The following is a 230,686-nucleotide window of genomic DNA, read 5'->3' on the forward strand; positions in this document are numbered from 1 at the left end:
CGATGCCGAACTGTCCGGCCTGCGCGAGGACCTCGTCGGGCTGTCCACCGTCGGCTGGCTGGAGGTGCTCGAACACCGCAGCCATCGCGGCCATCTCTTGCGCCGCTACCGGCTCGCCGCGTCGGCGAGGCGGCTTGTCGAGTACCAGCTCGATCTTCGCCGGTGCCTTCCGGTCGAACTGCCCGCATGCTCCGGGAACGCGGCATGAGCGCGCCCGAACCGGCCGAGACCGGGCTGGCCGCGCGATCGCGCCTGGCCGACGGGAAGAAAACCCGGATGGGGATGATCTACGCGATCCTCGCCGCGCCCGCCCTCGGCCTCGCCTTCGGCCTGCTGGGGTCGATCGTCTCCGCGCCGCCGTTCGACCGGCAGCAGCCCACCGGCGCGTTCGTTCTCGTGGCCGCCCTGCAGGTGCCGTTCGGCGTCCTCGCCATCGCGATCTTCCTGCTGGTCACCGGCACCTGGCGAGACGCGGCGCGGATTCTCGGGCACCGGGTCAGCTGGTGGAACCTGTTCGTCGCGGTCGGCGGATTCGTGGGCGACTTGTGCTTCGCCGCTGCCTCGGGTCTGATCGGCGGTGCCCTCGCCGGCTCCATCGGCGGCCTCGCCGGGGTGGTCGGAGCGATCATCGCGGCGGTGCTCTACCGCGAACGCATCCTCCGCGCGTCCACTCTGATCGGTCTCGCGGCACTGGCGGCCGGTATCTGGCTGGCCGTCTCCGGCGGCGAACTCGGCGCCCCGACGCACGGCTGGTACTTCGTGGTCGGTCTGCTGATCATCGTCGCCGCAGTGCTCACCTGGGGCTTCGAGAGCTTCGCCATCACCGCGGGCACCGACCTGATGCCGCCGGAGAGTTTCCTGTGGTGGCGCGCGTTCCTCGAACTGCTCATCGCCGACGTCTTGCTCGCGGTGCTGTTCCCGGAAGGCAGGCACATCGCCGCGGCCGCCTGGTCCCAGCCGCGGCTCATAGCGATCGGCGCGGTGATCGGGCTGGGCTGGGCGATCTGGATGATCATGGGCTACTACATCGGAATCTCCTACGCCGGCGCGGTGCGCGGCGGCGTGTTGACCAACACCCTCGCGTTCTTCTTCATCGCCTTCTTCTCCCTCACCGTCTACGGCGCGCCGTTCAGCACCTACGTGATCGTCGGTTCGGCGATCACCATCGTCGGCACTCTTTTCATCGTCACCGAACCCAAAGCCCGCTTGACGCGCTTGCGTTCCTGAACGGAGAACTCATGTCCACGCGACCGTCCACATCAGACTGGCCCGACGACGACGCACTCGCTGACGCCTACCTGCGCCGCAGCGCCCGGGCCAAGCTGCGCCGCCTGTCCGGACTGATCGTCTTGTGCGCTCTCCTGCTGGCCGTCCTCGTCCTGATCTACTCCGAAGGCTGGTATTCCGGCTCCGGAGCAGGCTGGGTATTCGTCGGCATCGGCGTCGCGGCCGCGGCGATCTGCGCCGTCGTCATCGACATCGTCTACCGGAAGGAACTCTGAGGTCATGTCCGCATCCGGAACCGGACCCGCCCCTGTCGCCCGAGAGTTGCCGCTGCTCAACGCACGCCGTTGGGCGCTGGGATTCCTGGCCTTCGCGGTGGTTCTCGCGATTGTCTTCTCTCAGTTCCTGATCGGCTTCGCCGCGCACGCGCACTGAGCGGTGCTCTTCCGCTTGTCCGGTGATTCGTCCGGCGATCACGCAGCTGCCCGACCGGGCGGGTGTCTCTCCGCGGCCATCTCACCGCCAGGGCAAGGTCCGCGCACCCGCAAGCCGGCCGTCGTCCTGGCGGATCCGCACGTGGTCTCGACCGATCTCGATGGGGCCGATGCGCTGATTGCGGAGCAGCGGATGGGGAACCATTACGCGGAGCAGGCAACTGCGGACGCTCTCCGAGCGGGGCGGAACTGTATCGGGTGGCCGGGACGCACAACTATGGTCGTCGTGTCCCGCGCCGGTGTCGGCGGTCGGTCGTCTTCCTCTGGCGACCGCTCTCTCCCAAAGCCAGCTTCGCCTGCGGCGCATGCACCTGATCCCGCGCTGAGGCAGCGCCCTCTGCCTGAGGCGCCACCAACCGCCTCACTCGCACCCGGCTCCCGCAGCGACACTGGGTGGCGGGGCTGATCAGGACGTTTCCCAGGCCGGCACTGTCTCATCCGCAATCAATGTTCAGCCCAAAGAATTCCGCCCACTCTTTGGCGCGATAATAGCCGCGGAGTCCCGCCATGTCCGGATCCACGCTCATCCAAGCGGGATCGAGGTTGTTGTGCGGATCCCGGACAATCATGGACAATTGAATCAGAGCCCGGTCTCCAAGCTGGCCAAAGGATTCCGGGCTCCTGATAACGTTCGGGATCAGCTGATCGTGATGTTGCATGCAGATGGAGTAGAAGCAGGCTCCGGCGTACCTGGCCAGCCATCCTATTCGGCGGCGCTCCAAAATTTTGTGAACCTGACGAAAAGCCTCTTGAGCATCAGTGTCGCAGGGTCTCGCATGGGAGAAATTCGACATTTCTCCGTCCAGTACCCGGAGGATGATCAAAGTTTGCCGCAGTACTCGCACTGCATAAAGGTAGTCCGCGCGCTTGCTTCTTCCGTGGAAGAATCCCGGACATCCGCCCATCGCTGGGCGAAACCATGACCTCCAGTACGTTCGCTCGCCCAGGTTCCGGTTATTTGGAAGCCATGTCTTCGCCCAGTGGAGAGCAATCGAACGTCTCCTGAGCTTTCGGACAAGAAGATCATGAATCTCGGCTACGTCGATGTTTCCTATCCTGTTATTGGCGATAGTGGCAGCGTATCGGTACAAGGTTTCGATATGTTCCGGCCAGAGTTCATGGCTGCGGCGATAGATGTGCACGGAGCTGAGGTATTCGCGGCGCTGCTCCAGCAAGCTTGCCTTGCGCAAGGTGAGAGTCAGGTTTCCCAAAGACTTCGAACACGCGTCCTGGTAAAGCTCAAGGGCGTCGTCTGCGCGACCAATTTGCTCTTTGCTCAGCGCGCGTCGGAATGTCGCGTAGCCGCTGCGCTTGTTCCACTGTATCCAACGCGGCGTCCTTCGCATTATGCGCGGCTCGCGCTGGATGCACTCAACACAGAATCCACCGATTTCGAATACTAAGTCATCAATACTCGAGCAGGCAAAGGTTCGAGCCGCCAGAATAGAATTGCCCGGGGTCTTCGAAACTTGCACGGCCACCCGAAAACCGCTCGACGCGGCAAGTTGGGTAGTCATGATGTGGTACGCCGGACGAGGAGAGGACGCCAACTCGAACAGTGCGGAAATCCAACCGTCTGCGGACTTGGGGGTCTCCGCGGGAATGGTGGGGGTTGATACGTTGGGCAGGCCCGGCGTCACTGCCCAGATCCCTTGCACGTCCTCGGCGATATAGGCGGTGAGGGTAGCGCCGATCGTCCGGCCGAGCCTCTTCCGAGGCAATTCGTTTTCATCTTCAGGGGCAGCATCAGTACTGTTGTCCGATGCTTTTCGAACTTCCTGATCGTCGAGGAGTTCGTTCATCTGGTGTACAATTACGGGATACACGCCGCGCGATCGGACCTGATGCCACACGCGCGACGACGCGTGCAATATACCCGAGAGCAAGAGCAGCACGAAGGCAAGGGCTGCCGCTTGCGTGATGGCCGAAACAACGCTGGAAACGATGGCCATGAGAATTCACTTCTCTTTCAGAACCCGTGATCAGGTACCTGTCAGTCGAGTTTTCCGTCATGGTTGCATCAAAGCGATCACGACTCCGCGTCTGTCTTGAAAGCAGATTCCGTGTTCCATGCCAGCCTCAGCGAGATGGTCGAACGCGAGTAGCGAAGAGCGGCGCGCAGGGTGTTCAAGTCCAGCATTTCGCCAATGGACTCGAGTTCGTCCAGGGTGCCGGTCAGTCCTGAGAGGCCGGAAAAGCCGTCCTGGCCGGCCTGCTGCGGTCCGGACGCCTCGACTCTAGGAGCCTTGCTTTCAAACATTCCTTGCAAGACCTCGACCCAGTGGGCCATGCGAGGGCCGTGATGCACTGAATGCAGACTCGTGTCATCGATCAATCTGGGCGCCACTACAAGCGCATGATACAATTCAACCAGCAGAGTGTTCAGCGCTTCCGCAAGTCGCTGGCGCGAACGTCTCTCGTTTTCGGATTCGGTATCAGACTGTAGTTTCAGGAAATCAGCCTGTCGTCGATAATGTTTCCAGGCTTCTTGAAGGTTTTGCTCTTGCAGCAAAGCTGACGATATTTTCCGCTGCGCGCTCCGCAGTGTAGCTTCATGCTTCTCGGAGAGCTTTCCCAACCCGCTCGCGTCTGCGTTGTCCACCTGTCCAGTCCGCCCTTCCGGTGCGGTGGTGGATCTCCTGAGGACATCCAGGAGATGCTCGTTGCTAGATGTCGCGGTCGCCACAGCAAGTGTTACGACGATCTTCGCCATGTCCACGGGCACTTTCGGTCCCGTCAGGCCAGTTATCCACCAACAGGACGAGATGGGTGTCCTCTCCCGCGGTCCTGGCGGCCAGGTCGATTCTCTTGGTCGCGCGAGAGCTAGTGCCCTTGACCCGGTCGACCTGCGTTCGCCGCGACGATGCCGGGCCCGGTTGCGTTCGCGGACCTGCCGCTGTCGCCGACCGCGTCAGACCCTCTCGGCGACAACCAGCACGAGATGCTCGGCCCAGAGGTGTCGATGATGCGGCTTCGGCTGTATGACGCCCGTCCCTTAGCGCCGCCGCGGCGAGTGCGTGCCGGCCGTGGTCTGCCGCACGCACGTGATCCGTCGGCTTCTGGTTCCCGGGCCTTGGGGCGGAGAGACGAGGTCGTCCTAGGCGGTGGCCACCTCGAACTGCGGCAGCGCCCGACTACAGTGGATGCCTGTCCGGAGCCACTGGAATGACGGGAAGGACAGCCGTATGTCGGGCCGAGGAGAAGCGGATTTCCATCTGGGCCATGTGGTCGGGATGCTGTTGAACGGATTTCCGCCGAGCGGCACTGGTCGTGTGCGAGTGGACAATCAGCGGGGCGACGTCGAAAACTACGATGTCGCCTTCGCGCCAGGGGCATGGCGTGCGGAGAGCCCAGCGCAATTGTGGGTGTGCGACGGGGAAACGTGTGCGGTGCGCGTCGGCCGGGGGCCGGTGGAGACGCGGCCTGCTGGCCGTGGCCGCCGGCCGCGTCCTCTCTACCCCTTCTTCCCCCTGGACGCGCCGATCTGGGGCCGACGCGGGGACGATTGGCGGATGCGGGAACGGCCTCGGGCGCAGGACGGGACTTGGCTGGTGGAGCTGGAGAACCTCGATGCTCCCGAGCACACGGCGGAGCTGGCGGTGGACCCGGGCAGGCCGGGGATCACGGCGATCCGGATCCCCGGTTCGGTGGTCGACGTCGTCAGCTTCGACGCGGGCCCGCCAGACGCGGCCGCCTTCCGCCTGCCCGGGTAGCCGCCGGAAGGCGGCCCCTCAGTCACCTGTCCCGGCGCGTCGGGACAGGCTGATCAGGGATGAGCTTCCTTGCCGTTCGGGTACTTGCAGGGCACCGTCTTGTAACAGCGGAAGTGCGGTCCCTCCATATCGTAGGTGACCTTGAATCGCCCCTGGGTTTCGTCGTTGATGTAGCGGTCGTACATCTCCCAGTAGAAAACGCCGGGCCCGTCCGTCGACATGTACGCGACATCCTTCTTCGATGTCTGGTATGTGATGCCGCCCAGCAGTTGGTCGTCCACGGTGCGGTCCCACCAGAGCGGGACGTCCTCCCGCGTGCGGATCGGGATTTCGAAGGTGATCGGCCGTTTCTGCAACTGGACCCAGCTCACCTCGATCCGGTGGCTGCGCATTTGCAAGCTGATGATCGACCTCTTCCAGACATAGCTGACGAACGTCGGCGCGCCGTTCTCGATGATCGCGTACCAGATGACCTCCTGGGTGCTGGCACGGTACTGGCTCTCGATGTTCGTCCAGCCCACCATCGGGTGCATCGCGCCCGCCCGCACTTCCTGGAGACGCTGCTGCCGTTGCCGTTCAGGCAGTCCGGTGAGCTCGGCGGTCTTGCCGGTGCTCATCTCGGTGACCTGCTCGTGTTCTGCGCCGGAACGGGTGAACGTCGCGGTGAGCAGGTCGCCCGCGCACGTGATCCGCGCCTGGACATCGGACGGCACCGCGCGGGCTGCCGCGTTCGTGCACGCCAGGCTTCCCTGCTGAAGCTGCTGCGCCGACGGCATGTTCGACGACTGTTCTGAAGCCGATGCCGAAGCAGCGGCGGCAGGCGACCCGGTCGCGATCAGCACGGCCATCAGAGGCAGCCCGATCAGCTGCACACCTTTTCTCGCTGAAGACATGCGTGTGAACAAGACGTAATTCCCCTCTCTTCCTCAGATCAACTCTCACTCGATCTGCGGACCCGTGTTTGCCTGTATAGCGCGCACGGAAAGATCGGAATGACGCTGTTCCTTGAATCATCCGAATGGAGCAGTCATTCCGGAGTCGTCGTTCCGCTGGCGTCGCTGTTGGGCGGCAGTGACCTCGGTGACTGGTGTCGTATTCGTGATTGGCGGCGTGACGGTTTCAGACCGGGGCGACGGCCTGGGTTCGGTGCGACGACCACGTGGTCATCGCGCCGGCCTTGGGAAAATGTCCGCCGCAACAGGAACCTGTCGTTCACGAGTCGGGGGTGTGCACCGTTCCCGCGCTCGCGGGGCTGTTTGGCCTTGAGGGCGTTGTCCGTCTGCGGTCCGGAACCATGCGCACCGCATGCGGTGAGTTGTCCAGTGGTTCGGCCAGGCGTTTGGGAAGGTATTGATCACGGTTGGCGACTGGGCGGAGACGACGGTGGCCGCGCCGGAGGCTGCCAAGCGGTGCAGCGCGTGCGACTTTGGTTTCCTCTCTTTCGCTGAGTGAATACGATGTTTTCGATTTCATTGTCACATCGGGAGGGGATTTCTTCGTAGTCGGGTTTCAGGCAGTTGGTGCGGCCTGTCGCATGGTGGCTGGCCGGTCTGGGACGACCCGGACGCGCTCGCCGCCCGGCACGGCGCGAGCCCGGGCGGCTCGTCTCGACCGACCAGTTCGGGCGGCTGATCGCGCCAGGGATGCCGCCGCGCACGGTCCGGCACAAGCTCGCGGTCCTGGGCCGCACAGGCCTTCTCGCCGCAGTGACCCGCGAGCACAGCCCGCGCGCCTGGTACGTCGCCGCGGAAGGCGTTGCGATGGCCGAGGTGTCCGACGCGGTCGAGCCCAGGCAGTACCGAGTCGCGGATCCCGAGGTAGCGCAGGTGCTGCTACGTTCTCGACGAGGGACACCGTTCCCAGCGCATCTTCTTCCTCGAACTCGACCGGTCGACCATGCCGATCGCGCGCTTCGCCCAGAAGCTTGTCGCGTATGTGCGTTACCACGACTAGGTACCGCGGCGTCCTGGCGCGAGTCCTGCCTGGCGTTCGCGGTATCCGCGTTTCCGGCGCGTCGTGGTCGTTCTCTCCGGTGCTGCGGAGCATGTGCTCGAACGTCGGCTCGCTGATTTGCGCGCCCACGCACGGGCATTGGCAGCCGTCGCGTCGACCTGGTCGTGACGACGTTGCGGCGGCTCCAGAACGACGGGGTGCTCGGCGACGTCGCCGTGCCCGTCCTCGGCACGGACACCTGCCGCCGGTCGTTGTTCGAGCCCCTTCGTGGGAACACGCGATAGCTGGCGACGTGCGCTCGACGTCGCCGAGGTCCGGGTCAGAAGGCGTGCCGAATCAGCCGGGCCGCCCTCGCGGCGCAGCCCCAGCCTGCTGTTCGCGTCGGCGAAATTCCTGTTCGCAAGACGAATCGGCCAGCGCATTCGCTGAGCACTACCCGGCGCACGGCAGCGACCGCCCATCAGGCGGCGCGCTGGCGGGATCTTCCGCTGATTCCCCGGTGCTGGTGCGCTACGTCGAAGCCAATGGGCGGGCGGCTTTCGCCGCGCAACTCACCGAGGCCACGGGAAAAGCAAGGTCGCCTGGTTGTTCGCCGAGGCACCGGGATCGGGTGGCAAGGACTGACGTCGCCGTGCAGCGACGGGGACGAGTCGCGTGGCTTCCGACGAGGGGTTGTATTGAAGGGGACAGCAGTCGCCTCAGCGCGTCGGATCCCAGAGTCCGCCTGCTTCGCCTCGGGCGAGGTGCTCGGCGTAGACACCGACCTTCCAGGCGATGACGGACCGGCACTCCTCCAGCGCCTGGATCTGCGCGTCGACCCGCTCTCGATGGGCATCGAGCAGCCGCAGGCGTTCCGCCTCGTTGCCCGGTCCGCGGCGCACCAGTTCGGCGAAGTGCTTGAGGTCGGCGAGCGGCATGCCGGATTCGCGGAGCTTGACGCAGATCAGCAGCCACTCGACATCGAGGGAGGTGTAGCGCCGCCGGCCGCCCGACGTGCGTCGGACCGGTCCGACGAGCAGGTTCTCGCGCTCGTAGAAGCGCAGAGCGTGCACGCTCAGCCCGGTCCGCTCGGCCACCTCGCCGATGCTCAGGCCAGCCTCGGTGGTCGTCATGCCGCTCACTCCCGGACTTGATCTAGACCTCGCTCTAGATCGTAGCGTCACCGGCATGACCGTTACTGATCAGCAGCCGCTCGGATCCCGCTTCTCCGCCGCCACCACGTCCGAGGACATCGTGTCCGGTCACGACCTTTCCGGCCGGACCGCCGTGGTGACCGGGGGCTACTCCGGGCTCGGCTTGGCGACCGCCCGGGCTCTGACGGCCGCCGGCGCCCGGGTCATCGTTCCCGCTCGCCGCCCCGAGGTCGCTCGTGCCGCGCTGAAGGAGGTGCCGAACTGCGAGGTCATCCCCATGGACCTGGCCGATCTCGGCAGCGTGCGCACGGCCGCCAGGCACATCAGGGACCGTCTCGACCGGATCGACCTCCTGATGGCCGTCGCCGGAGTCATGGCCACCCCGGAGCGGCGCATCGGACCCGGCTGGGAAGGCCAGCTCACCGCCAACCACTTCGGGCACTTCACCCTCGCCGGCGAACTTTTCCCGCTCCTGGCCGCCGCGAACGGCGCGCGCGTCGTCGTCAACAGTTCCGCCGGACACGCCCTGACCGGGATCCGCTGGCACGATCCGCACTTCCGCACCGGTTACGACAAGTGGCTGGCCTATGGCCAGGCCAAGACCGCGAACGCCTTGTTCGCCGTGCATTTCGACGCCCTCGGGCAGGGCTACGGCGTCCGGGCGTTCTCCCTTCACCCCGGCAAGATCATCACCGGGCTTCAGCGGGAGATGACGTTGCGGGCACAGATCGACCGCGGCTGGCTGGACGAGCACGGCAATATCGTCGGCGACGGTTTCAAGACCCCGTCCCAGGGAGCGGCCACCGGTCTGTGGGCCGCGACGTCTCCTCTTCTCGACGGCCGTGGCGGGCTCTACTTGGAGGACTGCGACGTCGCCCGCGTCTCCGCCCCCGGCACCCCCATGGACGACGGCGGCGTCCGCGCTTACGCCATCGATCCCGACGAGGCCGCGCGGCTTTGGGAGCTGTCGCTCGCCGCGACCGGGGCGACGCCTATCGCTCGATGAGTCGCACCTCCGGGCAGCACAGTCCGTTGCGGTCATTGCGGCATTCCGGCGACGACTCTCCCTCGTCATGCCCGCATCCCGGTACGTTCGGATCCATGGCGGACCCGCACCTCACCCTGCCGGAACGATCCGCGTTGCTTGCGCTGATGACACTGATCCACGAGGCGACGAATGCCGACCTCGACAACGAAGTGGGCTTCAAGATCAAGAAAGAGGAGCGGGAACGCCTGGTCGAATTGGGCTATATCAAGGCCTGGCAGACCGGCAGATACCACGCCTGGGTGCACGAACTCACGGACGAGGGCTGGCGGCGCTGCGGCGACGATCTGGGCAGTCCCACCCCGGAGGGCGCGCCGAAAGCCACCCGGCTGCAATACGCGCTGACCCGCCGGTTCGCTGCTTTCATGGCGCGATCCGACCTGCGTGTCGCGGACATCTTCGTCCTCGGCGACGAGCCGGTCGCTGACATCGCTGACCGAATCCGCGCCGCGTACACCGAATTGGCTGCCGCGCCGGGTGCCGGGGTCAGCTTGACCCGGCTGCGGCGCGCCTTCGCCGACGTGGCGCGTTCTGACCTGGACGCCGCGCTTCTCCAGTTGGCTTTGGAGCCGAAAGTGCGGCTCAATCCCGAGTTCAACCAGAAAACGCTGGACGCGGCGGACCGGGCCGCCGCGCTGCGCACCGGCGGAGAGGACGTGCACCTGCTGTCGATCGAACAATCATGAGGGAGATCGAACGCGACGCGCTGAGGGAACTGGCCAGGACCAACTGGGCGCCCACCAGGGAGAGCGTGTGGACCGAGCCGGAGGCGCACGTCGACGGTCTCAGCGATCGGGCGTTGCGGACGGTCATGACCGGCTTCGCCGAGGCCGAGTCCAGCGAGGCGGAGAGCCCGATCGGCGTGGTCGTCACCGGACGGCCCGGTTCGGGCAAGACCCATCTCGTCGCCACGGTGCGGAAGCGCGTCAGCGCGGCGGGCGGCTACTTTTTCGCTCTCGAATTGCGGCATGAACGGTCTTTCTGGCAGAAGGTCGTGCTCGACGTGCTCGGCGGGCTTCTCCAGCCCGGCAGCGATGGAGTGGAGCAGGGCGTGCTCCTGCGGCGGGAGCTGTCCCGGAAACTCGCTTTGCGCGATCCTGTGCGTCGGCAGCTCATGGGACTGGACAAACCGACCCGGTCCGGACTCGACGAGATGGTGGAAGCGCTGGATCGCGTCGACCGGCGGCTCGCCTTCGAGTGCGGGCACACCCTGCGAGCCTTGGCGCTGCTGGCCAGCGACTCGGTGACCACCAGGGAGATCGGCAGCGCCTATCTGTCCTCGGAAGGCGAATCGGTGGCCGGCGAACGAGCCGAATGGGGCCTTCGCGCCAGCGGCAGGACATCGCACGAAATGGTCGGCGAGCTGTTCAAGCTGATCGCGCTCACCGGGCCGAGCGTGATCGCGCTGGACCAAATCGACACGCTAATCAAACAGTCGGAGCGAGGAACCGACAGCGCCGCATCGGAATCCGGGTCCGACCCGGTACCGGACTCGATAGGATTGCCCAGGAGGCGGCTGTTCGAGGATGTCGGCAGCGGGCTCATGGAGCTGCGCGAAGCCACCCGCCGGTCACTGGTTCTGGTGGCCTGCATGGATGCGATCTGGCGGGACATTCGTGACTACTCGCCGGGCTCCGTCGGGCAGCGGTTCCGCCGCGCCGAGCAACTGGACACCATCCCGACGGCGGCGGTCGGGCAGGCACTCATCGAAGAGCGATTCGCGTCCAAATTCAAAAAGGTCAACTTCCCTCCGCCTTATCCGAGCTGGCCGGTGCGATCGGAGGCGTTCGCTGACGCGGTCCGGTTCACCGCGCGTGGCCTCATTCTCCGGGTCGATGCCCATATTCAGGCCTGTTTGGATGCGAATGAGGTCATCGAACTGGCCAGTCTCGACGAGCCGAACCGCCCGGACGTGTCCGCGCCGCAGCCCGGGCCTGCGCTGTCGCCGGCCGAGCGCAGCGCGTTCGCCGAAATCGACCGGCAGTTGGCTGCTCTGGCGGACGGTGCCGACCTGATCGCGGAGATCGCCAAGGCGTTCGACCCGCACCAGGAGGATCGGCGCATACCGGACCTCCTGCGTCCCGGCTTGAACTGGTGGGTCGCCGAACAGGGCGAGGAACGCGTCCAGTACGAGGTGCCGGCGGAGACGATGGCCGCCGGCAATCCGGCCCTGCACGGCGAACTGCGGCGGATCGTGGACGAAGACACCGAGGACCAGATTTATTGGTCGTTCCGGGCGATCGCGTCGACGAACGGGAAAGCGGTTATCAACCGCATTGTCCGGGTCCTGAGTGCCACTGGCCTGGACCCGGCGGCGCCGAAACGCAAGGTGTATCTGCTGCGCACCGGCGAATGGCCGAACGGCAGCGGAACCCGGCAGAAGGTCGGGGAATTCGAGGCCGCGGGCGGGGTGGTGATCCGGTTGCCGAGGGAGGCGCTGGAGACCAGCCTCCGCAGGTTCGCCGCGTTGGAGCAACTGGCCGCGACCGTGGCGCCAGCCCAGTTCAACGCATGGCTGCTCAACCGTCGTCCGGCCGGCCGCACCGCGTTGCTGCGCGAGGTGTTCGGCGATCCGCCGGACGACGCGGAGCCACGACTCCCCGAACCCGGACCGGCTCCGGGGCCGCGCTCGCCCGACCTGCCCAGTCCGACGACCGATCCCGGCACGGCCAACCTGTCCGCGGCCGCACCATCGACAGCGGACCAGATGACGCTGCACTTCGGAGACCGGATGGACACCGGCGCGGCGGTGACGATCGCGTTGGAATCGTTGCGGAAGCACCTGGCGGTCTTCGCCGGATCCGGATCGGGCAAGACGGTGCTGATCCGCCGGCTGGTCGAGGAATGCGCGCTGCGGGGTGTGTCCGCGATCGTGCTCGACCCCAACAACGACCTGGCCCGGCTCGGCGACGCATGGCCGCGGCCGCCGGATGCCTGGAGATCCGAGGACGCGGCCCGCGCCGACGACTACCTTCGCAATACCGACGTAGTGGTCTGGACCCCCCGCAGGGAAACCGGCCGGCCGCTGACGTTCCGCCCGTTGCCCGACTTTGCCGCGGTCTCAGACGACCCGGACGAGTTCCGCCAGGCCATCGAGACGGCTGTCGCCGCGCTCGCACCGCGTGCCCGTGCCGATGGCGCGACCGCGAAGGCCGAGCGATCCCGCGCCGTTCTCAACCAGGCGTTGCAGCACTTCGCGCACAGGTCTGGCGACGGGCTGGGCGATTTCCTGGATCTGCTCGGCGACCTGCCCGATGGCGTCACGACACTGGCCAAGGCAGGCGAAATGGCCGCGGACATGGCGCAGACCCTGCGGGCTGCCATGATCAACGATCCGTTGTTCGGAGGAGCCGGCGAGCCGGTGGACCCTGGCGTGCTGCTCGCTCCGGCGGACGGGAAGCGTGCCCGGATCTCGGTGATCAGCCTGATCGGCCTGACCGCCGAGGAACAACGGCAGAGCTTTGTCAACCAGCTTCAGATGGCCCTGTTCGCCTGGATCAAGCGGCATCCCGCCGGCGACCGGCCGCTCGGCGGGCTGCTGGTCATGGACGAGGCGCAGACCATCGCGCCGTCCGGTCCGCTCACCGCGAGCACGCACAGCACCCTCGCGCTGGCCTCGCAGGCTCGCAAGTACGGGCTCGGCCTGGTGTTCGCCACGCAGGCGCCGCGCGGTATCCACAACCGGATCTCCGGCAACGCCGCCACGCAGTTCTTCGGCTTCCTCAACAGTCCGTCGCAGATCGCCGCGGCCAAGGAAATGGCAGCCGCGAAATCCAGTTCGGTGCCGGACATTTCGCGCCTGGGCACCGGCCAGTTCTACGCCGTCTCCGAGGGGCTGGCGTTCCAGAAGATCCGCACCCCGATCTGCCTGAGCCACCACCCGCCGAGCCCGCTGACCGTCGAAGAAGTCATCGCCCGCGCCCGGCGGAGCTGATGCCCGTGCAAGGAGTGGACCCGTCGTGGAGAAGGTGATCGAGAGCCTGGTCAAGGGCTTCCAAGCCGACCAGGACCTGGCTGAATTGCCGGAGTTCGAGGCGTTCGAGGCGTTCGCCGCTTATTGCGTGCTCAGTTCGTACTACGACGATTCTTTCAACCCGGACGCGTACCGTACCGGCGGCGGCAACGATCTCGGCATCGACGCGTACGCGGTCCTGATCGACGGGGACCTGTACCGGGACCCGACGGAAGTGCGGGCGGCGATGAGCCGCAGGCGGCCGCAGGTGCAGTTCGTGATCATCCAGGCCAAGACCAGCGGAAAATTCGAGACCAAGGTGATCTCGGATCTCGCGGAGAATCTCGGTCACCTGTGCGGCTCCGGCGAAATCCCGTACGACATCTCCGCCGACGTGGCCGGCCTGCGCGACTGCCTGGACATCGTGTTCGAGAACTCGGCCCGGCTGGCCGGCCAGCTGCCGCACCTGCACGTCCATTATGCGACCACCGGCGATCAGATCTCGGATATGATCAACCGGAAGGCGCGGTCGGCCGAGAAGCATTTGGCCAAGCTCAACCGATTCGATGCCATCGACGTGCGCTGCGTGAACTGGCGAGAGTTGCGCGCGTTGTACCAGCAGGCGATCAGCACCGTCCGGGTCACCCTGCCGGTGCCGAAACAGTTCGCGGTGCCGGCGGGCCCCGGCGTTGAACAGTCTTTCGTGGGACTGATCGCCGCGCCGGAACTGGTCCGCACGATCTTGGCGGACGGCTCGGGAAAGCTGCGGGAGAACCTGTTCGAGAGCAACGTGCGCGCCTTCCAGGGCTACAACAAAGTCAACCGCGGTATTCGGGACACCTTGCGGGATCCGGTCAAACGGCAGCGGTTCGCCGTGATGAACAACGGCATCACCATCGTGACCCGGAAACTGGACCGGGTCGGCGACGATTTCGTGCTGGACGATTTCCAGATCGTGAACGGCTGCCAGACCTGTCATGTGCTGTTCCACGAGCGAGATCAGCTCACCGGCCAGGTCTTCGTCAGCGTCCACATCGTCCACTCGGTCGACGAGGACGTGATCCAGGGCATCGTGGCCGCGACCAACCAGCAGACCCCGGTCAGCGACGAGGACCTGGCCGCACGGGAGGACTTCCACAAGGAACTGGAGGACTTCTTCACCCTCGGCTGGGACAAGCCGCACCAGCTGTTCTACGAACGTCGTGCGAAACAGTACAGCGAACGCAAGGACGTGGAGAAAACCCGGGTCATCAGCCGGGCCCAGCTCAGCCGCGCGTACCTGGCGATGTTCCTGAACGAACCGTCACGCGTAGGCCGCTACCAGGAGCTGATCAAAGCACGCGGCACCGAACTGTTCGTCCCCGGCCAGCCGTCGATCCTGTACTACACGGCAGCGGCGACCTGGTACCGATTGGAATGGCTGATCCGGAACCAGCGCGTCAATCGCGGCTACCGGCCCGCCCAATATCATCTCCTGGCGATGATCCGGCAAAAACTGGTCGGTTCGGTGCAACTGCCGGCCAACCGCAGGGCGGCGCAGAAAGAGTGCGACCGGATTCTGAAGGTAGTCTGGAATGCGGAAGCCGCGGAAAAGCTGGTCGTCCGCGAGCTGCTGCCGGCGGTCCAGCGGGTCATCGACGCCGAACGGGCTGCCGGGGTGCCGCTGGGGGAGGCGGTGCGCAATGAACGGTTCGCCGCTCTGGTCCGCAGGGAGCTGAGCGGCAGCACCGGTCGCTGACGGCGCAGGATAGGAATATGAGCGGCGAGGTTCTGTACGACGGCTGGTGCGGCGAGCCTATCGCGTGGGCCCGAATCGGTGATCCCGTTATCGGGCGAGAGTGGACTGAGCATGGCTCGGTGGCCGTAACTGGCCGGTTGTCCCCGGCCGAGGCGCTTCGCAAGTACGGTCCCATCACGGAGTTGGTGGTCGGCCGCAACGGCGGCTTTCAGTCTGTCACCTACGGGGTGACCAAATTCGTCTCCCGGTTCGTGGATCCGCGAGGAACGGGCCTGTATGACAACACAGTTGTCGTCGTGCACGACCCTGCTCGGGACAATTACGAGTGCCCGGTCTGTCAGGCTGCGCCCGGCGAGCAATGCGCGAACAAGAAGAACCAGCCATGCGGAACGCACAGCAAGCGGTCTCAGGGGCGCTCGCGATGGGAGATCGAACAGGCTGACGCGGCGGCCCGAAAGGCGCGCGAGGATGCGGAGGCTGCTGACCAATGGCAGCGCGAGATGGCCACGCCACCGAGTCTCGGCTCGGTGCTGGAAATCAAGCGTTGGATGCCTGCTGATGACACGGCGTCCGAGGGCACCGACCGATACACGGTCGAGCGCACCTACTCCAACCGGACGGTTGAGGCCACTGCGGATAGTGGGGAACGAGTGTTCCTGGCCCGCAATGAATACACCGGCGGGTGGCACGTCATCTGTGGCCAGCCGACGTCAGCGCGCCTTCCCTGCCGGGGCGGCGGTCCTGGTGTGCCGTGCAGGGTGCGGCACAAGCCAGGGTTGCGCCTGCGCGAGGATTCCCCGTGGACCCCGAGGTAGATCCAGTGCACAGGCAGCTACGGCAAGGCAAGCGTCGCATGCGCCACCGCGACTAGCATCGGTGTCCTGCACCGATGAGAGGACGGCCAAGCCGGACGGCGAACGCCGCAAGGTTTCGCGACGGCTGAGGTACCGGTCCCCGGGCATGCCACCGGGGACGGACGACCTGGCCGAGTTATTCGACCCCAGATCAGGATCGCGGGTTCCCCGCGGCAGCGGTCGGCGTCCGCCGTCTTGATCGAGTTCGTGGGGTCCTCCGCGAACTTTCGCAGCGCATCCTCATACGCTTTGGCGTCGGCGTTGCTCCAGTTCTGGTCGATGCCGAAATCCCTCGCGTGTTTGAAGTGGCTTTGCAGCTCGCGGTCCGTCTGAAATGCGCCGCGCCGCGGCCGCGTCATGGAAGCTCGGACCGCGGGATAGGCAAAGTGGTGAGGACGTGCCGGATAAGGCGGAGCCGGTCGGCTTGCTCGATGACCGTGTCGAGTTGGAGTGGACGGCGGTGGTCGGGGATGGCGAAATGCCAGGCGGCGGTTTGGTTGGGCAGGAGGATGGCGAGGTTCGTCTGGCGGCTGGCGATCAGCTGCGGACTGCAGGTACGAAACGGTGTGCGCACGCTCCGGCCGCCTGTCGGTCTATAACTCTGGGGGCATGCGCGGATCGATAGCCCGACGAGCACGGGATGGTTGTCGGGATTGTGCAACTCGGCGACGATTTCTTGGTAACTGCCGTGGCAGCGACGGTCGGTGACGGTGAGGGTGGTGTCGTGCGGACAGTCGCCGTTTCGGCTGCCGACCTCGGCCAGCAACAGCATCACCGCGACCAAGGCCGCGAGGGTGGCCAGACAGGCCAGCACCGCACTCATCGCGCCGCCCTATTCGCTGGTCGCCCCGGCGCCGTCGAGACCGCCGGAGGCACCCCACGGGAGCAGTGCGGCCGCCAAAGACAAGGATGATGCCCGACCCTCGGCGCGCCACCGGCCTGCGAGGTTCGCCAGATCGGCCGCCGACGTATGTGCGCCGGCTTGGATCCTGGCCGTGCGCTCCGCTGGCGAGGCGGATACCGACGTCTCGGCACCGGTCGCCGCCCGCACCACCAGGTTGCGCATCCCGTCGGCGTCACCGAGTGGGCGAACCGAGCGCAGCAGCCGTTGCGTCGCCCGGTGCACCTCGGACAGCAGGTCGGTGCCGGTTGAGTGGAACACGCGGCCGATGATAACCCGGAATCATTTCCAGCTCGGTGGAAGCGTACGAGCGCCACCGCGGTGCTTTCGTACTGGTCGCGGCGAAAACTTGCTCGCGCTCGGCCGAGGCTGTCGCAATGCCCGACGAGGGATGGCGACGATCGGTTGTGGTCTGGCCGGCCGATGGGCTCACGCCGGCGGGGGACATCGCGGCCAAGTTCACCCTGTGCGCCAAGGATCTGCGGGTGCCCGGCGAACTCAGCCGCCGATCCGCTCCGGCAACTCGATGCCGAGCGCGCCCCGCAGTGCCGTGCTGCCGCTAGCGGTCAGCCGGACCGTGCGCTCCCGCGATTTCCTGGCCAGCCAACCGCGCTCGAGCATGGCCGCCAGCAGCTGGGTGCCCAGCGCGCCGGCCAGGTGCGGCTTGCGCACGCTCCAGTCCAGGCACGGACGCAGCGGCACGTTCCGCTGATCGCCATGGAGGAAATCGGGTGCCACCCCGAGTTCGGTGAACACCGACCGGGCAGCGGGCCCGCTGGTCCACACGGCGTCGCCGAGGTCGGCCGCGGGCGTCGGCAGCGGGGTGACGGCCTGCCGCGCGATGAGCCCGTCGACGATGAGGACGGCAAGCCGTCCGGCGAGATGGTCGTAGCAGATCCGGGCGAAGTGCAGCGCCCGGTCGCGGTTGCTCTGCCGCAGCGATCGGCTCTGCTGCGCCGGGGCGATCCTGGCCAGCGCCTCCAGTGCCGCCACGACGTCCCGTCCGGCGACCCGGTAATGGCGCCAGCGGCCGACTTGATCGACCACGACCAGCCCGCCGTCCAGTAGTTTCCGCAGGTGTGAACTGGTCGCCTGGGCGGAAAGGCCCGCTTCGGCCGCCAGCGCGGACGCGGGCAGCGTGTCGTTCGCCGACAGCGCGAGCAGGACGCGCGCACGGGCCGGATCGCCGATCAGCGCGGCGATCGCGGCGATGTTGGGCTGGTCGGCGGGCACACCCCAGGGTAACCGATACTTCCACCGGGCTGGAAATGATTTCGAGGCACAATCAGCGGGATGAAGGATTCCGCCAGCACAGACCGGGAAGCAGCCGGATCAGTCGAGGTTCCGGACCGGTCGGGCTGGGGGCTGGCAGGCGTGTGCGTCGGTTTCGCACTGGTCATTCTCGACGCGAACGCGCTCAACGTCGCCGTTCCCACGCTGCGGGCCGAATTGGCGGCGAGCAGCAACGAGCTGCTCTGGACCGTGGACGCCTACACCCTGACCTTCGCGGCGTTGCTGTTGTCCACCGGCCTGCTCGGCGACCGGTGGGGCGCCCGCCGTGGTTTCCAGACCGGTCTGGTGATCTTCACTCTCGGCTCCGTCGGCTGCGCGCTCGCGCCGGCCGTCCAATGGCTGATCGTCGCGCGCGTGGTCCAGGGTTTCGGCGCCGCGTTGCTGGCGCCCACGTCGCTCGCGCTCATCTACACCATGTATCCCGATGGCCGCAGGCGGGTCACCGCGCTGAGCGCCTGGGCCGCGGTCTCCGGCGTCGCGTTCGCAGCGGGACCGCTGATCGGCGGCGGTCTGGTGCAACTGGTGGGCTGGCGGGCGATCTTCTGGCTCAACGTGCCGGTCGGCATCGCCGCGATCATGCTGACGGCCAAGTACGTCGCGCACGTGGCGTCCCGGCCGGTCCGGCTGAACTGGACGAGCCAGGTGCTCGCCGCGCTGGCGCTGACCGCGTTGACCGCGGGGCTGATCGAAGCCGGCCGGTCGGGCTGGACTGGCCCTCTGGTGCTCGGCCTGTTCGTCGTGGCGTTGGCAGGGCTGACGCTTTTCCTGCTGCGGGAACGCCGCCTGCGCGAACCACTGGTCCCGGCCGCGGCCGGGACCTCGCCGCCGTTGCGCGCCGGGCTGCTCGCCGGAGCCGCGTTCAACTTCTCGATGTACGGCTCGTTGTTCGTCTACACGGTGTACTTGCAGGACGAGCGCGGCTACTCGGCCTTCCTGACCGGACTGGCGTTCCTGCCGTTGACCCTCGTGCACACTCCGGTGGCGAGCTGGCTGGCCCGGCCGTGGACCGCCTCGCGGGGGCCGCGTCAGCCACTGCTGGCCGGCCTGCTGTGCACGGTGGCGGGCTCGGTCGGTTTCACGTTCGCGGCCTGGCAGCCGTACTGGGTGCTCGCGGTTGCCCTCGGCGTGTTCGGGGTCGGTTCCGGCCTGGTGACGACGTCGATGACCACGCTGGTGCTGGCGAACGTGCCGAGCGACAGTGTCGGGGTGTCCTGCGGACTGCTCAACGCGGCCCGTCAGCTGGGCGGGGTGTTCGGCATCGCCCTGCTCGGCTCGCTGACCGCTGGCCTGATGCCAGACCGCATCCCTCTCGCGGGACTGTTCGCCGCGCTCGCGCTGATCGGCGCCGTGGCGGCCACCGCGGCGGGCGTCCGGGTCGCGGCCCGGACCTGACCGGCCCCGCGGACAGCAGGTCGTTGTGGTTTCGCGCCGGGATTGACTCTTCGCTGAGGTCATCCGGGAGGGCGACTGGCCGATTACGGCAGATTGGGGCGTTTGACGATTTTCTCTTCGATCGCCCGAGCCGCCGCGAGCGTGCGATTCGGGCAGTTGAGCTTGGCGAGAATGCTGGAGACCAGCCTTTTCACGCCGTGTGCGGAGATGAACAGGTTGCGGGCGATGAGTTTGTTGCTCATGCCGTCGGCGAGGAGGGCGAGGACGTCGAGTTCACGCGGAGTCAGCGGCGGCTGTTCGCGTTCCTGCGCCGGGCGGGCCGGGCGGCCGGTGTTCAGGAGATGCCGGACCATGACATCGGAGGTGGGAGTCTTGCCCCGATCGATCTGGGTCAAGGCGTCCTGCAGCGTTTCCCGGGTGAGTTCGGCGAGATCCAGGAAACCGACCGCGCCCGAACGCGCCGCCGTGGCGAGATCTTCGGGACGCGTCGAGTCGAGGACAACCAGTGATCTCCGTGCCGGCCGAGGTCCGGCGGCACCGGCCAGTTCGCTGACCAGCCTGATCGTGATGGTCCGGTCGATGTCGGCGTCGGCCCGCTTCGATCCGTCCGGTGCGTTTCCGGGGTCGTGCACGCGGGGGATCGACTGCAGCATGCGTTCCAGCCCGAATCGCACTACTTCATTGTCGATTGATGTGTTCACCAGGAACGAATCGTCCCCGCCGGTACGCCACTTCGCCGATCCGACGGCGGGTGACTGGTCCATGTCGTCTGCCCCCCTAGGCATCATGCCCTGCATACCGGAACCCAGCATATTTAGAAAGTTGTGTTCCTAGATCCACCGTTTGGTGGAGCCGTCCGCCGCGGCATCGGACAGCGGGCGGCCCCAGGTGTCCGGGGACCATGATCGTTCGCCCTGCCCAATTGGGCAGGGCGGGCGGCTCTTACGTTCTGGCCTGGAACTTGAGAGGTTCGACTCATGATGTTGTGCGCGGCCGATACCGCGGTCCCCGGCGCGAACCGCGTGGCCCCGGGTCGTCGCGCCGACCGCGCATACCGGGGAGGGACCGAGTGAGCGAGGCGGAATTGTCTCGAACCGCGTCGTCGTGGCGTGTGTGGAAAACGATGAACGCGGAGGTATATGACACCGCGTTCTACCGGTTTCCGATTTTTCGCCAGGTCTACCAGGACGAAATCCGCTTTGTCCGGTCGCAGGACTGGACGGATTCCTGTTTGATCGAGGTGGGTTCCGGCCCCGGCGAATTCATGCTGTCGTTTCCGGGTTCCTTCAAGATGATGGTGGGGGTCGACCGCTCGAAACGCTTGATCGAGTATGCGGCCAGGCAGGCGGCCGGCGACCCGAGTGTGCACCTCATCTCCGGCGACGCGGCGCAGTTGCGCCAGTTGCTCGAGGAATGCGGGCCGGCGGAGGCGGAAAACCTGCCGAAGCTGGTCTCCTGCGTGATGAACACCCTGGGCATCCTGGAACCCGATGTCCGGTCTTCGGTCATGGCGAACATGGCGGCGATCCTGCGGCCGGAGGATTCGTTCCTGATCGCCGTCTTCAACCGGGAGCACTTCGGCGCCGCGGTGGAGTCCTTCTACTCGGCGAATCCCGACCTGTGCGGGACGGTGGGCGACGGCGACTACGATCTCGCCGCCGGAGACCTTCGCGTCGAATCGACGGGATACTACTCCCACTGGTTCGACGAGGACGAACTGAGCAATGACCTCACCACGGCCGGTTTCGGTGATTTCGCCATCGAGCGGCACGGCGTGGGGCTGTTCGCGTTCGGCGGGCGAATCGGCCCGTTGGTCAGCGCGTGAAGCATGCGGCGCGGGAAGCCGCAGCGCGATGAACGCCGCACCTGCTGCCGACGCCGGCGGTTGCCTGACCCCGTTGAACGGGCGGGCGGGGGAACTGACCAGTGTGCTGATCCACCCGGCGGGCGGCGGCCTCGGCGCTTATCTCGGCCTCGCCGCCATGCTGTCCCGGCGCGGCATGGTGCACGGTTTGCGGGCGAGCGGGCTGCGTCCCGGCGAGGAACCGGACCGCACGATCGAGGCACTGACGGCCAGGTACCTGCCGCTGATCGAGGCGCTTCCGGACCGGCCGGGCCTGCTCGCCGGCTGGTCGCTCGGCGGGATCCTCGCGTGGGAACTGGCCGTCCGGCTGGCGGTGACCGGCCCGCCGCCGGCCGTGCTGCTCATCGACAGCCTGGCGGCGCCCCTGCCGGGGCACCGGATCGCACGGACCGACCTGCGCGCCGCCGTGCTGTCCGAACTCGCCGGCGAACCTGATCCGGCCGTCCGGGAACGGGCGCTGCGGACCGCCGACGCGCACCTGAGCGCGGCCGCCGGCTACCTGGCCCGGTCCGTCCACTTAGGACCGGCCCTGCTCATCACGTGCGCGGGAGAAGAACGGGCCGGGCAGGCCGAACACTGGGCACGGCATTGTCCGGGGCTGCGCGCCCGCGAGATACCCGGCGGACATTTCGACGTGTTCACCGGCGAGAACCTCGCGCTGATCCGGCGTCACCTCGACGATTTCCTCTCCGGAAGGACCTGATGGATACCGATATCGCCAGTACCGGCGCCGGGGTCGGCCTGCCGCACGATTTTCCCGCCGAGCTGTACGACTGCGTCCAGGTGAACCTGGCGGTGCTCGCTGAGCGGTGGCACGGCCCCGGCGCCGGTCTCGCTCTCGGCGCGTGCCTGCGATTCCGGCCTGTCCCGGCGGGCGACGGCCTGCCGAGCGTCGAACCGGATCCGGTGCGGCAGCTCGCCGAGGCCCCGGCGATCCTGGGGTTCACGCTGCGCGGGCCGGACCGGAGGCAGGCGGCGGACATCGAGCCAGGTCCGGGGCGCCTGGTCGTCGCCGACGCCTTCGGGCTGCCGTGGGTGCCCTATGCCGGCAAGCGGCATCTGGAGCACAGCTTCCTCGCCGAGCACGGCGACCAGGCGCGAATCGGCGGAATCGACGCCTACCACAACGAAACCCCGTGGGGCGCCGCCCGCCCGTGCCGATGGACGCTGGACCGGTCCGAGTTCGCGGCGTTGCCCGGCCCGGTCGTGCTGGCCGAGTTCGCCCGCGCGGCGGCACCCCGTCCCCGGGCCTCGACCGACCTCGCGCCGGACAGCGTGATCGACAGGTACGTGCGGGCCTACGCGGAGCATCCGGAGCGGGAACGGGCACTGCGGCAGCTCACTTTGCAGACCTGGCTGCTCACCAGAGCCCGCGCGCTGCACGCGGCGTTCCTGCGGCACACGAACGCATTCGACGGAGCGGCCGAGGACGCCGTCGCGCGGCATGTCCGCGACTGGGAATCGCTGACCGAGCAGGCCTACCTGGCGCATCGCAGGGTCGAACGAGGCCGTGCCGAGCCGAGGGGCCCGCTGCCCCGCCTCGCGGAACTGCTGCGTCGTGACCGTGAGATATTCGGGCAGGGCGCTGGCCCTGCCGAACCGGAAGGGCCCGGCCTGCCCGGCGAGGTGCGGCGCGCGATCGCGTCGGTTGCCGCGGAGGTGCTCGGCATCGCCGAGGAAAGGCTGCTGGCGGGGGAGCCGCTCACCGACACCCCCTCGTTCAACTCCTTCCGGATGGTCGAGATCGTCGAGCGGCTGGAGACCAGGCTCGGCGTCGAATTCGACCCGGACGCGCTGGTTCCGGAGAACCTGCACGACGTGGACACGATCGCCAGGGTCCTGCTCCGTTCGTCGCCCCAGCTGGCGCGGGTCGTTCGATGACCGGCTCGGTGACCGCGCCGCCTGCCGGAAGCCTGCTCGCCGACTTGCTGTCCAGTGCGGCCGCCCGCTGGCCGGATCGGCCCGCCGTAACCGGCGAAGGCCGAACCTGGAGCTATCGTGAACTGGCCGCGGCCGCGGGCTCGTTCGCAGCCCGGCTGTCCGAGCGCGGCCTTCGGCGTGGTTGCCGGCTGCTGATCCACCTGCCGGATTCGGTGCTGCTGCCCGCGCTGGTCTACGGTTCGGCCCGGCTCGGGGTCGCGTTCAGCGTGCTTAACGAACAGGTCCGGGGCACGCACCTGGAACACGTGCTGGACGACAGCGAACCCGCGCTGCTGATCAGCCATAGCGCGCAGGCCCGCGGTATGGCGAAAAGCCGGGGAATCACCGCGATCGACGGTGCGGCCGCCTACCGCGACGCGACCGGGTCCGCCTCGCCGGCCGACGGGATCCAGGCATCGCCGCTGGGCGTCGACATCGCGTGCCTGATTTACACCTCCGGCACCACCGCGCTGCCCAAGGCCGTGGTCAGCACGCAGGAGCAGGTCGTGGTCTCCGCGAGGCTGATCCAGTCGGTGCTCGGTTACCGGCACGACGATGTCGTCTACTGCCCGCTTCCGCTGTCCTTCGATTACGGGCTCTATCAACTGTTCCTGGCCACGCTGGCGGGTGCGCACGTATGGCTCGCCAGGGCGAACGAGATCGGGCCCCCGCTGCTGAACGGGCTGGCGCGTTCCGGCGGCACCGTGCTTGCCGCGGTCCCGTCCGTGGCACAGGCGCTGGCGCGGCTGCTGCGCCGGTCCGGCGGCCGGGCCCTGCCGCTGCGCAAGCTGACCAGCACGGGCGCGGCGATGCCGGCCGAAACACTGGTGACACTGCGCGAGTTCCTGCCGGATCTGCGGGTGCAGCTCATGTTCGGCCTCACCGAGTGCAAGCGCGCGACGGTGATGCCCGAGGACGGCGATCTGATCCGGCCGGGTTCGGCGGGCCGTGCCCTTCCCGGCACCGAGGTCTACGCCGCGGACCCCGACGGGTGCCGGCTTCCGCCGGGCGAGATCGGGGAGATCGTGGTGCGCGGCCCGAACGTGATGGCCGGGTACTGGCGCCGCCCCGAGCTGACCGCACAGCGATTCCCCCGCGCCGAAGGGCTGCTGCCCGAACTGCGCACCGGCGACTACGGCTGGCTCGACGACGAGGGCTACCTCTACGTCAGCGGCCGCCGGGACGATCTTTACAAGGAGAACGGTTTCCGGGTCAGCTGCACCGAGGTCGAGGCCGCGGCCCGGCGGGTGGACGGGGTCGATTCCGCCGCCGTGCTGGCCCCGGCGGGCACGGCACCCGCCCGGCTGTTCGTCACCGGAAGCCTGGACGCGGCCGAGGTGCTCCGGGCGATGCGACGGGACCTGGAGGAGTTCAAGGTCCCGGGCGTCTGCTGGGTGTTAGACGAATTGCCGTTGACCGCCAACGGAAAGGTGGACCGCACCCGGCTCGCGGCCGTTGCCGAGCAGGAGGAGGCGACTCATGGTCGCTAGCACGTACGCCAGGCTGGGGCCATCCGCCGCGCTGAAGGCCCTGCCCCGGCTGCCGACCCCGGCCTATGTCTACGACCTGGCTGAGGTCCGGCGCAACCATGCCCTGCTCCGCGCGGCCCTGCCCGAGGGCACCGGGCTTTACTATTCGCTCAAGGCCAACCCGCATCCCGGGATCGGCCGGGTGCTGGCCGAGGACGGCGCACGGGCGGAGGTGTGCTCCTCCGGCGAACTGGCGGCCGCACTGGACGCGGGCTGGACAGGTGCCCGGATGCTGTACACCGGGCCGGGCAAACGCGATGCGGAGATCAGGACCGCGCTGCGGCACGGGGTCCGGCAGTTCTCGGTCGACTCGCCGCACGCCCTGGACCAGCTCGATCAGCTGGCAGCGGAGACGGGCACCTCGGCGGTGGCGCTGTTGCGTGTCAACGACGATCACCCGGTGCCCGGCCAGGGCCTCGTGATGACCGGGACGAGTTCGCAGTTCGGCGCCGACCTCTCCTGGGTCCTGGCCGAGCCGGAGCGGTTCGCCGGCCGGCACCGAGTCGAGCTGGCCGGCCTGCATCTGTACATGGGCACCAACCTGACCGAGGTGGAAGCCCTGCTCGACCAGTTCGCCCGTGCGCTCGCCTCGAGCCGGACGGTCGCGGACGCGCTGGCCGCGCACGGGGTCCGGCTCCGGATACTGGACCTCGGCGGCGGATTCGGCGCCCCGTTCGCGCGCGCCGGCGCGACCGCTGATCTCACCGCGTTGCGCGCCCCGTTGACCGCCCTGCTCGATGCGGACGCCCCCGGCTGGCGGGACGGCACACCGGAAGTCATGTTCGAGTCCGGGCGTTATCTGGTCGGCACCTCGGGCACCCTGCTGTGCACGGTGCTCGACGTCAAACGCTCACAGGGCAAGGACGTCGTGGTGCTCGAGTCCGGGATCAACCACCTCGGCGGGAATTCCGGACTGCGCCGGCTGCCGCCGCTGATCCCGCAGCTCCTGCACGACGGGGAACCCGGCGAACCGATCCTGGACGCGTTGGTCACCGGCCCGTTGTGCACGCCACTGGACACCTGGAACCGCAACGCGGCGCTGCCCGCGTTGCGGCCGGGCGACGTGGTCGGCGTCCCGAACGTCGGGGCGTACGGCTTGTCCGCGAGCCTGATCGGCTTCCTGGGGCATCCCCTGCCGGTCGAGGTCGTCATCGACGGCGACCACCCCGCTGTCCCCGCAACCTGCACCCGGCTCGTCCTGAACAGGACGACCATCTCCCCTCAGGAGTGACCGATGGATCCCCGCTTCACCGAACTGCTGGCCCCGTTTCTCCGGTTCCGGGGCGATCGCGCCATCGAACGAACCTCGGTACTGCGTGAACTCGGCCTCAACTCGATGCAATCGATCGAGCTTCTGTTCGCCATCGAGGACGCATTCGGCGTGACCCTGCCGGACGAGGAGATGAACGACAGAACCTTTGCCACCGCGGGCAGTCTGTGGGACGTCGTGCACGCGGAACTGCGGAAGGCGCAGCTGCCGGAGGGCTCGGCGTGAGCGCCGCGGACGTCGGCGTCGCGGCCGCCGGCGAGGGACTCGAAGTGCCCGTGGCCGACCTGGTCGCGCGGGTCGCCGAGGTCGCGGGGGAGCACCGCGAGCGGACCGACCGAGAAGCGGCCTTCCCCCAGGACGCACTCGCCGAACTGCGTCAGGGCGGACTGCTCGGCTTGCTCGTCCCGCGCGAGTACGGCGGTCTCGGCGGGACGGTCGCGGACATGGTCGAGGCCAGCATCGAACTCGGCCGGACCGACTTGTCCGTGGCGATGATCTTCGCCATGCACTGCCAGCAGGTCGCCGCCATCGCCTGGCACGGCGGGGATCGGCTGCGCGAGCTGGTTCTGCCCCGGGCCGCCGGGGGCCGCTGCTATCTGGCCTCGGTCACCACCGAGGCCGGCAACGGCGGAGACCTGCTCACCGCACAGGCGGCGCTCGGCGTCGCCGGGGACGACCTCGTCATCGACCGTTTCGCCCCGATCGTCACCGGAGGAGAGGCAGCGGACGGCTTCCTGGTCAAGATGCGCGGGGCGGCCGCCGCGTCCCCCAACGAGGTTTCGCTGGTCTACGCCGATCGCGCGCAACTGGAGATCGAGCGGTCCGGCGAGTGGCAGCCGCTCGGGATGCGCGCCAGCCACAGTGTCGCCCTGCGCCTGCGCGGGCGGGTCCCGGCGTACCAGATCGTCGGGCAGCCCGGCGGGTTCGCGCAGATCACCTCATCGGTCTTCGCGCCGATGGCGCACCTGGGCTGGTCGGCGGCCTGGCTGGGCACCGCGGCCGGCGCGCTGTCCCGGGTACTGCGGATGTTGCGCTCGCCGAAGGAACGCAGCAGGGTTGACTTCGGCTCGGAACTGCTGCTGACTCGCCTGTCCCGCGCCCGGCAGAGGCTGGACACGGTGCACGCGCTGCTGTCCGCCGCGACCACCTCCGTCACCACTCATGCCGACCTCAGCACCCCGCGAATCCAGTTGCAGCTGAACGCTTTGAAGATCACCGCCGCCGACGAGTGCTACCGCGCGGTCGACGAACTCATCGACGCGGTCGGCATGCGGCACGGCTACCTCCGCGGTTCGCAGACCCGGCTCGAACAGGCCCTGCGGGACCTGCGGTCCGCGTCGCTGAACTACAGCAACGACCGGCTGCACCTTGCCGACGGCAGGCTCGCGCTGCTCGACACGGAGGTCCGATTTGCCTGACCAGGCCGAAGTGTCCACTGTAGACGGTTATCGGGGCCGGATCTCGGAGGCGGTGCGAGGACTGGGGCCGGACGCGGGGATCGGCACGGTATGGAGCGCGCTCGGGAAAGCCGGGGCGCTCGCCGGGCTGTACCCGGCGGGTGCCGTCGACCCCGTCCGGCTCGGCGCGCTGCTGCGGGCGATCGATGCCCGCGGCGACAACGGAATCACCTTGAGCGTGTTGGTTCAGGCGGCGAGCGCGGTGCCCCTGCTCGGTGCCGAGGCGAAGCCGGACACCGTGCTCGCGGCCGTACACGACCGTGCGCTCGCCGGAGGAACCATGCTCGCGCTGGCCGCGACCGATGCCGCCGCCCCTGGTTCCGACCTCGCCGGGCTCGGCACCGAGATCGCGGCCGACGGCGGCGAGCTGCGGCTCTCCGGCGAGAAGCGTTGGATCACCTCGGCCGGTGTCGCCGACGAACTGCTGGTACTGGCCAAACACGGACCCGGACGGCACTTCACGAACTTCACCTGGGTGCTGGTTCCCTCGGACGCCCCGGGAGTGCGGATCACGCCGTCCGGCACGAGTCTGCTCGCCGGCTCGGCCACCGCGCACATCGAGTTCGACCGGGTGCGGCTAGACCCTGGACGTCTTGTCGGTCGCCGGGGCAGGGGATTGGCCTCATTCGCGCTGATCATGGGCAGTGAACGGCTCGGCGGCGCGCTCTGGGCGGTCGCGATGACCGGCCGGGTGCTCGCCGACACCCACGAGCGATTGCGGAGACGGGAGATCGACGGCGCCGATCTAGCGGAAAACGCGGCGGTTCGCCAGGATCTCGCCCGGTGCCTGGTCCGGGTGCATCAGCTGCGGGCGCTGGCCGAGGTCGTCGGCGAGGACGTCGTGGCGGGCCAGGGCTTTGCCGAGGGCGCGATGCTGAAGGCGGCAGTCGGCCCGGCGGTGGACGAAGTGCTGTCCCGGTGCGCGCAGCTGCAGGGCGCGGACGGCTACCGGCCGGGCGGCGCCCAATGGATCCGGGCGGAGGCCGGGGTGTTCGGGATCGGCGGCGGCACCACCGAGCTGATGCTGGAGGCCGTTGCCGACGCGCTCGAGCCGCTGCTCGGCAAGGCCCGATCGTGACCGGTTTCCGCGTACCGCCCCGACCGACGAAGGAACGAACGCTGTACCGGCGGTTCGCGGACTCCGCCGCGAGATTCGGCGACCTGCCCGCGCTGGAGGTCGGCGACGAGCGGCTCAGTTACCGCGAACTCGCCGAGGCCGCCGAACGGACGGCCGCTGGGATCATGGCCGCGACCAGGGGAGCGCCGCCGCGCCGGATCGGTCTCGCCGCCGCGCGGACGCCCGCGACGTTCGCCGGATACCTTGCGGTGCAACGGCTTGGGCGGACAGTGGTGCCGCTCAACCCGGCCGCTCCGGCCGCCCGGAACAGGCAGATCGTCCAAGCCGGCGCGGTCGGGCTGGTGCTCGGCGGCACCGACGACCTCGGCCTGCCGATGATCACGCTGGACGCTCCCGCCCCGCAGTCCGTCCTGGTGCCTGAGCACCGGGACGCCCCCGCGTCCACCGCGTACATCCTGTTCACCTCGGGCTCGACCGGCACCCCGAAAGGCGTGCCGATCACGCACGCCAACGTGTCCGCGCACCTGGACCACGTCATCGCACGCTACGAGTTCGGGCCGGGCGCGAGGGTGTCGCAGACCTTCGACCTGACCTTCGATCTGTCGGTATTCGACATGTTCACCGCGTGGAGCACCGGCGCGGTCCTGGTCGTGCCGGCCCGCAGCGATCTGCTGGCCCCGGTCCGGTTCGTGGCGCGGAAGGAGATCACGCACTGGTTCTCGGTGCCGTCCATGGTGTCCTTCGCCAAACGGATGCGGGCGCTGAAGCCGGGCAGCATGCCGACCTTGCGCTGGAGCCTGTTCTGCGGCGAACCGCTCACCCTGGCGCACGCCAGGGCCTGGGCGGCGGCCGCGCCGCACAGCGTCGTGGAGAACCTGTACGGCCCGACCGAATGCACCGTCAGCTGCGCCGAGTACCGGCTTCCCCGGACTCCGGCCGGTGGCCGAACCCGACCAACGGGACCGTCCCCATCGGACAGTTGTACCCCGGGACCGAACATCAGATTCTGGACGCGGCAGGCAAGCCCGCGGACAGTGGAGAACTGGTCATCCGCGGCGCGCAGAGGTTCAACGGCTACCTTGACCCGAACGATGACATCGGACGGTTCCTGACCATCGAGAACGGCTTGGCCCGGGTCCACCGCGGCGAGCGGCCGCTGACCCCGGAGCACTGGTACCGGACCGGCGATCGCGTTTCCCGTGAGGACGGACTGCTCGTCCACCGGGGACGGTTGGACCACCAGGTGAAGATTCGCGGCTACCGGATCGAGCTGGGGGAAATAGAATCTGCGCTGCGCGATCTGCCGGGAGTCGTGGATGCGATCGTCGTGATGCTCGCCGCCGAGGGCGAAGAGGCCGTGCTCGAGGCGGCGTGCGCGGGAACCGGAATCGACCCCGAATCGGCATTGGCCGCGCTGCGCACCCGGCTGCCCGAGTACATGGTCCCGCGCCGGATCACCGTCCTCGCCGAGCTGCCGCTGAACGCCAACGGCAAGATCGACCGCGGCGCGGTCAGCACGAAGATCCTCGAACGACGCTGAGCGGCTGGTACCCACTCCCGTCATCAAGGCGGCCGATGCCGGGTGTGGCGGGGAATCTCCACGCGCCGTGAGTCGTCGCCTTCGGTGACAGTGGCCGGGGCGCGTCCCAGAAGTGCGGCTGTTGAGAAACCGCTGGGTGGGCACTGCGGTCGACCGCACTTGAGCGCGGTGTTCAATGCTGTTCGGCGTCGTTGGAACCGTGGTCCTGCGCCAGAAAATTCGCATTCATGACTATCGCGTTTTCTCGCGATCCGAACGCGGTGTCCAGAGCCTGGAGCGGCGAGAAGGGCGGAGGTTTGGGGCGGGCGGCGTCGAGTTCGGCTTGGCCAGTGGCCATCGTCGGTGCCTCCGGCCAGGGGGCGTGCCGGGCGAGGACGATCTTGTCCAGGGCGGCTGTCGAGCGGACGACCAGGATGTTGTCCCGGGTGTCGGCGACGAGCCGGATCGAAGTCCGCCATCGAAGCTCCGTGGCCGGAGCGCGGCCGCTGCCGTTCAGGTGAGGAATCCCTAGTGCTGCCAAGGATGTCAGAGCATCCATTGTGGACAGACCGCTCGCATGCGCGCGGACGCGAAACCGCAGCCGACGCGTGACGTCAGCCGGCCGCCGTAACGCCGGTCATGTCCGGCAAGCGGCAAGCGCCCGATGTGATTCCGGCGAAGCACGGCTCCGGGCCACCCCAGGCGAAAATGCCGGTTGGCAGCTTGGTGCCGTGCCGCGCTCTGCCGCCGCGGCGGCAGGCATTCTGGCTTTTCGCCGGACGGAATGGGGATCGGAGATGGCCCCGGAGCTGAACAAGGTCGACATGGACGTGGCCGCCACGGAGCGGGCTGTGATCGAACTCAGCGATGTGGCCGACGGTCTGGACGAGGCGTGGGCGAAAGCTTCATTGCTGGGAGTGGCGGGGCTGGGGACCGGTTCGCCGGGCCAGACCTTCCTGGGGCTCGGGCCGATGGGCGCGCGTTTCATGGCGGACTATGCGCCGAGGGCCGCGCAGATAGCCCAGGAGGCTTCGGCGGCGGTGGCGGCGACGCAGGGGCTCAGCGACGCGGGGTTCCAGAGTGTCGTCGACTACGCGGCGGCGGACGCGAGATCCGCCGGCACGCTGAATCAGGTTCCCCGCGACGGTGTTTACGCCCGCGGGGTCGGGGAGTCCCGGCCCAGCCCCAAGAGAACGGACATGGAGATAGATCCGGCGACCGGCCAGGTCGTGCCGCAGTCCGACAAGCTGCCGAACCCCAAAGGATTGTCTACATACGACAGCCTGCACAATCTTGACCGCGCCTTCCCGAGCTCCGAGCATGCCTACCGGTTGCCGGAACCGGACGTCGAGCATCTGCCTCCTGGGCTGGCATACTTCGAAGACGGCGCGAACTTCGGGAACGGCGGGAACGCCCCTGAGGGGCATATCACGATCTACCCGACCGAGCCCATGTCCAAGAGCGCGTTCACCAAGCTGATCAAAAAACTGCACTGGCAGAGAGCGGAGTGACGATGGACATCGCGACGCTGCGCCGGCAACTGTCATTGAGCGGCCCGACACCCCCGGCCAAGAAGAAGCGCTCCGGACCGTGACCGGGCCGGACGCCACCGAGGGCCTGATCGCCGCCGTGGCCCCCGAGTTGTTCGAATGGGTCATGGGCACCAACTACCGGTGCGAGCGCGCGCGCCTGGCACTCCTGCGCTTGGACGACGCGACGTTCCGGCGGGTCCTCGGCCCGCTCGTCGACGCGTTCGTCGCCGACGACCAGCGTGATGCCTGGGACTACGCGGGCGTGCTGTCGTTGGTGAAGCGCCGCCCGGAGACGGGTATGGCGGCACAGGTCCTGGACGCCGGCAGCCGGTCGCCGGACGCTGACATTCGCGTAACCGCCCGCTTGGAACGAGACGAGAGGTTCCCACAATGACGCACAGCCAACCTGTTTCAGTGTCGGTCCGCGTCCGCCGTCTGGTCGAGCAGAGCAGTCACGTCCGGGTCCCTGTCACCGGAGCCGTCATGTCCGACGAGCCCGACGCGGACGGCAACGATCACATCGACCCGGAGAAGCTCATGGCCGAAGCGGCCCGGCTCGCCGGCCAGCTCACCGAATGGGAGACCGACAGCGTCAACGTCGAGGTCCACCCCATCCAGCAGGCCCCGTAGCGCGGACGGCCCGCCCGAACCGCGGGCGGCATCCCGTTTCCGGACAAGGGAGGCAGTCGTGATCGAGCCGCCGCACGGCACCTTGTTGTGGTCTGCGATCGAGGCGTTCAGCGATACGTGGCCGCCCGATAACGAGGAGACCGCGCAGGAACTCGCCCGGCAGATCCGCGAGTTCCTGAAAACAGCCGACACCGGTCGCGCCTCGATCCACAACGTGGAGGGGCGGATACAGGGCTCCTGGAAAGACCCGGCAGGCGACACGATGGCCGACAAACTGGCCGGGACCACGAACAGCTGGGGCCGGGTCGCGGAGCTGCTGGGCGCCCAGGCCGGGCTCGTCGAGGGCTACGCGGCGAAGCTGATCCGAGTGAAGACCGCGATCCGCGATACGGTCGTCAGCCGCGAGCCGGAATTCGAGGCACTCGCCAGCAGCAATGTCCAGCAGGCCGCAGAGCTGGCCGCCGCGCTCGCCCTGGAATTCAAATCCATGATCGACTCCGCATAGCCCGGCGCTGCCATGCCGGTTGCTTGGTTCTTCCCGGTGGCACTGCTGCCGGGACGGGTTCGGGGATCGGCCCGGCGACGCTCATCCTTGCCGGCGCATTCGTCGCGAGGCGGCCCGCCGCGTTCGGTTGAGTTCGGGCGCTCCGGGTCACGTACACGTCGGCGGTCGCTGTCCGCTCCGGCTCTGTCATGCGCGGCCTGGCCGCCCACCGGGACGTACGGCTCGCCGTCAGTGATTCGCGAACGAAAAACGCCGGGATCACCCGACGACTCAACCGCCTTGCCCGGGCAGACGCACTTTGCGCGGACCCGGCCCGGGATGCTATCCAGTCGCCGGAGAGTCCTGCTTCGGCGATGCGGGACGGGCGACCCGCCGGGTCGAAGGCTCCGCGACGGTCATACACACTCGCCGTAAGACCGGACGGCCTGGCGTAAATGAGGCGTGCCAGCGCGGAAACGGGGCGGCTGGACGACGGTGCCAACCTCGCGCGGCACGGCGGTTGTGGTGATGCGGGGCCACTGCGAACGGCTGCAGCCGTACTTGGCCGAGGCCGCTGATCCGGGGGTGCCGAGTCCTTGGCCGGTCGCGCAGCCGCCAGGGCCGAGTGGCTCCAGCGCGGTTGGCTGCGGCAACTGCCTGATGTGACAGGCGGCCCGGATCGAGCTGCGAACCCAGTTTCGATTGACTGCCGGACTGTGCGGCTGACTCCCGGCTGGCGCACATCTCGACGAGATGCTCGAGCTGTCGGCTATCTGAGCGGGAGGTCCCGGTAGCCGGCAGTCGGCGGAAGAAGCGCGCTCGGGGCGAGCCGCTTCGGCGCTGTCGAGGTCGTCGATCATCTCGACGAGGGCTTTCTGCGCCGCAGCGGTGTTTTCTCCTGGAATGGGAAGAGACTGCTCTCGGCTGCAGCTGTGGTCCACTGTGGCCGGTCAGTGGCAGGGCCGCGCGGCGCTCGCCGCTGTTCTGCAGGACGGCGGTATCCGCGCGCCCATTGCCTCGTGGCGGCCGGCCGCTGTCGCAGGGTTCGCCGAGCCTGCGTTGACTTGCGAGCGTTCTGCTCGTAAGTCGGGCTCGGGGTTGACGGTGGTGCGACGCCTGACGAGCTGTGGTCGATCGCGCGGGTTGCACAGTATTGGGTAATGAGCCAGTCGCGAGCGCGTGTGCGCTTGGCTGAGCGGCACATCCCGCGGGTGAGCGGCTACCTTGCGAACGCGGTCCGCGGGGCGACAGCCCGGCAAGGAGATCGCAGCGATCTCCACGAAGGCAAGGCGTTTTCACCACCGAGCTGCTGACGCTGGCGACGAGCTGCCGCTGGCAGCGGAGGTGCGCGCGTCAGCCCTGCTGAAGCGGTACCCGCAGCTGACGCTCCCGCAAGAAGTGCCACACGACAAGGACGCGATCCGGTCATGGCTCAGGGACAACGGGTCGACAACCATGCGGGTTCCGCCCCTGCTGCCGGCGGCAGTTCGTCTGGACGTCAGACGACCGTCCTCGGGGGCAGGCGGCATCCCGGCTTCTGCGGCAGCAATTGCTCCCCGGGCTCTGTGGAGCCGAGGCACCCCGCGGGTTTGTAGGCTCCGTACAGCCTTCTGCGGGTCCCTCCGACCTGGCGAGCTGCCTATCACGCGTCTTCTGCCGCAACAGGCCTGCGTCGGTCGTCAACGACAACAGACTCGAGGGACCGGTGGTGCTCGTCGGATCAGTCGACCGTTTTCTTCGCTGGTTCGGTGGTGCGTTCAGGCCCGGTCAGGCGGATTTGCAGGTTGCGGTGCCGGAACTGGGTTGCTGCGCCGGACATGCGCAGCAACCCTGCAGCGTAGGCCCAATCCAGGAACCGGGCCGGCCTTGCGGGCAGCGCGCCGCGGCGGCGGAGTTGCCGTGTTGTCAGCGCATACAGCGGCGCAGGCGATCCGATGAGGCCGACGGCGATGCCGAACGCCAGCCCGATGGACAGCCATCCTGCCCACCAGCTCGTCAGCCCGACTGCGGCCCATCCGGTGAATTGGACGGAGATGTATCCGGTCAGCCATCCGATCGCTCCGCCGGCGAACCAGGCGGCGACGCCGCGCAGGACGTCCCATGCCAGTGCCTGCCGCATCGGGTCGCTCGGCTGTATCGCGGTCTGTTGCGGCGCGGTGAGCCCGCCGGACAAGCCGAAGACAAGGCCGATGGTGATCCCCGCGGTGAGTCCGACCGGCACCCCGATCGCCAGTCCCACGGCGAGTCCGAATGCCACTCCGAGTCCCAGTCCCACAGGCAGGGCCAGTTTCAGGGCGCTCCGGAGGCTGCTGGCGAGCCGTCGGCGTCCGGCGGCGGTGCGGACGAGCCTGGGCTCCACGCGTTGAGGCGGTTTCGTTGTTGGCGAACTGGCATGGCGGAAGACCCACGCCAGCAGGATGAGAATCCCGGAAGCGGCGATCCATCCGCCTGCCGTCGTCGGCAGGGTGAAGCCGCTGATGGTCGCTGTCTGGAGCAAGAAGGCGATCAACGGAAGCACGATGACGCCGACTGTCAGCGCGGCCGCACGGAATCGAATAGCCCGGCCTGGCGGATTCCCGACGGTGCGCCAGAGATGGTGCAGGTGCAGATCGACGCCGGAATGGCCGTTGGCTCCCATCCAGGCGAGGTGGTCGGCGAGGGTCCGCAGCCAGCGTCGCACGTCGTCGGGGTGATAGCAGGCGCCGTCGCGGCGGGGCCGGTGCGCGGCGACGGAGGGGATCAGAAGTTCATAGAGTTTGTCATTGAGGTTGTCGATCTTGGGGTCGAGCAGGTCGGCGGGTGTGGTCGCCGGGTCTTCGTAGACGGTCACGGCGAGGTAGAGGTGCAGCGGGGAGGACAGCCAGCTCGCCAGGGGGCCGCTCTTTTTCTCCTGCAGGTGCCCCGCGATGGGGTGCCATCGCGGGGCGAGGCGGTCGGGCTGGTCGCGGGCGGGGAAGCGGTGGGCTAACCAGGCGATGACCTGCTCTACGTCGAGCGGCTCCATCATGATGACAGTGGTGTCCTGCAGAACCCCTCGGGCGGCAGTGGGGTCGGCCGTTGCGGAAGCGAGGTGCTGGTAGCGCTGGGTGCGGCTGGTGAGCACGACGGGCCAGCGGTCGGGGCCGGGGTAGAGGTTGAGGGCGGCGATCACGGTCCGGGCTCTCGCGGGTTCGGCGTCGTCGGGGTCCATTTCGTCCAGGCCGTCGAGGATGGGCAGGATCCAGCCGCAGGCGACCAGTGCGTGCGCGATCGGACGTTCGACGCCGTAGACGGTGGTCAGGTGGCGGGCGATCCATTCGTCGAGTTCGGTGCGCACTGCGGGTGGTGGGCGGTCGGTGGCGGTGAATGCGGACAGGCTCATTCGTACCGGGACGACGATTCTTTCGGCTGCTCCTGAGGCGCTGCCGGCGCGGGCCTCGTCGGCGAGGTCGAGCAGGAGCTTGATGACCAGCACGGTTTTGCCGGACCCGGGTTCGCCGAGCACGACCAGCCGCCCCCGTTCCAGGCTGCGGTAATAGCGAAGGATCGTTGCCAGCGAACCGGAATCGTCGCCGCCGTCTGGCCTCCACCGCACCAGCTCCGGGTGGCGCACAGCTTCCGCGGGGTCGAGCGAGTCGCGTTGGTCGAACCCGATGTTCGCGGGCTGGGAGTCGCCGGCTCCGGCGAGGAGCTGCTGCAGCGCTCGGTTTTCGGCGGTCAGGATGCGCTCCAGCAGGGGGCGCGCGTGGGCGGCCAGCATCGCTGGATCGTCTGCGCGGGGCCGTGGCCACGCACTGATCGCCAGCATCGCGGCCGCCGCCGCGAGCAGCGTGAGGGGCGGTGCGAGGTGACCGTGGTAGATCCATCGCCCGATCAGCCAGAGCAGGCCGACCAAACCGACGACGATTCCGGCGTTTTTCCACCGTCGTGGATTCCGCGGCCAGACGCGGGGGATCGTGCCAAAGAGCACTGCGGTGCGATTGCTTCCGGCTGCGCGGGGCACGGTCGCAGCGTGGTACCGGCACTCTTCGCCTGGTGGCACCACGCCGGAGCGGCGCGGCTGCTCCGAGGCAGCGGCGGAGTCCTCGGGGGCCGGCTGCGAGTCGCGGCGCGCGGCCTGGTCGAGCGCGCGGGCGAGGGCCGCGTGGCGGAGTCGCCATTGCTCGAGCAGCACGTCCTGCGGCGGCATGGGCAGGCCTCTGCGCTTGCCGATCTTCACGCACGCGATCACGAGCGCGCGGACACGGTCCCAGTTCGGGAGTCCTTTGACCCCGCCGTTGAGCAAACTCGAGATCGTCTGCGGCACGAGAAGTTTCTCGTCCTCGTTCTTCAGCGCGGCCAGCGTCGGCCGACCGGCCAGATCGAGCAGCTGGTTGAGCTGGCCGGCGAACCGGGCTCGCGGGTCCTCCGGTTCCACTCGCGACGACCCCCTCCCGGTTCCTCCCGAGTTCTCCCGTCTCCCAGTTCGGGAACTGTAGCCCGTGCTGGGGGAGCAGGTCAGGTTTTCCCGCGTCCTCCCGGAACGAGCCACCCGACGGGCTGAACGGCGCACCGTGGTCACCGGCAGGCCGGTCCCCGACATCCGCCGGGGCGGCGGAGCGAGCGCTCCGGTGCAGCGGCCTGCGTCGGCGGCGGGGAAGGAGGTGGGTGCGGTGATCGAGTTCGTGGAGATCGAGCAGGAACCGACGTTCAGCAATCCCAACCAGAAAAACTGACCGGGGAAGGAGGATGAGCGCCATGTGGCGTCCGAGGATCAAGTTCGAGCACCGGCCGGTGCGGTATGCCGACGGGCGGGTGCGCATCGGCGGCAGTGCGCCGGGGATCGCGCGGGGTCTGCGTGATCCGGACGGGTCGGTGTGGGCGTTGCTGGCGCTGCTGGACGGGTCGCGGACGGTGGGCCAGATCGCCGACGATCTGGTCCGCCGTTTCCCGGACCGCACGCTCCGGGAGGTGCGGGAAGCGGTCGGCGACCTGGATGCCGCCGGCTATCTGGAGGACGCGGCGGAGACGGCGCTGAGCGCGTTCGAGCGGGAACGCTACAGCCGCAGCCGCGCGTACTTCCGGGCATCGGACCGCACCCCCGGGCGCAGCAGGTGGGACGCGCAGTTGCAGTTGAAGCAGGCCCGGGTCGTGGTCGTCGGCGTGGGCGGCACCGGGTGCGCGGCGGCACTGGCGTTGACGATGTCGGGCGTGGGGCAGCTGCATTGCGTCGACGCGGACGTGGTGGAGGTGTCCAACCTCAACCGGCAGTTCCTGTTCACCGAGCAGGATCTCGGCCGGGCGAAGGTGGACGCCGCACTGGACCGGCTCCGGCTGCACAACTCGCACGTGGAGCTGACCGGGTCCAAGGAGCGGATCGAGGGGCCGGAGCAATTGCGGGCGCTGGCGGTCGCCTGCGACGTGCTGCTGGTGACCGCGGACCAGCCCTCGACGGGGGAAATCCGGTCGTGGGCGAACCAGGCGTGCCGCGCTACGGGGACGGCGTGGGTGCACAGCGGCTATGACGGGCCGCGGGTCAGCGTCGGGCTGTTCCGCCCGGGCTCGACGCCGTGTTACGACTGCGCCCGCGCCGCCGAGGCGCACCGGCGCAGCGTGCTGTCGCCGCGCACTGCCTGGGCGCCCGGGGAGCCGATGGAGCGCGTGCAGGCGGCCAACGCGGTCTCGGCCGGGACGGCGGGCTTCTACGCCGCGCACGCGGTGATGAGCCTGATCACCGGGGTGCCGGACCTGGCGGCCGATAGGGAGTACGGCATGAGCCTGACGACCATGCGCGACTACGACACACTGCAGCTGGAACAGCGGTGGCCGGACTGCCCTGTCTGCGGGCACGACGACGGAGGCTAGTCGTCCGGCGGGGCGGCGCGGGCGGCGACGTCGCGCCACCGCGCCCGCGCGGCGTCCGCGGGGAGCCCGAGATCGCTGTAGAGGGCGACCGCCCGCTGGAGACAGTCGACGGCGCGGGCGAGGTCGCCGGCATGCTCGAGGCAGGTCGCAGCCAATTCCAGCGCCGGCGCGATCAGTTTGCCGGTGCCGGGCAACTCCCGGTAATCCGTCAATGCCTGCTCCGCCAGCAGCAGCGCGGCGGCGTGATCGCCTTGGGCGAGCCGGACGGTCGCTGCGCGGTAAATGCTGTGGGCGTGGCCCACTTCGTCTCCGGCTTGGCGGCGCAGCTCGCGTTCGCGATCGCTGTGGGCCAGCGCCTGGTCGTTTTCGCCCAGCCGGATGGCGATGGTGGCGAGGTTGCCCTCGATGACTGCCTGGGTGCGCGCCAGACCGTGAGCGAGCACGAGCGGGAGCGCTTGCTGGTAGCAGTCGCGGGCGCGCTGCAATCGTCCCCGCTTGAGGTGGACCTCGCCGAGGCCGATGAACGCGTTGTAGCGCTCGGGGTTGCGGGGCGTGTCAAGACTGGTGAAACCGGCCTCTGCCTCGTCCCACCGCTCCAGCGTGCTCAGCGTTTCGCTGCGTGATTCGCGAAGGAAGAACTCGGCGGAGGGATCGTCCAGAGCTTGGGCGGCGGCGACGCCGAGCGTTTCGATCTCCAGCTGGACAGTCCACAGCGGGCGGGGCAGGTAGATGAGGAAGCGTGACGTGGCCGCCAGCGCCAGCACCGGGGCGTAGACCCCGTCGTCGACTGCGGTCCTCGTCGCGGTGTACAAGGCGGGTTGTTCGGAAGTGAGCCAGGCCAACGCCTGGTCGCGATCGGTCAGGTCCGGTGGAGCTCCGACTTGGTCGACCTCGACAGCCAGGAACGGGAACCCGGAAAAGAGCAGCTGATCGGCGTGCTGCGCGACGCGGGCGTACCAGGTTACGACCCGGCGGCGCGCGGCGTGCTGGTCGTCGACGGGGTCGAGGCGGGCGCGGCTGCGGGCGTAGGCGTGCAGCAGGTCGTGCATCCGATACCGGTGCCGGCCCATCGGCTCGACCAGGTGCAGTTCGGCCAGCGCCTCCAAGTGTCGGTACGCCTCTCGCTCGCCCGTCCCGCACAGGGCCGCGACGGCGAGGACGGAGAATTCCGTGCCCGGATGCCACCCGATCTGGCGGAAGACCGCTGCCTGATCGGGGGCGAGGCGGGCGTAGGACCAGCCGAAGACCGCTTCGACTGCGTCCCCTGCGATCCCGCTGGCTCCGTCGTCGGCCACCTGGTCTTCCCGGATTTCGTCGACCACGTCGGCGATCTGCCAACGCGGGCGCGACGAGACTCGAGTGGCCGCGACCCGCACGGCCAGCGGCAACCCGGCGCACAGCCGCGCCAGCTCGGCCGCGGCGTCCGGCTCGTCTTCGATGCGGTCCTGACCGAGCACAGCCCGCAGCAGCGCGCGCGACTCGACGGGGGCGAACAGGTCGAGGCTGATCCGGTGCGCCGCTTCGGACACGACCAGGTCGGTGAGGCGGTCACGGCTGGTCACCACCGCCATGCACCCGGCGGCCGCGGGAAGCAAGGGACGCACCTGCTCGGCTGACTCCGCGTTGTCCAACACCAGCAGCATCCGGCGGCCCGCCAGCATCGTCCGAAACAACCCGGTCGCGGCGTCGAGTTCGCCCGGGATCCGCTCCGGCCCTACGCCGAGCGCGGCCAGGAACGACCCCAGCACGATCGCGGGATCCAGCGGTGCGCTCGGGCCGTAGCCGCGCAGGTTCGCGAACAGAGCGCCGTCGCGGAAACGGGCTTGCACCCGGTGCGCCCAGTGGGTGGCCAGAGCGGTTTTTCCTGCCCCGCCGACTCCGTCGAGGACGGCGACCGTACTCGAAGCGCCCGCGCCGCTCGGCATCGCGGCGTCCAGCGCGGACACCTGGCGTTCGCGGCCGGTGAAATCCCCCAGCGGGGCAGGCAGTTGCCGCGGCACCGGCGCACGGTCCTGTGCCGGGGCGGAGACGATGACTTGCCCGATGCTGCCCGCTTGCACCACGGATCCGGATACCGACCCGCTGATCGTGTTGCTGACGCTCTGCCGACCGCCCACACCTCCAGTCTGGCCTGGCTGCGTCCGCGACGTAACGCGCGCAGCCAGCACCACACCGATGGAGTACCGCGCCGCCAGCGGCGCGGTACGACCCGAACGGCACGAGGATGGCGTGGCAGGCTTGGGATTCGCCGCGCGGCGCTTAGGAGGCCGACCGTGGTCGTCGCGCGATGCGTCGGCACCGGCCGCTCTCCGTTCGTCGCAGGCCAGCGCAAAGTCCGTAGCGGCCGAAAGCCGGCCGTGCTGCTACGGATGACGGTGCATCGATCTGAGTGCGGGCGTCCGACGAGAGAAAAAGGGGCTCTCCGCGCAGCTTGACGGCCCCGCGCGCTTGTGGGTGCCGAGCAATGATCAGGTGAGGTTTTGGATCAGCACTGGCCGGGCGAGGATCGTGCCGCTGCCGAGCGTTCATGGCCTGCTGCTCGCCGGGTCTGTTCGGAGGCGAACCCTGCTCTTTGTTGAGGCAGGCACACCAGCGCTGGCCCTGCGGCCGGCGAACCCGGGCGCGCCGAATGGCGATTGACATCGATGGCATGGCCTCGACAGCGTCTCGTCGCTCTGGGGGGCGGACACGCAGCTCGAACGTCGGCAGGGAGATGTCGGCGCGGCCCGTCGCCGCGCAAGGTATTTGCAAGATGTCACCCCTAACTTCACTTTGACGTGCGGAAACGTGGCGAATGGGGGGGTCGCGGTGAGGTGGAGATCGGCGTCGAGACGGACTGGCCTCGTGGTGATGGGGTTGTCGCTGATAGTTGGTTCCGCACATGCGGAGGAGCGAGGTGGACCGGCAACGGTGACGGAAGCCGCCGCGCTGGCCAGGGCGGCGGCCACGGGTGTCTCGGTCGAGGCGACCGCGTCGACCACTGAAACCAGGCAGGTGATCGCGAATCCCTCCGGGACGTTCACCATGACCACGAGCGCACGGCCAGTGCGCGTGCGGCGGGGCAACGGGTGGGCACCGATCGACCTGACCCTGGTGCGCGGATCTGATGGGAGCGTTGCGCCAGTCGCGTCGGCGACGCCGGTCGTGTTCTCCGGCGGTGGCTCGGCTCCGCTGGCGCGAGTCACTGCCGGCACGGCAGGCATGTCGCTGTCCTGGCCCGGCTCACTGCCCGCGCCGGTGCTCAGCCAGAACACGGCGACCTACACGGATGTGTTGCCGGGGGTGGATCTCGTTCTGTCCGCCGACATTGACGGCTACTCCGAAGTCCTGGTCGTCGAGACCGCTGCCGCAGGTGCGAACCCAGGCCTGCGCACGCTGCGGTTCGGTGTGGCGACGACCGGAGTCCGCACGGCCAGGGACACGGCGGGGAACTTGGACTTCCTGGACGATCGCGGTGAGGTCGTGTTCCACGCGCCGGCACCGTCGATGTGGGACAGCGGCGGCACAAGCCCCGGCAAGGCGATCGGGTCCGGCGAAGACGCCGTGCATCGGCCGATGGGTGTGGAGGTGTCGGCCGACGCGGTGACTCTGGTCCCCGACGCCGCTATGCTCGGCAGCGCGCGGACCCGGTTCCCGGTGTACATCGATCCGTCGGTGTCCGCCGGGCGCAGGGCATGGACCACCGTCTGGCAGAAGTTCCCGTCGACGTCGTACTGGAACTCGTCGGAGAACATCGCCCGCGTCGGCCACGAGTCCGATGAAGGCAACACCAACAGGTCGTTCTTCTGGATGGCCACCGACGCGGTCAACGGCAAGCACATCCTTTCGGCGACCTTCCGCGCCAACAATGTCTACTCGTGGTCGTGCGCGGCCCGGCCGGTCGACCTGTGGCTCACCGGCGCGATCAACTCGCACACCACCTGGAACTCGCAGCCCACCTGGATGCGCAAGCTCGCCTCGGCCAATCAGTCACGCGGTTACTCGTCCTCGTGCCCGGGCGGGTACCTGGAATTCAACGCGCTCTCGGCGGTGCAGCAGCAGGCGCGGTCCGGATGGCCGGGTGTCACGCTCGGCTTGCGTGCATCCGAGACCGACACCTTCGGCTGGAAGAAGTTCAAGGCGTCCGACACCGCGATCGTGATCGAGTACAACAGTGTCCCGAACGCGCCGACGTCGGTGTCGACAGGGGAGAACAAGCCGTGTGTGATCGGTGAGAGCCGGCCGGTGATCGGCACCACGACGCCGGTGCTGCGGGCTACGCTGCGCGACGCCGACAGGGGCCAGAACCTGCGCGCCCGCTTCCAGTGGTGGATCGCCAACGGCGCGATGAAGGGCGAGTTCCTCACTTCGCCGCAGAATCCGTTGAGCACCACGTTCAGCGTGCCGATCCCCGTGGGCGCGTTCGCCGACAGGGACAACATCAGCTGGCGGGTGCGTGCCGAGGACGGCACGGACGCCGGCCCGTTCGGGCCGTGGTGCGAGTACCACGTTGACACGGTGCATCCGGACCGCACGCCGAGCGTGTCGTCGGCCGACTTTCCCTCGGAGGGCATCGGCAACGGAGTGGGCCGTCCTGGATCGTTCACGCTCGGTCCCAACGGTGTCACCGATGTGGTCGCGTACCTCTATGCGTTCGACTCCGACGATCCGAAGGACGGCACGCGGCTCGAAGCGACTGGCGCGGGCGGGGCCGCCACTGTCCGGTACACGCCGGGATTCGCCGGTGACCACCGGCTGACCGTGTGGAGCGTGGACCGGGCGGGCAACACGAGTCGCCCATCGCAGTACTTCTTCGTGGTGGGTTCGGCCACACCGGTTGCCGCGCAATGGCTGTTCGACGACAACTCGCCTGCCGACAGCAGCCCGACCGGCACCCATCCGCTGACATTGCCCGCTTCGGGAACGTCCTGGGCGGAGGGAAAGCAGGGCGGTGGCCTCGCCTTCACCGGCGGCGCGGCGGCCACCGCGGCGGCCGTGGCCGACACGAGCAAGAGCCTGACCTTCTCGGCCTGGGTTTCACTGTCCACAACGGATTCCGCCGTCAGCGTCATGTCCTTCGCCGGTACGCGGACGAGTGCTCTGTCACTGCAGCACATGCCGAACAGCCCGACGTGGCTGCTCACGGCGACCAGCGCGGACTCCATCGGCACGGCTGCCACGACCGTGCAGGGCGGAAAGGCGGAGGCGGGGGTATGGACGCACCTCACCGGTGTGTTCGACACGGGCGCAACGGGCCGGCAGCTTCGCTTGTATGTCAACGGAAGTCTTGCAGGCACGGCGGCGCTGCCAAGCCTGTGGCAGGCGGGCGCGGGCGTGTACGTCGGGTCGTCCCTGCGTGGTGTCGTGGACAGCGCGCGGATCTGGGACCGGGCGCTGACCGACGACGAGATCGCCAGCGTGGCCGACGACGCCGTCCTGATGGGTCACTGGGCCTTCGACGAGGGCAGCGGGACGTCGGTGGCCGACTCCAGCGGACACGGGCGGACCGTGACCCTCACCGGGGCGACCTTCGTCGAGCGTCCGCCCGGCTATGCGGCGATGTTCAACGGCACCGGCGACTTCGCCGCGACGGCGGGGCCCGTGCTGCGCACCGATAGCAGCTACACGGTCACCGCGTGGGTCAGGCTCCGGCCGGGAACGTCCGACGCCACCGCGGTGTCGGCTGAGGGCTCGAAGGCCGGTGCGTTCGAGTTGCAGTACCGTGTCGCGACCGGGAAGTGGTCGTTCACGGTCACGTCAGCCGACGCCGCCGGTGCGGCGGCCACGCGGGTGGAATCGACCGGACCCGCTGTGGACCCAGGCGACCCGGAGGGCTGGGTGTTCCTCACCGCGAGTTATGACGCGCCGCACAAGGCACTGCGGCTGTATGTCAACGGCGAAGGACCGGTGACCGCGGCCGCGCCCGCGACGGTGTGGAACGCGTCCGGACCCGTCCGGATCGGTGCGGTGCGGACGGGAGCGGCCGTCTCCGCGTACTGGCCTGGCGCCGTCGACGACGTCCGGTTGCTCTCCGGGGTGCTGACCACCCAGCAGGTCCGTGATCTCTTCACCGCCTGAGTTCCCAGTCCGCACCGGCTCCTGAGGGGGAGATTCTGTCGTGCGCAGTTTAAAAGCCAGACGCGTGCTCACGCTGTTCCTGTCCGTGTCCGTGCTCGCGGGGTTCGTCGTCGTGCCACCGCCTGCGGTGGCCGCACCCGCTCACGCGACACCGCAGCAGGACCGGATCGTCCCGACGCGGACGATCAAGACGCCCGAACGGCCAGTACCAGCGGCGGACGCCGCGTCGCAGGTGGCCATGAGGAAACCCGAACCCGTGGCGTGGCCATCAGGCGAGGTCACCATCGACCCCGCCGCGCCGGGGCAGAAACAGGTCAGTGCCTTGCCGGTGCGGCTCGTCCCGGCGACAACCGCGGCGACCGGGCCGGTGACCGTCGCCGCACTCGACCGCGCGGCGGCCGATCGCGCGGACGTTCCCGGCCTGGTGCTGTCCCTGCGGGCACCCCAGTCGAAGGCGCAGGCTCCGGTCTCCGTCACGGTGGACTACTCCGGCTTCGCGCACGCCTTCGGCGGCGACTACGCCAACCGCCTGCGGTTCCACGCCCTGCCCGCGTGCGCGATGACCACCCCGGAACGCCCACAGTGCCGGGCGGTCCCGTTGCCCACTCGCGGAGACACCGGCAAGCGGACGGTGACGACCGAGACCACCCTGTCCGGCCAGCCGACTTATCTCGCGGTGGCACCGGCGGCGGCCGGTGACTCCGCGGACTTCGGCGCCACCTCGCTCGCGCCGTCCGCGTCGTGGACCTCGGGCGGCTCGACTGGCGACTTCGAGTGGTCCTACCCGTTCCGCGTCCCGCCGTCGACCGGCGGCACCGCCCCGGCGCTCGGCCTGACCTACAGTTCGGGCTCGGTGGACGGCCGGGTCGCGTCCACGAACAACCAGCCGTCGTGGATCGGCGAGGGATTCGGCCTGGAGTCCGGCTACGTCGAGCGGAAGTACCGATCCTGCGCCGACGACATGTCCGGCGGCAACAACACGGTCAAGACCTACGACCTGTGCTGGGGCGGCGACAACGCCACGGTCGTGTTGCACGGCAAGGCGCTCGAGCTCGTCCACGACGCGAACCACCCCGACGTGTGGAAACCCGTCGTCGACGACGGTTCCCGGATCCAGCGGGTCAACGACGCCGCCAACGGCGACAAATACAACGAGAAGTGGATCCTCACCACCACCGACGGCACCAGGTACATCTTCGGCGAACATCAGCTTCCTGGGTGGAGCACGGGCAAACCGGTCACCAACTCGGTGTACACGGTGCCGGTGTTCGGAAACCAGCCCGGTGAACCGTGCCACGCCGCGACGTTCGCCGCCTCCTGGTGCCAGCGCGCGTACCGGTGGAACCTCGACTACGTCGTCGACCCGGACGGCAACGCGCAGGCCTACTACTACGCCAAGGAGATGAACTCCTACGGCCGCAACCAGGTCGCGACCGACGACACTCCGTACGTCCGCGGCGGTTACCTCACCAAGGTCGATTACGGGTTCCGCGACGGCGGCGCGTACGACAAACCGCCGCAGCAGGTCACCTTCGACGTCGGTGAGCGGTGCGTCCCCTCCGGCGCGATCACCTGCGATCCGAGCCAGCTGACCAAGGCGAACGCCTCGTACTGGCCGGACGTGCCGTTCGACCGGATCTGCGACGCGGGCACATCGTGCACCAACCGGTTCTCGCCGGCGTTCTTCACCCGCAAGCGGCTGGCCACTGTCACCACCAAGGTGTGGAACGGGTCCGGGTACCGCAACGTGGAGTCGTGGACGCTGGCTCACACGTTCCCGTCGCCCGGTGACACCACCAGCCGCGCGCTGTGGCTGAGCTCGATCGTCCACACCGGACTCGTCGGTGGCGTGACCGTGCTGCCCGCCATCCGGTTCGAGGGCGTGCAGATGGCCAACCGGGTGGACGGTCTCGAAGGCTACTCGCCGATCAACCGGTACCGGATCTCGGCCATTCTCAACGAGACCGGAGGCACTACCTCGATCACCTACTCCGCGAAGGACTGCGCACGCGGCTCGCGCATGCCCGCCACGCTGGACGGCAACACCATGCGCTGCTTCCCCGCCTACTGGCAGCCGCCGGACCGGGCAGACGAGCTGCTGGACTGGTTCCACAAGTACGTGGTCACGCAGGTCACCGACGCCGACGGAGTGGGCCTGGCCCCGACCATGGTCACCACCTACCGCTACGGCGCTGACGCCGCGTGGCACTGGACCGACGACGAGATCACCCCGTGGAAGCGGCGCACCTGGGGCGAGTATCACGGATACGAGACCGTGACCGTCCAGAAGGGAGAGACGAACCAGCCGAGATCGTCGGTGCTGACCCGCTACTTCCGCGGTATGTCCGGCGACCGGAAGCAGGACGGCTCGTACCGGTCGGTCAGCATCACCGACACCGACGGCGGCACGTTCGCGGACCTGTTCCCGTTCCGGGGCATGATGCGGGAGGTCGTCAACTATGCGAGCCCGGGAGGGCCGATCGCCAGCGGGATCGTGACCGATCCGTGGATCACCGGGCCCACCGCCGTGGAGAACAAGGACGGCCGTGGCGGCGTCAACGCGTACATGGTGGCCGAGGCGGTCACTCGTGGCCGCACCGCGCTGAGCGCCGGTGGGTGGCGCCGAGTACAGGCCACCAAGTCCTACAACGGACACGGCCTCGTCACCCAGGTCGACAACCGCGGCGACGTCGCCGACCCGAACGACGACCAGTGCACCCGCACGACCTATGCGGAGAACACCGCCAAGTGGCTGCTGGCTTTCGCGTCGCGCGTCGAGACTGTGGCGAAGAACTGCGACACCGCCCCGTCACGTCCGGATGACATCGTCGCCGACACCAGGACGAGCTACGACGGCCAGGCCAACGGTGCGGCGCCCACCGCGGGCAACGCGACGAACGTCGAGGACATCTCGGGGTGGGACTCGGGCCAGGCCACTTACCTGACGGCCAAGACCACGACCTACGACGCCTACGGCCGGGTCACCTCCGAAACGGACGCCAAGAGCAACAAGACGACGACGGCGTTCACACCCCCGACAGGCGGGCCGGTCACCGGCAGCACCACCACCAACCCGTTGGGCTGGACCGCGACCAGGACGGTCGACCCGGCGTGGGGTCTCGTCACCGCCCAGACCGATGCCAACGGCAGGCGCACCGACCTCGGTTACGACCCGCTCGGCCGCCGCACGTCCACCTGGCTGCCGGACAACCCCAAGCAGGACAACCCGAACCGGCCCAGCCAGGAGTACACCTATCTGCTGCGCACGAACGGGCCGTCCGCGGTCGGATCGAAGGTGTTGCAGAACAACGGGACTTACCTGCTCAGCTACCAGCTCTACGACGGGTTCCTGCGGCCGAGGCAGACCCAGGCGCCCGCCCATGGCGGCGGCAGGCTGATCACCGACACGTTCTACGACTCGCGTGGGCTGGCCACGAAGGCCAACGGCAAGTACACCGACGGCAAGCCGGTGAGCACGGATCTGGCCGCCGCCGACGACAACGAGATTCCGATCCAGACCCTCACCGAGTTCGACGGCCTGGAACGCGCGACGGCCACGATCACCGCGGTACGGGGTCAGGAGAAGTGGCGCACCACGACGACATACGACGGCGACCACAGGACCGTCACGCCACCGGCCGGCGGTATCGCGAAAACCGTCTACTTCGACAGCCGTGGCCGCGCCACGGAACTGCGGCAGCACAACGGTTCCGGCTACGACAGCACCCGCTACACCTACGACGGGCGCGGGCAGCAGACCAGCGTGACCGACGCGGCGGGCAACACCTGGCGCTACCACTACGACATCCGCGGCAGACAGACCCAGGTCGACGACCCGGACAAGGGCACCGCCGCGATGACCTACGACGAGCTGAACCGCCTCATCTCCAGCACGGACGCCCGAGGGCAGACCCTCAGCTACCGCTACGACGCGCTGGGACGCAAGACTGAGCTGCACTCCGGTGACCTCACCGGCCCGCTGCGCGCGTCGTGGGCCTATGACACGCTGGCGAAGGGCCTGCCGACCTCGTCGACCCGGTACGACAACGGAAACGCCTACGTCGTGGCGACCGCGGGCTACGACGCGCGCAACCGGCCATTGGGCAGCATCCTCACGTTACCTGCCAGTGAAGGAAAGCTCGCGGGCACATACACAACGAAGGTCGCCTACACACTCGCCGGTCAGCTGCAGTCGACGACCTACCCCGCGACGAACGACCTGCCTGCCGAAACCGTGTGGTACGACTACAACGACGTCGGCCAGCCGAACAAGGCGAGCTCCGGCATGAATACCTACGTGACCGACGCGCTGTACTCGCCGTACGGGGAGACACTCCAAGTCAACCTGGCGGCGAACGGGAAGTGGCTGGATCTGTCGTACAGCTACGAAGAAGGCACGCGGCGGCTATCCGGGACGCGCACTACCTCGTCATCGGCCCCGGCCGACCCGGTGCTCAGCGACACCAGCTACACATACAACCCGGCCGGCAACGTCACCAAGATCGCCGACTCGGCGGCGAAGGACACGCAGTGCTTCAGCTACGACGCATACCAGCAGCTGACCGAGGCCTGGACACCCGGCAGCGGCGACTGCGGCGCGGCACCGGACGCGCTCAGCGGCCCCGCGCCGTACTGGCAGTCCTTCCGCTACGACAAGGCCGGCAACCGCACGAGCAAGACCGATCATGCGGCGAATGTCGTTACCGCCTATGCGTATCCGCCTCCTGGTGAGCCGCATCCGCACGCCGTCCAGACGTCATCGTCGGGTGGTGTCACGATGTCGTACGGGTATGACGCGGCGGGCAACACGACGGCCGGGCCGTACGGTCCCGCTCGTGCTCCGGCCAACCTCGCCTACGACGCCGAAGGTCACCTCGCATCCGTTGGCGCGCAGACGAATCTGTATGACGCTGAGGGAAACCTGTTGCTCACCAGGGTGCCAGGGAAGGTCACCGTCCAGTTCGGCGCGACAGAGCTGGCGCTGGACGCGAACGCCAACGCTGTCAAGACCACGCGGTTCTACCAGTTCGCGAGCAAGATCGTCGGCGCTCGGTCGGCCGACGGGCTGGTGTGGATCAGCTCCGACCACCACGACACCGGACTGCTGGCCGTGAACGCGTCGAGCGGGCAGGTGGCAAGGCGCTTCTACACGCCATTCGGCGAAGACCGGGGAGCCGCCGCGCAGTGGCCGGTCGACCGGGGATTCGTCGGTGGCGTCACGGGTTCCGGCACCGCGCTCACACACCTGGGCGCGCGGGACTACGACTCGGCCGGCGGGCGTTTCATCACGGTCGACCCGGTGTTCGACGCGACCGATCCGCAGAACCTCAACGGTTACTCCTACGCCGACGACAACCCCGTCACCCGCGCCGACCCCGCCGGGCAGATGCCGCCGCCCGACGCGGAGGAACGGATCGGTTGGCGCGCCGCCCAGGCGGCCCGTCAGAACTGGGACAACGCGTTGCAGACCGCCAAGAAGTGGTGGAACAACCAGTCATGGCGCAGGGGCGGACGCAACGTCGCGGCGGCGGAGGTCCAAGCACTCGGCACCGCGGCCGTCCTGATCGCGGCCAAGCTGGTCATCGACCCGCACTATGGGCCTGGCGCGCTGGCGAACCTGCATGCCCACTTCAACGTCGTGGGCGGGGACGGGCGTGTCGGCATGGCGGACATCGTGTTCATCGACACCCACGACAAGATCGTCTTCGTGTGGGCGGTGAAGTCGCAATACACCGCGTCGTTGGTGAAGCCGGAATTCGACCATTTCAGAGCCGCTGTGCAGACTTCCGGCAAATGGGACGGATGGAGCGTCGCGCCCGGCTTCAAGCTGGGGGTGTCGGTGACCCTCCCGCTCGCCGGCGATCCGTCCAAGAACCTGACGGTGCAGGACACCGACGTCCCAGGCTTCGTCATCCACATCACCAGCGACGCGCCACCACCGCCTCCGGTTCCGGTTCCAGTGCCAGTTCATGATCCGGTGCCCGTGCCGAATCCGGGGGCGAAACCGGTGCCCTATTCGCCACCGCTGACCGACCCAGTGCCTTCACCTCTCGCTCCGGCGCTGAAGTGGTGGGACGGCCTCAATCCGGTGCAACAGGCAGGCATCGTCGTCCTCACCGCCGTCGCCGCGATCCTGTTGCTGCCAGTGGTCCTGCCCGTAGCCGCGGCTCCCGCCGCAGTCGCGACCGGTTGACGGACGGTGCGTGAAAACCCGGGCAGTCCATGGTTCATGGCCTGCCCGGGGCTGTTTCTGCCCACCGAGTCCCCGACGACGTGGTGGAAGGCTGCCTGGCGGGCTGCCCGGCCGCCTTCGACCGCCGGCGCCAGGCGCTCGAACCCGTCCGGGAGACCGGCGATCCCGACCTCGGGAGCGAGATCCGCAACGCTGCCTGGCGGACCTTCCTCACTTCGAGCAGGTCTGGATGGGTGTTACCTCGTGGGCTCCCCAGGAGTTGTGGACGCGGATCCAGTAACCCTGGCTTCGAGGAACTCCGTCGACGCAGACGGAGACCCGTGGCGTCATGAGGCAGTCAGTGTCGTCCCAAGTGGTTCGCCCGGTGACCTTCTCGTTCGAGTAGTGTCCGCTGGCCAGCCACCGTTCCTGGTCCGGCAAGCAGATGCCGGGGCCGCCGTAGTTGCGCCGGATCAGGATCAGCCCACCCGAGGCGTTGTGGACGATGCCGCAGCCTGTCCAGTCGCAGCCTTCGCCTCGGGGCTGAACGGGACTCGCCTCGGCTGGGGCGACGGCCGCTCCCGCGAGCGTGATCACCCCGATCAGTGCCATGCCCAGTCGTTTCTCCGTGCGTCGAATGTTCATGCGACAAGGCTGCGCACTAGACCTTGAGCCAGCCTTGCACATCGTCTGACCTGCACGCTCACGTGCCCAACGTGATGGTGCCTCGTGGCCGAGTCCGCCGCTGTCGCATGCACCGGGCATCCGCAGCACACCGGTGATCACGGTTCAACCCTCGACGAGATCAGCCAGTTCGGCGATTGCCGAGGCACCGACCCGGTACTACGTTGCGGGACGGGGGAGGCACTGATGGACTTCCGGCTGCTCGGTCCCGTTGAACTGTGGGTCGGCGACCGGCGGGTGGATCTGGGCACCAGCAAACAGCGCTGTGTGCTCGCCGCGCTGTTGCTCGGCGCCGGTAGTGCCCAGCCGATCGAGTCGCTGATCGACCGGGTGTGGGGCGAGGCGCCGCCGACGCAGGTCCGCACCGCGCTGTACAGCTACATCAGCCGGGCCAGGCGCGCACTCCGCGACGCGTCCAGCGAGCTGACCATCGCCCAGGAACCCGGCGGCTACCTGCTCGACCTGCCTCGTGACCTGGTCGACGTCCATCGCTTCGAAACGTTGTGCGGCAAGGGTTTCCGCGTGACCGAGCCGGATGAGCGAGTCGCGATGCTCGATCGCGCGCTCGGTCTGTGGCGCGGGCAGCCGTTGCAGGACCTGTCCGGTCGCTGGGTCGACGAGGTCCGGCAACGGCTGGGGCGCGAACGGGTCCGCGTCTGCGCGGAGTGGGCGAGCGTCATGCTCGAACTCGGAAGGCACAGCGAGGCGGGCGACCGCCTCGAACGCGCGCTGCTCGACCACCCGCTCGCGGAACCGCTGGTCGGTCAGCTGATGGTGTCCCTCCACCTGCAGGGCAGGCAGGCCGAGGCGCTGGACTGCTTCGCCGGGCTGCGCGCACGGCTGGCCGACGAACTCGGCGTCGAACCCGGTCCCGCAATCGGCGACCTGCACCTGCGGATCCTCCGCGGGCAACCGGTCGGGACCCGCACCGAGCCGCCGATAACCCCCGTGGCGCGGACCGCGCCGGACGAGGCACCCCCCAGGAGACCACCGGTGCGGGCGGTCGCGGTCGAGGCGCCTTACCTCGGCCTGGAGACCTTTCAGCAAGCCGACGCCGCCCGGTTCTTCGGCAGGCAGAGCATGGTCGAGGAAATGCTGGCGCGGCTGGCGGACCGCCGGTTCCTGGCCGTTTTCGGCCCGTCCGGCAGCGGCAAGTCGTCGCTGCTGCGCGCTGGACTCCTGCCCGCGCTCGCAGACTGGGACACGGTGCTGTGCACGCCCGGCGAGCACCCGCTCGCCGCGCTGTCAGCCAAGCTGGTCGCGGCGGGCGTGCTGCCCTCGTCGGTGCTCGGTGAACTCACGGTCGACCCCGCCTGCCTGAGCGTACTGCTGCGCTACCGCGGCGGCGAACAGCGGAGGATGCCGGTCGTGCTGGTCGTCGACCAGTTCGAGGAGGTGTTCAGCCTCTGCCGCGACGAGCACGAGCGGTCCCAGTTCGTCGAGGCTCTGGTTTCGCTCGCCGACACCCCGTCCACGCCGGCGCGCGTGGTGATCGGCATCCGCGCCGACTTCTACCCGGCGTGCGCGGAGTTCCCGGCGCTGGTGGCCCTGCTGCGCGACCAGCAGCTGCTGGTCGGCCCGATGGCCGAGGCTGAACTCCGTGAGGTGATCACCGGACCGGCCGCCCTGGCCGGGCTGACCGCGGAGCCCGCGTTGGTTGACGCCGCACTCGCCGACGTGCTCGGCGAGCCGGGCGCTCTGCCGATGCTCTCTCACGCCCTGCGGGAGACCTGGCTACGGCGCGAGGACGACCGGCTCACCGTGGGGGCGTACTGGGCAGCAGGCGGGGTTCGCGCAGCCGTCGCGCAGACCGCCGATGAGATCTACCAGGGCTTTGACACCCGGCAGGCGGCTCTGGCCCGCGAGATCTTCCTGCGCCTCACCGCGCCTGGCGAGGGTGCGGCGGACACCCGGCGGCGGCCCCGGCGCGAGGAACTGCTCGACATGACGGACGCCGACGAGGTCACCGCCGTGCTCGCCACACTCGCCGAAGCCCGGCTGATCACCGTTGACGAGGGCACGGTCACCGTCGCGCACGAGAGCCTGATCCGCGGCTGGCCGAAACTGCGCGGCTGGCTCGACGAGGACCGCGAGTACCTGCGCGCCCGCCAGCGACTGACCGACGCCGCTCAGGAGTGGGCGCAACACGGGCGCGACGAGGACCTCGTCTACTCCGCTTCCCGTCTGGCCGCCTGGCGTGAGCGCGACCCCGGCAAGCTGACCGACCTGGAGCGCGATTTCCTGGCGGCGGGCGAACGCAGGACACTGCGGGCGCAGCTGACCAGACGCAGGCGGGTCCAGGCCACTCTGATCGGGCTGAGCGCGGCGCTGGTCGCGCTGCTGGTGCTGAGCGGCGTCGCGGTGGTGCAGGCGGACCGCGCCCGTGAGGAGCGCGACCGCGCGCTCTCCGGCAGCCTCGTCGCCGACGCGCGCAACCAGCTGCCCCTCGACCCCGAGTTGGCGCTGTTGCTGGCCCGGCGGGCCTACGAGACGACCCAGGACGGGCAGACCGAGTCCGCGCTCACCCAGGCCGTGGTCTCCTCCCGGGTTCGCGCCGCTTTCACCGGGCACGAAGGCCCGGTGACCAGCACCACCTTCAGCCCGGACGGCAAGCGGTTGGTCAGCGGCGGCGCCGACGACACCGTGAGGTCGTGGCCCCTGGACGGTAGTCCGCCGGCCGTGATCCTCCGTTCCCGCAACGAGATCGTCGACCTGGCCTGCAGCGAGGACGGCACCGGGATCGCGGCCGCCGACGCGGGCGGTGCGGTGTGGCTGGGCGCCCGGGCGCTCGGCCAGGTCCGGCCGGGCGTGCTCGCCGTGGCGATCGACGCGGACAAACGGGTACTGGCCGCGGCGCGGGACGGTTCACTGTGGACGTTCACTGTGGACGGTCGGTCGACCTCCGTGCCGGGCCTGGGCCGGGCACTGACGGTGGCCGCTTTCAGCCCGGACCGGCGCAGAGTGGCCGGCGCGAGTCCGGATGGCCGGGTCTGGCGCTGGGACCAGGGCACCGGCGCGGTCATCCCACTGCGTGGACCCGATGTCGAGGTGACCAGTCTCGCGGTCGGCCCGGACGGTGCCACAGTCGCGGGCGGCCGGGCCGACGGCAGGGAGGAGGTCTGGCGGGACGGGCGGCCGCCGCTGGTGCTGTACCCGAACCGGGACCGGATCCAGGCGCTTGCGTTCAGCCACGACGGCAAGGCCCTGCTCTCCGGCGGCCGGGACCGCACCAGCCACTACTGGCAGTTGACTGCGCGCCGGGACTTCATCGCCTTCCGCGGCCAGGGCGGGCCGATCCGCGACGTCGCGCTGAGCCGGGACGACGAGCTGGTCGCCACCGCCGCCGCCGACGGAACCGTTCGGCTGTGGGAGCCCGCCCCGCGTCCCGAGCATCGCGTGCTCGAAGGGCACACCGGGAGCGTGCTCGACGTGATGTTCAGCGAGGACGGCACGAAGGTGGTGAGCGGCGGCACCGACGGCACAGTGGTCGTCGCCGCGTCAGACGGCACTGGGAAACCGGTGGTGTTGCGTGGTCACCATGGCCCGGTCGACGGTGTGGCATTCAGCAATGACAGCCGGTTCGTCGCCAGCGCGGGTGACGACGGGCAGTTCCGCGTGTGGCCCTCCGGCGGCGGTGATGCGATAGCCACCTACACCGGCCAGGGAGTCGCTTGGGCGGTGGCGTTCAGTCCGGACGGGCACTTTCTCGCGGGCGCGAGTGAGGATGGCGCCGTGCGCAGGTGGCGACTGGGCTCCGACGCTCCACCTGAGGTGTTGCGCGACGGTCAGGCGCCGGTCCACGACGTCGTGTTCAGTCGGGACGGCTGGCTGGTCGCGGCGGTCGACAACGGCACGGTGCGGCTTTGGCCGCCGTCGGGCCGTCCGACGACCCTGCGCGGTGCCGACGGGATGCGCTCGGTGGCGATCACACACGACGGTCAGTACGTGGCCGGTGCCGGGAACGACGGCGCGGTCCGAGTCTGGCGCCGTTCGGACGGCGCGCTGCTCGCCACCCTCGTCGGGCACTACGGGTTGGTGTTCAGCCTGAGTTTCAACGGCGACGGCGCATACCTTGCCAGCGTCGGCAACGACAAGAAGGTTCGCGTTTGGAACTGGGCGCGTTGGCGCGACCCGGTGGTGTTCGACGACTACAACACGACCGTGCAAAGCGTCGCGTTCGGCCAGGGCGACCGCATCGCGGTCGGCCGCGGCGACACCAACAGCACAGTCGACGTGTGGCGCTGCCGGTTCTGTCTGCCCGCCGAGCGGTTCGGCGAGCTGGCGGACCTGGCCAGGGCACGCAGCACCCGTGAGCTGACCGCCGCCGAGCGCGACCGCTACCTCGGCCCCTGACACCTCCGGGCGATCTCCAGCAGGACGCCGACATACGCAGTGCGCGTCTGCAGCACCTCGATCGGTGCCGTAGTGGGTTTCGTGGCACTCGCCCTGATCGCGGCGAAATTGGACTCGGCCTTGGTGCAGTCCGAGGTCAGCAGGTCGGCGTTGGCCCCGCTGGCCGGCCAATTCCCGAAATGGGCGGCGAGTGCCCGCGGTCCGATCCGGTCTTCGACCATCGCGACGACGGTGGTCGCGTTGTGCCAGGAGTCCTGCAGCGGCAGTGAGTTCTCCTGGTAGGTCCAACCGCCGAGGTCCTCGCGGTAGTGCGTGCGCACGTCGGTCCGCCACTTTCGGACCTTCACGGCCACCTCCCGCCATTCCCGCGCCGGAATCAAGCCGCGCCGCAGCGCCTGGCCCAGGAACCAGCTCGCGGCTGCGGAGACGTTCCACACGCACGGCTTGCCCGCGTCGTTGGCGTGGTCGGAATACCCGACACAGTGCCCACCCGCCGACAGCGGGACCGTGTTGAGGTTGTGCGCCACCTCGCGGATGCGTGCCGCGGGCACCCCGCCGCCGTCGTAGCCGGCGAGCAGCACCCGGCCCACGTGCCAGGCGTCCGTGATCGTGTACGCCGTGTCCGCAGGGTTGACCGTCTTGTCGCCGAACGCGTCGAACGGCACACCGAGTCCGTAGCCCCCTGTTGGCGTCCGCAGCCGGTAGAGCCGGTCCAACCACGCCCGTGTCCGTTGATCCCGCCAGCCGAACCGCTGCCCAGCGTAGGCCGCGAGCGGCGCGACGAACTGCGCGCGGACGTAACTCCCCGCCGCGTCCGCGTTGGCGACGGCAGTGACCGCGTCTGCGTATGACCGGTCCGCGAGTTCGACCCACTTGTTGTCGTCGGTGGCCGAAGCGGTCCCCGCCGTGACGATCAGGCAGGCCACGAGAATTGTCAGGAGTCGCATCCGGACCCTCCCCTTGGGTTTCTCTTGGTCGCCCCAGCGTGGCTGCGCAATCTTGCACGGACCTTGAGGTGTTGGATTCGGACGCGGTGAAGGCCACGAGACAGGTCCTGCTTGATCGAGGAGTGGTCACGACATCTGGTCGGTCGTAGTTCGCCGCGAGTCGAGCCGGCGGCTTGCTCGTGGCCTGCGAGACTCTCGTGCGGGCTCTGGCCGCTCCTCGACGGAAAGTCGTCGTGACCAGTGGCCCCTCCTGCACCGTCAGCCCCCTTCGGCTGGCGATCAGCACCGGTGTGGCCGCAGCGGCTCCCGACGTCAGCGCCGGACCACACCATGATCGGCCGGCATCTTCCGGGTGTCGCCGCGCGGCTGGGGGTGCCCGCCTCGCCGTCGAACAGTTTCGAGGGACATGGACCATGACTCAAAGCAACGGGGTGGTCGCTACGCTGTTCAACAATGCGCCCGACGCTCGCCGGTACGCCGGCCGCCGCAGCCCCGATGGCCAATGGTCCGGGAGAACCATCGATTTGAACCAGCCGTCGAGCACCGCGACCTGGACCGCCACCGGATGATAAACCCCGATCCCGGCGCAGCCGAACAAGGATCCTCGCGGACTGGCGGCGCTTCCGGGACGGTCAGCGACACCAACACGGGGGCGCTGACAGGCTGCGCCGGTCGCATTCACCGTATGCGCTCCACTTTCGCGGCGTACCTAAGTGCGTGCACTGGAATTCACCGACCGCCTGCGGAGATGGGTCCGGCGGCGGCCGCCTCGGGTTGTCGGGTCAGGCAGGGTAGCGGGCCAGATCTGGGCGGTGAAGCGTTCGACGCCGCGGTGCATGTCCTCGGGGTCGGCGTGGCCGTCGCGTTCGAGCCGCAGCCGGGTCTCGTCGTGTTCTTCCCAGCACTCGCTTGGCGCGGGCTGATCGGGTTCGCCGGTCCATGCCTCGAGGGCGACAGTGGTGTAGTGCAAGGCAACGCGGGAAAGTGCCCGTTCCACGTCGTCGGCTGCGACGGCGATGTCGACGCTTCAACAGGGAAGGTGCGAGGCCGTCAAGAGAGTCGGCGATGACGCGGCCAGTTCGCGGTTCGCCGGATTGTCCGGAACCTCGGTGGCCGGCCAACTGATCGATCTGACGAGCCTCAGGGAAGAACCCCCGGCCGCGCGCCAAGGCACCGCACCGATGAGGGAGCCAGCTCGGGGCGAGGTGGTCTCGAGATTCTCTTGGGCCCCATGGACACTCGGCGGAGAAAGCCGCGTGCGCGAAGAAGGCCACGCTGGCCGCGGCGCAGAACGTCACGCCGCCGACTGGACCACCGCCGCCGAATCGAAGCTCGGCATCGGCCCGCGCCGGTGCTGGCGACGTGACCGCCTTGGCGTGGCGCGCACGAGACGTTCACAACCGCCTGGCCGGTCGGGCGCTCCGGCGACAAGGCGCTGCTGCTGCGTCGGGCTTAGTGCTCGGTCAGTGCTGTTCGGTGCCAGGGACGGTGCGCTCGGTGCGTTCGAGCGGGTCGCGGGGGTCGTAGCTGGCGAGGGCGTGGACGGCGTCGGCGAACTGTTGCTGCTCGGAGCCCTCCGGGAAGATCCGTCCGGGGGCGCCGATCTGGTCGCGGGTGTCGGAGGGCGGTGCGGGCCAGAACTGGACGAGGAACCGCTCCGCGCCGCGCAGGGAGTCCGGTGGCGCTCCTTCGTCGATGCGGCGGGACATGGCGGTCTCCGCTTCCTGTCGGATTCGGTCGCGGTCGCCGGTGTGGGCGCGGACTCGGTAGAGCCCCGGCCCGCCGAGGTCGAACCGGGCGAGCGGCTGCTCCCGGATGGTGCGCCAGAGGCAGAGCCTGCCAGTCGAGAACCAGGTCAGGGTCTCGCTGGTGCTGGGCCAGCCGGTGGCGGGCGGTGGCTCGCCGTCCCAGTACTCGAGCAGTGCTTCCGGAACGAGGAACTTCCCGGAAGCACTGCTCAGGCTCACCTGCTGCTCGGTGGCGCGCAGCCAGCCGCCCTCGATGGGCGGTCTGATGCCGCGGTCCGCCGCGTCGTCTTCGATGAACAGGGTGGAGTAGTCCAGTTCGAATTCGCCGGCGAAGCGGCGCAGCAGCGTGGCCATCGGACCTTCAATCAGTCAATGATGTTGACGTAGAACTGGTCCTGCAGTTTGTACAGGATCCTGCTGGAGTGGTAGAAGTCTTGCAGATCGCCGCCGCCCCAATTGTTCTGCCATCCGTCGATGTACTTCACGGAGAAGTCCCACACCGGGTTCGCCGCGCCTTCCATCGTCGACGCGAATGGGTACTCGTCGCACTCCACGTCGCCAGGCGGCTTGGGGAGGTTGCTGCAGGCCTTCCTCACTTCGGCCCGGTTCGGCCCGGTCTCGGGTTCGGGAATCCGGTGCAGACCGGGCTTGGTCGGGTCGCCGTAGAAGTACTTGCCCGGGATCCGCTTGGGGTGCGGCTCGGGCGGGAAGGTCGTGTCCGGCGCGTCCAGTGCCTGGCGGATGTGCGCGGCGTAATCGGTCAGGAAGCCTGAGAACACCGGAAGCCACGGGATCACGTCGGAATTGGCGCACGCGCGGGGGTCGTTGCGGAAATCGGGCGAGGAGTCGCAACGCATGCCGTTGTCCGGGCTGTCAGCCTTCCATTCGACGCCGGGTTCCGGCGTGTGCACGGCGGTGGTGATGTGCCACTTGTGGTTGGACACCTTGTCGGGCGCGGTGCTCTTGGTCTCGTCGGAGTCGATGTTCCAGCTGGTCCACTGCCCGATCCGGACGTGGCGCTGCCAGTCCTCCAGCGGCAGCGCGAGCGGGCCGTAGTTGGTGCTGCAGCCCGGATCGCCGACGGCGGCGCAGACGGGTCCGACCGTCAGCTGCGTGGTCAGGGGGTTCTCGTAGTCGCCCCAGTTGTCGTCGGCGTATGTCGGCTGCAGCCAGAACGTATTCGTGCGGATTTTGTAGTTGCCGACCGCCGCCGCGATCCATTTCAACGTCACCTCGCCGCTGAGCGTGGTGCCGCGATACGCGCGCGCTTTCAACCCGAAGCGCTGACACCAGAATAGGCGGTGGAATACGTGTCCGGCAGCGGATTCCGAACGAGGATCGTTCTTGCACAGGTTCAGAAAGTATTGAGGAAGTTCCCCTGCCTGCATCGGTTTTCCGGCCGGGTGGTTCTCCAGTTCGGCAACGGCTTTCCGGAACTCCGGCGTGGCCTGTTCCGGCGATGGTTCGTTGCCCTTCGCTGCTGCGGCGGCGAGAGCGCCCTCCGCCGTCGCGGGATACGCCGGGCCTGGTTGCAGCGGCTTCCCGTCAAGTCCGAGGATCTCCACCCGGATCTGCGAGCGGGGCGGAGCCGGTTGCGCGGCGGCTGCGGAATTCGCGCCGAGTGCCACGGTACCCACGAGCGCGGTCACCGCGATGAGTGCGCGTCTGAGTCTTCGTCGTTTCATGTGCACAAAAACCACACCCCTCCAGGATCCGGGCATCACAGTGCGATCGTGCCGTGAATGCAGACTGCCCGGATTCCCTCGTATTTGAATGAGCGACACCTGTCTGCCGGCATTGGGTGCAGTCGTCAAGAACGGTCTGCGGCGCGATTAATCAGGAACGAAATGTGCCGATGGATAATTTGCGGCGAGACGACGATCGGACTATCGCGCTCGTGCTTTCGCGAGCCTGCGGACCATGCGAAAACGGCGATTGTCATAGGGTTGCGACAGCAATTGCGCATGCCGAGAAACGACCGACGCGCTAGACGTATGTGCTCGGCTGCTTCGACGCGCCGCCGGGGTCGAATGCGGCTGGCTGGCGTGCGGTGCCGCATAGCTGTGGCCGAAGTAATCGTCGCTGAGAGGAGTGTCGCCTTTGGTTCCGGGCCCGCACGGATCGCTGCGCGGGGCGGCGCGGACCGCGTTCGACGTCGTCGCTGTCGGTCTGGTCGTCCATTGCGTCGGATGCCGGAGTGGGACGACAGGGTCGTGTTCGTTTCGGCCGACCGGGGTCCGGGGCGGTCCCGCAGAGCCGGGACCTCCCCTTCCGACGCTGTAAGGGTGTGCCTCCGTCGAGGCGCTGCCGGGTGGGCGGTGGGAGCCAGGTCCTGTCCGCGGTCGGGGACGAGCGCGGGGCCGTGGAGCGCCAGCCACTGCTCGCATCCCGGGCAGGCGTCGCACGGCCCGCCGAGGTCCGGGAATGCCTCGGCGGACACCATGCCCCTGGGGTGCGGGAGCCGGGAGCCGCCGTACGTCTCGCGTGGCAGGGCGTGGCACAGCGGCCGGAACTGGTCGGAATCCGGGTCGAAGAGGCCGGCTTCCAGGTACAGGTGGCGGCGGCGGTCGCCGCGGTAGAAGCGGATCGCCACCACTGGCGGAGTCGGCGTCCGGGCGGCAGGAATCAAGGGTCGCGGGCGGACCCTGCCGGGTTCGCGTGCGGTCGTCGGTCCGCGACCGGGAGATCCGGCCATGGGCGTCAGGCCAGCGAGGTTGTCTACTGGTGTGGTGAAATGTCGTGGTTGTCTTCCACGTCAGTGGAATCTGTGTCCGCGACGCTACGAGGATGGCTCCAACGCGACGCCACGTCAGTTGGTTTCCTGGCGGCGAGTCCGGCGGTGGATGCCGGTCGCGGCGCTCGGCGGGAACATCGGCCACGCCTACATTTCCGCGATGCGCCGCGGGGAGCAGGACAACCGACGTGCCAGGTGATGGCGGTGCTGGCCGAGGCGCTCGGCGTGCACGCCGCGTATTTCCTGGGCGGGCGCCAGGAGCGCGATCCGGGCGAGCGGCACGGCTGGCGTCCCGGCGCGCTGCCGAAGCTGTTCGCGACAGTGCACCCGCCCGGGCGCGGAGCGTTCTCTCCCGAGGAAGCGGCCGAGGCGATCAGCGTCGACGGGCGGTTCGGCACCATCTCGGCCACCTATGTCCGGGACCTGCAGTCCGGAGCGAAGTCGAACCCGCAGCTCAAGCACATCCTGGGCCTGCGGACTTCTTCTGCGTCGCGCCAGCGTATTTCGTCGACGAGCGGGCGGCCGCGGCGGTCGACACGCAGCTGGCGGCGCTGAGCGGTCTGGTGCAGGCCCTGATCCGGGCGCTGGGGTCCAGCAGAGCGGCGGTCCGCGAGGCCATGGACGACACCGATCCGCCAGATGCCGGGCCGCAGCCCGGGGAGCCCGCGGCGGCATGCCCGCGGTCGGGCAATGGCGTCGCGTCGGCACACCGAGCGAGGGGGCACGCGTGAACCAGCGACAACTGCGCGAGCTGCGGGACCTGTGGTGCACGATGATCCGCGACCTCGACCCGTCCGCGAACGCGAGACCGTCTGCCACCGGCTGGTCGAGGTCGTGGCGGCGCAGCTGCGGCGGGACATCCGTCTGCAGTGGACGGACCTGGGGGCCTGAGCGGGCTGTCGCCGGTAATCGACGACGAGGTGCACATTGTCCTGGTCACGACGGTCGATTTTGCAGGTGTGTTGTCGTGACTGCGGATGACGGTGTCGTCGCCGTGCAGGAGCGCGAGTAAGCAGCGGGGCTTGCTTGAGTTGTGCTCGCCGGTTCGGGCGACGCGGTCGGCTAGCGCGCAGTGCGGGCGGGCGCCGTTGGCTTCGATGCCGGTGCGGAAAAGTTCCGATCCTGTCCTGGGCGGACAATGCAGCGGCTTTCGCACCGGGTCGTTCGGCTTCCATGCTGAAGTGCTTGTTATCCGTCGCGAGATGTGCGGGGTTTCCTGTTTACCCGGGGGAAGGACCTGCCTGCGCACGGAAGACGTTTCGCGGACAGCGCTCGCGACCTCAACGTGAGGTCAGCGCGCGGTAGGGCTTCGGGAAGAACGCCCAGTGATCCTCGCACCAGACCAGTCCGTCGTAGGAGATGCCGGTGGAGCTGCCCGGGGAGCGGTACTGCCACGCTGCCCACACGCGTGTCGGCGTCAGCAGGTTCGCTATCGACCGGTACCCGCCGGGAAAGGGGCGGGACATCGTGTTGTAGTCGATGAACGAGCCCGCCGGGGCGAGGTGGATGATGATCTGGGTTCGCCCCACCGGGCGGCGGAATCCGAGTCCGGTGTCCCAGAGCGCCTCGTACCGTTCCTGCGCCAGCCGCTCGGCCACCTGGACGAATACCTTGGCGTAATCGCCCGGTCCAGGCCGCAACTCCTGCAACGCCGCGCCAGCCGGATCCGTGGCGATCGCTTGGAGGATCGGCTTCAGTTGCGCGGGCAGTGCGATCATCGAGATCCCGACCTACACGCGCAGCGCACCCGTTCGCCCACGTTCTGGACGAAGGTGTCCCCGTCCCGCAGCTGCCGCGTCTTGTCGTTCTCGGAACCGTGCGCAGAGGGAAGAACGTGCCGCGTGCCCAGTTCGAGTTCGCCGGTACGGCGGCTGAAGGCGCAGCCCTTCGCGGCGCAGTCGTGCTGATGTTCGCCCCACGGAAAGATCTTCATCGAGTTACCTGTCGCCGAATCGTTCCTCGTCGGCGGAGGTCCATCCTTCGGAGCCGATCCCGCCAAGCCAGTCGTCGAGCCCGCGGGCCGCTTCGTGTTCCGCGGCGTAGTCCGCGTCCGTCGGCCGGTACCACCGGAGCCCGGTGCGGATGGTGAGCAGGTCGACTACGTAATCGCTGATGTCCGCCCGCTCGTAGTCGACGTCGTCGCTGCCGTCGGGTGCGTAGAGGAATCCGTCCTCGTTGACCTCGCCGACGAGCTTCGCGACATTCTTGCCTCCGATGCCGCCGACTCCTTGCAGGGAGATCCTGAGTCCGAAGACGTCCGCGACCTGCGCAGGCCACCGTGCGAACTCGCCGCGCGCGAACGCGCATCCCAGTGCCCGCCCGACGCGCGCGGCGACCTGAGGCATGTCATCGTCGGTGTCCAGCCGAGCGCTGAAATGTATCTCCTGCCGCCTCACCATGGTTCCTCCGCTCGGATGGCGATCTTCGAGTCCTCGATTCCCTTGACGTGAGGGAACTTCTCTTTGAGCGCTTCCCCGATCCGTTTGGCGAGGCGGACGAGGTCTCTTGGCACGCTGCTGCTCGGCATGATCTTTGTATCATCTCTTTTGAGATCCGGGTATTCCGTGCGGATCCGCTCGAAGGTCTCCCGGTCGACCACGACGTAGAGGTCGACGTCGAAGTCGTACGGGTCGAAGCGGGTCTTCCCCTTGTGCGGCCCGCGCTGGCCGGTCTTCATGCTGCCGATGTACCCGATCTCTTCGCCGCGGTAGCGGAAGCCGGAGATGACGTCGTTGATCGTGGCCTGCGTCGCGCGGAACGCCGCCGCCCACGCCGCCGCGCCCTCCCGGTCCATCGTCCGCGCCACCGCGGTCTCGGCGAGTTCCGGTTGGCCAGTCGCCGCCGCGAACTGCGCCAGTTCCCGCATGACCTGCTCCGCGTCCGCCGTGAGCGACCGCACCTTCTCCTCGGCTCGCCTGGTGCCTTCCGGGGAGAGGGTGACCTCGTCCCTGCGGTGCGGGAAGAGGTCGTCCCACAGCGCCTTGAACTGCTCGGTCTGTTCGGATTGGAACTCGCGGACTCGGTCGCCGTACCGGGACTCGAAACCGGCTCGGACCCTCGGCTCGGCGACATCGAGCATGTACGCACGGAAGTTGTCGATCGCGGTCCACGCGCGACGGTAGCCGGGAGTGCCCGGGAGTTCGCCCGCGAAGCGGTGGGCGAGCTTGGTCGCGACAGCGCTGTCGAGGCCAAGGGCCTCCTGCAGTGCGGCAGCGGCGGCGCCGACGTCCGGTGCCCTGCGCGGCTCCGGTCGCTGCTCCAGCCGGGTCACAGCGCGGGCCAGTCTGTGCAGCGCTGCGCGGGCCTCGAACATGGCTTGCACGGCTGTGGGTACGACCGGGCCGCCGTGGCGGGCGTACGCTTCGGCGAAGTCGTGGCGCAGGCGGGTGATCTCCTCGGGCGACAGGCCGAACTCCCTGCCGAAGTGGCTGATGCGCTGGGTGAACAGTCCGACATCCCGGGCCGGTGTGCCGATGGGCTCGCCCGCGGCGTTCATCGACTGGTGCAGGGTGGGGGCGTCGATGAGCGTCACTCCGGCGTCCGGATCCCACAGGAAGTTGCCGAGGTGGGCGTCGCCGTGCGCGAGGCTCGCCGGGCCCCGGCCGGCCATGGCGTCCGAGAGGGCCGCACCCAGTGCGACGCGGAGCTGGTCGACATCGATGCCGAGCTGTTCCAGCAGCGGGCGGCGGGCCTCCAGTTCGGCGAGGTGCTCGCGGATCATGGCGGCGTGCGGGGCGAAGTAGGCGGGCGACGCCGGGCGGGCGGTGCCGCGGTGCAACTCGGCCATGCCTTCGGCGACACCGCTGACCGCCTGGCGCAGGTCGTGCATAGCAGCCGCGCGGTCCCAGGCCAACGGCACTCTGCGCAGCAGGGCGTCGACAGACTCGCCTGGGGCCAGTGCGGAGAACAGGGCGCCGCGACGCATGCTGCCCGCGCCAGGCACCGATGCGACCGCGAGGACCTCGGGCACCCGGAAGCCGGTGAGGTCGGATTGGAGAAGCCGGTCCGCGGCCGACAGCTCTTGCGCGAACTCGGCGCCGTCGGGCACGACCTTGACCACGCCGACCGGCTTGCCGTCCACCGACACCCGGTAGACCGGCCGAGTGGTCCTAGCGCGACCGTCGTGGCCGCCGATCGGCTCCAGTGTCACGTCGCCGGTGAACACCGTTTCGACCATCGCGCGGATCGAGGCAGGCGAGTCGTCCGGCAGTCTCGGCAGCTCACGCAAAAGTCGCGTGACCGCGCCGGGAGCGACATCGCCGGTATCGGTACGGGCCGACGCCGCCGTCCGGCGTGCCGCCGCAACCGAGGCCGCCGCGCCGCCACGCCGGCGCTTCGCTACCTCCACCGGCCCGGCCGCGCTCTCCTGGACCGCCGATTCCAGGCCCGCCTTGCCCATCTCCTGCAGGAGATCGCCGGCGTCGCCGTGGAACCTGCCGGTCGCCGCGCCGATGCCGAGTTCCGCGCCGCGGCCGGTCGCGCCGCCGAGGAACGACGACGTGCCGCGCAGGGCCGAGCGCGCGGCCGCCGAGCCGCTCAGTGCGTCGCCGAGAGTCGTGCGGGTGCCGTCCGCCGCGGCCTTGCCGACGGGCAGCGATTCGAAGGCATGCGACGTCACGGTGCTGACCGCGCCGCCGAGCGCACCGGCCGCCGTGGCCGCCAGCAGTTCCGCGAAGCCGTGCTCGAAGCCTTTGCGCCAGGTGGCCTCGTCGAGCAGCGCAGCGCCGAAGCCGCTCATGCCGCCGGTCGCGGCTCCGATAGCCAGCAGGTCGCCGAGCGTGCTTCCGGTGATGCCGCCCATCGCGTGGCCGAGGCCTTCGGCCGACCGCAGCGTGGTCATGCCCGCGGCCAGGCTCTGGGTTCCGCCGCGCGCCAGGATGGACAGGTGCTGACCGACGCCGGCGGTCAGCGCCTGCACCGCGGTCATGCCGAGGTCGACCGCGGCCTGTTCCCAGCCGTACCGGCCGCCGCTGACGGCGCTGTGCACGGCCATCGAGGACAGGCCGGTCAGTCCGGCGATGGAGGCAAGCAGCAGCGGGCTGGCCGCGCCGCCGGTCGCGACCGTGGCCACGGCGGCGGCGATCGCGCCGGCCACCATGACCGCGGTGGTCAGGACGGCGGCGTAGCTGTCGATCTGGGCGGCGTAGTTCTCGGCCGCCATCTTGCTGACCCGCACGGCGGAGGCGAACTCGCGCGGGTCCTGGCCGGTGTACTTGCCGTCCTTGTCGAACAGGGTGCCGCCCGCGGTCATCGGGCGGCCCGCGGCGTCGGTCCAGACCGGGTTGCCCTTGTCGTCGACCCGCACGGTCGCGCCGCCCAGCGAGGCGGTGAGCCGGGTCTGCGCCGAGGCGAGCGACCGGTCGGCGAGGCTGTCCTCGGCCAGCCAGGCGCCGAGCCCGCCGGTCTCGTCGCGCTGCTGCTGGATGCGGAACGCGGCGACCTCGGCGGCTTCCCGGTCGTTGCGGGGCACGCCGAGCAGCGCCACCTCCATCCGCAGCCGCTCGTCGCCGGACAGCTCGGTGAACGCGCCTTTGCCGCCGAAGGTGCCGAGGTCGTCGTCGAGCGCGGTGCCGGTGAGGTTCTTGTACTCGACCCGCATGGCGGCGATCTCGTCGCGGTCCATCCGCTCGACGAAGCGGAACATCAGCTCTTCGTCGGTCCCGGCGCCCTTCGAGGCGTATTGGACGGCCAGCGCGGCAGTCTTCGGGGTCGGGTACTCGTCGTGGGCGAGGCTGACGGCCAGCACGGCAAGGTCCTTGTCGCTGCCCGACGCGGCGCGCAGCTGTCTTTCCAGATATGCCTTCGCGGACTCGGCCGCGCCTGCTTCCTTGGCGCCGCCGTAGTCGGCGGCGTACTTCTGGAAGACCTGGTCGCGCTCGGTCCGCGCATTCGTGATCTCCTCCGGCGACACCTTCGCGCCCGGTTTGAGGCGAGGATCGACCAGTGCGGCGTCGAGTTTGAGCAGGTTCGGGCCGCCCGGCCGCTGCGTCTCCACGCCGAGGCGGGCCGCGCGCGCGGCCACCGTGTTCTCGCCGCCGTGAATGAGCGCGACCGCGAGGTCCCGGTTCGCGCCGGTGATGTCGCGCTTCTCGGTCCGTGTGCCGCCCCTTGCCCCGGCGACGACTCGCTGGATCGGCGCGAGCGTGTACTTCTCGACCGCGGCGGCGGCCTGTTCCGGGGAGATCGACGCAGTGTCGCGCCCGCCACCGACGATTCCCGCGAACTCGCGCTGCACCGCAACCCGGCGCTCGTCCGCGCTGGCCTCGGCACGACCGCGTTCAGTCGGAGCCTTGCCGTACTGGATGAGAGTGTCGTGGAGCGCGTCGAGGTCCCCGGACCGGCGCGCGTCGTCGATCTTGTCCTTCATCCGGAACGCGTCGGCGAGGTTCTGGTTTCCGGCCGCGAGCGCGTCGAACACCTTCAGGTCGGTGCCGTCGAGGTTGTCGCGCACATCGGCGAGCGCCGCGGCGCCTTCCTTGCTGCCCTTGAGCCTGGCGAGTTCTTCGGGCTTGAGGTTGCGCATCGTCTCCTCGATGCGCTCTTCCTCGTCGCCGTACCAGTGGAGAGAGGCCTCCAGTTCGGCCGCGGCACCCGCCGCCTGGTCGCCGCGCAGATAGGCCTGCGCCGAGGTGAGATCCGCACCGGAGAGTTCGTCGTTCAGCGCCGCCTCGAGCGAGCCGTGTTTGCGTTCGAAGAGCCAGCGCAGTGCACGGCCCTGCGTCGGGGTCATTCCGCGCAACGCCTTGGACACGCCCGCCTCGTCGGTGCCCCAGCCGTCGAACGCCTTCTCGAGGTCGTGCTCGCGCTGGTCGAGGTTCGCCGCGACCGCGTCGGCGGCGGGCTTGACCAGTGCGGCCATCGGCGTGGCCGGGGTCTGGTACGGCTTGAAGACCTTGGCGACGAAGCCGGTCCGCTTGTCGTCCGTATCGCGCTTCCACTCGGTGAACGGCCCGGTCATCGCGTCCTTGGTCTTCCGGACTGCCTCGCCGAACACCTGCGCCAGCGGCATGGCCCAGGCGTCCGCGACCTGCCGGACGCCGTGCGCCGTCGCCGCGAAGGACGCGTCGTGCCCGTGCACAAAGCCGCTGATTCCCCGCGCGCTGGCCGCGGCCGTCTCGCGCAGGCCACGCCGCGCCGCCGCCCGCGTCCGCGCGGCGGCCTGGCTGGCCGCGTGCTCGGCAGCAGCCAACGACCGGCTGGTCGACACGTCGGCCTTGGTCACCACGCGCCGCTGCTCGGCTGCGAGCTTGTCCACCTTCGGCCCGGTGACCTTCGCGCTGTCCGTCGTGGCCCTGCGCAAGCTTTCCGCACCGTTCTTCGCGGCAGGCTCAAGACCCTTGCGTACGGCGGTGACCATGCCGTCGAACCCGGGCAGCCCGGTCTTCGCCGCTGTTGCCAAGCCGGTCAGCTCCGCCCCCGTCTGGGCACGCGAGGCGTGCACCAGCCCGTCAGCGTCAGTCGTCAGCCGGTCCCGGGCCGCCTTGCACCGCAGCTCGATCGACTGACGGGCACCGTCCGCCGTCCGCCGCAAGACCACCCGTGCGTGCGCGGCCTGCCCGCCGAGCGCGCCGTAGGCCACCCGGGTCGCGTTCTGCACCGCGGCCCGGCCCTTGGTGTCGATCTCGTCCCTGCGGGTCCGCAGCGCCGCGGCCAGCTCGCTCGCGTCGAACTTGTCCCGCACCACCTTGACCTGGCCGCGATACGCCTCCGCCTGCTCCGAAGACGCCTCGTTCAGGGACTTCACGGCCGCCGCGGCCAGTCCGGGGACAGCCTGGCGCCGCGCCTCGTTCTCGGCCTCCACCAGCGGCGTCGCCCCGCCGGGAAACAGGGTCGAAGCGGACGCGCTGTAGGACTGGACCGCCGCGACAGCCTGCCCGGCTTCATTCGTGATCTCCACGGCGCTCTGTTCGAGCACGTCGGTGTAGGCCGACGCCAGATCGTTGACGATCGTGGTGATCTGGTCGCTCGCGGTGTCCACGTTCGCCTGCACCCGGCTGAGCGCGCTCGCGGAAGAAGCGGCGACCTGCCCGCGGCCGCGCTTCAGCGCGGCCGCGAGACCGACCGTGCCCCGCTCATACGCGCTGTCGACGGTGGCGAGGGCCTGTTCCCGCCGATCGTCCAGCTCGGCCTCGACCGCCGACGCCCTCGTCCGGGCCCGGCGCTCCAACCGGTCGTGCCGGTCCAGAGCGGCCCGGCCGATCCGCTGCAGCAGGCGCGATTGGGAGTCGTGGGAGCGCCGGGCCTGCTCGACAAGCCGAGCGAACGCCCGCTCGGCCGTGGCCAGCGCTGCCCGCTCGACGGCTTTGTCGGCTGCTTTGCCGGTACTGCCCGCCCGCACCGGCGGCAGCGTGGCCAGCACGCTGAACTGCCGCGTGAACGAGGGCAATAGGAGCCGCCGCGGCCCAGCGAAGCTTCCGACCGCAGCGCCCGCAGCCGCGGTCCCCGCGCGCACGGGCTCTTTTTTCGGCGCACCCTCGTCCGGGCGATCCCCGGTGTCCTTTGCGTCCGCTTGGCCGAGGCGAGATCTGGGCGGTGCCTGTGTCTTCGGTTGAGGCTGCCCGGGCCCTGGCTTCTCGGCAGGTGGCCGCCGAGCCGCGGCAGGCGGTGTCGCAGTGGACGGCATACCCGCCGCGGCCGCGACGGCCTGGTTGCCGATCAACCGCTGCCCGCCGGGCATCATCTGCCCGGCCCACCCGGGCCGGATGCCCGGCGGCGGCCCGCCCATCGCCGCGGTCACCGTCGCGTTGCCTGCCGCCGCTTGCGCCCTCCCGGCCGCCGCCGACCCGGGTTCCGCCGTCGTACCCGAGTGTGGTGCCCTGGCGCGCCCGCGTGGATCCCGCGCTGCCGGGATCGCCGGAGACACCACCGGTGTCGCCGGTCGCGGCGCATGAACCTTGAAGGGCGCAGCCATAGCGGCAGCAGAATCGCACCCATGACGTCGCGACAACGCCCGCGCGGCGTCACGGGCACGTCACCAGCGCGGCCGCGCCGGCTCTGTCCACCAACTCGTCCAGGCAGGCCTGCGCACCCTCGGTCCGGCGCAGCCCAGGGATCAGTCCGCGGCGAGTGGGGACGGGTTGCCGGAGCCGCCCGGCTGCCCCGGCTCTCGTCCGAGGCCCGCGATCGCTCGCCGAATCAGGGGTGTCCGTTCGCCCGTGCCCTGACGATGTAGTAGGCGACACTGTTTCTGACGCGCGAAGGAGAAGGCCATGGACCAGCAACGCAGCGCCGACGCGGAGTGGGTGGTGGTGCGGCGTCCCGGCATCGTCCGTCTTGCTGGTGCCGCCATCCGCGCTCGCGGTGCCGTTACCCAGGCGCGCCATCGGGGCGACACCATGATCGCGTTGGCGGAAACTTTGGCCGCCTCGCGGATGGGGGCCGAGATCTGCTCGCTCGATCCCGACGGCGCGAGGTGGTCGATGAAGATCACGGCGGAGGATGCCGCGCGGTGAGCGAACCGGCCGGCGAACCGGGAACAGGCGGCCAAGACCCGTTGGCCGCGTTTCTGGCGTCCGAGGACCCGCTGCTGGACAAGATCTACGGCTACATCCGCCGACGGCTGTGCGACTCGGACGACGTGCCGGGCGTGTTCGAGGAGACGATGAAGGCGTTCGTCGCGTACGCCGACAGGAAAGACCTTCCCGTGGAGGAGTACCTGCCGGTGATGTTCGGCATCGCGAGACGCAAGATCGCGGACGCCTGGCGGGCACTGTCGCGGCGGGCGGCGGCCGAGTTGCCGCAGGAGCCGAGCGACTTGGCGCTGCTGGCCGACGCGTGCGTCGAGGCCTACGGTGCTGTCGATCTCCGCTTGGACGTCGAGAACGCGTTGAGCAGGCTCACCCCGAAGCAGCGTCGTGTTCTCGTGCTGCGCGCGGTCGACCAGCTCACGCGCGAAGAGACGGCCCGGGCGATGGGCGTCTCGGTCAGCCGGGTCAAAGCACTCACCGAGGAGGCCCGGGCGAAGATCTTTCTGCACGGATCGCTCAAGGACTACGAGCCCCGAACCGCCACCAGACGGAGGATCACGCAGACCGGAACATCGGAGGCGCAGGCATGACGAACGAGAACGGCTTCGACCGGCTGATCAGCTCCGACCTGCGGCCGATCCCGCCGCGCCCGGACCACTCGCGTCCGAGCCTTCGACAGCTTCGCGACGGCCTCGCAGCCGCACCCCGGGACGAAATCGACCAGCTGGTCGAACTCGCGGAGGACGTCCACCACGCCCACGTGCTGAGCAACTGGACCGACGAGGTCGAACTCGAGAACACGCGGCGACGGAGCGAGAAACGGGTCCGCGAGGCGGAGGCGGCGCGCGAGGCCGCCGAGAACCGCTTGACCAAACCCGGCGGGACGGGCCAGCTCGCGACGTTGTCGGGCGGCGACCAGACGCGGCTGACCCCGGATGCCTACGACAAGCTCAAGAACGAACTCGACGAAATGATCGAGAATCGTCCGGTCATCGCCGCCCGCATCACCGACAGCCGCGAAGAGAGCGATCCCAAGGCGCACAGCGGCTACCGCGCGGCCCGCGAGGAGCAGGCCCAGGCCGAGGCCCGGATCCGGCTTCTGCAGGAGCTGCTGCGCAACGCGAAGGTCGGCGAGGCGCCGGACGACGACGGCATCGCCGGACCGGGCAAGGTGCTCACCGTCAAGTACGACGGGGACGACGAGGAGGAGAAGTTCCTGCTCGCCACCCGTGAGGAAGGCGCGGAGGGCGCGCTCGACGTGTACTCACCGGAATCTCCGCTGGGCAAGGCCCTCCTCGGTGCCAAGGAGGGCGAGTCCCGCGAGTACGAGCTGCCCAACGGCAAGACCATGAAGGTCACCCTGGTCAAGGCGGTGCCGTACGAAGGGAAGGGCTGACCGTTCGGCTTCGCACGGCGGGCATCGGGCAACCGCTCGCCCCCGACGTCGTGGGCTGCTGGCGGGTGCATGCCGGTGAAGAGCCGATTCGTCACGCGGCCTAGACAAGAGCCGGGTCCGCGGCCGGGACGTCAGCAACCGGGCCGAACGAAGGCCGTGCACAAGGCAGGCCCGACCTTCCGGGGCAGGGAAATGCTCAGCCTCGTCCGGGCGGAGAATTTGTTGTCGCGGGAGGCGTTGCGGGCCATGCTTGGCCGCATACCAGGTCTCTCCGTCTACACGCTCCTCGGCACATTGGGCGGAGCAGCATTGGGGGGCGACCGGCGCAGTGCTCGGGGCCGACGCTGCTGGATCGCAGGCAGGCTCGCGCCGCGTCCCGCGGTACGAAAGAGGGGCTGAACCCGCGGGTCCAGCCCCTATCCAGTCGGGATGACAGGATTTATTGACAGGTAGGTCAAATATGGCGTGTCAGTCGGCGGCGTAGCGGGTTTCGTCTTTGCCGAAGAAGGCTTTCACGCGGTGGGGCTGGTTCTGGCGGCGGCGCAGGTGGGTGCGTGCGTCTGCTGCCAGTGCCTGCTGGTCGCGGGGGCTTCGTGTTGCGGTGACGTGGTGTTTGAGGTCTCCGTTGAGCAGTTCGACGGGGTTGAGTTCCGGCGAGTACGGCGGCAGGAAGTGCATCTCGATCCGCTCTGTCCGCTCGGCGAGCCAGGCTTTGAGGCGTTTCGCCCGGTGGGAGGGGTGCCCGTCGACGACGAGGTGGATCTTGCGGTCGAGGTGGCGGGTGAGCCGGTCGAGGAACTCGATCATCACCGCGACATTGAACCCGCCCTCGAACACGGTGAAATACAGCTCGCCCTTGTTGCTGATCGCGGCCATCGCGTTGACCGTGAACCGGCGGCCGCTGTTGGGCACGACCGGGGTCCGCCCGACAGGGGCCCAGGTCGCCGCGACCGTCGCGTCCGACCGCAGCCCGGTCTGGTCCAGCCACAAGACCGCGCCCCGGTCCTCCCCGGCCCGCGCGGCGATCGCCGGATACCGCTCGTCCAGCCACGCCCGCACCGCGTCGGGGTTCTTCTCGTAGGCGACCTGCACCGGCTTCTGCGGCGAGAACCCCCACGACCGCAGGTACTTCCCGATCGTCACCCGCGACAGCGACACCCCGAACCAGGCTTTCACCAGCTCGCCGACCAGACCCCGCGTCCACACCAGCCCCACCAGCTGCAACTGGTCCGGATACTTGCCCAGCACCGCCCGGCGCACCCGCGACTGCTGCCGCTCGTCCAGCGCTTTCTGCTCGCCCGGACGACGACCGCGTTTCCGCGCGGCAAGACCCCGGTTCCCGTTGCCCCGGAACGCGTTCACCCACCGCGACAACGACCGCAGCCCCACCCCGAACGCCTCCGCCACCTCGGCCTGAGCACGCCCGGACTCCACCGCCGCGACCGCCCGCCGCCGCAGATCCTCCTGCGACGACGGGGAAAGCCGCCTCGCGCTGACCACCGTCACCCTCACACCACAGCCAACGACCACGCCACATTTGAGTTACGCATCAATAGATCTGCGACCCTCCGTCCCAGGAGCGAAGGGCGCAGATTCAGGTGCGGATGGCGCGACCGTCTTATGGCGCGTTGACCGTGGCGAGGGGGAGTGGTTCTCCGGTGAGAGCGGAGAGGGCTTGGGCAACTTCAGCGATGTCGGCTTTGACATAGCTGGTCAGGTCGCTGCCGCTGGCAGCATGACCGGTGTAGGCCCAGCGACACCGATGCCGAAGTTGCGTTCGACCCAAGTCAGTGTCGTGTGGCGCATCCAGCGGGAGGTGATTTGCAGCGCCCGTGTCCAGTCGAGGTGGTTTGTACGCGGCCGAAGATGTGGTCGTAGCGGCGCGAGGTGATGGGTTTGCCGTTGGCGTAGCGCAGCAGTTGCCCGTCGGAGTCTCCGTCGCCGCGTTCGTCGTGGTTGGCGCATGAGGGTGGGGGAGACGGGTTGCCAGCGTTCGGTTTCTCCTTTTCCCGTATCAGTATCGTGCATTGGTCCCGGTCGAGGTCCTGGGACGCAGGGCGAGTGCGCCGCCGCGGCGGCAGGCAGCTTTCCTCGTGGAGGTGGCCGATGAGTGCGTCGAGTTCGGGGTCGTCCCTCGTGCTGGCGAGGATGTCGTTGAGGCCGCTGACGTGGTCGCCGGGGGTGGAGACGCGGTGTTTGCCGTTGCAGTAGCCAGGTATGCGACGTGCGCGAATCGCCCTTGTCGTTCGCGGAGCGTCCTGGCGGCTCCGTTGCGATTCGGCTGCAACCGCAGGCTCGGACTTGCAGTATGATAATGCTCTTCGGGTTCCGGAGGGGAGCAGCGCTCCGGATCATCGCAGTATTTGCGCACCGCCGACGCGCACCGTATTCTTGGCGCGGAATTGTGGGGAGGCTTTGCTGGCATGTGTGGTGTCGCATCGGTTGAGTTTGCCACCGGCCAGCCAGTGTTACCTCGATCGAAGACCCCCGTGGTGTCGCACGACAAGTCGAGGTGAACGGCCTCGCCGCCCGCGACAGGACGGCTGTTCGTGTCGGGCTGGACGTTCGGTCCGGTGAGTTGTTGTTAGTTCAGTACGCACAGGTTGGGCCGGTGAACGGTTCCGGGTTTAACCTGCGGCTCGGGCTCAGTGCGAAGTTTGCGAGCAAGGCTCGCGCCGCGACCCGACGACTGCCCTCGTTAGATCGTAAGAATGGAGTGCTGGCAAGTGATCATGGACATGCCCCGATCTCGTACGCTTGTGAACGAGTCTGCCACCCTTTCTGTCGTGCTGCCTGCACATAACGAAGAATCGACCGTCGCGGCTGCGGTGACCGCTGCCCGGCAGGGAATTTCAGCGTTGGGGGTCGAGGGTGAAGTGATTGTCAGTGCGAGTGGTTGCACCGACCGGACGGCGGAGGTCGCCAAGGACTCCGGCGCGAGCGTAGTGATCGCCGGAAAGGGCAAAGGGGAAGCCATTGTTCAGGGGGTAAAGTCCGCGGCGGGGGAGATCGTCTGCCTGATGGACGCTGACCTGGAGTACTATGGAGAAACGCCGCTGGTTGCTCTATTGGTCGATCCTATTTTGCGGGGGATTGCCGACGCGACGATCTCGAACCTCTACTGGCGCCCCATCTACCCCGATCAATGGCTTAACGGCTTTTTTGCCCCCTTGGCCGGTCTTTTTCTGCCGGAAATCCTCCCTAAGGTTGGTTCTACTCCGTGGTCAGGCCAGCGCGCGGCGCGCCGCGACCTCTGGCCCAAGGTCCTGCCTGCGGGATTCACGTCGGACTTGGCGATAACGCTCCATTGGAACGAGCATGCGAGCCGGCTGCGCTCGGTTCTCGCCGACGATTGGTTCAACCCCATTCGGCCCAAGCCGGAACTGCTCGCGCAAGACTTCCGGTTGCTCGTCGAGCATGCGATCGGACGCGGGCGTATTCCGGTCGGATTGAAGCCCGATCTTGAAGCGTGGTTCTCCCGGATTGAAGCCATTATCGACGGTTACGACGAAAACGATCCCGATCCCATGGGCTTCGAGAAGAACCTCCTGGAAACTTCAGTTCGCGAACTCCGGCTCCGGGTGGCGCGCGCGATGCAGTGAACTCTGAGCCGGAGGGAATTTCAGCGCCAGTGCTCGCCGCAGCACTGTCTCACCGGGGGAGAAGTGCCGCGGCCGGGGCCATCGCGACATGGTCGGAGTACCAGGGTGTGGTGGCCGGGTAAACGGTCAGTGGAAACTGCCGTCCGTCGGGTTCGTTGCAGGTCTTGACTCTTTCGTGGCGAGATGGGTGAGTACGAGGCCGAGTGAGGCGACGATGAGGTTTTGCAGGGCTGCTGAAAGGCCGTTCCACTTGCTGGACTGCCACATTTGGAACCATTCCCCGCCTATCGCCATGAAGCCGACTCCGAAAAGTGTCAACTGCATGATCCAGCCAACGTTGGAAAGCTGGCTCGCAATCGGCAGGGTGCGTCCGGCCAGGTGGGACCGTATTCCGGCGAAAAAACCGGCAAGCAGTGCCAGTGCGGTGATCAGTTCCCATGCGATGATGGCAATATAAATCGCGTCGGCAACTCCCGGGCTGGTGATCGCACGCCACATCATATGCGAGGACTGAAATGTGGTGTCCATTGCCAGGACATGACGGACGAAAGCTTGGTTTGTGCCGAAGTCCGTGATGTTCCCGGCTGTGACGAGAGTCATTTGCGTGGCCGTCATTCCGGTGAGAACCGTGGCGGCCACGGGAAGAGTTCCGAGTCTCCTGAAAACCTGCATGCGGGCATATTACACGTTTTTCGTGAATGTTGCGGAAGTTGAATGAAATGAGTGTGCCGACAGCTGCGGTGGCAAAGATGTGTTGTGAAGGTTGCAATCTCGGTGCTTGAAAAACGTTACTGGCAGGGTGGATCGTAGTCGGTTTGCGGGAAATGCGCTTGCGATTGCTTGGAAGTCAGAACATTCCTGGTCGACTCGCATATGCGGCGGATGGCCTGCTGTTCGTCGAGATTCCAGATTCGGACTGCACCGTCCTCCCCGCCGGTTGCGAGAAGTTTCCCGTGCGGATCGAGGGGGTGAAAGGAACTCAGGTGGACGGCGTCTGCATCTGCGCCGAGGGGCTGGCCGATGGGTGTTGCCTGCGCCGCCGAGACGGCCCAAAGATGGAATGTGCGATCAGTGCTGCCGGTCGCGAGCATCGTGCCGTCGGGACTGAACGTGATGGAGTTGACGGCATCGGTGTAGCCGGCGAGAGGTTGGCCCAGCGGAGCCGGACTTGAGGGATCGCCGATGTTCCAGAGCCTCAGTGTTTGATCATCGCTGCCCGTGGCGAGCGTCTGGCCGTTCGGGCTGAACGCCACGGACAGCACCGGCTTCGTGTGGCCGGCAAGAGGTCGTCCGAGGCGTGCCGCGTGTGCGGGCGCGGTGACGTTCCAGAGTTGTACTGTGCTGTCGTCGTTGCTGATGGCGAGGACGCGGCTGTCGGGGCTGAAGGCCGCCGAGTTCCCGTTGGACGGGTTGCCGGGAATCGGCTGGCCCATTCGCACGGGGTCCGCCGGGTTGCGGACGTCCCAGAGTTGCAGGGTCCGATCGTCGTTGGCTGTGGCTAGAATGCGGCCGTCCGGGCTGAACAGAACGGGGCTTCCGTACTTTGTGTTCAGTCGGAGCGGGTGTCCGATCGGAGTCGGGTTCGCTGGAGCGGTGACATCCCAGAACTGGATGGTGCTGTCGATTCCGCTGGTGGCGAGAACGCGGCTGTCGGGACTGAACGCGATCGAGCTGACTGACCCCCGGTGTCCCGTCTTCGAGAGCCAGAGAGAATGTGGGTGCGCTGCGTCGGTGACGTCCCAGAGTTGGCCGGCGTTGTCTTCGGAACCGGTTGCCAGCAGCCGTCCGTTCGGGCTGAAAGCCAAGGACGTGATGGCTTTTTCTGCCCCAGCAGAATGAGATCGGGTATGGACCACAGCCGTGCTATGCCGTCTCCGCTGCCGACTGCGAGCGTGCGGCCGTCGGGGCTGAACATGACTGAGAACACCTGGCCGTTGCTGGCCGACAGCGGCTTGCCCAGCGGCGCCGCACCGGATGGGTCGGAAAGGTTCCAGAGCCGTGCGGTGCTGTCGCCTCCGGACACGAGCATGCGGCCGTCCCGGCTGAACGCGACCTGCCAGACCTCTCCGACGTGCCCGAGGAGGGGCTTGCCGAGAGCGACCGGCCCTCCGGGCGCGGCGAGATCCCAGAGGCGCACGGCCTTGTCTTCGCTGCCGCTGGCCAGCGTGTGCCCGTCCGGGCTGAATGCCACTGAATGCACTATGCCGGCATGGCCGAGGAGCGGCTGTCCTCGCGGCGATGGCCGGGTGGGGTCGGAGACGTCCCACAGGCGGATCGTGTGGTCGTTGCCGCCGGACGCGAGCGTGCGTCCGTCCGGGCTGAACGCGACAGTCCGCACAAGTCCGGTGTGACCGGAGAGCGGGTTCCCGAGCGGCACCGGGTGTGCGCGGTCGGCGATGTTCCAGAGCCGGACGGTGCGGTCGCTGGTGGCGGCGGCCAGCGTCCGTCCGTCCGGGCTGACGGTTGCGGTGTAAATGGTGCCCCCGCCGTCCGCCGGGGGTCCCAGCGGACGCGGACGGGCGGGATCGGCGACGTCCCACAGCCGGAACGTATGGTCGTCTCCGGCTGTGATCAGCGTGCGGCCGTCCGGGGTGAAGACCGCGGAGGCGACCCAGCTGCCGAATCCGGTCAGGGGCGCCCCGAGCTGACGGGGTCGTCCGCGGTCACGCGTGTCCCAGAGCCGGACCGTATGGTCGGCGCTGGCGGTAGCCAGGACGTTTCCGTCGGGGCGGAAGCCGGTCCAGTACACAGCGCCGTTGTGGCCGGCCAGCGGGGTTGCCAGCGGGCCTTGCTGAGCAGAGAGGACCCTGGTCAGCACGTTCTGATCGTCTGGACGCAGCTGGTGCGCGACGAGATCGAGCTGGGCCGCCAGCGACGGGTCGGACGCTTGCAGCCGGTCGGCTTCGGCGACGACCTGCAGGAACTGCGCTTCGTCCCGCTGCCGGATGGCGACCACCGCCGTTGATGCCGCGACAAGGGCGAAGACCACAACCGCGGCCAGGGCGGCGCGCCGAGTCCAGCTGCTTCGGCGGCGTTGCCGTGACGATGCCGCGAGGAATTCTTGGGCGGCGATCGTTACGTCAGCGGGGTCCGCTGTCTTGATCCATTGCGCAGCCGCCTCCAGACGCGCGCCTCGGTAGAGCAAGGACGTGTCGCGTTCCTGTCTCTCCCAGGACGTCGAGTCCTCTTCAAGCCGTTGTCGAAGGAGGTTGCCGGCTCGGTCCTGATCGAGCCATCTCCGCAGCCGCGGCCAGGCTTGGAGCAGGGCTTCGTGCGTGATCTCGACCGATCGCTCGTCGAGCGTGACCAGCCGGGCCGCAGTCAGCATTTCCAGCGCTCTTTCCGCGGACGTGGGATCCTCGGCCTGGTCGACCAGTTGTTCCCGGGTCGACCGCCTTCGCGTGTCGCGCATGTCCTCGCTGACTCGCACGAGTCGCAGGAGGATGGCGCGTGCGGCTGTCTGCCCTCGCTCGTCCAGGTCAGCCCACACCCGTTCTGCGGTTGCTGCCACCGCACCGCGGATTCCGCGGGCTGCCTGATATGCCTCGATGGTGAGCCTGCCGGGTTGGCGGTGCTGCCACGTTGCCAGCAATGCGTGCGAGAGCAGGGGCAGTACTCCCGCGTCGTGGAGCCCTTCGGCCGAACCGGTGTGAGTGCGTGCTGCGCCGGCGCCGACGTCGCGGATGATCAAGTCGACGAGTCCTGGCTCCAGTTGCAGGCCAACCGACTTCGCCGGTCCAGTGATGGCCTCGCGCAGTTCGCCGGTGGTCATCGGGCCGAGTACCTGCAGGTCGCCGTTCTGCGAGGCGGCCGTGAGTTCCGGGTATTCCAGGCAGTGAACGAAGAAGTCGGCCCGCAACCCGAGCAGTACGACAACCGGTTGTCCGGTGTGGGCCGAAATGCAGCTGCTGACGGCGTGAAGTGTGCGAACAAACAAACGTCGCTGGAACTCGTCCGCGCACTGGGTGAAAGTTTCCTCGAATTGGTCCACTACCAGCAGAAGCTGAGTCGTCGATCGCGCTCGGCTGTCGAGGTGTTCCGCGATCGCGACCTGCACCGCAGCCTGGAAATCGGCCTGGACGGCATCGGATTCCTCTTGGCCCGTGGCCGTTGGGTTGTCGTCGCCTGGCGAAGAGCCGGATTCTGTGTCGCGCAGATCGGACAAAAGCTTCGCGGCATTCTGGAGTTCTGGCACACGTGCGGCGAGTTCGCGCATCGGATTGTCGCGCGGGGTCATCAGGACAGTCGTCCAGTTGCCGCCCGATGCGCCCTGTTCCAGCCTCGGGAGCAGGCCGGCGGCGATCAGCGAGGACTTCCCGGCGCCGGACGCGCCGATCAGCATGACCACGCCGGCGCCCGCCTTGGTCGTCAGCCTGGTGACCAGGGAGTCCGTGCTCCGGCCGCGTCCGAAATAGGAGCCAGCGTCCTGTTGCCGGAACGATGCCAGGCCCCGGTAAGGGCAGGCAGCCGGGCCTGCGGAGCCGGGCTGACCGGCAGTTCTGCCGTCAGTGTCATCAGTCGCGGAAGCGCCGGGAAGCGGGCTGTCGAGAGCCTGCTTCCACAGCTCTTGCCAGGCAGCCAGGTTGTACAGATCGGGCACGACCGGGGCGGAACGTATCTGGCGTGCCTGCCCGATCAGGATCTCCAGGACGACAGCTAGCGAGGCGAAGCGGGCGGGGACGTTCCGTCCCCGTCGCCAGTCGCTTACCCGCTGCGCCGAGACTCTGATGGGCCGGCCTCGTTCGTCGAGCCGCCGCGTGCGCAGAACTGATTCAGTTACCCGCTTGAGCGGCGGATCGCCCGCCTCGGCGTAAAGCAGTGCAAAGCGCTCCGCGAACAGCCCGCGCGGCTCAAAACCCATCTCATCGTCCTCCCCAAGCCGATGTCGCCGTCGCGGTCAGGCACCGTGCGTGCTCGGGTCGCTACCCCGGTCGGGCGGAGACTCATACTGGTCACTGCGGCCTAGGAATGCAAGATGATCCCTGCCCGAGTCGGCGAACATGGTCGACGGAGCAGGCGGACCCGGCATTCGATCTGGGCGGGCGAGGAACGGTCGAACCGTGCAAGCGCTCGGCCGCGGAGCGGCCTGCTGGAACTGAGTGCTGCCCCGTCTGGTGAAAGGGGGTGCGCGCCGCCGAGGTCGCGATGCACGCGACCCAGGAGCGACGTCCAGGGCTTCGTTCAGGACCGTCATGGCGCCTGCGAGCCTTCGCCTGTCCGGACCGGAAAACGTGTTTGGGCCTCTGGCCTTGGTGTTGTGGAGGCGAGCGGGCCGGGGAGATCCACTGAGCACGGAGCAGTACCAGACTCGACGGGGAAGACCGCGGCAGCGACGTCGTTGAGCCCGCACCCATGCTGTGGTCTCGGTCGGCTCGTCCGGGCATCGGGTTCGGCGTTGCACGATCTGTCGAGGGGGCAAGTCGTGCAACGCCGACGCACGCGGAGAGGAAGCGATGTGGCAGTAGGCGGCAGCCGTGTCGGTCGCTCGGCAGGAGTGCGCGCGCAAAGGCGGCGCCGACTCAGCGTTCATCGGACCGGGCTTGTCCGGCTGCGACCGCCGCACGGTGAAGACGTGCGGCTCGGTCGCGCGGCCGGGCACTGCGATGCCGCTGCTGCGCCCGCTGTCAGCTCGAGTTCCAGGTTCGACTTTTGTGCCAACCGCCGAGGGCAAGTCGTGCGCGGTCGGTCCGACACGGAAGAGCGGGACGATGTTGTCTCGGACGGTGGGCACGCCGCTTGGCCCATCGACTGCGGGCTTGCGCAAGCCGAAGTCGTGAATGCGCCGGGAGCGAGGGAGCAGCTGCGCGCTTGGCTCGAGGATCTGCCAGGTGGTTTCGCTCGGCCAGGCTGGTATCGCCAGGCACCCGCGCTGTCGTGCACGGTGCGGGATCGCCAGATGGTATTTTGCGAGAGTCGGCCCCAGCGGCCTCGTGATCTGGCGGGCAAGGAGGTGACGGGGCGCGACGGGCACCGCAAGTCAAGCGACCGCTCAGCTCCGTCACCTCGCCTTGGCCTTAACCTGTCCGCACGATTTCGCCGGAATCGACGGCGCCTTGTGCGGAACCCCTCTTCGTGCGTATTGATTGCTCGACCATGAACTGCGGGATCGGTATTCGCGACGCTTGTCTTCCGGAATTATCGGCAATCTACTATTGGGTGAATTATTGAATTAAGGATCGTGTTGGTGCTGGTGTGATGAGAATTGTTCGGTGAGCGCGTCGATGTGACGCGCGATCACCTGGCCCGACGGTCGGATGGCAGGTCGCTGTGCTCAAGCGTGTACGGATGTCGCGCGTAACCGAGCACGGCACCGGCGATTCCGGCGCCTCGTTCGCGGTTGAGACAGATCGTGAGAATTTCGCCAAGGTCCTCGCGCTTCTGCCAGGTTGGCGCGACCGCGTGGTCTGTCGGCACGTGGCGCAGCGAGGTGCAGGCCATGCTGATTTGCAGAGCGGCTCGAGAGCCGACTTCTCCTTCGGTCGGGAGATGCGTGCTTATTGCGACAAACAGGGGAGGGTTGATGTCGGTGCGTCTGACGGTGGGGGAGGAGAAGTCTCGCGGACGGTCGGCAACCGGGGCGACAGCACCGCAGGGGCGTGTGGCTCCCGGGCGTCCGCAGCCGACTGAAGTGGTTTCGGTCGGATCTTTGCGGCCGGCGGATTCTCCGCGGATCGGGGGTGAGGACGGGGAGCGGGTACGCGAACTCGCGGAACTGGACGGCGGGTTGCCACCCATTGTGGTTCATCGGGCGACGATGCGGGTGATCGACGGGATGCATCGATTGCGGGCCGCGCTGTTGCGTGGCGAGAAACGGATTGAGGTGCGTTTCTACGAAGGCACCGAGGCGGATGCCTTCGTGCTGGCTGTCCGATTGAACGCGAGTCACGGCCTGCCCCTTACCCAGGTCGACCGCGCGGCCGCGGCCGCGCGGATCCTCGATTCGCATCCCCAGTGGTCGGACCGGGCGATAGCGTCAGTGACGGGCTTGTCGCACAAGACGGTCGGCTCGATCCGGAAGCGTGCAACCGGGGAAGTTGCCCACTCGAGCAGCCGCATGGGCCAGGACGGGCGTGTGCGCCCGCTCGACGCCGCCGAAGGCCGTATCCGGGCCACTGAACTGATCGCCAGGAAGCCGGACGCTTCGCTGCGCGAGATCGCCAGGGAATCCGGGGTCTCCCTGGGGACGGCCAGAGACGTCCGTGAACGAGTGCGCGCGAACCAGGATCCTCTCCCGCGCAGGCAACGCAGGGGCGCGAACCGAGTCGGCAACGTGGCGGCGAGCGGCGGCCTCGCCGGTTCCGGCTCGCCGGCGGTGCGCGTGCGGGATCCGGTGTCGGCACTGGAGATCTTGCGCAAGGATCCGGCGTTGCGGCAGGCCGAGCTGGGCCGCGGTATCCTCCGGCTTCTCGATGCGCATTCGATCAGTCCGTCGGATTGGGAACAGTTCAGCGAGATCGTCCCGCCGCATTGCCGCGACACGGTGTCGGGTTTGGCGCGGGAATGTGCGCGATCATGGGTGGATTTCGCGCGGCGACTCGAAGACCGAAGCCGACTGACGGGGTCCTCTGCGGAAAACTCGGTCGATTGACACCTGTCATGCAGGGTGATCAGGAGGCGGCTGGGCGTCGAGCGCATGGGCCGAAGGCGGACCGGCTCGGTCGTCAGCCGGACGGGAAGGAGCGGTGCGTGATCCAAAGCCCGTCATCGCTCTATGGGGTTCGGTGAAGTTTTGCGCGCTTGGTGAACTTCCGCTGGATTGGTGTCCGGGGATGCGGTCCCGAGATTCCAGACGACGTCGATGTTGACGACGGCGATGCTCGGTCCGAGTTCATCACTGCTGTCTCCGGGCTATGCCTTGCATCGCCGTCGCGACCGTTCGCTTCGACGGCGGATTGCTGCGCACCGAGCCGTGACTGGTTCATCGGTGTCGACAAGAGCCGTGCCATCCCTGGATTCTGAGCATGCGCAGAACCCATGCTCATCACTTTTCAGGAATTTGCAGCAAATGTACCGTGCGGCGCATGTTCTAGGAGTCGGAACGTTTGGGAACGTCCTATTTCGGTATTCGGCTGTGCTGTGTGGATAAACATCAAACCGGAGCCGGCCTGCCGTGATGGTCGCACGGTGACAATCCGACCGGTTCGAAAATACGTACTGGGAGATCGTCGGATATTCGTGCCCTCGCATCCGCCATTTCGGCGATGTAAAGGACTCAAACCGGACGTATGTAAAGGTGTGTGTGGACAATGCTGGACAGGCGACTTGGCGATCGGTTACGGTCCCGTGTCATGAGGCGTGATGCGCGCCACTCAGAAGACCGGGGGAGCCGATGACCGGATCGCAGCGACCACTCGCGCCAGGTGATCTCGCCGAGTGGATCGGCAAGTACGAGGGCGGCGGCACAAACCACGAGGGCGAGGCGTTCGACGCGGCGGCCGAGCTGCGGGAGATCGCGCTGGGACAGTCGCTGTGCCTGGAATTCACCGCCACCGGTCGGACCGGCGAGGTTTTTCACACCGAGGTCTCTCTCATCAGCGAGGATCTTTCCGGATCCGGCCTCAAGCTCGCCCAAGCGTGTTCCAACATTCCAGGGCTCGCCGTTCACCAGTGCACCGGTGCCGTAGTTTCCGCCGACGGACGCCTGGAAAGTGTCGAGTTCTCGTTCGGCGGCGATTCCGCCGGGTTCCGCCAAGTTCTGACTCTCAACCGGCCTCGCGCCGGAACCCTCGAGTACACCTTTGCCTGGGCTATGGCCGGCGAGCCCGTGGAACCTCGTAGCAGCGCCACGATGACCGCCGTCTAATCGGCCCGCGGATCCTTTCGGTCGGGCTGTCACACAGCATGCTTCCCGTGCCGTGCGGGGGATTTGCTGTGCCCTGCGCCGCTTTCCTTTTCTTGTCACCTCCACCGGGGAGTCCTGCATGGCTGTTGTCGACGTACCTTTGTCCCCGTCCAGACCGCTTGGCGCATCCGGAGCCCGCAGGGCGGACACCGTGTTCCGGTTCAAGGTGCCTCCGGTCCCGCACCCGCCGCAGGGGCCTGCCGCCCTCGACGCGCTGGTCGGCCGCCTGCTGGCGGCGGTCCTCGACGTCGCCGCGGTCACCAAGGACGGCGAAGTGCTCGAACCGGACGGCTTCCTCTATCACCGGGACGTCTTCAACGAGGCGAGCACGCCGCTGCCGCTCTACGCGGAAGAGCCTCCGGCCCCGTCCGGCTCGATGCCGACGTCGAAGCAACTCGGCTTCCTGCGCGGCGGCCAGGAGACAGAGGAACAGTTCTACGACCCGGCTGTCCTGCGCCGCACCGAGCCGCGAATCGATTTGCTCCTGCAGTTGGCGTCTGTCCTCAATGACCTTGCGGAGGTCGAGGTGGTCGATGGCCGGGTCGTGGCGGTTTCCCTGCGCGACCTCGGACATTGGACCACCGCCAGCAACGGCGATCCGTACGAAGTGATCGCTTGTCTCTCGCGCAACTGCAACGCGCGATGCGAGTTCTGCTATGTTCACGGAAACCCTGCGGACTCAGTCGTGCGACTCAACGCGTCGACCACTGAGCGATCCGGCCGCGAGGCGTCAGATCGGCTCGCCTTCTATGAGCGCGGACTCGCACTGCCACAGCCGACGTACGACCTTGAAGAGACGCTTCTGCATCCGTCGACGTTGCCTGTGCTGGAGCGCGTCCGGAAGGCGACGGGAAGCCTGATCTCGATCACGACGAACGGATACACCCTCACGGAGCGGACTGTCGAGCGGATCAAAGGCCTGGACCCGGTCGAAGTTACCCTCAGTCTCAACTCCGCGAACCCGGAGATTCGGGAAGCGCTCATGGGAGGGCGTGCCCGGCGCGGTCTCAACGCACTGAAGCTCCTGGACCGCGCCGGTGTCTGCACCACCGCGACACTCGTGGCCTGGCCCACCGTCCCGCTCGACGACCTCGTGGCGACTATTCGGCACGCCGACGCCTTCGACATCCGCAGCGTCAATGTGATCCTGGGCGGCTACACCCGGTTTTTCCCGAACCCGCCGGAGTTCGAGACATTCGGCTACTGGCGGAAGGTAGTCGAGCGTCTCCTCCCGCTCCGGAACGAGATCGAGCATCCGCTGGCGATCCAGCCGGGCATCTACGTAGAGCAGGTCCTCGAGCCGGAGACGCTGGGAAGGTCCCTGGTCACCGGAGTGTCACCGGGTTCCCCGGCGCATCGCGGCGGGATCCGCGTCGGCGACGTCATCACGGAGATCGCCGGTCGGCCGGTTCTGTCGCGGTCGCACTGCTACGCGATGCTCGCGCTGCTGCGAGACACCGAGCGGGCCGCGGCCCTGGTGACGGTCGAACGGGATGGCGTCGCGGACACGCTCACGCTGCCGCGCGAAGGCATGCCCGGCTACAGATACGGACCACCGACCAACGACCGCTTCGGCATTCACCTCGTCGGCGGCAGTCCGCCGATCTCCGCGATCCGCGACATCTTCCAGCTCGCCGGGGAGTACGCGGCCGAACACACCCTCGTCATCACCTCGCAGATCGTCCAGCCGTTGCTGGAGACCATGTTGCAAGAATGGGCTTTCCTGGACTCGAATCCCCAGGCGAGGATCCGGACGCTCGCGCCGCGCTGCCGCTTCTACGGCGGCACCGTTGTCCTGGGCGACCTGCTCACCGTCGGCGACATCGCGGACGCTGTCGCCGAATATCGCGCCGATCACGGCACCCCCGACCTGGTGCTCGTGCCGAGTGCCTCCTTCAACTCCGGCGGCTGGTTCCGAGATATCCGCGGGCGAACGTTTTTCGAACTGCGACGTCGTTTGGGAATCCCATGCGAACCGTTGATCGCCAGCAACTTCGAATGACCATGACGCGAAAGGAACAACCGTGCTGTACAACCGCGAATTGCTGCAGGACTCTCGTAAGCTGCACTACTTGATCATCGAACGGTGGAGCGGTATCGAGGCCAGGGCCGACTACTTCTCCCAGGCCAAGGCGCTGCGCCGGCACATGGACGCTTTGGAGTACATCGAAGAAGCCTTCCGGAAGAACAAGGTGGGCATGGCCCACCACCTGGCCGGAAACGCCGGAACCGTGGTCCTGGCCGTACTGGACTCCCAGGAGGAGCTCGGTGCCTTCATCAAGGCCAACCCGGCCAACGCACGAATGCGGCCCGACGATCGCACTGTCATGCCGATGGGCGGTTGGGACCACGGCCGCGAGGCGTTCGTTCAACTCATCCGGAATGTCGAGCGACTCGCCGCCGAGGAGGAGGAAGCCGAGCGGGAAGGAAAGGTGAGGCCATTCGCGGAACAACGTGTCTGAGCGAGCGAAGGGAATCCGTCCGGAAGCAACAAACCCGTGAAGAAGGAGTAGCCATGCTAGTCAACGAGGGTCCACTGCGGGACCCGGCCAAGCAGAAGTTCCTCGTCCTGGAGCGGTGGGGCGGCCTCGACAACGCGGCCGACTACCGCGAGCAGGCCCAGTCGCTGCGCCGGTCGCTCGACTCGATCGAACACATCGAGAAGTCCTACGCACAGAACCAGATCGTCACCATGCACAAACCGGAGGCGGCGGCCGCGATGACCACCATCGTCGCTGTCGACGACAACCGCGAGCTCGACTCCTACATCAGAGGCAACGTCGCACACGCCCGGATGGCTTCCCAGGACCGCCAGGTCCTGCCGCTCACTGACTGGGACGACGGCCGTGCCGAACTCGCTGCCTTGATTCATCAGATGGAGACCCTGGCGGAAACGGAGCGCGGGGCTGCGGCCCGCGGAGAACTGCGCCCGTTCACGGACGAGCGCTAGGCGAGGGGGATGGACGAGAATGTCAGTGAGCGTGGTCGTGACCGGAGCTGGAGTCGTCTCGCCGGCAGGCGCTGACTGGAAGGCGCACGCCGACGGTCTCTACACCGGGCGGTCTCTCGTCCGTCCTCTTTCCCCGCCGCTCTTTCCGGAGTACAGCGCCTTCCGCCGCCCGATCGGCGCTCGGGCACTCTTTGACGCCGATCGCGAAGACCGCAGCCAGCCACGCTTCGTCGCAATGGCCGAGGCGGCTGCCGCGGAGGCCGTCGGGATGGGAGGCGGACCCGATGCGATATCAGGCACGCGGGTCGCTGTCGTCGGCGCGACTGCTGTCGGTGCGGCGCTCGAACTCGAGGCCGCCTATCGCCGAGGCATCCCGGCGCCTGGATTGTTCACATTCGACCTCGCTACCGAGGCTGTGGCGACGTTGCTCGGCACGCGAGGGCCGAAGCTCACAGTGACAACCGGGTGCACGGCTGGTCTCGACGCCCTAGGCACTGGTCTTCGACTGATCCGGTCCGAGTTGGCTGACGCGGCGATAGTCGTGGCCGCCGATGCTGCCCTTTCCCCGATCGTCACCGCCTCCTTCCAGAGAATCGGGGCGCTCTCGCGACGCGACTGCCATCCCGCGAAGGCCTCGACCCCCTTCGCGGCGGACCGCGACGGATTCACCCTAGGAGAAGGCGCCGCCGCGATCCTGCTGGAGCGGGCGGATCGCGCCGCTGCTCGTGGGGTCCGGCCGATCGCACGTCTGCTCGGCTGGGCCTCGGTGTCCAGCGCGCTGCACATGACCGCGCTGCGGAAAGACGGCGAGGACATCGCGGGATCGATCCGGATGGCGCTCGCCGACGCTGCCGTCCCCGCCGACGCAGTGGACCTGCTTGACGCGCACGGCACCTCGACACCGCTCAACGACATGAGCGAAGCAGCCGCCTATCAGACTGTATTCGGGGCGCGCGCCGCACGGATCCCGCTGACTGCGCAGAAGGGTGTGGTGGGGCACGCGCTCGGTGCCTCGAACCTGCTGGAGGTCGCGGGCGTCGTGAGCTTTCTCGTCGACGGAAAACTGGCGCCGATCGCGAACACGACCGCCGAGACTCTCGCATATGACGTCGGTGCCGTGCTCGGCTCTCCGCCGGCATTCTTCGGGGAATTCGCGGTGAAGACGAGCAGCGGATTCGCCGGGATTCACACAACGTGCGTGATGGGAGCGGCCTTGTGACCACTTCGTCGTTTGCCATCACAGCGCAGGTCGCCGTTCACGGGCCGGCGGCTGCGGACAAGCAAGTCCCCGCCGTGTTGAGACGGCGTATCGACGAGTTCTCCGCAAACGCCTACGCAGCCGTCGCCGCCATGGGGGAAAACGAGGATCTGCGGCGCACGGGAATCTTCGTCGCCAATACCCTCGCCGGTTGGGGATACGGCGAGCCGCAATTGCAAGCTCTGGTGGCCAAGGGACCCGAAGCCGTGGCCGTCTATCAGGCGACGGCCTGGTTCCCCGCCGCAGCGCAGGGCGAGGTCACGATCGCACGGGGATATCGCGGCTGCGCGAAGACATATTCCGGGGAGCGTTCGGCGCTTGGCGAGGCGTTCTGGGCCGCGGCGGAAGAGTTGCGCGCCGGAACGCTGGACGTCGTCTATGTGGGCGCGGCCGAGAGCGCGACGTCCGAGTTCGCCGCGACGCACTCGCCGCAAGTGCGTCGGCGGCGTGACAACGGAGCCGCGTTCTTCCGGCTGAGAGGGCTGGCGTCGGCCACTGCGTCTCTTGGCGCGGTGGACGGATGGAGCATCGGCTGGCAGGAGCCGGATGAGGACTCCTCCGGCTCTTTGCCAGGCAGAACACCGCTCGCGATCGCAGGTGACCTGGCGGACGGTTTGCAAAGGAACAACCGTGAGAAGTACTGGCTTGGCGGTGGTTTTGTCCTCTGCCCGGAAGTGGTGAAACTGTGAACAATCTCTTGAAGAACAGAACAGAGCGCGGCCGATCCGTCGCGGAGACGATTGTCGCCGCGGCGCGCGCCGATGTCTTCGAGGCCTGTCGCGACGTGAGCGGTTGGAAGCGGTTCATGCCAGCCGTGCTGGACGCCGACTTCGTGAGTCCGGCCGACCAGGATGGCATCGAAGTCGTGCGGATCACGGCGCGTGCGAAGGATGACACGCATACGTGGGAGTCCGCCCGCTTTGTGAGTCCGCACTCGGACATCATCAGGTTCACCCGGCTATGTCCGGCGGCTCCGTTGCTGAAGATGGAGGGCACCTGGTATTTCATCTCAGTGGAGGGAGGCACCCGCGTCAGGCTCTCGCACTCGTTCGCAACGGAAACTGCGGACAGCCGCGAATTCTTCCTTGCTGCTTGCCGGGCGAATGCGAGGACTGATCTGGAAGGGCTGCGCAGGCTGTTCGAGACGGTGGAGGTCACGGCGTGACCGAGAGCGCGCCCTTGAAGGGCCTAGTCGCCGTCGTCACTGGGGGAAGCAGGGGCATCGGCCGGGCTACGGCTTGGGAACTGGCTCGGGCGGGAGCCGCGGTTTTCATCACGGCCACGACGAAGAAGACGCTCGAGGCGGGCCTGCAGTCGCTCGCAGCAGAAGGTGCGACGGACGTCCGGGGCACGCTCACCGATGTCACTGTCGGCGACGACGTCGAACAGCTCTTCGACGAGGTGCTCGACATGTTCGGGCGCTGCGATGTTCTCGTCAACAACGCAGGGGTCGGCGGGGGTGGGGCGACCCGCGAGTCAACATTCGACGGATGGGCGTCCATCCTGGATGTGAACCTCCACGGCGTATTCCGGACGACGCACGCGTGCTTGCGGCGCAGCGGGATGCTGGAACGCGGCGACGGCCGCATCGTCTCGATAGCTTCGACTGGCGGGAAGCAGGGCGTCCGGTTCGCCGCGGCGTACACGGCGAGCAAGCACGGTGTGGTCGGTTTGACCAAGTCACTGGGCCTCGAGCTCGCCGGGACCGGCGTCACCGTCAACGCGGTGTGCCCAGGCTTCGTGGAGACCGAGCTGTCGGTCGCGGCCCGCCAGCGGTACGCGGCCATTTACGGAAAGACGCCGGATGAGGTTCTCGCGATGCACAACGCGCGGATCCCCATTGGCCGCCATATCGATCCGCCGGAGGTGGCCCGGATGGTGGCCTTTCTCGCGGCGCCTGCCGCCGCCGGGATGACTGCCCAGGCAATAAACGTTTGCGGTGGATTGGGCAACTACTGATGTCCGGGCGGCCAGAGCCGGGCCTCGGTCGGCTTCGTCTCTCCTGCCCGATCGGCGGCGCTGAATGACACGCCTGTCCCGGCACGCCGCCAATGCGGCCGCTATGCCCGCCTACCGCACAGTCGTCGGCGTCTCCCGCGCGCGTTTCGTCAGCCAATTGGGCAACGAACTCAGCCTCTTGGCCTTCCCCCTGCTGCTGATCGAGCTGGACGGCGCCCAGTCGACACCACTGCTGTACGCGGCGGAATATCTGCCGTTCTTGATCTTGGCACCGCTCGTGGGCCGGCTCGCGGACACCTTCGAGTGGTTGAAGATGATGGCGATAGCGGACCTCGCGCGGCTGGTTGTCGGCCTGCTGATCGTGCTGGGCGCGTACGAGGGCGTATTGCGCCCGTGGATGGTCGTGGCCGGGTTGGCCGTCGCAGGATCCTTCACCGCTCTCGATGAGGCCTGCGGCCAGTCGGCGATCGCCCAGGCGGCCGGGCCGGCGCTTCGACAGGCCATGTCGCGGATGCAGATCGCGCTCAGCGCAGCCGGAATGGGCGGACCCGCGCTTGGTGCGGTGGTTGTCTCGGTGCTGCATCCGAGCGGGGCGATCCTGATGGACGGACTCACCTACGGTGCCTCGGCAGTGCTGGTGCTCGCCACCATGGTGCGGACCCGAGCACACACCGCCGTCCACAGTCCGCGGCCGCGGCGTTCGGGCGTCTTCGGGCCCGATGCGGCAGCCGGCTTTCGCTACGTCCTGGCGCACGGCCATCTCCGGGCACTGATGCTCCTCGGGACGGGTCTCGCGGCCTTCAGCGCGCTCGGATACGGCGTCATGGTTGTGTACCTGGCGGAGACGCTCCGCCTCAACGCAGCCGAGATAGGCGCCATCATGGTCGTGACTTCGGCTGGCGCGTTCCTCGGCGGACGGTCGGCGACGAAACTCATCGGCCGGATCGGCGACGGTTCCGCCGCCGTGCTTATGCTCGCGACGGTCTGCACCTGTGTCGCTGTCACCCCCTTGCGCCAGCGGGTATCGCGGGCGCAATCCTGGTCGCCGTTTCCCGCCTGGGTGCCGGCTTCGCGATGTCCGTCTGGCGCGTCATCGCGTCTACGGCGCGCCAACGCTCCACCCCGGACGAGATCCGCGGCCGTGTCGAGTCCGCTATGGGAGCCAGTCTTTACGGTGCCTTGCCGTTCGGCTATCTCGGCGGAGCTCTTCTCTTGCACGTCGCCGATCCGCGCCTCGTGCTCTGGACGGCTGCGATCGGCTTCGCGGCGGTTGTCGCGCTCGCCGGGCCAGGACTGCGCGCCAGCCTAGATCGCCAGCCACCGATACCTCAGGACCCGTCTGTCGAGGAGGAGACATGAACGCTACCCGTACCAAGCAGGACCTTGCACGTAAAACGCCAGGCCTGATTCAACAGCTCTTCGCCACGCCACTGGCCAGGATCACCTGTCCGCTGGCAGACGAACTGAACCCGCGCCTGGCCGAAATCGCGCTGCAACGGGCGGCCGCTGTCGAAAACAAGATCGTGGGAAAGTCCGAGACATCCGCCGATCTGACGCATTGGGGCGAGCCAAGCGTCGACGGCATCACGCAATGGATGCTCAAGATGTCCCGCCAGTTTGTGGAGACTCTCACCGGGTCCGACCTCGGCGCCGCTTACGCGACGTGCCTCGCCTCCGAAGCTGCGTCGTTCAACGGCAAGGAGAATATCCACCAGACACCCATCACGATCGTCCCTGGCCACAGTTGGGCAAGCGTCTACCGCAACGGCGACAGCCATGAAGCGCACTTCCATCCCAACACCGCCCTGACCGCCATCTACTATGTGACGGCGCCGTCGGTCTGTGAACTTGATCTTTTCGATCCGCGAGCTAACGTCGAGTACTTCAACCCGGGCATCGTGCTCGCCGGAGAGGGGCAGCGGGTCAGGCTTCGGTGCGCGCCAGGAGAATTGGTCCTGTTCCCCGGCTGGCTGAGGCACGCGGTCCCGCCTTTTGCCGACGACGCGGTTCGGATCTCGATGTCATGGAACCTCGGCTACGGACGGGTGCGGCAATGACGACCCGTCGCCGCTTCGCATCCAATCCGGCCGCTCGCGCTGCCCAGCCTGCTGCGGCGGGGCCGCACGCATCAGCAGGCGAACTCCATCTGCAGCAGGAAAGCGGCACGGCGGCGAAGGCGCAGCGCTTTTACGACACGCAAATGATTTCGTATCTCAACGATGCGATGCAGCAGTTCGTTCGGTCGATGGAGATGTTCTTCCTTGCTACCAGCGATACGCACGGCTACCTCGACTGCAGTGTCCGTACCGGAAAAGCGGGTTTTGTTCAGATTTCCGACGAGAAGACGCTGTGCTACCCCGAATACCGAGGAAACGGTGTGAAGGCGAGCATGGGAAACATCCGCGAAACAGCGGCGCTGTCCCTGCTCTTTATTGACTTCGAGAATGATTCGATCGGGCTCCACGTCAACGGCCGAGGCAAAGTCCTCGACAGCGCACAGCTCCCGGCCGATCTCGCGATGAGCGCGCGTACCGATCTGGAACTGTCAAATCTCGGCTCCCGGCACCCGGAGCACTGGGTGATGGTGACAGTAGAGGCGGCCTACGTCCACTGCTCGAAGCACCTGCCCCGGATGATCAAGGTTCCCCGCGAGACCCACCGCGGTTCCGATCAGTCGCGCCACAAAGGCGGGGACTACTTCGGTGTCGCGGCCGAAAGCATCCGGACGGGAGTGTGATCCGAAGGGAACGGCTGCTGCCTTGACCCGCTGAACAGTCGGCGGTGCTCTGGGTATGTTGTTCTCTGTAACGACGGACGCCGCCTTGGCCAGCCAACCCAAGAAGCGCATCCGGTCGAGGCTTGGTCGCAGCGGGGCGGAACGCAGCCCTCGGAAGCTGGGCGCGCCTGCCGCGAACTACTGCGGGAGGTATCCGCAGGTTGACGCGCGGGTGGATACCATGGGAGCGGCGCTGTCAGCGCCAAGCATTACCGGCAGAGGACGTTGGTTCCAAAGCCGTAACGCGCGGCGAAGATCCGAGGGCGCCGAGCCGCTGCAGGCGGGCCAGCGCGGCGGCGTGCTGGCGGAGGGCCTCGTCCAGGTCACGGCGCTCGGTCGGGAAGAGGACGGCGAGCACGTCGTCTGGGCGCAGAGTTTCGTCGTTCTCCATCCGGTCGAGGGACTGCTGGTCGGTGGAAGCAGTTATGCTCTGGTCAACGCCGAGTGCACCTGTTCAGCGCGCCCGTCTTCCGGGTAGTCCAAGACGACGTGGCCAGATGCGGATTTCCCGATTCTGGCCTGGCACGACTGCGGAATCCGTACTGTTGGCGTCGCTGGCCCGTCTGCGCCACGAACCCGAGCAATGCCTCTTCCTCGGCAGATAGCCGAGCCGATCGAGAGTCATGCGCACGTGGTGGAAGAGCAGCTGCTGCCGTCGCGCCGGTCCGGCGACGCTGATCCGGCGGGCCAGGAGGGCGCTCCACTCGCTGATCCGGTCCAGATCCGCGGCTGGCGGGGCGGCGCAGTCCAGTTCGAGGTTGATCGCGGCCACTCGCGAACGCGGCGTGTCTTTCGACGATCGGATCACCCGCAGGGCGTCCTCCTGGGAACGGTGAGGTGCCCAGAAGTCGCCGATCTCGCCGGCGGGGCGCGGGGTTCTGGAGTTCGGTGATGAGTTCGTCGCCGACGGCGTGGCGGTAGAGGCAGCGCGGCGATGAAGTTTTCCAGGGCGTATAGCGGCCGCCGCGGGAGTTGCTCCGCAGCACCGCGTTCGCGCGGGATTGCTCGGCGAGCGCCTTGATATCCGACGGCGTGGGTTCGTCGATCCGCCGGTCGCCGCACACTGCCTCGGCCTGTGTCCAGTAGCTGGAGTAGGAACGTGCGGTTGCCGCAGACACCGAGCGCGCCACGACCGGGATGTAGCCGGTGAACGTCGGCATCTCGACCGCAGGTCCCTGCTGGTTGAGCAGGTCGGCAGGAGTGAGGCCCATTTTCGAGAGCAGGAGCCGGGCGGCGTCGAGTTCGGCTTGGCTAGTGGTCGTCGCCGGGGCCTAAGCGGTGGTCAGCGGAAATCGAAATGAAGCGCGCCACGAGAACCTGCTGCCTTGTGGGACTCGCGGCCGATGTCGTAGTCCCACGAGAGATGTCGTCCGCGTGGCGCATACGACAAGATCGTGAGCTTCGGTCCTGAATCAACGCTGACGTTCGATCGTTTGTGTGGTGTTGCAGTTCTAGCGCCGCGCCGCGGCCGACATCATCGCGGGGCCAGGTCGGGATCGCGTCCGGCAGGACTGCTTCCTGGGACCGGGGCGCTGCTCAACGGTGCGGGTCCCGCGTGTCCGAAAGGCCCATGCGGCCGGGCTGCCGTCATCCGGCCGTCTGCTGATGGTCGTCTCCGGTGCCGTCGGGCGGCGTTGTCGCATCGGTGTTCTTTCGCTGGGGCCGGTGCTCTGTTGCATACGCCTCGCGGATGTCTTGCTCGGTGAGTTCGCGTGGGTTGCCGTCGCCATCCGTGGATCGGTCGATCAGGACCGACTTGACCTCGTCGGGGATATTCAGGCTGAGCAGCACGGGGTCGATTCGCCTGCCGGGAGGCGGTACCTCGTCCCGGGAGTCGGTGTCGGCGCCCGGCCAGAACTGGACGAGAAACCGCTGGTCGCCGGCCGACGCGCGGACCCGGTAGACGCCCTTGCCCGAGAGGTCGAATTCTCCGGCAGCGCTTTCGCCCCGCGCTGTCCACGCGACAAGGCACCCGGTCGCGAAGTAGGCAAGGGACTCGCTCGTCCGGTTCCAGGCCTGTGCGCTGGCAGGCGGTTCGCTGTCCCAGGACTCCAGACGCACTTCCCACGGGGCGAGCCCTTGCGAAGTCCCCGCAATCGTTACTTGGTTCTCGGTGGTCAGCAGCCACCCGTCAGAATCGAATGGCGGCATGACGTAATCGGTCCAGGAAGAACGCTCTTCGATGACAAAGTAGCCGTCCCACATCATGACTTCGTATTCCAGGTGACCCAGTGGCTCGGGCATCTCGGCCTCATTCATCGACGATGCTGATAAAGAACCAGCCTCCGACTTTGCATGAAATCCTACCATCCGCACGGAACCATCTCGGGTGAGACAGCGAAGCCTGACGCCGCTCGTCGCGAAATCCCCTTCGTCAAAGTCGGAAGCCTGACCATCCGCCGGTGACGAGGCTTCCGTCCGCGATTTCCGAAATGCTTGTGCACGTCTCTCCGCAGGGTGGACGCGAAGCCTGCGGCGGACGGCGGCTCGCTGCATCAGTGCTCGATCAGCGTTCCGGAGCGAGGAATGTCCCGGAACGCTGCTCAGGCCCACCTGCTGCTCGGCGGGCGCAACCATCAGTCCGTATCGGGCAGTCGGATGCCGCGATCCGCGGCGTCGTCTTCGACGCACGGCACGGAGCAGGCCAGTCCGAACTCGCCGGCCGCGCAGCGACCGGGGACGGCCGGGCCAGTGCCGGGCCCCCGCTGCGCCGATCGTCCAACCTGCTCATTCACACAGTCCAACGCCGAAAGGGGAAGGCCGGAAATGCGTAACATTCGTCGGGCGGATCAGCGGATTTCGCATATTCTGGCCGGGTGAATCCAGCGGCTTCATCTCCGTGCTGATGCACGGTCGTCGAGGTTGGGCGCATCGGGCGAACCGTGTCCGATGCGATTGGACACGGGTAGGTGCGTGCCGGTAATTTGACCGCGCCGGTCGGCAGGAGGTCCGCGGGCGGGACATTTTCGGCGACTTGCGCGGCGAGGACACCGGGCGGAGTCGAGTCATGACGGTCCCGCATGAATTGTCGGCACGGAATTTCCGATTCAATGCGACAACGGCAACGAAAGGATATGTTCAGTGCGGAAAAATTATCAACCAGGGCGAAGACGGCTGCCTTTCGCGCGGAAGGCAACGATCGGCGTCGCGTCCCTTCTGACGTTGTCCTGGTTGCACTTTGGTGCCGCCGACGCCGCGCCAGCCGGAAGCACAGCTCCGCCAGTCCCGGTCACTGACACACCCCAGACGCCGCAAGTCGGACGGCCCTTCACCTTCTACACGAACGACGACTGTCAGACCGTCGAGGCCAAGATCAAGGCCCATGCGTTCGGCTCGCAGGGCAAGGTCGCCTGCATTGAGCGGGCAACGGCAGACAAGAAGAGCAAGTTGCCCGCCAGCGGAACGATTCCGGTTCCGTCGTGGTGCGAGAACGACAGGATCCTCGAAACGCGGTTCGAGGTCTGCGGGATGTCTGTCTGGAAAATCGTGGTCAAAGAGATCCCGACCGGGAAGATAACCGGCGGCATGTGGATCAATCAGCTGGGCTATCTGCACTCCGACTACGACAAGATCGACTGGCAGTACGAGGCGGTGCAGACCTTCGAGAAGATCTGGGGCGACGCGGAGGGGACGACGGTGACCGCGACCGGCTGGTGCCACGGCGATTGCCTGGTGGAGAACCAGTTCTGGCCCACACGGATCGCAACAGAGAGAAAACCCGGGGAAGAACCCTGGGAAGGGTACGTGGTCGGCGTGTCCACCAAATACCAGGCCAACCAGATCGGCAACGGCGTCCTCGGCGGCGAGACGACGCTGAGCAACCCGAAGTGGGCGAACCTCCAGATCAGCAACGCCGGGGACGCCCCGAACGTCCGCTGCGACAACGTCCTGTGGGCCCAGCAGCCGGCCGGGTGCGCGGTGTCGGAGGTGATACCGGAGATGTTCTACGAACTCAACGGCCCCTACCCCGAACTCGCCCGGCACATCAAGCGAGCGCAGGCGAAGGGCCTGCCCGGGGTCAGAGGCAGAAAGCCGCCCGCCCCACTCACCCGCGCCATGGATGAGAAAGTCATGGAAGACAACACCAAGGCAGCGTGCCCGCGAGGTCCCCGGCCACCGGGCAAGGACTGCGACGAGTATCCTTTCAAGTCGACGTGGCAAGGTGCGGCGCACGGCCCCTACGACATCGAAATGATCAACTCGACGCAAAACCGGGAGGGCGGCGTCGCGTTGGATAAGTTCTACGGCCGGAACCGAGTGATCGAGGAAACCCCGTTCTGGGTGACGATCCGCTAGCCGAGGCCAGGAGGAACGCGTGACCAAGCCGGTGAGGACAGCGACCGCCGACCTGTTTGTGGGCTACGGGCACTTCTCCGTCACGGACTACGATGCGGACATCCCCGAACTGGGCCCTGCCTACGCCAACGGCCTCGTCGGGGTGGACTCCGGCGGGGCGGCCGTCCTCACCGGCACGGCGACAGGCAAGGTCACCGTGACCTTGCAAGTGCTCCACGCCGAACCCGGCTCGATCGAACTCGACGGCTGGGACGAAGTCTCCGAAGTGTCGCTGGACAGCGAAGAAGGATTCATCCTCGTCCACAACACGATGGTCGGCCCGCCGCGGGAACTCGACGAAATCGCCTACGTGGGGCCCGGCACCTACCGGGTGCGCGTGCACGCCCGCGGCCGCGACATCGCTCCCCACTCCCACGCCGAAACCCCCCAGGAGCACTACCTGATATCCGTATGGCCGGCACCGGAAGCACCGGCGACCGTCCACAAGCAGACCGACAGGTTCGGGCACGAAGTCCGTACCCAGTGGAAGAAACCGTGACGCCTCGCCGCACACGCTGAGGCCGCGGGTCAGACCACCGGAGCGCGGACCACTCGAGCAGCAAAGCTCAGGCGAATGCCCGCTGACGGGACTGCCCGGAATCCGGGCGCGGTGCACGGCGGCTGGCCTGGCCTGCTTGGCGATCGCACGCTGATCACGCGCGGGACAGCCGCTGTTTCCGAGCCTGGGTTCCGCAGGCGCCGCGAGGGCACGGATTCCCGCGAAACCATGCACCGGGAGGGATTCTTGCTGTGATCGCGAGGTCCGGTCGGCGAACCGGTCCGGGCGTCGGCCGGGGAAAGAGGAGGAGCGGTGTCGACGGACCTGGTTGCCGAGCTTGGCGAAGGATGGTGCGTGACCCTGGTGCGCGGGCACCAGCCCGACGACGTCCTGACCGTGATGGGAGCGGTGCCGGGCAGCATCGGACCGGCCGCGTTCGAGGACCTCCCGGCTGGGGCGACGGACCGGGAGCTGGTGCTCACGCGGACCTGGCCGGGCAAGGACTGGACGTTCGCGGTCGAGTGCGACGGGCCGAGCGGGTTCCTGGGCTGGCGGCGCGAACTGCTGGCCGACCTGTCGGCGCCGGGCGGTTTCGCCGGGACGGCGCTGTACCTGCCGAACATGCAGGAGGTCTGCGCCGCCGAGGACGGGTGCGTGGTCTCGGTGATCGAGCCGTTGCACACCTACCGCCGCTCCGGCTCCGACCCGGACCGGTTCACCGGCAGGATGCGCGAACTCGGGTTCCGCATCGACGACGGGGACGACCTCGCCGGCGTCGCCCGGGACTTGCCGCTCGGAGCGAGGACGATGCTGCTGCTGGAGGTCATGACCGGCATCGCGCTGGACGCCTCCGCGCTCGAGGGACCGTGGCGCGGCGGCACGATGCGCCTCGACGAACACGGAGCGCAGATCCGCTTCGCCGAGAGCTGACTTGATGGGTGATCCGGGGGATCTTGGTGTTGAGGTCGGCAGTCGTGAGCGGAGTCGGCAGTTGCGCCGCGAACGCGCGATTGACGAGGTCGAGATAGAAGTCCGGCTCGAACAGGTCCTCGGTGTCGGCGTCCTTGGCGTCGGTGAACTCGCTGACTTCGACCAGGCCGTTGCTGGCCAGGCGGCCGTTCTCGCGGAGCCGTTGGACCGCCTGGGTGTCCTGGGTGCTCGAGTCGACGAGGACCGCGACATTGAGTCGGTTCGCGCCCAGCAGGCTGGCGACGGATCTGAACAACTTCCAGGGTGTCCGGACCACTGGGGAAGGCGCGCGGGCGACGACGCCGAAACGGGCGGCTTCTTCGACGACGAGGGCCGCGTGGCGTGGTGATCCCGGGACCCCTCCCGTAGCGGCATGGCACCGTCGCTGCCGATGAGCTTTGAGCCAACTCGGGAGCGGAACATGTCGTCGCACGTCGTCGGAATGCGTTACCTCATGGTCGCCGGTGCCGCGGTTGCGTTGTGGGCACTGGCGGCCTGCGGCTCTCCATCCGCGCCGCCCCCGACTGCCAGCAGCCCGGCGAGCGCTCCGCTGTCGTCCTCGCCGCCGCCTCCGACCTCTTCCTCCGCGCCCGCGTCGGAGGAGTCCGGCCCGATGCCGCCTCGGATCAAAGCGGACCCGAAGTACCTGCCGAGCTGGATGCGGGGGTTCGCGGAGAACCCGGACAGTGCTGAGGGAAAGGCGTCCGCCACGCTCGGAATGGCCGGTGTGCAGAGCGATCTGGTCCAGCACGGGCTGAAGTCGTTGCAGGAACTGCCTTACTTCCCGCAACGGGTGGTCCGGCAGTGCACCGCGCTCAACGCGCACCTCCCAGACCCCGACGGCGAGGCGGTCCGGAGCTTCAGCACTCCGCAGCATCCGGTGAGCCGGTCCGAGGGGGCGCGGATCAACTCCGTCCTCCGCAAGTCCTGCGCCTGACACCCGGCTCAGGCGGGCACCGCGACGAGCGTCGCCGCCGTCCGTTTGGCGGCGGTGACGAGACGTTCCAGGTCCGTCGAGGCGAAACCCTCGACCACGAGCTCCATGATCGCGCGGCCGGCGTCGTCGAGCACCGGCAGCTGGAGCGAGGTCGCGGTGCGGTGGTCGTCCTCGCGCTGGAGGGCGTGCACCGTTTCCCGGTGCGTCTCCGTCCACAGGCGAGACAGTTCGGCGCGGGTGGTGGACGGATCAGTGACGACGCGGTCGAACTCGGCGCCCATCAACGCCCCGTGGGACAAGGCGTAACCGCGCTCGCGCACCCGGCGCACGATCCGTTCCAGCCCGGGGCGGTCGACCGCGCCGACGAGGTGGCGGGCGTTCTCCAGCCAAGCCCGGTACTGCTCGTCGGAGCCCCACGCGGCGAGCGTGATGGCCACCGGCGCGGCGAACGGGAACGTCATCCGGGCGCCGGCGTGCGGTCCGGAACCGGCGAGCACGCACACCGAATCCCCGGCGACGGTGGCGAGCAGCGCGGTCACGCCGTGGTCCCGGGCGAACTGCTCGACGGGACCGGACCAGTCGTCGGCGACGCGGACCCGGTCCACGAATTGCTGCGCGTCGAAGTGCTCCGGCGACGCGCTGAACGAACCGTAACCGCCTTTGAGGAAAAGCAACGGCATTCCCGCCGCGCGGTCGCCGACGCCGAATTCCGTCACTTCCGCGACGACGATGTCGTGGTCGCCCGCCGCGTGCACGTCGCGGATCGTGCAGTCGAACCAGGCGAGCGCGTCGGCCAGCCGGGGACCGGACGGCGTCGGCCGCCAGTCGCCTGCGGCGAACCGGTCCGTTTTCGCGAAGAACGAGCGGCACAGGGTTTCGTGCCCGTGCCCGAGCACATTGGCGACGAACCGGCCGTGGCCGCGCACGACGCTCCAGGTGAACGACGACCGCGCGGCCATGAAACCGACGAGCGGCGGATCTTCCGACACCGCGGTGAAAGTGCCGACGACCATTCCCGCGGGCGCGCCCTCGGCGTCGAGCGACGCGATGATCGCCACTCCGGTCGGGTATTCGCCGAGAACCGTCCGCCACCAGTTCCGCTCCGCCATTGCCAGCTCCTCCTCGAGCAGTGCCGAATCGGTTCTATTCTGCGTCCCGGCGGCAGCCGAAGTCGTTGTGCGCGAGCACAATGCGGCCGCGGGATCGTGTCCGCGGATCACAGCCGCACGTAGGTCGTTTTCAGCTCGGTGTACTTGTCGATCGCGTGGCGGGATTTGTCCCGGCCGTTGCCGGACTGCTTGTACCCGCCGAACGGGACGGTGAGATCGCCCTCCTCGTAACAGTTCACCCAGACCGTCCCCGCGCGCAGCCGCCGCGAAAGCCGGTGCACCTTGGCGGCGTCGCGCGTCCACAGCCCGGCGGCGAGTCCGTAGTCGCTGTCGTTCGCCACCTGCACCGCCTCCTCCTCGGAACGCACCCGTTGCACCGCCAAGACCGGGCCGAACACCTCTTCGCGGGCCAGCGCCGACGAAGGGGCGACATCGGCGAACACCACCGGCCCGTAATACGCACCGGTGCGGTCGCCTCGGGCGTCGAGGACTGCGGTGGCCCCGTCGGCGTAGGCCCGCGTGACGTGCGCGTCGACCTCCGCGACCCGGTGCGCGGCAGCGAGCGGCCCCATGACGGTCTCCGGGTCGAGCGGATCCCCGGGCCGGTAGCCGGCGCACGCGCGCACCACGCCGTCGAGGATCTCGTCGACGATCGCCTCGTGCACTACCAGGCGCGACGGCGCGGTGCACATCTGCCCGGCGTTGAAGGTGATGCCCCACGCGGCGGTCGCGGCCGCCTGGCCGAGGTCGGCGTCGGGAAGGACGATGTTCGGCGATTTGCCGCCGAGTTCGAGCCAGGTGCGCTTGAGGTTCGACCCGGCCGCGTACCGCAGGTACTCGCGGCCGACCGCGGTCGACCCGGTGAAGGCCAGCGCGTCGACCGCCGGATGTTCGCCCAGCCGCCGTCCCGCCGAGGACCCGGGGCCCGGCACCACGTTGAGCACCCCCGGCGGCAGGCCGGCTTCGAGCGCGAGTTCCCCGATCCGCACGGCCGACAGCGGGGTGAGATCGGCCGGTTTGTGCACCACCGTGCATCCGGCGGCGAGCGCGGGCGCGATCTTCCACGCCGACAGCGTGAGCGGGAAGTTCCACGGCGTCACCACCCCGACGACGCCGACCGGCTCGCGGGCGACCAGCGCCAGCGCGTCCTCGCCGGTGGGCGCGATCTCGTCCGGTTCCTTGTCCGCGAGTTCCGCGTAGTAGGCGTAGGTGGCGAGCACCGCGCGCAGTTCGATCGTCCAGGACTGGGTGATCGGCTTGCCCATCTCCAGCGACACCATCAGCGCCAGTTCGTCGCGATGGGCTTCGACCAGGCGGACGAACCGCAGCAGCATGGCTTTGCGCTCGCTCGGCGGCAACCGGGGCCACGGTCCCTCGTCGAACGCGCGCCGGGCGGCGGCGACCGCGGCGTCGATGTCGGCGGGCCCGCCCCACGGAATCCGGGCCAGTTCGGCACCGGTGCGCGGGGTGATCAGGCTGCGAGTCCGGTTCGCCGGGCGTTGCTCGCCGTCGATCACGAGATGCGCGGGCCATCGCATCCGGTGGGCGGCAGCGGCCCATTCGGCGGCGGTGCGGGTCATGCGAGGCTCCTCGCGAACGAGCGGGCGGCGTCCACGAACGAACGGACCAGCGCGAGCCCGCCGGGATCGAGCAGTTCTTCGGGATGCCATTGCACGCCGACGCAGAACGTCCCGTCGGCGGTCTCGGCGGCTTCGATCGTTCCGTCGTCCGCGTGCGCGACCGGCACCAGGCCGTCGCCCAGTTCCCGCACCGACTGATGATGGTGCGACGCGATCGCGAACTCCGCGCCCGGCGTCATCGCCGCGAGCCGCGAACCGGGGAGACCCGGACGCGGTGCGAGGTGAAGACACCGACGACGTCCCGGTGCGGCGTCAGATCGAGCCGGTCGCCCAGATGCTGTTCGAGAGTCCCGCCGAGCGCGACGTTGAGCACCTGCAAACCGCGGCACGCGCCGAAAATCGGCATGCCGCGAGACCGGGCGCCGCGGACGAGGGCGATTTCGAGGTCGTCGCGCACGCGCAGCGGCGGATCGTTCTCGACGTGCGCCTGGCTGCTGTACAGCGACGCGTCGAGATCGCGGCCGCCCGGCAGGAACAGGCCGTCGATCGTGTCGAGCAACTGTCCGGCGTCGTGCGTGCGGAGAGCGGGAAAGAGGATCGGCGCGCCACCCGCCTGTTCGACGGCCCGCGCGTAGGTATGCGGCAGCGTGTCCGATTCGATGTCGGCCCAGGCTCCGCTCGTCGTCTTCTTCCGGTCGGCGACCAGGCCGATCAACGGGGCGGGCATCCGGTCTCCAGCGGGTTGTCCTCGGTCCAGTCGGTGACCCCGAAGGTGAACGCGAGCCAGACCGCGGCGGAACCGGAATCCGCGCCGTGCCAATGCGGTTCGTCCTTCTCGGCGACGATCGTGGCGCCCGGCCGGAGTCCGGTGTGGACTCCGGAGCGGTCCCCGGCCCGGCCGATCCCGCTCTGCAGCACGAGAATCTGCCCGCCGGGATGGGAATGCCAGCAGGTCACCGCGCCGCGCTCGCTGTGCACGCGCGCGACGTCGGGCTCGGTCGGCTCCCGCGCCTCGACAATCATCTCCAGCTGCACCGGGCCGGTGAACCGTCCGTGGTAGACATAGCCCTTGTCGCCCTCGGCGATGACCCGCATCAGGACTCCGTTCCGGCCTCGAACCGGACCGGGTTCGCGATCCGGCCGACGCCGTCGATCTCCACCTCGACGAGGTCGCCGTCGCGCAGATAGCGCGGCGGCGTGCGCTCGTCGCCGACGCCCCCGGGGTGCCGGTGGCGATCACGTCGCCGGGCAGCAGCGTCACCCCGCGCGTGAAGTACTCGATCAGCTCCGGGACGGAGAAGATGAGCTGACGCGTGTTCCCGTCCTGCATCAGCTCGCCGCTGAGCGTGGTGCGGACGCGGACTTCCCGTTTGTCCGGCAGTGAATCCGGATGCACGATGCCGTCGCCCATCGGGGTGAACGTGTCGAAGCTCTTGCCGAGCGAGAACTGCTTCATCGGCGTTTCGAGCTGCGCGCGGCGGCCGCTCACGTCGTTGACGACGGTGTAGCCGCCCACGTACTCCCACGCGTTTTCGACGTCGACCCGGTACGCCTTCCGGGAGATGACGACCGCGAGTTCCCCCTCGTAGTCGGGGCGGGTTTCCTCGCGCGGGATCACGATGTCGTCGTGCGGTCCGACGACCGAGGACGGCAGTTTCGGGAACATGAACGGCACGTCCGGCCGCTTGAGGCTGGTTTCCTCGACGTGCGACTGGTAGTTGAGCCCGATCGCGAGGATCTTCGACGGCGAAACCGGCGCGAGCAGCGCGACGTCGGCGACGCGGTGCCGCGGGCCGGCGGCGGCCTCGATCGCGGCCCAGTTCTCCGGCGCCGGAACGAAACCGGCGGCGGGGGCCGGACCGGCGGTGACGATCGTGTCGCCTTCCGCGCGGCCGAGGAACCGGCTGCCGTCTGCGGTCTGGAAGTGGACGGCCTTGGTCACAGATGCCTCCCGGCGGCGTGGTGAGTGGTTCTTTCAAGACTATAGCTGTGCTTGTAAAAGAGAACAACCGATCTCGGCCGCCGCGGCGCGCGTGCGATGATGTCGACCATGAGCGCACAAGCCGACGCCCTTGCCGAGAACCTCCGTCGCCTCCGCGAGGCACACGGACTGTCCCTTTCGGACCTCAGCGCGCGGTGCGGCGTCGCGAAAGCGACCCTGTTCAAGATCGAGCGCTCGCGGACGAACCCGACGCTGGACACGCTCGTCGCGATCGCCGAGACCTTCGCGGTCACCGTGGCCTCCCTGATCACGGTTCCCGAGCACCGGACCGTGGAGGTGCTGCGCGCGGGCGAGGGCGAGGACATCAGCGACGAGGCGTCGACCGGACACGTGCTGCGCAGCCAGATGATCGGCGCGGGCACGCTCGAAATCCACGCGCAACGGTTCCACGAAGGCAAAGTGGAGACTTCGCCGTCGCACGGGGCGGGCAGCCGCGAGCACGTCGTGGTGAAGAGCGGATCGATCGAGGTCGGCCCGGTGGGCCACGAGGTCACCCTGCACGAGGGCGACTACGCCACCTACGCCGTCGACTGCACGCACCGCTGGCAGGCGGTGGATGGCGACGCGACGGTCTGGATTTTCCACACCTTCCCGCGCGCCGCGGCCTTCTCCGAGTAGCCCGGTCATGCCGCGGGAAGAAACCGGCGCGCGTCCTTGACGGCGTCGAGGTCCGGCGGGAGGAACAGCACGAGCCGTTCCGCGCCGATCGCGGCCAGCCGGTCGTAGGCGGCGGCACCGGCGCGCCACGGCAGATCGTCGTAGTTGTCGTGCGGTCCGGTGTGCGCGATCACCCGCACCGGCCCGCCGCGTTCCTCCCGAGCGATCGCGACGAGGTCTTCGATCCGGCGGCCGTGCGCGCCGAATCCGTCCACCGGACAGGCGATGCCGTCCGCGTGCCCGCCGGCCAGCTTCGCCGACAGCGGGCCGAACGAGCCGAAGAAGACCGGCGGCACCGGGTCCGGGCGGAGGAAGTCGTCGTGCGCCCAGATGCGCCGGAGTTCGGCGAGGTAGGCCCGCGAAGCCGCGCGACGCTCCTTCGGCGGGGCCGGCGGACGGCCGAATTCGGTCTGGTCGCGGGAAAACACCTCGCCGTCGTTCGTGCCCGCGCCGAGGCCCAGCCAGAACCGGCCCCCGGCGAGCTGCTGCATCGTGGCCGCGGCCACCGCGGTGGTCCCGGCGTCGCGGTTGGCGATGTTGAGCACCATGGGCCCGACGGAAATCCGTTCGGTCGCCTGCACCACGGCGGCCATCAGGGTCCACGGATCGTGGCTGTGCCCGCCGCGCCGTTCGAGGTCCATCAGCTCGTCGGAGAACGAGACTCCGCCGAAACCCAGGTCCTCCACGGCTTTCGCGACGTCGACGATCGTTCGGGCGTCGGTGTTTTCCACCCGGATGCTGAAGCAGATTTCCATGGTCACTCCTTCGCGGCGAGCTGGCGGGCTTCGATGGCGTCGTCCTCGTTGAGCGCGCTGTAGCGGCCCGGCGCTCTCCGCTTCACCGCCAGCGCGACGGCGACGCCGGCCGCGAAGACGACCAGCGGCAGCAGTTGGAGGACGAGCCGCATCGCCGGGGCCGCGCCGGAAAGCGTCGAGAAGTTCAGCATCGCGACCACCGCCAGCGAACCGAAAAGGACCAGCGCGAGCGCCGGGGCGCCGAGCGATTTCCACCGGCCGACCGGAAGGTGCCGGTTGCGCCGGAAGAAGACCACGACCGCGACGCAGGTGAGCATGAAGAGGATGAGCGGCGACAGCGTGCCGACCGCGATGCACCAGCCGAAAACGGCGAGCGGGTTCAGGCCGCTGACCAGGATCAGGACGAACATCAGCACGCCGATCCCGGCCGCGGCGAGCGAGGAGAAGAACGGCGAGCCGTGCCGCGGGTGCACCCAGGTCAGCCGGCGCGGCAGGATCGAATGCCCCATCGAGTGCAGGTAGCGGGTGACCATGTTGTGATACGCCAGTACGGCGGCGAACATGCTGGTCACCGCGAGCGCGTTCATCACCTGTTTGAACACCGGGCCGACGAACTGCAGCGCGGTGGCGTAGGCGATGTTGTCCGGATCGGCCGCCACCGCGTCCATCACCCCGTGCGCGCCGAAGGCCTGCATCCACGCCCACACCGCGAAGCCGTAGAAGACGAGCGCCGCGATGATGACGGTGTAGATCGCCCGGGGGATCGTCCGGTTCGGATTGCGCGCCTCGTCGCGGAACAGCGCGGTCGCCTCGAACCCCATCCCGACGCTGACCCCGAACAGGATCCCGAGCGGCAGCGACCCGTGCAGGACGGCTTCGCCGGACACGAACGGCGCGATCCGGATGCCCTCGGGACCGCCGCCGCGGGCCAGGATCGCGACGTCCAGCACGAGGATGGTGAGCACTTCCAGCACCAGCGAAACCGTCAGCACCTTCGCGCCGAGTTCCACGTGGAAGTGGCCGAGCACCGCGACCAGGACCATCGCCGCGACCGTCCAGCCCCACCACGGCAGGAAATCGGTCCCGGCGAACGACGTGACGAGCCCGTGCATCGAGAACCCGAGCAGCAGGTACACCCCGGCCTGGACCACGAAGTACCCGAACATGGCGAGGAACCCCGCGCCGACGCCGACCGGCCGCCCGATCGCCGCGGTGATGTAGGCGTAGAACGCGCCGGACTTCTTGACGTGCAGGGACATCGCCGCGAAGCCGACGCCGAACAGCAGCAGGATCAGCGGGCCGGCGACGTAGCTGACCGCGATGCCGGGCCCGTTGCCGTTCAGCATGTTGAGCGGGGTGGTCACGAAGATCGTGAGCGGGGCCGCCGCGGCGACGACCATGAAGACGATCGAGGCGACCCCGAGCCGTCCGGTGAGCTGGGTGGATCTCGCGCGTGGTGCGGTCGAGGTCATGCGGTCCTCCGAAGGTTCAGGCGCCCTGCGGCGCCGGCGACGCTGCCGAATCTGACGGGAGGGAGGGCGGGTTCAGATGGCGTTCTTCGTCATCTGCAGCACCTTGAACTCCGCGCCCTGCGGGTCGGCGACGACGCCCCAGACCGCGAACGTGAGCACGTTGTCCACCGTGTTGGCGCGGCCGCCGTGCGCGACCGCGATCTCGGTCGCTTCGCGCTGGTCCGCCACGGAGATCCAGGGCAGCCAATGCGGCGGGAGGAACGCGCGGGCTTCCTCGTGGATCTCGTAGGATCCGCGCAAGGCGAGCCCGTTCTCGTCGCGGAAGATCGTGATCACGCCTTCGCGGTCGTCCGCGTGCTGGCCGGGGAACAGCGCGTCCTGGAAAGCGACCTCGCTCGCCAGGTCGAAATTGGACGGATCGACGAACGCCCAGCGCCCGATCTCCGGCGAGGGGAGCACCGCCGCCCCCGGCTCGGTTTCGGCGAGGCCGAACCACGCGCCGAACGGATCGGTGAGTTCGGCGGCTTTCCCGGGCACGCCGATCGGCTTGTCCGCCGTCCGCACGGCCGACCCGGCGGCGACGGCGCGCTTGACGGCCGCGTCGAGGTCTTCCGCGCCGAGATAGGAACGCCAGCCGGTTCGCGCCGCCGGAAGTCCCGGCCGCACTACGAGTCCCGCGACGAGTTCGCCGTCGAGCAGGAACCGGCCGCGGTCTCCGTCGAGCACCAGTTCCCAGCCGAGCACGGCCCGGTAGAAGGCGGCGAGCCCGTCGGTGCCGGGCACCTCGAGTTCCTGCCACACCGTGGTGCCGACGGGGTAGTCCTTCGTCATGGTTTTCCTTCCGGGTATTCAGGAACGGGGGTAGTTCGCTTCGGACTCCCACCGGGACCGGGTGGACGGGGCCCCGAAGAAGTCGATCTGGTCGGCGCGCGTCATCGCGGTCCACATGTCGCGGAAGTAGCGCTGGATCTTCTGCCCGTCGGCCTGCGGCCCGGTGCCCGCCGCCCGCACGATCGACTGGAGCGCCTCCCACACGAGTTCCTCGGCGGCGAAGTACTGCTGGTTGAGCCGCATCGACCGGCCCGCGTCGAAGACCTCGCCGTGCTCGACCAGCCGCCGCCCGTACTCCTCGTAGCGGCGGCCGCCGTCGAACACCGCCGCGGCCGCCGCGTCGACCTTCGCGAGCGCGACCGACAGCACCCGCTGCCAGTCCTCGCGTTCGGCGCGGAGGGCGCCGGAATCGTCGAACGGAGCCTTGGAGACGCGCACGATCCGGTCGAGTTCGTCGATCGCCGCGTAGCCGAGGCCGATCGTCGAGGCGGCCACCTCGCCCTCGGCGAAGGCGAAGAACGCCCCGGAATAGCACGGGTTCCCGTGCAGCGCGGCGCCCGGAGCGGGCTCGCTGACCTCGTTCGTCCAGGTCTCGGCGACCACGCGGTGGTCCGGCACGAAGACCGGTTCGGCGATCTCGATGCTGTTCGACCCGGACCCGCGCATGCCGATCACCCGGCCCCAGTCGTCCTTGACCTCGAAGTCCGCCCGGTCGACGACCGCCCACGCGCGATACCCCGGCCGCCGGTCGTCCCCGGGCACGTGGATCGTCGGGAAGAAATGCGTCGAATACGGCGCGCCCGAGCAATAGCGCCAGAAACCGGAGATCAGGAAGCCGCCGTCGACCCGGCGCACCTTCGCCGAGGTCGGGTTTCCCGAGGCGGGCGCGATCATGTGGCCGTGCTGGCCGAACACCTCGTCCTGCGCGGCGAGCGGCCAGTACGACGAGAGCGTGAGCGTGTGCGCCTGCGAAAGGGAAAGGCACCACGCCGTGGACGGGCAGCCGCGTCCGACTTCCGCGATCACCATGAAGAATCCGCACGGCCCGAGTTCGAGCCCGCCGTAACGGCGGGGAGCAGCAGCCGGTAAAAACCGTGCTGCCGGAAGAATTCGTGCACTTCCGGCGAGTAATGTCCGCGCGCCTCGGTGCTGGCCTGCTGCTCCCGCAGGGCCGGACGCAGCGTCCGCGCGGCTTCGAGCAGCCGTTCCACCTCGGTGCGCACCCGCGGGTCTACGCCGGTGACGGGCATGGTCGCCAGCGGTCCGGCCAGTCCTGGTTCGGTTTCCAGCGGCGGGACGGCGAAGGCGGTCCCGCCGCCCGGCAGATACGGTTTCGTTTCGATCTTCGCTCGGGACACTGTCGACCTTTCTCTTCGTCGAGAACGGGCCCGAGTATCGGCGTGCGCCGCGTCCGGCGACTATGGCGGCGAGACCAATTCGCCGTCCGCGAGTTGTACCGCGTGCACTGCCCTCAGAAGAGCGGCTGCGGCAATTCGAGCGTTTCGGCCAGCGGCCGCCGGGTTCCGTCGGCGGTCACGACGAGCACTCCGTCCAGTGTGGAGCGCGGCAAGAGGCGGCTGAGGCCGAACAGATGCCCCCACGGGTCGGTGAGCACGGCGTATTCGTTGAACGGCGAACGGCTCGGCGCCATCACCACCCGCGAGCCGGACTCGACCGCGCGCGCGACGGCCGTCCCGATGTCGCGCACCTCGAAGTACCCGATCCAGAACGACCGGGGCCGGCCCGGCATCGCTCCGCGCACCCGGAACACGCCGAAGAGGATTTTCCGCGCGGCGCAGACGAATTCCATGTCGTACGGGTCGTCGACCATCGCGACCCGCTCGGCCCGCAGCGTCGCGGCGAGATGCGCGGTCACTCCGGGAACGTCCTCTGTGGACAGATCGACGTTCGTGTACCGCAACGCGTTCTCCGCGCGCCGGACCGCGGTGAGCGCGACGCGGACGCCGTCCGGCCCGCGCAGGAACCCGAGGTCGATGCCGTCGGCCGGTTCCGGTTCCCGCAGCTCGGCCGGAATCCGCCGCACGACATCGGCGTCGACGCGCAGCACCGGCGCCCAGCCGGCGTCCCCGGGGGCGCGGACGGCGTGGAACCGGACGCCGAGCGCGGCGAGGGTGTCCGGTTCCCGGCGACCGAGGATCCACGCGTAGTACCGCGCCGCTTCTTCCGGCGACTCGGCGAAGAGGTCGAGCCCGCCGTACTCCGGTGGCCGCGTCACTGCACGTTCCCCTTGTCGAATGCGCCTTCGCCGTCCAGCGCCCGCAGCGCCAGCCAGAGCGTGGCGATCGTGGCGACCGAATCGAGGTCGACGTCGAGCAGGCCGGTGATCTGCCGCAACCGGTACCGCAGGGTGTTGCGGTGGATGAACAACCGCTCGGTCGCCCGGACGATATCACGGTCGGTTTCCAGGTAGGCCCGGAACGTTTCCAGCAGCGCGGTGCCGTGCGCGGCGTCGTAGTCCAGCAGCGGGCGGAGCTGCTCACGGGCCAGCTCGCCGAGCGGGACGGCGGCGTTCGTCATGACCAGCAGCCGCACGAGATCGAGCCGGCGCGGATGGTGCACGCCCTCGCCCTCCTCGAGCGCCGAGGACGCCTCGAAGAAGCCGACCCGCACCCCGGCGGCCCCGCGATGGGGGAGGCTGACGCCGACCCGCGCGCCGGCTCCGAGCCGCGACAGCTGCCGCAGCAGGGTTTCCGCGATCCGGTCGGGCAGGTCGTCGTCGGGCACGAGCATCAGCACCCGGCCGTCGCGCACCACCCGGAGGAACGGTTCGCGCTGGCCGTTCATCAGCGCGTAGATCCCGCCCCACGGCAGGCTCCGCCGCGCGCCCGCGGGCAGGTCCGCCCAGCCGACGAGCATCCGGAAGGGCCGCGAAACGTCGAGCCCGGCCGCGCGCAGCCGGGCGACGGCGTCGTCCTCGCTCACCCGGCCGGCGAGAATGTCGTCGAGCAGCCCGGAAACGAGCTCGCGCCAGCCGACCTGGGCCGCCCGCAGCCGCATCAGCTCGATCGCCACGAGGTCGACGGCGACCGGGAGAACCGCGCCGTCGTCGCTTTCCGTCCGCACCGCGAGGCACGCCACCCGCTCGCCGTCGACCTCGACCGCGCGTACCGCGCACCCCTCGACGACGTCCCCGTCGCGCGCGCCGAGCAGCACGTCGGCGGCCCAGATCGACCTCGACGGGGAGGCGGCCAGCGTGCTGCCGGAGAGGTCGAAAAGGCCGACGTCGGCGTCCAGCACCTCGCGGATCGCGTGGACGAGGTGGGACAGGCCGCCGCTGCGGGTGGCGAACACCAGCCTGCTGAGCGCGTCGCTGTCCTTTGCCCGCACCTCGGTCCTTCCCCGTGCGTCAGTCCCAGATGGAGCGGAGGCTTTCGCGCTCGGCCGCGACGGAGTCGGCGTCGAACCGGAAATACGACCGCGGCGGCAGCATGCCCCACACGTTCGACGAATGCCGGTCGTCCGGGAACTCGCGCGGCTGGTGCAGGTCGTCGAGCTGCTCCATGTCGCAGTACAGCTCCACGAAACAGTCGAATTCCGGCGTGCGGACGTACCCGGCGAGGTTGCCGCCGACGCCGTGCCGCACCGGACCCCACGGGAACACCCGGCCGTGCTGGGCAAGGTGGTCGAACGACGACCGGATCGCGCCCCAGTCGCCGAGATCGAAGGCGACGTGGTGGAAATGCGACTGGCCGGTTCCCACGAACGCGTTGACGTGGTGGTCCGCGCCGACGCGCAGGAACGCGCCCGCGTCCGGGCCGAGCCGGTCGGCCAGTTGCTGGCCGACGACCTCGGTGTAGAACTCGACCATCGCGTTGACGTCCTTGACGAGGTAGTTGACGTGACCGAGCTTGCGGTAGCGGCCCGCAGGCAGCAAGTCGGTGTGCCGCGACGCGATGGGGTAGACGTCCTGCCCCGTGCGCGCCCGGTACGGCACGTACGCGACCCCGTTGTTCTCCGGATCGGTGAACCGCACCTCCTGCTCGGTGCGGACGTAGGCGACCCCCAGTTCCTTGAGGTGCTTCTCGGCGTCGTCCAGCGAGAAATCAGGGTGCAGCACGTACGCCGCGTGCTGGATGCCGGGGGCTTCCGACTGTTCCAGCAGCACCGAGCACTCCTCGTAGTTCACCGCGAGCCGCGCGGTTTTCCGGTCGCGCGCCCGTTCGGTGAGGCCGAATTCGACCTGCCAGCTGTGGCTCGCCGCGTCGAGGTCGGCGACCCCGAACTTCACGTGGTCGATGTCGTAGAGCCGGATCATCGAGGTCTCCTGTTTCGTTTAGGGATACGGTCATAGTAGTGTAAGAAACAGCAGGGGCAAGACTCACGCCCACCGAAAGGCGGCCGCATGACCACTCAGACCTCCCCGTCCACCACGGCTTTGGACCGGCTGCTGACGCGGGCGAGCGTCGTGCGCGTGGTGCACGCCGACCTGTTCGGCCGCCAGCGCGCGAAGCAGTTCCCGGTCTCGGCGGTGCCCGCCCTGCTGGACGGCGGCATCGCGTACTCGAAGATCGCGCACGCCGAAGACCTGCTCGGCGTCCCCGTCGACGAGGACGATTTCCCGCAGATGAAAGGACATCCGGACCTGCACGCCCGGATCGAGCCGGAAACCGCCGTCGTCCCGCCCTGGGAACCGGACGCGGTGTGGGTGCTGGCTTCGCTGTGGGAGGGCGAAACCCGGTCGAAACTCTGCGCGCGCGGCCAGCTCGCCGCCGCCCGCGACGCCCTGGAAACCGAGTTCGGCTACACCGCACAGGCAGCGGGCGAGCCGGAGTTCTACCTGTTCCGCCGCTCGCCGGACGGCGGCCGCCCGGTGCCGTACTCCCGCGACGGAGTTTCGTACACAATGGACCGCATCACCGACCCGGACGGCGCCGTCGGCCGGATTCACCGGGGAGTCATCGGCCTCGGCATCGGCGCCACCGCGCTGAACCGCGAGTTCTCCCCGGGCCAGTTCGAAATCAACCTGCATCACGACGAGGTCGCCGCGGCCGGGGACCGGGCATTCCTGCTCAAGACCGCGGTGAAGGAACTCGCCGTCATCGAAGGCCTGGAGGCGGTCTTCATGGCGAAACCGCTGGCCGGGGAGGAGGGGTGCAGCCTGCACGTCCACCTGTCGCTGTGGGATGCCCTGGGCGGCAACGTTTTCTCGGCCGCGCCCTCGGTGCTGGAGCACGCCATGGCCGGTGTGCAGGCGCACGCCGCCGCGCTGCTCGCGTTCGCTTCCCCGACGGTGAACTCGTACAAACGGCTGCGCGGCAACGGCTTGTCCCCGCGCACGAGCAACGTCGCCGAGGACAACCGGTTCACTTTCATCCGGGTCCCGCCGGAACGCGGCCCGGCGACGCGGTTCGAAGTGCGGCAGGGAGACGCGAGCGCGAGCCCGCACCTGCTGATGGCCGCCATCGTGCACGCCGCCCGGGACGGGATCCGCCGGGAACTCCGCCCGTCCGCCGAAGGTGCTCCGCTGCCGGCGTCGCTGACTGCCGCGATCGAGTCGCTGGAGGCGGACAGGTTCTTCCGGGAGGCGTTCGGGGACGAGCTGGTGTCGGCTTACGCGGCGGTGAAACGGCGGGAGGTGGCGGCGTTCGAGGCGGCGGTCACGGATTGGGAGTGGGAGCTGTACCACTCGCACTGCTGAGGCCGACTGCTTCGAAAATTAGGCTAGCCTAACCTATCTCACTTCGCTAAGTTGGCGACCATGAGCAACGTTCTGGTGATGGGCGCGACGGGAAAGGCCGGCCGCCACGTGGTCGCCCAGCTGCGGAACCTGGGTCATCCGGTCCGGCCGGTCTCCCGCTCCAGCCCGATCCGCTTCGACTGGGCGGACCGCTCCACCTGGCAGCCCGCGCTGACTGGTGTGGACACCGTGTACCTCAACGTGTGGGGCGTAGTCGGGACAGCGGATCCCGCGGAGTTCACCGAATTGGCAGTGAAGTCGGGCGTCCGGAGGATCGTGGCCCTGTCCGGCCGAAGCGACGACGGCGAGGACTACCTGCTCCAAACGCCTTACGGGCCATGGGCACAGGCAGTGCTCGACGGCGAGCGTGCGGCCCGCGGGAGCGGCGCGGAATGGACGATCGTGCGGCCGTGCTGGTTCGCACAGACCTTCGAGGAGGACCCGAAACTGTCCGAGGTCCGCTCTGGCGAGGTCGCCACCCCGGCCGGTTCGGGCACCGTCCCGTTCGTGGACGCGCTGGACATCGCTGCGGTAGCGGTCGCCGCGCTGGTCGAGGACGGCCATCAGGGGGAGACCTACGAAGTGTCCGGCCCGCGGGCGATGACTTTCGCCGACGCGGTGGCCGAGATCGCGAAGGCGACCGGCCGGGAGATCAAGCACGTGCCGGTGGCGGCGTCCGAGTACGTGCACCGCCTGATCGACCGGGGCTACGACCGTGCGTCGGCGGAAATGCAGGCCGGTCCGTTCGAGTGGCTGCACCGGGGGCGGACGGGCTTCCTCAGCAACGGGGTGCAACGCGCCCTCGGACGAGAGCCCGCGGATTTCGCCGACTACGCGCAACGGGCCGCCGCAGCTGGTGCGTGGTCGGCACAGTGATCCGCGGCTCGTTCATGAGCCGGAAGTCCGCACGGCTGCGCCGAAATCACGGGCGGCGGTGCCTGCCGCCTTCGTGCGGCGCACCTTGGCCAGCAGGTGCGTCGCCAGCTCGGCAGGAGTGTGGTCTTCGGTGCGGAGGAACCCGATGGCGGGGTTGAGCAGCTCCGTCGGCACCTCCGGCTGGTCCACGAGAACAGGCAGCACGTAGTCGTCGCTTCGCTGGGCGGCGGCGGTGATCGCGGTGGCGAAAGCGTCGAGTGCGTGCGGCGCGGCCAGGTACGCCGGGGACAAGAACGGCACGAAGTGCCACGACCGCTGCCCGTAAACCTTGCGGCCCTCGACGAGAAAGTTCCGCCCCCACCATTCGACGGTCATGTCCGGCTTGAAGAAGACGACCAGGCCCAGCGCCCGCGCGGCCTCCACCACGGAGCGGACGTACTCGCGCACCTCGTCGGTGAACGAGACCGCGACGTCGTAGCTGCGCGTGTGCTTCGCCGCCGTATCGCGGGCCAGCGCCTCGCCGAGCGCCGCGGCGACGCGGTCGTCGCTGCCCTGCTCGTGCAGCGCTCCGGCCAGCACCCCGGTCTCCGCGAGCTGACCGGGACCAGCCGTTTCCGTCCAGATCCGATACGTGTCAGTGGCCTTGAGCCGCTGAAGCATCTCGTCGGCCTTGTTGGTGAACCAGTTCTTCGCGAACCTGCCCAGCCGCGCCCGGTCCATCGGCGAGACGCCCAGCGCTTCGCCGAGCAGCGCGGCCCCGAGTGCCGCGTACAACGCGTCGTCGGATGAATTCTCGTACTGCGGAACAAGATCCGCCCAGGCGGTCATCCGGCGCAGCCCGTCGCGGACCGCTCTAGGATGGCCAGATGACGGACAGCTCCGGCACGTACGACATCGCGGTTTCGTTCTCCGGCAGGCAGCGCGACTACGTCGAGCGGGTCGTCCGTACCTGCGAAGCGCTGGGGGTGCGGGTCTTTTACGACCGCGACGAAACCGTGCGGCTGTGGGGGAAGAACGTCATCACCGAGCTGCGCCGGGTCTACGGCGGGGTGGCCGTCCGCCACGTGATTCCCTTCCTGTCCGAGGACTACATCGCCGGCGCGTACCCGATGGACGAGTTCTACGCCGCCCTGACGGCCAGCGTGCACCGCGGCGGCGACTACCTCCTGCCCGTCGTGATGGACGACGTCGAGATTCCTCCGGAACTGCTCAACCCCGCGATCATCTACCTCTGCGCCGCCGACCACTCCCCGGCGGAACTGGCTCGGCTCATCGCCAAGAAGGTAGCCCTTTCGCGGGCCGAAGGACAGGAGCCTCGGGAAGTCGTGGACGTCGTGGCGGAAGGCCCGCGGATGCCGCGCGTCGCGCCGCCGCGCGCGGTGCTGGCGGCCGCGGTGGCCCGGATCGGAGAGATTCTCGACCGGAACTCGCGGCTGCTGTCGGAGTATGGATTCGCTTGCGGCGTGCGGACTTCGGAAACGTTGGTGCAGCTGGCCCTCGACGAGGACGGACGCGCGATCTGGAACCTCGTGATCGCGTGGAGCCAGACCGCGGATGCCCTGGAAGTCCGGCTCGGCCCTGAGCCGCCCGCTCTCGACGGAACGGTGACCGCGCACCGGGACGGCGGTCTCCGGTACAACTCGTCCGTGCCTTCGACGCTGTCCACTGCAGACGATCTCGCGGAGTTGTTGTGGCACAAGGTCATTGACTTCATCGAGCAACGCCGCCAGTGACCGGTCGGCCGGGGTCACGCGAGCTGCTCCGCAAGTACCGCCGTGCACACGATGGAGCCCGGCAAGGCCAGCCCGTCGTCCAGGTCCTGCCCGTCGAACGCCTGCTTGACCGCCGTCAGGGCGGTATGGAAGGAAAGCGGTTGGCGCTGGTCGAGGAGGAATTCCCGCCAGTCCTCCGCGACGCCCCAGATCGCGAGTGCGCCGGGCACGTCTCCGCCGAGGACGGCAGTCGCGCCCCGGGCGAGAATCCCGGACGGATCGGTGTTCTTGCGGGCGAGTCCTTCGACCAACTGGGACCGGGGTGCCGTCTGCAGGCGGTCGAACATCGCTATCTGGTCGAGGTACTTCTGCGGGTGCGGGGTGTCCACTCGCGGGTCCGCGTAGAACGCTGGCCAGTCGAACGGTTCCTCCGCAGCGCCGAAGTCCGACGAAGCCGCGGTCGAGGAGAGCATCTTGCCGAGGAACAGCTGGGAGAACTGCTGAACCTTGCGCCCCTGCTGACCGAGCAGCCGCGCGGCGCGATCGGCGGCGGGCGGGTGGGTGTTTCCGCGCCGGATGAAGAGCGCGCTTTCGGTGGAGTGCACGGCCAGAATCGCCACTAGCGCGCCGAGGGTCGCATTGATCGCGGCAGACCCGTGCGCAGGTCCGTGGCTGCTGAGCTGTGCTTCGAAGACGCGGACGACAGCGCGGTGGGCGAAGAGGTCCGCGTCGAGTTCCCGCTGCGCGTCGGCCGAACAGACGGGTACGTGCTCGCCGGGGGAGAACGCGCTGGGAGCGGACGTGTGCCCGAGCGCGTGGTGCGCGATCTCGTGTCCGAGGACGAAGAGCGTGGCGCCAGTGTTGATCAGGTCGACGATGTTGTTCTCGGCCCGCTCCTCGGTCCGGCCGAGTTTCGCCGAGAGGCCGTAGACCCGCTGGTGCACGTTGTAGTACCGGAGCAGCCCGGTGAGGAAGAAGGGGTCTTCGCCGAGTCCGCCGCCGGCCACCATCCGGAAGGAGCGCCACAGGTTCCGCGCGGATCGGCCGTCGGTGAGCTGTCCCAGCGCGGTTCCGGCGTGGAGACCGTAGACGTTGGCCAGCGCGATGATCGAGTCGGACACGAGAACCAGCCCGGACCCGTCGTCGAACGGCTGCATCTGGGCGGAGACGTCCTCGTCCAGCGCCGATCCGACGCACACGGCTGCCAGCCGATCGGCCGGCACCCCCAGGTCCGCCATCGCGGCCTTGACCAGACTGGACATCTCGCCGAGAACGGCATCGATCGGATGCTCGTAGGCGGCGGTTTCCGGCTGTTCGCCCCACGCGGCGAACATCGCGTCGAGCCGGTGCCGCAACCCGTGCGCGTCGCGGTGCTCCATGTCCGCCTTGATGTCGTCCAGCTGCCGGACCCGGTTCGGCCGGACGACGTCCTGGTACTTGCGCTCCGCCATCGTCCTGGAGTGATTCACGCGGCATGAGTCGGCGGAGGCAGAGGCTTCGTTACGGGCCGGCTTGGCCCGCGCCAGCGGTCGATGATGGCGGGCAGTTCACGCATCAGGTGGGCATAGAAGTCGCGCATGTCGGCCAGCCGGCGTCCGGCGACGCTGTCCTCTCCGGCGAACTCGATGCCCGCTGCGGCAGCGTCCTGCATTTCCTGGACGACGGTGTTCTGGGCGGACATCAGGGTGGCCCCAGCCTTCGTCGGGGAAGCGGAAGTGCTCGCGCCAGCTGCCGGGCGCGGGCACTCGCTCGACGAGCCCGGCCGCGGTGAGCGCTTTGAGTGCGGTGGAGACGGAGCTGGGGCTGGCGGACAGCCGGTCGGCGAGTTGTCCGGCGGTGACGGTGTCCTGCGACCGCCTCGGCCCATGCGGCTGTACATGGCGCTCGGGCTTTTCGATCTCGAAGACGTGCTGCACACCCGCCGCCTGCTGGAAGAAGAGGCAGCGCGCGTCGCCGCGGCCGAACGCACCGACGAGCAGCTCGCGACGTTCTCGGCGACGCCCGCATCGCGTCCGGTGCCGAGCTGGCCGCAGTGCTGAAGCGGGCGGTCGAGTCCGCCCGGCAGGAAAAGGTGCACCTGGCCGAGCAGGCCGGGGATCGGCCGGAGTCAGCTCTATTACATGATCGACCCGCAGCGGAACTCCCTGCCCGCAGCTCAACGCAGGTGCGGTCGCTCCTCGAGGCGTGCGGAGTCCCCGCCGATCAGGTCACGCGCGTGCTGCGGCAGCGGGAGAGTTCCGGCGGGCCCGGCTCCGGGGATGAGCGGTGGCACGACGGCGGTCATGCGGACCACCGTCCGGAGACCGTGACAAGGCTGGTCAATGAGGAAAGCCGACCACCCTTGTACTGGGTGATCGGCTGCTGCGAGACTTGGGGAAATCTCACCAGTTTGGTGTCCGAGGGCGAGTTGCACACGATCCACACGGCTGGCGTTTCGTTCACGAACGGAATGTCTCTGACAAGCTGTCGCTGGCCCCGGAGGCTCCCTGGGGCCAGCGACCACCTGCGAACTGGCACCTAGCCGCTGTTGTTCGTGCCGGCTATGACGGTGGTGTCTCCGCCTTGCAGCGGGCCATACGGCTCCTGTTGGGAAGACAAGCGCCGCGTCGAGCCAGAACGTCAGCACTTCGCGTACTACGGAGTCGCTGTTGTCCGGTGTCAGGAGTCCTCGCCAGCCGCATACGAGATCCTCGGCGGACGGTCTGCGGCCGGCTTCGTCGGCTGGCTCGTTCAGTACCCACGGAAAGCGTGCGTCCTCCGGATGAGGGGCAATGGCTAGCGTGTGGAATGCCTGCCGACCGGCGGCCGAGGTTTTCTCGTCTTTGCACCACTTGATCACTGCAGTGAACAACGCGAGCCGGACCGTCTCATCGTCCCAGAGCTTTCGCACCGCTGTCTTCACCGCGCCGATCACCGACACATCATCTGACTTCGCGGCATGCTTCAGCCGGACGAGCGCCTTGCCGGTGTACTTCGACCCGAACTGCCGCGAGCAGATCTCGGCCACCGCCTGCGGGCGAGCTGGAGCCGCCCCTGCCTGCGACCAGTTCAGCAACATCGGATGGATGTGGCGTGCCGTACTCGGTTGCACCGCGGCATGGTCGAGCACGTCGATGAACTCCGACCACACGGCAGCGTTCTCGTGCCACTTGTCCGCGATCGCCGTGAGTGGATCCGAGCGGCCCTGCCTGACCGCCCAATTGACAGCGAGATTCGCGATCCGCGAAGCTAACGCAGCTCGTTGCTCGTGGGAAAGACTCTCAAGCGACTCGGAGTCCTGAGGCCGCACAGGTCTGGCGACGAGCCAATCGATGAAAAGCCCGCGCGACAGGGGCCGATCGACCCAGAAGTACTGCAGAGCCGCGTCGTCCCAACCGACTCGGTTGAACGTAACCGTGTCCCCATCGCCCAGGTCCGCGTTCGCCGCGTCGACCAGATCGATTACGCCGGGAACGTTCTGCCCGGTCGACGCCTCCTTCGCGCCGTCCTCTTTTAGTGCTACGGCCAGGTCAGCGGTGCCCACATGCACGTGCGCGACGGGGGCTCCAGGCTGTGCTGCTGCGGAGATGAGGAAGTTCCGCTCGACGCTGGTCCGTCTCTCATCCCGATGCCATTCAAGCAACTGCTTCCGCCAGTTCAGCCGAGCGGCCTCGACGATGCCGACACGCTTCGCGAACGAATTTTCGTCACGCGGTGCCTGTGCTAGCTCGCTGGGCCTGCTACTGGCTGCTGCGCCCAGCGCGCGCTCTTCCAATTCCGATTCGGGGAGCTGGTGCGCCGCGACGATGAGTTCGACGACCTCTTGCACCTCCGCCGGTGGCTGGTTGACAAGAAGGTGGCGTACCCCGTTCCCTCCCAGCCATCGATCGAGCGCGATGGTGTCGTCTCGAGCGCTGAGCGCACGGCGAGCGATTTCAACAGGATCCACGCGACCGTTCCGAATCACGGTGACGGCTGGAGCTTGTGGTTCAGCACGGCACCATTGATCAGTGGACATGATCAAGACCATCCAGCAAGACTGGCTGCGCAGTCGCTCTTGTAGCTCCCTGATGCTCGTCCCGAAATTGGAGCTGAGCTTCAAGTCGGTCTCCTCTGCGGGAACTTCGACAATGTAAGCCCAGTTGCGGTGCCTTGGTAACCGATCAACCGGGAACGTCGATCCGCCGCCGAAGGCCAAGGCACCGACGTCGGTGCCTAGATCCTGCCAGATGCTGGCCAGCAGAGCCTGCGCTGTGATGAACCGGCCGCTGTCCTGATCCAGCGCGACGACTATCAGATGCGACTGCTTCCATTCGTCGAGTCGGCTGTCGAAACCGGCAGGACGAGCGAAGAGCTTCAGCACGGTCGAGAGGTAGCTGCTGTCAGCTTGAAAACGCTCGAGCGATTCCTGTAGATAATTGATGATTTTGATTGCCGTGTTCTCGCCCTGATTGAAATGCGAGGTCGCGACAGCGGCGCCCGCTTTGGCGACCGCCTCTGCAGTCGCATCCGCGGCGGCCGGTGAAACATCTTCTACGCTGGCGAGCGCATCAGAGAGTTCGTTCTCGTCAGCTTCCGCGTGACTGACTCCTGCGCTCGACTGAGCTTGTTCAGAAGGGTATATCGTCTCCTGCGTTGACGCGTCGCCAGCGCCAGGGCGGCCTGACCAATCGGGCTGTTGAGAGCTTCCGGCGCTTTCGCGGAACAGGTTCACCCCAGCCTCCGCTCGATCACCATGCCAGTTAATTCGCCGCCGGACTTGACGGTTTTTGCGCGGACCACCACGTCAGCACGTCCGCTCTCGGAGACCTCTCCGACTGCCAAACCGGTGACTTTTCCTTCGACCTCCTCGGTTTCGACCTCTACTGTTGCACCGGCTCGCGCGATCGCGGCGATGTCGATCGGCCGACCCTCTATCTGCTGCAGCTCGGCGAGCACGATCTCGAGGTGAGCAACGAGTTTTTCGTCGTCAGGGCTGAGAACCAGGTTGTGATCGCGGTAGATCTCGAGCACGCCCAGCGCACGCTTCAAGTTGTTCACTGACACGTCTCGGCCAACTGTTTCCGTTGAGCTGTCGGAGATGTCCGCCAGCCGCTCTTCCTTGCCTGTGCGGCGTCGGTCCAGAACCACCCCCGCGCGGTCGAAAAGAAACTTGAACGCGGCTCCCATCATCGGTCCTGACATGGTCGCCAGCGACACTGCATCCGACATACCGACCCTCTCCATCCCCTCGCGCGTCAGCACAGCCAGTGCCGACAGATTGATGCCCGAGGCGTGCGAGGGCAAGCAATATCGCTGTCTGCCACCCAAGAAGGCGCACGTTCCTTAATTCTATCTTAAGTAGTCAGTGAATAGTCTGATCTGACTGGGGAATGCGGCGTCAAGTAGCGGACGATCAGTCCGGGCGAGTGCGTGTGCGCTGTTAGACTGTTAGAGTCGCGAGCGTATTCGGCAACTCTATTTGGCTGGACGTCAAGGACAGCTGTCGTCCGGTCGGGCGCCGAGATCGTTCCGCTGCCGCTTGCCGACCGGCGGGCGTTCGCCACTCTCGGATCAAAGGTCACGGCGACCATCACGGCGAGTACAACGATGTGACCGCTGGCAGGAGCCGAGACCTGGGCAGCAACCCGGAAATGACCGATCACGGGCTACCCCTCCAACGGGCAAGTTCAGCGGCGTCAGCCGAGACCGGAGTCTCTGGTACCGCGTGAGGGCTTCGCCGCGGCTGGCGTGCCGAACAGCCAGGGACGCTTTCGGTTCTAGGCTGCGCGTGAAGCGTGAGCGTGGTGTCTGGTGAGCGCGAGCCGTGGCGCATTGTAAGATCATGCGTTCTCGCGTTGGGAGGCGTGTTGGGGCGGATAGTCTGTGTACACGGCGTCGGGCATCAGGTGGCTGGAGAGCGGTCGTTGTTGTGCGAGTGGATTCCCGCACTGTTGGATGGGCTCACACGCGCTGATCACGCTGACGCGGTTACCTCGGAAGACGTGGCTTTGGGCTTCTACGGGGACCTTTTCCGGCCGGAGGGAGAACGGCTGGCCGTCGGGGACCCGCTGCTCACAGCTGCCGACGTTCAGCCAGGGCTCGAAGAGGATCTGCTGCTCGCGTGGTGGAGTGAAGCCGCACGAGTGGACCCGAAGGTGGCCCCTCCGGGGGTGGACACGCTCGTGCGAGTGCCCGGTTCGGTGCAGACGGCGTTGTGGCAGTTGTCCCGATCGACGTTCTTTGGTGGCCTAGCGTTACGGGCGTTGGTGTTCGACCTCAAGCAGGTCCGCCGCTATCTGCAAGACCAAGATTTGCGGAAAGCCGCGCGTGCTGCGGTCGGGAAGCTGATCACTGGTGAGACCCGCGTGGTGGTGGCGCATTCGCTGGGTTCGGTTGTTGCCTACGAGGCACTCGCGGCGATCCCTGGACACCAGGTTCGGGCGCTGGTGACTCTGGGGTCGCCACTCGGGATCGGGAACCTGATCTTCGATCGGCTGGACCCGGCCCCGGGCGATGGCATCGGTGTCTGGCCGGGGGCGGACAGCCTGGTATGGACGAACGTGGCCGACCGTGGAGACGTCGTCGCACTGGAGAAGGACCTGCGGCCACGGTTCGGGTCTCGAGTGAACAACGTCCTAGTGCACAACGGGGCCCACGCCCATAGTGCCACGGCCTACCTCACCGCCACACAGACCGGGAGCGCGATCGCGGGAGGGCTGCGTGCCTGTTGATGCCGAGGAGCCCCGCCGCTACCTGATCGCTTCCGCGGTCGCGCATTACCCAAAAGCACCGCGCTGGGACCGCCCTGGACTGGTAGAGGCTCGCGACGAGATCATCAGCCTGTTTACGGAAGATCTCGGCTATCAGCATGTCAGCACTCTCGGTCTCGACCCGACCCAGGTTCAGTTGACCGAGCGGCTGCGCAGCTTCTGTCGTGATGATGCCCGGCGACCCGATGACATCGTGGCGGTCTATATAGGCGGCCACGGCGAAATCCTCGACGAAACACAAGAGCACGTGGTTCTGACTTCTGGATGTTGATCCAGACGACGTTGCGGCCGCATTGCCGACTGCCGTCCTCGCCCGCAATATGTTGCTGAGGACGCGAATCCGGCGGGTGCTGCTGATGCTGGACACCTGCTACTCGGGCCAGGGCGGCAACGAACTCACCGCGGCCGCGATCACGGCGATGATCCGCAGCTGGGGTGACGCCTACGGCTCTGGACTGGCTGTCATAACCTCCTCACAGCCTTACGAGCAAGCCGGATCGGGAGCCTTCCCGCGGCTACTGCGGAACGCGGTCGCTGCGCTGCCGGCAGCTGGCTACAACCCGGTGGCCTTGCCGCTGGACTCGATCGTGAAAGCAATGAACGTCAGCGCGGACAAGCCTGCCTATCAGACAATCGGGCACAGCGTCACAGGGCTAACCGGCGAGGTTCCTCCGTTTCTGCCCAACCCTCGCTACGACCGTCGAATGACCGAGGTGGACCTAGCCATCCAGCGGGCCAGCGAGTTTGAGGCCCAGGCCGTGCGTCGCGACATCGAGCTGCGCACCCGATTGCTAGTCCGCGCGATGGGCGGGCACGACGCCCGAGGATGGTGGTTCGCTGGTCGGCACACCACGATGCTGGACCTCACCACCTGGCTTCACCATCCCGATCCGGCCCGACCGCTGCAGGTGGTCACCGGCAACCCAGGCTCCGGCAAGACAGCTGTGCTCGGTCTGATCGCCACCGTCACCCACCCTCAGCGTCGCCCGACTGTCCCGCTGCACACCCTCGCGCTCCCCGTAGCTGCGGTACCCGCTCCCGGTGTGGTGGACGTGGCGATCTACGCCCAAGGCTTGACCACCGACCAAGTACTCGCCGGCATCGCCGCCACGGTGCAGTCCCACGTCGCTACGCCCGGCGAACTACTCGAGAACCTCGCCGACAGGACCACGCCGCTGACCGTGCTCATCGACGCTCTCGATGAGGCCACCGACCCCGATCATCTCATCCGGCACCTGCTCCGCCCCCTGATAGACCACGCAGCAGGACGACTGCGACTGCTCGTCGGCACCCGCGACTTCCTGCTCGACCGTTTCGGTCTAGAGCGTGAGGACACGGTCGACCTGGATGCCGAGCGCTACGCCGACCTCGACGCCCTGACCGCATACGCTGCCCGCGGGCTCCTCGAAGCCACCATCGACAGCCCCTACCTGCACCAGCCGCCCCAACTGATCCGCGCCGTCGCGGAAGCCATCGCGACAGCTGCCTCACCGTCTTTCCTGGTCGCACGGATCACCAGTGCCACCCTTGCATCTCAACACCAAGCCGCGGACCCGGCCGATCCCGCGTGGCGACGAGCACTGCCCACATTGCCCGACGAAGCAATGCGACTCGACCTGGAGACCCGCCTTGGCGACAGTGCGGCCAAGGTCCGTGACTTGCTTCGCCCTCTGGCGTTTGCTGAAGGCCAGGGGTTGCCGTGGGAAGATATCTGGGCAGCCGTTGTCTCGCGTGCCGCAGCAGTTACCTGCACCGACGACGATTTGCTCTGGCTACGGGAACATGCTGGCTCCTACGTCATTGAAGCCACTGAGGACGGTCACTCGACCTACCGCCTGTACCACCAGGCACTCGCTGAGCACCTTCGCGTCGGTACCGATGCCACTGCCATGCACGCCGCCATCACCGAGATCCTCATCGCCCGCGTACCGCGCACCCTTGACAGCGGCCGTGACTGGGCCCGCGCTCACCCTTACACATTGCGCCATCTCGCCACCCACGCCAGCCTTGCAGGCCAGATCGACATACTGGCCACCGAAGCCGACTTCCTCGTGTACGCCGAACCCGACGCACTCCTGCTCGCCCTGCACGAGACCTCCACCGATACCGGTGTGCTCGCCGCAGCAGTCTACCGATGCTCCGCAGACATCCACCGCTACCTGCCACCAGTACGACGACGCCAACTGCTCGCCGCAGACGCTGCCCGTTTCCGTGCCCCGCAGCTCCAACTAGACCTGTCTGCATCGCTGGACTGGCTACCACGCTGGGCGACCGGTCGACAAGCCGATCACACCCTGCGCGCGACCTTGACCGGCCATACCGACATCGTGACGGCGGTTGCCTGCACCATCCTCAACGGCCGACCAGCGGCCGTCACAAGCGGATCCGACGGGACCGTGCAGGTCTGGGACCTTGCCAATGGCGAGCAACTCATCAGCTTCAGTTGCGGCACCATAGCAATGACAGCCATGGCCTGCACCACCCTCAACGGTCGGCCGGTCGCAGTCACAGGCGGCTACGACGAGATCGTGGCGGCCGGGGACCTCGCCACCGGCGAAGAAGCCGCGATCATTCTCACCGGACACACCGACGCCGTGATGGCGGTGGCCTGTGGCACTGTGGAGGGTCGGCCTGTCGCCGTCACAGGGGGCCAGGGCAACACCGCGCGAGTCTGGGACCTCGCCACCGGCGAAGAAGCCGCGATCATTCTCACCGGACACACCGACACCGTGGTAGCGGTGGCCTGCGGCACCGTGGACGGCCGACCTGTCGCCGTCACAGGCAGCAGCGACAACACCGCGCGGGTCTGGGATCTCGCAACCGGCGAGGAAATCACCACTTTCGCGAGCCACACTGCGACAATTGAGGCGGTGGCCTGTGGCACTGTGGAGGGTCGGCCTGTCGCCGTCACAGGCAGTTACGACTACACCGTACGGGTCTGGGATCTCGCGACCGGCGAAGACCTCGCCATTTTCACCGGGCATACCGACGCCGTGATGGCGGTGGCGTGTGGCACCGTGGACGGCCGAGCCGTGGTCGTCACAGGCAGCAGCGACAACACTGCACGGGTCTGGGATCTCGCGACCGGCGAAGACCTCGCCATTTTCACCGGGCATACCGACGCCGTGATGGCGGTGGCGTGTGGCACCGTGGACGGCCGAGCCGTGGTCGTCACCGGCAGCAGCGACAACACCGCGCGAGTCTGGGATCTCGACACCAGCCGCGAGTTCACTACCGTTGCGAGCCATACCGCGACAATTGATGCGGTGGCCTGTGGGACGTTGGACGGTCGGCCCATCGCCGTCACCAGTGGCCAGGACAGCACCGCGCGAGTCTGGGACCTCAACACGGGTGAAGACCTCGCCATTTTCACCGGGCACACCGACGCCGTGATAACGGTGGCACGTGGCACCTTGGACGGCCGACCTGTGGGCGTCACAGGTGGCGACGACCGCATTGCGCGAGTCTGGGACCTTGCCACGGGCGAGGAACTCGCCACGCTGAACGGCCATACCGATATCGTGGCGGCGGTGGCCTGCGGCGTCGTCGACGGTCGGCCCATTGCCATCACTGCCGGGAGGTACGACCACGACGCACGGGTCTGGGACCTCGTCACCGGCGAAGAACTTACTGTCCTTGTCGGACATACCGACATCGTGATAGCGGTGGCCTGTGGCACCGTGGACGGCCGACCTGTGGCCGTCACGGGCAGCGCTGACTTCACCGTGCAAGTCTGGGACGTCGCCACCGGCGAAGAGATCGCCGTCTTCGTCAACCATACCGATATCGTGACGGCGGTAGCATGTTGCACCGTGGACGGCCGACCTGTGGCCGTCACGAGCAGCGCGGACTGCACTGCGCGGGTGTGGGACCTTGCGACGGGCGAGGAACTCGCCACGCTGAACGGCCATACCGATATCGTGGCGGCGGTGGCCTGCGGCGTCGTCGACGGTCGACCCATCGCCATCACAGGTTGCGGCGGCAGCGCCTACGACAACACAGTGCGGGTCTGGGAGTTGACCACCGGCGACGCCATTGCCACCTTTGACGTCCGCGCTGTCGGTGCCGTAGAGGTGGGGCCGAGCGGCGAACTCATGATCGCGACAGGATGGGACCTTGTCGTGTTCGACCGGATGGCGCGACATTGACCGTCGTACAGGCACCGCGCGGGATCGGTGTGCGGTCGCCTGTTACTGATTATTTTCCCTTGCTGTGCTGGATGTTCACCCAGGACGGATGCACGGTAAACGACTCCGCGACGAGCAGATTGTCAATGTGCGCCAGCGGGATCAGGACCTGGTGCAGAGCCTGGGCGGCATCCGCGGCGTCGGGCAGATCGATCGTCTGCGGGACCGATTTGCCTCAGGACGTTCAGTCCGACTTGCCAGACTCGGCGTGGCTGCGGTCACAAGATGGTGGCGGACTGCGTATTCAAGGTGATCCGGTCAATGCGCGGCTGAGCTACCTGTTCACGTGCTGCTCCAAGACAAGGCGGACTTCGGCCAAATGCGCCTCGGCGGTGCGCAAGGTCGCGATCATGTTTGTGTTTCTGTCGCACGCTTCTGGCGTCGTGACGCGGCCCGCCGGAGGCGGCGGCAGTGATGTGGGCTGCCACCCCGAGATTTGCTGCTTTACCGGGCAGCTGCGCCGGATCGGAAGTCACCGCACCGCAGGTGGGATTACTGCATCGATGCCCTACCCGTGCAGTCAGGACATCCTTGGTGTTCTTGGTGAATTCATCCCGCACACGCCAATCCTAGTCCGCGGAGCTGAGGTCCCAAGGGATGCCACGTCGCCGACGCGTCGCATGCTTGCGATCAGCCTCCTGAGATGACGATAGCTCGGTCGACCTCAGGGCCCGCCGCTTCGCGGCACCCGCCCTTTGGCTCCCGCGGACGTTTGTTAAGATCGCGTTGGCGGTCGCGGCCGTCGTTGAGGCTCCTCCCTAGCCCGGTTGGGAGTGCGTGCCTACCCAGTCACCTCATTGTGTGACACCCGCGGTTGCTGAATCTGAGCTCGTGTTTGCTGTTGATGACTGCTCACGCGACTGTGTTGACCGGGCGGCGCCGTCGTCGGAGGACTAGATGTCATCGACCGACTACAGCCGCGATCTGTGGGACAAATGTACGGGTCGAAGCCGCAGGGAGAGCCGACGCGCCGACAAGAACGGAGCTTCGTTCCCGGTGCCGGAGAGCAGCTGGCAGCAGGCGCTGGAGGCTGGTTTGCTGCTCGCGGCGGGCGAAGCCGTCGACTGGGTCCACTCTGAACGGGGAACTGCGGCTGGGCGCACAACGATCATCACCAAGATCAACCCGTTTCCCCACCTCATCGGCCTGTGGGTGGATGATGAGGCTCTCAACGGATTCTTGGCCTGCGCACTACCTGGACTCTTCGACGGCGAGTTCTTCGGGATACCAGGCCTACGCGCTCGCGCCGAACGCAACTTCCTGGAACTCCGGCTGCTCGGCACCAAACCACAAGCGACCGCTCGGCTCTACGGAGTGACCCCCGCGCGGTGGCGATACGCAGCCGAATTCCTGAAGGCGAAACAGAAACCCGACCTGCGGTTCTGGCACGCGTACCCTCGCCAGCTCCACCCCGCCGAGGACGCGGCGCGCGCGAAGAAGCTGGGACAGCCCGACGCCGTGATGAGTGCCGTGCTCCGCCGATACATGCTGTGGGCGGACGCAGATTGGTGCGACTCCAGTGTCGCCGGCGATTCCCTCCGCATTCGCTGGCGCGGTGAGCCGTGGCGCACGGACATCGCTGCACAGCTTGTGAATCCACTCTGCGAGATGCCAGGCATTTCGGTGGTGCCCCAGAAGCTCGGCATCGGTCAGCGAGTGATTCTCAACCCGTGCAGAGGCCAAGAAGGCGGCATCGTCGCCGATCCTGCGGCGATAGCTGCGCAGTGCCGAGCGGCGTTCACCGGCGAGGCTGTCATCGTGGCCGACCGTGGCGTCGGAGCGCTCGGTCTCGGGTTGGATGAGTGCAGCAAGGAACAGCGTGTCCTACGGGAATTGCTGGCGCTGTACATGTTCAACGCCGGCGTATTGGGCGCGCCCCCGAAGGACAGCGGTGTTCACACCATCAGCGCCTACGAGATCACTGTTTCGCCCCGCCATGACGAGTTGGTGATCTTCGCACCCGCCGCGGACAATGTGGCGGGCTGGCTCCTGCGCGCACGCGGCGGCAGACTTCCCGGTCTGCGCCTCGCCTGCCGGCCTTCGGGAGGAGTTTTTCGGCTCGTGCATCTGCCTACCGGTGCTCGCCTGACCGTCACCAGTGGCGAGGAACCGCCTGAGTGCTCGCCAACGCCACACGAGCACAGCTGGGGAACCCGGGGTTGGGCTACCACCGCCGTAGCTCTGCGCGAGGAGGAGGTGGATGAGATCGCGAGTCTTGCACCGCGGTCGGCGGACATGTCCGAGTTGATTTCTGCTGTGTTCACGCGGCTCTGCGCACGCGACCCCAATGAGCGATGGGCGATCGGCACTTGGTGGTTCGACCCCCTGCCGCACCGTCCCTGGCTTGAGCACAGCGGCGGCAACGAACGTCGGCTGTGGGGTGCGAACGACCGATGGACGCTCGAATGGGTCGGGTACCCGTACGAAGACGACCTCATCCACGCGTTGACCGATCCCGTGATCGGTAACCCTCGATGCACCAGGGAAAATCACGATGGGTACAACGAGCTGCGGCTCGGCAGCGCCAGACTGCGGCTGAAACCTCACGGGTGTGGCCGGGAAGTAGACCACCCCTTCGCGAACTCCGGTGCCTCCTGACGCGGGGCGATGATCTTGTCGACGTCGTGAACGTGCACCCAAGGCGAGCGCGCCCCGGCTGCCGTCTGAGATTCCGCTGAGCCCAGACGGCGGGTCGTAGAAGCGACAACACCGCGCAGCCTTCGGTGCAGTTCGAGCAACCGACGCGCTATCGCCCGAGGCCTGGCACACCGCCGACTGCGGTTCGTGTGGGGCAAGGGCTCAGGGGGTCGACAGCGCACTTGGAGACGGCCTGGCACCCAAAGGGAATGGTCTCCAGGCCGCCTCGCCAACGATAGTGGAGGCAGCGCTCACGACACTCCGACGTCAGTTGTGCATGTGATCGGATCGTCTGCTTCGAGGACGAGCCTGCTGGCGTAGGGTAAAGCACCCGATTGGCTCGTGCTCGTCGTGTCGATCCTGCGGAGATCCCTAGCAGCACCGGTTCAGTAGCCAACAATTCGGACAGCTTCTTGAAGGAGACTAAAATCGTGCGCGCCAGGATCTTTGGACCTATCTCCTGGGGCGTCGAGGCCACGACCGGCCGATCGGAGGACGGCCGGTATGGAGCGCCGGACGCATTCGATGCCGCTGTCGTTCTTTCGCGGACGTGGCCGTTCCAGACGGAGACCACCGCTGGGAACCCGTTCTCCGTCTTGAAGGCGATGCCCGAGACTGAGTCCATCGTGCATTTCGCGGCTGCTACAGCGTCGGAAGGCCGGACGAACCGGAAGTCATGAACGTGGCAGAGCGACGGGGATCAGCGTCAGGCGGATGGCGCGGTGGATGTCTGTCGATGCCGACAGCGTGAACTCCCGCGCGGTCTCCGAGCTGCGGCCAGAGGGTTCTGAGAGGTATTGGGCGTGCTGTCGAAGGACTGCGACTGCCTTGTCGACGATCCCTGAAACGTCGATCCGATCGCGGATGAAGAGCACCAGCGCGACTCGCGTGTCGCGCCACACTGTGTAGCCGAGGAGTTGGTCGATCGCTTCGGCGAACTTGCGCTCGCCGTGCCAGATCTTGCATTCGGCGATGAAGGCGTTCTTGTTGTTCCATCTCAGCAAGATGTCGGTCTTGCCTGCGCCGTTGAAGGTTTCTCCGGCCGCCAGCCCGTCGTAGTTGGAGTTGAGGAGGAACAAGAGCAGGTCCCTGATGCTTTCCTCGTTCTCGCCGAGCAGTTTTCCCGCTGTGGTCGGAAGCCGTTCCAGCGCGAGGCCGAACGAGTCGATCATGGCGACGATGCTGTCGGCGATGTCGTCAGCGAGCGTGTAATCCGGTGTACCAGCGGCGTGAGCTTGTTCGACTTGGCTCAGTGTCAGCATTCGCGGCACGACGGGCACGGTCACCAAGGGGCCGGATATCGACACCAAGGGGACTGCCAGATTGGCCGACGCCGAGCGCAGTGCCACGAGGCGTGCTCGCCGTGTCGCCACGATGGCGGTGATGGTCGTTCCAACCTCGGCGCGGTGCTTGTCGATCATGTCGTTGGCGGCCTTGACGTTCTTCACCAGTGCCGATTCGTAGGACTCCCAAGCTTGACGCAACCCCTCCTGCATCAACTCGACCGACGTCATTGCGGTCTCGTCGAGAGTAAAGCCGACCGTAGCTCTCCAGCGTTGCGGTTCGCTTGCTCCGCCTCTCGGCGTCCCGAGCGATCGCGAATTGCCGCCGGTATGCACGGCGCGGTCCGGCGAGGCGAACAGCGCGCCTGCGGCACCGTCGCAGGGGACGTGCAACTCGATGCGAAGAGGGTGAGCGGCAGTGCTGCTCAGGGCATTGAGGGCAAACGGCTCGTGAGCGTCGTTCCACTTGAGGTCGAAACGAGGCACGACGGGCGAGGCTACGTGCCGGTCCATGATGGACTGGACAAGGACGGGGACGTCGGTGTCGGCCAGTTCCTGGTCGGTTAGCCGGTGTGCGGCGGCTATGGCGCGTCGAGCACGCTCGGCGAAGTCGTGCTCGTACTCCGGCAGTGGCTCGTTCGGTACTTCGGGCAGTGTGCTCACGACTTCCTACCGTCCAGTCCGTGACGACAGTCGCCGATGCCGCCCCGAATCCCGGTGCTGGCGGGCGTGGACGATCGCGTCATCGACACGTAGAGATTGGAGCCGATGCGTCCACGTTGGGCGATGATCGTTGCCGGCGATCGGTCGTCCGGCTTAGTGCTTATTGCTTCGATCCAGCTGTTCCCGAAGCTCGTGGCTCGCAGCGCTCTGGCGGTGACCGTGGCCGGTGCTGTGGTGGCGATCGGCCGCGGCGGTACGCCTTCCGGCAGCCGCAGCAATGCAGCCGGGGCAGCGCTTTCTACAGCGGGCGTGTGAAGCATCAGCGTATGCGCCTTCCACGCGCTGCCGTTCCACGATCGCAGGCCGTGGCTGTCCAGGTGCCAGCCTTGTGATGGTGCTGCTGCCGGAGTGTCCACGATTTCCTTCAGTTGGTGCTGGTGTTGGTTCGTAGTCGGCGCGCTGCTGGTTCGTGTTACGAGCGGTTCGTGCCGTGAATCGGAGCTTTTGGCGGGACTGGGTGCTTCCGGTGGGCCACGCAAACGGTGGAGCCGCTGGACCTGGAAGTCGCGTAGCCGTCGATCCGGGGCCAGTAGTCGCCGTACTGCTGTCGGCGCGCGGGCTCCCGGCGGCGGAGCAGATGGGCCGACACTCGACGTTTGCGCCGATCATGTCGGTGGCACAGTCGGCACTACGTCGTTTGTCGAGTACGCGTTGGGTCCGGACCTGCTGGAACGGGAGTTAGCGACTGGTGAGACCCGGTTGCGGAGTGAGCTGCTGCCGGGACCTCGCTGGCGTTCTCGACATGCGCAGTCGTCTTTGTGCTGGTGGCGTCCTAGCCCTGACGGCTATCGCCCGACCGGCGGATTCCGTGCGCCGTGAGGCTGACTACCTCTTGCTCGTCCAGGAACGGTCCGGCCATGTGGTCAACGGCTCGGGGCGGCTCGCCGGCATTCCGAAGGGGTTCCACGGTCCGCTCGCGGACCAGCGCGGAGACGCGCGGATCAGTGCAACGCTCAGGCGTGAGCTGGAGGAAGAGCTGTTCGGCCGGGACGACGTCGACACCACGACGGAGGTGCAGCGCGCGGCCGATCCGATGCACCCGACGCGGCTCTCGGAACCGATGCGGTGGTTGACGGCGGAGCCGGGTCGGATGCGGACGGAGTGCACCGGGTTCGGGTTCAACCTGGTCAGCGGGAACTACGAGTTCGCGGCGCTCGTCGTGATCGAGGACGAAGAGTTCTGGCCGCGGTTCGGCGGAGTGGTCGAGGCGAACTGGGAAGTCTCTGGCCTGAGGCAGTACTCGTCGCTCGACCGCGAACTGGTCGGCGAGCTGATCACCGATGAGAAGTGGACGAACGAGGGCCTGTTCGCCTTCCTGCTCGGCCTGCGCCGATTGTCGGAGATCGGCGGTGCGCGGGTGTCGCTGCCGCCGATTGACCTACGTTGCTGACGGCCACCGGACGGTCAGCACGACGGAGTCGGCGAGCGCTTCCCAGGAGTGGTCGATTCCTGGACCCCACATGACGTAATCGCCTTGGCGCGCCATGGTTTTCGTGCCGCCGGTGACATCGATGCGGAACTCACCGGAGATGAGCATAACGAGCGTGGTGCGCTGGTCATCGGCCGTCCACTCGGGACGCTTGTCTCCTGTGGGGTGGTTGGCCCACTTGACTTCCACGTCGTTCGTGGCTCGAACTCCGAGCGAAGGGTCGAGGAAGTGGCCGACCAGCCAGCCGCGGTTGCCTGCGGCGTCTTCGTTGGCGTTGCCGCTGGTCCAGCCCTCGGTCACTCGCTGATCTCCCACTCGATCGTTGGCAGGCGCACCCGGTCTCCGCCGATTTCCGCGAGGCGTCGAAGTCCTTGCGTCATGGCGAACAAACCTTCGTTGCTCCACGCTACATCAGTCAGCAGCTCGGTCAGAAGCTCGATGTCCGTGGTCGAATACTGGCGCAGCGTCGAGGATTCCCAGTTCGCCGCGACGACTCCGCCGTACTGATTCCAGAACTCTTCGTCTTCGATGACGAGGAGGCTGGCGAACTCGAAGTTGCCGCTCACCAAGTTCAGCCCGAACCCGGTCGTCTCCATGCGGAGGCGGCCGGGTTTTTGCACGAGCCAGCGCATCGGCTCGGACATGAGCGTCGGGTGCATCGGGTCCGCGGTCAGTGAATCGGTGACGGTGTTGTCGATGTCGGGACGGCCGAACAGTTCCTCTTCCATCTCGCGCCGGAGCGTCGCGCCGATCTGTGCGTCGCGCCGGACGTCGGTGAGGGGGCTGGTGGAAGCCCTTCGGGATGACGGCCAGGCGGCGGGCCGCGTTCAGGACGTTGCCTGAGCGTTCTTGGACTAGCAGGATGTAGTCGGCTTCTCCGCGGAACGGGTCGGCGGGGCGGGCGATGGCGGTGAGGGCGAGTGCGCCGCCGGCGCAGAGCCGGGTTCCGACGTCGAGGACGGACGCCAGGTTGGGGAGGTAGCGGTCTCGCAACGGGAGCTTGAGCGGGCCGCCGGCGATGATGGCGTCGACCAGTTCGCCCTCCAGCAGATCCAGCGTCAGGGCGTAGTGGACGAAGTGCGTGGTGCCAAACGAACCGGCGAGCTGGTGTTTCGCGATGTCGAGGGCGAGCGCGCGGTAAAGAGGGCTGTTCACGAGGCGGGTGTTCATGGCCAGCGACTCGGCGAGCCGGTGAACTGCCGCGGTGGCGGCGCGCTCGTCGAGGGCCAGGTCTGCCTCGGGCTGCGCGGTGGCGACCTTGAATCGGTCTGATGCGGGGCGTAGCTCGCAGTCGAGATCCAGCCAGTTCGCGCAGGTCAGGACGCTGGTGTTCACGAGTTCGGTGCCGACTCGCGCGGTGTACAGGCCGTGTTCGCCGGCTCGGCTGCCGTAGTAGGCAGCAAGCGCGTCGGCGGTGTCGCGCTGGGTGACCCAGCTCCGGCGCGTGCTGCGGTCGCGCAGGGCTTGAGTGTCCAGTTGCGCAGCTTTGGCGGCGACTGCGCGGCGGGCGGTTCCGGGAGACCAGTGTGCGTGCTGGTCGATCCATTCGAGCGCGGACGCGATGTTCGGGTCGTCGTCTAGGCGGGGACCTCCGGGGGTCTCCGCCGGAGCAGTGCCGGTCAGTTCGGCGAAGCGGGCGCGCTCGGCGTCACCGACTTGCTCGTAGGCGCGGTCGAGCACCTGTTGCATCTCCGACCGCGGGCGCAGGTCCGGCTTCTGGTGCCAGGACGCGACCGTGCGGACGCCAATGCCGAGGCGTGCGGCGAAACCTTCATTGCTCATTCGGAGGGCGGCTTGCAGCGCTGATGCGGTGCGGCCAGTCCATTCGTCGGCCGGATTCATCGGCTCGCGCATTCCGAATTCGAAGCTGCATTAGTCGTGCACTGCTCATGCACTGCCGGTGCATGGGAACGGTCGCCGTTTCGGCCTTGAATTCGGGGTATGGAAATCACCTGGTTCATCAGCCCGACGCGCAAGCCGTCAGCGCTTCTTCTGCACGTGGTCGACGACGGTCGCCAGGCTGGTCTGGACGTCGTCCAGCCGGTCGAAGATCTCGTCCAAGCGCTGCTCCAGCGCGTCGAGGCGAGTCGAGAGTTCGCCGCCGTCGTCGGCCGGCTCGTCGGGGTGCGGAGGCGTGCGGTTCTGCAGCACCGCCTGCAGATGTTGCGGGTGCCAGCCGAGCGTGGTCGAGAGTGCTTCGAGCGTGCGCGCGCTCCGTCGGCGCTCGACCGTGTGGTGCTGCAGCTCGCGCACGATCGCCTGCGACACGTGCGACCGCTCCGCCAGCTCGCGCTGCCGCCAGCCGAGTTCGTGCACCCGCATGTCGATCGCCTTCGCGACCGCAGCCCAATCCTCCGACACCTATTCCTCCGCGCTCCGCCTCAGCGCCGAGATTAGCGCGTCATTGCGCTTTTCTCGCGCCGCGTAGCGGGTGTGCCGCGGCGCGTCGGATATCTATGCCCTTCGGGCAGCTGAAATCAACAACATAGTCTTGAAATCATCAGATTGGCCTTTTCTTATGAACTCGAATGTCACTTTTCACACGCCGGATGAAGCGGCTTGGCTGCTCGGCGTCTCGCGGGGCGCGGTCAGTCGGGCCATCCGGAGTCGGAGGCTGCGGGTGGCCCGTCGCCAGGAAGGGCTGCGGACCCCATCCAGCGAGCTGACGCGCGTCCTTCGGGAGGTGCGCCGTGATGGACGAACTTGCCTTGCTCGGCTCGATCCGCTCCGTCGGATGCGCTCTGCGACGTCGTGACCAGGGACGGACTCTGTATGCGGCCACCGGACGGTGATCCGTTGCCCGCGTTGTCGGATGCGGAACGTCAGGTCCGAGACATGTGCCTGGAGCTGGGGTTGCGAACTGCCGGGACTGCGACGGTTGGCGTCTGGGGCGGGAGGGCGGACGACTACCGGCGGGTGTTGCACCCGCACTGGCTGCGCCGCGGTGAGCGGACCGGGGCTGCGGGATGAACGGGCTGACTGTCCCATCGATGCAGGTCATGGCCGGGAGTCGGCGTGCCGCTGGTGCTTTTTGTGTGTGGCGTGCCGGAGGAAGGCGGCCGGGGGAGAAGACGCGGTCTGGGGTACGGCTGGTGTCGTTGGCCGGGCGGGTTGTGTTCAACGTGGCGCTTATCGTGGCGGCCCAGTGGGTGGTGATAGCTCACAAGGCGGGACATGGGTGTTGGGGTGTCTGCACTGTTCGCTGCGTCCGTACCGACCCGGGCGCTCACCGTGACGGCGGTCGACACCTCGAAACGGGGTGGCCGGCGATCTGACTAGGGCGCAGAAGCTTGCGCAGGATGCGGCTGAGGCCGCGGAGGTTCGGGCGTACCAGAAGGATCCGGACGTGCTGCGGCTCGGGCGGGTGCGGCAGCAGTTCGACTGGATGGCGTGGTCCGGGATCGCACTCGGCTGGGCTTCACGATGACGAACCTGCAGACCTTCGGCGGCCTGGTCGTTGCCGCGGCCGACGGCACGGCTGTGGCGGCGGGGAATGTCGCGAGGGTCCGGCGGGCCGCGCCGGACCGTGCAGCCCGCTCATCCGGAAGTCATCCCGGTTGACGACTTCGCTCGGGCTCGGTTGTCGCGCCGGTCCGAGGCTGGGCAGTTGGCCTGTTCCGCCGCGCAGCCATGGGCCCTCGGTCACACTCGCCAGGAGAAAGCCTCGACGCGGTCCTCGACCAGGCACCGGCAGATGCCCCGTCGCGGGAAGCTCATCGGCAACCGGCAACTGCATCCTCGCCGTCGAGGCTCCGGGTTCGACCAGGCCCAAACGGCCACGAAAGCCGGTTGACCTGGGAACTCTTGGGAAGCAAGGTGGATGATCCGAACATATGATCATCTCATGCTGCCTTTGCCGACGGTTGCCTACCCCCCTGAAAAGACGGGTCCAGCCGTCGTATACTCTCTTCATCAGCAAGTCCGAGTGGCGGAATGGCAGACGCGCTAGCTTGAGGTGCTAGTGTCCTTAACGGACGTGGGGGTTCAAGTCCCCCTCGGACACACACATTATTCACCCGTGGAGAGGCCGTCAGATCGACGGCCTCTTTTTCGTGGTCGAACCACAGGTCAAGAGCAAGGTCCCGGTAGAGCTGGGCTAGCTTCCCCGGCTCAGAGTCGGCCAGCGCAGCGCCGATGTCCCCGAGCGAGTCGATCATCGCGTAGACCTCGGCCTCACTCAGCCCGGCAGGTTCTCCCGCGTTCGCCAGCTCGGCCTGCGCCACCGCTCTGTCCGCCTGCGCCTGGTTGATGCTCTCCATGACCGCTGCGGGGTCGATCCCGGCCGCGATAGCGTCCTGGAACCTCCGGATCTTGGCCTCGGCCTCCTCTAACCGCCGCCGAACTGCGCCGTCACTCCCAGACTTGGCCGCAGGCTGCGCCTCCACCAGCCGCTTCACGGTCCGATCCACGTTCTTCGGATCGAACAGCTCCCCGATCCAGCCGTTCACCGCATCCCGCAGCGGCTCTTCCCGCAGGTAGATCGTCGGCGGGTGACTCGCCAAGGCCGGTGAACCCGGAGCAAGCGTCCGCGCCGGGCACCGGTAATACATGCCGTGCTTGCGCGGACTGCCCTCCATCTTCCGTCCGCACGCCACACAGCGAATCAAGCCGCGGAACAAGTACTGGTGCTTGACCGCGCGCGCAGACCGCTCGGTCTTCCGCGCGGTCCGGAGTCCACCAGCAGCTTTGGAACGACGCAGCAGCTGAGCCTGCGTGAAGTCCTCCACTGAGATGATTTCCGGGTGCGCAGGCTTGCGCGAGCGGACAACGCGCTCCGGCGCTGCACGCCTGAACCGCACGACGTTCCCGGCCGCCACGTCCTCCGGGTCCAACAGCATCTCCTGCCGCGTCCAACGCCCGAAGAACGCGTAACCGGTGTACCGCGGGTTCTCCACGATCGACCGCACCGTGCTGCCCTGCCAGCCGTCCGCGAACCGGTGCCGGTTCTGCGCTGGCTTGTGCGCCGACGGGCACGGAATCCCGAGCCGGTTCAGCTCATTCGCAATCGCCCGGTCACCCCAACCGTCCAAGTAGGCGGCGAAGATCCGCCGGACCACATCGGCGGCGAACTCGTCCACAGCCAGCAATCGCAGCCGGAACCCCTCCGCCGCCTTCCGCGGATTCGGATGCGGCCCGCCGTCGACCACCACGTACCCGTATGGTGCACGGCCGCCTTGATGACGGCCCTCGTTGATCACCTGTGTGTCCATCGCCGCCCGCACCCGGGCTTGCACGTGCTGCCGCTCCGACTCGCTCATCCCGCCGAGCACGCTCATCAGCATCTTGTGCGATGGATTCCGCGGATCGAACTTACCGCCCAGCTCCGGCACCCACAGGTCCACGCCGTACGCCGCGAACCGAGGTGCGATCAGCGAGAACTGGTTGCCGAACCAGCACCGCGTGCCCTCACCGACCACGATCGCATCCCAGCCGCGACGCGGATCCTTGAGCGCAGCCAACAGCCGCGAAGCCTCATTCCTCCGCTCCCACGGGACTGACCGCGATTGACCTACGTCGAAATACTCGGTGGTCACCCGCCCGCCGAACGGCTCCACAAACTTCCGCGCGTTACCGAGCTGCCAGCCCAACGACGTCTCCGGGTCCTGGTTGTCCTCCGTCGAGCACCGCCCGTAGAACGCGACCGGCCCGATGCCCTCGTCGACCGGCTCGACCGCCTGGACACCCAGAATCTCGTCCAGTGTCGCCCACGGGTCACTGATGAAATCAGCCGTCATGCTGCACCCCTCGACCGGTTCCAGGACTGGAACCGCAGTTAATTCGATTAGGATCGCCAGCAGTGCTCGTGCCGCAGGCACGGTCAGTGTCGGCGTCTTCACTGGCAGGATAACCCGAACTGCACTGGATGAGGTTCCGCGGCGAGTCATGATGCGGTACCCCCGCGCACCTCGCCGGCTCGCGTTCGTTCTCGGTCGATCGATGCACTGATTTCAGCCCTCAGGTAGCCGCGAACCTGCCTGACACGCCCGTCCTCACCGGATACTCGCCCGCGCCTGCCCAGGCAGCCAAGGTCCGCCATCAGCTGTGCGAACTCCTTCGCGTCCACCGCCAACGCCTCGACCAGCTCAGCTGTCGGGATGAACTCCCGCTCGTCACCGTCGAGGTAGCCAGCGAGAGACGCGAGCGGCTCCGGCAGCACGGCAGACGTTGCGGCCTCCGCCTGTCCGAGCACCTTCAAGGTGTTCTCCAGCGCCAAGTTCGTCCCGGCCGCGTGCCCGGTCAGAGTTCCCTCAGCTTCACGCAACTCCCGACCACGGCGACAGATCGTCTGCCAATCCTCATTCGGCATGTAATACGTCCGCACAGTCAGCGCCAGCACATCCCCGCCAGCCTGCGCATCCCCGTCCGGCCGAAGAATCCCAACTCCCTTATGCGATGCGAGCAACCGACTGCTGTCATACCCCCGCGTGTTCATCTGCTCGCCGAGCACGATGTTGCTGTCCCGCCAGTCCATGACCCGCAGGGCAAACCGCGACCCCAGCACCGCCCGCAACCCGGACGGAATCGTCTTCGAGTCAGGCCGCTGCGTCGCCAACACCAGCACAATCCCGGCCGCCGGCCCCTTCTTCGCCAACCACGTCAATAATTCGCCGACGTACTCACCCGCGGTCAATGTCTTGCCCTCGACCTTGACCGGCGTCCGGTCCTCCAACGGAACCTGTACCTCGTCAACGAAAATGGCCGTGATCGGCATATCCAACGCCTGGTCCCGCGACATCGCCGGCGTCACCTTCGACTCCGGACACGTCTCGTCGTCCAGCTCCCGCATCCGCCGAAACCGTCCTTGCACCTCGCCGACCAGCTCCACCAGCCACCCAACCAGCGCCAACACATGCTCCGGCTCATCACCCGACATGAACCGATGCGCCACACGGCCAGCAGCGTCCCAATCCTTCCCAGCTTTGAAATCCGCTACGTAGAGCCGCGTGAACGGGTCGAGCACCAGCCCCGCCGCGGCCAGCCGGGCCGCGAATGTCTTGCCCTGCCGAGGAATCGCCCCGACCAGCAACGACGTCCACACCAAAGGAAGATCCACCCGCCGGTCCCGCGCATCCCGTCCGAACGGGACCGGCCGCCACGCATCCCACCGCGCCGCGTCGAGCAACGGCGTCCTCCTCGGGGCAGATGCGTACGGATCCTCATCAGCAACCCACATCGCGACCCGCCCAGCGTGCCCGCCGTTACCGCGCACCCGCTCCACGATCAGCTGCACCTCATCCACCGCGAGCGCCGACGCCAGCGCCTCCCGGTTCTTGATCACGTCCGCGGCCTTCCGCGTAGCCGGAAGATCCACGGTGATCGCCCAGCCGTCGCCCATCCGCGTAGCCCGCTCGACCAGCCGCAACGTCTCGTCCTTGCCGACCAGCTTCGCGTCCCGGAACGCGTCGACCAGCACCTGCGGATCCATCGTCCAGCGCAACGTCCGCGGCCCGGCCAGCACCGCCTTTCGCCCCGGACTCCCTTCGCGCTGCCGTCCGAGCACGGCCAACGCAACCGCCAAGACTCCACCGACAGCCCAAAGAGCAACGGCACCGTAGACCAGGTGAGCCATCAGAGTGACCGCGACGGCGCCGGTCGCAACCGCACCCGTGACCTTCCACCGGAACAGCGTCAGCGCCCGGATATCGGCAAACTTGTCCGCCAACTTCTCCGACTGCTCCGCCGCCTCCCGGAAGTCCCGAACAGTCACCCAAGCTCGCCACCACCGCGCAGCCGCAACCAGCCCGCGCGCCACCGCACCCAGACACCGGAACGGCGAGCGCACGACACCCGCAACGAAGTCCTTCGCCGCCTGCCGTGCGTGGCTCCGGTCTTTCAACCACGTCGGCACCCACCCGGACCGCAGCCACCACGACTCAAACCGCTTCCGCCGCCGAGGCTGCGGCAACGTGTCATCCACCAGCTCCCCGTCGAGTATCGGGTCTGCCTTGACCAGCGCGTCGTCAGCCATTGGCCACCTCCGCGCGCAACGTCCGAGCCAGCCGCGGCGACAACCCCCGCGAACACCCGGTCTCCTGCCGAACCCACGCCGGCGTGATCTCCACGCCCGGAGCCCAAGCCGCCCGTGCCTCCGCGAGGTAGTCCGCGAACAGCTTCCGCCGCCCGCCCTCGACCGGCCGGACAACTCGACGCTCACCAGCAGCCACCAGCACGGCATCGGTCAGCTTGTCCCGGAGATCAGTGACAGCCTCCACCGCCACAAACACCACCAACGGCGGAACGGAGTGCAACACGATCGCCGCAGCCTCACCGGCCATGAACGACGTCCAGGTGTTCATGACATACGTCGCCGCCAGCGTGAACCACTTCGCCCGCCGCACCCACGGCCCAGTCCTAACCTGGTACCGCGCCGTCACCTGCTCCGCCCGGAGAATCGCCAGCAGTACCAACGAAACCGTCGGATCCAGCACCCACGCCGACAGCCACGACAACGACCACACCGCCGCGTCAGCCGATGCGAAGGTCTGCACGTTCGTCATCGTGAAGCCCAGCCCGAGCACGATCCCGGACCACGCCATCCAGTCGACCTGCTGCCGCACCCGCTCAATCCGCAGCGCCACAACGTCCGGATCCGTCTGGTATACCCGCACTTCCGCCGCCTCGGCCGCGTCCTGCGCAAGCTTCTGCGCCCTGCTCATCGCCGACCACCCCGCTTCGAGGTGTCGACCGTCGTCACAGTGAGCGCCCGGGTCAGCGCGTGTGCAGCGAACAGCGCAGGCAACCCCAACACCGCCAGCAAGACCCACGTCCGGCCCTGGTGAGCGATCACCACCCACTGAACCGCCACGATCAGCGCCGCATTGAACACGACCCGCCCGGCCAACGACACCAACCGCGCCCCAGACCGCGCCTTCTCCGCAGCCGCCTTCGCCCGGCGCGCACCCGCACGCCACACCCAAAACAGCACCAGCAGCACACCGACTCCGGCCACGAGCTGCGTCGGTGCCACGGTCAGCCCGTTCATCGCGCACCCCCTGCCCGCTCGCCACGGCGCAGCCAATGCGGGTGCAACGCCCGCCGGTCGTCGTCCGTCATCCCGCCCCAGACACCGACCGTCGCCGCACCAGCCGTCCGCAACTCCAGTTCCAGGCACATGTCCCGGACCGGACACCGGCCGCACATCCGGGCAGCGAGTTCCGCGTCCGACGACGCGGGCGGCGGGTCACCGTCTGGAGGCCACATACAGAGTCCGTCCCTGGTCACAACGTCGTAGAGCACATCGGACGGCACCCAACGAAGCGCGTCGAGCCGCCAAGCAATCCCGATCGAAGTGAGTTCGTCCATCACGCCGCACCCCCGCCAAGGACGCGCGTCAGCTCGGTGGATGGGGTCCGCAGCCCTTCCCGGCGACGGACCACCCGCAGCTTGCGACTCCGGATGGCCCGACTGACCGCGCCCCGCGAGACACCGAGCAGCCAAGCCGCTTCATCCGGCGTGTGAAAAGTGACATTCGAGTTCATAAGAAAAGGCCAATCTGATGATTTCAAGACTATGTTGTTGATTTCAGCTGCCCGAAGGGCATAGATATCCGACGCGCCGCGGCACACCCGCTACGCGGCGCGAGAAAAGCGCAATGACGCGCTAATCTCGGCGCTGAGGCGGAGCGCGGAGGAATAGGTGTCGGAGGATTGGGCTGCGGTCGCGAAGGCGATCGACATGCGGGTGCACGAACTCGGCTGGCGGCAGCGCGAGCTGGCGGAGCGGTCGCACGTGTCGCAGGCGATCGTGCGCGAGCTGCAGCACCACACGGTCGAGCGCCGACGGAGCGCGCGCACGCTCGAAGCACTCTCGACCACGCTCGGCTGGCACCCGCAACATCTGCAGGCGGTGCTGCAGAACCGCACGCCTCCGCACCCCGACGAGCCGGCCGACGACGGCGGCGAACTCTCGACTCGCCTCGACGCGCTGGAGCAGCGCTTGGACGAGATCTTCGACCGGCTGGACGACGTCCAGACCAGCCTGGCGACCGTCGTCGACCACGTGCAGAAGAAGCGCTGACGGCTTGCGCGTCGGGCTGATGAACCAGGTGATTTCCATACCCCGAATTCAAGGCCGAAACGGCGACCGTTCCCATGCACCGGCAGTGCATGAGCAGTGCACGACTAATGCAGCTTCGAATTCGGAATGCGCGAGCCGATGAATCCGGCCGACGAATGGACTGGCCGCACCGCATCAGCGCTGCAAGCCGCCCTCCGAATGAGCAATGAAGGTTTCGCCGCACGCCTCGGCATTGGCGTCCGCACGGTCGCGTCCTGGCACCAGAAGCCGGACCTGCGCCCGCGGTCGGAGATGCAACAGGTGCTCGACCGCGCCTACGAGCAAGTCGGTGACGCCGAGCGCGCCCGCTTCGCCGAACTGACCGGCACTGCTCCGGCGGAGACCCCCGGAGGTCCCCGCCTAGACGACGACCCGAACATCGCGTCCGCGCTCGAATGGATCGACCAGCACGCACACTGGTCTCCCGGAACCGCCCGCCGCGCAGTCGCCGCCAAAGCTGCGCAACTGGACACTCAAGCCCTGCGCGACCGCAGCACGCGCCGGAGCTGGGTCACCCAGCGCGACACCGCCGACGCGCTTGCTGCCTACTACGGCAGCCGAGCCGGCGAACACGGCCTGTACACCGCGCGAGTCGGCACCGAACTCGTGAACACCAGCGTCCTGACCTGCGCGAACTGGCTGGATCTCGACTGCGAGCTACGCCCCGCATCAGACCGATTCAAGGTCGCCACCGCGCAGCCCGAGGCAGACCTGGCCCTCGACGAGCGCGCCGCCACCGCGGCAGTTCACCGGCTCGCCGAGTCGCTGGCCATGAACACCCGCCTCGTGAACAGCCCTCTTTACCGCGCGCTCGCCCTCGACATCGCGAAACACCAGCTCGCCGGTTCGTTTGGCACCACGCACTTCGTCCACTACGCCCTGACGCTGGATCTGCTGGAGGGCGAACTGGTCGACGCCATCATCGCCGGCGGCCCGCTCAAGCTCCCGTTGCGAGACCGCTACCTCCCCAACCTGGCGTCCGTCCTCGACGTCGGAACCCGGCTCTGCGCCGGCGGCGCACTCGCCCTCACCGCCATCGCCCGCCCCGCCGACCCGTTCCGCGGAGAAGCCGACTACATCCTGCTAGTCCAAGAACGCTCAGGCAACGTCCTGAACGCGGCCCGCCGCCTGGCCGTCATCCCGAAGGGCTTCCACCAGCCCCCTCACCGACGTCCGGCGCGACGCACAGATCGGCGCGACGCTCCGGCGCGAGATGGAAGAGGAACTGTTCGGCCGTCCCGACATCGACAACACCGTCACCGATTCACTGACCGCGGACCCGATGCACCCGACGCTCATGTCCGAGCCGATGCGCTGGCTCGTGCAAAAACCCGGCCGCCTCCGCATGGAGACGACCGGGTTCGGGCTGAACTTGGTGAGCGGCAACTTCGAGTTCGCCAGCCTCCTCGTCATCGAAGACGAAGAGTTCTGGAATCAGTACGGCGGAGTCGTCGCGGCGAACTGGGAATCCTCGACGCTGCGCCAGTATTCGACCACGGACATCGAGCTTCTGACCGAGCTGCTGACTGATGTAGCGTGGAGCAACGAAGGTTTGTTCGCCATGACGCAAGGACTTCGACGCCTCGCGGAAATCGGCGGAGACCGGGTGCGCCTGCCAACGATCGAGTGGGAGATCAGCGAGTGACCGAGGGCTGGACCAGCGGCAACGCCAACGAAGACGCCGCAGGCAACCGCGGCTGGCTGGTCGGCCACTTCCTCGACCCTTCGCTCGGAGTTCGAGCCACGAACGACGTGGAAGTCAAGTGGGCCAACCACCCCACAGGAGACAAGCGTCCCGAGTGGACGGCCGATGACCAGCGCACCACGCTCGTTATGCTCATCTCCGGTGAGTTCCGCATCGATGTCACCGGCGGCACGAAAACCATGGCGCGCCAAGGCGATTACGTCATGTGGGGTCCAGGAATCGACCACTCCTGGGAAGCGCTCGCCGACTCCGTCGTGCTGACCGTCCGGTGGCCGTCAGCAACGTAGGTCAATCGGCGGCAGCGACACCCGCGCACCGCCGATCTCCGACAATCGGCGCAGGCCGAGCAGGAAGGCGAACAGGCCCTCGTTCGTCCACTTCTCATCGGTGATCAGCTCGCCGACCAGTTCGCGGTCGAGCGACGAGTACTGCCTCAGGCCAGAGACTTCCCAGTTCGCCTCGACCACTCCGCCGAACCGCGGCCAGAACTCTTCGTCCTCGATCACGACGAGCGCCGCGAACTCGTAGTTCCCGCTGACCAGGTTGAACCCGAACCCGGTGCACTCCGTCCGCATCCGACCCGGCTCCGCCGTCAACCACCGCATCGGTTCCGAGAGCCGCGTCGGGTGCATCGGATCGGCCGCGCGCTGCACCTCCGTCGTGGTGTCGACGTCGTCCCGGCCGAACAGCTCTTCCTCCAGCTCACGCCTGAGCGTTGCACTGATCCGCGCGTCTCCGCGCTGGTCCGCGAGCGGACCGTGGAACCCCTTCGGAATGCCGGCGAGCCGCCCCGAGCCGTTGACCACATGGCCGGACCGTTCCTGGACGAGCAAGAGGTAGTCAGCCTCACGGCGCACGGAATCCGCCGGTCGGGCGATAGCCGTCAGGGCTAGGACGCCACCAGCACAAAGACGACTGCGCATGTCGAGAACGCCAGCGAGGTCCCGGCAGCAGCTCACTCCGCAACCGGGTCTCACCAGTCGCTAACTCCCGTTCCAGCAGGTCCGGACCCAACGCGTACTCGACAAACGACGTAGTGCCGACTGTGCCACCGACATGATCGGTGCAAACATCGACGTCGAGCAGCCGGTACAGCGGGCGATCGGCAATCCGGACGTCCGCCGTCGCTGCTTCTGCCAGCCGAGCCAACGCGGCGTCCTTTGTCCGCACTCCTTGCGCCACGGCACCTCGTGCACCAAGCACGAGCACATCCCGCCGGGCGTCCAGCGAACAGCGGAGATCAGTCCAGTCAGGTCTGGTTACCACGCTCGTGGTGACCAGTTCGCCACCGACCGCCGCACCGAAGTAGCAGTGTTCGCCCTCGGGAGCGCCGTAGAACTGTCGAAGTACCTCCGCCTCCTCAGCTCGGCGACCGCTCTGACGCTCACCGCCCGCCTTCGGTCGCACAGCGCGCCGTGCTGTCCCCGAAGCCCAGCCCGCCGACTTGTCCAACCATTCGAACGCCGACGTAAGCGCGGGGCAGCCCGCTTCGGGCGAGCCTTGCCCGAAAAATGCCCGCACGTCAGCCACCGGTCGCCCGAGCACCCTTCCCAGCTCCGGCCACTGATGCGGCAACGGGCGATGCCCACCGGATTCCCAGCGCGCGACGGTCGTCCGGTCGACGCCGAGCACCGCGGCGAGCGTCTCCTGCGTATGACCAGCGTCTTCGCGAGCCAAAATCAGCGCTTCTCGCCGCTCCGCCATCGCCGCACCTCACCCCTTCTGGCCAGCCAAGTTGGACGATAGCAAATGCAGACGCAGGTTATCCGCGCAAGTGCCACAGCCTTGCCACACGACCGCCGTGGTCTCGCACCAGCCGGACGCATTGAATGATTTCAACAGACCGCAGGCTTTCGGGGAGAGGTCGGATGCCAGTTGGCGCGGAACCGCAGTGACACCAGACGCGGCAGTCGACTCCGGCTCGAACTGGGCGTCTCAGGCGCCCTAGTGAGCAGGGTCCTGGGACACGTCACAGCCGTCACAACCGTGATTCGCCCAGCTCAAAGCCGCTTTCATCGTGTCACGCCACTCCGCGGCCACCCGGCCCTCTGTGACGGCTTCGAGACGCGCCAACCACCGGTACGGGGATCCTCATGCAAGCGCTGATCTTCATCGATCTCGATCACGTCCACCCAGTCGTGGATGGCGTGTGGCACCGCGCCCTCCTCGACTCAGTCCCGGCCCCTGGCGAAGACGTGACCATGCTGTGCGGCCTCGCCGCGCCGGCCGGTTTCAAGTCGCGTGACAGCCGCGACCCCAACTGCGTCCTCGTCACGTGCGTCCACTGCGACTACCAGTACCGCCGCGCCAACGGCATTCCGATCCCGCCGAATCATCCGGCACTGTCGCGGTAGCCGCGGATAGACCCGAACTGCGATGCCCCCGACTCCTCGAACGCGCATCCTCGGAGCCAGTCTCCGAAACGCGCGCATCGAAGCCAACTTCGGACTCCGCGAGCTGGCACGCCGAATCGGCGTTGCGCCCGCGATGCTGTCCAGCTGGGAGCAAGCGCGCCGCGCGCCGAGCCTCGCGGATGTCGCTGGCATCCTGGGTGCAATCGGCGCCGTCGGCAACGCAAGGCGCGACATTCTCCGTATTGCCGAAGGCACAGCAGAACAGTGCTGGGTCGTTCGCGGCACGCCGGGGTCTCCAGCTCGAACCATAGCGCTGGTTGCGCACAACGAGTCCGCACAATCAATCGTCACGTGGGATCCATTCGCAATGCCGGAGGTGCTGCGGATCCCGCGTCCTCACCCGGATACACAGTCTGCCCAGCTGGAGGCGTTCGTAACCGATCGCGCTCTCCGCGACGGGATTACGAACCCAAGCCAGAACCTACGATCCCTTGCCCGCGCCGCTGCGGGGTCACGATCGCTCACACTTCACGTTGTCCCTGCTGATGTCGCCTGGCAGGCCGGCCTCACGACCGCGTTCGACCGATACTCCATGAACAGCGGTGAATCAGTCGTCTACTGCGGACAACGAGACCTTGGCATTTTCACGGTCGACCCGCGCGAAACCGGCAGTTCATATGATGCAGACATCGAACTAGTCCGGCAGATCGCAGGCCATCATGGAAAAACGCTTCGCTGCCCACCGACATCCGGTTCACCATTAGCATCCTAGCATCGCCGTATCCTCAGCATCGGCTGTCCAGCCGCTGTCACCGTCGGCAACAGCGGCCTCGGCTCCCTGCCACGCGCATCCCCTCGATCTGCCCCGGCAGATGTTCCTAATCTCGATCGCTGCCTACCCCGCCCGACCTACACGACGCGACGCGCCGTGTCGTCGTCGAGGACGGTCACACATGATCCTGGACGGGAAAGTTGTCGGTTTGGACTGGTGCGCCGAGAAAACCTTTAACACCGCGGCGAAGGAATCGACGCCTGGTACGCACGCAAAACCCGTCACTTTCGACGGGAACATCCAAGCCGTGATGCGCCCGGACAGGCTACCCATCTGGGTATCGGACGTGTCGCCCGGTTCCCACGCACAACCTGACCGCCGCCCGAGACCGCACCCCTGGGCGCACTATGTTGGGCCGCATCACAACTGAACCTTCATACGCTGGCCGATCCCGCCTATCAAGGCACCGGCGTCGGCGCGCGCACCCCGATCAAACAACCCGCCGGCAGCGCGCCTCGCGACCGACAACCGAGCATCCAACGCCCTGCTCCGCGCCCTCGGAAAACACGGATTCGCCCTGCTCGCCAGCCTGGCGCACCCTCCACCACATCACGGCAAGCCCCAAGCAAGATCGGCCACATCGCCCAAGCCGCCCTCGTCATCGCCCACTTCGAACACAACTACCTACCCAGCAGAGAAAAGATAACTAAAACGTCTAAACATAGCAGGTCAGGGCGTTGCAAAGTGTTTCAGAAGCGTTTCAGTGTTTCATTTCGCGACGTTTTGCTCGTCCAACAGCTCTACGGGCAGGCAATCTTCCCTGCCAGAAGTAAGCAAATCAGATTCGGAGATTGGATCATTCTCAAGCTTCATCGGCGGCAAGCGCCACCGGTTCCCCAATTCTAAAGCCATGCTACCGATACATGCACTATGATTCCGGATCACAATCTTTCGCGCCTTGCTCATATCCAACCGCTGCCAAGTACGACTAGCGTGATGATGCTTTAGCTGACCAGCTACATGCACCGTATCGGTGCCACAACTATCGATCGCTATGCACACATTAGGCCCACAAGTAAGTAGCGCCATTCGCGAAACGTTCTGCAGCCTGTGTCCTAGCATTGTCAAGTTGTCGATCTTATCGTGCAGCTCTCTGTAGGCTACGACAGACATTAGTTCCCAGTTCTTCTCATACCGTTTCCGTATTTCCGCTGCAACCTCCGCAACATCTCGCAGTACTAACGAAACGTCTCGACAGACTTCGATACGTCGTTCGTGCAACAACTTCACTTCTTCGACTTCACGCTGCTCAGCCATTTGCGTAACGAACTGGGCACGTTGCGCCTCCAGCTGCTTCTTAAATTGCTCCTGCGTGTTGCGCAGCTCCGCGCCTGCACGTCGCTCGTTCGCACGATTGGTTAGCCAAACAGCGCCAAGCGTTGCCAATGCCGCAATGAAAGAAGTAAGGACCGACAACCACCATGGTGCACTACTTGCGTTCATTTCTTACCCACCCATATCCCGAGTCGCTTATTTCCTGGCGCGTTGGGTATGCGCCTACGTTCCTCTCAACGGCTTGCGCCCAGCTCCTTTCGCCCATTGACTATCAGCGCGATGGCGATCCGTGCCAGGTGCACCACGCAGTACTCCCAGCGCTCGCTGCTCGGTGCCTCGATGTCCGTCAGCCCGGACGTTGAACCTACCGGCTGTCGTGGACCAGCCGCTCACCGAACGTCTTCCATGACCCATGCTCATGAGTCACGCTGCACAGCCTCCAGCCTCCTTTGACGTCCAACCCATGGTCACGATCCAGACTCGAAACAGAGGGCGTTGATAACTCGGTGTAACAGCTGGAGGTCTGTTCTCGACCCGGCTGGTAACAACCTTCGACATGGGAGGCTTCCAGTATTGACCGGCCTCAGAACGCCCCGTGCCCCAGTGGAGCATACGGATGTCAGCGGTACCCACCAGGCAGTTCAAGAGCGTTTGGGCCGCTGCTTCCCGCCATCGCGGGCGGCGCAGCCTCACGATCCTCAGCAAAGGCCATCGTTGAACGATCAACCGGTCACCAAACGCGAATAATTGATCAAGCCTCGCGCTGCGCGCCGACTTGCCTTTGCGAGGGAATTAACGTTAGGTAGATGTTCAACTTGATGCGGCCTTGTAGACGTGAGCCGCAACCTGCGCGAGAGGGGTCGGAGAGATGGCGATTGAACTACTTGCATATGAGTATGTCTCCGTTAACGCACAAGTAGCTCGCGCACAGCTTCGACCGCATGAGGAAAACACTGAAGAGTTCATACACGAGCACTACAAGGAACTAGTCAAGCGTGGTGAAGAAGGAGACTCTCCGGCGGCAGTGTTTTGCGAAGAGGAAGCCCGTACACTGTTCGGCCAATTGGACCGCGGAAGTCCAGAAGAATTCTTAGACGCGGTCACTATCTTTACCGAACGCTTAGTGGCCGAAATGAATGGTCGAACGTCACCAGGCTTACTCCTGTTCGCACGACTCAACGTCGAAGAAAAAGCGCTCACTGTTGTACTTAAGTTGCAGGTGACGAGCAAGAATGCCGGCGTTCTCCAAGAGCTTGCGGATGGAACCCAATCACTTGGTACTGTTCGGAATGTCCTCGATGCGCCTGGGAAGATCCAAAAGGGTCTAGTTACACCTGACGGTCGCGAAGATAGCGACGTTATCGTTGGCGACAAGCTTGCCCAGAAGTCTACTGCAGAATACTTTGTTCGCGCGTTCGGAATTAGAATTGATGCTCGCCCGGAAGAGGCGGCCCTGGCTTTCCTCAGGGCAGTGAACAGCGTTGATCCTAAGCTAACGTCTCGCGTAGTCTCGGCCTTGGAAGGTGTTGAAGGTGGGGCGCTGCCTGCCGTGACAGAAGGTCTTCTGGAACAAGTGCCGGAGCTTGAGCAGAATTGGGACGCTATTGAATCAAAACTTCAGGAACACAAGCGGCCGATTCGCAACGTTGGCACAAGCACGGCTTTTAGAGCCACTATTACAGCTGGACTAATCACTATTAGCGGACCGGCATCAGCTATCGATCAGTCGACGGCCGTAACCGAAAACGATAAGCGAGGTTGGACGGTCACCGTAGTATCGTCCACCGAGCCCAAGAAGACCTACAAGTGACGACGAACGCAAACTCGTTGCCCATCATTCAAGCGTTAAAGGTGCTTGACCGTCTTGTCGAACGCGCAACCATTACCCAAAGGACAGACGATCTAGATCAGGTTTACATTGAACTTGCTATACCGACTGGCTGCGCACTCTTTGAAGAATTTGAAGTATTGCGATCGCTCGGGCAAGACTTTGTTCTTCATCTTAGCGAGCAAGAGTGCGAGCTTCGATTGTCTCTAGCGGCCGGAAAATATTTGCCCGAACAAGAGGGTGACTTCGAAAGCATATTCGACGAGTCGTCGGCTGACGAGATCAAGCGATCTATGGGCCGAGGAGACATCAAACGACTGCTAGAGCTATGCTCCTCCATGAGTGGCACTCTAAGCGTAAGGTTTAGCAATGATCCAACTCGAACCGGGTGTCACTACTTGGAGAATATTGCTAAGCTGTCAGAAGAGTTGCTCGGCAGGAGATGGCATTCTTTCGTCACCAACTTATTTAAAGGCGCACCCACACTCGTTGTAGGTGACCTCGAAGAGTTCAGCCTTGAGCTTCCAGCACTCAGGGTACAAGGCACAGCAGCGAGCCTAGAAGTCGCCAGCACTCCGAGACTTCCAGAAGAACGTGGTGCTCTGCTGATACCAGGGCGGTATCCGTTGCCATCACCGCTCGAAATCGTCCCAATTGTCGCCAGTACGGTATCGGACGAAGCGCGTGAGTTGGCGGCCGCATTCAATGGGGTTTGCCGATCACTAGTTTTCTATTGGATTGCGCGGGATGTGACCGTTGGAATTGAGAGTGTTAGCCTGAATTTCTCAGGCGCAAGGGAAATACGTATATCACACTTGATGCCAGTCCGGGTAGATAGCGTCGATGCGGACATCGCTCTTTTCTCTTGGTTTTCAAGTAATCCTGACACGGCGAAGTCGGAAGCAATCCAACACGCAGCCTCGTTGGCCCTGACAGACGCTGGTGATTTATCGAATGTGGCAGAGCCAATATACAGAACTGCTCGCTCCCTGTATGATTTGTCACAACGTGGCGCAGTTGCTGAAGCCTTAGCGACTCGCCGTGCCGCGCGCGACGCCGCGATAAACACGGCGATGGACTCAGCGAAGGCAGCTCGGGAAGTTGCAAATAAATCGATCGAACGAACCGTAGTTCAAATAGCCGCGGGAACCGGAATCGTTGTTGCCAACGCAAAAGACGTGCTCAATAGCCCACTTACAGCCGTCTTGCTTCTCATCTTGGCCGGACTTCTCACCCTTACCTGGTTTACGTCATTCCGTACCGAGTTGCAAGCCGCCGATGATACTATCCGTGCGCTATCGAATGACCTTGACCAGTATCGAGATAGCCTATCCAAGGAAGACGTTGAAGCGATCAGGAATATGCTGATAGTCCAGCAGGCCAAACAGCGAATAATCGTAGCCAGGAGGTCTGTTGCCATCTCGTCTTCTGTGGTTATTGTCATGCTCATGTCATTTTCGGCATACTATTTCTTCGGGAACTCAATTCGCACGACGCCGCCGACTCAGTCGCCGCCGACCGGCGGTCCAACAGCGTTACCGACGGCTACCTCTCGTGCGTCCGGGCCAAACACTGGTACGTTACGGACGCCGTCTGCGCCTGCGATAATTGTTCCTACCTATGGCGTACCAAGTGCCCAGAATGTTCCGATATCTAGGACGACACTGTCCCCTCGCTCAGGTCCGTTCTTCATCCGAGTTCTCAGCCACCTGGACTGAATCGCACCCTCTGGCTTCGCGGCGCTTTCGACGCTCTTCGCGCTCATCTGCTTCGTTCTGTTCTTGTTGGTTGGCTAGTTCCGCAATAAAAGCATCGTAGGATTCGTCGAACTTCCTCATTCGCTGGCTGATGGCGCTCGTCTTCTCGTCGCGGAGGTACGCACCGAGTACCTCTTTAATTTCACAACACATGGAGAGCCCCAACTGTCGTGGCATCCCGAGATCGTGCACGGCCCACTGGGAAACGCCATCCGGGTCGCCTAGAACGTTGTGAGCAAGTTTGAGCTGTTGGCGAACTAAACGGTCCGGCACATAGTAGCTGACTCGGTAGAGGGTCTGCAGGGCTTCATCGGCACGCGCTTGACGTTCTGGGTCGACTCTTCCACTGCGATACACGATATATGGTATCTCCCGCTCGAAGAGCAAGATTGCATCCATCGCTTGTGCCGCGTACTCGCTTCCGCGTCGGTGACGTTCAGACTTCAGCTTGAAGGTGTCGCTGAGCCTCGTCAGCGACCAGCCGAGCGCCGTGCCCACGAGCGTGCTGGCAGGAGCGAGCCATTCGATCGTCATTTCTGGTGCCTTCTCTCTGAGAAGCAGACCGTTGCGAGGTTGCACGATAGGTCAGCACCACGGTTCGGACTCGATCCGTCCCACGGTCGGACCAACTGAGTCAACCCAGACGTGCACAATCGGTTCAGTCCAGCTGAGGAGAGTGGTTCACCGTTCTTCCTGGCGGAGCACTCAGCCTTCATGCTCAGCGCTTTACGCAACCTGCAGCCTCGGAACGGCGATGTGGCTAGCGAGCAAGATCGCCTCGGCGATCCAATTGCCCGATGGGTGCCCGGCGGCTCCGGGTCTGGCTAGTAAGGACTTGCCGGTCAACGAGGGAGTTGCAAGCGGGTGGATAGTGTGCAACTCGCCCCTCGGACACAAACAATATCTACCCTTGGAGAGGCCGTCGGATTGACAGCCTCTTTTTCGTGGTCGAACCGCAGGCCGAGAGTGAGGTCTCGGTAGGCCTCGCTCAGCCGGGCGGGCTCTCCGGCGTTCGCCAGTTCGGCCTGCGTCACTGTTCTCTCCGCCTGCGCCCGGTTGATGCTCTCCACAACGGCCGCTGGGTCGATCCCCGGCCGCGATCGCGTGCTCCTCCAGCCACCGCCGCGCTGCGCCGACGCTTCTTGGCGGCGGGCTTCACCGGCCCGCCTGACGGTCCGGTCGACGGTCTTCGAGTCGAACAGCTGTTCAACGCATCCCGTGGAGGCCCCTCCAGCGGGTAGATCGGTGGCGGGTGATTCACCGAGGCCGGAGAGTGCTGAGCGAGAGTCTGTGCTGGGAGATGCCCGTGCTTTGGCGGGCGCTGGAGCAGGCGGGCAGAGGCTAAGACGTCGGGCTAGTGCCGCCCGGATCTGCCCCACCTCGAGACAGCCCGGACGGCACCCCCGGCTACCCCCTCACAGCAAGGCCTTCGTCTCGGCCGCCAGGGCGGTCCGCAGTTCCCAGCTGTCTGAGCCGAGCGGGCTCAGGACTACGTGTTCTACTCCGGCCTTCTGGTACCTCGCGATCTGTTCGGCCAGGTGTTCCGGCGGGCCGGTGGCGACGATGTCGGCTGCTTGTTCCTCTGGCAGGCCGAACTTGTCGGACAGGAATCGAGCTAGCTGGCGGTGTTCGGGGTCGCCTGGGGTGGCGGTGATCGCGGTGAACAGCTGTACGCCGGCGGCGGGGGTGGGGTTGCCTGCTTCGTCGGCCAGGCGGGCGACGGTTTCCATGCTCTGCTGGATCTGGTCCGGCGTCAGCAGGGCCGGCAGCCAGCCCTGGCCGTAGCGGGCGGTTCGGCGCAGGGCGGCCGGAGAGTGGCCGCCTATCCACACCGGGGGCATCGGGACGCAGGGCAGCAGGGTGACTTCGGCGTCGTTGTCCGGGAGCCGGGTCGGGTCGCCGGACAGGAGGCGGGGGAGGGCCCGCAGGAGTGCGTCGGTCCGGTGGCCCCGGTTCGGCAAGGGGGCGTCCGCGGCGGCCCATTCGTCGGGGCGGTCTCCGCCGACGCCGACGCCTAGGAGCAGGCGGTCTTCGCTGAGGAAGTGCAGGGTGCCGATCTGCTTCGCGACCCACGCGCTCGGGCGCAGGGCCAGTTGCAGTACGGCGAAGCCCACGTCGATCCGCTCGGTCGCGGACGCGGCTGCGGCCAGGGTCAGCGAACTCTCCAGCGTCGCGTCCCGCGTGCTGAGATGGTCTCCGCACCAGAAGGAGTCCAGGCCGAGATCTTCGATCCGGCGCGCGACCGCGCCAGGATGGGGAACCGCGCCGTCATTGAGTGCGGAATGGTTGATCCCGACTTTCACCGTCATGCTCATCTGCTCCAAAAAAATGGTTGGCTGGATCCGCCAGAAGAATGTAGAACCTCTAGTATGGTGAAGGTCAAGGAAGTCGCCTGATGAGGTGACGCAACGACTTCCGTGGCGCGGAACCGGTTCTGGTCGGAGTTCGGCTAATGGGGAGATCTGATGTCAAGACGGAAAAGCGTGCGAATAAGTCTCGCGCTCGTGGTGTGTTCGCTGGCCGGGTGGGGACTGCCGGTAACGACGGCAGCCGCGGCGGTGGGCCAAGTGGTGGACACGGATCACGGGCCGGTGCGCGGGGTGGTGACCGAGAAGGTTCTTTCGTTTCAGGGGATTCCGTATGCGGCGGCGCCGGTTGGGGCGCGGCGGTGGGCGTCGCCTGCGGAACCGGGGTCTTGGACGGAGCCGTTGGACGCTTCGCGCGCGTCGGCAGCGTGTCCGCAGCCGGGGGTGGCTGGGGACGAGGATTGCCTTAAGCTCAACGTTTTCACGCCGGCGAATCCCAGTGGGGCGAAACGGCCGGTGCTGGTTTGGTTTCACGGCGGCGGGTTCGTGGTGGGGTCGGGCGCGCTGTACGACCCGACGCGGATGGTCGAGCGTGGGGACGTCGTCGTAGTCACGGTGAATTACCGGTTGGGTGTCTTGGGTTTTCTCGCTCATCGGTCGTTGAAGGAGTCCGGTGATTTCGGGCTCGAGGACCAGCAGGCGGCGTTGCGGTGGGTGAAGCGCAATGCGGCGGCGTTTGGCGGGGACCCGGATCTGGTGACCGCGTTCGGGGAGTCGGCGGGCGCGACTGGGCTGTGTGGTCAGCTCGTATCGCCGGGCGCGGCTGGGTTGTTCCGGCGCGCGATCTTGCAGAGCGGGCCGTGCGCGGTGCCGTTCCGGGCTCGCGCCGAGGCTGAGACGGACGGGGAGCGGGTGGCGGCTGCGGCTGGTTGTGCGGGGGCTGATCCAGCCGGGTGTCTTCGCGGGCGGTCGGTCGCTGAATTGCTTGCGGCGGCGGGCGGTCAGGTGTGGCAGCCGGTTGCCGGGACTTCGGTGGTGCCGGTCCAGCCCGCGGATGCCTTGCGCAGTGGTGATTTCCATCGGGTGGACCTGCTGGTGGGCGGAAATCGGGACGAGGCGCGGTTTCTCGTCGGTCCCCGTTACGACGGGGCGGGGAAGCCGGTGACGGCCGAGCAGTATCCGGAGGTGCTCCGGCAGGATTACGGGGCTGACGCGGACAAGGTGCTGGCGCGGTATCCGCTGGGGGACTATGCGACGCCAAGCCTCGCGCTCGCGGCGGCGAATACCGATTACCAGGACGCGATGCCGAGAATCTCGGTGTGCCCGACGTTGTGGACCGCCCAATCCGCCGCTCGGCATGTGACGGTCCGCGCCTACGAATTCTCGGATCGCACCGCTCCTCCGCGGAAGGAGATTCCCGGATTTCCCGCTGGCGCGCAGCACACCGCGGAACTGCAGTACTTGTTCCGCTACGCCGAGGCGGGCGCGGAATTGACGGCGACGCAACGTGCTTTGGGCGACGCGATGATCGGGTACTGGACTTCCTTTGCCCGCACGGGCGTTCCCGAATCGCCTGGTGCTCCTGTCTGGCCTCGGTTCGGGGCCAGTTCGGACGTGCTGGCGTTCTCGGGCGTGCCGGGCGGGATCGCGCTCGTCGATCTCGCTGCCGAGCACCAGTGCGGGTTCTGGTCGTCGCTGGGAGTTCCGGGAAGCTGAACGAAACGGCCGGCCCGGTCGATGCCGGGCCGGCCGTTTCACGGGGTGGTCACGTGCCAGGGGTGCCTTCGAGGACCACCTCGTACAGGTCCTGGTCGCTTTCCACCAGGCCGGACAAATCGGCGAGCAGTTCGGCGAACCGTTCGCCGCGGGCGGCCTGCTCGAAGGCTTCCGCCGATTCCCATTCCGCGACGTTGAAATAGACGTCGGATTCCTTCTGCGACCGCGAGAGCTGATACCGGATCAGGCCCGGCTGTTCTTCCATGTACCGGCCCGCTCGTTCGTAGAGCTTTTCGTAGGTTTCGGGGGAGCCGGTCACGGTCATCTTGTTCACCAGCACGATCATGGTCTTCTCTCCTTCAGCGCAGTTGTTCGATGACCTTCCCGAACTGGTCCAGGAAAGGTTCCAGCACGGTGAAATACGTGAATCCGAAGCGCTCCCGGCGTTCGAGGACGCCGTCCGCCAGTTCGCGGGCCGAACCCGCGAGCAGGCCGGGAAGCGCGAGCGCCTCGTCGTCGGTCATGCCGTCCGGGCGGCCGCGGATGCCCCTTGTCGCGGCCCGCGGGTCGGCGGTGAGGGCCACGGTGTGCACCAGGACGTTCAGCTCGGGGCCGCGGCCGAGGTCGGCGGCCGTCTTGGTCAGGCGGCCGACTCGCTCGGCCATCGCGGCCGCGTCGACCAGCGTCAGTTCGCCCGACGGCCGGCCGGGGTCCTGGCGCAGGCCGCTGAACCCGACGATGTCCGCGTTCCCGGCGGCGAACCGCAGCATCCGGTCGCCGTTGGCCCCGATCAGCAGCGGCGGCCGCGGTTTCTGGACGAGATCCAGCCCGAAACCCGGGTCTTCCAGGAACGCGCCGACCTCGCGGACCAGGGTTTCCAGCCGGCCGACGCGGTCTCCCCACGGCAGGCCCGCGGCCTCGAACTCGCCGCGGACGTAGCCGGCGCCGAGCCCGAGTTCGAGCCTGCCGTCGGTGAGGCGGTCGATCGTCGCGATGTCGCGGGCCAGCAGGAGCGGAGTGTGGAAACCGCCGTTGAGCACGAAAGTGCCGACCCTCGGCCGTTCCGTGGCTTCGGCCGCGGAGACGAGCGCCGGCAGCGGGGCCATGGCGGGCCCCGCGGCGGCGGGGAGGACGGCAGCCGGAGATGGTCGGACAGCAGGAGCACGTCGTAGCCGAGCGATTCGGCTTTCCGGCATTTCGCGGCGAACTCCCGTCGCGAGCCGGTGGCGAGGAGATTGATTCCGAAACGAAGAGCGGGCGCGGAACCGCCCGATGCCGATGTCAAGGCGACCTCCGGTCGTGGTCCCGGGAAACGATCAGGGCTGGCTCGCGTAGCTCGAGGTGAGGGCGGACTGCTGGCGGCTCTGGTCGTCCAGCGCCGGATCCATCCGCAGGATGGCCTCGTGCAGCCTGCTGATCCGGGCGGACGGCGTGAGGCCCAGTTCCCCGGCGAGGTCGGCGCGCAGCCGCCGGAACACCTCCAGCGCCTGCACCTGCCTGCCGGACCGGTACAGCGCGAGCATGAACAAGGCCTGGAGGTTCTCGTTCATCGGGTCCTGGGCGGCCGCCGCCCCGAGTTCGCTGAGCAGTTCGCGGTGGTACCCCAGGCGCAGCTCCGCTTCGTAGCACTGCTCGGCGGTCGAGGCCCGCGCCTCCTCGAGGCTGCGCACCTGGCCGCGCAGGATCGGGCCGAGGTCGACGTCGGACAGCGCCGGTCCGTTCCAGGCGGCGAGCGCCTCGCGGCTCAGCTGCGACACCAGCAGGTCGTCCTTGGCCTGCCGGGCCGCGCGGGCCCGCGCCGCCGACTCCCGGAACCGCTCGAGGTCGAAGCTTCCGGGCGGGACGACCATGGCGTAGCCGCGGGCGATGGTGGCCAGGTGCTTCCTCGCCGCGGAGAGCGAACCCAGGTCCGGGTCCGCGGCCAGCGCGCGGCGGATCTGCAGCACGTAGGTCTGCAGGGTCTGCGCCCAGGTCCGCGGCGGGCGGCCCTCCCACAGCTCGCTCATGCAGGTTTCGGTCGACACCGGCTTGTTGGCGTTGAGCAGGAGCAGCGCGACGAGCTGGCGTTGCTTGGGCGCGGTCGGCAGATACGATTCCTTCCCGTTCGTGATGCGAAGGCCGCCAAGTACGTAGAAACGCAAGTTTTCCCCCAAAGGTATTCGCTAACTGAACATGCCGGTCCTATTTCGCGAAGCTCTGATCCAGTGCCGCGACAGTGCCGAAAGCTTCGCCGATTGGCGGAAATACGGTTAAACGGCCGAACACGGTGGCGCGTGTTCAATTGCGCGTGTCTACAGACAGTGACGAGCCTAGCACGGGTTTGATCGAAGAGTCCAGGGAGCGGGAAGCTGCCGAACCTATTCGCCGGGAATTGGCGCGCGAAGTGCCACTGCGCTGTCCGGGGGAATTCGACAGCGCAGTGGCACGGCGGGCCGATGGCCGGTTATTTCAGCTGGACGCGGGGGAAATGTGCTCTTCGGCTTGCGGTGCCGCCGCGGTGCCGCGGGAACGCAGCAGCACGAGCGAGAGCAACGCCGCGGCGAGCGCGACGCAGGCGGCCAGAAGGAAACCGTTCTGGAAACCTTCGGTGAGGTACTGCGGATTGTGCTCCGCGCCCGCGCCGAAGCCTGCGGTCGTGGCGGCCGCGACCGACGCGATGATGGCGAGGCCGAGCGCTCCGCCGATCTGCTGGGTCGTGTTGATCAGCCCGGAAGCCAGTCCGGCCTCCTGCGGGCGGGTGCCGCTCATCGCCGCGATCGTCACCGCGACAAGGGAAAGCCCCATGCCGGTGCCGCAGAGCAGCGACGGGCCGAGGACGTCGACCGCGTAGCTGCCGCCCGCCCGCACCGACGCGAACCAGCCCAGCCCCGCGGTCAGCAGCGCGAGACCGGTGACCGCGGCCCACTTCGGGCCCAGCTTGCCGACCAGTTTCCCGGCGAGCTGGGACGAGGCGACGATGGTCGCGGTGAGCGGAAGGTAGGCGAGGCCGGCCACCAGCGCGCTGAACCCGAGGACCTCCTGCAGGTACACCGCGATGAAGAAGAACATCGCCAGCAGGGTCATGCTCAGCAGCACGTTGAGCACGTTCGCCGAGGTCACCGCCCAGTTGCGGAAAATGGAGAACGGGACGAGCGGGTTCTTGACCCGTTTCTCGGTCACGACGAAAGCGGCGAAGAGCACGACGGCGACGGCCAGCCGGACGATGGTGCCGGTGGATCCCCAGCCGGACTTTTCCGCGTCCACCAAGCCCCAGACCAGCAACGCCATGCTGCCGGTGATGAAGACCGCGCCGGGCACGTCGATGCCCGCCGCGTCGTCGGCGACGCTCTCGCGCAGCAGGCGGGGAGCGAGCGCGATGGCGATCGCGCCGACCGGAACGTTGATGAACAGCACCCATTCCCAGCCGAGCCAGCTGGTGAGCACGCCGCCGAGCAGCACGCCGCACGCTCCGCCGGCGCCGACCGCCGCGCCCCAGATGCCGAGCGCGCGGTTGCGCTCCTTGCCTTCGGAGAACGTGGTGGTGAGCAAGGAAAGCGCGGCGGGCGAGGTGAGCGCGGCCCCGAGCCCCTGCACCGCCCGCGCGCCGTAGAGCCATTCCGAACTCTGCGCGAAACCGCCGAGCAGCGAGGCGAGAGTGAACAGTGCGAGGCCGAGCATGAACATCCGGCGGCGGCCGGCGAGATCCGCGAGCCGTCCGCCGAGCAGCAGGAAGCCGCCGAATACGAGGACGTACGCGTTGACCACCCAGGAAAGCTCGGCGGCCGACATTTTCAGGTCGGCCTGAATCGAGGGAAGCGCGATGTTCACGATCGAGCTGTCGACGACCAGCATGAACTGGGCGGACGCGAGAAGCGTCAGGGCGAGCATCTTGCTCGGCGACCGTACGGTTTTCGATTCGCTCGGAGAATTCCTCGTCGAACCGCGGATTCCGGCTTCTTCAGCGCCCGTTCCCTGCGGATTTGTCATCGACGCACCGCCGATCCGCGCTCGGTCGCGTAGCCGGCAATCGGCCCGTGCATGGAGTCCTCCCTGATGTCGGATATCGGCAAAAGCGTTGTGCCATAAGCGAAACTGAGTCTTTCATCTCTAGTTATGTCGAGGTCAAGTCAACCATTCGAGTGTGAGTCAAGTCACAAATGATCGGCCATTTTCGCGGTGCGCAGGACATTTCAGCCGCGATGTACCGCGGCTCCAGGAAAGCCTCAGTGCGGACTGCCAGCATTGGCCTCACCCGGTTCGCGATGCCGCGTCTGGAAAAGACTCACGGGGACGGAGGCTGCCTTGCCCGAAGACGAATGGCAGACCAGTGTGCACGCCGAGACGATCGGGGCGCCCGCTGATCGCATCTTCGCCACAATCGACGACATCGAGAACTGGCCGCTGGTATTTCCGCCGATGGTGCACGTGGAAAGGCTCGGCGACGGCGCGGCCGGAGAACGGTTCCAGGTCTGGGCCACCGCGGGCGGCCAGGTGAAAAGCTGGGTCACCGGGCGGGCGGCGGGAAAGGGGCCGTCCTCGGTCCGGTTCTCCCAGCTGACTTCGCCGCCGCCGCTCGCCGCGATGGACAGCGAATGGTCGGTCGAGCCGGGGCACGGCCGGAGCACGGTCCGCATCCGGCACGAATACCGGGCCTTGACGGACGACCCGGAGAGCCTGGCCTGGATCGAACGCGTGGTCGGCGAGAACAGCGCGCACGAGCTGGCGGCGCTGAAAACCGGAGCGGAGCAGGAAAAACACGGCGGCGTACTGTCCTTTGCGGACAGTGTGGTGGTCGGCGGCTCGCGTGCCGACGCGTATGCGTTCATCCGGGACGCACAGGACTGGCCTGCCCGGTTGCCGCACGTGGCCCGCGCCGACGTCGCCGAACCGGCCCCGGACGTGCAGATCCTCGAAATGGACACCACGGCCAAGGACGGTTCGGCGCACACCACGCGATCGGTGCGGATCTGCCTGGCGGAAAAGAAGATCGCGTACAAGCAGCAGGTGCTGCCAGCGGTGCTTTCCGCGCACGTCGGATGCTGGTTCTTCGACGAAAGCGAGGCCGGGGTGCGGATCACCTCCCAGCATTCGGTCGTCATCGACCCGGGGAAGGTCGAAGCGGTGCTGGGCGCCGGGGCCACGATTGAGCAGGCGAAAGAGTTCGCCCGGTCGGCGTTGAGCGGGAACAGCCAGATCACTCTGGGGCTGGCCAAGGAATTCGCCGAACGCGCAGCGAAGGCCCGCTCATGACGGTGGACCCGGCGGTGTACGCCGAACTCCAGCAGTTTTATTCCGCCCAGATGCAGTTGCTCGACGACGGTGCGGCCGAGGAATGGGCGCGCACTTTCACCCCGGACGGGGTCTTCGAACAGAACGTGCTTCCCCAGCCGTGGAAGGGCCGCGACGAGATCGCGGCGAAGATGCGCGCCGCGGTCGAGAAGGTCGCGGCGAAACAGCTCGACCGGCGGCACTGGATCGGGATGGTGACCGCGCGGCCGGACGGCCCCGGCGCGGTGCGCACCCGCTATTACGCGACGGTCGTGCAGACGCCGGCCGGCGGCTCCGCCGAAGTGCACCTCAGCACGCGGGCGGAGGACGTGCTGGTGCGGTCCGGGGGCTCGTGGCTGGTCGAGCACCGTTCGGTGTGGCACGACGGCTCGACCGCGGAAGGATGACCATGCCTGTCGACCCCGACAAGTTCCGGGAGATCTTCGGCTCCCTGCCCACCGCCGTCGCGGTCGTCACCGCGGTGGGCGACGACGGCGACCCCTGCGGCCTGACCATGAACACGGTGACCGCGGTGGCCAAGACGCCGCCGCTGCTGCTGGTCTGCCTCGACGAGAATTCCCAGACGCTGCAGGCGATCCGGCACTCCCGCGCGTTCGTGGTGAACTTCCTGGCCGGGAACGGCAGCGCGCTGGCCGACCGGTTCGCCAGGAAGGGCCGGGGGAAGCTGGCCGGATTCGACTGGCTCCCCGCGCCTTCGGGCGGCGGCGCGCCGATCCTCGCCGGGCACGTGCTCGCGCACGCGGAATGCTCGGTCCGCGAAGAAATCCGGGTCGGCGACCACTCGGTCGTGATCGGCCTGCTCGACGACGGGGAGGCCTACGACCGGCCCCCGCTCGTCTACTACCGCAAGAGCTATTCCGCGTGGCCGGCCGGCGAGGCCCGCCCCATTCCCGCCGGGCGCTGACATCCCCGGACAACCTCAGGAGGACCCATGAAGTTCGGCATCAATCTCGCGCCCAACGTCACGCCGGAGGAAAAGAGCGGCGTGCAGGTGTTCGCGGAATTCCTCGAACTCGCGGAGCTGGCGGACAAGCTCGGCTTCGACCACGTCAAAACCGTCGAGCACTATTTCACCTCCTACGGCGGCTACAGCCCTGACCCGGTGACGTTCCTCGCCGCCGCGGCCGCCCGGACCGAGCGGATCCGCCTGGTGACCGGCGCGGTGCTGCCCGCGTTCACGCATCCGCTGAAGCTGGCCGGGAAACTGGCGATGCTCGACAACATTTCGCGCGGACGGCTGGAAGTCGGCTTCGGCCGGGCTTTCCTTCCGGACGAATTCGCCGCCTTCCAGATCTCCATGGACGAAAGCCGCCCGCGGTTCGACGAGGGTGTCGAAGCGTGCCGCCGGCTGTGGGCCGAGGAGAACGTGGTGTGGGACGGCCAGTTCTACCAGTTCGGCCCGGTCACCATGCTGCCGAGGCCGTTCCAGCAGCCGCATCCGCCGATCCTGGTCGCGACCGCGCGCACCCCGGAGTCCGCCGAGGCCGCCGGGGTCGCCGGCTACGGCGTGATGATGGTGCCCTCGATCAACAAGGTCGAGAAGGTCCAGGACATGCTCGCCTTGTACCGCAAGGCTTACGCCGGCGCCGGGCACCAGGGCGAGGGCCAGGTCCACATGACCTACAACACCTACCTTTCCGAGGATCCGGAACAGGCCAGGACGCTGGGGAAGGCGTACGCCGAGAACACGCACGAGAAGCTCGTCGGCGCGGTGACCTCGTGGGCCACCACCCGCAGCGAGCAGTACCGCGGCTACGAGCAGATCGCGCAGAAGGCGAAGTCGAGCAGTTTCGAGGACCAGATCCGCGAGACCAAGGTGCTCGTCGGCACGCCGGACGAGGTGGTGGCGCAGGTGCGCCAGATCCGCGAATGGTTCGGTGAGATCACCGTCAGCCTGCAGCCGACCGCGGGCAACATGCCGCTCGAGGAATCGGTGCGCACCATGCGGCTGTTCGCCGAGCACGTGCTGCCCCGGTTCGCCTGAGCGGCGGGGGAGGAGGCGAACGGTGACTGACGAGGTGCCGGTGTTGATCGTCGGCGGCGGACTGGCCGGACTGACCGCCGCGCTCTTCCTCGGGCTGCACGGGGTCCGGCCGCTGCTGGTGGAAAAACATCCGACCACGTCGGCCGTGATGAAGGCCAGGGGCCAGTACCCGCACGTGATGGAGGCGCTGGCGATCGGCGGCGTGGCCGAGCGGGTGCGGGCGGCGGGCCCCGGCGGCAGCGAGGACTTCTACATGGTCGTCGCGAAGTCGCTGGCCGGTCCGGTGCTGCACAGCATCATGACCAACGGGGAAATGTCGATGCGGCACGTTTCCCCGCAGGAATGGGCGATGGCGAGCCAGGAGCGCACCGAGCCGATCCTGGCCGACCGGGCGCGCGAACTCGGGGCCGACCTGAGGTTCTCCACCGAACTCGTCTCGTTCGAGCAGGACGCCAGCGGCGTCACCGCGGTGCTGCGGGAGAACGGGGCGGAGCGGACAGTGCGGGCCGGTTACCTGGTCGGCGCGGACGGGCGGCGCAGCCCGGTCCGCGAGGGCGCGGGCATCGGTTCGCACGGCCGCGGTGTGCTGGGGCATCTGCTGCGGGTGTTCTTCGACGCCGACATGTCCGGTCCGCTCGCCGACCTCGAAGGCGTGGCGGAAGGCGAGCGGTTCGCTCTCTTCCATCTGCTGGAAGACAGCATGCCCGGGGTTTTCTACACCACGGACGTGCCGGGGCGGTACGGCTACATCCGCGGGCTGACCGACGAGCCCGTCGACTGGCGGGACTGGCCGCCGGAACGCGCGGCCGGGCTGGTCCGGCGCGGGCTCGGGATGCCGGAGCTGGAGGTGGCCGGGGTCGGCGAGACGCCGCTGGTGGAGAGCATCGCGGACCGGTTCACCGAGGGCAGGGTGCACTTGATCGGCGACGCGGCGAAGGTCGTCCCGGCCCCGGGCGGGCTCGGCGGCAGCACCGCGATCATGGACGGGTTCTACCTCGCGTGGAAGCTGGCGGCGGTGCTCCGGGGCGAGGCCGGTCCGGGATTGCTGGACAGCCACGACGCGGAACGCAGGCCGGTCGCGGAGATGATCGCCGAGCAGCAGTTCGCGAACACCCTGCAACGGCTCGCGCCGGGGCTGGACGACGGGACCGCGGCGGAGATCATCAGCCCGGTGACGCAGGTCTTCGGCTACCGGTACGCGCACGGCGCGGTGGTGCGGGAGCCGGACGACGAGGGCGAATTGCTGGAGGACCCGACGAAACCGACCGGACGCCCGGGATCGCGGGCGCCCGATGTCCCGCTGGGGCCCGGTGCCGAGGCGGATTCGACGATCGGGCTGTTCGGGCGCGGGTTCGTGCTGCTGGCCGGGCCCGCCGAGGCGCGGCTGCTGGACTCGGTGCCGGAGATCGCCGAACGGCTGGGAATTCCCTTGCGGGGCTTCCGGATCGGCGGTTCCGCCGCGGATCGGTGGGCGCGGGCGTACGGGGTGACTGACGCCGGGGCGGTGCTGGTTCGCCCGGATCGGTTCATCGCGTGGCGGGCGCCGGGGCAGTCCGCGCCAGCGGAGTTGGAACGGGCGTTGCGCATCGTCCTGGACCGAGGTGCGGAATGATCCTGGTGACGGGAGCGACCGGCACGGTCGGCGGCGCGGTGCTCGCCCGGTTGCGGGCGGACGGCGTACCGGCGACGGCGCTGACCCGCTCCCCGGAAAAGGCGGACTTGCCACCGGGGACGCGGGTGGTCGGCGGTGACCTGGGTGTGCCGGAGAGCCTGCCGCCGGCGCTCGACGGGATCGACAGCGTGTTCCTGATGTCGCCCGGACACTGCAAGGCGATCCACGACGCGAACCTGGTCAAAGCGGCCGCGGACGCCGGAGTGAAGCGGATCGTGCAGCTGTCTTCCGCCGGAGTCGCCGAAGCGGAGGAATCGGGGCAGGACAACGCGCTCGCGGCCTGGCACCGCGACGCGGAGGACGCCCTTCGCGCCTCCAGTCTGGAATGGACGATCCTGCGGCCGGGCGAGTTCATGTCGAATGCGCTGGCCTGGGCGGGATCGATCAGCGCGGACGGGACCGCCGCCACGCCGGCGCCGGACCTCGTGCAGGCTCCGATCGATCCGGCCGACATCGCCGCGGTGGCGGTGGAAGCGCTGTGCGGGCACGGACATGCGGGCAAGACGTACGACCTGAGCGGGCCGGAGCAGCTCAGCGCGGCGGGCCAGATCGCGGTCCTCGGCGAGGTGCTGAACCGGGACATCGAGGTCCGGCGGGTTTCTCTCGCGCAGCACCGGGCGGCGATGCTGCGGAAGCATCCGGAGGAAACCGTCGCCGGGGTGCTGGAATCGCTGGAACAGGCGCTGGCCTGGCCCGGAAACGTGCGCGCGGAATGCGTGCCGACCGTTTCCGAAGTGCTCGGCCGCCCGGCGGCGACTTTCCGGGAATGGGCCGTGCGGCACGCGCCCGCGTTTTCCTGAGCGCGTTTTCTACAGCGGCTCCTTAGTTTTCCTGTACCGGCCGCTGAAAGAATAAGCGAAGGGCCGGAACTGTCCGGTCCGGTCTCGGCTGGCAGCGCGGCTGGCCGGCATTCGGCTGGCCGCCGCGAGGCGGTCCCGTCAAGGGAAGGTGTGGACAATCCATGTCGAACGCCCGACGCGTCGTGATCACCGGGATCGGGGTCATGGCTCCGGGTGGCGGCGGCGCCAAGGAGTTCTGGGACCTGATCTCCGCCGGCCGGACCGCGACCCGCCGGATCACGCTGCTCGACCCCGAACCGTACCGGTCGCAGGTGGCCGGCGAATGCGATTTCGACCCGGCGGCGCACGGCCTCGGGCCGCAGGAGATCCGCCGGATGGACCGGGCCGCGCAATTCGCGGTGGTCGCCGCGCGCGAAGCGGTGGCCGACAGCGAACTGGAATTCGCCTCGCTCGATCCCGGCCGGATCGGCGTCGCGCTCGGCAGCGCGGTCGGCTGCACGATGAAACTCGAAGAGGAATACGTCGTCATCAGCAACGGCGGCCGGATGTGGCTGACCGACCACGAATACGCGGTGCCGCATTTCTACGACTATTTCGTGCCCAGTTCGCTGGCGGCGGAGGTGGCGTGGACGGTCGGGGCCGAGGGACCGGCCTCGGTCGTTTCCGCCGGATGCACTTCGGGACTCGATTCGGTCGGCTACGCGGCGGATCTGCTCCGCGACGGCGAGGCCGACGTGGTGATCACCGGTGCGACGGACGCGCCGATCGCCGGCATCACGCTGGCCTGTTTCGACGCGATCAAGGCCACCACGCCGCGCAACGACGAACCGGCCACCGCGTCGCGGCCGTTCGACCGCAGCCGCAACGGATTCGTGCTGGGCGAAGGCTCCGCGATGTTCGTGCTCGAAGAGTACGAGCACGCGCGGCGCCGCGGAGCGCACATCTACGCCGAGATCTCCGGGTACGCGTCGCGCTGCAACGCCTACCACATGACCGGGCTGCGCGCGGACGGCCGGGAAATGGCGGCCGCGATCACCGCGGCGCTGGACGAGGCCCGGCTGCCGGGGACGGCGATCGACTACATCAACGCGCACGGCTCCGGGACCCGGCAGAACGACCGGCACGAGACCGCCGCGTTCAAGTCGAGCCTCGGCGAGCACGCCTACCGGACCCCGGTCAGCTCGATCAAGTCGATGGTCGGGCATTCGCTCGGCGCGATCGGCTCGATCGAGATCGCCGCCTGCGCGCTCGCCATCGAGCACGGGATCGTGCCGCCGACGGCGAATCTGCACGAAGCGGACCCGGAATGCGACCTGGACTACGTGCCGCTCGCGGCGCGGGAACGGCGGCTCGACGCGGTGCTGAGCGTCGGGAGCGGGTTCGGCGGGTTCCAGAGCGCGATGGTGCTGACCCGCCCGGTCGGGGCGGCGTCGTGACCGGCAACGCGGTGGTCACCGGAATCGGCGTCACCGCGCCGAACGGCATGGGCGTGGACGAGTTCTGGTCGGCGACGCTCGAAGGCCGCAGCGCCATCGGCCCGATCACCCGTTTCGACCCGAGCCGGTACCCGTCCTCACTGTTCGGCGAGATCCCGGACTTCCGGGTGCGGGAGCACCTGCCGAGCCGGCTCGTGCCGCAGACCGACCGGATGACGCAGCTCGCGCTGGTCGCCGCGGACTGGGCGCTGGCCGACGCGAAGGCCGAGGCCGCGGAGTTCGACGAGTTCTCGATGGGCGTGGTCACCGCGAGCGCGTCCGGCGGCTTCGAATTCGCCCAGCACGAGCTGGAGAAGCTGTGGAGCAAGGGCAGCGAGTACGTCAGCGCCTACCAGTCGTTCGCGTGGTTCTACGCGGTCAACACCGGCCAGATCTCGATCCGCAACGGGATGCGGGGTCCCAGCGGCGTGGTGGTGACCGACCAGGCGGGCGGGCTGGACGCGGTCGCGCAGGCGACCCGGCAGCTGCGCAAGGGAGTGCGGCTGGTGGTCACCGGCGGCGTCGACGGTTCGCTGTGCCCGTGGGGCTGGGTGGCCCAGCTCGCCACGGGTTCGCTGACCCGGGCCGTCGACCCGGAGCAGGGCTACCGGCCGTTCAGCGCGGAGGCCGACGGTTTCGTGCCGGGCGAGGGCGGAGCCATCCTCGTTGTGGAGGACCAGGAAGCGGCCAAAGAGCGCGGGGCGCGGTGCTACGGCGAGATCTCCGGGTACGCGGCGACTTTCGACCCGAAGCGGGGCAGCGGCCGCGAACCAGGGCTGCGACGCGCGATCGAACTCGCGCTTGACCGAGCCGAGGCGACTCCGGACGAGATCGACGTGGTTTTCGCGGACGCGGCCGGAATCCCGGACCTGGACCGGATCGAGAGCGCCGCGATCGCCGCGGTGTTCGGACTGCGCGGGGTTCCGGTGACCGCGCCGAAAACGATGACCGGACGGCTCTATTCGGGCGCCGCTTCGCTCGATCTGGCGAGCGCCCTGCTGTCCATCCGGGACCAGGTCGTCCCGCCGACGCTGTACGTCGCGGAGCCTGCCCCGGAGCACCCGATCGACCTGGTGCGGGACACGCCGCGGGAAGCCGAGGTCGGCGCCGCGCTGGTGCTGGCCCGCGGCCGCGGCGGCTACAACTCGGCCATGGTCGTCCGGGCACCGAAGTGACCACCGAGCGGAAGGACCCTGAAATGGCGGAATTCACCCTGGAAGCCCTCAAACGCGTGATCCGCGAGGTCGCGGGCGAGGAAGAGGGCGTCGATCTGGACGGCGAGATCGCGACCGCGACGTTCGAGGAACTCGGCTACGACTCGCTCGCGCTGCTGGAGGCCTCGGCCCGGATCCAGCGCGAGTACGGCGTCGTGCTCTCCGACGACGACGTCACCGCGGTCGGTTCCCCGGCCGAGCTGGTGGAGCTGGTGAACAAAGGCCTGAACGTCACGGCGGGCTGAGCGGGCCGGCCGAGCAGGAAGGAGCTTCATGTGACGGGAACTCTGATGCACCGCGCCGCCGCCGGCCCGGCCGAATGGGTCGTCTGCGCCGGCTGCCGCGACCTGATCTACGGCAAACGGCTGTCCCGCTCCCTCGGCGTGTGCCCGGAATGCGGGCGGCACGGCCGGGTGCCCGCCCCGGAACGGCTAGCCCAGCTGCTCGACCCGGGTTCGGCCGAACTGCTCGGCTTCCGGGCCGCGGACGCCGATCCGCTGGGTTTCGTCGACTTCAAGCCGTATCCGCGGCGGCTCGCGGAAGCACGCCGCGAGACCGGGCTCGACGAGGCGGTGCTGTGCGCTCGCGGGAAGATCGAGGGCCAGCCGGTGGTCGTGGCGGCGATGGACTTCCGGTTCATGGGCGGCAGCCTCGGCTCGGCGGTCGGCGAACTCATCACCCAGGCCGCCGAGGAAGCGCTGCGCACCCGGACCCCGCTGCTGGTGGTGACCGCCTCCGGCGGCGCCCGGATGCAGGAGGGCGCGCTGTCGCTGATGCAGATGGCCAAGACCAGCCAGGCGTTCGCGCAGCTCGACGAGGCAGGGGTGCTCACCGTTTCGCTGATCACCGACCCGACGTTCGGCGGGGTCGCAGCCTCGTTCGCCTCGCTGTCCGACGTGCTGGTCGCGGAACCGGGCGCGCGGATGGGCTTCGCCGGGCGGCGGGTGATCGAGCAGACCATCCGCCAAGAGCTGCCGCCGGACTTCCAGACCGCCGAATTCCTGCTCGCCCACGGGCTGGTCGACCTGATCTGCCCGCGCGGCGAACTGCGGAGCACGATCGGCAGGCTGCTGTCGGCGGGCAACCGGCACGTCGCGCCTTCCGGTCCGGCGGCGGAGATCGGCGACGCGCTGGTGCGGGATCCGGGCGCGCTCGAGGCCCGGGATCCGTGGCAGGCGGTGCGGTCGGCGCGGGCGCTGGACCGGCCGACCACGAGGGACTACTTCCACCGGATCCTGGACGAGTTCGTCGAACTGCACGGCGACCGGCTGTCGGCCGACAGCCCTTCGCTGGTCGGCGGATTCGGCCGGATCGGCGGCCTCCCGGTCCTGGTGCTCGGCCATCAGAAGGGCCACGACGCGAACGAACTCGCCGCGGCGGGCTTCGGGATGCCGCAGCCGAGCGGCTACCGGAAGTCCGCGCGGCTCATGCGGATCGCGGCCAAGCTGGGACTGCCGGTGATCGCCTTGGTGGACACCCCCGGCGCGCATCCCGGCGTGGAGGCCGAGGAACAGGGACAGGCCATCGCGGTCGCGGAAAACCTGCGCCTGATGGCGGGGCTGCCGGTGCCGATCGTCGCGGTGGTGACCGGCGAAGGCGGCAGCGGCGGGGCGCTCGCACTCGCGGTCGCGGACACGGTGCTGATCTGGGAACACGCGGTGTACTCGGTGATCAGCCCGGAAGGCTGTGCGGCCATCCTGTGGAAGGACGCGCAGGCCGCGCCGGAGGCCGCCGCCGCGCTCGGCGTGAGCGCGGAACGGTTGCTGGGCCTCGGCGTGGTGGACGCGGTGATCCGCGAACCGGCAGGCGGCGTCCAGGCCGATCACCATCTCGCCGCCGAGCGCCTGCGTGCCGTGCTGCTCGGCGAACTGGCCCGGCTGGGCGAGCAGGAGCAGATGGAACTGCTCACCCGGCGCCACGCCCGGTTCCGCCGGTTCGGTGCCGCGCACCGCGGGACGGACTCCCGCCGAGAGGACGGGGGCCTCACCGCATGACCGACGACGAGCGCACGACAGACAATCCCGAACTCCTGCGGCTGGTGGACGCGGTCTGCACGCACGCGTCCGGGCTGCTTTCCGGTGTGCGGCAGCCGCCGGCGGTCCTGCGGTTGCGCGCGGCGGATGTCGCGGTGGAGCTGGAATGGCCGGTCGCGGCGAACGGCCAGACGGTGGCGGCCGGGTCTTCGGCGGTGCTTCCGGCCGAGGAGACCGTCGACGATCTCGAATACCTGCTCGCGCAGACAGTCGGCGTTTTCTACCACGCTCCCGAGCCTGGCGCGAAGCCGTTCGTCAGCGAAGGAGACCTGGTCGCGCCGGGGAAACAGGTCGGCATCATCGAGGCGATGAAGATGATGATCCCGGTGGAGGCCGACCGGCACGGCCGGATCGCGGCGGTGCTGACCGAGAACGGGGCGCCGGTCGAGTACGGGGCCCGGCTGTTCGCCCTCGCGCAGGACGGCTGACGAGGTTCCCGTGTCCGCTGACAGCAACGACGAGGAGCGGCCGTGTTCGGTTCGGTACTGATCGCAAACCGGGGCGAGATCGCCCTCCGGGTGGCCCGGACGTGCCGGGAACTCGGCATCCGGTCGATCGCCGTGTACTCCGCCGCCGACGAGGACTCCGCCGTGGTCCGGTTCGCCGACGAGGCCGTCCGGATCGGGCCGGCCGCGGCGAAGGCGAGCTATCTCTACATTCCGGCGGTGATCGAGGCGGCGCTGAAAACCGGGGCCGAAGCCGTGCACCCCGGGTACGGGTTCCTTTCCGAGGAACCGGATTTCGCCGAGGTCTGCGCGAGCAACGGGCTCACGCTGATCGGCCCGCCCGCCGACGTGATCCGGAAGCTCGGCGACAAGGTCGAAGCCAGGACGCTGATGGCGGGCACCGGGATGCCGCTGCTGCCGGGCAGTCTCGAACCGGTCGCGGCCGCCGACGAGGCCCGGCGGATCGCCGACGGCATCGGCTATCCGGTGATCCTCAAGCCCGCGGCGGGCGGCGGCGGAAAGGGCATGCAGGTCGTGTCCGAACCCGGCGAATTCGCCTGGAAATACGGCGAGACGACCAGGACCGCGCTCGCGCTGTTCGGCGACGCGCGGGTGTATCTCGAGCGGTACCTGAACCCGGCGCGGCACGTGGAGATCCAGGTGCTGTGCGACACCCACGGCAACGGCGTGCACCTCGGGGAACGGGACTGCTCGGTGCAGCGGCGGCACCAAAAACTGGTCGAGGAGACCCCGGCGCCGGGCCTCGACCCGGAGCTGCTGGCCGAGATGGGCCGGGTCGCGGTGCGCAGCGCGCTCGCCGCTGGCTACGTCGGCGCGGGCACGTTCGAGTTCCTGGTCGGGCCGGACGGCGCGTTCTCGTTCATGGAGGTCAACAGCCGGATCCAGGTCGAGCATCCGGTGACCGAGATGGTCACCGGACTGGACCTGGTGCGCGAGCAGATCCGGATCGCGGCCGGGCTGCCGCTGGGGTTCTCCCAGGAGGACGTCGTGCGGCGCGGCTGCGCGATCGAATGCCGGATCAACGCCGAGGACCCGGACCGGGATTTCGTCCCCGCCCCGGGAACGCTGACCGAGTTCGTGCCGGCGGGCGGGCCGTTCGTACGGGTGGACACGCACGGCTACGCCGGATACCGGGTGCCGGGGGCTTACGACTCGCTGCTGGCCAAGCTGGTGGTGTGGGCGCCGGATCGCGCGCAGGCGATCGCCCGGATGCGGCGGGCGCTCGGGGAGTTCCGGATATCCGGCCCGGGGATCAGCACGACGGCCGGGTTCTTGGCGGAGCTGCTGGACCATCCCGCTTTTCGGTCGGCTGCGCACAGCACGTCGCTCGTGGACGAGATCCGGTCTGCGTCGCAGGCTGCCTGAGTGTGCGCGGGCTGGCTCCCGCTGAGGTCCGTGAAGGACTCCTTGAGGGAATCAGATTCCCTCAAGGAGTCCTTCACGGACAGTTGCATCGGGTACGGGTCCGTCGATCAGGCGTGGCAGACCGGAAGCCCGCCGTGGTGGGCGACCATCTCGCCGAAGATCCCGGCCACGTCCAGCGGTACCCCGGGCGCGGCGCCGCGGTGTTCGGCGAACGCCCGGTGCAGGTTCGCCACCAGCCGCTCGGAATCCAGCAGACCCGCGAACTCGCCGAGATCCGTCTTGGGGGCGGCTTCGAGCGGGGTGTGCCCGGCGGCGATCGCATCCGCGGCGATCCCTTGCAGCCAGCGGAGATACCGGGCGTTCGCGTCGAGCACCTCGGGCCCGGTCACCGGGCCGTGGCCGCAGACCACCGTCTCCGCGGGCAGTTCGCTAAGACGCTCCAGGACCGCCAGCGACGCGGAGACCGAGCCCATCAGCACGAACGGCGTGCAGCCGGACAACGCGATGTCGCCGCTGAACAGCACGCGCTCCTCGGGCAGCCACACCACTACGTCGTTAGTGGTGTGGGCGGTGCCGAAATGCAGCAGCTCGATCCGCCGGCCGTCGCGGTGCAGCACGAGGCGTTCGGAGAACGTCGTGGTCGCCGGTTTCAGCACCACGTCTCCCCATTCCACGCCGGGCCACAGGTTTTGCAGCGCGAGGCCGTTTTCGATCGCCTCGGCGCGGCCCAATTCGTGCGCGATGATTTCCGTGTCCGGGCCGAAGACGAAATTTCCGAAGGTGTGATCGCCGTGGCTGTGGGTATTGACGATGGTGCGCGGCCGGACGTCGGTGACGGTGCCGATCGCGGCGCGCAGCGCGCGAGCCCTCGATTCGGTGGCTGCGGTGTCGATCACCGTGGTGTCCTCGGCCGAGAGGATTACGCCGGCGTTGTTCAGGCACCATCCGCCGTCCGGTTGCACATACGCGAAAACGCCGTCCGCGATTTCGGCCAGGTTCGGGCGCGTCACATTCCCTCCAGCACGGGAAGGGCGTGGCCTTTGCGGTCGAGGCTGACGTGCCGGCTCCGCACCAGCCAGCCGTCGCCGTGCCGCAGCAGCACGTCCTGGCACACCGTGCTCGCCCACACCCGGCTGGTGTCTTCCGGCAAGGTTTCCACCACCAGCACATAGGAACGCGCGAGGACCGTGCCGTCCGGCCGCCGGTCCGCGTGCAGTCCAGTCAGCAGGTGCCGGTGCACGGCTCCCCGGCGGCGGCGCTCGTCGACCCCGGCCCGGGTCAGCTTTTCGATCGCGGTGCGGCCTTCGAGCGGTTCCGGCAGTCCGGTGGAGGCGAAGACGCCGTCATCGGCGAACGTGTCCAGCCATTCCGCTACCCGGTTTTCGTCGAGCAGGAACATCTGCCGCGCGTAGAAGTGCTGAATATCCTGGAGAACGTCGCCGGAAACCGGATTCAGCTCTGAAGCAAGACTCGTCATGGCATTCCTTTGCGGTCGACGGAGCGTCCGCGACGATGTTCGCAAAACCCGCTGGAGTGCCGGTAAACGCGCGGGTCCTTACCGGTCTTCTACCCGGAACTCACCGGAGCCGGAGAAGCTGGGACGGGAAGATTTCGCCCGAGGAGAAAGGACCGCGATGACCCGGGGAGAGAAGCAGCATGCGATCGTGACCGGAGGGACGAGCGGCATCGGGCTCGCGGTGGCGGCCGCGCTCGCGTCCGGCGGGTTCCGGGTGTTCCTGTGCGGACGGGACAAACAACGCGTCGTCGACACAGTGGCGGATCTGCGGGCCAAGGGCTTCGACGCCGACGGGACCGCGTGCGACGTGCGCAACGGCACCGCGGTCAAGGACCTCGTGCGCAGTGCGACCGAACGGTTCGGCCCGGTCGACGTGCTGGTGAACAACGCGGGCCGGCCGGGCGGCGGGCCGACCGCACAGCTCACCGACGAGGTGTGGACGGACGTCATCGACACCAACCTCAACAGCGTTTTCCTGGTCACCCGCGAGGTGCTGAACGCGGGCGGGATGCTCGGCCGCGGCCGGGGCCGGGTCATCAACATCGCGTCGACCGGCGGGAAACAAGGCGTGGTGCTCGGCGCGCCGTATTCGGCTTCGAAACACGGCGTCGTCGGCTTCACCAAGGCGCTCGGGCTGGAACTGGCGAAAACCGGCGTGACCGTGAACGCGGTCTGCCCCGGCTACGTGGAAACCCCGATGGCCGGCCACATCCGCGGGAATTACGCGCGGATCTGGGACACCACCGAGGAGGACGTGCTTGAGCGGTTCGAGGCGAAAATCCCGCTCGGCCGCTACACGACGCCGGAGGAGGTTGCCGGTCTCGTTTCCTATCTGACCACCGACACCGCGGCTCCGATCACCGCGCAGGCGATCAACGTCTGCGGCGGGCTCGGGAACTACTGATGGCGGCCCCGGAGCGCGTCGTCCACGAGCAGACCGTGTCCCTGCCCGCCGACGCGGTCTACGCGCTGATCGCCGACGTGACCAGGTGGCCGGTGCTGTTCGGGCCGACGGTGCACGTCGAGCATCTGGAACAGGGCGAGGGCACCGAACGGTTCCGGATCTGGGCCACCGCCAAGGGCGAGGTGAAGAACTGGACCTCCTTCCGCAGGCTGGACCCGGTGCGCCGGACGATCGACTTCCGCCAGGAGGTGTCGCAGCCGCCGGTGGCCCGGATGGGCGGCTCCTGGCGGATGGAGGACCTGGACGGGCAGCGGACGCGCGTGGTGTTCGGGCACGAATACCGGGCGATCGACGACGATCCGGCCAGTCTCGCGTGGATTTCCGAAGTGGTGGACCACAACAGCAAGGCGGAGCTGGCGTCGCTGGAGGACTCCGCGCGGCGGGGCCTTGGCTTGGACGCGCGGACAGTGTCCTTTGCGGACACTCGTACGGTGCCGGGCGAAGCCGCCACGGTGTGCGAATCGGTGTACCGGCAGCAGGATTGGCGCGGCACGGACCTGGCGGTGCTGCCGAGGCTGATCGCCGGCAAACGGTCTTCGCCGCCGCCCGGGATTTCCGCCTGCCTTGAGCGGTGGACGTTCGACGAAACGGCTGAGGGAGTCAAGATGACGTTGCGGCACACCGTCGTCGTGGAGAAACCGGAACTCGCTGAGTCGGCGGTGGCTCCGCTGCGCGCGCAGGCCGCGGACCGGCTGCAGGCGGTGGGCGCGTGACCGCGGTGGTGGTGACCGGGGCCGGGTCGGGCATCGGCCGCGCGGTCGCCCACGGTTTCGCTGACGAAGGCGCCAACGTGCTGGCGATCGGGCGGACGGAAAGCAAACTCGCCGAGACCGCCCGGAACCGGCCGGAGATCCGCTCGCTCGTCGCGGACATCACCGCCGACGGCGCGGCGGACCGGATCGCGGAGGCCGCGGCGGCTGAGTTCGGCCAGATAGACGTGCTGGTGAACAACGCGGCCGTCGTGACGCGGGCCCCGCTCGGCGGCATCGACGCGAAACAGGCCCGCGAGCAGGTGGAGACGAACCTGGTCGCCCCCTTGCTGCTGACCCAGGCCTGCCTGCCCTGGCTCCGGCTCAGCCACGGCACGGTCGTCAACGTCAGCACGTCGGGCGCGGTCCGGGGCTGGCCGATGAACTCGGTGTACGGCGCGAGCAAGGCCGGGCTGGATTTCCTGACCCGGACCTGGGCGGTCGAACTGGCGCGGGACGGGGTGCGCGTGGTGTCCGTGGCACCCGGCCCGGTCGAAACCGAGATCGCGGAGAACGCGGGGTTTTCTCCCGAGCAGATCCTGCGGCTGCGGGAGACGCAGCGCGCGAAGGTGCCGCTGGGCCGGATCGGCCGTCCCGAGGAAATCGCTTGGTGGGTGCGGACCTTGTCTCGTCCGGAGGCCGGCTTCGCGACCGGCGTCGTCCTGGCGGTGGACGGCGCGGCGAGCGTCGCGATGTGACCGCCGGACGCGGGAAGGGGCCGGGAGCAACGTCGCTCCCGGCCCCTTCCCGCGCTCCCGGTGCAAGTCAGGCCACCGCGGCGGCCCCGTCCTGCACGACGGTGGCGATGTGCGGGTCGCCCTTGATGAGCGGGAACACCTTGCTCACCCGGGCGTGGAACTCCGGGTCCTTCATCGCCCGGTCCAGGGATTCGCGGTCGGTCCATTCGGCGACGTTGAAGTAGACCTTCGGGTCGTTGACGGCGCGCAGGAATTTGTAGCTGACCAGGCCCGGCTGCTCCAGCATGAATTCGGCGACCTTCGCGTACGCCGATTCCAGCTCCTCGGCCGATCCGGTGAGGATGAGCTTGTTCATGAAGACGACCACAGCGCGGCTCCTTCGGCAATGCTCGGAACGGGACTGCGACCATCACAGCACCGGCGGGTGAGGTCTCGGTGGAACCGCGGTAAGGCGGGCGGCCAGCGGTGGTCAGGCTCCGATCATCGTCACGACGCCGGACACCACGATCAGGCCGACGATCGCCCGGTCGAACACCGCGCGCGGGACCCGGCCGACGAGGCGGCCGCCGAGGATGTTCCCGGCCAGCGCGGCCAGCACCAGGACCGGCAGCCGGGCGCCGAGGTCGGTGGTGTCGAACTGGCCCGCGGTGACCAGGAGGAGCAGCGACAGGCAGTTCGTCACCACGAAGTAGCCCGCGAGATCGCCGACGAAGGTTCTCGGCGGGACTTTCGCGGACGCCAGCAGGACCGCCGGGGGCGCGCCGTTGAGGGAGGTGGTGGTGGAGAGATAGCCGCCCAGCAGGCCGGCGACGGTTTGCCTGACCGTGGTCGCGGGGTGGGCCTGGCGGGTCGGGCGGAGCAGCAGGCGCAGTCCGGAAAGGACGACGACGGTGCCTGCCAGGACGCGGAGGGCGTGCGGCGGGAGCAGGTGCAAGGTGAGCGCTCCGGCGGCGGCACCGGGAAGGCTGGCTGCGCCGAGGATGGCCACGCGACGCCAGTCGATGTGGTTTCGTTCGCGGTGGAGCACGGCGAGCCGGGTGATCATGGTGGTGATCAGGTTGATCACCACCACCTGCGGCAGCGGGAGCCCGATGAGCAGGAGCAGGGGAGTGCCGACCAGGGACGCGCCGAATCCGGTCAGGCCGCCGATGAAACCCGCGAAGGCGACGGCCAGTGCGGCGAGGATCATGCGACGACCGCCTGGCCGACCAAAGCGAGCGACAGCACGGCGAGGATTCCGAGCACGATCCGCCGGACGTCCCCGCCGCCGTGCCGGTACAGCCAGGTTCCGGCGCCGATCCCGGCCAGCGCGATGGGCAGGAACAGCGCGGTCTGCAGGAGGACGTCGCCGGTGAGCAGCCCGCCGCCGGCGGCGGTGCCGACGGTCATCAGGTCGGCCGCCAGGAAGAAGACCACCAGGCTCGCGCGGTTCACCGCCATCGGCAGCGGGGACGCGAGGTACATCAGGACGACCGGCGGGCCGCCCATTCCGCAGGCACCGTTGAGAACTCCGAAAGCGGTGCCCATCCCGGCGCACGCGGCGCGGCCGGGCAGACGCCGGGTCCGGCGGCTGAAAGCCAGGGCCAGCGCGGAAATTCCGACGACCAGTCCGACGGTCAGCCTGGTCGCGCGTTCCGGGAGCGCGGCCAGGAACCAGATGCCCATCGGCAGCCCGGCGAGCGCGCCGAGGAGGAGCCAGCGCACGGACGGGCGGTGCGCGTCCGGCCAGGCCTTGGGCAGCAAGGTCACGCTGGAGGCTACTTCGAGCAGGAGCGTGCTCGGGACGACGGCCGGCGGCGGCAGGACCAGGCACAGGCAGCTCACCCACACCAAGGACGCGCCGAAGCCGGAGTAGCCGCGGATCAGGCCCCCGGCCAGCAAGGCGGCGATGGCGAACGCCATCGCCGCCGGGGGCAGCTGCCAGAACGTCATCGGCGGGCCGGGGGCGACGGGTGCGGCATCTGACCTCCCTGCGACGAACGGACGGCTTCACCTTGAGGCACGTCTGGTCACAGCGGTAGGTCCAGAACCGCGGCATCGCGGGGCGCCAGACCGGTCAGGTCGAGGCGACGCCCGCCTCGCCCCGGGACGCGTCCGTCTCGGCCGTCGCCGCCGGTCCGGCCGGACGGCGCTTCCGGAACTGGTACGCGATCAGGATCAGCGCCAGCGTCACCGCGCTCAGCCAGAACTGCGACCGGGTCGACGGAAGGAACGCCATCGCCAGGATGACCGCCGCCATCAGGGCGATCGTCGCGTAGCTGAGCCACGGGAACAGCCACATCTTCAGGCTCAGCGCGCCCGGATCGGTGTTCTGCAGCCGCTTGCGCAGCCGGACCTGGGCCAGCGCGATCGCCAGGTACACGAACAGCGCGACCGCCCCGTAGGAGTTCACCAGGAACTGGAAGATCAGGTTCGGCGAGGTGTAGGCCGCGATCACGGAGACGTAGCCGATGACCGTGCCGGCGATGATGGCCCGGCGGGGAACGCCGCTGCGGGACAGCTTGGTGAACATCTTCGGCGCGTCGCCGTTGCGGGTCAGCGCGAACAACATCCGCGACGATGTGTACAGCGCGGAGTTGAGGCACGACAGGACGGCGGTGAGGACGATCGCGTTCATGATCGTCGAGACGGCCGGGATGCCGAGCACGTCGAGGACCGCGGCGTACGGGCTGACCGCGGTGTCCGGCGAGTTCCAGGCCTTGACCGAAACCACCACGAAGACCGAGCCGACGTAGAAGAGCACCACGCGGAACACGATGGAGCGCATGGCCTTGGCGATCGCGCGGCGCGGTTCGGCGGACTCGGCCGCGGCGATGGTGACGATCTCCGCGCCGGTGTAGAAGCCGACGCACGGGACCACCGCGGCCAGCACGGCGCCGATGCCCATGGGAGCGAACCCGCCGTGCGAGACCAGGTTGCTGACGCCGCCGTGCGAACCGGGCCAGACGCCGAACAGGTACAGCGCGCCGACCACCAGGAACACGAGGATCGCGATGACCTTGATCGAGGAGAACCAGTACTCGAACTCGCCGTAGGACCGCGCCGAGACGAGGTTCGTGGCGGTGAGCAGCAGGAGCAGTCCCAGGCTGAGCACCCACAGCGGCACGTTCGGCAGCCACAGCTGCAGGATCCGGCCGCCGGCCACCGCTTCCACGGCGACCACGATCACGAAGAAGTACCAGTACATCCAGCCGACCGTGAAGCCGGCGCGATTGCCCATCGCCTCCCTGGCGTAGACGTAGAACGAGCCGAGCGCGGGCCGCGCGACGGTCATCTCGGCCAGCATCCGCATGATGAGCACGGTGATCAGCCCGGCGATCAGGAACGAGACCACCGCCGCGGGCCCGGCCGACTGGATGACCACGCCGCTGCCGACGAACAGGCCGGCCCCGATCACGCCGCCCAGCGCGATCAGGTTCATGTGGCGTTGCTTGAGACCCGGTTTGAGACCGCTCTGGGCGGCGGTTTCCGGTGCAGAACCCACGTCTCCTCCTTCCGGCGGCGCCGGGGACCTCGATGTCCCCGCGCCGGCCGCCGCCGCGATGTCGCTGAGAGCTGCTGTGTGGTTCCCGTCACCGTAGGAAGAGACAGGCCCCTCCGCGAGAGCCAGATGCTAGCCATGCTCCGGTACCAGAACGACCTGATCCCGGACAGCAGGACGGGCGCCGGGCGCCCTCGGAAACAATGGGGTACCCAGCGCCCGTCGACGCTATCCGCGCGCCCGCGGTCCGGAAGGGACGGCGGGTCGCGAGTGCGGCCGAAACCGCGTCCGCCCAGGCCGAAGGGGGCGGCGGGGCGTGAAGGACCCCTTGCGGGAACCAGAGTCACCCAAGGGGTCCTTCACGGACCGGGTCAGGGCTGAATCGCCTTCTCCACGTCGGTGAGCATGCCGTCGACGCCGTGCAGCAGCTCGTCCAGCACGTCGGTGTCGGCGACCAGCGGGGGCGAGATCATGAGCATCGTCGCGCCCCGGTCGTCGCCGCGGAGGATGACTCCGGTGCGGCGGAACGACTCCGGCAGGACCTCCCGCAGCACGGTCAGCGACTCCTGGTCGGTCAGCTCGCGGCCGCCGTCGCGGTCGGCCATCAGCTCGATCGCGTAGAAGAAGCCGGTGCCGCGGACGTCCTTGACGCACCGGTGCGCGTCCTTCAGCGACTCCAAAGCCGCGTGCAGCTTGGGACCCTCGGACAGGACGTGCTCGGGCACCTTCTCGTCGCGCATCGCGCTGATGTTGGCGACCGCGATCGCCGTCGACACCGGGTGGCCGCCCCACGTCGCGCCGTGCGTGAAGACGCCGCCCTTCGGCGAGTCGTACAGCTCGGTGACCAGCTGCTCGCGCACGATCACGCCGCCGAGCGGGGCGTAGCCCGAGGTGGAGCCCTTGGCGAAGGTGATCAGGTCCGGTACGACGCCGGTGAGGCCGTGGCCGAAGAAGTGGCCGAGCCTGCCGAACGAGCAGATCACCTCGTCCGAGACCAGCAGGATGCCGTACTTGTCGCACAGCGCCCGCAGCGCCGGCCAGTAGCCCTCCGGCGGGACCAGCGCGCCCCGGCCGTTCTGGACCGGCTCGGCGAAGACCGCGGCGACCGTCTCCGGGCCTTCCTCGAGGATGACCGCCTCGATGGCGCGGACGCAGTCCAACTGGTCGGCTGGACCGCAGTCGCCGGTGAGGCCGAGGGTGTTCGGGACGTGCCGGACGCCCGGCAGCAGCGGGCCGAACGGCTCCTTGATCTTGGGCAGGCCGGTGACCGACAGCGCGCCCATGGTCGTGCCGTGGTAGGCCATTTCGCGGCTGATGATCTTCGTCCGCTCCGGGGCGCCCTGGCTGCGGTGGTACTGCCGGACGAACTTCAGCGCGGTTTCGACCGCCTCCGAACCGGAGTTCACGAAGAACGTGGTGCCGAGGTCGCCGGGGGCGAGGTCGGCGATGATCCGGGCGGCCTCGATCGACGGCGGGTGCGCCGAACCCCAGTTGCTGGCGTAGGCGAGCGTGCCGACCTGGTCGGCGGCGGCCTTGGCGATGTCCGCGCGGCCGTGGCCCATGTTGACGCAGAACAGCCCGGCGAGGCCGTCGAGGTGCCGGCGGCCCTCGGTGTCGATGAGATAGCTGCCCTCGCCGCGGACGAACACCGGGAATTCGCTCTGCCAGGTGTCCTTGCGCGTGAAGTGCGGCCCGAGGTGTCGGCGGGCAGTGGCCCGCAGCTCCGTGACGTTCACCTGGCGACCTCCTGTGTGTGCGAGAACGGGAATGTGTCGACGATCGCAATCTTTCTGGCCCCCGCCCAGAGCCAGAAAGCGCCGGATCACTAGGGCCAGATCCGGGGCCGGGACGCGAAAAACCGGCCGGGCGCGGGGCCCGGCCGGTTCTCGGTTTCGCGAAGCGGGGATTACACGTAGTCCTGGTACTTCTCCAGGAACCGCACCGGCTTCGACAGCGCGTCGCGGCGGAACGGGTCGCCCAGCTCGCGGGTGCACATGACCTCGATGACCGTCGTGCGGCCGTCGTTCATCTGCGCGTCGACGGCCTTCTTCAGCGCCGGCCCGACGTCCTCGAGCTTGTCCACCACGATGCCGTCCGCGCCCATCGCCCGCGCGATCCCGGCGAAGCTCTCGCTTTCCAGTTCCCCGGCGACGAAGCGGCGGTCGTAGAAGTCGACCTGGTTCTTCTTTTCCGCGCCCCACTGGCGGTTGTGGAACACGACGGCGGTGACCGGGATGTCGTGCCGCACCGCGGTCATGATCTCGCCCATGCTCATGCCCCACGCGCCGTCCCCGGCGTACGCGATCGCCGGGCGGTCCATCGCGGCGGCCTTCGCGCCGATGATGGTCGGGAGCGCGTAACCGCAGTTGCCGAAGGACATCGGCGCGAAGAAGGAGCGGGGCTCCTCGAACCGCAGGTAGCTGTGCGCCACGGAGTTGATGTTGCCGATGTCAGTGGAGACCATCACCCGCGGCGGCATGGCCTGCTCCAGTTCGCGCAGGACCTGGCGCGGGTGCAGCCAGTTGCCCTCCTCCTGCTCCTGCTCGGCGATCATGTCGAGGGAGTAGGGGTCCTTCTCGTGGGTCCACTCGGTGAGTTCTTCCTCCCACGCGTCCTTCTCGGCCTTGATGCGGCCGGCGCGCTCGTCGCGGGTGGCGTCGCTGGCGAGCGTCCGGTCGGCGAGCCGTTCGGTCAGCGCCGCGGCGGCGGCCTTCGCGTCGCCGCAGATGCCGACGGTGATCTTCTTGACCAGGCCGAGCATCTTGTGGTCGGCGTCGATCTGGATGATCTTCGCGTTCTTCGGCCAGTAGTCCATGCCGTGCTGGGGCAGGGTGCCGAACGGGCCGAGCCGGGTGCCGAGCGCGATCACCACGTCCGCCTGCGAGATGAGCTTCATCGCGGCCTTGGAGCCCTGGTAGCCGAGCGGGCCGCACCACTGCGGGTGGCTGGCCGGGAAGCTGTCGTTGTGCTGGTAGCTGTTGACCACCGGCGCGCCGAGGCGCTCGGCGAGCGCCTTGCACTCCTCGACGCCGTCGGACATGACGACCCCGCCGCCGGAGATGATCACCGGGAATTCTGCGGTGGCCAGCAGTTCCGCGGCCTGGGCGAGGCTCTTGTCGCCGCCGGGGCCGCGGTCGAGCCGCTGCGGCTCCGGGATCTCGGTCTCGATCTCGCCGTAGAAGAAGTCGCGCGGGATGTTCAGCTGGGTCGGGCCGATCTCCGAGAGCGCCCGGTCGAAGGCCCGCGCGGTGTACTCGGCCATCCGCTTCGGGTTGTTGACGTGCGCCTGGTACTTGGTGAACTCCTGGAACATCGGCAGCTGGTTGGCCTCCTGGAAGCCGCCGAGCCCGGTGCCCATCGTGCCCGCCTCGGGCGTGATCATCACGACCGGGCTGTGCGCCCAGAACGCCGCGGCGATCGCGGTGACGCAGTTGCTGATGCCGGGGCCGTTCTGCCCGATGACCACGCCGTGGCGGCCGCTGACCCGGGCATAGCCGTCGGCCATGTGCGCGGCGCCCTGCTCGTGCACGACCGGGACGAGCCGGATGCCGGCCGGCGCGAAGATGTCCATCGCGTCCATGAACGCCGAGCCCATGATGCCGAAGATGTCGGTGACGCCGTTGGCCACCATCGTCTCGACGAAGGCCTCCGACGGGGTCATCTTCGCCGGCCCGCTGACGACGGTGCGGCCGTCGCCCGTCTTCCTCTCCGCCATGGTTGAACTCCTTCGACGCTGAAAGTCTTGGTTTTCGGTACGTGAGGTTCGTGAAAGCTGAACGCGATGGACGATAGGACGCCGCGTGCGGCAGGTCAACCGGCAGTTGATGGAAAACGAGACAGGATGTGCTAGTTTCCGGAACGTGAGTGAGTTGCGGAAGACCAGCGCGGTGGAACTCGTGCGGGAGCCGGACGGTGCGGGCCTCGACGGGGACACCCCGACCATGCGGCTGTTCTCGCTGCTCGAGCTGATCGCGGCGAAGGACCAGCTGGTGACGCTGCAGGGCCTGGTCGAGGAGACCGGCCTGCCGAAGCCGACCCTGCACCGGATGCTGCAGCAGCTGGAGGGCGCCGGGCTGCTCGTGCGCCAGGCCGACGGGCGGCATTACGGCACCGGCGACCGGCTGCGCCGCCTCGCGGAGAACCTGCTGCTCAACGCGACGCATCACGGCGCGCGGCGCGCGGTGCTCAAGCATCTGGTGGACGAGCTGGGGGAGAGCTGCAACATCACCGCGCTGTCCGGCAGCGAGATCGTCTACCTCGACCGCGTCGAAACGCCCGAGCCGCTGCGGTTCTACCTGCGTCCCGGCTCGCGGGTGCCGATCCACTGCTCGGCCAGCGGCAAGATCATCCTCTCCCAGATGAGCCCGGCGCAGCGGCGCAAGCTGCTCGCGCACGCTCCGCTCAAGCAGTACACGGCCAAGACGATCACCGATCTCGACGCGCTGGAGGAGGAGTTCGCCCGCATCCGGCGCGACGGCTTCGCCCTCGACGACGAGGAATTCCTGCCCGGACTCGTGTGCGTGGCCGTGCTGGTGCCCAGCCGGACCGGCCGGTCCAACCTGGCGGTGGCGGTGCAGGCCCCGGTCATGCGGCTCACCGCCGACAAGGCTTTGCAGGCGCTGCCCGCGCTCCAGCGGGCCGCCGAAGCGATCAAGGAGGTCGAGGCCGAGGGGGCGGCCGACGACGCCGACAGCATTTCGTCCTGACGGAGGTCTCCCGATGAACCCGTTGTCCGGCAACGGTCCCGACGCCCGGATCGCCGTGCGCGACGCCTTCGGGCTCGACTCGAACCTGGTCGTCCCGTGCTTTTCCGAACCGGATGAGCACGTGCCCGACGTCGACCCGGCGTACCGCTTCAACCCGGACGTGACGCTCGCGCTGCTGGCCGGGTTCGCGCACAACCGGCGGGTGCTCGTGCAAGGACTGCACGGCACCGGCAAGTCCACCCACGTCGAACAGGTCGCGGCGCGGCTGAACTGGCCGTGCCTGCGGGTGAATCTCGACGGCCACCTCAGCCGGCTCGACCTGGTCGGCAAGGACGCGGTGGTGCTGCGCGAGGGCAAGCAGGTCACCGAATTCCGCGAGGGGATCGTGCCGTGGTCGCTGCGGCGGCCGGTCGCGCTGATCCTCGACGAGTACGACGCGGGACGGCCGGACGTCATGTTCGTCATCCAGCGGCTGCTCGAACGGGACGGCAAGTTCACCCTGATCGACAGCAACACCGTGCTGCGCCCGCATCCGGGCTTCCGGCTGTTCGCCACCGCCAACACCGTCGGGCTGGGCAATCTCAACGGCCTCTACCACGGGGTGCAGCGGCTCAACCACGCGCAGATCGACCGGTGGAACATCGTCGCGGCGCTGGATTACCTGCCGCCGGAAGAGGAAGCGGAGATCGTGCGGGCGCGGGTGCCGCGGCTGGCTGGGCCGCTGATCGAGGCGATGGTGGCGGTGGCTGGGCTGACTCGCGAGGGGTTCCGGGCCGGTGACCTGTCGGCGCTGATGTCGCCGCGCACGGTCATCACCTGGGCGGAGAACTGCGAGATCTTCAGCGACCCGGCGACGGCGTTCCGGTTGACGTTCCTCAACAAATGCGACGAGGCGGAACGCCCGGTGGTCGCCGAGTACTTCCAGCGCTGCTTCGACCGGGAACTCGCCGCGGCGTGAGCACCGCGGAGACCCGGCGGCGCCAGGAGGTCGAGGAGCTGTCCGCGGCGGCGATCCGGGCGGTCAGCGGTTCGCCGGACGCGCATTTCCGGGGCGGTCGCCTGCATCGCGGCACCCGGCCGATGCCGATGCCCGCGCCGCATCTGCGCACCGAGGACGAGGATCTGGGGTCCTTTCGCGGCGCGGCGGACGGGATGGCGCTGCACCTGTCGCGGTCCGATCGGGAGCTGCACCGCAGGCTCCGGCCCGCTGGCGGCGTCGAGCGGCTGCTGTTCGAGCTGCTGGAGCAGTTCCGGGTGGAATCCTTGGTGCCAGCCGGTTTTCCCGGTGTCACGGCGAATCTGCGGCGGCGGCACGAGCGCTGGTCGCTCTCGGCGCACCACAATGGACTGACCGAGACCGCGCGCGGCGTGCTGATCTACACCGTCGCGCAGGTCGCGCGGGCGCGGATCACCGGCGAGCCGGTCGTGGAGGAGACCGAGGACCTGATCGAGGCGACGCGGGCGGCGATCGCGCCGATGCTCGGAACGCACTTGGCCGGGCTCCGTCGGCATAGGGCGGATCAGGCCGTGTTCGCCGAATCCGCGCGAGCGCTGGCCGAAGCGGTGGCTGCGTTGCTGGATCCGGCCGAAGAAGAGTCTCCGGAGGACGAAGCGGAAGCCGCGGCTTATGCGCTGCTGCTGGATTTCGACGACGAAACCGGTGCCGAGGAGGGCGGCATCGCGGGCCTCGGTGACCACAAAGGACCGGTGGCGGCCGGGTCCTATCAGGTCTTCACCACCGCGTACGACCGCGAGGACCGGGCGGGACCGCTGGTGCGGCCGGAATTGCTGCGGGAACTGCGCGAGCGGCTCGATGCCCGGATCGCGAAGCAAGGGGTCAACGTGGCCCGGCTCGCCCGGGAACTGACGGCGGTGCTGGCCCAGCCGCAACGGTCTGGTTGGGACGGTGCGCAGGAGGAAGGCCAGATCGACGGCCGGGCGCTCGCCCGTTTGATCGCGGCGCCCGCGGATCACCGGGTGTTCCGGGTCGAGCGGACCGAGCCGGTTGCCGACGTGCTGGTCACCTTCCTGATCGACTGCTCGGGTTCGATGAAGGCGCACCGGGAAACCGTTGCGGTGCTGGTGGATCTCTTCGCTCGCGCGCTCGATCTCGCCGGGGCGAGCAGCGAAATCCTCGGGTTCACCACCGGCGCCTGGCACGGCGGCCGGGCGCGGCGGGACTGGCTGCGCGCCGGGCGGCCGAAGCAGCCGGGACGGCTCAACGAGCGTCGGCACCTGGTGTTCAAGGATGCTGCGACACCCTGGCGACGCGCCCGGCGGGACGTCGCGGCGTTGCTCAAAGCCGATCTGTTCCGCGAAGGCATCGACGGCGAGGCGCTGGCGTGGGCAGCCGAACGGGCGCGGGCGTGCGACGCGCGCCGTCGGCTGGTTTTCGTGCTGTCGGACGGCAGCCCGATGGACGGGGCGACGGCGCTGGCCAATGAGGAGCGTTACCTCGACCGGCATCTGGTGCAGGTGGCGGACGGGCTGGAACGGAGCGGCACGGAGGTGTACGGCATCGGGGTCGGGCTCGATCTCAGTGCGTACTACCGGCGCAGCCTGGCCTTGGATGCCGCGGAAGGCACCGGGTTCCGCGCCTTCCGCGAGATCCTCGACCTGATCTCATGACGAATACATCGCGCGGCACAGCTCGCGGAACTCCTGCGCCCGCCGGGTGAGCCGGACGCCGCGCATGGTAGCGAGGACGATTTCCAGCGACGGGACGTCGTCGGTCAGCGTGAGCGGCACGACGCGCGCACCGGCGTAGGTCGTGTCGTCCGGCGGACGCTGGTTGAGCAGCGCGAAACCGTGCCCAGAAGCGACTAGCGCCCGCACCGTCTCGTAGCCGCTGGTGCGGTGCCGGACCCGCGGGGCGACCCCGGCGTCGCTGAGGATCGATTGCAGGTACTCCCGGCTGTGCGGCAGATCGAGCAGCACCATCGGCTCCTCGGCCAGCTCCCGCAGCGATACTTTGCGGCTTTTCCGGCGCGCGAGCCGATGGTCCTCGGCGACGAGGGCGTACGGGGCGGCGGTGCCGACGACCTCGCGGTCGATGTCGTCGTCGAGGTCGTAGCCGTACAGCATCGCCAGTTCGGTCTCGCCGGACCGCAACGCGCCCTTGAGCGCCTTGTGCTCGCCTTCGCGCAGGGACACGTGGACGCGGGGATGCCGCGACTCGAACTCGGCCAGCAGCCCCGGCAGGCGGAACGGTGCGAGCGTGGTGAAGCAGCCGACGGTGAGTGTGCCGACCAGTTCGGTGCCGGACTGCCGGGCTGTCTCGACCAGTTCCGCGCCGTGCGCCAGGAAATCCAGCACCCGCTTGTAGAACTGCTCGCCCGCGGTCGTCAGGCTGAGCCCTCGGGCGTGGTGGCGCAGCAGGAACTGCACGCCCATTTCCTTCTCCAGCTGCGCGATCGCGGTCGACACGGCCGACTGCGACACCATCAGTTCCTTCGACGCGGCCGTCATGCTCAGGTGCCGCGCCGCCGCCTCGAAGTAGCGCAGCTGCACGAGGGTGAAGGAGGGCTCGCTCATGCCGACATCCTGCCTCAGCGGCAGCAATCGGGATGCTGTGGTCGCGGCGCGGGCGTGTCCAGCGCGGGGTTGGCGTCGAAGAAGCCGCTGGGTTTGAGAGTGAAGCCGGTGTGGTCGACGGGCATGATCGGCCAGTCCTCGGTGCGCGGGTAGTGCGTGAGCCCGAAGGTGTGCCACACGACGAGGTCCGCGCCGTCGAGGTCGCGGTCGGCCTGGATCCAGGTGTCGATGCCGGTGGTTCCATTGTTCTGGTTGACGTACTCGCCGGCCGGGAACCGCTCGTCCTCGGCGTACGCGGTCACCCACAGGTGCTTGCGGGTGAAGGCGGCGCGGCGGGCGATGGAGGACGCGTCGTCGGCGAGCAGCGGCGGCTGGCCCTCGGGGTGCAGGGTGTAGCCGACGGGCTGGCCGAGCGCGTTGCGGGAGCCGGGATTGCTGATCCGCCAGGTCCGGCCTCGGGTGCCGTCGGCGAGCCGGGCGGCCTCGGATTCCTTGGCCAGCCTGGTGATCTTGCGGGTGAACGCGTTGCCGTGCGGGTTGCCCGGGCCCATCGGCACGCGTTGCACGTCGATCTCGTCGACGGCGTTCGCGAGGCCGTCGACCATCATGTCCAGCCGTGCGGAGAACAGGTGCTGATGGAACGGCGCGCCGACGCTCGGGGCGATTTCGCTCGCCCACGGGTAGTCCTCGGTGCCGCTCGGGAACGCGGACGCGAAGACGATGCCGGTGGCCTTGCACTCGAGTTCGATCGTGCCGTCGAGGTAGAGATACCAATAGAAGCCGTAGTCGTAATTGCCGACGGTCACGAAGAACGAGATGACCAGCCGCCGCTGCCGTCGAGTCGAAACACTGCCGTTGTAGTGGTCTGTGTGCTTCCACAGCACTCCGGCGTCTTCCTCGTGCATGCAGATCGCGTTGGCGATGGTGTGCGGGTGTCCGTCGTCGTCGTGCAGGACGGCGTCGAAGTAGCGGATCTCGCCGAGGCAGTCGCAGCCGAGGGTGAGGGAGTTGGCTTCCTTGCCGAGCGAGTACTCGCCGGCGTCGAAGTAGTTCTGCCAGAACCGGACCGGGCTGGGGTCGCCGTACGGGACGACCATCTCGGCGACCGAGGCGCGGTAGACCACCGGACGCAGCCGTTCGCCGTCTTGGAAGCCGATTTGGTGCAGGGTAAGGCCTTCTACGGCGTTGAACCCGATCCGGAACTGCCACTTCTCCCACGTGACGACGTCGCCGTCGACAGCGAAGCTCGGGCCCTCGGGCTGGGTGATCACGATGGGTTTCTGCGTGGTGCGGGTCGGGCCGTCGAGGTGGTAGTCGTAGGCGGTGCGCGGGATGTCGGCCGGGCCGTCGTCGATGACGTCGTGCACGCGGCCGGCGATCAGGTCGACGTAGGCCACCACGCCGTCGATCGGGTGCGCCCACAGGTTGTCGTCCTTGTTGAGCTGCAGGAACGCCAGGCAGCGCACGAGCCGCAGCCCGGTTTCGCCGGGGATGTCGAAGCACCCGGCGCTGAGCGCGGAGATCCGGACCGAACGGGGTTCTTCGATGCCGCGGCGGCGCATCGCCGCGTTCCACGCCTCGTCCTCCCAGAGGATCTTCTCGACCAGGTCGAACTCCTCGTGCAGGATCGGCGGCTGCCCCTCGGCCACGACGTCCACCGTGCGGTCGGCCACGATCTCGCCCGCGGTGAGCGACACGACCACCTCGCGCACTTCGCCGCTCTGCCGGTCGAGCAGCAGCGAACGGACCCGCCGGTCCACCGGGTCGCCCGGTTGCCAGGCCAGCACGGCCGCCTTCGCCGGTTCGAGCAGGGAGACGAGCGCGAACCGGGTGTGCTCGGTCGCGATCCCGGCCTCGGCCAGCAGCGTGCGGTTGCGGGCGACCTCGGCTTCGGTCAGGCGCGAGAGGGGTGGGCCATGCGCGTCTCCTCATTCTTTGCGGTCTGCCGCAAAGAATGCGCTCTCGCTGTTCGGGTGGCAAGCCCCGGGCCGGTTGGGTTTTTCGATGCTCGTCATCAATAATCCTGGACGTGGCACGACCCAAGGACCAGGCGAAGCGGCGCGACGAGCTGGTGGCGGCGGCCGGCCGCGCGATCCGGACGCGGGGGCTGGCGGGCCTCCGGGTGCGGGACGTCGCGGAGGAGGCCGGGCTGTCGGCCGGGTCCGTCAGCTATTACTACCCGGACCTCGACGACCTGCTGTTCGAGCTGCATCGCGACGCGGTCGACCGGTTCTACTGGGCGCGAGCGCGCGCCGCCGAGGCGGAGGAGGACCCGGTCCGGCGGCTGGTGCGGCTGGTCGACGCGGGGCTTCCCGTCGCGGAGGCAGATCCGCTGAGCCGGGTGCTGTACGAAATGCACGTCCACGCGGCGCGCAACCCGGCGCATGCCGTGCTGATGACCGCGCTGTGGGACCGCGAGGTCTCGCTGTACTCGGCCGCGCTCGCGCACGGACGGGACACCGGGGCGTTCCAGCTGCGGTCGCCCGCGGCGGATATCGCGGCGAACGCGGTGGCGCTGGAGGACGCGTACGGCCTGCACCTCGCCGGGCGCAACACCAGCCTGTCCGCGGCCAGGGTGCGGGAGCTGCTGCTCGGGTACCTGGCCGCGGAGACCGGACGGGACCTCGGTCAGGCGTAGGCCGTCCAGACGGTTTTGAGGCCGGTGTACTTGTCGAGCGCATGGAGGGAGAGGTCGCGGCCGAAGCCGGACTGTTTGAAACCGCCGAACGGCGTGGCGGTGCTGAGGGCGTCCACTGTGTTCACCGAGACGGTCCCGGCGTGGATTCCGTCGGAGACGCGGTGGGCGCGGGCGAGGTCCCGGGTCCAGACGGAGGCGGCGAGTCCGTACGGGGTGTCGTTCGCCAGGCGGATGGCTTCGGCTTCGGACTCGAAGGTTTGCGTGGCGAGTACGGGGCCGAAGAGTTCGTCGGTGACCAGCGGGTCGTCGGGGCGCAGGCCGGTCACGATGGTCGGGTCCAGGAACGCGCCCCGGCGAGTGCCGCCGGTGACGACGGTTCCGGTGCTGGCCTCGACCGCGGCCAGCACACGGGCGGCGGCGGGTTCGTCGATCATCGGGCCGAGCTTCGTGGCCGGGTCGAGCGGGTCCCCGGGCACCCATCCGGCGACCTTTTCCCTGAGCAGGGCGAGGAATTCGTCGGCCGCTTCCGCTTGGACCAGCAGCCGGGTGGTGGCTGAGCAGACCTGACCGGAGTTGGCGCAGAAGCCGAACGCGACCAGGTCGGCGGCGGCTTCGAGGTCCGCGTCGGCGAACACGACGACCGGGCTCTTTCCGCCGCATTCCAGCCAGACCTGCTTGAGGTTCGATTCCCCGGCGTAGCGCAGGAACAGCCCGCCCACCGGGGTGGAGCCGGTGAAGGCGAGGACGTCGACGTCCGGATGCCGTCCGAGTGCTTGGCCCGCAGTGTCGCCGAAACCGGGGACTACGTTCAGGACTCCGTCCGGAATACCTGCCTCGGCGGCCAATTCCGCGAGTCGCAGTGCGGACAGCGGGGATTGTTCGGCCGGTTTGAGGACGACGCTGTTGCCTGCGGCCAGGGCCGGGGCGAGTTTCCAACCGGCGATGTCGAGCGGGAAGTTCCACGGTACGACGGCGCCTACCACGCCGAGGGGTACGCGTTGGATGGTGGCGAAGTTGCCGGGCGGGGTGGGGGCGACCTCGTCGTAGCGTTTGTCGATTGCTTCGGCGTACCAGGCGAAGCACTCGGCGGTCGCGGGGACGTCCTGGCCGAAGGTGTCGGTGATCGGGCGGCCTACGTCGAGGGTGTCGCAGAGGGCCAGCTCGCGTTCGTGGGAACGGATCAGGTCGGCTAGCTTCAGGAGCCGTTTCTTGCGTTCGGCCGGGACGGACCAGCGGCCGTCCTCGAAGGCCCGCCGGGCGGCGGCGACCGCGAGGTCGATTTCGGCGGGGCCGCCTTCGGCCACGTGCGCGACTGGGTGCCCGGTGGCTGGGTTGAGATCGGCGAAAGTCTTGCCCGACTTGGGAGTGAGCCAATCGCCGTCCACAAAGGCCGCGGTGCGGGGCTGCAGGTGCGCGGCCTCGTGCACCCAGTCGCTGTGGTCCATTGCCGGAACCGCCTTTCGTCGCTTCCGGTTCACTATTCGTCAGCGGCGGGGGCGCGGGAAAGCGGAGCTTTTCGGTGCGTTGGATCGGGCTGGGTGATGCAGGTTCCAGAGGGAGGCCCAGTGGTCGGCGGTCAGGTCCCGGGGGAGTGCTTGCGGGGACAGCCGGTGCTGAGCGAGCCAGGCGCGGGCCGCGCGGGCGCTGAGGTGGCCGGTTCGGGGGAGGATTCCGGCTAGGCCTCGGCCGCGGCCGGTGAAGACTTTGCGGACGAAGTCTTGGTACTGCGGTCGTTCCTGGACGAGCGGGGTGGGGCGGCGGGTGATGACGAGGATGCCGCCGTCTACGGCTGGGCGCGGGCGGAAGGCGTGGGCGGGGACCCTGGCCGGGACGGTGAAGTCGAACCAGGGCCACCAGGCGGCGGTCATTTGGGAGGCGCCGCCGATTCCCGCGCGGCGGCGGGCTACTTCCCATTGCACCAGTAGTACTGCTCGTTCCCAGTGCTGTTGCCGGAAGAGGTGGCGGAGGGTTGCGGTGGTGAGGTGGAAGGGGAGGTTGCCCACGATCGTGTGCGGGGTCGTGGGGAAGCGGTGGTGGAGGAGGTCGCCTTGGATGACCTTGACGTTGTCTCCGGTGCGGGCGGCCAGGCGGGTTGCTCGGCGGGGGTCTAGTTCGATGGCGGTGATGGGGCGGCCGGTGCGGCTCAGCGGGAGGGTGAGGGCGCCGTCGCCTGCGGCTAGTTCCACCAAGGGGGTGGTGGTGTGGTTGGCGGCGGTGCAGACAGCGGCGATGACGGCGGGGTCGGTCAGGAAGTTCTGGCCTAGTTCGTGCCGTCCGCCGTGAGGGTGGGCAGACATGGGTGTAGGGCTCCGCGGCAGGAAGAAGTGTCCCGGGGGCCGTGAGGGGCGGCCGGGATGGGCTGCTGAAGGAGCGGCGGAGGGCTTCCGGCGCTCAGTGGCGGCGGAAGCGGATGAAGGTGGCACCCATGGTGGCGGAGTTTAGGGGTGGGGTGGGGTTGGGCGAGTGGTTTTTCGGGGGTGGCGTGGGGCACCCCCGAAGCCTGATTGTGCTGAGGTTTCCCCCGGGGATCGGTCACCGGGTTTTATGCCGCGTGGGCGTGGTGGTGAGGGTAGTTCAGGCGGGTTTCGTGGGGTGTTCGGTGGCCGAGTGTGGAGTGCAGGCGGTGGTGGTTGTAGTAGGCGAGGTAGGCGAAAACCGCTTGCCTGGCTTGGTGTCGGGTGGTCCAGGAGCGGGTGCCGATCTCGGTTTTGAGGGTGGCGAAGAAGGATTCGGCGGCGGCGTTGTCGTAGCAGGACCCGGTCCTGCCCGTCGAGGCCCGGATCCCGAGTGCGGCGAGCGTGGTGCGGAATTCCGTGGAGGCGTATTGGGTGCCGCGGTCGGAGTGGAACACCGCGCCGGGGCCGGTCAGGCCGCGGTCCGCGGCGAGCGTGATCGCGTCGCAGACCAGCTCGGCGCGCATGTGCGCCGCGAGGGCGTGGCCGACGATTTCGCGGGTGTGCAGGTCGAGCACGGTCGCCAGGTAAAGCCAGCCTTCCTCGGTGGGCAGGTAGGTGATGTCGCCGACCAGCCGCTGGCCCGGTTCGTCGGCGGTGAAGTCGCGGCCGATCAGGTCCGGTGCTGCCGCGGTCTTGTCCGGTCTGGTCAGCGAATGCCTCCGGCGGCGGGTGTGCCCGGCGATCCGCCGTTCGCGCATCACCCGCTCGACCCGCTTGTGGTTGACCGTCTCGCCGCGGCGGCGCAGTTCCGCGGTGACCCGCGGGCTGCCGTAAGCACCCTGGTGGGCCGCGTGGATCCCGGCGATCTCGCCCGCCAGCCGGTCCTCGGCCGCGGCCCGTTGTTCGCGGGCCGGGGCGGCGGCGAGCCATTCGTAGAAGCCGGGGCGGCGGACCCCGAGGACTCGGCACAGCCGGGCGACGCCGTAGGCGGCGCGGTGGGCGGAGATGAACCGGTAGCTGCGGGTCAACGATCCATCTCCTGCGCGAAATAGGCGGCCGCTTTCCGCAGGATCTCCTTTTCCTTCTCCAGCTCCGCCACCCGCTTGCGCAACGCGCGCAGCTCCCGTTCCGCCGCGTCGCCGCCGGTTCCGGCGGCTTGATCGGCGCGGTCGGCGGCCCGCACCCACGTCCGCAGGGTCTCGTGATTCACCCCCAGCTCACGAGCCACCTGCGCCAACGGACGAGCCGACGACCGCGCCAACGCGACCGCATCCCGCCGGAACTCCTCCGGATACTTCGACGAACCAGACACAACAACATCCTTCCCCAGGCCGAAGCCAAGGATCAGAGTGTCCGACCCGACGGGGGAACCTCAGTGACTACGGCGCGGGGGTGCTTGTCAAGGCGGGAAAGATGCCTTGACAAGCCCCCACCGACTGCAGGGAGGCTTCGTATCGGGGTGCGGGGGTGGGGCTGGGTGCCTCGATGGGTGGGTGCATCGGCGGCGGACGTGTGGCTCGGGTTAGCGGCGGGTGCGGCTTGCTTTCATGAACTCGCGGTTGAGGTTGGCGATGCTCGTCAGCGGGATGCCTTTCGGGCACGACGCTACGCATTCGCCGGTGTTGGTGCAGCCGCCGAAGTCTGCTGCGTCCATGGTTTCCACCATGTCCAGTACCCGTTGCGCGCGTTCTGGCTGGCCCTGTGGCAGGGAGTTCAGGTGCGCCACTTTCGCCGAGGTGAAGAGCATGGCCGAGCCGTTCGGGCAGGCTGCTACGCAGGCGCCGCAACCGATGCACGTCGCGTTGTCGAAGGCTAGGTCCGCGTCCGGTTTGGGTACGGGGGTCGCGTGCGCTTCGGGGGCGCTGCCGGTGGGGGCGGTGACGTAGCCGCCTGCCTCAATGATGCGGTCGAACGCCGAGCGGTCGACTACCAGGTCCTTGATCACTGGGAAACCCTTGGCGCGCCAGGGTTCTACGTCCAGTACGTCGCCGTCCTGGAAGGAGCGCAGGTGCAGCTGGCAGGTGGTGGTGCGCTCGGGGCCGTGTGCGCGGCCGTTGATTACTACGCCGCACGAGCCGCAGATGCCTTCGCGGCAGTCGTGGTCGAAGGCGATCGGCTGGGCGCCGTCCTCGATGAGGTGCTGGTTGAGGACGTCCAACAGTTCCAGGAAGGACATGTCCGGAGTGGCGTCGTCGACCGGGTATTCGACCAGCTTGCCGTCGGCGTCGGGACCGGACTGGCGCCAGACTCGCAGGGTGAGTTTCACGTGTAGCTCCGCTGGGTGGGGTGGACGTGCTCGAAGTTCAGGATTTCCTGGTGCAGCACCGGTTTCTCGCCGTACTCCCAGGCCGAGACGTACGAGAACCGCTCGTCGTCGCGCTGGGCCTCGCCGTCGGCGGTCTGGTGCTCCTCGCGGAAGTGGCCGCCGCAGGACTCTTCGCGGACCAGTGCGTCCAGCAGCAGGAGTTCGGCCAGTTCCAGGAAGTCCGCGACGCGGCCGGCCTTTTCGAGTTCCTGGTTCAGCTCCTCGCCGGTGCCGGGGACACGCACATCTCGCCAGAATTCGGCGCGCAGTTCCGGGATGCGGTCCAGTGCTTTGCGCAGGCCCTCGGCGGAGCGGGACATTCCGCAGTGGTCCCACATCAGGTGCCCGAGTTCGCGGTGGAACGAGTCGACGCTGCGGGTGCCTTGGACGGACAGCAGCCGTTCGAGCCGTTCGCGGACAGCGGTTTCCGCGGATGCGACAGCGGGGTCCGCCGGGTCCAGGGCGGGGAAGCTGCCGCGGGCGATGTAGTCGTTGAGGGTGGCGGGGAGGACGAAGTAGCCGTCCGCCAGGCCTTGCATCAGGGCGGACGCGCCGAGCCGGTTCGCGCCGTGGTCGGAGAAGTTGGCCTCGCCGATCACGAACAGGCCGGGCACGGTGCTCTGCAGGTCGTAGTCGACCCACAGACCGCCCATCGTGTAGTGGATCGCCGGGTAGATCCGCATCGGGACCTCGTACGGGTTCTCCGCGGTGATCCGCTCGTACATGTCGAACAGGTTGCCGTACTTGGCTTCCACCGCCGGGCGGCCCATCCGCTCGATCGCGTCCGCGAAGTCGAGGTACACGCCGAGCCCGCCGGGGCCGACGCCGAAGCCCGCGTCGCAGACGTTCTTCGCCGCCCGGGAGGCGATGTCGCGCGGCACGAGGTTGCCGAAGCTCGGGTACATCCGCTCCAGGTAGTAGTCGCGTTCGGACTCCGGGATGTCCCGGGGCGGACGCGGGTCGCGCGGCTGTTTCGGGACCCAGATCCGGCCGTCGTTGCGCAGCGATTCGCTCATCAGGGTGAGCTTCGACTGGTGCTCGCCGGAACGCGGGATGCAGGTCGGGTGGATCTGCGTGAAGCACGGGTTGGCGAAGTACGCGCCGCGCTTGTGCGCCCGCCAGATCGCGGTCGCGTTGGAGCCTTTCGCGTTGGTGGACAGGTAGAAGACGTTGCCGTAGCCGCCGGTCGCCAGTACGACCGCGTCCGCCAGGTGGGTGGTCACCTCGCCGGTCACCAGGTCGCGCGCGACGATGCCGCGGGCCCGGCCGTCGGACACGATCAGGTCCAGCATTTCCGTGCGCGGATGGATTTCCACGCCGCCGGCGTCGATCTGCCGGGCCAGCGCCTGGTACGCGCCGAGCAGCAGCTGCTGACCGGTCTGGCCGCGCGCGTAGAACGTGCGCTGCACCTGCACGCCGCCGAACGAACGGGTGTCGAGCAGCCCGCCGTACTCCCGGGCGAACGGCACGCCCTGTGCCACCGCCTGGTCGATGATCTGCGTGGACACCTGCGCCAGCCGGTACACATTGGACTCCCGGGACCGGAAGTCGCCGCCCTTCACCGTGTCGTAGAAGAGCCGGTAGACCGAATCGCCGTCGTTGCGGTAGTTCTTCGCGGCGTTGATCCCGCCCTGCGCGGCGACCGAGTGCGCGCGCCGGGGCGAGTCCTGGAAGCAGAACTGGACGACGTGGTAGCCCTGTTCGGCGAGCGTCGCGCCCGCGGACGCGCCGGCGAGGCCGGTGCCCACCACGATGATCCGGTGCCGCCGCCGGTTGGCCGGGTTGACCAGCTTCGCGCCGAAGCGGCGGCTGTCCCAGCGGTCCTCGATCGGGCCGTCCGGCGCCCGGTCGTCGGCGATCGGCTCGCCGAGCGTGTAGTCGCTCATGTCAGGCCACCCATCCCGCCATCACGGCGATCGGCACGATCAGGAAACCGCCGGTGATCACGACGGCGAGCACGCTTCCCACGGTCTTCAGTGCCCGGTCCCGCGTTTTGCTCGCGATGCCGAGGGTCTGCGCCGCGCTCCAGAAGCCGTGGTTGATGTGCAGGCCGAGCATCAGCAGCGCGACGATGTAGATCAGGTTGACCCACCAGACCTGGAAGTCCGCGACGATGTTGTGGTACGGCTGGCCGTCGCGGAAGTCCTGGTTCGCCACGCCGACGGTGAGGTCCAGGATGTGCCACACGATGTAGAGCGCGAGCGTCGCGCCGCCCCAGCGCATGGTGTGCGTCGCGAAGCTGGCTTTGCGCCGCTGGCCGTGCGCGTACTTCACCGGGCGCGCCTGCCTGTCCCGTTTGGACAGTTGCACCGCCGCGACCACGTGCAGCACCAGCGCGATCACCAGCACGACCCGCTGGATCGAGAGGTACCAGGCGTTCTGCAGCACCGGTTCGCCGATCGTGCGCAGCCAGGCGGCGTAGTCGTCGAAGTGCTGCGGCCCGAGGAAAACCTTGAGGTTCCCGGCCATGTGCACGAACAGGAACGCGACGAACATCAGCCCGGTGACGGCCATGACGACCTTCTTGCCGATGGTCGAACGCCAGAACGTCACGAGCGCCGGGCGACGGCGGGGCGGAGCGGGTGCGAGTGCCACGGAATCGACGGTAGGTCGGCCCCGACGAGAGGGCAAACACATGCTTTCTCTCATCACGAGAGGCAACGCCTATGATGGCGGACATGCAGTTCCAGCAGCTGGCGTATTTCCTGGCAGTGGCCGAGACGCGGCACTTCACGCGCGCCGCGGAACGCATGCGAGTGGCGCAGCCCTCACTGTCGCAGCAGATCCGTGCGCTGGAACGGGATGTCGGCGCGGGGCTGTTCCACCGGATCCGCGGCAACGTCACGCTCACCGAGGCGGGGGAGACGCTGCTGCCGATCGCGCGCCGGATCCTCGCCGAGACGGAGAACGCGTACCGGGCGATCCGCGAGCTGGACGAACTCGGGCGCGGCCGGGTGCGGCTCGGCGCCACCCCGAGCCTGTGCACCGGCCTGCTGCCCGCGATGCTCGCCGCGTTCCGCCGGGACTACCCGGGGATCGAACTGGTGCTGCACGAAAGCGGGTCCCGAGACCTGCAGACCGAGCTGTCGGAAGGCGGGCTGGACCTGGCGATGATCGTCGACAGCCGGCTGCACGACGATTCCCGCCTGGAGAGCCGCGCGCTGTTCGTCGAGGACCTGGTGGTGATCTCGCCGAAGGACGCGCCGGCCCCGGTGCGCGGGCGGATGCCGATCGCCGCGCTGCGGGACCGGCCGCTGGTGATGTTCCGGCAAGGCTACGACCTGCGCGAGGCGACCGTGACCGCTTGCCGCGCCGAGGGATTCGACCCGCTCTTCGCGATCGAAGGCGGCGAGATGGACGCGGTGCTGGAGCTGGTGCAGGCCGGACTGGGCCTGGCGGTCGTGCCGAGCACCGTGGTCGGGGACCGGTTCCGCCGCACGCAGTTCACCGCGCCGGGCCTGAGCCGCGTGGTGCGGCTGGCGTACCGGCGGGACGTCGAGCAGCCGCGTGCGGTGCGGGCGCTGCAGGAGGCGGTGGTGCGGTACCTCGGCGGCGGGGTGGCGCAGCTGCCGCCGGGCACGCGGCCGCTCGTCGGCCGGTGATCAGCGGGTCAGGGAGTCCAGTACCAGGCCGATCAGCCGTCGCAGCTGGGGTTTTTCGCAGTACTGCGCGGAATAGCCGATGCCGCCGACGAGGAGCAGGACGTCTTCGGCAGCCACGTCGTCCCGGAGTGTGCCGTCTTTCGCGCCGGCTTCCAGGAGCGCGTTGACGGCGTCGAGAAGCAGCTTCCGGCTGTCCGAGTACGGATCGACGCCGGATGCGATCACCGCGTTGAGCGCTTCGGACATGCCGTGCTTCGCGCGGACGTAGGCGAGGAAATGCGTCAGCCACTCCCGCATCGCGTCCGCGGCCGGGTGCTGTGCGAGGAGGGCCGATGCCTGCTCGCAGACGCCCGCGAGCTGGTGCCGGTAGGCGGCGTCGATCAGGGCTTCGCGGGTCGGGAAGTGCCGGTACAGCGTGCCGACGCCGACCCCAGCCTGCTTGGCGATCGCGGACGGCGCGGCGTCGAGGCCCTGCTCGGCGAAGGCCTGCGCGGCGACCTCCAGCAGCCGGGCACGGTTCTCTCGCGCGTCGCGCCGGGTGCGGCGCGGGGCGTCAGGCATCGGTTCCCTCCCGGGTTGCTATCCGGAACGCATTCCGGATACGGTAAGCGGAACGCATTCCGGTTAACCTTACCCCTGGGAGACTCCGTCATGTCCGCACGGCATTGGTTCGTCACCGGCGCTTCCGGCGGTCTGGGCCGGCACCTGGTCGAGGAAGCACTCCGGCACGGCGAATACGTGACCGCGACGGTCCGGCGTCCGGACGCGTTGCCGGACTCGCCGCGGCTCACCGTGGAGCAGCTCGATCTCACGCATCCTGCCGACGTCGCCGCCGTGGTCGAGCGGACGTCGCGGCGGCGGCCGGTGGACGTGGTCGTGAACAACGCCGGGTACGCGCTCGTGGGCGCGGCCGAGGAGATGACGCCCGAGCAGATCCGGGACCAGATCGAGGTGCTGCTGCTCGCCCCGATCCTGATCACCCGCGCGTTCCTCGGCCCGATGCGCGCGCGGGGCGGCGGCCGGATCATCCAGATTTCCAGCATGGGCGGCCAGATCGGCTCGCCGACGCACAGCGCGTACCACGCGGGCAAGTGGGGTTTGGAGGGCTACACCGAGAGCGTCAGCCGCGAGGTCGACGACTTCGGCATTCACCTGACGCTGGCGCAGCTCGGCGGGACCCGGACCGGCTTCGCGTCCGCGCTGCGCTACACCGCCGAAACGGAGCCGTATCGCGACAACGCCGTCGGCCGGACCCGCCGCTACCTGGAATCCCTCGACGACAGCGCGCTTTCCGGCGACCCGGCCAAAATCGCCGCGCTGCTGTACGAGACCACCTTCCAGCCGAACCCGCCGCTGCGCCTCTCCCTGGGCTCGGACACCTACGACGCCGTCCACAGTGCACTCACTGAACGGCTGAACCTCCTTGAGTCGCAACGGGAACTGGCCGCGTCGATCGCGTTCTGACTACATCCCGACCGACTGCCGCTCCGGCTCGATCAGGCCCACGACGCGCACCTGCTCCCGCGTGTACGGCTGGCCGATGTACTTCTTGGCCACCTCGTCGACGATCTCCCACGCCGGGTCGCCCTCGATCCATTCGGCCACCCGGCCGCGGATGATGATCGGCTCGAACGGATTGTCCGGCGGGGTAAGGGAAATCGCCACGCGCGGGTCGCGGCGGAGGTTGCGGGCCTTGCGGCTGTCCGGGCCGGTGAGGAAGACGATCCGGTCGCCGCGGGTGCCGATCCACACCGGGACGACATGCGGCGATCCGTCCGGGAGGACGGTCGCGAGGTGGGCGATCGGGGTGCCGTCGAGCACGCGGCGGACTTCGGGGTTCAGCATGGGATTTCCTTTCAGCGGAGGATTTCGTAGTGCAGGTGGGTGACGCCGGGCGCCGGGACGGCTTCGACCAGCCGCAGCCGGACGTGCTCGGGCAGTTCGCGGAAGAAGCTCCGCCCGCCGCCGAGCAGGATCGGGACCTGGTGCAGGACGAAGTCGTCGACCAGCCCGGCCTTGATCGCCTCGGTGACCAGAACCCCGCCCATGAGCGCGACGTCCTTGTCCCCGGCCGCCTCCCGCGCGCCGGCGATGGCCTCTTCGACGCTGCTGGCGTGCGTCTGCTTCCCGCTCAGTTCGGGCACCGGCTGGTGGCTGACCACGAACAACGGAGCGGTCGGATGCGGACCGCCGCCGCCGAAGTGGCTGGAGTGGTCGTAAGTCGCGTGCCCGACCACGGACGCCCCGACGCGCGCGGCGAGCTTGTCGAACACCCGGGCGCTGGGCTCGGACAGGGTGAAGCCGTCGAGGACCTTGCTCGGCGTGTCGCCGGTGAAGTACCAGTCGAACAGCATCCCGGCGTCGCCGAGCCCGCTCCCGACTTCGTCGGCCCCCTCCGGACGGCGGCCGCTGATGTAGCCGTCGACCGAGACGGACAGGGCACTGAACACTTTGGTCATTACGCTCCTTAGTAGTCGCTCACAGCGCTTGGGGGAAGTGGAAGACCCGGTGCGGGTCGTAGGCCTTCTTGATCGCGGCGAGCCTCGGATAGTTGCCCGCGTGGTACGCCCTTGCCGGATCCTCGAGCGCGAGGTCGGGGAAGTTCGGATAAACCCGGCCGGACCCCGCGCCGCGCCCCAGGATTCGTCCACCCACGGGGTGTCGCCGACGTGCTCCAGCAGAAACCGCTCGCCCCGATGGGCAAACGCCGTGTCTTCCGCCGCGACCCGGTTGTACGCCCCGCCCATCGCCGTGAACGCGAGCCGCCGGTTCCCCCTCAGCCGGCGGATGAGCCCGGCCGTGGTGCGCTCCGGCATCGTGCGCTCGAAAAACTCGGACCGGATCCGGCGGTGCCCGTCGACCGCATCAAGCGTACTGAATGTCGGCTTCAGCATGCTGTAGGGAACATCCTGTCGGATGTCTATTGCATACAGAACACCGGCCCGCGTGGTGAAGTCCCGGAGCAGCTCCCGGGTCGCGGCGGGCGGCAGGGTGGAGGAGCCGAAGAGGGTCGCGTGTCCGGATGAGACGGTGAGGTTGACGGTCAGTTCGTCCGGGGCGTCGGGGGCCCAGTCCTGCCATGCGGTGACGAGGGTTTCCGACGCTGCCCAGCGGCCTTCGATCCGGCAGGCCAGTGGTTCCGGCACGGTGGCGAACCGCAGCTCTGTCACGATGCCGAACTGTCCGCCGCCCGCGCCGCGCAAGGCCCAGAACAGGTCGGGCTCCCGGCGTTCGTCGCACTCCACGACGCTTCGGTCGGCGAGCACCACCTGAGCCCCGACGAGACGGTCGCAGGTCAGCCCGTACTGGCGGCCGAGCAGCCCGATCCCGCCGCCGAGTGTCAGCCCGGCGATGCCGACCGTGTCGCCGCACCCGGCGGGAATCGTCCGGCCGCGCGCGTGCAACTCCCGGTACACCGTGCCAAGCCGCGCGCCCGCGCCGATCGTCGCCACGCCGGTGTCGTCGACCGCGATCCGGTCCAGTCCGGACAGATCTGCCACGATCCCGCCGGTCGAGGACCGGTTCGCGAAGCAATGCCCGCCGCCGCGCGGCACGAGGTGCTGGCCGGTCGCCGTCGCGCGTTCCATGGCGTGAACGACCTCGGCGACCGAGTGGCAGCGGAGGACCCGCGGGCTGGGGGAGAGGACGTCGATCACGGAACAGACGCTACGGAGGCGCGGCTCGCGGTTCTTGAACAAAACGCGCACGGACCGGCGCCGCGACGGCGGTCAGCCGGAGAGCTTCGCCGGAGAACGCCCGCGGGTAGCGAGAAACGGCGCGTAGGAAGCCGAATGATCATGCCCGCACGCACACCGGTCGAGGTCCCCGCCGAGAAGCTGCCTCGGCGTAACCCCGGTCAACCGGAGGCATTCCCGGCTCAAATGCGCCTGGTCGGCGTACCCGGCGTCAACGGCGAGACCCGCCACCCCGTCCGCGCCACGCCGCCCGGAGGCGACTGCGCCGGACTGGGCCAGCGCGAGAAACCCTTGGAACCGCAACGTCCGCTGGAGCACCTTCGGGCTCGTCCCGACCGCCTGCAGGCACCGCCGCCGCAGCTGGCTCGCCGAGAGCGCGAGGTGCGCGGCGACCGCGTCGACGCCGACCGGGTCCCACGGCATCAGCACCCGCACCGCTTCCCCGACCAGCGGGTCCGAGCCGGTCCGCCGGAACTCCCGCACGAGATGCGCCTGCACCGCGGCCAAGCCCAGCTCCGGCGTCGCGGCGAGGGCCACCGCTTCGGCGAGCCGCTCCGCCGCCCGGCCCCACAACTCGGACAGCCCGAGGTGCTGATCGGCAAGCTCGTCAAGCCCGGCAGGCAGCGGCGGCGCGGCCCCGGGGCGGAACCGCACCCCGACAATGGTCGTGTGCGCCGGAATGACCTCGATCTGCGGCCCGGTCAACGGCCCGAGCAGCCGCGGCCGCCCGCCGACCGGGAAGTGGATCTCGACGCCGCCAGTGGGCAGATGCCGCTGCGCGTACGGCGCGTCGCCGGTGCGCTGAATCCACACGGTGCGCACGGCGGCCGCGAGGCCGGGCACTGGCGGACGTTCGAGATACGCGGTCATCCCCGTACCGAAGCGTCCCGCCGGGCGCGCGTCAAGTGCCGGGCCACAAGTCCCTGGACCGGACGACCTTCTCCCGTATCCGACCGCTCGCCGGCCGGGGATTCTCGCTGTCGGACCCCTGGGAAGCAGCGCCGCCGAAGGAGGCACCGGCCATGCCGACGTTGATCATCATCCTGCTCGTCCTCGGCGCGGGGCTGTTCGTGGGCGGCCTGCTGGACCGGGCCAGCCAGACGCACGCGCGTTTCACCGGCTACCGGCAGAGAACCACCACCGGCCTGATCACCTGGGTCCGCAGCGCGATCGCGGCCGTGCTCGGCGTCGCCGGACTGCTGCTCTTCCTCTATCTCCTGATCACCCTGTCGTCGGCGCGGTAGCCCCCGCCTCAGATGTACCCGCCGGCGTCCATCGCGGCGACCACCTTGCGGAACCCGGCGATGTTGGCCCCGCTCACGTAGTCCCCGGCGACGCCGTGCTCGTCCGCGGTCTCCAGGCAGGTCCGGTGAATGTCGGTCATGATGTCGCGCAGCGTCCGGTCGGTGCGCTCGAACGTCCAGCGCTCGCGAGCCGCGTTCTGCTGCATTTCCAGCGCGGACACCGCGACCCCGCCGGCATTCGCGGCCTTCCCGGGTCCAACCGCGACACCCGCCTCGCGGAAGATCTGCAGCGCACCCGGCGTGCAGGGCATGTTCGCGCCCTCGGCAACCGCGCGGACGTCGTTCTTCACCAAGCGCAACGCGGACTGCTCGTCGAGTTCGTTCTGCGTCGCGCAGGGGAGCGCGAGGTCGCACGGAACGTCCCACGGCGTGCCGTCGGTGACGTACTTCGCCGACGGCACTCGCTCGACGTACTCGGAAAGCCGCCCGCGCCGCGCGACCTTCAGCTCGTGCAGCACTTCGAGGTCGATCCCGCGTGGATCGTGGATGTAGCCGCCGGAGTCCGAGCACACGATCGGCTTCGCGCCGAGTTCCTGCAGCTTCGCGATCGCGTGGTAAGCGACGTTGCCCGACCCGGACACGACGGCGGTGCGGCCGGAGAACGAGTCGTCGCGGGCGCCGAGCATCGCGTCGAGGAAGTACACGGTGCCGAACCCGGTGGCCTCCGGACGCGCCGGAATCCCGCCCAGCAACGGGTTCTTGCCGGTGATCGTGCCCGCGTCGTAGCGGTTGGTGAGCCGCTTGTACTGGCCGAACAGGTAGCCGATCTCGCGGCCGCCGACGCCGATGTCGCCCGCGGGCACGTCCGTCTCCGGGCCGATGTGCCGGACCAGCTCGGTCATGAACGCCTGGCAGAACCGCATGATCTCGCCGTCGCTGCGGCCGGCCGGGTCGAAGTCGGACCCGCCCTTGCCCGCGCCGATGCCGAGGCCGGTGAGCGCGTTCTTGAAGATCTGCTCGAAGGCGAGGAACTTGACCGTGCCGAGCGTGACGTCGCCGCGGAAGCGCAGCCCGCCCTTGTACGGCCCGAGCGCCGAGCTGAACCCGACCCGGAAGCCGCGGTTGACGTGCACCGCGCCCGCGTCGTCGGTCCAGACGACGCGGAACAGCACCTGCCGCTCCGGCTCGCACAGCCGCTCCAGCATCGCCGCGTCGCGCAGGCCCGGATCGCGCCGCAGCGCGGGCCGGATCGCCTCGAGCACCTCGTACACGGCCTGGTGGAACTCCGGCTCGGCCGGGTTCTTCCGGACGATGTCCTCGTACACTTCGCGGGATGTCTGGTCGAGTGGCATCCGCCGATGATGCCTTCCGCGTGCCCGGAATCGCACCCCCGACGGGGTTTGCGAGGTTAGGGGTGACCGGTCTCACGCATCGAGCACGACGTCCGCAGTGGGTACGGCCTGGCAGGAGAGGCATTGGTCGGCGGGCAGATCGTCGGCGACGGCGACCAGATGCGCGACGGTTCCTTCCAGCACCGGCACGGCGCAGCTTTCGCACTGGCCGAGCCGGCATCCGCTCGGCAGCGCGACCCCGGACGCCTCGGCGAACCGCAGCAGATCCCCGTCTCCGGCCCGCCACGTGACCTCGCGGCCGGACCGCGCGAACCGCACGGTGGCCGTGGCGTCGTCCGGGATCTCGACCGGGGCCGGGGCGGCGTGGAACTTCTCGGTGAAGATGTCGAAGCGCGGCACGCCCCGGACGACGAGCCCGGCGGTCAGCTCGTCCAGCATGGTTTCCGGGCCGCACAAGTAAAACCGGGCGCGCCGCCGGATCAGGTCGGCATCGACGCGGTCGGCGGTGACCCGTCCGGTGAAATCGCAGCGATCGTCCGGACCGGGACGGCTGTAGTGGTCCAGCACCCGGACGGTCGGCAGGCGCGCGGCCAGCTCGGCGATGCGCTCGCGGAACGCGTGCCGGGAGGAGTCGCGGCTGCCGTGGTGCAGCACGATCTCCGGTGCGGTCGCGGGATCGAGAGTCTCGAGATGGCTCAGGAACGGCGTGATCCCGATCCCGGCGGCGAGCAGCACGATCGGCCGCGAATGGACCGCGGGCAGCGCGAACCCGCCGGACGGTGCCGTGACCAGCAGCCGGGACCCCGGCTGGAGCCGGTCGTGCACCGCGGGGGAGAACTGCCCGCCCGGCACCCGCCGTACCGCGATCGTGTAACCGTCCCCCGGCACTTTCGCGGGCCCGGTCAGGGAATAACTGCGGGTCAGCCCCGGCGCTTCCGGCCACGCCACGGTGATGTGCTGCCCGGCGCGAAACTCCGGCACCGGCCCGCCGTCGACCGGCCGGAGCCGCACCGAGCGGATGTCCTCGGTCTCGAACTCCGCGCGCTCGACCACGAACTCCCGCTGCCCGGTCCACGGCTCCGGCTCGTCCGGCCGGACGTCGCAGAACGTCGAGCGCAACGGGACCGATCCGCTCACCGGGTCGTGGGCGTCGTCGCCGACCAGCAGGTTGTAGTTGGTCCCGCCGTCCTCGAGCGGGTCCGAACCGGGCAGCGCGAGGTCTGGCGCCGGTTGCCACCAGCCGTATTCGGCCACGACGACGTCGCGATGCAGCGCGGGATCGATCCGCGCCCGCATCCGGACGTCCGCCGAGGCGGTGGTGATCCGGACCCACTGCCCGTCCTCGATCCCGCGCTCCGCGGCGGCTTCCGCGCTCAACTCGACGACCGGTTCCGGGAACCGCTTGCGCAGCGAGGAAATCCCGCGATGCTGGCTGTGACAGAAGTACCCGTTCTTCGCGCAGGTCAGCACGAGCGGATGCGCCGGATCCGGCGGCGGCGGATCAGCGACCGGAACCGCGGGCTGGCCGTGCTCGGCAAGCCGCTCGGAATACAGCTCGACCCGCCGGGTCGGCGTCGAAAACCCGGCAACCGTGCCGTTCTCGGCGCATTCGGCATACTTGCGGTGCCCGGTCTCCAACGGCAGATCGACCCCGCCGGGCCGCTCCCGCAGTTGCGCGGCGGTAAGGCCGAGCGGAGCCAGCTGATGATTCCAGCCGTCCTCGATGCGCCCGTGGAAGAACTCCGCCCCGAGCCCGAGCCGTTCGGCCAGCTCGAACACGACCTCAGTGTCCGAACGCGACTCGCCGATCGGGTCGGTCATCCGCGGCCGTAACTGCACATGCTCCTGTGCCGCGCGGCTGATCTCGAAGCCCGCCTTGACCGCTTCGTGCTCCCACGGCGTCTGGGCCGGCAGCAGCAGGTCGGCGAACCGTGCGGTCGGATTCTCGAACAGATCGAGATGCACGGAGAATTCCAGCTTCCGCAACGCGTCCGCGGTCCGGCGCGGATCCGGTTGGGACAGGAGAAGATTCCCGCCGAACGACACGAGCGCCCGGACCGGATAAGGCTTCTCTTCGAGCACTGCGCGGCAGAAATTCCGCGCGGTCACCCAGCCCTGTGCCGGCGGCCCGAGCGGAAACTCCTGAATCCCCAGGGCTTTCGCGCGCTGCTCAGGGGCGAGCTGGTCCGGCGAAGTGACCGGCGCGACCGGCAGCTTCGGCAGGACGACGTTGCCGCCGGGGGAGTCGTAGCAGCCGGTGAGCGCGTAGAGGGTCGCGATCGCGCGCTCGGTCTGCGTCGCGTTCGAGTGCTGGCCGATGCCGGACCAAGCCGCGTAAGTCACCGATTTCGCTGCCGCGAGGTCCGCCGCGAACGCCTCGATCGCAGCGGCCTCGACGGTCGTCACCGCCTCAGTCCGCTCCAGCGTCCACCCGGCACACGCCTCGACGTAATGCTCGAACGCGGGAACACAGTCAACCGGCCCGTTCACCGTCTGGACGCGACGCCTCCCGCGCAGCGCGAACCGCTCCGGCGCGACTGCCGGATAGTCCGTGTCGTATGGCTCAGCCTGCCCGGAAACCTCGTCCCAGACCACGAAGCCGCTCACTTTTGGGGCAAGCTCCGCACCCCGCAGAAACCGCCCGGTGTCCGCGCGGACCAGCAACGGAGCGTTCGTCCACGACCGCACGAACGCCTCGTCGTGCCCACGCCGCTCCAGCAACGACCGCGCGACACCGAGCGCGAGCGCGCCGTCCGTGCCCGGCCGGACCCGGAGCCAATGCTCGGCCCGCACCGCGCTGGCGGTCCGGCGCGGATCGACCACCGCCAGCCTCGGCGGCTGGGCCCCAGCCAGCGCGGCCGACTGCGCGAGCCACGCCTTCGCCGGATTATGCCCCCACAGCACCGCGAAATCCGTGCCCGCGTAATCGGGGGCGGGCAGTCCGGAGCCGAACGTGAAGGCGTGCGCGAAGTCCTTGTGCCAGTTGCAGATCTCGGTGGAGTACAGCGTGTTCGGGCTGCCGAAGAGCCGGATGAACCGCTCGACCCAGTCGATCGCGTCGGACATCGGCGTGCCGCTCGGCGACGTGACCGAGAACGCGACCGCCTCCGCGCCGCTGGTCGCGCGGATGTCGCCGAGCCGCTCCGCGACCTCGGAGAGCGCTTCGTCCCAGCTGATCTCGCGCCACCGAGGATCCGGATCGGACTTCGGCGTCGTGCGCCGCAGCGGCCGCCGCAGCCGCTCGGGGGAGCGGACCAGCTCCGGCGCCGCCCGCCCCTTCGGGCACAGCGCGGCCCCGGTCGGATGCTCGGTGTCCGGCCGGACCCCGAGCAGCGCACCGTTCTCGACGGTGTAGACCGCGCCGCAGCGCGAGCGGCACAACGTGCAGTAACCCCGGACCTCAGACATTAGTTACTCCTTAGTAACCGGCTACCGGCTACTCCGGTACCATGCTGGACGGAAGCGGGCGAAGTCAAGCCCGCGCGAGCGGAGGAGCGGCCCGTGACCCAGCTGCAGCGCCCGAACCTGCGCGAACAGGTGCTCGAAGTCGTGCGGCAGGCGATGGTGTCCGGCGACCTGCGCCCCGGCGACATCTATTCGGCCGCCGCCCTCGCGACGCGCCTGGGCGTGTCGAGCAGCCCGGTGCGCGAGGCGCTGCTGACGCTGGTCGACCAGGGCTTGCTGGAACCGGTCCGCAACCGCGGCTATCGGGTGGTCGCGATGAGCGAACGCGACCTCGACGAGATCTACGAGATGCGCCTCCTGCTGGAAGTCCCGGCAACCCTCTCCGCGGCCGCGAACGCCGCCCCCGCCGACCTGGCCCGCCTGGACGGCCTCGCCGCGGAAATCGAATCCGCCGCCTCGGCTGGCGACGTGGCCCAGTTCCTGGAGGCGGACCGCCGCTTCCACCTGGATTTGCTGTCCCTGTCCGGAAACCGCCGCCTGACCGATGCCATCGCGAACCTGCGCGACCAGACTCGGTTGTACGGCTTGGAAAAGCTCGCCGAACACGGCCGGCTGACGGACTCGGCGCGAGAACACCGCGAGATGCTGGCGACGGTGGCGGCGCGGGATTGGGCTCGGTTGGAGGGGCAGGTTCGGGCGCATTTGAAACACATTCGAGCGGACTGGGCTTCCGGCTGACCGTGGCCGGGTTCGGTGCTGAGTGCGCGGACGTGCGCGCTCGTCAACCGGCCATCGCCAGGCCCGTGATGAGCCCGCTTCAGCATCCGCGACGGCGCCGGCTTGCTGCGCGCGGATCAGGTGCCGCCGCGCTGGTGCGGCGGGAATTGACTGTCGCGGGGCTGGTCCGACGTCTCGCGGGCAAAGCGATGCGCGGCGGGGTCTTCAACTCAGGTCAAGTGCCGCCGCGGTGGCACGGCGGGAACTGCCTGTCGCGAGGGCCGGGCTGCCGCGCCGCAGGCAGGGAGCATCAAAACTCAGGTCAGGTGCCGCAACACCGCCGCCACCGCCGGTCGCGGATCGCCGATGTGGGTCGCGGTGATGTTCCATGCCGGACCCCCGCGCGCGAACCGGCGGCCGGGCAGGTCGGGGAACTGGGCGGCGACCGACACCGGCAGCACGCAGCCGCCGAGGTCGTGCCGCACCAGTTCGGCCGCCGACGGCGCGTCGGTCACCTCGTGCACGACCGTCCGCCGGACGCGGGCCGACTGGAACGTCCGGTCGGTGGCCTCGCGGATCGCCCAGCCCGGCGCGAAATCGACCACCGCCGTGCGAGCGGCTTCGGCGGCCGACACCGGCCGGTCCGCCGCTCCGTCCCCCGCCGCGGTGACCAGCACCATCTCCTCCCGCCGGACCGGGCGGCTCACCAGACCGTCGCTCGGGGCGCAGCCGGCGACCGCGACCATGATGTCCACAGTGGACGTCACGACCGCCTCGCGCAGCTGGTGCGGCGACGCGGTCCGCACCAGCACGCGCACCCCCGGGTGGTCCCGCCGCAACGCGCTCAGCGCCCGATGCGGTTCCGGCCACGCCCCGGGCATGACGCCGATCCGGACCTCCCCGGTGACCTGCCAGCGCGCCCGGTCGACAGTCGCCCGAGCCTGGCTCGCGGCCTCCAGCGCGGTGCGCGCCGCCGGGAGGAACGCCTTGCCCGCAGGCGTCAACGCGACCCGGTGCGTGGTCCGTTCGAACAGTTCGGTGCCGAGATCGCGTTCGAGCGCCCGGACCACAGTGGACACTGTGGACTGCACCGTGTGCAGCCGGCGCGCGGCAGCCGTGAACCCGCCCTCCTCGGCCACCGCGACGACGGTTTCCAGCTGCCGCAGGTCCATCGGCCCTCCCTGATCGTCCACATCAGACCACTCTGCTTGTAGCACTACGCCCGTAGCAGTGCCTTCAGGCGAGCACCTCGCGAACCAGCCGGGCCGTCTCGCTCGGCGTGCGTCCCACCCGGATCCCCGCCGCTTCGAGCGCCGCCTTCTTGGCCGCGGCGGTCCCGGACGATCCCGACACGATCGCTCCCGCGTGCCCCATGGTTTTGCCCTCCGGAGCGGTGAACCCCGCGACATACCCGACGACCGGCTTCCGCACGTTCTCCCGCACATAAGCCGCGGCACGCTCTTCGGCGTCGCCGCCGATCTCGCCGATCAGCACGATCACGTCGGTGTCCGGGTCCTTCTCGAACGCCTCGACCGCGTCGATGTGCGTGGTGCCGATGACCGGATCGCCGCCGATGCCGATGCAGCTGGAGAAACCGATGTCGCGGAGTTCGTGCATGAGCTGATAGGTGAGCGTCCCGGATTTCGACACCAGCCCGATCCGCCCGGGACCGGTGATGTCGGCGGGAATGATCCCGGCGTTGGCCAGCCCGGGGGAGATGAGGCCGGGACAATTCGGCCCGATGATCCGGGTCTGGCTGCCGCGGGCGCGCGCCCAGAACGCGGCGGAATCGTGCACCGGAACGCCCTCGGTGATGACCACGGCGAGACCGATCCCGGCGTCGACGGCTTCGAGCACCGCGTCCTTCACGAACGGCGGCGGCACTAATAAGACCACTACATCCGCACCGGTCTCCGCCATCGCCTCCGCGACGCCGCCGAACACCGGCAGCTCGTGTCCGCCCAGGGAAACGGTCTGCCCAGCCTTGCGCGGATTGACTCCGCCCACCACGTTCGTGCCCGCGGCCAGCATCCGGCGGGTGTGCTTGGTGCCCTCCGCCCCAGTCATCCCGGAAACGATGACCCGGCTGGTGTCGTCGAGGAAAATCGCCATCGGTCAGCCCTCCGTCCCGGTCGCGAGCTTGGCTGCTGCACGCGCGGCGTCGTCCATCGTCGCGACCACCGTGACCAGCGGATGCGCTGCCTCGGCGAGGATCCGCCTGCCTTCGGCGACGTTGTTTCCGTCAAGCCGCACGACCAACGGTTTCGTCGCGCGTTCTCCCAGCAACGCCAACGCCTTCACGATGCCGTCCGCGACCGCGTCGCACGCGGTGATCCCGCCGAAGACGTTCACGAACACACTGCGCACGGCCGGATCCCCGAGAATCACGCCGAGCCCAGCCGACATCACCTCAGCCGACGCACCACCGCCGATATCGAGGAAGTTCGCCGGCCCGACCGCCCCGACGTCGCGCGCCGCCGCGGCCACTACATCCAGAGTGGACATCACCAGCCCGGCCCCGTTGCCGATCACGCCAATGTCGCCGTCGAGCTTCACGTAGTTGAGCCCCTGCTCGGCGGCCTGCCGCTCTAGCGGATCCCCGCTCTCCGACTCCGCGAACTCCCGATGCCCGGCCTGCCGGAACGCGGCGTTGTCGTCCAGCGTCACCTTCCCGTCCAGCGCGACGATCTCCCCGCCGACAGTCCGGGCAAGGGGATTCACCTCGACCAGCGTCGCGTCCTCCGCCGTGAACACGTCCCACAACCTCACCAGCACGCAGGCCGCGTCGGCCGGCAGCCCCGCCGCCGCGGTGATCTTGCGCGCCTTCACGAGATCGACCCCGACCCGTACGTCGATCGGCACCCGGACCAGCGCCTCCGGCCGGGTCGCGGCCACCTCCTCGATGTCCATCCCGCCCGCCGCCGACACCATGGCCAGAAAGGTCCGGTCGGCGCGGTCGAGGAGATAGGAAACGTAGTACTCGTCGGCGATGTCGCTGGCCTCGGTCACGAGGACGCGATGCACGCGGTGGCCTTTGATGTCCATGCCGAGGATCTCGCCCGCTCGCCGCTCGGCATCCTCCGGCGTCGCGGCGAGTTTCACCCCGCCCGCCTTGCCCCGCCCGCCGGTCTTCACCTGCGCCTTGACCACCACCGCCCCGCCGATCGCGACAGCCGCGGCGCGTGCTTCCTCGGGCGTCGCGGCGACGCAACCGCGGGGGACCGGCACGCCGTGCGCGGCGAAGAGGTCGCGCGCTTGGTGTTCTAAGAGGTCCATCGGGATTCCTTTCCTGCGCGGAGACGGGGGAGTCAGAGGTTTCGGGTCCGGGAACGCGGTGCGTGCCCGGCTGAGCGGGTCGCGGTCCGGCGCTTGATCCGGGCCTCGTGGTGGTCGGGAGGTCGTGGTCGAGATACCGGCGCGGAGCCCGATCGGCGGGCCGTCCGGGCAGGTCTCCGGCGCGGGTCGGACGGCCTGCGCCGGGGCCGACAAGCTGGCCGACAAACCTGCGGATGCCCCTGGACAGCGGGCGGCTCGAAGAGTAAGTCTAATGCCTACCTCATACGGTATGCAATCTACAGTCTTCCGGCGACGAGCCGCTGACCTGCGGCGACAGGCCCGGCGGGCTGCGGAGAAGGCACGGGCAGACCGGGACGAGCGCGCGGATCAGAGAGGTCCGGCGCGGGACAGGAGGAGTTGCGCATGTCGCCAACCACGACCGGCCGGCAAGCAGGCCAGCACACCGGCGAGAACGGCAGCGGGAAGGCCGGGCAGCAGGCCGGCGAGGACGCAAGGGAAGCCGCCAGCGGGCAGACCGGCGGGAGTTCCAGCGAGAACATCGTCGAGAGCGCAGGGGAGAAGGCCGACGGAAACACCGGCCGCGCCGGTCAGCACCGGGCCACCACAGCTGCCGCGAACGGCGGCCAGGCGGCCGAGACGATCTCCGGCGGCCACCTCGTCGCGAAAGCGCTGAAAGCCGAAGGCGTCGACACCATCTTCACCCTCTGCGGCGGCCACATCATCGACATCTACGACGGCTGCGTCGACGAGGGCATCAGCGTCATCGACGTCCGGCACGAGCAGGTCGCGGCGCACGCGGCCGACGGGTACGCGCGGATCACCGGCCGTCCGGGGTGCGCGGTCGTCACGGCGGGTCCGGGGACGACCGACGCGGTCACCGGGGTCGCGAACGCGTTGCGCGCGGAGAGCCCGATGCTGCTGATCGGCGGCCAAGGCGCGTTGAGCCAGCACAAAATGGGCTCCCTGCAAGACCTCCCGCACGTGGACATGATGACCCCGATCACCAAGTTCGCCGCCACCGTCCCGCACACCTCGCGGGCCGCTGACCTGGTGTCGATGGCGTTCCGGGAAGCCTTCGCGGGCGCACCGGGACCGTCCTTTTGGAGATTCCGCGCGACGTCCTCGACGCCCGGGTGCCGCTGGAGAACGCGCGGATCCCGCAGTCCGGCCGTTATCGCGCGTCCACCCGGAACGCGGGCGATCCGGCGGACATCGAAGAGCTTGCCGATCTTCTGGTGCACGCCAAGAAACCGGCGATTCTGCTCGGCAGCCAGGTGTGGACGACCCGTGCCACCGAGCCCGCGACAGAACTCGTGCGCGCACTGAACATCCCGGCGTACATGAACGGTGCCGGACGCGGAACCTTGCCGCCGGGAGATCCGCACCATTTCCAGCTTTCCCGTCGCTACGCGTTCGACAATGCCGACGTCATCGTCATCGTCGGCACGCCGTTCGACTTCCGGATGGGCTATGGCAAAAGGCTTTCCGCCGCCGCGAAGGTGGTGCAGATCGACCTCGACTACCGCACGGTCGGCAAGAACCGCGACATCGACCTCGGCATTGTCGGCGACGCGGGACAGATCCTCGCCGCGGTCGCGGACGCCGCGTCGGGTCGTGCGGACAACGGTTCGGTCGGGCGCAAGCCGTGGCTGGAGGAATTGCGTGCGGTCGAGGAGAAGGCCAAGCTGAAGCGGCTGCCGCTCCAGCATTCCGACGCGAATCCGATCCATCCGTACCGGCTGGTGCACGAGATCAACGAATTCCTGACTGAGGATTCCATCTACATCGGCGACGGCGGCGACATCGTCACGTTCTCCGGCCAGGTCGTGCAGCCGAAGGCACCGGGACACTGGATGGATCCCGGTCCACTCGGGACACTCGGCGTAGGCATTCCGTTTGTCATGGCCGCGAAGCACGCTCGGCCGGACCAAGAGGTCGTCGCGCTCTTCGGGGACGGCGCGTTTTCCCTGACCGGCTGGGATTTCGAGACGCTCGTGCGGTTCGATCTGCCGTTCGTCGGGATCGTCGGGAACAACTCGTCGATGAACCAGATCCGCTACGGCCAGGCGCAGAAATACGGAATGGCGCGCGAACGCGTCGGGAACACCCTCGGCGACGTTCCCTACGACCAGTTCGCCCGGATGCTCGGCGGCTACGGCGAGGAGGTCCGCGATCCGGCGGATATCGCCCCGGCGCTGCGCCGCGCGCGGGAATCCGGCAAGCCGTCGCTGATCAACGTCTGGGTCGACCCGGACGCCTACGCCCCCGGAACCATGAACCAGACGATGTACAAGTAGTCGGGAGGAGCCGAAGATGGGAAAGGCACTGGAGGGCGTGCGCGTCCTCGACATGACCCACGTCCAATCCGGACCGTCGTCGACCCAGATCCTCGCCTGGCTCGGCGCGGACGTCGTGAAGCTCGAAACCCCCGGCCGCGGCGACATCACGCGGGGCCAGCTGCGCGATCTGCCCGGAGTGGACAGTCTCTACTTCACGATGCTGAACTCCAACAAGCGCAGCATCACGCTGAACATGAAAAGCGAACAGGGCAAGGAAGTCTTCACGAAGCTGGTGTCCTCAGTGGACGTTCTGGTGGAGAACTTCGGGCCCGGCGTGGTGGACCGGTTCGGCTTTTCCTGGGACCGGCTCCGCGAGATCAACGACCGGCTGATCTACGCCTCCATCAAGGGTTTCGGGCCCGGCCGCTACGCGAATTTCAAGGCCTACGAGGTGATCGCGCAGGCGATGGGCGGCTCGATGAGCACCACCGGCTTCGAACAGGGCCCGCCGACCGCCACCGGCGCGCAGATCGGCGATTCGGGAACCGGCATCCACCTCGTCGCGGCCATTCTCGCGGCGCTGTACCAGCGCACGAACACCGGGCGCGGCCAGCGGGTGCAGGTCGCGATGCAGGACGCGGTGCTGAACCTGTGCCGGGTCAAGCTGCGCGACCAGCAGCGCCTCGCGCACGGGCCGCTGGGGGAATACCCCAACGAGCGCTTCGAAGACGAGGTGCCGCGGTCGGGCAACGCCTCCGGCGGCGGCCAGCCGGGATGGGCGGTGCGCTGCGCGCCGGGCGGGCCCAACGACTACATCTACGTCATCGTCCAGCCGGTCGGCTGGGAACCGCTGACCGAGCTGATCGGACGGCCGGAACTGGCCGCCGACCCGGACTGGGCGACCCCGGAGGCCCGGCTGTCCAAACTGGACAAGGTGTTCGCGATGGTCGAGGAATGGACCGAGCAGCGCACCAAATGGGAGGTCATGGAGCTGCTCAACGCGCGCAACATCCCTTGTGGACCGATTCTGTCCACTAAGGAGCTGATCGAGGACGAGACGCTGGCCGAACTCGGGTCGGTGGTCGAGGTGCCGCATCCGGAGCGGGGCGCGTTCAAGACCGTCGGCTGCCCGCTGAAGCTGTCGGATTCGCCGGTGGACGTCGAGCGTTCTCCGTTGCTGGGCGAGCACAACGACGAAGTGCTCGGCGAACTCGGCTACAGCGCGGCGGACGTCGAGGAGCTGCGTGCGGCGGGTGTGATCTGATGACCAGCGAAACCAGCCGTGCGACGGTCGAGGAAATCCTGGCGCGAGCAGCCGGGGAGGGCCGTTCCGCCTTGACTGCACCGGAAGGCCGCGCGGTCTGCGAGGCATACGGTATTCCGACGCCGCAGGAAAGGCCTCGCTGCGTCTGCGGCGGAAGCGGTAGCGCAGGCGGCGGAAATCGGCCTGCCGGTGGTGCTGAAGATCGTGTCGCCGGACATCCTGCACAAAACCGAGGCCGGCGGGGTGCTCGTCGGCCTCGGCAGCGAGCAGGAAGTCGCCGACGGTTACGCGAAGATTCTGGCTAACGCCAAGGCCTACGACGCGTCCGCGCGCATCACCGGCGTGCAGGTGCAGCAGATGCTGACCAGCGGGCAGGAGGTGATCATCGGCTCGGTCACCGACCCGAGCTTCGGCAAGATCGTCGCGTTTGGACTCGGCGGCGTTCTGGTCGAGGTGCTGAAGGACATCACTTTCCGGCTGGCACCCACCAGCGTCGGCGAAGCACTGTCCATGGTGGACGGGATCGCCGCCGCTGAAGTACTCAATGGAGTGCGCGGCGGCGAGGCGGTGGACAAGGCGGCGCTGGCTGACGTCGTGCACCGGCTGTCGCAGCTGGTCACCGACTTCCCGCAGCTGTCCGAAGTGGACCTCAACCCGGTGCTCGCCACCGGAAACGGGGCGACCGCGGTGGACGTGCGGATCCTCGTCGACCCGGCGGCGGCCGCGGTACCGGTGCGCTTCGGCCAGGACGAAATCCTGGCCGCGATGAACCGGATCATGAAACCGGCCGCGGTCGCGGTGATCGGCGCGTCCGCCGAGGACGGCAAGATCGGCAATTCGGTGATGAAGAATCTCGTCAACGGCGGCTACGCCGGCGAGATCTACCCGATCAATCCGAAGGCCGCCGAAATCCTCGACCGCAAGGCGTATCCGAGCATCGCGGACGTGCCCGGCGACGTGGACGTGGCGGTGTTCGCGATCCCGGCCAAGTTCGTTCCGGCGGCGCTGGAAGAGGCTGGCGCCAAGGGGGTCGCGGGGGCGATCCTGATCCCGTCGGGCTTCGGCGAGACCGGGAACATCGAGCTGCAGGACGAAGTCCTGGCCATCGCGCGCAAGCACGGAGTACGGATTCTCGGGCCGAACATTTACGGCTATTACTACACGCCGGAGAATCTGTCGGCGACGTTCTGCACCCCGTACGACGTCAAAGGCGGCGTCGCGCTGTCCTCGCAAAGCGGCGGGATCGGAATGGCGATTCTCGGCTTCAGCCGGTCGGCCGGAATGGGCGTGTCGGCGATTGTCGGCGTCGGCAACAAGGCGGACATCGACGAAGACGATCTCCTCACCTTCTTCGAGCACGACGACAACACCGAACTCGTCGCCATGCACCTGGAAGACCTCAAGGACGGTCGCGCGTTCGCCGAGACCGCGAAACGAGTGTCGGCGAAGAAACCCGTGGTGGTACTGAAAGCGGGGCGCACCTCGGAAGGCGCGAAAGCGGCCGGATCGCACACTGGCGCGCTCGCGGGCAACGACCGCGTGTACGACGACATCCTGCGCCAGAGCGGGGTCATTCGCGCTCCCGGGCTGAACGACCTGCTCGAATACGCGCGAGGCGTGCCGAAACTGCCCACGCCGAAGGGCGAGAACGTCGTGATCATCACCGGCGCGGGTGGCTCGGGTGTCCTGCTGTCGGACGCCTGTGTGGACAACGGGCTCTCGCTCATGCGGATCCCGGACGATCTCGACGCCGCGTTCCGCGAATACATCCCGCCGTTCGGAGCGGCGGGAAACCCGGTCGACATCACCGGCGGCGAACCGCCGTCGACCTACCGGAACACCCTCGCGCTCGGCCTTTCCGACGATCGTATTCACTCGTTGGTTCTCGGTTACTGGCACACGATCGTCACCCCGCCGATGGTGTTCGCGGAACTGGTCGTGGACGTCGTGGCGGAGTTCGCGCGGAAGGGAATCCACAAGCCGGTGGTGGCCTCGCTGTCCGGAGATGTCGAGGTCGAGCAGGCCAGCGAGCACCTGTACGCCCACGGGGTCGTCGCCTATCCGTACACGACCGAGAAACCGGTCGCGGTGCTCGGCGCGAAGTACCGCTGGGCGCGTTCGGCGGGTCTGCTCTCTTGATCAAGTCCGGAGGGAGGCGTACGTTGCCCGACACCTAACCGCTGGTCAGCGGAGTGCGGCGAGGAAGGGACGCCGGGACGCAGCCCGCGTTCCGGCTCGGGGGAAGAACGGAGACAGCCCGGGACGGGAATCGAAGCCAACGGTGACGAAAGAGATTTCTCATGACCGCAGCCCAACCGACATACCAGGAGATCGTCGACGAGAACGGGCGGACTTACCGGATCGGGGAGAGCCCGCGGGACCTGATGGGAAGGTCCCGCAGCTGGATGGTGTGGCTGCCGTGGGTGGCCATGATGGCGGTGAGCGTGTTCGAATACGGCTGGGGAGCCGTCGAAGGAACGCTCGAGGAAAAGTACGGCTGGTCGTTGTCGGACGCGTTCTGGCTGGCCAGCATCTGGGCCGTGTTCCAGGCCGGGGTCGCGTTCCCGGCCGGGCGGCTGCGGGAGAAGAACGTCGTCTCGGCGAAGACGGCGATGCTGACCGGGGCGGCGTGCTCCGGGATCGGCTACTTCTCCATCGCGCACAGCGGAAATCTGGTGGTGGCGTTCATCGGCTATTCGGTGCTGGGCGGAATCGGCGCCGGCCTGGTGTACGCGACGTGCATCAACATGGTCGGCAAATGGTATCCGGAGAAGCGCGGCGCCCGCACCGGTTTCGTGAACGGCGGATTCGCGTACGGTTCGGTGCCGTTCATTTACCTGTTCAGCGCTTTCCTCGGCCGGGAGAACGTGACGGTCACGCTCGACGCGATCGGCCTGTACATGCTCGTGGTGGTCGGGCTGTGCGGTTTCCTGTTCAAGGACCCGCCGAAGAACTGGTGGCCCGCCGACGTCGACCCGATCGCCTGGCTGAAGGGCAACGCGGCCGGGAAAGCCAAGAGCCTGGCGAAGAATCCGCCCGCGGTGCGCCAGTTCACGCCGATGGAAGCGATCCGCACCGGGATGCTTCCGCTGATGTGGGTCACCCTCGTGGTGATCGGCGGGGTTTCGCTGTTCGGGATCAATTTCCAGGTCGATTTCGCCAAGGAAAGCCAGTTCGGCGCTTTCGTGGCGGCGTCCTCGGCGGGAATCCTGGCGGTGGTGAACGGTGTCGGCCGCGGCATTGTCGGCTGGGCGTCCGACCGCATCGGCCGTAAAGCGACGTTGTTCTGGGTCTTGGTGATCGCCGCCTTCGCGCAATTCGGCGTGCTGTGGTCGGGCAAGACGCACAGTTTGTTCTGGTTCATGGTGTTCGCGGTGCTGACCGGCTTCGGCAGCGGCGCGTTCTACCCGCTGTTCGCCGCGCTGGTGCCGGACTACTTCGGCGAGAACCACAACGCGACCAACTACGGCATCGTCTACAGCGCGAAACTGGTCGGCGGGGTCGGCGGCGGCGGCTTGGCGGCCGGAGTGATCGCCGCGTGGGGCTACACCGGCGCGTATGTGCTGGCCGGGTGCATCGCGTTGCTGTCCGCGGCGATGACGCTGTTCCTGCGTCAGCCCGGCCGTTCCGGCCCCGGCACGACGGAGAAGGCGGGCAAGACGATCGCCCGCACCGCTCCGGCGGCGGGCAGCTGAGTCCCTTTTACGGGCCCGGGAGCGACGGGACGGCTGGCATCCGCCCCGTCACTCCCGGGTTGCTTTGTGCGGTCCGGCTTCGCTCGGCCGGATCCGGACGGTCGTGGCACGGGCGCATCGTTCGCGTGGGTGGTTCGGTCTTGCTTCGTCGCGGCTGATCGGTGGAACGGCGGCGTCTGGCCCCGGCCCGGGGTGCGGCCGGCTTGCGGCTGGTCGGTGGTGGAACGGCGGCATCTGGCGTCGCCCAGGGGTGCGGTCCGGCTTGCGGCTGGTCCGTGGTGGAAATGCCGGGCATCCGGCTTCCGTTGCCCTGGGGTCGTGCGGTTCGGCTTTGCTCCGTCGGGAAACAGCCTTTGCGCGCGGTGCTACTCGGCCGCGTCGGGCCGGTCGTGGAATGCCTGGCGCGTGCGTTCGGTGTGCTGGGCCATGATTTTCTCCGCCTTCTCGACGTTGTGTGCCGCGATCGCTTCGATGAGCGAGGCGTGCTCTTGCCAGGCGTCGCGGCCGCGGGGCCGGGCGATCGGCGTGTAGTACCAGCGCACGCGACGGTCGACGAGGCCGATCATCTCGGACAGGACCGCGTTGCCGGTCAGTTCGGTGATGTACGAGTGCAGGTCGGAGTTCGCCGCGACGAGCCGCTCGCTGTCGTCCGCGGCGAGGGCTTTCATGCCGACGTCCTGCAGCTCCCAGAGGCGCTTGACGTCCTTCTCGGTCGCGCACGCGGCGGCCAGCCGCGCGGCGTGGGTCTCCAGCACCGCCCGGACGCCGAGCAGCTGGTCTGCCTCCTCGTCGGTGGGCATGTGCACGAACGCGCCCTGCGCGGGCCGGAGGTCGACCCAGCCCTCGGTCTGCAGCCGCTGCAGCGCTTCGCGCACCGGCTGACGGCTGACGCCGAGGTACTCCGCGAGATCGGCCTCGACGAGATGCTGCCCTGGCTCGAGCGTGCGGTTGATGATCAGCTCGGCGAGCGCGTCGTACACGACCTGCCGCAGCGGCGCGGGCCGCTCCACCCGGTTGGCGTTCTTGCCGGCGAGCGACCCCTTGGCCGTCCGGCGTCCGGTGGGCCCGCGTTCGGGCAGGGGAGAAACGGTCTCGGTCACGGTGCACCTCGGGTGGGGATCTGTGGCGGGGTTCGAGGAACTCAGTAGTCAGAATACAGGTTTTAGTATGCAAAATCCCGGGATTCTGAATCGTGTCCGCTGATCGGGTGCCGGAGGGGAGCGGCGGGGCGGGGAGCCGGGGTGCGGAGGTGCCGGGACCAGGAGTCGGGTGTTGGCGCTGGGTCGGCGGGGACGCGGCGACGGTGCGGGGGTGTCGGGACGAGCGGGCGGGTGTTGCCGCTGGCTTGGCGGGGACACGGCGATGGTGCGGGGGTGCCGGGACCAGGAGTCGGGTGTTGGCGCTCGGTAGGCGACGACACGGCGACGGTGCGGGGGCGGGACGAGGAGGCGGGTATTGGCGCTGGGTCGGCGAGGACGTGGCGAAGGTGCGGAATCTGCGGTACCCAGCCCCGTCCGCATCGGCCGGACGCGCCGCCGCACCAGCCAAGATCGCGACCGCGCACCTCGGCCCAGTTATTAGGCTAACCTAACTCCATGGGGATCATCCGCGCGGTGCCTGACCTGGAACGTGTCGTCGGCAAGAGGCCGCTGCCGGTCATGATGAAGTCGATCGACCATCTCGACCCGCACTGCCGCACCCTGCTCAGCCACAGTCCCGCGGCCGTCCTCGGCTACGTGGACGTCGAGGGTCGCCAGCGGGCCGAAATGGTCGGCGGCGCTCCCGGGTTCGCCGTGGCGGAGACAAAGTCGCGGCTGCGGCTCCCGGTTTCGGCCGATGCCGCACCACGCACCGGTGCCGCGCTGCTGGTGCTCGTCCCCGGGTGGCGGGAAACCTTGCGGATCAACGGAACCCTCGACGAAGGCGGTCTCCGCGTCGAGGAAGCGTTCCTCCATTGCGGCAAAGCGGTGATCCGCTCGAACTTCTGGGACCCGGCCGCCGCGCCGGAGGACGCCGTCGAGGAGGGCCCAACCCTCGGGCATGCGGCGGCTGCTTTCCTTGCCACAGCACGATTCGCGGTGATCGCGTCGCGGGACGGCGATGGGCGCGCGGACGCCAGTCCCAAGGGCGATCCGCCCGGGGTGGTCAGGATGATCGGCCCGACGACGGTCGTGCTCGCCGATCGGCCAGGCAACCGGCGCACCGACACGTTCCACAATGTCGTCGAACGTCCTGACGTGGCGCTGGTGGTCGTCGCTCCCGGCGACACCCGCACGTTGGAGATCGTCGGGAAGGCCGTGATCAGCACGGAAGCCGAGCTGCGCGAGTCGATGACCGAGCGAAACCGCACCCCGAAAGCGGTGCTGAAGGTGGAAATCGAGACCGTGCGGCTCGCGCGGAGCGCCGCGGTCCGGGACGCCGGACTGTGGGACACTGCCCGGCACGTCGATCGCGCCGACCTGCCGAGGCCGTCGACGATCTGGACCGATCACCTCAAGCTGAACGAGGCCTCGGGCGTCGCGGCGAAGCTGCTGCGGGCCGGGGTGAAAGAGCGGCTGGTGCGCGCCGGTCTCGACCGCGATTATCGAGAAAATCTGTGACTTGCGGGCGCTGCCGAGCGTGGTCGCGGCCCCGGCGAAGACTACTCAAATGACCGATGTCCGCCCCCGCGATCGCCACGTAGCGTGGGGCTGACCCAGTCGTCGACGTTGTGAGGTCCGCATGGCTCAAGAACGCATGACAACCGACACCGACACGGCCGTCAGCGGCCTGCTGCTGAGCGTGGAACCGCTGACCGTCGCGGTGGACCGGGGCAAGGCCAACGGCGCGGTCGCCGACAACGACGGCAACGACTAGCCGGACTAGCCGTTGACCCGCTCCATGACGGAGATTCCCGGACTGGCCGGCCTCGTGGCACCGCTCGAGGCCGGCCAGTTCTTCGCGGACGTCCTCGGCAAGGCCCCGCGCCGGTTCCCCGGCGAGAAGGGCCGCTTCGCGTCGCTGCTCCCGTGGCCGGAACTCGACCGGGTGCTGCGCCAGCACCGGCTGGAGTTCCCCCGGTTGCGGCTCGCGCTCGACGGCGACGTCGTCCCCGCGCACACCTACACCGAAATGGTGTCGACCCGGCGCAACGGCCTCGTCCCGCGCGTGCTGTCGGCTCCGTTCGCCGAACACCTGCGAGCCGGCGCGACGCTCGTGGTCGACTCGGTCAACGAGCTGGTCGACGAGGTCGGCGAGCTGGCGACCAGGCTAGAACACGACTTGCGCGAGCGGATCCAGGTCAACCTCTACGCGGGCTGGGGCACCACGCACGGCTTCGACGTGCACTGGGACGACCACGACGCGTTCATCATCCAGCTGTCCGGACGCAAGCGGTGGCGTCTGCACGGGGTCACCCGGCCTTCGCCGCTGCAGCGGGACGTCGAACTGCCGGAACGCCCGGAGGGCGAGCCGTACGACGACTTCCTGCTGGAGGACGGCGACGTGCTCTACCTGCCGCGCGGGCACTGGCACGACGTGTCCGCCGTCGGCGAGGAGTCGCTGCACCTGACGATCGGCTTCAACGCCGCCACCGGCGTGGACCTCGTCGCGTGGCTGGCCGACCAGCTGCGGTCCGACGAGCTGTTCCGCACGGACCTGCCCCGGTTCGCCGGCCCGGACGCGCGAGCCGAGCGGTCCGAAGCGCTGCGCGGCCGGCTTGCCGAGCTGATCGCGGGCGACGTGGTCGGCCGGTTCCTCGCCGACCGCGACGCGCAGGCTCCCGCGCAGACCCGCGTCGGACTGCCGTGGGCGGCGACGGCGGACTTGCTGCCCCCGGACGACGATTTCGAGGTCCGGCTGCTCGTCCCGCGCGCCGCGCTGGCCGACGGCGAGGGCACGGTCGCCCTGGTCGGAGCAGGGAAACGGCTGGTTTTCGCCGAGGCCGCGCGACCCGTGCTCGCCGCGTTGCTGGGGTGCGCTCCGCAGCCGTTCAAGGTGCTGGCCGATGCCGCGCCGAGCCTGCCCCCGGAGACGGTGCGGGCGCTTCTGCGGGAGCTGGTCGTCCAAGGTCTCGTAGCCCGGGCCTGAGGTCCCGCCGCCCGATCGAGTGATCGTCGCGCGGCGGGACGGCGACTTCGGAAGAGGCTGGCGGAGCGTCAGCTATACTTAGGCATGCCTAAGCCCGACGTGCCGCACTCTGGGCCGGGAGTCTGCTTCCCGGGCCGGAACGCGGTGCCCGGATGCGCCGCGCTGACCCGCGAACTCGGCGGCGAGCCCGCCGGGACCGCCGCGCGCATGACGTCCTGGCTGCTGATCGAGCAGCCGGGCTCGTGGGGTCCGGACGCCCTCGAAGAGCTGCTGGCCACCGCGTTTCCCGCCGAGCGCATCGAGGCCGCGCGAGCCGCTGGCCTGCGCCCGCTGCTGATCCGGAAACCAGGACGGCACGTGCGGGTGGCGGGTGCTCCGCGCGCGGTGTACCTCGCCAGCGGGCAGCCCGGAAACCGCTGGACGGAACGGCTCGACGTCGCCGACCTGGCCGAACTCGCCCACCTCGACCTCGAAGCGGTCGCCGCCGGACGGCGCGGGCACGGCGAACCGGTGTCCGGCCCGCTCTTTCTCGTGTGCACGCACGGCAGCAAGGACATGTGCTGCGCGGTCTTCGGCCGTCCGCTGGTGACCACCCTCGCGCAGAACCATCCCGGGCAGGTGTGGGAGGTCAGCCACGTCGGCGGGGACCGCTGGGCGGGCAACCTGCTGACCGTGCCGGACGGCTACCTCCACGGCAGCCTCGCGGTGCCCGAAGCCGAACTCGTGGCGAAGGAAGCCCTCAGCGGCAACGTCCGGCTGGAGAACCTGCGCGGCCGCACCTCGGCGGAGAGCGCGTGGTCGCAGTTCGCCGAGATCGAGGTCCGCGGCCGCACTGGCCGGCGCGGCCTGGACGCGGTGCTGGCGGTGGCGGAGGAACCCCGGGGGGACGCGCGAAGCGTGCTGGTCGACGCGGGCGGACGGCGGTACGAGGTGCTGGTCCGGCGCACGGAGCCGACGGCTTCCGGGCACAGCCGGTGCTCGGCGCGGCTGGTGCTGTCCGGGTTCGTGGCGGAGTCGGTGCGCGAGGTCTGAGCCCGGTTCGCTCGACGATCTTGACCGGCAAGCTCGTCGTATCGTTCGCTTGGGGGACAAGACGATCCGGCCGGGTTGGTGTCCGCCGGAAGCGGTGACGAGATCGTCGCGCGGGCAAGGGCGCGTGGTTTCGCCGTCGCTCACCGATCAAGTGCCCACTCAGGGCCGATGATCCTCCGCCGGTGCTCGGCTCCGGACGTCTTGCGACGCAACCCGATCGCGCTCTTCGGCCCGAACACTGCGGAGCCGGTCCGCCTGCCCGGCCCCACCCGCTCGCTCGGCCGCCGGCGCGCTCGCCTGCCCGCTCGCCCACGCCCTCCCGCCCGCTCGCGCGCCCACGCGCCCGCTTGCCCACGCGCTCGCCTGCCCGCGCGCTCGCTCGCCTGCCCGCGCCCGCTCGCCCGCTTGCGCACCCGTCTGCCCGCCCCCGCCCGCCATCGCCGTTTCCGATGACCAGAACCTGGCTCCGCCGACACCACACGGGATACTGTATGCAATCTAACATCGGCAGAATCCTGACCACAGGAGGCAACCATGCGGGTGGCTGTTCTGGGTGCGGGAGCGATCGGCGCGTACGTCGGCGCGGCCCTGCATCGCGGCGGTACCGAAGTCCACCTCGTCGCCCGCGGCGCGCATCTCGCCGCGATGGCGGCGGACGGCGTGCGCGTCCGGAGTCCGCGGGGTGACTTCGTCGCGCGTCCGCACGTCACGTCGGACCCGCGCGAGATCGGGCCCGTTGACTACGTTTTCCTTGGCCTCAAAGCACATTCGTACCCGGACTGCGGTGCGCTGCTGGAGCCGCTGCTTCATCGGGACACCGCGCTCGTCGCGGCGCAGAACGGCATCCCGTGGTGGTATTTCCACGGGCTGGCCGGGCATCCGCTGGCCGGCCAGCGGGTCGAGGCGGTCGATCCCGGCGGGGCGACCAGCCGGGTGCTCGCGGTCGAGCGGGCGATCGGGTGCGTCGTGTACTGCTCGACCGTCATCGAGGAACCGGGCGTGATCCGGCATCTCGAGGGCACGCGGTTTTCCCTCGGCGAACCGTCCGGCGGAATCTCCGCCCGTTGCCAGAGGCTCGCCGACGCGATGATCGCGGGCGGGCTCAAAGCGCCGGTCGAGCCGAGGCTGCGCGACGACATCTGGGTCAAGCTGATGGGCAACGTCGCGTTCAACCCGCTCTCCGCGCTCACTCGCGCGACGATGGCGCAGATGTGCGAGCACGGCGAAACCCGCGCGCTCGTCGCGGAGATGATGACCGAAGCCCTCGCGATCGCCCGGGCGGCGGGCGCGGATCCGCGGGTGTCGGTGGAGAAGCGGATCGACGGCGCGTGGCGGGTCGGGCACCACAAGACGTCCATGCTCCAGGATCTCGAAGCCGGGAAGCCGCTGGAGATCGACGCGATCATCGGCGCGGTCGTCGAACTCGCCGATCTGACCGGGGTTCCGGCCCCCGCCCTGCGGCACGTCCGCGCCGCGATCGGGCTGCTCGATCGCACGGCGACGGCGGCGATTCCGGTCGGCTGAGCCGAAATCCCCCGACTGTCCACTGTGGAGTAAACCAGCCGAAACCGCACCGGGCGCGGCAAGTCGAACGTCGCTGCCTGCTCCTCCCGTGCGGGCCCGTTCCCGAACTTCCCGTTGACCGGACCCCTCGCGCCCGGCTATTCTCGAACTACGGAAGAAAACTTCCACAAAGCGAAATCGCTGATCGAGATGTGAGGAGCCGAGGTACTCATGACCGGTCCCGCCGGGGAGCGGCACTCGCTGCCCTATGCCGCCAACCTGTCGATCCTGTTCACCGAACTCCCGCTGCTCGAGCGCGCGCAGGCCGCTCGGGCAGCGGGCTTCACCAAGGTGGAGTACTGGTGGCCGTTCGACAGCGCCGACCCGTCCGGGGACGACGTCGACCGGTTCGCGCGGTCGGTCGAACAGGCGGGCGTCCAGCTCACCGGGCTGAACTTCTACGCGGGCGACATGGCCGCGGGCGAGCGCGGGCTCGTGTCGTGGGTCGGCCGCGAGGCGGAGTTCGCGACCAGCCTGACGGTCGCGCTCGGGCTCGCCGAACGGCTCGGCTGCCGCAGCTTCAACGCGCTGTACGGCAACCGGATCGACGGGATCGATCCGTCCGAACAGGACGGTCTCGCCCGCGATCACCTTGCCGCCGCGGCGAAAGCGGCCGAGGGCATCGGCGCGCAGCTGGTGCTCGAACCGCTGTCCGGCACCCCGGCGTACCCGCTGAAGACCGCGGCCGACGCGGTCGCGGTGCTCGACGAGCTGGGCCTGGACAACGTCCGGCTGCTCGCGGACCTCTACCACCTCGCGGTCAACGGCGACGACCTCGACACCGTGATCGCCCGCTACACCCCGCGCACCGGACACGTGCAGATCGCCGACGCGCCGGGCCGGCACCAGCCGGGCACGGGGGAGCTGGATCTCGAAGGATATCTGGAAAAGCTGCAGGCGGCGGGCTACGCCGGGCCGGTGGGCGTCGAGTACAAACCGGACGGCTCCACTGTGGACTCGCTGGCCTGGCTGCCGTACGAGCGAAGGGGAAACTGATGAGCAGGATCGGGTTCATCGGACTGGGCGTGATGGGCACGCCGATGGCCGCGCACCTCGCCGCCGCCGGACACGAGGTGAGCGGGTTCGACCTCAACGCCGACGCGCTGGCCAAGCTGGAGGCGGCGGGCGGACGCGCGGCGAAAGACGTCGCCGACGCGGTGTCCGGAGCCGAGGTCGTGATCACCATGCTGCCGAACCACCCGCAGGTCGAGCAGGTCGTGCTCGCGCCGGGCGGAGTGCTCGACACGATCAAGCCCGGCACGCTGCTGGCCGACATGAGCACCATCCGGCCGGAAACGTCGATCGAGGTCGCGAAAGCCGGTGCGGCCAAAGGGATCCGCGTGCTGGACGCACCGGTCTCCGGCGGACAGGCCGGAGCCGAACAGGCCGCACTGTCCATTATGGTCGGTGGCGATGAGGCCGACTTCGCCGCCGCGAAGCCGGTGTTCGACACGCTCGGCAAGACCGTGGTGCACGTCGGGCCGCACGGCGCGGGCCAGGTCGTGAAGGCGGCCAACCAGCTGGTGGTCGGCGGGATCTACGGGCTGGTCGCCGAGGCGATCGTGCTGCTGGAAGCGTCCGGAGTGGACGCGGGCACCGGGCTCGACGTGCTGGCTGGCGGGCTCGCCGGCAGCCGGATCCTGGAGCTGAAGCGGAAGTCGATGGTCGAGCGGAAGTTCGAGCCGGGCTTCCGGATCGACTTGCACCACAAGGACATGGGCATCGCGCTGGCCGCCGCCCGGCAGTCCGATGTGGCGCTTCCGCTCACCGGCCTGGTCGCGCAGCTGGTCGCGGCCGGGCGCGCGATGGGCTACGGCTCGCTGGACCACTCCGCGCTGCTGAAGGTCGTCGAAGAACTGTCCGGCCGCTCGTCCCAGGAGGTTTGACCATGGCCCGCGTCCCCGCTATGCAGGCAGTCGTCGACGTGCTGGTCGACGAAGGGGTCGACGTCGCCTTCGGCTGCCCCGGTGCGGCGATTCTGCCGCTGTACGAGGCGATGCAGGACCGCGGCATCGACCACCTGGTGGTGCGCCACGAGGAAGGCGCGACGCACATGGCCGACGGCTGGTCGCGCACCACCGGCAACGTCGGCGTCGCGATCGGCACGTCCGGTCCGGCCGGCACGAACATGATCACCGGCCTTTACACCGCGCACGCGGATTCGGTTCCGATCCTGTGCATCACCGGCCAGGCCGCGACGACGAAACTGCACCA

The 230,686-nt window shown here is 68.2% G+C and carries 194 protein-coding genes, 1 tRNA gene and 12 pseudogenes (2 of these 207 running past the window's edge); 109 read left to right on the top strand and 98 right to left on the bottom strand.

Features of this window, described 5'->3' with window-relative positions; translation table 11 throughout:
- The 4 genes in view from RPX00_RS34975 to RPX00_RS34990 are tightly spaced (at most 11 nt apart) and all read left to right on the top strand, a layout consistent with a single transcriptional unit that may run on beyond the window.
- Positions 1-208 carry the 3' portion of a hypothetical protein gene (locus tag RPX00_RS34975; RefSeq protein ID WP_406631827.1) on the top strand. It extends 104 nt beyond the left edge of the window, so the window shows 208 of its 312 coding nt (coding positions 105-312); its start codon lies off the left edge, out of view; its stop codon occupies positions 206-208.
- On the top strand, positions 205-1,227 hold the full coding sequence (locus tag RPX00_RS34980; RefSeq protein ID WP_406631829.1) for an EamA family transporter: 1,023 nt from the start codon (positions 205-207) through the stop codon (positions 1,225-1,227). The genes RPX00_RS34975 and RPX00_RS34980 overlap by 4 nt, the downstream gene beginning before the upstream one ends.
- 11 nt (positions 1,228-1,238) lie before the next feature.
- Positions 1,239-1,502 (top strand): hypothetical protein, encoded by a 264-nt coding sequence (locus RPX00_RS34985; RefSeq protein WP_406631831.1) that lies wholly within the window; start codon positions 1,239-1,241, stop codon positions 1,500-1,502.
- Positions 1,503-1,506: 4 nt separating this feature from the next.
- Positions 1,507-1,659, top strand: a complete 153-nt coding sequence (locus RPX00_RS34990; RefSeq protein ID WP_406631833.1) for a hypothetical protein — start codon at positions 1,507-1,509, stop codon at positions 1,657-1,659.
- A 493-nt stretch (positions 1,660-2,152) separates the two neighbouring features.
- Here RPX00_RS34990 and RPX00_RS34995 read toward each other — a convergent pair whose 3' ends face one another.
- Positions 2,153-3,670: a tetratricopeptide repeat protein gene (locus RPX00_RS34995; protein ID WP_406631835.1), complete on the bottom strand. Its 1,518-nt coding sequence runs from the start codon at positions 3,668-3,670 to the stop codon at positions 2,153-2,155.
- 77 nt (positions 3,671-3,747) lie between these two features.
- Entirely contained in the window at positions 3,748-4,431 is a 684-nt protein-coding gene (locus RPX00_RS35000) for a hypothetical protein (protein ID WP_406631837.1), read from the bottom strand.
- A gap of 799 nt (positions 4,432-5,230) precedes the next feature.
- Between RPX00_RS35000 and RPX00_RS35005 the strand changes: the two genes are divergently transcribed.
- Positions 5,231-5,431 (top strand): hypothetical protein, encoded by a 201-nt coding sequence (locus tag RPX00_RS35005; protein ID WP_406631839.1) that lies wholly within the window; start codon positions 5,231-5,233, stop codon positions 5,429-5,431.
- Positions 5,432-5,484: 53 nt separating this feature from the next.
- Here the strand turns inward: RPX00_RS35005 and RPX00_RS35010 are convergent, their stop codons facing one another.
- Positions 5,485-6,279 (bottom strand): hypothetical protein, encoded by a 795-nt coding sequence (locus tag RPX00_RS35010; RefSeq protein WP_406631841.1) that lies wholly within the window; start codon positions 6,277-6,279, stop codon positions 5,485-5,487.
- A gap of 1,803 nt (positions 6,280-8,082) precedes the next feature.
- On the bottom strand, positions 8,083-8,496 hold the full coding sequence (locus tag RPX00_RS35015; protein ID WP_406631842.1) for a MerR family transcriptional regulator: 414 nt from the start codon (positions 8,494-8,496) through the stop codon (positions 8,083-8,085).
- Positions 8,497-8,551: 55 nt separating this feature from the next.
- Between RPX00_RS35015 and RPX00_RS35020 the strand changes: the two genes are divergently transcribed.
- From RPX00_RS35020 to RPX00_RS35040, 5 genes are all read left to right on the top strand, one after another.
- Entirely contained in the window at positions 8,552-9,523 is a 972-nt protein-coding gene (locus tag RPX00_RS35020) for an oxidoreductase (protein ID WP_406631844.1), read from the top strand.
- A 95-nt stretch (positions 9,524-9,618) separates the two neighbouring features.
- Positions 9,619-10,248 (top strand): hypothetical protein, encoded by a 630-nt coding sequence (locus RPX00_RS35025; RefSeq protein WP_406631846.1) that lies wholly within the window; start codon positions 9,619-9,621, stop codon positions 10,246-10,248.
- Complete coding sequence (locus RPX00_RS35030) at positions 10,245-13,496, top strand: helicase HerA domain-containing protein (protein ID WP_406631848.1); 3,252 nt, start codon at positions 10,245-10,247, stop codon at positions 13,494-13,496. The genes RPX00_RS35025 and RPX00_RS35030 overlap by 4 nt, the downstream gene beginning before the upstream one ends.
- 25 nt (positions 13,497-13,521) lie before the next feature.
- Complete coding sequence (locus tag RPX00_RS35035; RefSeq protein ID WP_406631850.1) at positions 13,522-15,252, top strand: AIPR family protein; 1,731 nt, start codon at positions 13,522-13,524, stop codon at positions 15,250-15,252.
- Between the two features lie 17 nt (positions 15,253-15,269).
- Entirely contained in the window at positions 15,270-16,067 is a 798-nt protein-coding gene (locus tag RPX00_RS35040; RefSeq protein WP_406631852.1) for a hypothetical protein, read from the top strand.
- Positions 16,068-16,084: 17 nt separating this feature from the next.
- On the opposite strand, the gene RPX00_RS35045 is transcribed toward RPX00_RS35040, so the two are convergent.
- The 4 genes from RPX00_RS35045 to RPX00_RS35060 form a co-directional block, all read right to left on the bottom strand.
- On the bottom strand, positions 16,085-16,465 hold the full coding sequence (locus RPX00_RS35045) for a colicin D domain-containing protein (RefSeq protein WP_406631854.1): 381 nt from the start codon (positions 16,463-16,465) through the stop codon (positions 16,085-16,087).
- On the bottom strand, positions 16,462-16,929 hold the full coding sequence (locus tag RPX00_RS35050) for a hypothetical protein (protein ID WP_406631856.1): 468 nt from the start codon (positions 16,927-16,929) through the stop codon (positions 16,462-16,464). Before RPX00_RS35050 ends, RPX00_RS35045 begins: the two co-directional genes overlap by 4 nt.
- Positions 16,930-16,938: 9 nt before the next feature.
- On the bottom strand, positions 16,939-17,268 hold the full coding sequence (locus RPX00_RS35055) for a hypothetical protein (protein WP_406631858.1): 330 nt from the start codon (positions 17,266-17,268) through the stop codon (positions 16,939-16,941).
- A 237-nt stretch (positions 17,269-17,505) separates the two neighbouring features.
- Positions 17,506-18,240, bottom strand: coding sequence for an ArsR/SmtB family transcription factor (locus tag RPX00_RS35060; protein ID WP_406631860.1), 735 nt, complete (start codon positions 18,238-18,240; stop codon positions 17,506-17,508).
- Positions 18,241-18,300: 60 nt separating this feature from the next.
- Between RPX00_RS35060 and RPX00_RS35065 the strand changes: the two genes are divergently transcribed.
- A complete protein-coding gene (locus RPX00_RS35065; protein WP_406631862.1) occupies positions 18,301-19,692 on the top strand; it encodes an MFS transporter in 1,392 nt (463 codons plus the stop codon).
- Positions 19,693-19,775: 83 nt separating this feature from the next.
- On the opposite strand, the gene RPX00_RS35070 is transcribed toward RPX00_RS35065, so the two are convergent.
- A complete protein-coding gene (locus tag RPX00_RS35070) occupies positions 19,776-20,456 on the bottom strand; it encodes a LuxR C-terminal-related transcriptional regulator (protein ID WP_406631864.1) in 681 nt (226 codons plus the stop codon).
- A 359-nt stretch (positions 20,457-20,815) separates the two neighbouring features.
- Between RPX00_RS35070 and RPX00_RS35075 the strand changes: the two genes are divergently transcribed.
- From RPX00_RS35075 to RPX00_RS35120, 10 genes are read left to right on the top strand one after another with little or no spacing between them, the layout of a single operon-like run.
- Entirely contained in the window at positions 20,816-21,517 is a 702-nt protein-coding gene (locus RPX00_RS35075) for a class I SAM-dependent methyltransferase (RefSeq protein ID WP_406631866.1), read from the top strand.
- Positions 21,518-21,545: 28 nt separating this feature from the next.
- Complete coding sequence (locus RPX00_RS35080) at positions 21,546-22,259, top strand: alpha/beta fold hydrolase (RefSeq protein WP_406631868.1); 714 nt, start codon at positions 21,546-21,548, stop codon at positions 22,257-22,259.
- Positions 22,259-23,437 carry an acyl carrier protein gene (locus RPX00_RS35085; RefSeq protein WP_406631870.1) on the top strand — a complete coding sequence of 393 codons (1,179 nt, stop codon included), beginning with the start codon at positions 22,259-22,261 and terminating at the stop codon, positions 23,435-23,437. The genes RPX00_RS35080 and RPX00_RS35085 overlap by 1 nt, the downstream gene beginning before the upstream one ends.
- Positions 23,434-24,966: a class I adenylate-forming enzyme family protein gene (locus tag RPX00_RS35090; RefSeq protein WP_406631872.1), complete on the top strand. Its 1,533-nt coding sequence runs from the start codon at positions 23,434-23,436 to the stop codon at positions 24,964-24,966. The genes RPX00_RS35085 and RPX00_RS35090 overlap by 4 nt, the downstream gene beginning before the upstream one ends.
- Complete coding sequence (locus RPX00_RS35095; RefSeq protein ID WP_406631874.1) at positions 24,956-26,236, top strand: alanine racemase; 1,281 nt, start codon at positions 24,956-24,958, stop codon at positions 26,234-26,236. The genes RPX00_RS35090 and RPX00_RS35095 overlap by 11 nt, the downstream gene beginning before the upstream one ends.
- Positions 26,237-26,239: 3 nt before the next feature.
- Entirely contained in the window at positions 26,240-26,500 is a 261-nt protein-coding gene (locus RPX00_RS35100; protein WP_406631876.1) for a phosphopantetheine-binding protein, read from the top strand.
- Positions 26,497-27,693: an acyl-CoA dehydrogenase family protein gene (locus RPX00_RS35105; RefSeq protein ID WP_406631878.1), complete on the top strand. Its 1,197-nt coding sequence runs from the start codon at positions 26,497-26,499 to the stop codon at positions 27,691-27,693. The genes RPX00_RS35100 and RPX00_RS35105 overlap by 4 nt, the downstream gene beginning before the upstream one ends.
- Positions 27,686-28,810 (top strand): acyl-CoA dehydrogenase family protein, encoded by a 1,125-nt coding sequence (locus RPX00_RS35110; protein WP_406631880.1) that lies wholly within the window; start codon positions 27,686-27,688, stop codon positions 28,808-28,810. Before RPX00_RS35105 ends, RPX00_RS35110 begins: the two co-directional genes overlap by 8 nt.
- Positions 28,807-29,922 carry an AMP-binding protein gene (locus tag RPX00_RS35115; protein ID WP_406631882.1) on the top strand — a complete coding sequence of 372 codons (1,116 nt, stop codon included), beginning with the start codon at positions 28,807-28,809 and terminating at the stop codon, positions 29,920-29,922. The genes RPX00_RS35110 and RPX00_RS35115 overlap by 4 nt, the downstream gene beginning before the upstream one ends.
- Before the next feature lie 14 nt (positions 29,923-29,936).
- Positions 29,937-30,350, top strand: coding sequence for an AMP-binding enzyme (locus RPX00_RS35120; protein WP_406631884.1), 414 nt, complete (start codon positions 29,937-29,939; stop codon positions 30,348-30,350).
- Positions 30,351-30,522: 172 nt separating this feature from the next.
- Here RPX00_RS35120 and RPX00_RS35125 read toward each other — a convergent pair whose 3' ends face one another.
- Complete coding sequence (locus RPX00_RS35125) at positions 30,523-30,870, bottom strand: hypothetical protein (RefSeq protein ID WP_406631886.1); 348 nt, start codon at positions 30,868-30,870, stop codon at positions 30,523-30,525.
- 190 nt (positions 30,871-31,060) lie between these two features.
- Between RPX00_RS35125 and RPX00_RS35130 the strand changes: the two genes are divergently transcribed.
- From RPX00_RS35130 to RPX00_RS35145, 4 genes are all read left to right on the top strand, one after another.
- Positions 31,061-31,840, top strand: a complete 780-nt coding sequence (locus RPX00_RS35130) for a hypothetical protein (protein WP_406631888.1) — start codon at positions 31,061-31,063, stop codon at positions 31,838-31,840.
- A 79-nt stretch (positions 31,841-31,919) separates the two neighbouring features.
- A complete protein-coding gene (locus tag RPX00_RS35135; protein WP_406631890.1) occupies positions 31,920-32,255 on the top strand; it encodes a hypothetical protein in 336 nt (111 codons plus the stop codon).
- Positions 32,256-32,344: 89 nt separating this feature from the next.
- A complete protein-coding gene (locus RPX00_RS35140) occupies positions 32,345-32,491 on the top strand; it encodes a hypothetical protein (protein ID WP_406631892.1) in 147 nt (48 codons plus the stop codon).
- Positions 32,492-32,549: 58 nt separating this feature from the next.
- On the top strand, positions 32,550-32,996 hold the full coding sequence (locus RPX00_RS35145) for a hypothetical protein (RefSeq protein WP_406631894.1): 447 nt from the start codon (positions 32,550-32,552) through the stop codon (positions 32,994-32,996).
- A 1,699-nt stretch (positions 32,997-34,695) separates the two neighbouring features.
- Here RPX00_RS35145 and RPX00_RS35150 read toward each other — a convergent pair.
- On the bottom strand, positions 34,696-37,260 hold the full coding sequence (locus tag RPX00_RS35150) for an NACHT domain-containing protein (protein WP_406631896.1): 2,565 nt from the start codon (positions 37,258-37,260) through the stop codon (positions 34,696-34,698).
- A 175-nt stretch (positions 37,261-37,435) separates the two neighbouring features.
- On the opposite strand from RPX00_RS35150, the gene RPX00_RS35155 reads away from it, so the two are divergent.
- Positions 37,436-37,669 carry a hypothetical protein gene (locus RPX00_RS35155; RefSeq protein ID WP_406631898.1) on the top strand — a complete coding sequence of 78 codons (234 nt, stop codon included), beginning with the start codon at positions 37,436-37,438 and terminating at the stop codon, positions 37,667-37,669.
- Between the two features lie 13 nt (positions 37,670-37,682).
- Positions 37,683-38,798, top strand: a complete 1,116-nt coding sequence (locus RPX00_RS35160; protein WP_406631900.1) for a ThiF family adenylyltransferase — start codon at positions 37,683-37,685, stop codon at positions 38,796-38,798.
- Here the strand turns inward: RPX00_RS35160 and RPX00_RS35165 are convergent.
- On the bottom strand, positions 38,795-40,915 hold the full coding sequence (locus RPX00_RS35165) for an ATP-binding protein (RefSeq protein WP_406631902.1): 2,121 nt from the start codon (positions 40,913-40,915) through the stop codon (positions 38,795-38,797). The two genes, RPX00_RS35160 and RPX00_RS35165, sit on opposite strands and share 4 nt — an antisense overlap.
- Positions 40,916-41,708: 793 nt before the next feature.
- Here RPX00_RS35165 and RPX00_RS35170 point away from each other — a divergent pair.
- Together RPX00_RS35170 and RPX00_RS35175 are read left to right on the top strand one after the other, a co-directional pair.
- Positions 41,709-44,855 carry a LamG-like jellyroll fold domain-containing protein gene (locus tag RPX00_RS35170; RefSeq protein ID WP_406631904.1) on the top strand — a complete coding sequence of 1,049 codons (3,147 nt, stop codon included), beginning with the start codon at positions 41,709-41,711 and terminating at the stop codon, positions 44,853-44,855.
- A gap of 40 nt (positions 44,856-44,895) precedes the next feature.
- Positions 44,896-51,048 (top strand): RHS repeat-associated core domain-containing protein, encoded by a 6,153-nt coding sequence (locus RPX00_RS35175; protein ID WP_406631906.1) that lies wholly within the window; start codon positions 44,896-44,898, stop codon positions 51,046-51,048.
- 210 nt (positions 51,049-51,258) lie between these two features.
- Here RPX00_RS35175 and RPX00_RS35180 read toward each other — a convergent pair whose 3' ends face one another.
- Positions 51,259-51,672 carry a hypothetical protein gene (locus RPX00_RS35180; protein WP_406631908.1) on the bottom strand — a complete coding sequence of 138 codons (414 nt, stop codon included), beginning with the start codon at positions 51,670-51,672 and terminating at the stop codon, positions 51,259-51,261.
- Positions 51,673-51,897: 225 nt separating this feature from the next.
- Here RPX00_RS35180 and RPX00_RS35185 point away from each other — a divergent pair, with 225 nt between their 5' ends.
- Entirely contained in the window at positions 51,898-56,064 is a 4,167-nt protein-coding gene (locus RPX00_RS35185; protein ID WP_406631910.1) for a BTAD domain-containing putative transcriptional regulator, read from the top strand.
- Here RPX00_RS35185 and RPX00_RS35190 read toward each other — a convergent pair.
- The 4 genes from RPX00_RS35190 to RPX00_RS35205 form a co-directional block, all read right to left on the bottom strand.
- Positions 56,049-57,011 (bottom strand): hypothetical protein, encoded by a 963-nt coding sequence (locus RPX00_RS35190; RefSeq protein ID WP_406631912.1) that lies wholly within the window; start codon positions 57,009-57,011, stop codon positions 56,049-56,051. The genes RPX00_RS35185 and RPX00_RS35190 overlap by 16 nt on opposite strands.
- Before the next feature lie 709 nt (positions 57,012-57,720).
- Positions 57,721-58,008, bottom strand: coding sequence for a hypothetical protein (locus tag RPX00_RS35195; protein ID WP_406631914.1), 288 nt, complete (start codon positions 58,006-58,008; stop codon positions 57,721-57,723).
- Between the two features lie 466 nt (positions 58,009-58,474).
- Positions 58,475-59,113, bottom strand: coding sequence for a hypothetical protein (locus RPX00_RS35200; RefSeq protein WP_406631916.1), 639 nt, complete (start codon positions 59,111-59,113; stop codon positions 58,475-58,477).
- Positions 59,114-59,124: 11 nt separating this feature from the next.
- Positions 59,125-60,573 carry a hypothetical protein gene (locus tag RPX00_RS35205; protein ID WP_406631918.1) on the bottom strand — a complete coding sequence of 483 codons (1,449 nt, stop codon included), beginning with the start codon at positions 60,571-60,573 and terminating at the stop codon, positions 59,125-59,127.
- A 1,118-nt stretch (positions 60,574-61,691) separates the two neighbouring features.
- Between RPX00_RS35205 and RPX00_RS35210 the strand changes: the two genes are divergently transcribed.
- A complete protein-coding gene (locus tag RPX00_RS35210) occupies positions 61,692-62,048 on the top strand; it encodes a hypothetical protein (protein WP_406631920.1) in 357 nt (118 codons plus the stop codon).
- 725 nt (positions 62,049-62,773) lie between these two features.
- On the opposite strand, the gene RPX00_RS35215 is transcribed toward RPX00_RS35210, so the two are convergent.
- From RPX00_RS35215 to RPX00_RS35230, 4 genes are read right to left on the bottom strand one after another with little or no spacing between them, the layout of a single operon-like run.
- Entirely contained in the window at positions 62,774-63,211 is a 438-nt protein-coding gene (locus tag RPX00_RS35215) for a hypothetical protein (RefSeq protein WP_406631921.1), read from the bottom strand.
- Complete coding sequence (locus tag RPX00_RS35220) at positions 63,208-63,426, bottom strand: hypothetical protein (RefSeq protein ID WP_406631922.1); 219 nt, start codon at positions 63,424-63,426, stop codon at positions 63,208-63,210. The genes RPX00_RS35215 and RPX00_RS35220 overlap by 4 nt, the downstream gene beginning before the upstream one ends.
- A 4-nt stretch (positions 63,427-63,430) precedes the next feature.
- Positions 63,431-63,838 carry a hypothetical protein gene (locus RPX00_RS35225; protein WP_406631923.1) on the bottom strand — a complete coding sequence of 136 codons (408 nt, stop codon included), beginning with the start codon at positions 63,836-63,838 and terminating at the stop codon, positions 63,431-63,433.
- A gap of 47 nt (positions 63,839-63,885) precedes the next feature.
- Positions 63,886-69,945 carry a phosphotransferase gene (locus RPX00_RS35230; protein ID WP_406631924.1) on the bottom strand — a complete coding sequence of 2,020 codons (6,060 nt, stop codon included), beginning with the start codon at positions 69,943-69,945 and terminating at the stop codon, positions 63,886-63,888.
- A gap of 160 nt (positions 69,946-70,105) precedes the next feature.
- On the opposite strand from RPX00_RS35230, the gene RPX00_RS35235 reads away from it, so the two are divergent.
- From RPX00_RS35235 to greA, 4 genes are all read left to right on the top strand, one after another.
- Positions 70,106-70,384, top strand: a complete 279-nt coding sequence (locus RPX00_RS35235; protein WP_406631925.1) for a hypothetical protein — start codon at positions 70,106-70,108, stop codon at positions 70,382-70,384.
- A gap of 318 nt (positions 70,385-70,702) precedes the next feature.
- A complete protein-coding gene (locus RPX00_RS35240) occupies positions 70,703-70,945 on the top strand; it encodes a hypothetical protein (RefSeq protein ID WP_406631926.1) in 243 nt (80 codons plus the stop codon).
- Positions 70,942-71,550 carry an RNA polymerase sigma factor gene (locus tag RPX00_RS35245; RefSeq protein ID WP_406631927.1) on the top strand — a complete coding sequence of 203 codons (609 nt, stop codon included), beginning with the start codon at positions 70,942-70,944 and terminating at the stop codon, positions 71,548-71,550. The genes RPX00_RS35240 and RPX00_RS35245 overlap by 4 nt, the downstream gene beginning before the upstream one ends.
- Positions 71,551-71,861: 311 nt before the next feature.
- Positions 71,862-72,356, top strand: coding sequence for a transcription elongation factor GreA (gene greA / locus RPX00_RS35250; protein ID WP_406643199.1), 495 nt, complete (start codon positions 71,862-71,864; stop codon positions 72,354-72,356).
- A gap of 468 nt (positions 72,357-72,824) precedes the next feature.
- Here the strand turns inward: greA and RPX00_RS35255 are convergent, their stop codons facing one another.
- Positions 72,825-73,862: an IS630 family transposase gene (locus tag RPX00_RS35255; protein ID WP_406631928.1), complete on the bottom strand. Its 1,038-nt coding sequence runs from the start codon at positions 73,860-73,862 to the stop codon at positions 72,825-72,827.
- Positions 73,863-75,142: 1,280 nt separating this feature from the next.
- Here RPX00_RS35255 and RPX00_RS35260 point away from each other — a divergent pair.
- Positions 75,143-75,958, top strand: a complete 816-nt coding sequence (locus tag RPX00_RS35260) for a glycosyltransferase (RefSeq protein ID WP_406631929.1) — start codon at positions 75,143-75,145, stop codon at positions 75,956-75,958.
- Positions 75,959-76,084: 126 nt separating this feature from the next.
- On the opposite strand, the gene RPX00_RS35265 is transcribed toward RPX00_RS35260, so the two are convergent.
- From RPX00_RS35265 to RPX00_RS35280, 4 genes and pseudogenes are all read right to left on the bottom strand, one after another.
- Complete coding sequence (locus RPX00_RS35265; RefSeq protein WP_406631930.1) at positions 76,085-76,630, bottom strand: DUF2165 domain-containing protein; 546 nt, start codon at positions 76,628-76,630, stop codon at positions 76,085-76,087.
- A 116-nt stretch (positions 76,631-76,746) separates the two neighbouring features.
- Positions 76,747-77,391 (bottom strand): WD40 repeat domain-containing protein, encoded by a 645-nt coding sequence (locus RPX00_RS35270; RefSeq protein ID WP_406643200.1) that lies wholly within the window; start codon positions 77,389-77,391, stop codon positions 76,747-76,749.
- A 57-nt stretch (positions 77,392-77,448) separates the two neighbouring features.
- A pseudogene (locus tag RPX00_RS35275) lies at positions 77,449-77,814 on the bottom strand (WD40 repeat domain-containing protein); the annotation flags it as partial.
- A gap of 38 nt (positions 77,815-77,852) precedes the next feature.
- Positions 77,853-80,819: pseudogene (locus RPX00_RS35280) on the bottom strand (WD40 repeat domain-containing protein); the annotation flags it as partial.
- Positions 80,820-82,586: 1,767 nt separating this feature from the next.
- On the opposite strand from RPX00_RS35280, the gene RPX00_RS35285 reads away from it, so the two are divergent.
- From RPX00_RS35285 to RPX00_RS35340, 12 genes are all read left to right on the top strand, one after another.
- Positions 82,587-83,546 carry a ParB/RepB/Spo0J family partition protein gene (locus tag RPX00_RS35285; protein WP_406643202.1) on the top strand — a complete coding sequence of 320 codons (960 nt, stop codon included), beginning with the start codon at positions 82,587-82,589 and terminating at the stop codon, positions 83,544-83,546.
- Between the two features lie 741 nt (positions 83,547-84,287).
- Positions 84,288-84,761, top strand: a complete 474-nt coding sequence (locus RPX00_RS35290) for a hypothetical protein (RefSeq protein ID WP_406631931.1) — start codon at positions 84,288-84,290, stop codon at positions 84,759-84,761.
- A gap of 190 nt (positions 84,762-84,951) precedes the next feature.
- Positions 84,952-86,802 (top strand): radical SAM protein, encoded by a 1,851-nt coding sequence (locus RPX00_RS35295; RefSeq protein WP_406631932.1) that lies wholly within the window; start codon positions 84,952-84,954, stop codon positions 86,800-86,802.
- Between the two features lie 22 nt (positions 86,803-86,824).
- Positions 86,825-87,262, top strand: a complete 438-nt coding sequence (locus RPX00_RS35300) for a hypothetical protein (protein WP_406631933.1) — start codon at positions 86,825-86,827, stop codon at positions 87,260-87,262.
- Positions 87,263-87,315: 53 nt separating this feature from the next.
- Positions 87,316-87,750 carry a hypothetical protein gene (locus RPX00_RS35305; protein ID WP_406631934.1) on the top strand — a complete coding sequence of 145 codons (435 nt, stop codon included), beginning with the start codon at positions 87,316-87,318 and terminating at the stop codon, positions 87,748-87,750.
- Between the two features lie 19 nt (positions 87,751-87,769).
- On the top strand, positions 87,770-88,969 hold the full coding sequence (locus RPX00_RS35310; protein ID WP_406631935.1) for a beta-ketoacyl synthase N-terminal-like domain-containing protein: 1,200 nt from the start codon (positions 87,770-87,772) through the stop codon (positions 88,967-88,969).
- Positions 88,966-89,697 (top strand): hypothetical protein, encoded by a 732-nt coding sequence (locus tag RPX00_RS35315; RefSeq protein ID WP_406631936.1) that lies wholly within the window; start codon positions 88,966-88,968, stop codon positions 89,695-89,697. Before RPX00_RS35310 ends, RPX00_RS35315 begins: the two co-directional genes overlap by 4 nt.
- Positions 89,694-90,173 (top strand): SRPBCC family protein, encoded by a 480-nt coding sequence (locus RPX00_RS35320; RefSeq protein WP_406631937.1) that lies wholly within the window; start codon positions 89,694-89,696, stop codon positions 90,171-90,173. Before RPX00_RS35315 ends, RPX00_RS35320 begins: the two co-directional genes overlap by 4 nt.
- Positions 90,170-90,967 carry an SDR family oxidoreductase gene (locus tag RPX00_RS35325; RefSeq protein WP_406631938.1) on the top strand — a complete coding sequence of 266 codons (798 nt, stop codon included), beginning with the start codon at positions 90,170-90,172 and terminating at the stop codon, positions 90,965-90,967. The genes RPX00_RS35320 and RPX00_RS35325 overlap by 4 nt, the downstream gene beginning before the upstream one ends.
- 103 nt (positions 90,968-91,070) lie before the next feature.
- Positions 91,071-92,276 carry an MFS transporter gene (locus RPX00_RS35330; protein WP_406631939.1) on the top strand — a complete coding sequence of 402 codons (1,206 nt, stop codon included), beginning with the start codon at positions 91,071-91,073 and terminating at the stop codon, positions 92,274-92,276.
- 46 nt (positions 92,277-92,322) lie between these two features.
- Complete coding sequence (locus RPX00_RS35335) at positions 92,323-93,024, top strand: TIGR02466 family protein (protein WP_406631940.1); 702 nt, start codon at positions 92,323-92,325, stop codon at positions 93,022-93,024.
- Positions 93,021-93,704: a pyridoxamine 5'-phosphate oxidase family protein gene (locus RPX00_RS35340; protein ID WP_406631941.1), complete on the top strand. Its 684-nt coding sequence runs from the start codon at positions 93,021-93,023 to the stop codon at positions 93,702-93,704. Before RPX00_RS35335 ends, RPX00_RS35340 begins: the two co-directional genes overlap by 4 nt.
- Positions 93,705-93,939: 235 nt before the next feature.
- Here the strand turns inward: RPX00_RS35340 and RPX00_RS35345 are convergent, their stop codons facing one another.
- From RPX00_RS35345 to RPX00_RS35355, 3 genes are all read right to left on the bottom strand, one after another.
- Positions 93,940-94,134, bottom strand: coding sequence for a hypothetical protein (locus RPX00_RS35345; RefSeq protein ID WP_406631942.1), 195 nt, complete (start codon positions 94,132-94,134; stop codon positions 93,940-93,942).
- A gap of 63 nt (positions 94,135-94,197) precedes the next feature.
- Positions 94,198-94,551 carry a hypothetical protein gene (locus RPX00_RS35350; protein ID WP_406631943.1) on the bottom strand — a complete coding sequence of 118 codons (354 nt, stop codon included), beginning with the start codon at positions 94,549-94,551 and terminating at the stop codon, positions 94,198-94,200.
- 779 nt (positions 94,552-95,330) lie between these two features.
- Entirely contained in the window at positions 95,331-96,002 is a 672-nt protein-coding gene (locus RPX00_RS35355) for a hypothetical protein (RefSeq protein ID WP_406631944.1), read from the bottom strand.
- A gap of 822 nt (positions 96,003-96,824) precedes the next feature.
- On the opposite strand from RPX00_RS35355, the gene RPX00_RS35360 reads away from it, so the two are divergent.
- The 6 genes from RPX00_RS35360 (at position 96,825) to RPX00_RS35385 (ending at position 100,483) form a co-directional block, all read left to right on the top strand.
- Positions 96,825-98,039, top strand: a complete 1,215-nt coding sequence (locus RPX00_RS35360) for a hypothetical protein (protein ID WP_406631945.1) — start codon at positions 96,825-96,827, stop codon at positions 98,037-98,039.
- A gap of 19 nt (positions 98,040-98,058) precedes the next feature.
- The gene (locus tag RPX00_RS35365) at positions 98,059-98,577 is read left to right on the top strand and encodes a hypothetical protein (RefSeq protein WP_406631946.1); all 519 of its coding nucleotides are present in this window, start codon (positions 98,059-98,061) and stop codon (positions 98,575-98,577) included.
- 75 nt (positions 98,578-98,652) lie between these two features.
- Positions 98,653-98,832 (top strand): hypothetical protein, encoded by a 180-nt coding sequence (locus tag RPX00_RS35370; RefSeq protein ID WP_406631947.1) that lies wholly within the window; start codon positions 98,653-98,655, stop codon positions 98,830-98,832.
- Positions 98,833-98,889: 57 nt separating this feature from the next.
- Entirely contained in the window at positions 98,890-99,507 is a 618-nt protein-coding gene (locus tag RPX00_RS35375) for a DUF6461 domain-containing protein (RefSeq protein WP_406631948.1), read from the top strand.
- A gap of 4 nt (positions 99,508-99,511) precedes the next feature.
- The gene (locus RPX00_RS35380) at positions 99,512-99,895 is read left to right on the top strand and encodes a hypothetical protein (protein WP_406631949.1); all 384 of its coding nucleotides are present in this window, start codon (positions 99,512-99,514) and stop codon (positions 99,893-99,895) included.
- A 72-nt stretch (positions 99,896-99,967) separates the two neighbouring features.
- Complete coding sequence (locus RPX00_RS35385) at positions 99,968-100,483, top strand: hypothetical protein (RefSeq protein ID WP_406631950.1); 516 nt, start codon at positions 99,968-99,970, stop codon at positions 100,481-100,483.
- An 8-nt stretch (positions 100,484-100,491) separates the two neighbouring features.
- Here RPX00_RS35385 and RPX00_RS35390 read toward each other — a convergent pair whose 3' ends face one another.
- The 5 genes and pseudogenes from RPX00_RS35390 to RPX00_RS35410 all read right to left on the bottom strand — a co-directional run.
- On the bottom strand, positions 100,492-101,592 hold the full coding sequence (locus RPX00_RS35390) for a flavin reductase family protein (protein ID WP_406631951.1): 1,101 nt from the start codon (positions 101,590-101,592) through the stop codon (positions 100,492-100,494).
- A 107-nt stretch (positions 101,593-101,699) separates the two neighbouring features.
- A complete protein-coding gene (locus RPX00_RS35395; protein WP_406631952.1) occupies positions 101,700-103,172 on the bottom strand; it encodes an aldehyde dehydrogenase family protein in 1,473 nt (490 codons plus the stop codon).
- Positions 103,169-103,899 (bottom strand): annotated as a pseudogene (locus RPX00_RS35400) (gamma-glutamyl-gamma-aminobutyrate hydrolase family protein). Before RPX00_RS35400 ends, RPX00_RS35395 begins: the two are co-directional and overlap by 4 nt.
- Complete coding sequence (locus RPX00_RS35405) at positions 103,884-104,267, bottom strand: cupin domain-containing protein (protein ID WP_406643342.1); 384 nt, start codon at positions 104,265-104,267, stop codon at positions 103,884-103,886. Before RPX00_RS35405 ends, RPX00_RS35400 begins: the two are co-directional and overlap by 16 nt.
- Positions 104,268-104,442: 175 nt before the next feature.
- A pseudogene (locus tag RPX00_RS35410) lies at positions 104,443-105,114 on the bottom strand (fumarylacetoacetate hydrolase family protein); the annotation flags it as partial.
- A gap of 108 nt (positions 105,115-105,222) precedes the next feature.
- Between RPX00_RS35410 and RPX00_RS35415 the strand changes: the two are divergent.
- Positions 105,223-105,792, top strand: coding sequence for a helix-turn-helix domain-containing protein (locus RPX00_RS35415; RefSeq protein WP_406631953.1), 570 nt, complete (start codon positions 105,223-105,225; stop codon positions 105,790-105,792).
- Between the two features lie 5 nt (positions 105,793-105,797).
- On the opposite strand, the gene RPX00_RS35420 is transcribed toward RPX00_RS35415, so the two are convergent.
- The 8 genes from RPX00_RS35420 to RPX00_RS35455 form a co-directional block, all read right to left on the bottom strand.
- Positions 105,798-106,586 (bottom strand): LLM class flavin-dependent oxidoreductase, encoded by a 789-nt coding sequence (locus tag RPX00_RS35420; protein ID WP_406631954.1) that lies wholly within the window; start codon positions 106,584-106,586, stop codon positions 105,798-105,800.
- Positions 106,587-106,588: 2 nt separating this feature from the next.
- The gene (locus tag RPX00_RS35425) at positions 106,589-108,058 is read right to left on the bottom strand and encodes an APC family permease (protein WP_406631955.1); all 1,470 of its coding nucleotides are present in this window, start codon (positions 108,056-108,058) and stop codon (positions 106,589-106,591) included.
- A 72-nt stretch (positions 108,059-108,130) separates the two neighbouring features.
- Complete coding sequence (locus RPX00_RS35430; protein ID WP_406631956.1) at positions 108,131-108,889, bottom strand: VOC family protein; 759 nt, start codon at positions 108,887-108,889, stop codon at positions 108,131-108,133.
- Positions 108,890-108,907: 18 nt separating this feature from the next.
- Positions 108,908-109,918, bottom strand: a complete 1,011-nt coding sequence (locus RPX00_RS35435; protein WP_406631957.1) for a hypothetical protein — start codon at positions 109,916-109,918, stop codon at positions 108,908-108,910.
- Entirely contained in the window at positions 109,912-110,247 is a 336-nt protein-coding gene (locus RPX00_RS35440; protein ID WP_406631958.1) for a hypothetical protein, read from the bottom strand. The genes RPX00_RS35435 and RPX00_RS35440 overlap by 7 nt, the downstream gene beginning before the upstream one ends.
- A 113-nt stretch (positions 110,248-110,360) precedes the next feature.
- Positions 110,361-111,125: a VOC family protein gene (locus tag RPX00_RS35445; RefSeq protein WP_406631959.1), complete on the bottom strand. Its 765-nt coding sequence runs from the start codon at positions 111,123-111,125 to the stop codon at positions 110,361-110,363.
- Positions 111,122-112,237 (bottom strand): PucR family transcriptional regulator, encoded by a 1,116-nt coding sequence (locus RPX00_RS35450; RefSeq protein WP_406631960.1) that lies wholly within the window; start codon positions 112,235-112,237, stop codon positions 111,122-111,124. The genes RPX00_RS35445 and RPX00_RS35450 overlap by 4 nt, the downstream gene beginning before the upstream one ends.
- Positions 112,238-112,256: 19 nt before the next feature.
- Positions 112,257-113,165 (bottom strand): VOC family protein, encoded by a 909-nt coding sequence (locus tag RPX00_RS35455; RefSeq protein WP_406631961.1) that lies wholly within the window; start codon positions 113,163-113,165, stop codon positions 112,257-112,259.
- An 87-nt stretch (positions 113,166-113,252) separates the two neighbouring features.
- Between RPX00_RS35455 and RPX00_RS35460 the strand changes: the two genes are divergently transcribed.
- Positions 113,253-114,548, top strand: a complete 1,296-nt coding sequence (locus RPX00_RS35460) for a glutamine synthetase family protein (RefSeq protein ID WP_406631962.1) — start codon at positions 113,253-113,255, stop codon at positions 114,546-114,548.
- A gap of 60 nt (positions 114,549-114,608) precedes the next feature.
- Positions 114,609-115,463, top strand: a complete 855-nt coding sequence (locus RPX00_RS35465; protein ID WP_406631963.1) for an NAD(P)H-binding protein — start codon at positions 114,609-114,611, stop codon at positions 115,461-115,463.
- 12 nt (positions 115,464-115,475) lie between these two features.
- Here RPX00_RS35465 and RPX00_RS35470 read toward each other — a convergent pair whose 3' ends face one another.
- Entirely contained in the window at positions 115,476-116,291 is an 816-nt protein-coding gene (locus RPX00_RS35470) for a hypothetical protein (RefSeq protein ID WP_406631964.1), read from the bottom strand.
- 38 nt (positions 116,292-116,329) lie between these two features.
- Between RPX00_RS35470 and RPX00_RS35475 the strand changes: the two genes are divergently transcribed.
- The gene (locus RPX00_RS35475) at positions 116,330-117,196 is read left to right on the top strand and encodes a TIR domain-containing protein (RefSeq protein ID WP_406631965.1); all 867 of its coding nucleotides are present in this window, start codon (positions 116,330-116,332) and stop codon (positions 117,194-117,196) included.
- A 14-nt stretch (positions 117,197-117,210) separates the two neighbouring features.
- Here the strand turns inward: RPX00_RS35475 and RPX00_RS35480 are convergent, their stop codons facing one another.
- From RPX00_RS35480 to RPX00_RS35490, 3 genes and pseudogenes are all read right to left on the bottom strand, one after another.
- The gene (locus tag RPX00_RS35480; RefSeq protein WP_406631966.1) at positions 117,211-118,626 is read right to left on the bottom strand and encodes a hypothetical protein; all 1,416 of its coding nucleotides are present in this window, start codon (positions 118,624-118,626) and stop codon (positions 117,211-117,213) included.
- 14 nt (positions 118,627-118,640) lie between these two features.
- Positions 118,641-118,856, bottom strand: coding sequence for a hypothetical protein (locus RPX00_RS35485; RefSeq protein ID WP_406643344.1), 216 nt, complete (start codon positions 118,854-118,856; stop codon positions 118,641-118,643).
- A gap of 97 nt (positions 118,857-118,953) precedes the next feature.
- Positions 118,954-119,091 (bottom strand): annotated as a pseudogene (locus tag RPX00_RS35490) (hypothetical protein); the annotation flags it as partial.
- Here RPX00_RS35490 and RPX00_RS35495 point away from each other — a divergent pair.
- Entirely contained in the window at positions 119,041-119,214 is a 174-nt protein-coding gene (locus RPX00_RS35495; protein WP_406643345.1) for a hypothetical protein, read from the top strand. The pseudogene RPX00_RS35490 and the gene RPX00_RS35495 sit on opposite strands and share 51 nt — an antisense overlap.
- Before the next feature lie 116 nt (positions 119,215-119,330).
- On the opposite strand, the gene RPX00_RS35500 is transcribed toward RPX00_RS35495, so the two are convergent.
- The gene (locus RPX00_RS35500; protein WP_406631967.1) at positions 119,331-121,868 is read right to left on the bottom strand and encodes a hypothetical protein; all 2,538 of its coding nucleotides are present in this window, start codon (positions 121,866-121,868) and stop codon (positions 119,331-119,333) included.
- Complete coding sequence (locus tag RPX00_RS35505; protein WP_406631968.1) at positions 121,865-122,440, bottom strand: hypothetical protein; 576 nt, start codon at positions 122,438-122,440, stop codon at positions 121,865-121,867. Before RPX00_RS35505 ends, RPX00_RS35500 begins: the two co-directional genes overlap by 4 nt.
- A 698-nt stretch (positions 122,441-123,138) precedes the next feature.
- Here RPX00_RS35505 and RPX00_RS35510 point away from each other — a divergent pair.
- From RPX00_RS35510 to RPX00_RS35525, 4 genes are all read left to right on the top strand, one after another.
- Complete coding sequence (locus RPX00_RS35510) at positions 123,139-123,867, top strand: hypothetical protein (protein ID WP_406631969.1); 729 nt, start codon at positions 123,139-123,141, stop codon at positions 123,865-123,867.
- Positions 123,857-124,177: a caspase family protein gene (locus RPX00_RS35515; protein WP_406631970.1), complete on the top strand. Its 321-nt coding sequence runs from the start codon at positions 123,857-123,859 to the stop codon at positions 124,175-124,177. The genes RPX00_RS35510 and RPX00_RS35515 overlap by 11 nt, the downstream gene beginning before the upstream one ends.
- A gap of 85 nt (positions 124,178-124,262) precedes the next feature.
- The gene (locus tag RPX00_RS35520; protein ID WP_406643204.1) at positions 124,263-128,054 is read left to right on the top strand and encodes a hypothetical protein; all 3,792 of its coding nucleotides are present in this window, start codon (positions 124,263-124,265) and stop codon (positions 128,052-128,054) included.
- A 936-nt stretch (positions 128,055-128,990) separates the two neighbouring features.
- Positions 128,991-130,691, top strand: coding sequence for a hypothetical protein (locus RPX00_RS35525; RefSeq protein WP_406631971.1), 1,701 nt, complete (start codon positions 128,991-128,993; stop codon positions 130,689-130,691).
- Between the two features lie 713 nt (positions 130,692-131,404).
- On the opposite strand, the gene RPX00_RS35530 is transcribed toward RPX00_RS35525, so the two are convergent.
- Together RPX00_RS35530 and RPX00_RS35535 are read right to left on the bottom strand one after the other, a co-directional pair.
- Positions 131,405-132,676 carry a hypothetical protein gene (locus RPX00_RS35530; protein WP_406631972.1) on the bottom strand — a complete coding sequence of 424 codons (1,272 nt, stop codon included), beginning with the start codon at positions 132,674-132,676 and terminating at the stop codon, positions 131,405-131,407.
- Positions 132,673-133,092, bottom strand: a complete 420-nt coding sequence (locus tag RPX00_RS35535) for a hypothetical protein (protein ID WP_406631973.1) — start codon at positions 133,090-133,092, stop codon at positions 132,673-132,675. The genes RPX00_RS35530 and RPX00_RS35535 overlap by 4 nt, the downstream gene beginning before the upstream one ends.
- 452 nt (positions 133,093-133,544) lie before the next feature.
- Here RPX00_RS35535 and RPX00_RS35540 point away from each other — a divergent pair, with 452 nt between their 5' ends.
- Positions 133,545-134,126, top strand: coding sequence for a hypothetical protein (locus RPX00_RS35540; protein WP_406631974.1), 582 nt, complete (start codon positions 133,545-133,547; stop codon positions 134,124-134,126).
- On the opposite strand, the gene RPX00_RS35545 is transcribed toward RPX00_RS35540, so the two are convergent.
- Together RPX00_RS35545 and RPX00_RS35550 are read right to left on the bottom strand one after the other, a co-directional pair.
- The gene (locus tag RPX00_RS35545) at positions 134,115-134,465 is read right to left on the bottom strand and encodes a signal peptidase I (protein WP_406631975.1); all 351 of its coding nucleotides are present in this window, start codon (positions 134,463-134,465) and stop codon (positions 134,115-134,117) included. The genes RPX00_RS35540 and RPX00_RS35545 overlap by 12 nt on opposite strands.
- Positions 134,462-134,893: a hypothetical protein gene (locus tag RPX00_RS35550; RefSeq protein WP_406631976.1), complete on the bottom strand. Its 432-nt coding sequence runs from the start codon at positions 134,891-134,893 to the stop codon at positions 134,462-134,464. Before RPX00_RS35550 ends, RPX00_RS35545 begins: the two co-directional genes overlap by 4 nt.
- Before the next feature lie 340 nt (positions 134,894-135,233).
- Here RPX00_RS35550 and RPX00_RS35555 point away from each other — a divergent pair, with 340 nt between their 5' ends.
- Positions 135,234-135,437: a hypothetical protein gene (locus tag RPX00_RS35555; protein WP_406631977.1), complete on the top strand. Its 204-nt coding sequence runs from the start codon at positions 135,234-135,236 to the stop codon at positions 135,435-135,437.
- Between the two features lie 708 nt (positions 135,438-136,145).
- On the opposite strand, the gene RPX00_RS35560 is transcribed toward RPX00_RS35555, so the two are convergent.
- On the bottom strand, positions 136,146-136,526 hold the full coding sequence (locus tag RPX00_RS35560) for a helix-turn-helix transcriptional regulator (RefSeq protein WP_116199109.1): 381 nt from the start codon (positions 136,524-136,526) through the stop codon (positions 136,146-136,148).
- Between the two features lie 898 nt (positions 136,527-137,424).
- Between RPX00_RS35560 and RPX00_RS35565 the strand changes: the two genes are divergently transcribed.
- Together RPX00_RS35565 and RPX00_RS35570 are read left to right on the top strand one after the other, a co-directional pair.
- Positions 137,425-137,592 (top strand): hypothetical protein, encoded by a 168-nt coding sequence (locus RPX00_RS35565; RefSeq protein WP_406631978.1) that lies wholly within the window; start codon positions 137,425-137,427, stop codon positions 137,590-137,592.
- Between the two features lie 490 nt (positions 137,593-138,082).
- Positions 138,083-138,166: transfer RNA gene (locus RPX00_RS35570), tRNA-Leu, on the top strand.
- A gap of 504 nt (positions 138,167-138,670) precedes the next feature.
- Here the strand turns inward: RPX00_RS35570 and RPX00_RS35575 are convergent.
- The 5 genes and pseudogenes from RPX00_RS35575 to RPX00_RS35595 form a co-directional block, all read right to left on the bottom strand.
- Positions 138,671-140,050 (bottom strand): annotated as a pseudogene (locus RPX00_RS35575) (recombinase family protein); the annotation flags it as partial.
- The gene (locus RPX00_RS35580) at positions 140,047-142,134 is read right to left on the bottom strand and encodes a cell division protein FtsK (RefSeq protein ID WP_406631979.1); all 2,088 of its coding nucleotides are present in this window, start codon (positions 142,132-142,134) and stop codon (positions 140,047-140,049) included. The pseudogene RPX00_RS35575 and the gene RPX00_RS35580, both read right to left, overlap by 4 nt.
- Entirely contained in the window at positions 142,127-142,822 is a 696-nt protein-coding gene (locus RPX00_RS35585) for a hypothetical protein (protein ID WP_406631980.1), read from the bottom strand. Before RPX00_RS35585 ends, RPX00_RS35580 begins: the two co-directional genes overlap by 8 nt.
- A complete protein-coding gene (locus RPX00_RS35590; protein WP_406631981.1) occupies positions 142,819-143,148 on the bottom strand; it encodes a hypothetical protein in 330 nt (109 codons plus the stop codon). The genes RPX00_RS35585 and RPX00_RS35590 overlap by 4 nt, the downstream gene beginning before the upstream one ends.
- Positions 143,145-143,468 (bottom strand): WhiB family transcriptional regulator, encoded by a 324-nt coding sequence (locus tag RPX00_RS35595; RefSeq protein WP_406631982.1) that lies wholly within the window; start codon positions 143,466-143,468, stop codon positions 143,145-143,147. The genes RPX00_RS35590 and RPX00_RS35595 overlap by 4 nt, the downstream gene beginning before the upstream one ends.
- A 333-nt stretch (positions 143,469-143,801) precedes the next feature.
- Here RPX00_RS35595 and RPX00_RS35600 point away from each other — a divergent pair, with 333 nt between their 5' ends.
- Positions 143,802-144,182: a helix-turn-helix transcriptional regulator gene (locus tag RPX00_RS35600; RefSeq protein ID WP_116199109.1), complete on the top strand. Its 381-nt coding sequence runs from the start codon at positions 143,802-143,804 to the stop codon at positions 144,180-144,182.
- A gap of 708 nt (positions 144,183-144,890) precedes the next feature.
- Here the strand turns inward: RPX00_RS35600 and RPX00_RS35605 are convergent.
- On the bottom strand, positions 144,891-145,094 hold the full coding sequence (locus tag RPX00_RS35605) for a hypothetical protein (RefSeq protein ID WP_406631977.1): 204 nt from the start codon (positions 145,092-145,094) through the stop codon (positions 144,891-144,893).
- A 340-nt stretch (positions 145,095-145,434) separates the two neighbouring features.
- On the opposite strand from RPX00_RS35605, the gene RPX00_RS35610 reads away from it, so the two are divergent.
- Together RPX00_RS35610 and RPX00_RS35615 are read left to right on the top strand one after the other, a co-directional pair.
- Positions 145,435-145,866 (top strand): hypothetical protein, encoded by a 432-nt coding sequence (locus RPX00_RS35610; protein WP_406631976.1) that lies wholly within the window; start codon positions 145,435-145,437, stop codon positions 145,864-145,866.
- Positions 145,863-146,213: a signal peptidase I gene (locus RPX00_RS35615; RefSeq protein WP_406631975.1), complete on the top strand. Its 351-nt coding sequence runs from the start codon at positions 145,863-145,865 to the stop codon at positions 146,211-146,213. Before RPX00_RS35610 ends, RPX00_RS35615 begins: the two co-directional genes overlap by 4 nt.
- Here the strand turns inward: RPX00_RS35615 and RPX00_RS35620 are convergent.
- From RPX00_RS35620 to RPX00_RS35630, 3 genes and pseudogenes are all read right to left on the bottom strand, one after another.
- Positions 146,202-146,783, bottom strand: a complete 582-nt coding sequence (locus RPX00_RS35620) for a hypothetical protein (RefSeq protein WP_406631974.1) — start codon at positions 146,781-146,783, stop codon at positions 146,202-146,204. The genes RPX00_RS35615 and RPX00_RS35620 overlap by 12 nt on opposite strands.
- A complete protein-coding gene (locus RPX00_RS35625; RefSeq protein ID WP_406643206.1) occupies positions 146,773-147,558 on the bottom strand; it encodes a hypothetical protein in 786 nt (261 codons plus the stop codon). Before RPX00_RS35625 ends, RPX00_RS35620 begins: the two co-directional genes overlap by 11 nt.
- A gap of 9 nt (positions 147,559-147,567) precedes the next feature.
- A pseudogene (locus tag RPX00_RS35630) lies at positions 147,568-147,630 on the bottom strand (hypothetical protein); the annotation flags it as partial.
- 389 nt (positions 147,631-148,019) lie between these two features.
- Between RPX00_RS35630 and RPX00_RS35635 the strand changes: the two are divergent.
- Together RPX00_RS35635 and RPX00_RS35640 are read left to right on the top strand one after the other, a co-directional pair.
- Positions 148,020-148,280 (top strand): zinc finger protein, encoded by a 261-nt coding sequence (locus tag RPX00_RS35635; protein ID WP_406631983.1) that lies wholly within the window; start codon positions 148,020-148,022, stop codon positions 148,278-148,280.
- Between the two features lie 22 nt (positions 148,281-148,302).
- Entirely contained in the window at positions 148,303-149,052 is a 750-nt protein-coding gene (locus RPX00_RS35640; protein WP_406631984.1) for a Scr1 family TA system antitoxin-like transcriptional regulator, read from the top strand.
- Between the two features lie 768 nt (positions 149,053-149,820).
- On the opposite strand, the gene RPX00_RS35645 is transcribed toward RPX00_RS35640, so the two are convergent.
- Positions 149,821-150,555 carry a hypothetical protein gene (locus RPX00_RS35645; protein ID WP_406631985.1) on the bottom strand — a complete coding sequence of 245 codons (735 nt, stop codon included), beginning with the start codon at positions 150,553-150,555 and terminating at the stop codon, positions 149,821-149,823.
- Positions 150,556-150,638: 83 nt separating this feature from the next.
- Positions 150,639-150,814, bottom strand: a pseudogene (locus RPX00_RS35650) (NUDIX hydrolase); the annotation flags it as partial.
- 441 nt (positions 150,815-151,255) lie between these two features.
- On the opposite strand from RPX00_RS35650, the gene RPX00_RS35655 reads away from it, so the two are divergent.
- Positions 151,256-152,197 (top strand): hypothetical protein, encoded by a 942-nt coding sequence (locus RPX00_RS35655; RefSeq protein ID WP_406631986.1) that lies wholly within the window; start codon positions 151,256-151,258, stop codon positions 152,195-152,197.
- Complete coding sequence (locus tag RPX00_RS35660) at positions 152,194-153,933, top strand: hypothetical protein (protein WP_406631988.1); 1,740 nt, start codon at positions 152,194-152,196, stop codon at positions 153,931-153,933. The genes RPX00_RS35655 and RPX00_RS35660 overlap by 4 nt, the downstream gene beginning before the upstream one ends.
- Here the strand turns inward: RPX00_RS35660 and RPX00_RS35665 are convergent.
- Both RPX00_RS35665 and RPX00_RS35670 read right to left on the bottom strand, forming a co-directional pair.
- The gene (locus tag RPX00_RS35665; RefSeq protein WP_406631990.1) at positions 153,892-154,506 is read right to left on the bottom strand and encodes a hypothetical protein; all 615 of its coding nucleotides are present in this window, start codon (positions 154,504-154,506) and stop codon (positions 153,892-153,894) included. The two genes, RPX00_RS35660 and RPX00_RS35665, sit on opposite strands and share 42 nt — an antisense overlap.
- A gap of 881 nt (positions 154,507-155,387) precedes the next feature.
- Positions 155,388-156,281, bottom strand: a complete 894-nt coding sequence (locus RPX00_RS35670; protein ID WP_406631992.1) for an LLM class flavin-dependent oxidoreductase — start codon at positions 156,279-156,281, stop codon at positions 155,388-155,390.
- Between the two features lie 156 nt (positions 156,282-156,437).
- On the opposite strand from RPX00_RS35670, the gene RPX00_RS35675 reads away from it, so the two are divergent.
- The gene (locus RPX00_RS35675; protein ID WP_406631994.1) at positions 156,438-157,994 is read left to right on the top strand and encodes a carboxylesterase/lipase family protein; all 1,557 of its coding nucleotides are present in this window, start codon (positions 156,438-156,440) and stop codon (positions 157,992-157,994) included.
- Positions 157,995-158,043: 49 nt separating this feature from the next.
- Here RPX00_RS35675 and RPX00_RS35680 read toward each other — a convergent pair whose 3' ends face one another.
- From RPX00_RS35680 to RPX00_RS35695, 4 genes are all read right to left on the bottom strand, one after another.
- The gene (locus RPX00_RS35680) at positions 158,044-158,340 is read right to left on the bottom strand and encodes an antibiotic biosynthesis monooxygenase family protein (protein ID WP_406631996.1); all 297 of its coding nucleotides are present in this window, start codon (positions 158,338-158,340) and stop codon (positions 158,044-158,046) included.
- Between the two features lie 13 nt (positions 158,341-158,353).
- Positions 158,354-159,100, bottom strand: a complete 747-nt coding sequence (locus RPX00_RS35685; protein WP_406631998.1) for a TIGR03621 family F420-dependent LLM class oxidoreductase — start codon at positions 159,098-159,100, stop codon at positions 158,354-158,356.
- Positions 159,101-159,310: 210 nt separating this feature from the next.
- Positions 159,311-160,135 (bottom strand): BTAD domain-containing putative transcriptional regulator, encoded by an 825-nt coding sequence (locus RPX00_RS35690; protein ID WP_406632000.1) that lies wholly within the window; start codon positions 160,133-160,135, stop codon positions 159,311-159,313.
- 307 nt (positions 160,136-160,442) lie between these two features.
- Complete coding sequence (locus tag RPX00_RS35695; RefSeq protein ID WP_406632002.1) at positions 160,443-161,861, bottom strand: DHA2 family efflux MFS transporter permease subunit; 1,419 nt, start codon at positions 161,859-161,861, stop codon at positions 160,443-160,445.
- A gap of 414 nt (positions 161,862-162,275) precedes the next feature.
- Here RPX00_RS35695 and RPX00_RS35700 point away from each other — a divergent pair, with 414 nt between their 5' ends.
- The 12 genes from RPX00_RS35700 (at position 162,276) to RPX00_RS35755 (ending at position 174,272) form a co-directional block, all read left to right on the top strand.
- Positions 162,276-163,223, top strand: coding sequence for an aromatase/cyclase (locus RPX00_RS35700; protein WP_406632004.1), 948 nt, complete (start codon positions 162,276-162,278; stop codon positions 163,221-163,223).
- Positions 163,220-163,648 (top strand): nuclear transport factor 2 family protein, encoded by a 429-nt coding sequence (locus RPX00_RS35705; protein WP_406632006.1) that lies wholly within the window; start codon positions 163,220-163,222, stop codon positions 163,646-163,648. The genes RPX00_RS35700 and RPX00_RS35705 overlap by 4 nt, the downstream gene beginning before the upstream one ends.
- Positions 163,649-163,650: 2 nt before the next feature.
- Positions 163,651-164,166, top strand: coding sequence for a flavin reductase family protein (locus tag RPX00_RS35710; protein WP_406632008.1), 516 nt, complete (start codon positions 163,651-163,653; stop codon positions 164,164-164,166).
- A 27-nt stretch (positions 164,167-164,193) separates the two neighbouring features.
- Positions 164,194-165,246, top strand: coding sequence for an LLM class flavin-dependent oxidoreductase (locus RPX00_RS35715; RefSeq protein ID WP_406632010.1), 1,053 nt, complete (start codon positions 164,194-164,196; stop codon positions 165,244-165,246).
- Between the two features lie 22 nt (positions 165,247-165,268).
- Positions 165,269-166,858 carry an FAD-dependent monooxygenase gene (locus RPX00_RS35720; protein ID WP_406632012.1) on the top strand — a complete coding sequence of 530 codons (1,590 nt, stop codon included), beginning with the start codon at positions 165,269-165,271 and terminating at the stop codon, positions 166,856-166,858.
- Positions 166,855-167,718, top strand: a complete 864-nt coding sequence (locus RPX00_RS35725; protein WP_406632014.1) for an SDR family oxidoreductase — start codon at positions 166,855-166,857, stop codon at positions 167,716-167,718. Before RPX00_RS35720 ends, RPX00_RS35725 begins: the two co-directional genes overlap by 4 nt.
- A gap of 161 nt (positions 167,719-167,879) precedes the next feature.
- Complete coding sequence (locus tag RPX00_RS35730; RefSeq protein ID WP_406632016.1) at positions 167,880-169,154, top strand: beta-ketoacyl-[acyl-carrier-protein] synthase family protein; 1,275 nt, start codon at positions 167,880-167,882, stop codon at positions 169,152-169,154.
- Positions 169,151-170,368: a ketosynthase chain-length factor gene (locus RPX00_RS35735; RefSeq protein WP_406632018.1), complete on the top strand. Its 1,218-nt coding sequence runs from the start codon at positions 169,151-169,153 to the stop codon at positions 170,366-170,368. The genes RPX00_RS35730 and RPX00_RS35735 overlap by 4 nt, the downstream gene beginning before the upstream one ends.
- Before the next feature lie 23 nt (positions 170,369-170,391).
- Positions 170,392-170,652: an acyl carrier protein gene (locus RPX00_RS35740; protein ID WP_406632020.1), complete on the top strand. Its 261-nt coding sequence runs from the start codon at positions 170,392-170,394 to the stop codon at positions 170,650-170,652.
- 30 nt (positions 170,653-170,682) lie between these two features.
- The gene (accD, locus tag RPX00_RS35745) at positions 170,683-172,401 is read left to right on the top strand and encodes an acetyl-CoA carboxylase, carboxyltransferase subunit beta (RefSeq protein WP_406632022.1); all 1,719 of its coding nucleotides are present in this window, start codon (positions 170,683-170,685) and stop codon (positions 172,399-172,401) included.
- Positions 172,398-172,868: an acetyl-CoA carboxylase biotin carboxyl carrier protein gene (locus RPX00_RS35750; protein WP_406632024.1), complete on the top strand. Its 471-nt coding sequence runs from the start codon at positions 172,398-172,400 to the stop codon at positions 172,866-172,868. Before accD ends, RPX00_RS35750 begins: the two co-directional genes overlap by 4 nt.
- 42 nt (positions 172,869-172,910) lie before the next feature.
- A complete protein-coding gene (locus tag RPX00_RS35755; protein ID WP_406632025.1) occupies positions 172,911-174,272 on the top strand; it encodes an acetyl/propionyl/methylcrotonyl-CoA carboxylase subunit alpha in 1,362 nt (453 codons plus the stop codon).
- Between the two features lie 107 nt (positions 174,273-174,379).
- Here the strand turns inward: RPX00_RS35755 and RPX00_RS35760 are convergent, their stop codons facing one another.
- Both RPX00_RS35760 and RPX00_RS35765 read right to left on the bottom strand, forming a co-directional pair.
- Complete coding sequence (locus RPX00_RS35760) at positions 174,380-175,282, bottom strand: MBL fold metallo-hydrolase (RefSeq protein WP_406632027.1); 903 nt, start codon at positions 175,280-175,282, stop codon at positions 174,380-174,382.
- Positions 175,279-175,749: a nuclear transport factor 2 family protein gene (locus RPX00_RS35765; protein WP_406632029.1), complete on the bottom strand. Its 471-nt coding sequence runs from the start codon at positions 175,747-175,749 to the stop codon at positions 175,279-175,281. Before RPX00_RS35765 ends, RPX00_RS35760 begins: the two co-directional genes overlap by 4 nt.
- Positions 175,750-175,936: 187 nt before the next feature.
- On the opposite strand from RPX00_RS35765, the gene RPX00_RS35770 reads away from it, so the two are divergent.
- Genes RPX00_RS35770 through RPX00_RS35780 form a run of 3 tightly spaced genes read left to right on the top strand, consistent with a single transcriptional unit; the run spans position 175,937 to position 178,199 of the window.
- The gene (locus tag RPX00_RS35770) at positions 175,937-176,692 is read left to right on the top strand and encodes an SDR family NAD(P)-dependent oxidoreductase (RefSeq protein WP_406632031.1); all 756 of its coding nucleotides are present in this window, start codon (positions 175,937-175,939) and stop codon (positions 176,690-176,692) included.
- A complete protein-coding gene (locus tag RPX00_RS35775) occupies positions 176,692-177,465 on the top strand; it encodes an aromatase/cyclase (RefSeq protein WP_406632033.1) in 774 nt (257 codons plus the stop codon). Before RPX00_RS35770 ends, RPX00_RS35775 begins: the two co-directional genes overlap by 1 nt.
- Positions 177,462-178,199 carry an SDR family NAD(P)-dependent oxidoreductase gene (locus tag RPX00_RS35780; protein ID WP_406632035.1) on the top strand — a complete coding sequence of 246 codons (738 nt, stop codon included), beginning with the start codon at positions 177,462-177,464 and terminating at the stop codon, positions 178,197-178,199. Before RPX00_RS35775 ends, RPX00_RS35780 begins: the two co-directional genes overlap by 4 nt.
- A 67-nt stretch (positions 178,200-178,266) precedes the next feature.
- Here RPX00_RS35780 and RPX00_RS35785 read toward each other — a convergent pair whose 3' ends face one another.
- The 6 genes from RPX00_RS35785 to xsc all read right to left on the bottom strand — a co-directional run bounded on the left by RPX00_RS35785 (position 178,267) and on the right by xsc (position 185,395).
- Entirely contained in the window at positions 178,267-178,566 is a 300-nt protein-coding gene (locus RPX00_RS35785; RefSeq protein ID WP_378309553.1) for an antibiotic biosynthesis monooxygenase family protein, read from the bottom strand.
- A gap of 102 nt (positions 178,567-178,668) precedes the next feature.
- Positions 178,669-179,388, bottom strand: coding sequence for a sulfite exporter TauE/SafE family protein (locus tag RPX00_RS35790; protein ID WP_406632038.1), 720 nt, complete (start codon positions 179,386-179,388; stop codon positions 178,669-178,671).
- On the bottom strand, positions 179,385-180,131 hold the full coding sequence (locus RPX00_RS35795) for a sulfite exporter TauE/SafE family protein (protein WP_406632040.1): 747 nt from the start codon (positions 180,129-180,131) through the stop codon (positions 179,385-179,387). Before RPX00_RS35795 ends, RPX00_RS35790 begins: the two co-directional genes overlap by 4 nt.
- A 124-nt stretch (positions 180,132-180,255) precedes the next feature.
- Entirely contained in the window at positions 180,256-181,620 is a 1,365-nt protein-coding gene (locus RPX00_RS35800; protein ID WP_406643208.1) for an amino acid permease, read from the bottom strand.
- Between the two features lie 431 nt (positions 181,621-182,051).
- The gene (locus RPX00_RS35805) at positions 182,052-183,416 is read right to left on the bottom strand and encodes an aspartate aminotransferase family protein (protein ID WP_406632042.1); all 1,365 of its coding nucleotides are present in this window, start codon (positions 183,414-183,416) and stop codon (positions 182,052-182,054) included.
- A gap of 170 nt (positions 183,417-183,586) precedes the next feature.
- Positions 183,587-185,395 (bottom strand): sulfoacetaldehyde acetyltransferase, encoded by a 1,809-nt coding sequence (gene xsc, locus RPX00_RS35810; RefSeq protein WP_406632044.1) that lies wholly within the window; start codon positions 185,393-185,395, stop codon positions 183,587-183,589.
- Between the two features lie 145 nt (positions 185,396-185,540).
- On the opposite strand from xsc, the gene RPX00_RS35815 reads away from it, so the two are divergent.
- The 3 genes from RPX00_RS35815 to RPX00_RS35825 are packed head-to-tail and all read left to right on the top strand — an operon-like array spanning position 185,541 to position 189,014.
- On the top strand, positions 185,541-186,386 hold the full coding sequence (locus RPX00_RS35815) for an IclR family transcriptional regulator (protein ID WP_406632046.1): 846 nt from the start codon (positions 185,541-185,543) through the stop codon (positions 186,384-186,386).
- A gap of 13 nt (positions 186,387-186,399) precedes the next feature.
- A complete protein-coding gene (locus RPX00_RS35820) occupies positions 186,400-187,344 on the top strand; it encodes an AAA family ATPase (protein WP_406632047.1) in 945 nt (314 codons plus the stop codon).
- Positions 187,341-189,014: a cobaltochelatase CobT-related protein gene (locus tag RPX00_RS35825; RefSeq protein WP_406632049.1), complete on the top strand. Its 1,674-nt coding sequence runs from the start codon at positions 187,341-187,343 to the stop codon at positions 189,012-189,014. The genes RPX00_RS35820 and RPX00_RS35825 overlap by 4 nt, the downstream gene beginning before the upstream one ends.
- On the opposite strand, the gene RPX00_RS35830 is transcribed toward RPX00_RS35825, so the two are convergent.
- Both RPX00_RS35830 and RPX00_RS35835 read right to left on the bottom strand, forming a co-directional pair.
- The gene (locus tag RPX00_RS35830) at positions 189,009-189,920 is read right to left on the bottom strand and encodes a LysR substrate-binding domain-containing protein (protein WP_406632051.1); all 912 of its coding nucleotides are present in this window, start codon (positions 189,918-189,920) and stop codon (positions 189,009-189,011) included. The two genes, RPX00_RS35825 and RPX00_RS35830, sit on opposite strands and share 6 nt — an antisense overlap.
- Before the next feature lie 14 nt (positions 189,921-189,934).
- A pseudogene (locus tag RPX00_RS35835) lies at positions 189,935-191,830 on the bottom strand (primary-amine oxidase); the annotation flags it as partial.
- Between the two features lie 119 nt (positions 191,831-191,949).
- Here RPX00_RS35835 and RPX00_RS35840 point away from each other — a divergent pair.
- Positions 191,950-192,558, top strand: coding sequence for a TetR/AcrR family transcriptional regulator (locus tag RPX00_RS35840; RefSeq protein ID WP_406632053.1), 609 nt, complete (start codon positions 191,950-191,952; stop codon positions 192,556-192,558).
- Here RPX00_RS35840 and RPX00_RS35845 read toward each other — a convergent pair.
- The 6 genes from RPX00_RS35845 to RPX00_RS35870 form a co-directional block, all read right to left on the bottom strand.
- Positions 192,549-194,003, bottom strand: a complete 1,455-nt coding sequence (locus RPX00_RS35845) for an aldehyde dehydrogenase (RefSeq protein ID WP_406632055.1) — start codon at positions 194,001-194,003, stop codon at positions 192,549-192,551. The two genes, RPX00_RS35840 and RPX00_RS35845, sit on opposite strands and share 10 nt — an antisense overlap.
- Positions 194,004-194,042: 39 nt before the next feature.
- On the bottom strand, positions 194,043-194,855 hold the full coding sequence (erm, locus tag RPX00_RS35850) for a 23S ribosomal RNA methyltransferase Erm (RefSeq protein ID WP_406632057.1): 813 nt from the start codon (positions 194,853-194,855) through the stop codon (positions 194,043-194,045).
- Positions 194,856-195,100: 245 nt separating this feature from the next.
- Positions 195,101-196,266 (bottom strand): IS3 family transposase gene (locus tag RPX00_RS35855; RefSeq protein ID WP_406632059.1). Its coding sequence is split into 2 segments (ribosomal slippage): positions 195,101-195,997 and positions 196,000-196,266, totalling 1,164 coding nucleotides; the frame shifts between segments, so codons are not numbered across the junction.
- A gap of 210 nt (positions 196,267-196,476) precedes the next feature.
- Positions 196,477-197,220, bottom strand: coding sequence for a succinate dehydrogenase/fumarate reductase iron-sulfur subunit (locus RPX00_RS35860; protein WP_406632061.1), 744 nt, complete (start codon positions 197,218-197,220; stop codon positions 196,477-196,479).
- Positions 197,217-199,145 (bottom strand): fumarate reductase/succinate dehydrogenase flavoprotein subunit, encoded by a 1,929-nt coding sequence (locus tag RPX00_RS35865; protein ID WP_406632062.1) that lies wholly within the window; start codon positions 199,143-199,145, stop codon positions 197,217-197,219. The genes RPX00_RS35860 and RPX00_RS35865 overlap by 4 nt, the downstream gene beginning before the upstream one ends.
- Before the next feature lies 1 nt (position 199,146).
- Positions 199,147-199,854, bottom strand: a complete 708-nt coding sequence (locus RPX00_RS35870) for a succinate dehydrogenase cytochrome b subunit (RefSeq protein WP_406632064.1) — start codon at positions 199,852-199,854, stop codon at positions 199,147-199,149.
- 83 nt (positions 199,855-199,937) lie between these two features.
- Here RPX00_RS35870 and RPX00_RS35875 point away from each other — a divergent pair, with 83 nt between their 5' ends.
- The gene (locus RPX00_RS35875) at positions 199,938-200,861 is read left to right on the top strand and encodes a LysR family transcriptional regulator (RefSeq protein WP_406632066.1); all 924 of its coding nucleotides are present in this window, start codon (positions 199,938-199,940) and stop codon (positions 200,859-200,861) included.
- On the opposite strand, the gene RPX00_RS35880 is transcribed toward RPX00_RS35875, so the two are convergent.
- Positions 200,862-201,422 carry a TetR/AcrR family transcriptional regulator gene (locus RPX00_RS35880; RefSeq protein ID WP_406632067.1) on the bottom strand — a complete coding sequence of 187 codons (561 nt, stop codon included), beginning with the start codon at positions 201,420-201,422 and terminating at the stop codon, positions 200,862-200,864. It lies immediately after the preceding gene.
- 90 nt (positions 201,423-201,512) lie between these two features.
- On the opposite strand from RPX00_RS35880, the gene RPX00_RS35885 reads away from it, so the two are divergent.
- Positions 201,513-202,325 (top strand): SDR family NAD(P)-dependent oxidoreductase, encoded by an 813-nt coding sequence (locus RPX00_RS35885; protein WP_406632069.1) that lies wholly within the window; start codon positions 201,513-201,515, stop codon positions 202,323-202,325.
- Here RPX00_RS35885 and RPX00_RS35890 read toward each other — a convergent pair whose 3' ends face one another.
- The 5 genes and pseudogenes from RPX00_RS35890 to RPX00_RS35910 form a co-directional block, all read right to left on the bottom strand.
- Entirely contained in the window at positions 202,326-202,706 is a 381-nt protein-coding gene (locus tag RPX00_RS35890) for a PPOX class F420-dependent oxidoreductase (RefSeq protein WP_406632071.1), read from the bottom strand.
- Positions 202,707-202,717: 11 nt separating this feature from the next.
- Positions 202,718-203,320, bottom strand: a complete 603-nt coding sequence (locus RPX00_RS35895) for a dihydrofolate reductase family protein (protein ID WP_406643210.1) — start codon at positions 203,318-203,320, stop codon at positions 202,718-202,720.
- A 19-nt stretch (positions 203,321-203,339) separates the two neighbouring features.
- Positions 203,340-203,516 (bottom strand): BBE domain-containing protein, encoded by a 177-nt coding sequence (locus RPX00_RS35900; protein ID WP_406643212.1) that lies wholly within the window; start codon positions 203,514-203,516, stop codon positions 203,340-203,342.
- Between the two features lie 641 nt (positions 203,517-204,157).
- Positions 204,158-204,448 (bottom strand): annotated as a pseudogene (locus RPX00_RS35905) (FAD-binding protein); the annotation flags it as partial.
- A 141-nt stretch (positions 204,449-204,589) separates the two neighbouring features.
- Positions 204,590-205,426 (bottom strand): DUF6597 domain-containing transcriptional factor, encoded by an 837-nt coding sequence (locus RPX00_RS35910; RefSeq protein WP_406632073.1) that lies wholly within the window; start codon positions 205,424-205,426, stop codon positions 204,590-204,592.
- Positions 205,427-205,578: 152 nt separating this feature from the next.
- On the opposite strand from RPX00_RS35910, the gene RPX00_RS35915 reads away from it, so the two are divergent.
- A complete protein-coding gene (locus RPX00_RS35915) occupies positions 205,579-205,800 on the top strand; it encodes a hypothetical protein (RefSeq protein WP_406632075.1) in 222 nt (73 codons plus the stop codon).
- 8 nt (positions 205,801-205,808) lie between these two features.
- Here RPX00_RS35915 and gdhA read toward each other — a convergent pair whose 3' ends face one another.
- On the bottom strand, positions 205,809-207,152 hold the full coding sequence (gene gdhA / locus RPX00_RS35920) for an NADP-specific glutamate dehydrogenase (protein WP_406632077.1): 1,344 nt from the start codon (positions 207,150-207,152) through the stop codon (positions 205,809-205,811).
- A 72-nt stretch (positions 207,153-207,224) separates the two neighbouring features.
- A complete protein-coding gene (locus RPX00_RS35925; protein ID WP_406632079.1) occupies positions 207,225-210,560 on the bottom strand; it encodes a molybdopterin-dependent oxidoreductase in 3,336 nt (1,111 codons plus the stop codon).
- A gap of 93 nt (positions 210,561-210,653) precedes the next feature.
- Here RPX00_RS35925 and RPX00_RS35930 point away from each other — a divergent pair, with 93 nt between their 5' ends.
- Entirely contained in the window at positions 210,654-211,295 is a 642-nt protein-coding gene (locus RPX00_RS35930; RefSeq protein ID WP_406632081.1) for a GntR family transcriptional regulator, read from the top strand.
- A gap of 296 nt (positions 211,296-211,591) precedes the next feature.
- On the opposite strand, the gene RPX00_RS35935 is transcribed toward RPX00_RS35930, so the two are convergent.
- The 3 genes from RPX00_RS35935 to sucC all read right to left on the bottom strand — a co-directional run bounded on the left by RPX00_RS35935 (position 211,592) and on the right by sucC (position 214,550).
- Entirely contained in the window at positions 211,592-212,446 is an 855-nt protein-coding gene (locus RPX00_RS35935) for a LysR family transcriptional regulator (protein ID WP_406632083.1), read from the bottom strand.
- Positions 212,447-212,510: 64 nt separating this feature from the next.
- Positions 212,511-213,386 (bottom strand): succinate--CoA ligase subunit alpha, encoded by an 876-nt coding sequence (gene sucD / locus RPX00_RS35940; protein WP_406632085.1) that lies wholly within the window; start codon positions 213,384-213,386, stop codon positions 212,511-212,513.
- 3 nt (positions 213,387-213,389) lie between these two features.
- Positions 213,390-214,550 (bottom strand): ADP-forming succinate--CoA ligase subunit beta, encoded by a 1,161-nt coding sequence (sucC, locus tag RPX00_RS35945; protein WP_406632087.1) that lies wholly within the window; start codon positions 214,548-214,550, stop codon positions 213,390-213,392.
- A gap of 423 nt (positions 214,551-214,973) precedes the next feature.
- On the opposite strand from sucC, the pseudogene RPX00_RS35950 reads away from it, so the two are divergent.
- From RPX00_RS35950 to RPX00_RS35965, 4 genes and pseudogenes are all read left to right on the top strand, one after another.
- Positions 214,974-216,868, top strand: a pseudogene (locus RPX00_RS35950) (thiamine pyrophosphate-binding protein).
- Between the two features lie 16 nt (positions 216,869-216,884).
- Positions 216,885-218,114 (top strand): formyl-CoA transferase, encoded by a 1,230-nt coding sequence (gene frc / locus RPX00_RS35955; RefSeq protein ID WP_406632088.1) that lies wholly within the window; start codon positions 216,885-216,887, stop codon positions 218,112-218,114.
- Positions 218,114-220,253, top strand: a pseudogene (locus RPX00_RS35960) (acetate--CoA ligase family protein). Before frc ends, RPX00_RS35960 begins: the two are co-directional and overlap by 1 nt.
- A 161-nt stretch (positions 220,254-220,414) precedes the next feature.
- The gene (locus RPX00_RS35965; RefSeq protein WP_406632090.1) at positions 220,415-221,809 is read left to right on the top strand and encodes an OFA family MFS transporter; all 1,395 of its coding nucleotides are present in this window, start codon (positions 220,415-220,417) and stop codon (positions 221,807-221,809) included.
- 365 nt (positions 221,810-222,174) lie between these two features.
- On the opposite strand, the gene RPX00_RS35970 is transcribed toward RPX00_RS35965, so the two are convergent.
- Positions 222,175-222,909 carry a GntR family transcriptional regulator gene (locus RPX00_RS35970; RefSeq protein ID WP_406632092.1) on the bottom strand — a complete coding sequence of 245 codons (735 nt, stop codon included), beginning with the start codon at positions 222,907-222,909 and terminating at the stop codon, positions 222,175-222,177.
- A 495-nt stretch (positions 222,910-223,404) separates the two neighbouring features.
- Between RPX00_RS35970 and RPX00_RS35975 the strand changes: the two genes are divergently transcribed.
- The 7 genes from RPX00_RS35975 to gcl form a co-directional block, all read left to right on the top strand.
- Entirely contained in the window at positions 223,405-224,409 is a 1,005-nt protein-coding gene (locus RPX00_RS35975; RefSeq protein ID WP_406632094.1) for a pyridoxamine 5'-phosphate oxidase family protein, read from the top strand.
- Between the two features lie 280 nt (positions 224,410-224,689).
- Positions 224,690-225,877 (top strand): cupin domain-containing protein, encoded by a 1,188-nt coding sequence (locus RPX00_RS35980; RefSeq protein WP_406632096.1) that lies wholly within the window; start codon positions 224,690-224,692, stop codon positions 225,875-225,877.
- Between the two features lie 84 nt (positions 225,878-225,961).
- Positions 225,962-226,909, top strand: a complete 948-nt coding sequence (locus tag RPX00_RS35985) for a sucrase ferredoxin (RefSeq protein ID WP_406632098.1) — start codon at positions 225,962-225,964, stop codon at positions 226,907-226,909.
- A gap of 534 nt (positions 226,910-227,443) precedes the next feature.
- The gene (locus RPX00_RS35990; protein WP_406632100.1) at positions 227,444-228,433 is read left to right on the top strand and encodes a 2-dehydropantoate 2-reductase; all 990 of its coding nucleotides are present in this window, start codon (positions 227,444-227,446) and stop codon (positions 228,431-228,433) included.
- Between the two features lie 210 nt (positions 228,434-228,643).
- Complete coding sequence (locus RPX00_RS35995; protein WP_406632102.1) at positions 228,644-229,468, top strand: hydroxypyruvate isomerase family protein; 825 nt, start codon at positions 228,644-228,646, stop codon at positions 229,466-229,468.
- Positions 229,468-230,358, top strand: coding sequence for a 2-hydroxy-3-oxopropionate reductase (locus RPX00_RS36000; protein WP_406632104.1), 891 nt, complete (start codon positions 229,468-229,470; stop codon positions 230,356-230,358). The genes RPX00_RS35995 and RPX00_RS36000 overlap by 1 nt, the downstream gene beginning before the upstream one ends.
- A 2-nt stretch (positions 230,359-230,360) precedes the next feature.
- Positions 230,361-230,686: the start of a glyoxylate carboligase gene (gcl, locus tag RPX00_RS36005; protein WP_406632106.1), read on the top strand. Its footprint extends 1,369 nt past the window's final position; the window shows 326 of its 1,695 coding nt (coding positions 1-326); it begins with the start codon at positions 230,361-230,363; its stop codon lies beyond the right edge, outside the window.

It is taken from the genome of Amycolatopsis sp. WGS_07 (assembly GCF_045278895.1).
In the GTDB taxonomy this organism is placed as follows: Bacteria; Actinomycetota; Actinomycetes; order Mycobacteriales; family Pseudonocardiaceae; genus Amycolatopsis.

What these genes read in the sequence shown, in the direction of transcription:
- RPX00_RS34980 (WP_406631829.1), top strand. Translation starts at nt 205, where the DNA reads ATGAGCGCGCCCGAACCGGCCGAGACCGGGCTGGCCGCGCGATCGCGC.
- RPX00_RS34985 (WP_406631831.1), top strand. Translation starts at nt 1,239, where the DNA reads ATGTCCACGCGACCGTCCACATCAGACTGGCCCGACGACGACGCACTC.
- RPX00_RS34990 (WP_406631833.1), top strand. Translation starts at nt 1,507, where the DNA reads ATGTCCGCATCCGGAACCGGACCCGCCCCTGTCGCCCGAGAGTTGCCG.
- RPX00_RS34995 (WP_406631835.1), bottom strand. Translation starts at nt 3,670, where the DNA reads ATGGCCATCGTTTCCAGCGTTGTTTCGGCCATCACGCAAGCGGCAGCC.
- RPX00_RS35000 (WP_406631837.1), bottom strand. Translation starts at nt 4,431, where the DNA reads ATGGCGAAGATCGTCGTAACACTTGCTGTGGCGACCGCGACATCTAGC.
- RPX00_RS35005 (WP_406631839.1), top strand. Translation starts at nt 5,231, where the DNA reads ATGCGGGAACGGCCTCGGGCGCAGGACGGGACTTGGCTGGTGGAGCTG.
- RPX00_RS35010 (WP_406631841.1), bottom strand. Translation starts at nt 6,279, where the DNA reads ATGGCCGTGCTGATCGCGACCGGGTCGCCTGCCGCCGCTGCTTCGGCA.
- RPX00_RS35015 (WP_406631842.1), bottom strand. Translation starts at nt 8,496, where the DNA reads ATGACGACCACCGAGGCTGGCCTGAGCATCGGCGAGGTGGCCGAGCGG.
- RPX00_RS35020 (WP_406631844.1), top strand. Translation starts at nt 8,552, where the DNA reads ATGACCGTTACTGATCAGCAGCCGCTCGGATCCCGCTTCTCCGCCGCC.
- RPX00_RS35025 (WP_406631846.1), top strand. Translation starts at nt 9,619, where the DNA reads ATGGCGGACCCGCACCTCACCCTGCCGGAACGATCCGCGTTGCTTGCG.
- RPX00_RS35030 (WP_406631848.1), top strand. Translation starts at nt 10,245, where the DNA reads ATGAGGGAGATCGAACGCGACGCGCTGAGGGAACTGGCCAGGACCAAC.
- RPX00_RS35040 (WP_406631852.1), top strand. Translation starts at nt 15,270, where the DNA reads ATGAGCGGCGAGGTTCTGTACGACGGCTGGTGCGGCGAGCCTATCGCG.
- RPX00_RS35045 (WP_406631854.1), bottom strand. Translation starts at nt 16,465, where the DNA reads ATGACGCGGCCGCGGCGCGGCGCATTTCAGACGGACCGCGAGCTGCAA.
- RPX00_RS35050 (WP_406631856.1), bottom strand. Translation starts at nt 16,929, where the DNA reads ATGAGTGCGGTGCTGGCCTGTCTGGCCACCCTCGCGGCCTTGGTCGCG.
- RPX00_RS35065 (WP_406631862.1), top strand. Translation starts at nt 18,301, where the DNA reads ATGAAGGATTCCGCCAGCACAGACCGGGAAGCAGCCGGATCAGTCGAG.
- RPX00_RS35070 (WP_406631864.1), bottom strand. Translation starts at nt 20,456, where the DNA reads ATGGACCAGTCACCCGCCGTCGGATCGGCGAAGTGGCGTACCGGCGGG.
- RPX00_RS35075 (WP_406631866.1), top strand. Translation starts at nt 20,816, where the DNA reads ATGAACGCGGAGGTATATGACACCGCGTTCTACCGGTTTCCGATTTTT.
- RPX00_RS35080 (WP_406631868.1), top strand. Translation starts at nt 21,546, where the DNA reads ATGAACGCCGCACCTGCTGCCGACGCCGGCGGTTGCCTGACCCCGTTG.
- RPX00_RS35085 (WP_406631870.1), top strand. Translation starts at nt 22,259, where the DNA reads ATGGATACCGATATCGCCAGTACCGGCGCCGGGGTCGGCCTGCCGCAC.
- RPX00_RS35090 (WP_406631872.1), top strand. Translation starts at nt 23,434, where the DNA reads ATGACCGGCTCGGTGACCGCGCCGCCTGCCGGAAGCCTGCTCGCCGAC.
- RPX00_RS35095 (WP_406631874.1), top strand. Translation starts at nt 24,956, where the DNA reads ATGGTCGCTAGCACGTACGCCAGGCTGGGGCCATCCGCCGCGCTGAAG.
- RPX00_RS35100 (WP_406631876.1), top strand. Translation starts at nt 26,240, where the DNA reads ATGGATCCCCGCTTCACCGAACTGCTGGCCCCGTTTCTCCGGTTCCGG.
- RPX00_RS35140 (WP_406631892.1), top strand. Translation starts at nt 32,345, where the DNA reads ATGTCCGACGAGCCCGACGCGGACGGCAACGATCACATCGACCCGGAG.
- RPX00_RS35160 (WP_406631900.1), top strand. Translation starts at nt 37,683, where the DNA reads ATGAGCGCCATGTGGCGTCCGAGGATCAAGTTCGAGCACCGGCCGGTG.
- RPX00_RS35180 (WP_406631908.1), bottom strand. Translation starts at nt 51,672, where the DNA reads ATGAACATTCGACGCACGGAGAAACGACTGGGCATGGCACTGATCGGG.
- RPX00_RS35185 (WP_406631910.1), top strand. Translation starts at nt 51,898, where the DNA reads ATGGACTTCCGGCTGCTCGGTCCCGTTGAACTGTGGGTCGGCGACCGG.
- RPX00_RS35190 (WP_406631912.1), bottom strand. Translation starts at nt 57,011, where the DNA reads ATGCGACTCCTGACAATTCTCGTGGCCTGCCTGATCGTCACGGCGGGG.
- RPX00_RS35200 (WP_406631916.1), bottom strand. Translation starts at nt 59,113, where the DNA reads ATGGCCACGCTGCTGCGCCGCTTCGCCGGCGAATTCGAACTGGACTAC.
- RPX00_RS35210 (WP_406631920.1), top strand. Translation starts at nt 61,692, where the DNA reads ATGGCGGTGCTGGCCGAGGCGCTCGGCGTGCACGCCGCGTATTTCCTG.
- RPX00_RS35215 (WP_406631921.1), bottom strand. Translation starts at nt 63,211, where the DNA reads ATGATCGCACTGCCCGCGCAACTGAAGCCGATCCTCCAAGCGATCGCC.
- RPX00_RS35220 (WP_406631922.1), bottom strand. Translation starts at nt 63,426, where the DNA reads ATGAAGATCTTTCCGTGGGGCGAACATCAGCACGACTGCGCCGCGAAG.
- RPX00_RS35225 (WP_406631923.1), bottom strand. Translation starts at nt 63,838, where the DNA reads ATGCCTCAGGTCGCCGCGCGCGTCGGGCGGGCACTGGGATGCGCGTTC.
- RPX00_RS35240 (WP_406631926.1), top strand. Translation starts at nt 70,703, where the DNA reads ATGGACCAGCAACGCAGCGCCGACGCGGAGTGGGTGGTGGTGCGGCGT.
- RPX00_RS35265 (WP_406631930.1), bottom strand. Translation starts at nt 76,630, where the DNA reads ATGCAGGTTTTCAGGAGACTCGGAACTCTTCCCGTGGCCGCCACGGTT.
- RPX00_RS35270 (WP_406643200.1), bottom strand. Translation starts at nt 77,391, where the DNA reads ATGGGCCAGCCGATTCCCGGCAACCCGTCCAACGGGAACTCGGCGGCC.
- RPX00_RS35290 (WP_406631931.1), top strand. Translation starts at nt 84,288, where the DNA reads ATGACCGGATCGCAGCGACCACTCGCGCCAGGTGATCTCGCCGAGTGG.
- RPX00_RS35305 (WP_406631934.1), top strand. Translation starts at nt 87,316, where the DNA reads ATGCTAGTCAACGAGGGTCCACTGCGGGACCCGGCCAAGCAGAAGTTC.
- RPX00_RS35310 (WP_406631935.1), top strand. Translation starts at nt 87,770, where the DNA reads ATGTCAGTGAGCGTGGTCGTGACCGGAGCTGGAGTCGTCTCGCCGGCA.
- RPX00_RS35330 (WP_406631939.1), top strand. Translation starts at nt 91,071, where the DNA reads ATGCCCGCCTACCGCACAGTCGTCGGCGTCTCCCGCGCGCGTTTCGTC.
- RPX00_RS35335 (WP_406631940.1), top strand. Translation starts at nt 92,323, where the DNA reads ATGAACGCTACCCGTACCAAGCAGGACCTTGCACGTAAAACGCCAGGC.
- RPX00_RS35340 (WP_406631941.1), top strand. Translation starts at nt 93,021, where the DNA reads ATGACGACCCGTCGCCGCTTCGCATCCAATCCGGCCGCTCGCGCTGCC.
- RPX00_RS35345 (WP_406631942.1), bottom strand. Translation starts at nt 94,134, where the DNA reads ATGGAGAACGACGAAACTCTGCGCCCAGACGACGTGCTCGCCGTCCTC.
- RPX00_RS35355 (WP_406631944.1), bottom strand. Translation starts at nt 96,002, where the DNA reads ATGAATGAGGCCGAGATGCCCGAGCCACTGGGTCACCTGGAATACGAA.
- RPX00_RS35370 (WP_406631947.1), top strand. Translation starts at nt 98,653, where the DNA reads ATGCCCGCTGACGGGACTGCCCGGAATCCGGGCGCGGTGCACGGCGGC.
- RPX00_RS35380 (WP_406631949.1), top strand. Translation starts at nt 99,512, where the DNA reads ATGGGTGATCCGGGGGATCTTGGTGTTGAGGTCGGCAGTCGTGAGCGG.
- RPX00_RS35385 (WP_406631950.1), top strand. Translation starts at nt 99,968, where the DNA reads ATGTCGTCGCACGTCGTCGGAATGCGTTACCTCATGGTCGCCGGTGCC.
- RPX00_RS35390 (WP_406631951.1), bottom strand. Translation starts at nt 101,592, where the DNA reads ATGGCGGAGCGGAACTGGTGGCGGACGGTTCTCGGCGAATACCCGACC.
- RPX00_RS35395 (WP_406631952.1), bottom strand. Translation starts at nt 103,172, where the DNA reads ATGACCCGCACCGCCGCCGAATGGGCCGCTGCCGCCCACCGGATGCGA.
- RPX00_RS35405 (WP_406643342.1), bottom strand. Translation starts at nt 104,267, where the DNA reads ATGCGGGTCATCGCCGAGGGCGACAAGGGCTATGTCTACCACGGACGG.
- RPX00_RS35415 (WP_406631953.1), top strand. Translation starts at nt 105,223, where the DNA reads ATGAGCGCACAAGCCGACGCCCTTGCCGAGAACCTCCGTCGCCTCCGC.
- RPX00_RS35420 (WP_406631954.1), bottom strand. Translation starts at nt 106,586, where the DNA reads ATGGAAATCTGCTTCAGCATCCGGGTGGAAAACACCGACGCCCGAACG.
- RPX00_RS35425 (WP_406631955.1), bottom strand. Translation starts at nt 108,058, where the DNA reads ATGACCTCGACCGCACCACGCGCGAGATCCACCCAGCTCACCGGACGG.
- RPX00_RS35430 (WP_406631956.1), bottom strand. Translation starts at nt 108,889, where the DNA reads ATGACGAAGGACTACCCCGTCGGCACCACGGTGTGGCAGGAACTCGAG.
- RPX00_RS35435 (WP_406631957.1), bottom strand. Translation starts at nt 109,918, where the DNA reads ATGGTGATCGCGGAAGTCGGACGCGGCTGCCCGTCCACGGCGTGGTGC.
- RPX00_RS35455 (WP_406631961.1), bottom strand. Translation starts at nt 113,165, where the DNA reads ATGATCCGGCTCTACGACATCGACCACGTGAAGTTCGGGGTCGCCGAC.
- RPX00_RS35460 (WP_406631962.1), top strand. Translation starts at nt 113,253, where the DNA reads ATGACCACTCAGACCTCCCCGTCCACCACGGCTTTGGACCGGCTGCTG.
- RPX00_RS35465 (WP_406631963.1), top strand. Translation starts at nt 114,609, where the DNA reads ATGAGCAACGTTCTGGTGATGGGCGCGACGGGAAAGGCCGGCCGCCAC.
- RPX00_RS35470 (WP_406631964.1), bottom strand. Translation starts at nt 116,291, where the DNA reads ATGACCGCCTGGGCGGATCTTGTTCCGCAGTACGAGAATTCATCCGAC.
- RPX00_RS35475 (WP_406631965.1), top strand. Translation starts at nt 116,330, where the DNA reads ATGACGGACAGCTCCGGCACGTACGACATCGCGGTTTCGTTCTCCGGC.
- RPX00_RS35480 (WP_406631966.1), bottom strand. Translation starts at nt 118,626, where the DNA reads ATGGCGGAGCGCAAGTACCAGGACGTCGTCCGGCCGAACCGGGTCCGG.
- RPX00_RS35485 (WP_406643344.1), bottom strand. Translation starts at nt 118,856, where the DNA reads ATGTCCGCCCAGAACACCGTCGTCCAGGAAATGCAGGACGCTGCCGCA.
- RPX00_RS35495 (WP_406643345.1), top strand. Translation starts at nt 119,041, where the DNA reads ATGCGGCTGTACATGGCGCTCGGGCTTTTCGATCTCGAAGACGTGCTG.
- RPX00_RS35520 (WP_406643204.1), top strand. Translation starts at nt 124,263, where the DNA reads ATGCTGGACACCTGCTACTCGGGCCAGGGCGGCAACGAACTCACCGCG.
- RPX00_RS35525 (WP_406631971.1), top strand. Translation starts at nt 128,991, where the DNA reads ATGTCATCGACCGACTACAGCCGCGATCTGTGGGACAAATGTACGGGT.
- RPX00_RS35550 (WP_406631976.1), bottom strand. Translation starts at nt 134,893, where the DNA reads ATGGAAGAGGAACTGTTCGGCCGTCCCGACATCGACAACACCGTCACC.
- RPX00_RS35580 (WP_406631979.1), bottom strand. Translation starts at nt 142,134, where the DNA reads ATGGCTGACGACGCGCTGGTCAAGGCAGACCCGATACTCGACGGGGAG.
- RPX00_RS35585 (WP_406631980.1), bottom strand. Translation starts at nt 142,822, where the DNA reads ATGAGCAGGGCGCAGAAGCTTGCGCAGGACGCGGCCGAGGCGGCGGAA.
- RPX00_RS35590 (WP_406631981.1), bottom strand. Translation starts at nt 143,148, where the DNA reads ATGAACGGGCTGACCGTGGCACCGACGCAGCTCGTGGCCGGAGTCGGT.
- RPX00_RS35595 (WP_406631982.1), bottom strand. Translation starts at nt 143,468, where the DNA reads ATGGACGAACTCACTTCGATCGGGATTGCTTGGCGGCTCGACGCGCTT.
- RPX00_RS35610 (WP_406631976.1), top strand. Translation starts at nt 145,435, where the DNA reads ATGGAAGAGGAACTGTTCGGCCGTCCCGACATCGACAACACCGTCACC.
- RPX00_RS35635 (WP_406631983.1), top strand. Translation starts at nt 148,020, where the DNA reads ATGCAAGCGCTGATCTTCATCGATCTCGATCACGTCCACCCAGTCGTG.
- RPX00_RS35640 (WP_406631984.1), top strand. Translation starts at nt 148,303, where the DNA reads ATGCCCCCGACTCCTCGAACGCGCATCCTCGGAGCCAGTCTCCGAAAC.
- RPX00_RS35645 (WP_406631985.1), bottom strand. Translation starts at nt 150,555, where the DNA reads ATGAACGCAAGTAGTGCACCATGGTGGTTGTCGGTCCTTACTTCTTTC.
- RPX00_RS35655 (WP_406631986.1), top strand. Translation starts at nt 151,256, where the DNA reads ATGGCGATTGAACTACTTGCATATGAGTATGTCTCCGTTAACGCACAA.
- RPX00_RS35665 (WP_406631990.1), bottom strand. Translation starts at nt 154,506, where the DNA reads ATGACGATCGAATGGCTCGCTCCTGCCAGCACGCTCGTGGGCACGGCG.
- RPX00_RS35670 (WP_406631992.1), bottom strand. Translation starts at nt 156,281, where the DNA reads ATGACGGTGAAAGTCGGGATCAACCATTCCGCACTCAATGACGGCGCG.
- RPX00_RS35675 (WP_406631994.1), top strand. Translation starts at nt 156,438, where the DNA reads ATGTCAAGACGGAAAAGCGTGCGAATAAGTCTCGCGCTCGTGGTGTGT.
- RPX00_RS35680 (WP_406631996.1), bottom strand. Translation starts at nt 158,340, where the DNA reads ATGATCGTGCTGGTGAACAAGATGACCGTGACCGGCTCCCCCGAAACC.
- RPX00_RS35685 (WP_406631998.1), bottom strand. Translation starts at nt 159,100, where the DNA reads ATGGCCCCGCTGCCGGCGCTCGTCTCCGCGGCCGAAGCCACGGAACGG.
- RPX00_RS35695 (WP_406632002.1), bottom strand. Translation starts at nt 161,861, where the DNA reads ATGCTCGCCCTGACGCTTCTCGCGTCCGCCCAGTTCATGCTGGTCGTC.
- RPX00_RS35705 (WP_406632006.1), top strand. Translation starts at nt 163,220, where the DNA reads ATGACGGTGGACCCGGCGGTGTACGCCGAACTCCAGCAGTTTTATTCC.
- RPX00_RS35710 (WP_406632008.1), top strand. Translation starts at nt 163,651, where the DNA reads ATGCCTGTCGACCCCGACAAGTTCCGGGAGATCTTCGGCTCCCTGCCC.
- RPX00_RS35715 (WP_406632010.1), top strand. Translation starts at nt 164,194, where the DNA reads ATGAAGTTCGGCATCAATCTCGCGCCCAACGTCACGCCGGAGGAAAAG.
- RPX00_RS35725 (WP_406632014.1), top strand. Translation starts at nt 166,855, where the DNA reads ATGATCCTGGTGACGGGAGCGACCGGCACGGTCGGCGGCGCGGTGCTC.
- RPX00_RS35730 (WP_406632016.1), top strand. Translation starts at nt 167,880, where the DNA reads ATGTCGAACGCCCGACGCGTCGTGATCACCGGGATCGGGGTCATGGCT.
- RPX00_RS35740 (WP_406632020.1), top strand. Translation starts at nt 170,392, where the DNA reads ATGGCGGAATTCACCCTGGAAGCCCTCAAACGCGTGATCCGCGAGGTC.
- RPX00_RS35750 (WP_406632024.1), top strand. Translation starts at nt 172,398, where the DNA reads ATGACCGACGACGAGCGCACGACAGACAATCCCGAACTCCTGCGGCTG.
- RPX00_RS35765 (WP_406632029.1), bottom strand. Translation starts at nt 175,749, where the DNA reads ATGACGAGTCTTGCTTCAGAGCTGAATCCGGTTTCCGGCGACGTTCTC.
- RPX00_RS35775 (WP_406632033.1), top strand. Translation starts at nt 176,692, where the DNA reads ATGGCGGCCCCGGAGCGCGTCGTCCACGAGCAGACCGTGTCCCTGCCC.
- RPX00_RS35790 (WP_406632038.1), bottom strand. Translation starts at nt 179,388, where the DNA reads ATGATCCTCGCCGCACTGGCCGTCGCCTTCGCGGGTTTCATCGGCGGC.
- RPX00_RS35795 (WP_406632040.1), bottom strand. Translation starts at nt 180,131, where the DNA reads ATGACGTTCTGGCAGCTGCCCCCGGCGGCGATGGCGTTCGCCATCGCC.
- RPX00_RS35800 (WP_406643208.1), bottom strand. Translation starts at nt 181,620, where the DNA reads ATGAACCTGATCGCGCTGGGCGGCGTGATCGGGGCCGGCCTGTTCGTC.
- xsc (WP_406632044.1), bottom strand. Translation starts at nt 185,395, where the DNA reads ATGGCGGAGAGGAAGACGGGCGACGGCCGCACCGTCGTCAGCGGGCCG.
- RPX00_RS35820 (WP_406632047.1), top strand. Translation starts at nt 186,400, where the DNA reads ATGAACCCGTTGTCCGGCAACGGTCCCGACGCCCGGATCGCCGTGCGC.
- RPX00_RS35830 (WP_406632051.1), bottom strand. Translation starts at nt 189,920, where the DNA reads ATGAGCGAGCCCTCCTTCACCCTCGTGCAGCTGCGCTACTTCGAGGCG.
- RPX00_RS35845 (WP_406632055.1), bottom strand. Translation starts at nt 194,003, where the DNA reads ATGGACCACAGCGACTGGGTGCACGAGGCCGCGCACCTGCAGCCCCGC.
- erm (WP_406632057.1), bottom strand. Translation starts at nt 194,855, where the DNA reads ATGTCTGCCCACCCTCACGGCGGACGGCACGAACTAGGCCAGAACTTC.
- RPX00_RS35865 (WP_406632062.1), bottom strand. Translation starts at nt 199,145, where the DNA reads ATGAGCGACTACACGCTCGGCGAGCCGATCGCCGACGACCGGGCGCCG.
- RPX00_RS35875 (WP_406632066.1), top strand. Translation starts at nt 199,938, where the DNA reads ATGCAGTTCCAGCAGCTGGCGTATTTCCTGGCAGTGGCCGAGACGCGG.
- RPX00_RS35880 (WP_406632067.1), bottom strand. Translation starts at nt 201,422, where the DNA reads ATGCCTGACGCCCCGCGCCGCACCCGGCGCGACGCGCGAGAGAACCGT.
- RPX00_RS35885 (WP_406632069.1), top strand. Translation starts at nt 201,513, where the DNA reads ATGTCCGCACGGCATTGGTTCGTCACCGGCGCTTCCGGCGGTCTGGGC.
- RPX00_RS35890 (WP_406632071.1), bottom strand. Translation starts at nt 202,706, where the DNA reads ATGCTGAACCCCGAAGTCCGCCGCGTGCTCGACGGCACCCCGATCGCC.
- RPX00_RS35895 (WP_406643210.1), bottom strand. Translation starts at nt 203,320, where the DNA reads ATGACCAAAGTGTTCAGTGCCCTGTCCGTCTCGGTCGACGGCTACATC.
- RPX00_RS35910 (WP_406632073.1), bottom strand. Translation starts at nt 205,426, where the DNA reads ATGACCGCGTATCTCGAACGTCCGCCAGTGCCCGGCCTCGCGGCCGCC.
- RPX00_RS35915 (WP_406632075.1), top strand. Translation starts at nt 205,579, where the DNA reads ATGCCGACGTTGATCATCATCCTGCTCGTCCTCGGCGCGGGGCTGTTC.
- gdhA (WP_406632077.1), bottom strand. Translation starts at nt 207,152, where the DNA reads ATGCCACTCGACCAGACATCCCGCGAAGTGTACGAGGACATCGTCCGG.
- RPX00_RS35925 (WP_406632079.1), bottom strand. Translation starts at nt 210,560, where the DNA reads ATGTCTGAGGTCCGGGGTTACTGCACGTTGTGCCGCTCGCGCTGCGGC.
- RPX00_RS35935 (WP_406632083.1), bottom strand. Translation starts at nt 212,446, where the DNA reads ATGGACCTGCGGCAGCTGGAAACCGTCGTCGCGGTGGCCGAGGAGGGC.
- sucD (WP_406632085.1), bottom strand. Translation starts at nt 213,386, where the DNA reads ATGGCGATTTTCCTCGACGACACCAGCCGGGTCATCGTTTCCGGGATG.
- sucC (WP_406632087.1), bottom strand. Translation starts at nt 214,550, where the DNA reads ATGGACCTCTTAGAACACCAAGCGCGCGACCTCTTCGCCGCGCACGGC.
- frc (WP_406632088.1), top strand. Translation starts at nt 216,885, where the DNA reads ATGGGAAAGGCACTGGAGGGCGTGCGCGTCCTCGACATGACCCACGTC.
- RPX00_RS35965 (WP_406632090.1), top strand. Translation starts at nt 220,415, where the DNA reads ATGACCGCAGCCCAACCGACATACCAGGAGATCGTCGACGAGAACGGG.
- RPX00_RS35975 (WP_406632094.1), top strand. Translation starts at nt 223,405, where the DNA reads ATGGGGATCATCCGCGCGGTGCCTGACCTGGAACGTGTCGTCGGCAAG.
- RPX00_RS35980 (WP_406632096.1), top strand. Translation starts at nt 224,690, where the DNA reads ATGACGGAGATTCCCGGACTGGCCGGCCTCGTGGCACCGCTCGAGGCC.
- RPX00_RS35985 (WP_406632098.1), top strand. Translation starts at nt 225,962, where the DNA reads ATGCCTAAGCCCGACGTGCCGCACTCTGGGCCGGGAGTCTGCTTCCCG.
- RPX00_RS35990 (WP_406632100.1), top strand. Translation starts at nt 227,444, where the DNA reads ATGCGGGTGGCTGTTCTGGGTGCGGGAGCGATCGGCGCGTACGTCGGC.
- RPX00_RS35995 (WP_406632102.1), top strand. Translation starts at nt 228,644, where the DNA reads ATGACCGGTCCCGCCGGGGAGCGGCACTCGCTGCCCTATGCCGCCAAC.
- RPX00_RS36000 (WP_406632104.1), top strand. Translation starts at nt 229,468, where the DNA reads ATGAGCAGGATCGGGTTCATCGGACTGGGCGTGATGGGCACGCCGATG.